This is a genomic window from Ancylomarina sp. YFZ004 (assembly GCF_054254355.1).
The window spans coordinates 1-230686 of record NZ_JBTCHQ010000002.1 but is presented as its reverse complement, the minus strand read 5'-3'; the positions used below and the strand labels follow the sequence as shown (position 1 = coordinate 230686).

186 protein-coding genes and 8 tRNA genes (1 of these 194 cut by a window edge) are annotated in these 230686 nt (G+C 35.6%); 96 read left to right on the top strand and 98 right to left on the bottom strand.

Annotation, left to right across the window (positions count from 1 at the left end):
- From ACXR6G_RS04205 to ACXR6G_RS04180, 6 genes are all read right to left on the bottom strand, one after another.
- On the bottom strand, positions 1-1483 hold the 5' portion of the coding sequence (locus ACXR6G_RS04205) for an aspartate:alanine exchanger family transporter (protein WP_458360148.1). 104 nt of this gene lie to the left of the window's left edge; 1483 of the gene's 1587 nt are visible here — the first part of the coding sequence; it begins with the start codon at positions 1481-1483; the stop codon falls past the left edge of the window.
- Positions 1484-1657: 174 nt separating this feature from the next.
- Positions 1658-2368, bottom strand: a complete 711-nt coding sequence (gene pepE, locus ACXR6G_RS04200; RefSeq protein WP_458360147.1) for a dipeptidase PepE — start codon at positions 2366-2368, stop codon at positions 1658-1660.
- 133 nt (positions 2369-2501) lie between these two features.
- Positions 2502-4508 (bottom strand): tetratricopeptide repeat-containing sensor histidine kinase, encoded by a 2007-nt coding sequence (locus ACXR6G_RS04195; protein ID WP_458360146.1) that lies wholly within the window; start codon positions 4506-4508, stop codon positions 2502-2504.
- 223 nt (positions 4509-4731) lie between these two features.
- Positions 4732-5766, bottom strand: a complete 1035-nt coding sequence (locus tag ACXR6G_RS04190) for an outer membrane beta-barrel protein (RefSeq protein ID WP_458360145.1) — start codon at positions 5764-5766, stop codon at positions 4732-4734.
- Between the two features lie 188 nt (positions 5767-5954).
- Positions 5955-7040, bottom strand: a complete 1086-nt coding sequence (locus ACXR6G_RS04185; protein ID WP_458360144.1) for an anti-sigma factor family protein — start codon at positions 7038-7040, stop codon at positions 5955-5957.
- A gap of 41 nt (positions 7041-7081) precedes the next feature.
- On the bottom strand, positions 7082-7567 hold the full coding sequence (locus ACXR6G_RS04180; protein WP_458360143.1) for an RNA polymerase sigma factor: 486 nt from the start codon (positions 7565-7567) through the stop codon (positions 7082-7084).
- A gap of 167 nt (positions 7568-7734) precedes the next feature.
- Between ACXR6G_RS04180 and ACXR6G_RS04175 the strand changes: the two genes are divergently transcribed.
- Positions 7735-8553 carry a 5'-nucleotidase, lipoprotein e(P4) family gene (locus tag ACXR6G_RS04175; RefSeq protein ID WP_458360142.1) on the top strand — a complete coding sequence of 273 codons (819 nt, stop codon included), beginning with the start codon at positions 7735-7737 and terminating at the stop codon, positions 8551-8553.
- Between the two features lie 71 nt (positions 8554-8624).
- On the opposite strand, the gene amaB is transcribed toward ACXR6G_RS04175, so the two are convergent.
- Both amaB and ACXR6G_RS04165 read right to left on the bottom strand, forming a co-directional pair.
- Positions 8625-10157: an L-piperidine-6-carboxylate dehydrogenase gene (gene amaB, locus ACXR6G_RS04170; protein ID WP_458360141.1), complete on the bottom strand. Its 1533-nt coding sequence runs from the start codon at positions 10155-10157 to the stop codon at positions 8625-8627.
- A 180-nt stretch (positions 10158-10337) separates the two neighbouring features.
- The gene (locus tag ACXR6G_RS04165) at positions 10338-12764 is read right to left on the bottom strand and encodes an efflux RND transporter permease subunit (protein ID WP_458360140.1); all 2427 of its coding nucleotides are present in this window, start codon (positions 12762-12764) and stop codon (positions 10338-10340) included.
- Positions 12765-13214: 450 nt separating this feature from the next.
- Here ACXR6G_RS04165 and ACXR6G_RS04160 point away from each other — a divergent pair, with 450 nt between their 5' ends.
- Complete coding sequence (locus ACXR6G_RS04160; RefSeq protein WP_458360139.1) at positions 13215-14930, top strand: Na/Pi cotransporter family protein; 1716 nt, start codon at positions 13215-13217, stop codon at positions 14928-14930.
- A gap of 138 nt (positions 14931-15068) precedes the next feature.
- On the opposite strand, the gene trpS is transcribed toward ACXR6G_RS04160, so the two are convergent.
- Positions 15069-16058, bottom strand: coding sequence for a tryptophan--tRNA ligase (gene trpS, locus ACXR6G_RS04155; RefSeq protein ID WP_458360138.1), 990 nt, complete (start codon positions 16056-16058; stop codon positions 15069-15071).
- A gap of 206 nt (positions 16059-16264) precedes the next feature.
- Here trpS and ACXR6G_RS04150 point away from each other — a divergent pair, with 206 nt between their 5' ends.
- From ACXR6G_RS04150 to ACXR6G_RS04105, 10 genes are all read left to right on the top strand, one after another.
- Positions 16265-16816, top strand: a complete 552-nt coding sequence (locus ACXR6G_RS04150) for a CvpA family protein (RefSeq protein ID WP_458360137.1) — start codon at positions 16265-16267, stop codon at positions 16814-16816.
- 10 nt (positions 16817-16826) lie between these two features.
- Positions 16827-17825, top strand: coding sequence for a DUF3667 domain-containing protein (locus ACXR6G_RS04145; protein ID WP_458360136.1), 999 nt, complete (start codon positions 16827-16829; stop codon positions 17823-17825).
- A 136-nt stretch (positions 17826-17961) separates the two neighbouring features.
- The gene (tyrS, locus tag ACXR6G_RS04140) at positions 17962-19254 is read left to right on the top strand and encodes a tyrosine--tRNA ligase (RefSeq protein ID WP_458360135.1); all 1293 of its coding nucleotides are present in this window, start codon (positions 17962-17964) and stop codon (positions 19252-19254) included.
- Positions 19255-19322: 68 nt separating this feature from the next.
- A complete protein-coding gene (locus ACXR6G_RS04135) occupies positions 19323-19769 on the top strand; it encodes a hypothetical protein (protein WP_458360134.1) in 447 nt (148 codons plus the stop codon).
- Positions 19770-20079: 310 nt separating this feature from the next.
- Positions 20080-20439 (top strand): hypothetical protein, encoded by a 360-nt coding sequence (locus tag ACXR6G_RS04130; protein WP_458360133.1) that lies wholly within the window; start codon positions 20080-20082, stop codon positions 20437-20439.
- A gap of 12 nt (positions 20440-20451) precedes the next feature.
- Entirely contained in the window at positions 20452-20775 is a 324-nt protein-coding gene (locus ACXR6G_RS04125) for a PadR family transcriptional regulator (protein ID WP_458360132.1), read from the top strand.
- 100 nt (positions 20776-20875) lie between these two features.
- Positions 20876-22441: a PspC domain-containing protein gene (locus tag ACXR6G_RS04120; RefSeq protein ID WP_458360131.1), complete on the top strand. Its 1566-nt coding sequence runs from the start codon at positions 20876-20878 to the stop codon at positions 22439-22441.
- A 33-nt stretch (positions 22442-22474) separates the two neighbouring features.
- A complete protein-coding gene (locus ACXR6G_RS04115; protein ID WP_458360130.1) occupies positions 22475-23029 on the top strand; it encodes a hypothetical protein in 555 nt (184 codons plus the stop codon).
- A gap of 116 nt (positions 23030-23145) precedes the next feature.
- Positions 23146-23628, top strand: a complete 483-nt coding sequence (locus ACXR6G_RS04110) for a DUF4252 domain-containing protein (RefSeq protein WP_458360129.1) — start codon at positions 23146-23148, stop codon at positions 23626-23628.
- 21 nt (positions 23629-23649) lie between these two features.
- A complete protein-coding gene (locus ACXR6G_RS04105; RefSeq protein ID WP_458360128.1) occupies positions 23650-23850 on the top strand; it encodes a PspC domain-containing protein in 201 nt (66 codons plus the stop codon).
- 96 nt (positions 23851-23946) lie between these two features.
- Here the strand turns inward: ACXR6G_RS04105 and ACXR6G_RS04100 are convergent, their stop codons facing one another.
- From ACXR6G_RS04100 to ACXR6G_RS04085, 4 genes are all read right to left on the bottom strand, one after another.
- Positions 23947-24924, bottom strand: a complete 978-nt coding sequence (locus ACXR6G_RS04100) for a hypothetical protein (protein WP_458360127.1) — start codon at positions 24922-24924, stop codon at positions 23947-23949.
- Between the two features lie 54 nt (positions 24925-24978).
- Positions 24979-26250: a phosphoribosylamine--glycine ligase gene (purD, locus tag ACXR6G_RS04095; protein WP_458360126.1), complete on the bottom strand. Its 1272-nt coding sequence runs from the start codon at positions 26248-26250 to the stop codon at positions 24979-24981.
- Between the two features lie 182 nt (positions 26251-26432).
- The gene (locus ACXR6G_RS04090; protein WP_458360125.1) at positions 26433-26963 is read right to left on the bottom strand and encodes a hypothetical protein; all 531 of its coding nucleotides are present in this window, start codon (positions 26961-26963) and stop codon (positions 26433-26435) included.
- A gap of 10 nt (positions 26964-26973) precedes the next feature.
- Positions 26974-28317: a deoxyguanosinetriphosphate triphosphohydrolase gene (locus ACXR6G_RS04085; protein ID WP_458360124.1), complete on the bottom strand. Its 1344-nt coding sequence runs from the start codon at positions 28315-28317 to the stop codon at positions 26974-26976.
- A 474-nt stretch (positions 28318-28791) separates the two neighbouring features.
- Here ACXR6G_RS04085 and ACXR6G_RS04080 point away from each other — a divergent pair, with 474 nt between their 5' ends.
- The 8 genes from ACXR6G_RS04080 to efp all read left to right on the top strand — a co-directional run bounded on the left by ACXR6G_RS04080 (position 28792) and on the right by efp (position 37231).
- Positions 28792-29520 (top strand): ABC transporter ATP-binding protein, encoded by a 729-nt coding sequence (locus tag ACXR6G_RS04080; RefSeq protein ID WP_458360123.1) that lies wholly within the window; start codon positions 28792-28794, stop codon positions 29518-29520.
- Between the two features lie 25 nt (positions 29521-29545).
- Entirely contained in the window at positions 29546-30799 is a 1254-nt protein-coding gene (locus tag ACXR6G_RS04075; protein WP_458360122.1) for an ABC transporter permease, read from the top strand.
- 83 nt (positions 30800-30882) lie between these two features.
- Positions 30883-32130 carry an ABC transporter permease gene (locus tag ACXR6G_RS04070; RefSeq protein ID WP_458360121.1) on the top strand — a complete coding sequence of 416 codons (1248 nt, stop codon included), beginning with the start codon at positions 30883-30885 and terminating at the stop codon, positions 32128-32130.
- A 36-nt stretch (positions 32131-32166) separates the two neighbouring features.
- Positions 32167-33327 (top strand): efflux RND transporter periplasmic adaptor subunit, encoded by a 1161-nt coding sequence (locus ACXR6G_RS04065; RefSeq protein ID WP_458360120.1) that lies wholly within the window; start codon positions 32167-32169, stop codon positions 33325-33327.
- Between the two features lie 48 nt (positions 33328-33375).
- Positions 33376-34770, top strand: coding sequence for a TolC family protein (locus ACXR6G_RS04060; protein WP_458360119.1), 1395 nt, complete (start codon positions 33376-33378; stop codon positions 34768-34770).
- 215 nt (positions 34771-34985) lie between these two features.
- Entirely contained in the window at positions 34986-35696 is a 711-nt protein-coding gene (tsaB, locus tag ACXR6G_RS04055) for a tRNA (adenosine(37)-N6)-threonylcarbamoyltransferase complex dimerization subunit type 1 TsaB (RefSeq protein ID WP_458360118.1), read from the top strand.
- Positions 35697-35762: 66 nt separating this feature from the next.
- Positions 35763-36524, top strand: coding sequence for a DUF3108 domain-containing protein (locus tag ACXR6G_RS04050; RefSeq protein WP_458360117.1), 762 nt, complete (start codon positions 35763-35765; stop codon positions 36522-36524).
- Positions 36525-36661: 137 nt separating this feature from the next.
- Positions 36662-37231: an elongation factor P gene (gene efp, locus ACXR6G_RS04045; RefSeq protein ID WP_458360116.1), complete on the top strand. Its 570-nt coding sequence runs from the start codon at positions 36662-36664 to the stop codon at positions 37229-37231.
- A 54-nt stretch (positions 37232-37285) separates the two neighbouring features.
- Here the strand turns inward: efp and ACXR6G_RS04040 are convergent, their stop codons facing one another.
- Together ACXR6G_RS04040 and ACXR6G_RS04035 are read right to left on the bottom strand one after the other, a co-directional pair.
- Positions 37286-38194: a TIGR01777 family oxidoreductase gene (locus ACXR6G_RS04040; protein ID WP_458360115.1), complete on the bottom strand. Its 909-nt coding sequence runs from the start codon at positions 38192-38194 to the stop codon at positions 37286-37288.
- A gap of 117 nt (positions 38195-38311) precedes the next feature.
- Entirely contained in the window at positions 38312-39328 is a 1017-nt protein-coding gene (locus tag ACXR6G_RS04035) for a glycosyltransferase (RefSeq protein ID WP_458360114.1), read from the bottom strand.
- Between the two features lie 214 nt (positions 39329-39542).
- Here ACXR6G_RS04035 and ACXR6G_RS04030 point away from each other — a divergent pair, with 214 nt between their 5' ends.
- Positions 39543-40664: a DEAD/DEAH box helicase gene (locus tag ACXR6G_RS04030; protein ID WP_458360113.1), complete on the top strand. Its 1122-nt coding sequence runs from the start codon at positions 39543-39545 to the stop codon at positions 40662-40664.
- 86 nt (positions 40665-40750) lie between these two features.
- Here ACXR6G_RS04030 and ACXR6G_RS04025 read toward each other — a convergent pair whose 3' ends face one another.
- On the bottom strand, positions 40751-42037 hold the full coding sequence (locus tag ACXR6G_RS04025) for a DEAD/DEAH box helicase (protein WP_458360112.1): 1287 nt from the start codon (positions 42035-42037) through the stop codon (positions 40751-40753).
- Between the two features lie 183 nt (positions 42038-42220).
- Positions 42221-43732, bottom strand: a complete 1512-nt coding sequence (locus ACXR6G_RS04020) for an acyl-CoA dehydrogenase family protein (protein ID WP_458360111.1) — start codon at positions 43730-43732, stop codon at positions 42221-42223.
- A 427-nt stretch (positions 43733-44159) separates the two neighbouring features.
- Here ACXR6G_RS04020 and ACXR6G_RS04015 point away from each other — a divergent pair.
- The 4 genes from ACXR6G_RS04015 (at position 44160) to ACXR6G_RS04000 (ending at position 44875) form a co-directional block, all read left to right on the top strand.
- Positions 44160-44233: transfer RNA gene (locus ACXR6G_RS04015), tRNA-Asn, on the top strand.
- 49 nt (positions 44234-44282) lie between these two features.
- Positions 44283-44356, top strand: a tRNA-Asn gene (locus ACXR6G_RS04010).
- Positions 44357-44405: 49 nt separating this feature from the next.
- Positions 44406-44479: transfer RNA gene (locus ACXR6G_RS04005), tRNA-Asn, on the top strand.
- 99 nt (positions 44480-44578) lie between these two features.
- Positions 44579-44875 carry a GIY-YIG nuclease family protein gene (locus ACXR6G_RS04000; RefSeq protein ID WP_458360110.1) on the top strand — a complete coding sequence of 99 codons (297 nt, stop codon included), beginning with the start codon at positions 44579-44581 and terminating at the stop codon, positions 44873-44875.
- 491 nt (positions 44876-45366) lie between these two features.
- Here ACXR6G_RS04000 and ACXR6G_RS03995 read toward each other — a convergent pair whose 3' ends face one another.
- Positions 45367-48189 carry a M16 family metallopeptidase gene (locus ACXR6G_RS03995; protein ID WP_458360109.1) on the bottom strand — a complete coding sequence of 941 codons (2823 nt, stop codon included), beginning with the start codon at positions 48187-48189 and terminating at the stop codon, positions 45367-45369.
- A gap of 357 nt (positions 48190-48546) precedes the next feature.
- Here ACXR6G_RS03995 and ACXR6G_RS03990 point away from each other — a divergent pair, with 357 nt between their 5' ends.
- Positions 48547-49305 carry a phosphatase PAP2 family protein gene (locus ACXR6G_RS03990; RefSeq protein WP_458360108.1) on the top strand — a complete coding sequence of 253 codons (759 nt, stop codon included), beginning with the start codon at positions 48547-48549 and terminating at the stop codon, positions 49303-49305.
- A gap of 83 nt (positions 49306-49388) precedes the next feature.
- A complete protein-coding gene (locus tag ACXR6G_RS03985) occupies positions 49389-51008 on the top strand; it encodes an MFS transporter (RefSeq protein WP_458360107.1) in 1620 nt (539 codons plus the stop codon).
- Positions 51009-51066: 58 nt separating this feature from the next.
- On the opposite strand, the gene ACXR6G_RS03980 is transcribed toward ACXR6G_RS03985, so the two are convergent.
- A complete protein-coding gene (locus ACXR6G_RS03980; protein WP_458360106.1) occupies positions 51067-51513 on the bottom strand; it encodes a hypothetical protein in 447 nt (148 codons plus the stop codon).
- 437 nt (positions 51514-51950) lie between these two features.
- Positions 51951-52397, bottom strand: a complete 447-nt coding sequence (locus ACXR6G_RS03975; RefSeq protein ID WP_458360105.1) for a hypothetical protein — start codon at positions 52395-52397, stop codon at positions 51951-51953.
- Positions 52398-52635: 238 nt separating this feature from the next.
- On the opposite strand from ACXR6G_RS03975, the gene ACXR6G_RS03970 reads away from it, so the two are divergent.
- From ACXR6G_RS03970 to ACXR6G_RS03930, 9 genes are all read left to right on the top strand, one after another.
- Positions 52636-52707 (top strand) — tRNA-Arg (locus tag ACXR6G_RS03970).
- Between the two features lie 394 nt (positions 52708-53101).
- On the top strand, positions 53102-53605 hold the full coding sequence (locus ACXR6G_RS03965; RefSeq protein ID WP_458360104.1) for a MarR family winged helix-turn-helix transcriptional regulator: 504 nt from the start codon (positions 53102-53104) through the stop codon (positions 53603-53605).
- A gap of 161 nt (positions 53606-53766) precedes the next feature.
- On the top strand, positions 53767-54579 hold the full coding sequence (locus ACXR6G_RS03960) for an enoyl-CoA hydratase/isomerase family protein (RefSeq protein WP_458360103.1): 813 nt from the start codon (positions 53767-53769) through the stop codon (positions 54577-54579).
- Between the two features lie 161 nt (positions 54580-54740).
- The gene (locus ACXR6G_RS03955; RefSeq protein WP_458360102.1) at positions 54741-55619 is read left to right on the top strand and encodes a radical SAM protein; all 879 of its coding nucleotides are present in this window, start codon (positions 54741-54743) and stop codon (positions 55617-55619) included.
- Positions 55620-55677: 58 nt separating this feature from the next.
- A complete protein-coding gene (locus ACXR6G_RS03950) occupies positions 55678-56553 on the top strand; it encodes a radical SAM protein (RefSeq protein ID WP_458360101.1) in 876 nt (291 codons plus the stop codon).
- A gap of 206 nt (positions 56554-56759) precedes the next feature.
- Positions 56760-57329: a peroxidase-related enzyme gene (locus ACXR6G_RS03945; protein ID WP_458360100.1), complete on the top strand. Its 570-nt coding sequence runs from the start codon at positions 56760-56762 to the stop codon at positions 57327-57329.
- Positions 57330-57818: 489 nt separating this feature from the next.
- Complete coding sequence (locus tag ACXR6G_RS03940; protein ID WP_458360099.1) at positions 57819-58940, top strand: helix-turn-helix domain-containing protein; 1122 nt, start codon at positions 57819-57821, stop codon at positions 58938-58940.
- A 110-nt stretch (positions 58941-59050) separates the two neighbouring features.
- A complete protein-coding gene (locus tag ACXR6G_RS03935) occupies positions 59051-61858 on the top strand; it encodes a hypothetical protein (protein ID WP_458360098.1) in 2808 nt (935 codons plus the stop codon).
- Between the two features lie 79 nt (positions 61859-61937).
- Positions 61938-64820, top strand: coding sequence for a M16 family metallopeptidase (locus ACXR6G_RS03930; protein WP_458360097.1), 2883 nt, complete (start codon positions 61938-61940; stop codon positions 64818-64820).
- A gap of 217 nt (positions 64821-65037) precedes the next feature.
- Here the strand turns inward: ACXR6G_RS03930 and ACXR6G_RS03925 are convergent, their stop codons facing one another.
- Positions 65038-66714, bottom strand: coding sequence for a DUF7467 domain-containing protein (locus tag ACXR6G_RS03925; RefSeq protein ID WP_458360096.1), 1677 nt, complete (start codon positions 66712-66714; stop codon positions 65038-65040).
- A gap of 682 nt (positions 66715-67396) precedes the next feature.
- Between ACXR6G_RS03925 and ACXR6G_RS03920 the strand changes: the two genes are divergently transcribed.
- Complete coding sequence (locus tag ACXR6G_RS03920) at positions 67397-68410, top strand: hypothetical protein (RefSeq protein WP_458360095.1); 1014 nt, start codon at positions 67397-67399, stop codon at positions 68408-68410.
- A 758-nt stretch (positions 68411-69168) separates the two neighbouring features.
- Here ACXR6G_RS03920 and ACXR6G_RS03915 read toward each other — a convergent pair.
- Positions 69169-69861 carry a TapB family protein gene (locus ACXR6G_RS03915; RefSeq protein ID WP_458360094.1) on the bottom strand — a complete coding sequence of 231 codons (693 nt, stop codon included), beginning with the start codon at positions 69859-69861 and terminating at the stop codon, positions 69169-69171.
- A gap of 563 nt (positions 69862-70424) precedes the next feature.
- On the opposite strand from ACXR6G_RS03915, the gene ACXR6G_RS03910 reads away from it, so the two are divergent.
- The gene (locus tag ACXR6G_RS03910; protein ID WP_458360093.1) at positions 70425-71174 is read left to right on the top strand and encodes a hypothetical protein; all 750 of its coding nucleotides are present in this window, start codon (positions 70425-70427) and stop codon (positions 71172-71174) included.
- Between the two features lie 85 nt (positions 71175-71259).
- Here the strand turns inward: ACXR6G_RS03910 and ACXR6G_RS03905 are convergent, their stop codons facing one another.
- Positions 71260-72597 (bottom strand): MATE family efflux transporter, encoded by a 1338-nt coding sequence (locus tag ACXR6G_RS03905; RefSeq protein WP_458360092.1) that lies wholly within the window; start codon positions 72595-72597, stop codon positions 71260-71262.
- A gap of 336 nt (positions 72598-72933) precedes the next feature.
- Here ACXR6G_RS03905 and ACXR6G_RS03900 point away from each other — a divergent pair, with 336 nt between their 5' ends.
- The gene (locus ACXR6G_RS03900; RefSeq protein WP_458360091.1) at positions 72934-73515 is read left to right on the top strand and encodes a Crp/Fnr family transcriptional regulator; all 582 of its coding nucleotides are present in this window, start codon (positions 72934-72936) and stop codon (positions 73513-73515) included.
- Positions 73516-73764: 249 nt separating this feature from the next.
- A complete protein-coding gene (locus tag ACXR6G_RS03895; protein WP_458360090.1) occupies positions 73765-74151 on the top strand; it encodes a hypothetical protein in 387 nt (128 codons plus the stop codon).
- A 373-nt stretch (positions 74152-74524) separates the two neighbouring features.
- Here ACXR6G_RS03895 and ACXR6G_RS03890 read toward each other — a convergent pair whose 3' ends face one another.
- From ACXR6G_RS03890 to ACXR6G_RS03845, 10 genes are all read right to left on the bottom strand, one after another.
- The gene (locus ACXR6G_RS03890) at positions 74525-75691 is read right to left on the bottom strand and encodes a PLP-dependent transferase (RefSeq protein WP_458360089.1); all 1167 of its coding nucleotides are present in this window, start codon (positions 75689-75691) and stop codon (positions 74525-74527) included.
- A gap of 114 nt (positions 75692-75805) precedes the next feature.
- A complete protein-coding gene (locus ACXR6G_RS03885; RefSeq protein ID WP_458360088.1) occupies positions 75806-77143 on the bottom strand; it encodes a 4Fe-4S dicluster domain-containing protein in 1338 nt (445 codons plus the stop codon).
- Between the two features lie 518 nt (positions 77144-77661).
- The gene (locus ACXR6G_RS03880) at positions 77662-79692 is read right to left on the bottom strand and encodes a molybdopterin-containing oxidoreductase family protein (RefSeq protein ID WP_458360087.1); all 2031 of its coding nucleotides are present in this window, start codon (positions 79690-79692) and stop codon (positions 77662-77664) included.
- Between the two features lie 42 nt (positions 79693-79734).
- Positions 79735-80643, bottom strand: coding sequence for a phosphate acyltransferase (locus ACXR6G_RS03875; protein ID WP_458360086.1), 909 nt, complete (start codon positions 80641-80643; stop codon positions 79735-79737).
- Positions 80644-81218: 575 nt separating this feature from the next.
- Positions 81219-81659 carry an IS200/IS605 family transposase gene (gene tnpA, locus ACXR6G_RS03870; RefSeq protein ID WP_458360085.1) on the bottom strand — a complete coding sequence of 147 codons (441 nt, stop codon included), beginning with the start codon at positions 81657-81659 and terminating at the stop codon, positions 81219-81221.
- 316 nt (positions 81660-81975) lie between these two features.
- Positions 81976-83199: an aminotransferase-like domain-containing protein gene (locus tag ACXR6G_RS03865; RefSeq protein ID WP_458360084.1), complete on the bottom strand. Its 1224-nt coding sequence runs from the start codon at positions 83197-83199 to the stop codon at positions 81976-81978.
- A gap of 72 nt (positions 83200-83271) precedes the next feature.
- Positions 83272-84180, bottom strand: a complete 909-nt coding sequence (locus ACXR6G_RS03860) for a thiamine pyrophosphate-dependent enzyme (protein ID WP_458360083.1) — start codon at positions 84178-84180, stop codon at positions 83272-83274.
- Positions 84173-85363, bottom strand: a complete 1191-nt coding sequence (locus ACXR6G_RS03855) for a transketolase C-terminal domain-containing protein (RefSeq protein ID WP_458360082.1) — start codon at positions 85361-85363, stop codon at positions 84173-84175. Before ACXR6G_RS03855 ends, ACXR6G_RS03860 begins: the two co-directional genes overlap by 8 nt.
- A 97-nt stretch (positions 85364-85460) precedes the next feature.
- On the bottom strand, positions 85461-85760 hold the full coding sequence (locus ACXR6G_RS03850; RefSeq protein WP_458360081.1) for a 4Fe-4S binding protein: 300 nt from the start codon (positions 85758-85760) through the stop codon (positions 85461-85463).
- 80 nt (positions 85761-85840) lie between these two features.
- On the bottom strand, positions 85841-86398 hold the full coding sequence (locus ACXR6G_RS03845; protein ID WP_458360080.1) for a 2-oxoacid:acceptor oxidoreductase family protein: 558 nt from the start codon (positions 86396-86398) through the stop codon (positions 85841-85843).
- Between the two features lie 205 nt (positions 86399-86603).
- Here ACXR6G_RS03845 and ACXR6G_RS03840 point away from each other — a divergent pair, with 205 nt between their 5' ends.
- The 5 genes from ACXR6G_RS03840 (at position 86604) to ACXR6G_RS03820 (ending at position 92484) form a co-directional block, all read left to right on the top strand.
- Positions 86604-87062: an Lrp/AsnC family transcriptional regulator gene (locus ACXR6G_RS03840; protein WP_458360079.1), complete on the top strand. Its 459-nt coding sequence runs from the start codon at positions 86604-86606 to the stop codon at positions 87060-87062.
- Between the two features lie 189 nt (positions 87063-87251).
- On the top strand, positions 87252-87524 hold the full coding sequence (locus ACXR6G_RS03835; protein WP_458360078.1) for a zinc ribbon domain-containing protein: 273 nt from the start codon (positions 87252-87254) through the stop codon (positions 87522-87524).
- Between the two features lie 227 nt (positions 87525-87751).
- Positions 87752-88681 carry a magnesium transporter CorA family protein gene (locus tag ACXR6G_RS03830; RefSeq protein ID WP_458360077.1) on the top strand — a complete coding sequence of 310 codons (930 nt, stop codon included), beginning with the start codon at positions 87752-87754 and terminating at the stop codon, positions 88679-88681.
- Positions 88682-89471: 790 nt separating this feature from the next.
- Entirely contained in the window at positions 89472-90092 is a 621-nt protein-coding gene (locus ACXR6G_RS03825; RefSeq protein WP_458360076.1) for a hypothetical protein, read from the top strand.
- Between the two features lie 202 nt (positions 90093-90294).
- Positions 90295-92484 (top strand): B12-binding domain-containing radical SAM protein, encoded by a 2190-nt coding sequence (locus tag ACXR6G_RS03820; protein ID WP_458360075.1) that lies wholly within the window; start codon positions 90295-90297, stop codon positions 92482-92484.
- A 150-nt stretch (positions 92485-92634) separates the two neighbouring features.
- Here ACXR6G_RS03820 and ACXR6G_RS03815 read toward each other — a convergent pair whose 3' ends face one another.
- Positions 92635-93270, bottom strand: a complete 636-nt coding sequence (locus ACXR6G_RS03815) for a MarC family protein (RefSeq protein ID WP_458360074.1) — start codon at positions 93268-93270, stop codon at positions 92635-92637.
- A gap of 183 nt (positions 93271-93453) precedes the next feature.
- Between ACXR6G_RS03815 and ACXR6G_RS03810 the strand changes: the two genes are divergently transcribed.
- The 4 genes from ACXR6G_RS03810 to ACXR6G_RS03795 all read left to right on the top strand — a co-directional run bounded on the left by ACXR6G_RS03810 (position 93454) and on the right by ACXR6G_RS03795 (position 97551).
- Positions 93454-93849, top strand: a complete 396-nt coding sequence (locus tag ACXR6G_RS03810; RefSeq protein ID WP_458360073.1) for a hypothetical protein — start codon at positions 93454-93456, stop codon at positions 93847-93849.
- Positions 93850-93947: 98 nt separating this feature from the next.
- Entirely contained in the window at positions 93948-94838 is an 891-nt protein-coding gene (locus tag ACXR6G_RS03805; protein ID WP_458360072.1) for a DMT family transporter, read from the top strand.
- Positions 94839-94990: 152 nt separating this feature from the next.
- Positions 94991-96694 (top strand): patatin-like phospholipase family protein, encoded by a 1704-nt coding sequence (locus tag ACXR6G_RS03800; RefSeq protein WP_458360071.1) that lies wholly within the window; start codon positions 94991-94993, stop codon positions 96692-96694.
- Positions 96695-96789: 95 nt separating this feature from the next.
- The gene (locus ACXR6G_RS03795) at positions 96790-97551 is read left to right on the top strand and encodes an NYN domain-containing protein (protein WP_458360070.1); all 762 of its coding nucleotides are present in this window, start codon (positions 96790-96792) and stop codon (positions 97549-97551) included.
- A 96-nt stretch (positions 97552-97647) separates the two neighbouring features.
- Here ACXR6G_RS03795 and ACXR6G_RS03790 read toward each other — a convergent pair whose 3' ends face one another.
- The 3 genes from ACXR6G_RS03790 to ACXR6G_RS03780 form a co-directional block, all read right to left on the bottom strand.
- Complete coding sequence (locus ACXR6G_RS03790; RefSeq protein WP_458360069.1) at positions 97648-98394, bottom strand: acyl-CoA dehydratase activase; 747 nt, start codon at positions 98392-98394, stop codon at positions 97648-97650.
- A gap of 173 nt (positions 98395-98567) precedes the next feature.
- Positions 98568-99842: a double-cubane-cluster-containing anaerobic reductase gene (locus ACXR6G_RS03785; protein WP_458360068.1), complete on the bottom strand. Its 1275-nt coding sequence runs from the start codon at positions 99840-99842 to the stop codon at positions 98568-98570.
- A gap of 199 nt (positions 99843-100041) precedes the next feature.
- Positions 100042-100905: a DUF6398 domain-containing protein gene (locus ACXR6G_RS03780; RefSeq protein ID WP_458360067.1), complete on the bottom strand. Its 864-nt coding sequence runs from the start codon at positions 100903-100905 to the stop codon at positions 100042-100044.
- Positions 100906-101015: 110 nt separating this feature from the next.
- Here ACXR6G_RS03780 and ACXR6G_RS03775 point away from each other — a divergent pair, with 110 nt between their 5' ends.
- The gene (locus tag ACXR6G_RS03775; protein ID WP_458360066.1) at positions 101016-101960 is read left to right on the top strand and encodes an NAD(P)-dependent oxidoreductase; all 945 of its coding nucleotides are present in this window, start codon (positions 101016-101018) and stop codon (positions 101958-101960) included.
- An 11-nt stretch (positions 101961-101971) separates the two neighbouring features.
- Here the strand turns inward: ACXR6G_RS03775 and ACXR6G_RS03770 are convergent, their stop codons facing one another.
- Both ACXR6G_RS03770 and ACXR6G_RS03765 read right to left on the bottom strand, forming a co-directional pair.
- Positions 101972-102385 carry a DUF2752 domain-containing protein gene (locus ACXR6G_RS03770; RefSeq protein ID WP_458360065.1) on the bottom strand — a complete coding sequence of 138 codons (414 nt, stop codon included), beginning with the start codon at positions 102383-102385 and terminating at the stop codon, positions 101972-101974.
- The gene (locus tag ACXR6G_RS03765; protein ID WP_458360064.1) at positions 102378-102731 is read right to left on the bottom strand and encodes a TM2 domain-containing protein; all 354 of its coding nucleotides are present in this window, start codon (positions 102729-102731) and stop codon (positions 102378-102380) included. Before ACXR6G_RS03765 ends, ACXR6G_RS03770 begins: the two co-directional genes overlap by 8 nt.
- Positions 102732-102951: 220 nt before the next feature.
- Between ACXR6G_RS03765 and ACXR6G_RS03760 the strand changes: the two genes are divergently transcribed.
- Complete coding sequence (locus ACXR6G_RS03760; RefSeq protein ID WP_458360063.1) at positions 102952-103386, top strand: globin domain-containing protein; 435 nt, start codon at positions 102952-102954, stop codon at positions 103384-103386.
- Positions 103387-103461: 75 nt separating this feature from the next.
- On the opposite strand, the gene ACXR6G_RS03755 is transcribed toward ACXR6G_RS03760, so the two are convergent.
- Positions 103462-105108, bottom strand: a complete 1647-nt coding sequence (locus ACXR6G_RS03755) for a dipeptidyl-peptidase 3 family protein (protein WP_458360062.1) — start codon at positions 105106-105108, stop codon at positions 103462-103464.
- 166 nt (positions 105109-105274) lie between these two features.
- Here ACXR6G_RS03755 and ACXR6G_RS03750 point away from each other — a divergent pair, with 166 nt between their 5' ends.
- Both ACXR6G_RS03750 and ACXR6G_RS03745 read left to right on the top strand, forming a co-directional pair.
- Entirely contained in the window at positions 105275-106468 is a 1194-nt protein-coding gene (locus ACXR6G_RS03750) for an aminopeptidase C (protein ID WP_458360061.1), read from the top strand.
- 15 nt (positions 106469-106483) lie between these two features.
- Positions 106484-107119: a MarC family protein gene (locus ACXR6G_RS03745; protein ID WP_458360060.1), complete on the top strand. Its 636-nt coding sequence runs from the start codon at positions 106484-106486 to the stop codon at positions 107117-107119.
- Between the two features lie 92 nt (positions 107120-107211).
- Here ACXR6G_RS03745 and ACXR6G_RS03740 read toward each other — a convergent pair whose 3' ends face one another.
- Positions 107212-108822: a SulP family inorganic anion transporter gene (locus tag ACXR6G_RS03740; protein ID WP_458360059.1), complete on the bottom strand. Its 1611-nt coding sequence runs from the start codon at positions 108820-108822 to the stop codon at positions 107212-107214.
- A gap of 383 nt (positions 108823-109205) precedes the next feature.
- On the opposite strand from ACXR6G_RS03740, the gene ACXR6G_RS03735 reads away from it, so the two are divergent.
- Positions 109206-109673 (top strand): Dps family protein, encoded by a 468-nt coding sequence (locus tag ACXR6G_RS03735; RefSeq protein ID WP_458360058.1) that lies wholly within the window; start codon positions 109206-109208, stop codon positions 109671-109673.
- Between the two features lie 80 nt (positions 109674-109753).
- On the opposite strand, the gene dxs is transcribed toward ACXR6G_RS03735, so the two are convergent.
- Positions 109754-111655 (bottom strand): 1-deoxy-D-xylulose-5-phosphate synthase, encoded by a 1902-nt coding sequence (gene dxs / locus ACXR6G_RS03730; RefSeq protein ID WP_458360057.1) that lies wholly within the window; start codon positions 111653-111655, stop codon positions 109754-109756.
- A 292-nt stretch (positions 111656-111947) separates the two neighbouring features.
- On the opposite strand from dxs, the gene ACXR6G_RS03725 reads away from it, so the two are divergent.
- Positions 111948-112952 (top strand): OmpA family protein, encoded by a 1005-nt coding sequence (locus tag ACXR6G_RS03725; RefSeq protein ID WP_458360056.1) that lies wholly within the window; start codon positions 111948-111950, stop codon positions 112950-112952.
- Between the two features lie 136 nt (positions 112953-113088).
- Positions 113089-113892: a BtpA/SgcQ family protein gene (locus ACXR6G_RS03720; RefSeq protein ID WP_458360055.1), complete on the top strand. Its 804-nt coding sequence runs from the start codon at positions 113089-113091 to the stop codon at positions 113890-113892.
- 74 nt (positions 113893-113966) lie between these two features.
- Here ACXR6G_RS03720 and ACXR6G_RS03715 read toward each other — a convergent pair whose 3' ends face one another.
- Positions 113967-115283 carry an acetyl-CoA hydrolase/transferase family protein gene (locus ACXR6G_RS03715; RefSeq protein WP_458360054.1) on the bottom strand — a complete coding sequence of 439 codons (1317 nt, stop codon included), beginning with the start codon at positions 115281-115283 and terminating at the stop codon, positions 113967-113969.
- 492 nt (positions 115284-115775) lie between these two features.
- Here ACXR6G_RS03715 and ACXR6G_RS03710 point away from each other — a divergent pair, with 492 nt between their 5' ends.
- The 4 genes from ACXR6G_RS03710 to rpsT all read left to right on the top strand — a co-directional run bounded on the left by ACXR6G_RS03710 (position 115776) and on the right by rpsT (position 117407).
- The gene (locus tag ACXR6G_RS03710; protein WP_458360053.1) at positions 115776-116717 is read left to right on the top strand and encodes a hydrogen peroxide-inducible genes activator; all 942 of its coding nucleotides are present in this window, start codon (positions 115776-115778) and stop codon (positions 116715-116717) included.
- A gap of 221 nt (positions 116718-116938) precedes the next feature.
- Positions 116939-117010, top strand: a tRNA-Glu gene (locus ACXR6G_RS03705).
- A gap of 43 nt (positions 117011-117053) precedes the next feature.
- A tRNA-Glu gene (locus ACXR6G_RS03700) sits at positions 117054-117125 on the top strand.
- Between the two features lie 30 nt (positions 117126-117155).
- Positions 117156-117407: a 30S ribosomal protein S20 gene (rpsT, locus tag ACXR6G_RS03695; protein ID WP_458360052.1), complete on the top strand. Its 252-nt coding sequence runs from the start codon at positions 117156-117158 to the stop codon at positions 117405-117407.
- Positions 117408-118621: 1214 nt separating this feature from the next.
- Here the strand turns inward: rpsT and rodA are convergent.
- The 8 genes from rodA to rsmA form a co-directional block, all read right to left on the bottom strand.
- Positions 118622-120046: a rod shape-determining protein RodA gene (gene rodA / locus ACXR6G_RS03690; protein WP_458360051.1), complete on the bottom strand. Its 1425-nt coding sequence runs from the start codon at positions 120044-120046 to the stop codon at positions 118622-118624.
- Between the two features lie 17 nt (positions 120047-120063).
- Positions 120064-121914, bottom strand: a complete 1851-nt coding sequence (gene mrdA / locus ACXR6G_RS03685) for a penicillin-binding protein 2 (protein WP_458360050.1) — start codon at positions 121912-121914, stop codon at positions 120064-120066.
- A gap of 16 nt (positions 121915-121930) precedes the next feature.
- Entirely contained in the window at positions 121931-122434 is a 504-nt protein-coding gene (mreD, locus tag ACXR6G_RS03680; protein ID WP_458360049.1) for a rod shape-determining protein MreD, read from the bottom strand.
- A complete protein-coding gene (gene mreC, locus ACXR6G_RS03675) occupies positions 122431-123258 on the bottom strand; it encodes a rod shape-determining protein MreC (protein WP_458360048.1) in 828 nt (275 codons plus the stop codon). The genes mreD and mreC overlap by 4 nt, the downstream gene beginning before the upstream one ends.
- Positions 123259-123375: 117 nt before the next feature.
- Positions 123376-124398: a rod shape-determining protein gene (locus ACXR6G_RS03670; protein WP_458360047.1), complete on the bottom strand. Its 1023-nt coding sequence runs from the start codon at positions 124396-124398 to the stop codon at positions 123376-123378.
- Positions 124399-124530: 132 nt separating this feature from the next.
- Positions 124531-126063 (bottom strand): bifunctional phosphoribosylaminoimidazolecarboxamide formyltransferase/IMP cyclohydrolase, encoded by a 1533-nt coding sequence (gene purH / locus ACXR6G_RS03665; RefSeq protein WP_458360046.1) that lies wholly within the window; start codon positions 126061-126063, stop codon positions 124531-124533.
- A 394-nt stretch (positions 126064-126457) separates the two neighbouring features.
- Complete coding sequence (gene mgtE, locus ACXR6G_RS03660) at positions 126458-127816, bottom strand: magnesium transporter (RefSeq protein WP_458360045.1); 1359 nt, start codon at positions 127814-127816, stop codon at positions 126458-126460.
- A 248-nt stretch (positions 127817-128064) separates the two neighbouring features.
- On the bottom strand, positions 128065-128844 hold the full coding sequence (rsmA, locus tag ACXR6G_RS03655; protein ID WP_458360044.1) for a 16S rRNA (adenine(1518)-N(6)/adenine(1519)-N(6))-dimethyltransferase RsmA: 780 nt from the start codon (positions 128842-128844) through the stop codon (positions 128065-128067).
- A gap of 326 nt (positions 128845-129170) precedes the next feature.
- On the opposite strand from rsmA, the gene ACXR6G_RS03650 reads away from it, so the two are divergent.
- Positions 129171-130175, top strand: a complete 1005-nt coding sequence (locus ACXR6G_RS03650; protein WP_458360043.1) for a lysylphosphatidylglycerol synthase transmembrane domain-containing protein — start codon at positions 129171-129173, stop codon at positions 130173-130175.
- A gap of 27 nt (positions 130176-130202) precedes the next feature.
- Positions 130203-131375: a hypothetical protein gene (locus tag ACXR6G_RS03645; RefSeq protein ID WP_458360042.1), complete on the top strand. Its 1173-nt coding sequence runs from the start codon at positions 130203-130205 to the stop codon at positions 131373-131375.
- A 68-nt stretch (positions 131376-131443) separates the two neighbouring features.
- Here ACXR6G_RS03645 and recQ read toward each other — a convergent pair whose 3' ends face one another.
- A complete protein-coding gene (recQ, locus tag ACXR6G_RS03640; protein ID WP_458360041.1) occupies positions 131444-133621 on the bottom strand; it encodes a DNA helicase RecQ in 2178 nt (725 codons plus the stop codon).
- 352 nt (positions 133622-133973) lie between these two features.
- On the opposite strand from recQ, the gene ACXR6G_RS03635 reads away from it, so the two are divergent.
- The 8 genes from ACXR6G_RS03635 to clpX all read left to right on the top strand — a co-directional run bounded on the left by ACXR6G_RS03635 (position 133974) and on the right by clpX (position 143260).
- On the top strand, positions 133974-134942 hold the full coding sequence (locus ACXR6G_RS03635; protein ID WP_458360040.1) for a KpsF/GutQ family sugar-phosphate isomerase: 969 nt from the start codon (positions 133974-133976) through the stop codon (positions 134940-134942).
- A 54-nt stretch (positions 134943-134996) separates the two neighbouring features.
- A complete protein-coding gene (gene tatC, locus ACXR6G_RS03630) occupies positions 134997-135809 on the top strand; it encodes a twin-arginine translocase subunit TatC (protein ID WP_458360039.1) in 813 nt (270 codons plus the stop codon).
- Positions 135810-135948: 139 nt separating this feature from the next.
- Positions 135949-138456, top strand: a complete 2508-nt coding sequence (locus tag ACXR6G_RS03625) for a DUF5686 family protein (protein WP_458360038.1) — start codon at positions 135949-135951, stop codon at positions 138454-138456.
- A gap of 104 nt (positions 138457-138560) precedes the next feature.
- Positions 138561-139292, top strand: coding sequence for an LPS export ABC transporter ATP-binding protein (lptB, locus tag ACXR6G_RS03620; RefSeq protein ID WP_458360037.1), 732 nt, complete (start codon positions 138561-138563; stop codon positions 139290-139292).
- A gap of 151 nt (positions 139293-139443) precedes the next feature.
- A tRNA-Leu gene (locus tag ACXR6G_RS03615) sits at positions 139444-139525 on the top strand.
- Between the two features lie 102 nt (positions 139526-139627).
- A complete protein-coding gene (tig, locus tag ACXR6G_RS03610) occupies positions 139628-140977 on the top strand; it encodes a trigger factor (RefSeq protein WP_458360036.1) in 1350 nt (449 codons plus the stop codon).
- 207 nt (positions 140978-141184) lie between these two features.
- Positions 141185-141865, top strand: a complete 681-nt coding sequence (clpP, locus tag ACXR6G_RS03605; RefSeq protein WP_458360035.1) for an ATP-dependent Clp endopeptidase proteolytic subunit ClpP — start codon at positions 141185-141187, stop codon at positions 141863-141865.
- 180 nt (positions 141866-142045) lie between these two features.
- Complete coding sequence (gene clpX, locus ACXR6G_RS03600; RefSeq protein WP_458360034.1) at positions 142046-143260, top strand: ATP-dependent Clp protease ATP-binding subunit ClpX; 1215 nt, start codon at positions 142046-142048, stop codon at positions 143258-143260.
- 70 nt (positions 143261-143330) lie between these two features.
- Here clpX and ACXR6G_RS03595 read toward each other — a convergent pair whose 3' ends face one another.
- Together ACXR6G_RS03595 and ACXR6G_RS03590 are read right to left on the bottom strand one after the other, a co-directional pair.
- Positions 143331-143816 (bottom strand): dihydrofolate reductase, encoded by a 486-nt coding sequence (locus ACXR6G_RS03595; protein WP_458360033.1) that lies wholly within the window; start codon positions 143814-143816, stop codon positions 143331-143333.
- Between the two features lie 134 nt (positions 143817-143950).
- Complete coding sequence (locus tag ACXR6G_RS03590) at positions 143951-144745, bottom strand: thymidylate synthase (protein WP_458360032.1); 795 nt, start codon at positions 144743-144745, stop codon at positions 143951-143953.
- A gap of 247 nt (positions 144746-144992) precedes the next feature.
- On the opposite strand from ACXR6G_RS03590, the gene ACXR6G_RS03585 reads away from it, so the two are divergent.
- Positions 144993-145862 (top strand): YifB family Mg chelatase-like AAA ATPase, encoded by an 870-nt coding sequence (locus ACXR6G_RS03585; RefSeq protein WP_458360031.1) that lies wholly within the window; start codon positions 144993-144995, stop codon positions 145860-145862.
- 63 nt (positions 145863-145925) lie between these two features.
- Here ACXR6G_RS03585 and ACXR6G_RS03580 read toward each other — a convergent pair whose 3' ends face one another.
- Complete coding sequence (locus ACXR6G_RS03580; RefSeq protein ID WP_458360030.1) at positions 145926-146768, bottom strand: DNA/RNA non-specific endonuclease; 843 nt, start codon at positions 146766-146768, stop codon at positions 145926-145928.
- Positions 146769-146791: 23 nt separating this feature from the next.
- Between ACXR6G_RS03580 and ACXR6G_RS03575 the strand changes: the two genes are divergently transcribed.
- The 3 genes from ACXR6G_RS03575 to ACXR6G_RS03565 all read left to right on the top strand — a co-directional run bounded on the left by ACXR6G_RS03575 (position 146792) and on the right by ACXR6G_RS03565 (position 148670).
- A complete protein-coding gene (locus ACXR6G_RS03575) occupies positions 146792-146905 on the top strand; it encodes an FKBP-type peptidyl-prolyl cis-trans isomerase N-terminal domain-containing protein (protein WP_458360029.1) in 114 nt (37 codons plus the stop codon).
- A 217-nt stretch (positions 146906-147122) separates the two neighbouring features.
- Complete coding sequence (locus ACXR6G_RS03570) at positions 147123-147653, top strand: hypothetical protein (RefSeq protein ID WP_458360028.1); 531 nt, start codon at positions 147123-147125, stop codon at positions 147651-147653.
- Between the two features lie 432 nt (positions 147654-148085).
- Positions 148086-148670, top strand: coding sequence for a recombinase family protein (locus tag ACXR6G_RS03565; protein ID WP_458360027.1), 585 nt, complete (start codon positions 148086-148088; stop codon positions 148668-148670).
- A gap of 725 nt (positions 148671-149395) precedes the next feature.
- On the opposite strand, the gene ACXR6G_RS03560 is transcribed toward ACXR6G_RS03565, so the two are convergent.
- From ACXR6G_RS03560 to ACXR6G_RS03530, 7 genes are all read right to left on the bottom strand, one after another.
- On the bottom strand, positions 149396-150331 hold the full coding sequence (locus ACXR6G_RS03560; protein WP_458360026.1) for a hypothetical protein: 936 nt from the start codon (positions 150329-150331) through the stop codon (positions 149396-149398).
- Positions 150306-150440: a hypothetical protein gene (locus tag ACXR6G_RS03555; RefSeq protein ID WP_458360025.1), complete on the bottom strand. Its 135-nt coding sequence runs from the start codon at positions 150438-150440 to the stop codon at positions 150306-150308. Before ACXR6G_RS03555 ends, ACXR6G_RS03560 begins: the two co-directional genes overlap by 26 nt.
- 1918 nt (positions 150441-152358) lie before the next feature.
- Positions 152359-153522, bottom strand: coding sequence for an HNH endonuclease family protein (locus ACXR6G_RS03550; RefSeq protein WP_458360024.1), 1164 nt, complete (start codon positions 153520-153522; stop codon positions 152359-152361).
- Positions 153523-153527: 5 nt separating this feature from the next.
- Entirely contained in the window at positions 153528-154622 is a 1095-nt protein-coding gene (locus tag ACXR6G_RS03545) for an adenine-specific methyltransferase EcoRI family protein (RefSeq protein ID WP_458360023.1), read from the bottom strand.
- A 117-nt stretch (positions 154623-154739) separates the two neighbouring features.
- Positions 154740-155930, bottom strand: a complete 1191-nt coding sequence (locus tag ACXR6G_RS03540) for an adenine-specific methyltransferase EcoRI family protein (RefSeq protein ID WP_458360022.1) — start codon at positions 155928-155930, stop codon at positions 154740-154742.
- 378 nt (positions 155931-156308) lie between these two features.
- Positions 156309-156743 carry a LexA family protein gene (locus ACXR6G_RS03535; RefSeq protein ID WP_458360021.1) on the bottom strand — a complete coding sequence of 145 codons (435 nt, stop codon included), beginning with the start codon at positions 156741-156743 and terminating at the stop codon, positions 156309-156311.
- The gene (locus ACXR6G_RS03530; RefSeq protein ID WP_458360020.1) at positions 156736-158034 is read right to left on the bottom strand and encodes a Y-family DNA polymerase; all 1299 of its coding nucleotides are present in this window, start codon (positions 158032-158034) and stop codon (positions 156736-156738) included. The genes ACXR6G_RS03535 and ACXR6G_RS03530 overlap by 8 nt, the downstream gene beginning before the upstream one ends.
- A gap of 339 nt (positions 158035-158373) precedes the next feature.
- Here ACXR6G_RS03530 and ACXR6G_RS03525 point away from each other — a divergent pair, with 339 nt between their 5' ends.
- Positions 158374-158808 carry a hypothetical protein gene (locus ACXR6G_RS03525; protein WP_458360019.1) on the top strand — a complete coding sequence of 145 codons (435 nt, stop codon included), beginning with the start codon at positions 158374-158376 and terminating at the stop codon, positions 158806-158808.
- A 189-nt stretch (positions 158809-158997) separates the two neighbouring features.
- Here the strand turns inward: ACXR6G_RS03525 and ACXR6G_RS03520 are convergent, their stop codons facing one another.
- Positions 158998-160536: a recombinase family protein gene (locus ACXR6G_RS03520; RefSeq protein WP_458360018.1), complete on the bottom strand. Its 1539-nt coding sequence runs from the start codon at positions 160534-160536 to the stop codon at positions 158998-159000.
- Between the two features lie 43 nt (positions 160537-160579).
- On the opposite strand from ACXR6G_RS03520, the gene ACXR6G_RS03515 reads away from it, so the two are divergent.
- The 3 genes from ACXR6G_RS03515 to ACXR6G_RS03505 all read left to right on the top strand — a co-directional run bounded on the left by ACXR6G_RS03515 (position 160580) and on the right by ACXR6G_RS03505 (position 163235).
- A complete protein-coding gene (locus ACXR6G_RS03515) occupies positions 160580-161287 on the top strand; it encodes a YifB family Mg chelatase-like AAA ATPase (RefSeq protein WP_458360411.1) in 708 nt (235 codons plus the stop codon).
- Positions 161288-161723: 436 nt separating this feature from the next.
- Positions 161724-162395, top strand: a complete 672-nt coding sequence (locus tag ACXR6G_RS03510) for an inorganic pyrophosphatase (RefSeq protein ID WP_458360017.1) — start codon at positions 161724-161726, stop codon at positions 162393-162395.
- Positions 162396-162614: 219 nt separating this feature from the next.
- The gene (locus ACXR6G_RS03505) at positions 162615-163235 is read left to right on the top strand and encodes an SPOR domain-containing protein (protein WP_458360016.1); all 621 of its coding nucleotides are present in this window, start codon (positions 162615-162617) and stop codon (positions 163233-163235) included.
- A gap of 72 nt (positions 163236-163307) precedes the next feature.
- Here ACXR6G_RS03505 and ACXR6G_RS03500 read toward each other — a convergent pair whose 3' ends face one another.
- The 7 genes from ACXR6G_RS03500 to ACXR6G_RS03470 all read right to left on the bottom strand — a co-directional run bounded on the left by ACXR6G_RS03500 (position 163308) and on the right by ACXR6G_RS03470 (position 169564).
- On the bottom strand, positions 163308-164810 hold the full coding sequence (locus tag ACXR6G_RS03500) for a NapC/NirT family cytochrome c (protein WP_458360015.1): 1503 nt from the start codon (positions 164808-164810) through the stop codon (positions 163308-163310).
- Positions 164811-164932: 122 nt separating this feature from the next.
- On the bottom strand, positions 164933-165547 hold the full coding sequence (locus ACXR6G_RS03495) for a cytochrome b/b6 domain-containing protein (protein ID WP_458360014.1): 615 nt from the start codon (positions 165545-165547) through the stop codon (positions 164933-164935).
- Between the two features lie 5 nt (positions 165548-165552).
- Positions 165553-166473 carry a hypothetical protein gene (locus ACXR6G_RS03490; protein ID WP_458360013.1) on the bottom strand — a complete coding sequence of 307 codons (921 nt, stop codon included), beginning with the start codon at positions 166471-166473 and terminating at the stop codon, positions 165553-165555.
- Positions 166474-166539: 66 nt separating this feature from the next.
- The gene (locus ACXR6G_RS03485) at positions 166540-166959 is read right to left on the bottom strand and encodes a c-type cytochrome (RefSeq protein ID WP_458360012.1); all 420 of its coding nucleotides are present in this window, start codon (positions 166957-166959) and stop codon (positions 166540-166542) included.
- Between the two features lie 18 nt (positions 166960-166977).
- Entirely contained in the window at positions 166978-167859 is an 882-nt protein-coding gene (locus ACXR6G_RS03480) for a DUF5777 family beta-barrel protein (RefSeq protein WP_458360011.1), read from the bottom strand.
- A gap of 16 nt (positions 167860-167875) precedes the next feature.
- On the bottom strand, positions 167876-168238 hold the full coding sequence (locus ACXR6G_RS03475) for a hypothetical protein (protein ID WP_458360010.1): 363 nt from the start codon (positions 168236-168238) through the stop codon (positions 167876-167878).
- Positions 168239-168448: 210 nt separating this feature from the next.
- Positions 168449-169564 carry a hypothetical protein gene (locus tag ACXR6G_RS03470; RefSeq protein ID WP_458360009.1) on the bottom strand — a complete coding sequence of 372 codons (1116 nt, stop codon included), beginning with the start codon at positions 169562-169564 and terminating at the stop codon, positions 168449-168451.
- Positions 169565-169749: 185 nt separating this feature from the next.
- On the opposite strand from ACXR6G_RS03470, the gene ACXR6G_RS03465 reads away from it, so the two are divergent.
- A complete protein-coding gene (locus ACXR6G_RS03465; protein WP_458360008.1) occupies positions 169750-170445 on the top strand; it encodes a Crp/Fnr family transcriptional regulator in 696 nt (231 codons plus the stop codon).
- On the opposite strand, the gene ACXR6G_RS03460 is transcribed toward ACXR6G_RS03465, so the two are convergent.
- A complete protein-coding gene (locus tag ACXR6G_RS03460) occupies positions 170435-171343 on the bottom strand; it encodes a DMT family transporter (RefSeq protein ID WP_458360007.1) in 909 nt (302 codons plus the stop codon). The two genes, ACXR6G_RS03465 and ACXR6G_RS03460, sit on opposite strands and share 11 nt — an antisense overlap.
- 106 nt (positions 171344-171449) lie before the next feature.
- Positions 171450-172346 carry a hypothetical protein gene (locus ACXR6G_RS03455; protein ID WP_458360006.1) on the bottom strand — a complete coding sequence of 299 codons (897 nt, stop codon included), beginning with the start codon at positions 172344-172346 and terminating at the stop codon, positions 171450-171452.
- Between the two features lie 140 nt (positions 172347-172486).
- On the opposite strand from ACXR6G_RS03455, the gene ACXR6G_RS03450 reads away from it, so the two are divergent.
- Complete coding sequence (locus ACXR6G_RS03450) at positions 172487-172777, top strand: hypothetical protein (RefSeq protein WP_458360005.1); 291 nt, start codon at positions 172487-172489, stop codon at positions 172775-172777.
- Positions 172778-172836: 59 nt separating this feature from the next.
- Here ACXR6G_RS03450 and ACXR6G_RS03445 read toward each other — a convergent pair whose 3' ends face one another.
- From ACXR6G_RS03445 to lysS, 3 genes are all read right to left on the bottom strand, one after another.
- Positions 172837-174177, bottom strand: a complete 1341-nt coding sequence (locus ACXR6G_RS03445) for a glucose-6-phosphate isomerase (protein WP_458360004.1) — start codon at positions 174175-174177, stop codon at positions 172837-172839.
- A 93-nt stretch (positions 174178-174270) separates the two neighbouring features.
- The gene (locus tag ACXR6G_RS03440; RefSeq protein ID WP_458360003.1) at positions 174271-175266 is read right to left on the bottom strand and encodes an NAD(P)H-dependent glycerol-3-phosphate dehydrogenase; all 996 of its coding nucleotides are present in this window, start codon (positions 175264-175266) and stop codon (positions 174271-174273) included.
- 220 nt (positions 175267-175486) lie between these two features.
- Positions 175487-177208, bottom strand: coding sequence for a lysine--tRNA ligase (lysS, locus tag ACXR6G_RS03435; protein ID WP_458360002.1), 1722 nt, complete (start codon positions 177206-177208; stop codon positions 175487-175489).
- 358 nt (positions 177209-177566) lie between these two features.
- On the opposite strand from lysS, the gene lipA reads away from it, so the two are divergent.
- From lipA to recJ, 3 genes are read left to right on the top strand one after another with little or no spacing between them, the layout of a single operon-like run.
- Entirely contained in the window at positions 177567-178472 is a 906-nt protein-coding gene (lipA, locus tag ACXR6G_RS03430; RefSeq protein ID WP_458360001.1) for a lipoyl synthase, read from the top strand.
- Between the two features lie 37 nt (positions 178473-178509).
- Positions 178510-179217 (top strand): lipoyl(octanoyl) transferase LipB, encoded by a 708-nt coding sequence (gene lipB / locus ACXR6G_RS03425; RefSeq protein ID WP_458360000.1) that lies wholly within the window; start codon positions 178510-178512, stop codon positions 179215-179217.
- A 23-nt stretch (positions 179218-179240) separates the two neighbouring features.
- Positions 179241-180953: a single-stranded-DNA-specific exonuclease RecJ gene (gene recJ / locus ACXR6G_RS03420; RefSeq protein ID WP_458359999.1), complete on the top strand. Its 1713-nt coding sequence runs from the start codon at positions 179241-179243 to the stop codon at positions 180951-180953.
- On the opposite strand, the gene ACXR6G_RS03415 is transcribed toward recJ, so the two are convergent.
- Complete coding sequence (locus tag ACXR6G_RS03415) at positions 180950-181558, bottom strand: acyl carrier protein phosphodiesterase (protein ID WP_458359998.1); 609 nt, start codon at positions 181556-181558, stop codon at positions 180950-180952. The genes recJ and ACXR6G_RS03415 overlap by 4 nt on opposite strands.
- 288 nt (positions 181559-181846) lie before the next feature.
- Here ACXR6G_RS03415 and ACXR6G_RS03410 point away from each other — a divergent pair, with 288 nt between their 5' ends.
- Positions 181847-183202 carry a cyclic 2,3-diphosphoglycerate synthase gene (locus ACXR6G_RS03410; RefSeq protein ID WP_458359997.1) on the top strand — a complete coding sequence of 452 codons (1356 nt, stop codon included), beginning with the start codon at positions 181847-181849 and terminating at the stop codon, positions 183200-183202.
- A gap of 86 nt (positions 183203-183288) precedes the next feature.
- Here the strand turns inward: ACXR6G_RS03410 and ACXR6G_RS03405 are convergent, their stop codons facing one another.
- A complete protein-coding gene (locus ACXR6G_RS03405; protein ID WP_458359996.1) occupies positions 183289-184596 on the bottom strand; it encodes a uracil-xanthine permease family protein in 1308 nt (435 codons plus the stop codon).
- Positions 184597-184837: 241 nt separating this feature from the next.
- Between ACXR6G_RS03405 and ACXR6G_RS03400 the strand changes: the two genes are divergently transcribed.
- On the top strand, positions 184838-185767 hold the full coding sequence (locus ACXR6G_RS03400) for a bifunctional riboflavin kinase/FAD synthetase (RefSeq protein ID WP_458359995.1): 930 nt from the start codon (positions 184838-184840) through the stop codon (positions 185765-185767).
- A 94-nt stretch (positions 185768-185861) separates the two neighbouring features.
- Here the strand turns inward: ACXR6G_RS03400 and ACXR6G_RS03395 are convergent, their stop codons facing one another.
- The gene (locus ACXR6G_RS03395) at positions 185862-188351 is read right to left on the bottom strand and encodes a sodium-translocating pyrophosphatase (RefSeq protein ID WP_458359994.1); all 2490 of its coding nucleotides are present in this window, start codon (positions 188349-188351) and stop codon (positions 185862-185864) included.
- A 291-nt stretch (positions 188352-188642) separates the two neighbouring features.
- The gene (locus tag ACXR6G_RS03390; protein WP_458359993.1) at positions 188643-189113 is read right to left on the bottom strand and encodes a hypothetical protein; all 471 of its coding nucleotides are present in this window, start codon (positions 189111-189113) and stop codon (positions 188643-188645) included.
- 50 nt (positions 189114-189163) lie between these two features.
- Between ACXR6G_RS03390 and ACXR6G_RS03385 the strand changes: the two genes are divergently transcribed.
- The 3 genes from ACXR6G_RS03385 (at position 189164) to ACXR6G_RS03375 (ending at position 190688) form a co-directional block, all read left to right on the top strand.
- Positions 189164-189580 carry a hypothetical protein gene (locus ACXR6G_RS03385; protein WP_458359992.1) on the top strand — a complete coding sequence of 139 codons (417 nt, stop codon included), beginning with the start codon at positions 189164-189166 and terminating at the stop codon, positions 189578-189580.
- A gap of 202 nt (positions 189581-189782) precedes the next feature.
- The gene (gene greA / locus ACXR6G_RS03380) at positions 189783-190256 is read left to right on the top strand and encodes a transcription elongation factor GreA (protein ID WP_458359991.1); all 474 of its coding nucleotides are present in this window, start codon (positions 189783-189785) and stop codon (positions 190254-190256) included.
- Positions 190257-190292: 36 nt separating this feature from the next.
- A complete protein-coding gene (locus ACXR6G_RS03375) occupies positions 190293-190688 on the top strand; it encodes an HIT family protein (RefSeq protein WP_458359990.1) in 396 nt (131 codons plus the stop codon).
- Between the two features lie 71 nt (positions 190689-190759).
- Here ACXR6G_RS03375 and ruvC read toward each other — a convergent pair whose 3' ends face one another.
- The 7 genes from ruvC to rplU form a co-directional block, all read right to left on the bottom strand.
- Complete coding sequence (ruvC, locus tag ACXR6G_RS03370) at positions 190760-191311, bottom strand: crossover junction endodeoxyribonuclease RuvC (protein ID WP_458359989.1); 552 nt, start codon at positions 191309-191311, stop codon at positions 190760-190762.
- Complete coding sequence (locus tag ACXR6G_RS03365; protein WP_458359988.1) at positions 191304-192197, bottom strand: DMT family transporter; 894 nt, start codon at positions 192195-192197, stop codon at positions 191304-191306. The genes ruvC and ACXR6G_RS03365 overlap by 8 nt, the downstream gene beginning before the upstream one ends.
- Positions 192198-192238: 41 nt before the next feature.
- Positions 192239-192553 carry a DUF4286 family protein gene (locus ACXR6G_RS03360; protein WP_458359987.1) on the bottom strand — a complete coding sequence of 105 codons (315 nt, stop codon included), beginning with the start codon at positions 192551-192553 and terminating at the stop codon, positions 192239-192241.
- 39 nt (positions 192554-192592) lie between these two features.
- Positions 192593-194410: a tetratricopeptide repeat protein gene (locus ACXR6G_RS03355; RefSeq protein WP_458359986.1), complete on the bottom strand. Its 1818-nt coding sequence runs from the start codon at positions 194408-194410 to the stop codon at positions 192593-192595.
- Positions 194411-194620: 210 nt separating this feature from the next.
- On the bottom strand, positions 194621-195895 hold the full coding sequence (serS, locus tag ACXR6G_RS03350) for a serine--tRNA ligase (protein ID WP_458359985.1): 1275 nt from the start codon (positions 195893-195895) through the stop codon (positions 194621-194623).
- Between the two features lie 153 nt (positions 195896-196048).
- Positions 196049-196309: a 50S ribosomal protein L27 gene (gene rpmA, locus ACXR6G_RS03345; RefSeq protein ID WP_458359984.1), complete on the bottom strand. Its 261-nt coding sequence runs from the start codon at positions 196307-196309 to the stop codon at positions 196049-196051.
- A 19-nt stretch (positions 196310-196328) separates the two neighbouring features.
- Positions 196329-196640 carry a 50S ribosomal protein L21 gene (rplU, locus tag ACXR6G_RS03340; protein ID WP_458359983.1) on the bottom strand — a complete coding sequence of 104 codons (312 nt, stop codon included), beginning with the start codon at positions 196638-196640 and terminating at the stop codon, positions 196329-196331.
- A gap of 542 nt (positions 196641-197182) precedes the next feature.
- Between rplU and ACXR6G_RS03335 the strand changes: the two genes are divergently transcribed.
- The gene (locus ACXR6G_RS03335; protein ID WP_458359982.1) at positions 197183-197779 is read left to right on the top strand and encodes a bifunctional nuclease domain-containing protein; all 597 of its coding nucleotides are present in this window, start codon (positions 197183-197185) and stop codon (positions 197777-197779) included.
- A gap of 131 nt (positions 197780-197910) precedes the next feature.
- Here the strand turns inward: ACXR6G_RS03335 and ACXR6G_RS03330 are convergent, their stop codons facing one another.
- The 7 genes from ACXR6G_RS03330 to ACXR6G_RS03300 all read right to left on the bottom strand — a co-directional run bounded on the left by ACXR6G_RS03330 (position 197911) and on the right by ACXR6G_RS03300 (position 211486).
- Complete coding sequence (locus ACXR6G_RS03330) at positions 197911-199167, bottom strand: nucleoside permease (RefSeq protein ID WP_458359981.1); 1257 nt, start codon at positions 199165-199167, stop codon at positions 197911-197913.
- Between the two features lie 307 nt (positions 199168-199474).
- A complete protein-coding gene (locus ACXR6G_RS03325; protein WP_458359980.1) occupies positions 199475-201787 on the bottom strand; it encodes an ATP-binding protein in 2313 nt (770 codons plus the stop codon).
- 325 nt (positions 201788-202112) lie between these two features.
- The gene (locus ACXR6G_RS03320) at positions 202113-204974 is read right to left on the bottom strand and encodes a PAS domain S-box protein (protein ID WP_458359979.1); all 2862 of its coding nucleotides are present in this window, start codon (positions 204972-204974) and stop codon (positions 202113-202115) included.
- Between the two features lie 26 nt (positions 204975-205000).
- Positions 205001-207370 (bottom strand): response regulator, encoded by a 2370-nt coding sequence (locus ACXR6G_RS03315; RefSeq protein ID WP_458359978.1) that lies wholly within the window; start codon positions 207368-207370, stop codon positions 205001-205003.
- Positions 207371-207567: 197 nt separating this feature from the next.
- On the bottom strand, positions 207568-210138 hold the full coding sequence (locus ACXR6G_RS03310; RefSeq protein WP_458359977.1) for an ATP-binding protein: 2571 nt from the start codon (positions 210136-210138) through the stop codon (positions 207568-207570).
- A 30-nt stretch (positions 210139-210168) separates the two neighbouring features.
- Positions 210169-211029: a CheR family methyltransferase gene (locus tag ACXR6G_RS03305; protein WP_458359976.1), complete on the bottom strand. Its 861-nt coding sequence runs from the start codon at positions 211027-211029 to the stop codon at positions 210169-210171.
- Positions 211030-211412: 383 nt separating this feature from the next.
- A tRNA-Ala gene (locus ACXR6G_RS03300) sits at positions 211413-211486 on the bottom strand.
- Between the two features lie 487 nt (positions 211487-211973).
- Between ACXR6G_RS03300 and ACXR6G_RS03295 the strand changes: the two genes are divergently transcribed.
- From ACXR6G_RS03295 to hflX, 3 genes are all read left to right on the top strand, one after another.
- Positions 211974-212654 (top strand): energy transducer TonB, encoded by a 681-nt coding sequence (locus ACXR6G_RS03295; RefSeq protein WP_458359975.1) that lies wholly within the window; start codon positions 211974-211976, stop codon positions 212652-212654.
- Between the two features lie 448 nt (positions 212655-213102).
- Positions 213103-213786 carry an energy transducer TonB gene (locus ACXR6G_RS03290; protein ID WP_458359974.1) on the top strand — a complete coding sequence of 228 codons (684 nt, stop codon included), beginning with the start codon at positions 213103-213105 and terminating at the stop codon, positions 213784-213786.
- Positions 213787-213968: 182 nt separating this feature from the next.
- The gene (gene hflX, locus ACXR6G_RS03285) at positions 213969-215204 is read left to right on the top strand and encodes a GTPase HflX (RefSeq protein WP_458359973.1); all 1236 of its coding nucleotides are present in this window, start codon (positions 213969-213971) and stop codon (positions 215202-215204) included.
- A gap of 84 nt (positions 215205-215288) precedes the next feature.
- On the opposite strand, the gene ACXR6G_RS03280 is transcribed toward hflX, so the two are convergent.
- Positions 215289-216278, bottom strand: a complete 990-nt coding sequence (locus ACXR6G_RS03280) for an aspartate-semialdehyde dehydrogenase (RefSeq protein ID WP_458359972.1) — start codon at positions 216276-216278, stop codon at positions 215289-215291.
- 209 nt (positions 216279-216487) lie between these two features.
- On the opposite strand from ACXR6G_RS03280, the gene ACXR6G_RS03275 reads away from it, so the two are divergent.
- On the top strand, positions 216488-221995 hold the full coding sequence (locus ACXR6G_RS03275) for a lamin tail domain-containing protein (protein WP_458359971.1): 5508 nt from the start codon (positions 216488-216490) through the stop codon (positions 221993-221995).
- 44 nt (positions 221996-222039) lie between these two features.
- Here ACXR6G_RS03275 and ACXR6G_RS03270 read toward each other — a convergent pair whose 3' ends face one another.
- A complete protein-coding gene (locus ACXR6G_RS03270) occupies positions 222040-224298 on the bottom strand; it encodes an NADP-dependent malic enzyme (protein WP_458359970.1) in 2259 nt (752 codons plus the stop codon).
- Positions 224299-224822: 524 nt separating this feature from the next.
- Between ACXR6G_RS03270 and ACXR6G_RS03265 the strand changes: the two genes are divergently transcribed.
- Complete coding sequence (locus tag ACXR6G_RS03265) at positions 224823-225923, top strand: hypothetical protein (protein WP_458359969.1); 1101 nt, start codon at positions 224823-224825, stop codon at positions 225921-225923.
- 125 nt (positions 225924-226048) lie between these two features.
- Positions 226049-226513 (top strand): septal ring lytic transglycosylase RlpA family protein, encoded by a 465-nt coding sequence (locus tag ACXR6G_RS03260; protein ID WP_458359968.1) that lies wholly within the window; start codon positions 226049-226051, stop codon positions 226511-226513.
- On the opposite strand, the gene ACXR6G_RS03255 is transcribed toward ACXR6G_RS03260, so the two are convergent.
- From ACXR6G_RS03255 to ACXR6G_RS03245, 3 genes are read right to left on the bottom strand one after another with little or no spacing between them, the layout of a single operon-like run.
- Complete coding sequence (locus ACXR6G_RS03255; RefSeq protein ID WP_458359967.1) at positions 226503-227264, bottom strand: succinate dehydrogenase/fumarate reductase iron-sulfur subunit; 762 nt, start codon at positions 227262-227264, stop codon at positions 226503-226505. The two genes, ACXR6G_RS03260 and ACXR6G_RS03255, sit on opposite strands and share 11 nt — an antisense overlap.
- Positions 227265-227267: 3 nt before the next feature.
- On the bottom strand, positions 227268-229208 hold the full coding sequence (locus ACXR6G_RS03250; protein WP_458359966.1) for a fumarate reductase/succinate dehydrogenase flavoprotein subunit: 1941 nt from the start codon (positions 229206-229208) through the stop codon (positions 227268-227270).
- Between the two features lie 19 nt (positions 229209-229227).
- On the bottom strand, positions 229228-229914 hold the full coding sequence (locus ACXR6G_RS03245; RefSeq protein WP_458359965.1) for a succinate dehydrogenase cytochrome b subunit: 687 nt from the start codon (positions 229912-229914) through the stop codon (positions 229228-229230).
- Positions 229915-230412: 498 nt separating this feature from the next.
- Between ACXR6G_RS03245 and ACXR6G_RS03240 the strand changes: the two genes are divergently transcribed.
- The coding region (locus tag ACXR6G_RS03240; protein WP_458359964.1) for an alpha/beta fold hydrolase at positions 230413-230686 on the top strand (274 nt) is incomplete at its 3' end.

Genomic DNA, 230686 nt, shown 5'->3' with positions numbered 1-230686 from the left:
CAACTGCTGCTAAACCTGGTGTACTTGTCATACTTCCAGTTAGAGCTCCAAGTAAATTAAGTAAATTCATTTTTAACCAATAATGACCAATAAGTGTCGTTATGAGCATTGGTATAAGCGTGATAACAATACCTATCCCGAAAAGGAGCATTCCTGACTCTTGAAAGGTTTCCACAAGCTTAGAACCAGCGCTAGTACCTACCACAGCTAAAAACATAAGTAAACCTAATTGGCGAAGTAATTGATTGGCTGTGCCAGACATTGTCCATAGAATTGGACCTGTCTTTCCAATTCGACTAAGGATAAGAGCAACCATTAAAACACCTCCTGTTAATCCTAATGAAAAGGTGAAATCATCAGAAAATGAGATTTTAAGTTTCCCCACTAATACACCCAAGACAATACCAGTTGCAATAGGGAAGAAGTCTGTGTCAGATAATTTCTTCACATCATTACCAAACAGATGACGAACATTATTGATATTTCCTGTTCCGCAAGCCACTATTAATTTGTCACCAAATCTGATGACAGATTTTGAACTTGGAGCAATATCAATTCCAGCTCTTCTGATTCGTGTAATCCTTGCATTGTAATTCGAAAGAACATTAAGTTGACCTATGGTTTTATGTACCACTTCTTTATTAGTAACTAATATACTTTCAACAACGTAATCGATACTTAGTGGAATTTTTTCCTGAGTTTCTTCACCAATCAATATTTTAGCTTTTTCAAGAGCTTGATCAGTACCAATAAGCTTAATAATATCATTCTTGTGAAGAATTGTATTTGGGCTGGGCACAATTGTTTTACCCTCATGCATAATTCGTGTGATATTAGCTTGAGTCATGGCACGAACTTTTAAATCTCTGATGCTTTTCCCTACAATCTTTTCATTTTCAACAACAAAATTCCTATTGAATAATTCGGGATGTTTTTTTAGATCTTCATCTTCCAATTGTTTAGCTTCAGCATCGATATTAACGCCAACCAATTTAGGGTACAAGCGAACAAAAAGAATAACGCCAATAACTCCAAAAGGATAAGCAATACCATATCCAATTGATGAAAGGGTAGAGCCAGTACTTTCAATAGCGGCAGCTAAACCAGGTGTACTGGTTAATGAACCTGTAAGTAGTCCCACCGCAATTTTCATATCGACATTAAAAGTTAAAGCAAGACCAACAGTTATTAAGGATGCGCTAGAGATTAGTACAAAAGCTAAGATAATAAGCTGACGACCATTTTTTTGAAATGATTCAAAAAAACCAGGTCCAGCCTGGATTCCAATTGTGAAAATAAAGAGAGTCAATCCAATTTTTTGAATATCAATAGGAATACTAACACCGAAGTGTCCAAAAACCAGAGCGACAAAAATAACAGCTGAAACATCAAGAGAGATGCCTTTAATTTTAATGTTGCCAATAACGAAACCTATTGCTACTATTAGGAATAGAACGAAATAACTTGACGATAATAAATCCATGGGTGTTGCTAATATGAAGTGTATTTTAAGCCTGCAAAGTTATAATAGTTTTTTCACAAATAAGAGAAGTACGTCTGATTTTGTATTTCTCTTGTTCATAGAAATCATCTAGCTTTAAATAGAAAAAGCGACTTCCTTAATGAGAAAGTCGCTTAGGATATAAGTGTATTTAATCTATTTCATCAAGAAATTGAAATCGTCAGAGGTTTTTAATTCGTAAGGTTCAACACCATTTTTGAAAATACGACATTCGCGATTTCCAACTAAGCTGATTTTGCCATCTTCAACCAAAAACATGGTTGCTTCGCGTAAACCAGCAACATACATATCAGGATTGACAACTAAGAATTCATTGATTCTATCTTCACGAGTTTCGCCACCGTGACCTTCTGGATTTTTATCTAAGTAATGCGGGTTGATTTGAAATGGAATTAAGTTGAGAGCTTCGAACCCTAGTGGATCGATAATAGGCATATCGTTGGTTGTCTTAATAGTTGGACATGTCAAGTTTGAGCCTGCACTCCATCCAATATAAGGTGTCTCATCATTAAGTACCTTATTACGAATAGCATCAGTTAAGTTGAATTTATGAACCATGTGTAATAGGTTCCAGGTGCTTCCTCCACCAACAACAATCGCTTCTGCTTCTTCAACGGCTTTAATAGGATCCTCGAAATGATGGATTGAAACAATATCATGTCCCACTTCGTTGAAACGATGTTTCACTTTGGCTTCGTAATCATCGAAAGAAACAGTCACACCAGCATAAGGAATGAATAGAGCTTTTATTGGTTTTTCACCTAAAAAATCTTTGATATTATTTTTTGGGTAATCTAAATATTCTTCACCTGGATTAGTTGAGTTACTAATTAATAATAGTCTCATTATTTTAAAATTTAGTTTAAGTATTTCTGTGAACAAGAAACAGACATATCTAATTCGTATAGTAATTTGAATACTTTGATAAAGTTTCAAAATCTCTATGAAATGAATTAGAATAAGTTTCGAAAATCTAAATTTAAATATTTAGTAGGGAAAAGCTGGTCTCTTTTTTGACTAATTCTGAAAATTTTCGCTTACTCAAAGGACGGCGAGGAACTGTAAATATGAAGGTGCTTCCTTTATCAACTTCACTTTGAACGTTAAACCAACCGTTATTTTTAGAAAGGAAATCGCGGCATAGTGCTAAGCCTATTCCAGTACCTTTTTCGTTTGCAGTTCCATCAGTTGTGAAGCCTTTGTGGATATTCTGAATTTGATCTTTTCGCATACCAACACCATTATCTATAACTGACACACTTACAAAATGTTCTTTTACTTCAGTACGTATCTCGATAATTCCACTTTTATTGGTGAATTTGATGGCATTTGAAATGAAGTTTCGAAGTACGGTATGTACCATATTCCTATCACAGAAAATATCAATTTTATTGTCAGTTGATGTAAAGATCTTAATGGATTTTATTCTTCCTAATTCCGAGAGTAACTCTAAGTTTGACAGAATGATGGATTCGAGATCGACCATCTCTAGGCTTGGAGCAATTGAATGACTTTGGTTTCTAGCCCAAGCCAATAAATTTTCTAAAAGTTCATAAGAATTATCGGCTGAATGGAATAAAGAGCCTAAAAATTCCTTTTTTTCTTCTTCAGAAAGAACTAAGTCTTCTTCAGTTAACAACATTCTGAGGCCATTACTGATATTGCCAACAGACCCTCTCAAGTCGTGAGCAATCAAGGAGAACATCTTATCTTTTGTTTCGTTAGCCATTTTAAGAGCATCTTCACTTTTTTGTAAAGCTTCTTTCTTCTCGAACATTTCATCAGCATGCTGATCGGCCATGTTTTTCTCAAGCTGTAGAATTTCGCTTTGTTTGCGATTGTTTCTTATTCGAATGAAAAGCACAAAAAAACTGACAATTAGAGCAAGTAAAAGAGATAGTCCAATGGTGTACTGACGGAATATTTTGATGTCTTTGGCTTGATTGTCTTCTACAAGACGCTGATTCTCGATGTCTTTATTTCGTGTTGCTTGTTGAACTTCAAGATCGGTGATTTTATTAGTTTGCTGATCTCTAATAATCGAATCTTTATAGGCTTGTGCTTTTTGATAAGTGCTTAATGCCTCTGAATATGATTTTTGTTTCGTGTAATATTGAGATAGAAAATCGTAATAATAACTATAGAGACGGTGCGACTTTAATTTCTTAGCTATGGCATAGCCCATATTTAAATGTGAAAGAGCCTTATCGTTCTCGTCATGCTTTAAGTATAAAACCCCAAGGTTTAATTCGAATAAACCAACATTATAGTTTAAGCTATTATCTCGATGATAACTAACAGCTTCTTTGTATACTCTAATCGCATCCAAAATATTCCCCTTCTCAGTATAAAAAGTTCCTAGGTTATTAAGCGCATCACAAATAAGTTCATCATCATTTAGTTCTTTCGCAGATTCTAAACCTCTATTTAGATAATCTAAAGCGTAAGTGTCCATGTTTTTAGATTTGTAATTCAAACCTTTAAGACTTGTACATCTGGCTAAACCTTTTTTGTTTTTTAAAATATGGAACGTAGAATGTGCCTCTTGACAGAATATATTAGAATTTTTATAATTACCCAGTTGATGATAGACGATTCCTAATTGTAGAGCAATTTCTGCATTTATCTCTAAGAATTTATATTGTTCGGAAAATCGTTTAGCATCGAGAAGAAATTTTAAGGATTGATCATATTGATTATTGATGTGATAGGCACGGCCCAGATAATACATAGCTTTTGCAACCTGTTCGTTGTAGTCGAGGTTTTTAGCCAAAGCAAGAGCTTCATTGGTTAGTTGAATGGCACGTGGAGGATCAAGCTCCCAATTAGCACGACTTAATTCTAGGAAATTTTCTAACTTGTCACGCCCTGAGCTATTTTTAACTAGATTTTCTAGGCTGTCAATTTTTGATTGAGGTCCTGAAATGGCGATGCTTATCTTAAAAGAAAGACAGAGGATAATGAGTATGGAGGTAATCTTTTTCACAAATATGAATGCATCTTTTATATTAGTTCAATCAGTTTTATACCTTGATGATATAGCAAGAATGCTGTATTTATCGTAAAGTCAAGAACTAAAAGTTAAATTGCAATATATAATATTAATCTGATATTTTTTGATGTTCATCAGTATAATATGATAATTAACAAAAAAGAAAGAGTACTACGCAATATGCATAGTACTCTTTTAAAGTTAAAGGGATTTTTATTTAAAAACGAACTAAGGTTAAACCAATGGTGTATGGTGTTAATTCTGGCCCTTTATTTTTTCTAAATAAATCAGTCATACCGTAGCTTGCAAATAGATTGATTGCTCTATATCCTAAGCGAACATGTGCGCTATAACGGAAAGCTTGCAGGTTGTAATCGTCTCTATCTTTATCCTTATGGAAATTACCTTTCCTCTTGTACTTAATCTTGGTGTGAGTGCCCAAACGTAGACCTCCAACAAAACCGGCAGACATATGTACTTTGTGATCGTTTTTCACTGGAATTTGGAATTCTATTAATAGTGGAACTGTCAGATAAAGTGAAGTTAATTTAGATTTTTTCACACTCCAATCTGGGTTAATTGGATCTGGATAAATCATGCCATCAACTTCAGTCAAGGTGATGTTTTGATCGAAACGGTAATTGTTCCACTCAAATCCCATACCAGTAACCAGGCCAATATTGGTTTTAGTCTTTTGCAAGCTGATATCGTACTGCAGGAAATTTAGATTCACTGCTATAGATTTTGCTAGATTCAAATCCATAAAATCATTGTTTTCTACTGGATAATTTGAATAATCGGAGTTAGCAAAAGCATTTATTCCCATTTCAAATCCAGACCAGTGACCTCTAAATCTTGGTTTCTTGTATGTTTTTGTTTCGTCATCCCATTGGCGTACTTTCTCAATTCTGATGCGAGTACCATGCCATCCATCGATGATATTAATTTGCTTACGACCAATTCTGATTTTAGTTGTATCAGAATCATCTTCGAAATTTGCGAAGTTTCGTACTGAAACCTTAGTACCTTTCGAATTTTCTACAACTTTTAGAAAATCTTTATTTAATACTTTCACCTCTGTAGTATCAGAATAGACATTCTTTTTCTTAACTGTCTTCTTCTTAGACCAATTATCCTGAATTATAATTTTCTTCTTTTTAAGACTATCAGATTTTAAAGTATCTGTTGCAACTTGCGCCTGACTCCCAATGGTCAGAATAAGTGCTAGTGTAAATAGTAGGTATCGTTTCATATTATTAAAATTTCAGTCGTTCATTAAAAGAGAATCTAAAAGTGACTCTTTCTAATCAATAGATGTATGTCTTAATTATTTGATTGTAATCTGATCAGATCTTAATTTATACTTAGATAATGTTTAAAATCAATAATAAGACGAAGAAGTATCAGATTTGTTACAGGGAAAATGATGTTATGTGAAAATTACTTCACAGGGGTAGAAAAACCAAGACCTAATGTGTTAAATGCAACTCTTGTTTTATCCGTTTTAGGATCGTATTTTTTCTCAAGATTGATCTTTTTTCCTGCGAGTTTTCCAATTTGGTTGACGCCATAGCTGGCAATTTTAAGCAGTGTCGATTTTTCTTTGACTTCATCATCTCCCTTACTCGCTTTCCATGAAAGACCAAGTATAGCCAGTCCATTATTTTGAACTTCAGAGGAGATCCTTTTTTCGATGATCTCAACCTTTACTTCTGGCAAATCGACACTCTTGATAGCACGTGTTTTACTTTCAGCAAGTAGTTGTTTCACTTCAATTTTATCAATAGACTCTTTGGTAGAAACATCAGTTCTGATAGGAAGAACATCAATTTTTATAATCCTTTTATTCTGGATATTAAGTTTGGCTTTTGGTTTTGAAGTTTTATTAGTTTTTTCTGGTTTTATATTTTTTTCTACACTTTTCACAGTGATAATTCCTTTTGGAATAAGAGTTTTAACTGAATCTGGAGTAGCAATTTGTATGCTCGTATTTTGAGAAACCTTCTCGTTTTTTAAGTCAGTCGAATTATTTTCAAGTTCACTTGTCCAAACACTAAATAGAATAGCAATAGAGGCTGCAGTCGCAAGAGTGGTAAAAACAAATTGCCTGATGATAATAGCTTTGTTTCTCTTTTTAAGATTTTTCTTGTTCTTAAATACAATGGAAAGATCAGCTTCAAGTTTTGTTTTGTGATAAAGTGCAAGATCTTTCGCTTTATCTGGATTTGACTGGATAAATTCATCAAAAGCCTTATTCTCATACGAATCGATATCACCTTCAAGTTGAGCAATACAGAAGTCATCGAAATTTTCTTTAAAAGGAATATCCTTTAGTAAGGATTTATCTTCAGAAATAGTTTCGGCTTCATATTTTATATCCATGCCCATCATTTCGTCCAATTCCCTTTTTAGATCAGGGTTTTGAGCAAGAAACGACTCCAATGCCACCTTATCTTGGGCATTGATTTCTCCTTCGATGTAATCGAGGAAGAATTCTTCGTAGTTGTTTCGTGTAATGAGTTTCATGATTTACTTTTTGTCTTCTATTGTATGAGCCTTAATCCTGTTTAAATGACACTTTCCATATGACCAATATACTCTTTCATCTTTTTTCGGGCTCTATAAATATAAACCTTAACCTGTGATTCACTGAGCTCAGTTATATCAGCAATTTCCTGATAGTTGTAGCCCTCATAATCTCGAAGTAAAACGACTGATCGTTGAATATCGGATAACCTTTCTAATGCCTGATCAAGAATTTCTTTCAAATCAGTATAATGTTGCGAGTGTGAATAGGCACTGACATCCACCTGATCAAAATCTTCTTTTCGTTTTTCTCGCCTAATTAAATCTATCATTGTTCTATAAGCTGTCGTGTATAAATACGATTTTACTTTTAGAAAGTTGATATTATCAACATTACGCCAAAGTTTTTCGAAACTATCTTGTACAATATCACGCGCCTTATCCTCATCCTTGATATTTTTTAGGATAAAACGAAAGACTCCATCTGAGTGTTGATCGACGCTAATATTGTATTCTTCTAGTTTCATAGGTATTCTTCTCTAAGACGTATAGCTTTTTAAAAAGTTACAGGCTTCAAAATAAAATTCTGAAATTAATTCTAGGGCTTCAGTTTTGATTTCTTTTTGTTTTTATCTTCGTGCTATACTACCATTTTGTAAATTCATCCCAATTTAAACATAAAATTTCAATTGATATGAAGAAGCAAATTTATACCTTCCTTGTTTTCGCATTAGTTCTAGGTGCTTGTACCAATTCAAACACACCAGTAAAGACAGATGTAGATAAGCAAAATGATTATTTAACGATGTCGACTCTTTGGTATCAAAGAGCTTCAGAATGTCGAGCATTGTATTATCAGGCGTTTAATTTCGCTAAACACTCGTTAGTAGCAAATTTGGCTGATTCTAAAAATGACAAACCTAAGGCAGTTGTTGTTGATATTGATGAAACAGTTCTTGATAATAGTCCATTCGAAGCTTATTCGGTTAGAACAGGTAAATCATATTCAAAGAAACTTTGGCATGAATGGACAGGGAAAGCAGCTGCACGCGCTACACCTGGGTCTTTAGAGTTTTTAAAATTTGCTGAGACAAAAGGGGTTGAAACTTTTTACATTTCGAATAGATCGGTGAGTGAAACAGCGGTAACACTTCAAAACCTTAAAGCCTTAGGTTTTCCTTTTGCTGATGAGGCTCATATTCTATTAAAAACAGATACCAGTGTTAAAACAGTTCGTCGAAATAAAATTTCAGAGACACATGAGATTCTAATATTGGCAGGCGATAATATTGGAGATTTTGATGAACTCTTCGAAGATAGAAATCAGAATTTTGGCTTCGAAACTGTAGATGCTCATAAGGCTGATTTTGGTAAGCGTTTTATTATTTTGCCGAACCCGATGTATGGATCATGGGAAAGAGTAGCTTTTAAAGGGCAAAAAGGATTAAACCCAGAGCAAAAGAATGAGCTAAGAAAAGATGCTTTATTCGGTTATAAAGAATTAGCTAATTAGCATTACATATATCACAAAATGAAAAGCTCCTATCTTTTTTAAGATAGGAGCTTTATTATTAGTGAATCGTTTTAAAGATCGAACTTGATACCTTGGGCTAAAGGCAAATCAGTTCCATAATTAATCGTATTTGTTTGTCGTCGCATATAAGTCTTCCAAGAGTCAGAACCTGATTCTCGTCCGCCACCCGTTTCTTTCTCACCACCAAAGGCTCCTCCAATTTCAGCACCCGAGGTTCCAATATTTACGTTGGCAATTCCACAATCGCTACCCACGGTTGAAAGGAAGGTTTGCGCTTCTCTCATATTCATTGTAAAGATAGACGATGATAAACCTTGAGGAACATTATTATGCATGTCAATAGCTTCATCAAGGGTTTTGTATTTCATGATATAGAGAACAGGCACGAAAGATTCATCCTGAACAATTTGCCAGTGGTTTTCAACTTCACAGAAAGTAGGTAAAACATAATTGCCTTCCAGAACTTTATCTCCAAAGACGATTTTACCACCTGCTTTTTTGACTTCTGCGATAGCCGTTTCATAAACTTCAACGGCATCTTTATCGATAACGGGACCAACTAGAGTCGCAGGATCAAGAGGATTCCCAATTTTTTTCTCAACCTGAGCATAAGCTTTCAATAGACGATTCTTAACATCATCGTAAATGTCTTCATGAATAATCAATCGACGAGTAGAGGTGCATCGCTGACCAGCTGTACCAACCGATCCGAATACAATCCCTGGAATAGCTATATCTAAATCCGCTGTAGGAGCAACAATAATAGCGTTGTTTCCACCTAACTCAGCAATAGTTCTTCCTAAGCGAGCTCCAACCTTTTCAGCAACACGTTTTCCAATTGCGGTTGATCCTGTAACCGAGATAAGAGGAACACGTTTGTCTTCTATAAAATTGTCACCCATTACTGATGACTTAGCAACCACAAGGTTGAATACGCCTTCAGGAACATCGTTATCTTTTAATACTTTTTGGATAATATTCTGGCAAGCCAGTGCACAAAGAGGCACTTTTGAACTTGGTTTCCAAATAACGACATCACCACAAACAGCTGCAATCATAGCATTCCATGCCCAAACGGCTACCGGAAAATTAAATGCAGAGATAACACCAACAACACCAAGTGGGTGGTATTGATCCATCATTTTATGATCTGGACGCTCTGAATGCATGGTGAAACCATAAAGTTGACGTGAAAGACCGACAGCAAAATCACAAATATCAATCATCTCTTGAACTTCGCCTAGACCTTCTTGGTAGATTTTACCCATCTCTAAGCTGACTAATTTGCCCAGATCTTCTTTATTTTCACGAAGGGCATTTCCAATTTGTCTAACCACTTCTCCTCGAGCAGGAGCTGGAACTTTACGCCAAACTTTAAAGGCATCCTGAGCTGTATTCAATACTTTTTCGTAATCGTTGATATCGGCATTTACAACTTTAGCTATCTCCGTATTATCGATTGGAGAATATGAACTTGTTGTTTTTCCTTTACAATCGAACCACTGAGTTCCTGTTGTTACACCAGAATTGATTTTTGAGATGCCTAAACGTTTTAGACTTTCTTTTATTCCAAAATCTGTCATGATATTTTGAGTTTTTTGGTTTCGAAATATTATCCTTATTTAATCTGTTTAAATTAAGAAAGATTTTAAATAAGGAGTATGATATTTGTCATGTACTTGACTTGTCATGATTTGCAAAACTCATAAAAACAAGAAACCCGATAGTAATACTATCGGGTTTCTTTTATTTCATGTCAAATTTTATTTAATGACGCTTTCATCTTTTACTTCTTCTTTGATTTCAGAGCCAGCTATTCTTAAAGCATCCAAATCAATATCTTCCTCTTCATTGTAGATTTGAAGTAGGGGTTCTTTAAAGGATTGGTTTGTAATTAACCTCTCAAGAGTTAATAATAATGAAGGCAGTAGAATAAGATTCGATAACATTGCTGATAGAAGTGTAACCGAAACTAACACGCCTAGAGAAACTGTTCCTCCAAAATCAGATAAAGCAAAAATCCCAAAACCGAAGAAAAGAATAATAGATGTGTACATCATACTTTGTCCTGTTTCACGAAGAGCTAATATGACAGATGATCGAATACTCCATTTTGTTATTTTCAACTCTTGTCGGTACTTAGCCAGATAATGAATGGTATCGTCTACTGAGATTCCGAAGGCAATACTAAAGACTAATATGGTTGATGCCTTAATAGGAATATCAAAATACCCCATTAATGCTGCGGTTATGACTAAAGGAATTAGATTAGGTATCAGAGCCACAAGAACCATTCTTTTGGATGAGAACATCCAGGCCATAAAACTGGCGATAAGGAGAACAGCTAAAGCCAAACTTAAAAACAGGTTTTTAATTAGGTATTGGGTCCCTTTAAAAAAGATAATACTGGAACCTGTCACTGTCACCTTATATTTATCCTTAGGGAATATTTCATCAACATGACCAAGAACAATTTGCTCCATCTCTTCCATTCGGGTCGTTCCAATATCCTTAATTCTAAAACTCATTCGTGTTTTAGTTTGGGTCGAATCCATAAAGGAATCAAAGATGCTCACTTCCCCTTTAACCTCTGCTTTTGATAGGTAGGATAAAAGGATATTCTTCACATTACTACTCGGCATCTTATAATATTTCTCTTTCCCATTATAGTACGCTTGATGAGCAAATTTAGCGCCTTCAACTAAGGATAGTGAGGCAGAAACATCAGGGTATTGTTTAAGCGAATCGTTTAATTTTTCGATACGTTTGAGTGTGGATAATTTTAAGGCTCCACCTTTCTTTTTGGTCTCAACCACAATCTCAAGTGGCATAATCCCATCAAGATTTTTTTCGAAGAATTTTAAATCTTGATAAATGACATTGTGATGTGGAAGATCGTCTACCATATACCCTGTACTCTTAATTTTACTGATTCCAATGACACCAATAATCATTAGAGAACCCGTTATTATATAAACAGCTTTACGATTATTTAAGACGATTTTTTCGAGAGCTTTGACAAATTTGTTGACAAATTTATTCTCTAAATGTTGGGTCGCTTTATTATCAGGAGGAGCTATAAAGCTGAAAATGATGGGGATTAAAACCAGTGATAAAAAGAAAACCACCATAATGTTTAAGGCTGCAACGACTCCAAACTCTTTAAGAATCTGACTTGAAGTAATAATAAAAGTCGCAAATCCCGACGCGGTTGTTAAGTTGGTTAAGAAGGTTGCATTACCAATTTTTGATACGACACGTTGTAGGGCTTTAATCTTATTACGGTGTAGAATGTACTCGCCATGGTATTTATTGATAAGAAATACAGAATTGGGTATTCCAATCACTACCAAAAGAGGCGGTAGCATAGCTGTTAATAGAGTAATCTTGTATTCAAAAAGAACCATGGAGCCTACTGCCCAAATAACACTTAGTCCTACAACCAGCATACAAAAGAAGACCACTTTGAAGGAGCGGAAAAACATAAATAGGATGATGGCTGTGACTAATAATGATAAGAGAATGAACATATTCATCTCTTTCTTAATCATTTGAGCAACTTTAACGCGAATGTATGGTAAACCCGAATAATGCATCTGAAGATTGTGTTTCTGTACAAATGCTTCAGACATTTCGTGAACCTTTTTAATCATTGGTTCTCTTGCCTTGGAATTAATCACTTTTCCATTTACAGTAATGGCCATTAGATAGGTATCCGTATCATGATTAACCAAACTACCTTTATAAAAAGGGAGTGATTCTGCAATGGCAGCAATACTATCAAGTTCTTTTTGAGAATTAAGTTTTTCAGGGAAAATAGATTCAAATTCAAATCTTTTCTTTTCCTTATTCTTGGTGATGTTGTATGTGTGTGCAATGGATACAACTGCATCAATTCCATCTAACTTCTTTAGATCATTACCCAGAGTAATCCAATCATTAAATTTATCAAGCTGATAGAAATTACTGTCTTGGATTCCAAAGAACATGACGTTACTTTCGTGTCCGAAAGTGTTGTGGAAGTTTTCGTAATCAATGGCTGCGATATCGTCTGAGGGGAGGAGTGCGGCATGGCGATATGACATTTCTACAAATTGTGCCTTATAGCCCATAAAGACTGTCATTAGTCCAATAAGTACCAATAATAATATCCTATTTCTTAGGATAACTCCCGCAATTCTATTCCACATATCTAAAACTATCTTTGAATCTTACTATTGATATTGTTTGTGTTTGTATATATGGCTGGATGTCAGCTTAATATTAGTCATTTTGAATGAACAAACACTTGAATGGCGAAATTACGACTTAATATCATTATTTCAAAAGCTAATCTAGCTTATCGACTAATAGCGAAACTTTTTATTCTAAAGCGTCGATTTTATAAATTTTCATGACCCATATTCTGCATTGAAGTTATGAAAATAATTGATAGTTATTTACTTAGCTTGATAGTTGATGTTTGAAAAACTAACAAGATTAGTTTTTAAAATTAGCAGAGTTTCAAGCCAAGGTTAAGTTAATGTTAACATTTAAGTTTTTTGTCCTTAAATATTAGGTAGTCTCTAAATATCCTATATTTTTGCCAGCCTAAAAAAGCAGAATTAATCAACTGAAAAACAATTAAATTTAGACTAATTATGGATTACGGTTTAGGTGATTTCCTGACACTCATAGGGGCCTTAGGATTATTCCTTTATGGGATGAAATTGATGAGTGAAGCTCTACAAAAAGTAGCTGGAGATAAGATGAGATCGATTTTGTCAGCAATGACATCGAATCGTGTTAAAGGAGTTATGACTGGTGTTTTAATTACAGCACTTATTCAGTCATCGTCGGCAACTACAGTAATGGTGGTAAGTTTTGTAAATGCAGGTTTACTTACTTTAGTCGAATCAGTCGGTGTAATTATGGGTGCTAATATTGGTACCACTGTTACAGCTTGGCTAATTTCTTTACTAGGATTTAAAGTTAGTATGAGTGCTATCTCTTTGCCTTTAATTGGTTTAAGTTTACCTCTACTATTCTCGGGTAATCGTTCAAGAAAGAACTGGGGTGAGTTGGTTATAGGTTTTGCCTTATTATTCATCGGTCTTCAGTTTCTGAAGGAATCTATGCCTGATATTAAGAACAACCCAGCCATATTAAACTTTTTAACCTCATATACTGATTTAGGTTTTGGATCTTACTTATTATTTGCTGGGATTGGAACCTTATTAACGATCTTAATTCAATCTTCATCGGCAACAATGGCACTTACATTAGTAATGTGTAATAGTGGGTGGATTAGTTTTGAAATGGCAGCAGCTATGGTTCTTGGTGAAAATATTGGAACAACGATTACTGCGAATCTTGCAGCAATGGTAGCCAATACTTCTGCTAGGAGAGCAGCAAGAGCTCACTTGATATTTAATACCGTTGGTGTACTTTGGATGCTAATGGTTCTACCTTATTTCCTTGAAGGTATTGCTTCGCTTAATATGTGGCTAGGTGGTGGTAATCCGCTGGAAACAAATCCTGCACTAGCAGAACAAACAATAGCAGCTGTTCCCGTATCACTATCTTTATTTCATACCATTTTTAATGTATTGAATGTTTTGATCATGATTTGGTTTGCTAAATTTATTGTGAAGGTGGTTACCAAACTGGTTCCTACCAACGAAAGTGAAGAGGAAGAATTCAAGTTACAGCATATTAAAACAGGTATGTTGTCAACTCCTGAGGCTTCTTTATTTCAAGCTAAGATGGAGATTAGTTTATATGCCAAGCATACCAAGAAAATGTTTAGCTATGTGAAAGAGGCTTTTAACGAAACCAATGATAAGAACTTCAGCAAACTCTACGATAAGGTTGACAAGCTTGAAGATGAGAATGATGATATGGAGATTCAAATTGCAGATTACCTGACTAAGGTTTCTGAAACACGATTGAGTCCTGTGAGTTCGAAACGAGTTCGTGCCTTCTTTAAAATGGTTGACGATATTGAAAGTATGGGTGATTCTATGCTAAATATTACGAAGGCTTTGCATCGCAAGAGAGAGCAAAAAGCTTGGTTTCCTCAGGAAGTTCGTGACAACTTGAATAAGATGTTCGAATTGGTTGATGAGGCTTTAGTAGTGATGTTTAATAATACGGAAACAGACTTTCAGGACGTATTGACTAAGAAAGCTTACGAAGCTGAAAAGGAAATTGACGAATACCGTACGATTCTGAAGCAACAACACTTAAGTGATGTGAAGGAAAAGAAATATGAATATAAAGCAGGTATCATTTACAACGATATTTTCTCAGAGTGTGAGAAGATTGGTGATTACTGTATCAATATCTCTCAATCAATCTCAGAGATGAATGATTAATTGAAAATTGAAATATAAAAAACCTCTGATGCCTATGGTATCAGAGGTTTTTTTTTGGCTTTAGACTCTAGTTAAATTTTGAGCAAAAAGAAAGTGCTATCCAATGGATAGCACTTAAAATAATCTATTATAATCGATCTAGAATTTTCTGAATCCGATTAGTCTGCGAACTTCTTCAAGTGTTTTAGCCGCGCTCTCACGAGCTTGCTCAGCACCTAAACGAGTAACTTTTCTTAAGTACTCATCGTCTTTTGAGATTTCAAGGAACTGCTCACGAATAGGAGCATTAAAGTTGATGATATCTTCAGCCAATTGTTTTTTCAAATCGCCATAGCGAATTTCACAATTGTTATATTTTTCGTTGAAAAAATCGTAGGTATCTTTTGCAGATACAACATCCATCAAAGTAAATAAGTTCTGAATCGCTTCAGGTTTTTCCTGATTCATTTCAGTTGGGCCACTATCTGAAACGGCTTTCATCACTTTTTTGCGGATATCTTTAGGATCTTCAACTAAGCCAATTGCATTTCCTTCTGATTTCCCCATCTTACCTGAACCATCAAGACCAGGGATTTTCACAAATTCGCCTGTGAATGAATATGGTTGTGGAATAGGGAATAATTCTTCACCGTAAGTGTTATTAAATCTCTTAGCGAATTTACGAGCCATCTCAAGATTCTGCTCCTGATCTTTTCCAACAGGAACTTGTTTTGCTTTATGAATTAGAATATCAGCTGCCATTAAAACAGGATAAGTCAACAAACCAGCATTCACATTTTCAGGATTTTTACGTGCTTTATCTTTAAATGATGTCGTACGTTCCAACTCACCCAAATAAGCATTCATGTTCATCAAAAGATACAATTCTGTAATCTCAGGAACATCGCTCTGTACGTAGATGCAAGCCTTTTCAGGATCGATTCCACAAGCAAGATATTCAGCCAATACGTTTCTTACATTGTTGTGAAGATCGGCAGGAGTCGGATGTGTAGTTAGGGAATGCCAGTCTGCAATAAAGAAAAAGCAATTGTTGTCATTCTGCATTTGCACAAAGTTCTTTATGGCACCGAAATAGTTCCCCAGGTGCAAATTACCTGTTGATCGGATTCCACTTACTACTGTATTCATATTAATATTAAGTTAATAGCTCCTCTGTGAGCTGTGAGAAATATTTAATCACGCAAAATTATGAAACCTTAGTCACAAAAAGAAATTTTAAAAATATTTCATTTCTCTATTTTTTCTGAGACTTAAAAGTCTGCTCATTATGTCTACTTTTTCTATATATTTGATCTGTTTAAACAATCACGTGTATTTATTTCAACTTCATTTCAATGAACGTACTCGATATTATTATTGGTATCCCTTTGATTTACGCCATATATAAAGGTTTTACAAAAGGTTTTATATACGAAGTAGCAACATTAGTGGCTCTAATTTTAGGCGTATATGGAGCCATCCATTTTTCCGATTTTACAGCGGAAGTCATTCAAGATACCTTTAAATATGAATCACAATACATGGAGTATATTTCCTTTATTGTGACTTTCATTGTTATCGTAATTGGAATTAATCTGATTGGGAGGGTGATGGATAAGGTGGTTGAAGCCGTTGCATTAGGTTTTGTAAATCGACTTTTCGGTTTGGCATTTGGATTGTTGAAAGGAATTTTAATATTAAGTATCGTCATTCATTTGATCAACTATGTGAATGATAGGTTTAACTTCATTTCGGAGGAGAAGAAAAAAGAAAGCCTTTTATATGAACCCATGACATCTATATCTGGGACGATATTTGAATTCTTTGACTCAGATTTCTCATCGACTAAGGATAAGATCGAGGATAAAATTAAGACGGGTACTGAAAGTATTAAGAAAGCCATCTAAGCAAACTTGAATGCCAATAGATAAACTAAAGAAACGAGGTATGATGATTAAAAAAATCATACCACAACTTCCTGTTCGAAGGAAATTTCACTATAAAGGTTTGTGCCCTAATTGTGAATACGAAATTGATGGAAAGTTCTGTGAGAATTGTGGGCAATCGGCTAAGGGGTTTCATCGACCATTCTTTTCGATATTATTCGAATCACTGAGTGATGCCTTGTCATTCGATAATCGCTTGTTTCACACAATAAGTCCTTTATTGCTAAGGCCAGGTTATCTGACAAAAGAATTTATGAGAGGACGAAGGGTTAGATACACGCCTCCATTTCGTTTGTATCTATTTCTTACATTTTTTGCTTTTTTACTTCTTTCGTACAATCATACTCCGGATCGCGATTTCACTGGAAAGATGAGCCTGACTGATGATCAAGGAAAGAAATTTGATCTAGAGGAAATGTTGAAAGACTTCATACCAGCTTCAGATAGTACGGATATTGTCACCATAAAGGCAGAGAATTCAATTCCTGTGGTTCAAGATACAGTCAAAAAAGGAGATAATTTAGATCTGGATTTATTTGAAGGGCATATTGGTGATTTTCTTGAAATGTGGAAACTGAATCCATCTTTAATGATGGATACAGCATTGAAAAAATTGTCGCAAACGCTTTTGATCATACTACCTATTTTTGCTTTGTTTTTGGCCTTTCTTTATATCCGACAAAGACGATATTTGCTAGAGCATTTATTGATTTCACTTAATTTCCACTCCTTTATTTTCATCATTGTAATTTTAAGTGAGTTATTACTATTGACTGGAAGTGATATGTTATCTGAAATCGCTTTGTATCTGTATTTTAGTATACCCATTCAGCTATTTTTCACTCTCAAAACCTATTACGGTCAAGGCTGGATAAAAACATGCTTCAAGTTTGTCATATTAAGTTTTTTCTACAATTTAGTTTTCTTCACAGGCTTGTTGATTGGTTTTATTTTGATGACTCAATCCTAAGTTTTCGATAAGTCGATTGGTCCAAAATATAAAACTAAGTTGCTCAAAGGCTGATTCAGACTAAAATGTATATCTTTGTCAACCGAAAATAACTATTGCATAACAGAATCCTATAGGGGTATAAAATACGATAAAGATGAGTTTTATAGAAGAATTACAGTGGCGTGGCATGATTCACGATATGATGCCGGGTATTGAAGAACAATTAGAAAAAGAATTGACATCGGCATACGTGGGAATCGATCCTACTGCTGATTCTCTACATATCGGACACCTTGTTGGTGTTATGATGCTTAAGCATTTTCAGGTAGCAGGACACAAGCCAATCGTTTTGGTTGGTGGTGCTACGGGTATGATTGGTGATCCATCAGGAAAATCACAGGAAAGAAACTTACTTGATGAGGCTACATTACGTCATAATCAAGACTGTTTAAGAAATCAACTTGCAGGTTTCTTAGATTTTGACTCAGTTGCTGATAATGCTGCTGAGATGGTAAATAATTACGATTGGATGAAGGATTTTTCATTTCTGGATTTTATTCGTGATATTGGAAAGCATATTCCTGTGAATTACATGATGAGTAAAGATTCTGTAAAGAAGCGTTTAAGTGCTGATTCTAAAGCAGGAATGTCTTTTACTGAGTTTACATATCAGTTGGTTCAAGGAACTGATTTTCTTGAATTATATAAATCAAAGAATTGTAAGCTTCAGATGGGTGGTTCAGATCAGTGGGGTAATATTACTACAGGAACTGAATTAATTCGTCGTAAAGAAGGAGGTCAAGCTTGGGCAATTACTTGTCCTTTAATTACAAAAGCTGATGGAGGTAAGTTTGGTAAAACCGAGTCTGGAAATATTTGGCTTGATCCAAAATACACATCACCATATAAATTTTACCAGTTTTGGTTGAATACATCTGATGAAGATGCAGAGAAATATATCAAGATTTTCACTCTTATTTCGCGCGAGGAAGTAGCAGCTTTGGTAGAAGAGCACAAAGAGGCGCCACATATGCGTAAATTGCAACAACGCCTTGCTAAGGAAGTAACTGTAATGATCCATTCTGAAGCAGATTACAATATGGCTGTTGAAGCTTCTCAAATTTTATTCGGTCGTGCTACAGCTGATGTATTGCGTAAACTTGATGAAGATACTTTCCTTTCAGTATTCGAAGGTGTTCCTCAGTTCAATGTTGATAAAGCAGAATTCGAAAACGGTGTTGATATTGTAGAGCTCTTAGCTGTTAAGGCTGAGGTTTTTCCATCGAAAGGTGAATTAAGACGTCTTTTTAAAGGAAATGCAATCAGTCTAAATAAGGAAAAAGAACCTAATGCAGAATTGATCGTGACCAAAGAACACCTTATTGCAGGTAAGTATTTATTAGTGCAGAAAGGGAAAAAGAATTATTTCTTGATCGTAGCTTGTTAATATGATACATATAGTGTAGTTTTATGTTCTATTTAAATAAATCTAACCGACTAATTAAATATTAAATTATGAAGATTTTAAATTACGCATTAATTTTATTGTTCACCCTAGGGATGTTAAGTTGTGGTGGTGGTGGTGATGACGCTGATGAAACTGCACCAACTGTTACGTTCACTAGCCCAAGCACTGATGCAGCAAATCCTACAACCATTACTTCAGGTCAGACATTAACTTTTAGTGGAAAAGTAAGCGATAATAAAAAAATGAAATCGATTACTTTTACAAATCTTGAAGCAAAAACAAAATCAGTTAATGATTTTGTTCAAGATTTTAATGAAAAATTAAATAGCACGAAGACTAACTCCGTAGCAGTTTTAGATAAGTCTGAGTTTGGCATTAGCTTCGCAATTGAAACTTTAGCCGGTGCTCCAGCTAATGAATATACAATGACATGTACTGTTATTGACAATTCAGATAACCCAACTACAAAGACACTTTATATCAAAGTTGAGTAAATTTTGATTTAATATAGACTTAAAAGACCTGAGCATTGCTCAGGTCTTTTTTTTGCCTTTCACTTCCCTGTTTCGATCTTTCTTATCATACTGAAACATCATATTTGCCATCAAATTAAGCACTTATTACATCTTCGTTTATTTTTTTTCAAAAAAAATAAACCTTTGAATCCCCAATAAAATGGGGCTTTAAAGCACTGGTCGTATTTTTCAAATGGTACTATGTATTGCATATTACTATTTTTAATTCGTATATTTGGTATAGCAAGCAAGTGTGCTTAGGATGGTATTGTATTAAATTATATCTGAAATGAAAAGGAAAATAAATAGAATCTTGATTGTATGTATGTTGATTGGCTTTTGCGCTAGTCCATCGATCTTAAAATCTCAATCGGTTCAACCTACGAGTTCAATCTTCTTTTCATTAAATTCAGATTCACAATCTAATTTCAACAACTGGTTTAGCCTTAATCATTTTTTTGATTCTGATTGGTCATCAGATGAAGAGGAAGCTATTAAAGCAGATAGTTTGAAAAAATCACTTGATGTTAAAAGTAAGGTGAAGGATTATAATGATTCAATCATCCCAAAATCAAAAAGAAACTCTTTAAAGAAAATAAGGAAGAAGAATTTTAGAAATAAGCCAGTAATAATTCAAACAAGAATTTAAAATATATTCCAAATGAAGATAGAAAATACGAAAGCCCAGATGCGAAAAGGAGTATTGGAATATTGTATTCTTTCCATAGTCTCTAAAAATGACGCGTACGCTTCAGATATTATTAAGAAGCTTAAGGAAGCGAAGATGATAGTTGTGGAAGGAACGCTTTATCCTCTACTAACTCGCCTTAAAAACGACGGATTACTCAGTTATCGCTGGGAAGAATCGACTCAAGGACCACCTCGTAAATATTATGGGATTACCGATACAGGTCGAGGCTTTTTAGGAGAATTAGATAACTCATGGCACGAACTTGTAGATGCTGTTACAACAATTCAAGCTTAAGTGTCAAACTAAAAAAAAAGAGTATTTGAAATTATTTTTAATACCAGTAGAAGTATAAGAATTTATTTCTAAAGAGTATTTAAATATTAAAATAAAAAAGATGAAAAAGACATTCACAATAAACATTAGTGGTAGCATCTTTCATATAGACGAAGATGCTTACGAAAAACTCCAGGTTTATCTGCGCAGCATTAATGCTCATTATGGTGCGAGTGAAGAAGGACGTGAAATTGTTGCAGATATTGAATCTCGAATTGCTGAAATATTTAACGATAAGCTAAGCTCGAAGGATCAGGTTGTGACAGAGACAATGATTGACGAGGTAATCTCAATTATGGGGAAACCTGAGGAGATTTTTGAGACAGATAGCGAGGAAGAAGAAGTTGTTGGAGCTAAAAAATCTTACCGTAAAAGAAGATTGTTCCGTGATCCAGATCATCGTGTATTTGGTGGTGTTGCTAGTGGCTTATCGGCTTACTTTGGTATCGATGTCGTTGTTATTCGCTTAATTTTTGTTCTCCTATTCGTTTTCGGTTATGGATTCTCTTTCCTTCTTTACATCATCTTGTGGATTGTAGTACCTAAAGCTAACACGACAGCTCAGAAACTTGAGATGAAGGGTGAACGGGTGAATATATCAAATATTGAGAAATCGATAAAAGATGAATATCAAGAGGTTAAGCAGAATTTTGATGATATGCGTGAAAAACGCGGACCTCAGGTAAGAGACGGGTTTGATAAAGGCGTTAATTTTGCTGGATCAGCTCTGCGACTGTTCTTGAAAGTTGTACTCATAATTTTAGGCCTAGGCTTAATTATTGCAGGTTTCATTTCTCTACTAACTTTCCTTGGGTCGGTGATTTTCACAACAACAGTAATTGGTCCATTTGCAGGTATGCATTTTCCTGGAGCCTTTATGCCTGATATGTTCTTTACAGGTATGGGAATCAAATTGTTTTCTCTTGGTTTGATGCTTGTTATTGGGATTCCTTTAATACTACTCATTTTTGTAGGAATTAAGTTACTAGTTAAGTTTAAGACAAACAATAAGGCAATTGGTCTTACTGGTTTAGCTCTTTGGCTAGGAGGTATTGTTCTTATGATCTCGGTTGGGCTTTCTCAAGCTAAATCATACATAAGCAGTGGAACAACTTATGCTGATACTGAAACTCTAGATAATTTTGATGGTAAAACACTTTATCTAAGATCAGAGAAAAACATTGATTTCAATTGGCACGATGCTAATGTCGATTTGGATGGCGTGAAAATTATTGTGAAGGATGACGAGAAGCTCGTTCTGGGCGAACCTACACTTGATATTGAAAGGAGTAGTTCTGATAATTTTGAGATTATCATGAAGAAAAATTCAAGAGGGCGAACTCACGATGATGCAGTCGATAATGCTGAAGAAATCGAATATTCATGGAAACAGGTGGATTCTTTATTAATTCTTGACGAGTATTTCACCTTGCCAGTTGGCGATAAGTGGAGAAATCAGAAGCTGCATATCGTTTTAAAAGTTCCAGAAGGTAAGGCCGTGTTTATCGATGAAAAAGTCGATGAAATTTTGGATGATGTAAAAAATGTAACGAATACATATGACCGAGATATGGGTGGGAAGAAGTGGATCATGAAAAAAGAAGGATTGACCTTAGCTCGTGATTAAAAAAATAAATCTAATTGAAGTAAAATACATAAAATGAAGAATACGACTAAGATACTATTGTTGATGCTTGTTTTGACTCTTGTGTTTGTTGAGGCTACATCTTCTGATTTTTCTCTATATAAATCACATTGTGAAACCTGGTTTCCTTCAGATAATTTCAATACAGTTCCTGTAAAAACTAGTAAGAAATTTGATCAGAATTTTATTTTGATACACCAAATTGGTGTTGATGATATTGATATAATAATTAATGATTTAGAAAGTAATGCTTTAGGATCATCAAAAGAGGATAGTTGTATTCAAGTTAGTGTTGATAAGAAATTAGATTTAAGCTGGACTAGATATATCCCTTTAATAAAGATGATTGGTGTTGATTCTGATTACAACTATAAATGGTCAGCTAATGCTTGTGTTGGAAACGACACGATATCAATTTCTGATACTGGTTCATTTCATTTAAAAGGAAAAATGAATATTTATGGTATCTGTTCAAGTAAAAAAGCTGAAGAAATTATAGTTGAAAATATCTATGAAAATGCTAGAAATAAAATCAAACAAGAAGTAAACGAAAAGTTAAGGAAGTTGTGATTCTCTGTATATAGGAACACTTGAATTTATAACACTAATAAACTAGAATGTAAATTTTAATATACGACAAGGCATAGAGTTGCTTGTCATTAGATTTTAATTTTAAAATTAGAAAAATGAAAAAAGTAGCAATTATATTAATGGTAATCCTTTTTCCAGTGCTAGTAAATGCTCAGACAAAGGGTGAAAAACTACACGAAAAATATTCAAAATATGATGAGTTTAATAGCTTCGGTTTCTCCGGTGACTTTCTGAATAATTTAGATTTTGATGTTGACGAGGATGAAATAGAAAAGAATATTACGGGTGATTGTGATGGTATTAAGCTTTTAAGTTACAAGCATGAGGATGGTAGAGGAACTAAGTTTAAAAAGCATGTTATTTCTGAACTGACATCGGGTAAATACAAACAAGTTCTAGAAGATGTTGAGAAGGATGATGATTCTGATGATGTTTACTTTTTTGCCTTGGGCAAGAAGAAACGTTTTAGTGAATTCCACCTTTTACATTGTAATGGAACCCGTACTTCATTAGTTTCATTCTTTGGTGATTTTCATATAGATGAATTGAAATCACTTTCTCGTTATAAGTTCGATTAGTAAATCTTTAAAACTGAAGATATGCAACGTTTATTTAAATCAAGCGATAAAAAAGTAGCTGGGGTGTGTGGAGGCTTGTCGCACTATATCAACCCTGAGCTCGATCCAGTGATTGTTAGAGCCATTTTTCTAATCTGCTGCTTATTCAATCCATTTTTATTAATAGCCTATTTAGTTATGGCATTAATACTTCCAGATAGTCCAGTAAGAGTTGGTGATTGAGATAGACAAAAGACTCATGCCTCCTGAGTTTGTCTTTTTCAAAGGAGGTTATATTGAGTTAATAGAGCAAGCAATTCATTTGTTTGCTCTATTTTTTTATTTCATTATAGCTAAGATGATGCAGCCTACAACTAAAATTGCAAATAGAATCTCAGAGATCTTAGTATTACGGTTCATGACGAAAAAGTAACTGAAAATAAAAGAAAGAGGCACTGCAGCTATTAGTACTTGGGCAAGTATAGCGGAAGGAAATAAGATTCCAGATGCGATGCTTGTAACAAATAAGGCAACTAAAATAATAAGGTATTTTCTAGAGCGAACTCGCTTTTCTTCAAAGCCCCATATGGTGAAGAAAATAGATATCAAACTTAATAGAGCTAGAAAAATCCAGAATAAAATTTGAACGATTGATAGACTTTCTAAATGTTCATGACTAGTAAAAATCATTTTTGAATGCTCTAGAAAATCCTCTAGATTTCCTTGCCAAAAATACCAACAACAGATAAAAAATATGGGTGTGATAAAACCGAGTAAACCTCCTAGGAATTCTCTTAGACGGAAAGAGCCAAGAATAATCAAAGCCCAAATAAACCAGAAAAAGAATAGACTTGTAGGCAAGTAAAATAAACTGGCTAAACATATAAGCAAGCCTGCATTAAATGAAGATGCAATACTCTGACTACCGTGATAAATTTTAAAGATACTTTTGATAGATAGTAATAGAAATAGAGCACTTATAAGGGCTGGATGAAGACCATTTGCAAGTGTGGCACATGAAGCAAGTAACAAAAACAAAGCAGAGGGCAGGTCTGTACGTTGTTTTATAAATATGAACTGCTCATTGAGTTGGATGAGGCTATAGGATATGATTAGAATAATCAGATAGCCGAATATATTTAGATATAAAGGATTACAATTGAGTATGCAAAGGATCGTTTGGTAGAGAGGCATTTGCATGGAATATTCTGCTAATATAACAGGATTCTGAAATGCATTTAGCCACAATAATAAAGCAATTATAGGAATAAGAATGAAATAAATAGGTGAGCGTCTTCTTAAAACTTTTAACAGCATTATTGTAATTTTTAATATTCAACTTTTTTGCAAACTCAATTGTAAGTCATTCGATTATTGTAAATCGAATCCAATATCTTTTCTGTAATATTTACCTTCGAATTGGATTTTCTCAGCATTACTGAATGATTTCTTAAGGGCATCATTAAGATTATCTCCGTAAGAACTGACAGCAATAACACGTCCTCCATTAGTCACAACATCATTGTCGTTACTTGTTGTTCCTGCATGAAAAACAAGACTATCAGAAACCTGATCGAGACCACTTATCTTTTTACCTTTTTGGTAAGCTTCTGGATAACCACCAGAAACAAGCATAACTGTTGTTACAGTTCTTTCGTCTAATTCCAATTCGAATTGGTCTAGCTTTTTATCTGCAACAGCTGTCATTAATTCTAGGAAATCTGACTTGATACGTGGTAAAACAACCTCGGTTTCTGGATCACCCATTCTCACATTGTACTCTATTACGAAAGGATCGTTGTCAACTTTCATCAGACCAATAAAGACGAAACCTACAAATGGAGTCTTATCCTTTTGGAAACCATCAATAGTTGGCTTGATAACGCGTTCCTCAACCTTGTTCATGAATTCTTCATTGGCAAAATGAACAGGAGAAATTGCTCCCATACCACCCGTATTTAATCCAGTGTCGCCTTCACCAATTCTTTTGTAATCCTTTGCCTCAGCAAGAACTTTATAATTTTTACCATCTGTCAAAACAAAAACAGAAAGTTCTATTCCCGATAAAAATTCTTCGATAACAACAGTAGCACTAGCTGAGCCAAACATGCCACCAATCATTTCCTTAAGTGAATTTTTGGCTTCGTCAAGATTATCGATAATCAAAACACCTTTCCCAGCAGCCAATCCATCCGCTTTCAGCACGTAAGGAGCTTTTAAGCTTTCAAGAAATTGGTAACCTTCTTCTAGGTTATCAGATGTAATACTTCTGTATTGCGAAGTTGGAATCTTATGTCGAGCCATGAAAGCTTTTGCAAAATCCTTACTGCCTTCCATTTGTGCTGCAGCTTTTTCAGGGCCAATAACAGCAATTTGCTTTAGTTTTTCGTCAGCTAAGAAAAAGTCATGAATTCCATTTACTAAAGGATCTTCAGGGCCTACAATAACCATATCGATTGCTTTATCAAGAACAAAAGTTTTCACCTTTTCAAAATCGTTTGGATTGATGTTGACATTTTCAGCAATTTCTCCAGTTCCAGCATTTCCTGGAGCAACATATAGTTTTTCTAGCTTATTGCTTTGAGTGAGTTTCCATGCAAAGGCATGTTCTCTACCTCCTGATCCTAATACAAGTACTTTCATGTGCAAAATTTTGACTTCCCAGCTATTAACAGCCGGCGTTTCAATGAATTTATAGAATGGTTTATTTTTTTTTGTTTTCAAAAAGCATCATTCGAAAATAATGGTTTTGAAAAAACAAATTTACGGAATGATATGATTAAACAAATTGTGAAAAGCTATTTTTTTAAGAATGCTAAGTCGAACTATTCGAATTGAATAGATTTAAAGAAAATTTGTTTTTTGTCAAGCAGCAATTGTTTCATTCTAGTAGGGCCACCAATGGTAATCTGATAGATAAAATGACCTCTGAAAAAGAAGCGCTTGAAATAGGTAAATTCGTGTTTCCCAACCAGCATGGTATAGATAATTTCTTTTCCTAACATCCTTTGATAAGTCACACTTTGCTCTGAGACCAAAATCGCATCACTACTAAGCAAACTTCCTTCTTTCATTTGCTTGTAAAAATCAGTGGGATCTGTATGATTAAAATCAACATCAATACCCGAAAAATCAGAAGCCACAATACCATATATATTTGCAGCATCACGATGCGAGAAGACTTCGGACTTAATGCCATTCAGTTCTTGATTTCTGATGAAAGGCGTCTCTGGGAGCTCGAAACTTATTTTTGATATCTCCGATTTGGTTCTAATCCAATTAATCTGAGCATGAACTGTCGTGCAAAGACTGAACAGCACAAGAAAAACGAGGATTTTAGATTTTATATTTTTCATTTTAAGATTTCTAGTATGTGTCTGGAAGTTTTATACCTTTTATTGTTCTGTATAGATCAAGAGCAAAAATATCTGTCATTCCAGAGACAAAGTCCAAAACCGACATAATTTTCAAATAATCATCATCCCCTTTATGGCTGTATTGCTCAGGAATTAGTGATAAGAGTTTTTTTGAGTAAAAACTATTAGGCTTAAGAATAGCTTCAACAAATTCTTGCAGTAAAGTTCCCAAAATTTTATAACCAGCCAATTCAATTTCGAGTACTGAGCGATGTTTGTATATTTTTGATACAGCAAGCCTGGTACATTCTTTATAAGCTATTTTTGAACTTTCAGCAACCTCTTTTATAAGTGTCGATGTAAATTCACCTGCCATTATCTGATCTTCATTATTAATAAAAACGGTGACACATTCCTTAATTAATTTCCCAATAACCCCAGCTCTGATATAGGCAATCTGTTCATTGGTGTCACTAACTTCTTCGCAAGTTTCAGCAATTCGATCAAGCGAACTGATATCTTCAGTTTTATCGTAGAAATTCAACAACAAATGTTTCGTTTCTTCTGTAGTCAGAATTTTTAGTTTGTGAGCATCCTCAATATCCATGATTTGATAGCAAATATCATCGGCAGCTTCAACCAAATAAACAAGTGGGTGACGCGCAAAAATACCAGGCTTAATTTCTGGTATACCAAGTTCTTTTGCAATCTTTAAATAATTCTCTTTTTCGGTATTGAAGAAACCATATTTACGTTTCCCGACTTCAGGAATTTTATAGGCCTCCCAAGGGTATTTAATAATGGATGCTACGCTAGAATAAGTTAGAGCAAAACCACCTTTTCGTCTACCATTGAAAGCGTGAGTTAATAAGCGAAAGGCATTGGCATTCCCCTCGAAGTTGCAAAGATCAGCCCATTGTTCTTTTGAGAACTTAGATTCTAATTTCTTACCCTCCCCATGAGTGAAGTAGTATGAAAGCGCTTCTTCTCCTGAATGCCCGAATGGTGGATTCCCTAAATCATGAGCCAGGCAAGCAGTAGCAACTATATTGCCGATACTATCCAGGAAAGGATTATTTTCATATTTCTGTGAGCTGGCAAGTTTTTCAGTCAGTAGATTACCCAGGGAACGTCCTACACTAGAAACTTCCAGGCTGTGTGTTAATCTATTGTGAACAAAGATGCTGCCAGGCAAAGGGAAAACTTGAGTTTTATTTTGAAGTCTTCTGAAAGGAGATGAGAAAATCAAACGATCGTAATCCCGTTGAAATTGAGATCTAATTTCGTGTTCGTTTATTGCTACACGATCTTCCTGACCGAAGCGCTTGGCAGATAATAGTTGGTTCCAGTTCATGTTATTTTGTTGAATTTCTACTAAAATTCGTCATCATAAATCGGTTTGTGATTTAATCGAAGCTAAATTACACTAAATCCCCATGTTCTTTTAATCATTTAAGTTGTATTCACAGTTTTTTCAGAATTTAAACTAATATACATAAGGAGAGTGTCCGATTTCGAACGGGTGCGTATTGATATCGGACAAAATGTATAGTTTAATTAGTTGAGTATAATTTGTTATGTATCTAGTTTGTATTTGTTTGTGTTCGTTGGCACGACTATTGGTTTTAGATAGGCTTAGATATGTGTTTTAATTTATTTTAACTTAATTAAACGATATACTTCGTTAACTTTAACGAGACGTTCACCGAGTTAATCGGTTGTTTATCTAAATTTATTTGAATCCAAACCTTAAATCTTTAATATTAGATATCGAAACCCTGACCAAATTTCGATTCGATCAGAGAAGCAATTAAAAATACTAACTATTATGATCCGATTAAAAAATATTCACAAGTCCTATATTACAGGTGCTAATAAGCTTCATGTTCTTAAGGGAATTGATTTGCATATCAAAGAAGGCGAATTGATTTCTATAATGGGATCATCTGGCTCGGGTAAGTCTACACTCCTTAATATTTTAGGCCTTCTTGATAATCACGATGAAGGAACTTATGTATTGAATGATCAGGAAATAAAAGCGATGAGTGAAACTAAAGCTGCTAAACTTAGGAATAACCTATTGGGCTTTGTTTTTCAATCTTTTAATTTGATTTCATTTAAGAATGCCATGGAAAATGTGGCACTTCCTCTATATTACCAAAAAGTACCTCGTAAAAAGCGTAACAAGTTAGCTGTTGAATATCTCGATAAAATGGGATTGAAAGCATGGGCCGAGCATATGCCAAACGAATTGTCGGGTGGACAAAAGCAAAGAGTCGCTATTTCACGAGCAATGATAACCAATCCAAAAATCATTCTTGCTGATGAGCCAACTGGAGCTTTGGATTCTCAAACTTCGCTAGAAGTAATGGATCTGCTTAGAGAAATTAATAGAACTGGAATTACTGTGATAATTGTTACTCACGAAACAGATATTGCTGAAATGACTGATAGGGTGATCAACTTAAAAGATGGCATAATTGAATCTATCGTTGAGCACAACCATTCATTAAACGGTATCGATTCGATTATCAAAGAAGAAACAATCACGAAGTAATTCACGAGAATTTTAATTTCAGTCTATGTTTGATAGAGATAAATGGAACGAGATCTTCAGTACCATTCAAAAAAATAAAACCCGAACCTTTCTTACTGGATTTTCTGTAGCAACAGGAATCTTTATGCTGATTTTCCTTTTAGGAGCGGGTAGAGGTTTGCGCAATGGAATGAAAGATGTTTTCGCTCAAGATGCTACAAATAGTATGCAGATATGGGGTGGACGAACTACCAAAGCATATAAAGGAACACCTGAAGGGAAAAGAATTCAGATGGTAAATGCTGATGTGGTGAGTCTAAAGAAGTCCATAGTTAAGATGGATGCTATTTCAGCAATGAGCTATATTCCAGGTGCAGAGGTTATATCCTATAAAGATAATTTTGGAAACTTTAATGTTTCTCCAATTCATGACACCTATAAGGAAATCAAGAATTTCGATATTCTAAAAGGGCGTTTTCTGAATAAGAAAGACATCAATGATTATCGAAAAGTTGTGATTATTCAAGATGAAGTAGAAAAAGTCTTATTTCCCAAAGAGGTAGCTATAGGTAAATATATTAATATTAATGATATTAAGTTTAAGGTTGTTGGGGTGTTTCATCAGAAAGATTTTAACGGAAATTCTCGAGATATTTATATCCCGATTACAGTAGCTCAGAGGATTTTCAATAATAACGATCATCTTCAACGAATTTCTTTTACCCTTAGTGATGTTTCTGTTGAGGAAAGTAAAGAAATTGAGAAGCAGATTACATACCAAATGGCTGCGAGGCACAATTTTAGCAAGGAAGATAAAAATGCCTTATGGATTCAGAATAGTATAGAGCAATCTAAAGGATTTTCTGATTTGTTTAGTGGTATTGAAAAGTTTGTTTGGATCATTGGCATTTTTACAATTCTACTGGGCGTTATTGGTGTCTTTAATATCATGATGATTGTTGTGAAAGAAAGAACCAAAGAGATTGGTATTCGAAAAGCTATTGGAGCATCGCCAGTTTCTGTTGTTTCACTTGTTTTGATGGAAGCTATCTTCATTACTGCGGCTTCGGGCTACGTTGGTTTGATTGCTGGGGTTGGATTACTTGAGGCAATTTCAGAATTTAATCTTATTGAAAAACTGTATCCTCCAGCGGCAATTTATTTTTTAAATCCACAAGTTGATATAGGAATTGCTATTGGTGCAACAATTGTTCTAGTAATAACAGGTGCTTTGGCTGGTTTTTTTCCTGCTCGTAGAGCTGCCTCTATTCGACCGATTGAAGCATTGAGGGATGAATAGTTTCTTTTTAAGTAAGTAATTGAAAGGGATTTTATCTCAAAGGTGTCAAAGAGATTCGATTCAAAATCAAAAAAAACAAAAGAATGTTCGATTTAGATAAATGGCAGGAAATTACTTCTGCCCTCAAGAAAAATAAATTAAGAACGGCTCTGACAGGCTCAGGAGTTATGTTTGGGATTCTGATATTAGTTACTCTTTTGGGGCTAGGAATGGGTTTTCAAAACAAAATGAAATCAAACCTAGGGAATTTGGCAACGAATTCGACTATTTTTTGGGCAGAAAGAACAACAAAACCTTATAAAGGCCTCCCTAGACATCGTAGTTTTCAGTTCGAGAATTCAGATCTGATTGCAATGAAACGATCCATTCCCGGAATTGAGAATGTTGCTCCGGAAATCAATGCCTGGAGTAATGGAGATCCTTATAATACTTTTAGAAAAGAGAAAAAAGGGAATTTTAAAATCAAGGGCTCCTCTCCTGAGATGAATAAAGTAATTCCGGTGGAAGTTCTCTCAGGACGTTTTATCAATGAAAATGACTTGAAAGAAATGAGGAAAGTCATAACGATAGGTCCTCGCGCAGTTGAACTTATGTTTGAGGATGATGAGGAACCTCTGGGGCAGTACCTGAAAATTAATGGTCTCTTCTTTAAAATCATTGGTACTGTTAAACCATTAAGCCGAATTATGGGGATGAACGATGATATCGTTCAAATGCCAAACACAACACTACAAAAAATTTATAACCGAGGAGAAAAGTTTTATGCCTTTATGGCAACGGCAAAAGTTGGAGAATCGGTTGAAGAATTAGAAGATGACATTATAACCTTATTAGCTCGTCGTCATAAAATTAATCCCGATGATAAAGAAGCTTTCGGGCATTTTAATCTGGCTAAGCTTTTCAATAAACTCTTTGGTCTATTCAATAGTATTGGCTTCTTGTTTTGGGTGATTGGCTTTGGCGTTTTAATTACTGGAATTATTGGAGTCAGCAATATAATGCATGTTGTCGTAAAGGAACGGACTCGTGAAATTGGCGTGAAACGTGCTCTTGGAGCCAAGCCTTGGGAAATTATCAGTCAGATTGTTACTGAGGCTGTTTTCCTAACCACTTTTTCAGGCTTTTGGGGCTTGGTTATTGGAGTCTTGATAGTTGAAGGGGCTGGTAAAATGGCTGGGAATGATAATCAAATGATTTTAAACCCATATGTTGACATAAAAGTAGCCTTTATCGCGCTTGGAGTTTTGGTTGTGTTTGGCTGTTTTGCTGGATTATTGCCCGCACAAAAAGCGATGAGAATTAAACCTGTTGATGCTTTACGTTACGAATAAATAACACTTGATATAACACTTGAAATAACATTTGATATGAAAAAAGTATTTAGAATTGTATTGATCGTATTTGTTATCGGTCTGTTCTTGGGAACTTTGGTTTTCATTTTTAATAAATCACAAGAGAAGCCTGAAATTTATGATACCAAATCTCCGGAAATCACCGATATTATTAAGAAAACTGTTGCTACTGGCTCAGTAATTCCTCGCAAAGAGATTAAGATTAAACCTCAAGGTGTATCTGGTATTGTTGAGACTCTATTCGTTGAGGCTGGACAGATGCTGAAAAAAGGTGATAAAATTGCTAAAATCAAGATTATTCCTGATATGATTAATTTGAACTCAGCTGAATCTAGAGTTGAGAGAGCACAAATTAATTTTGAAGATGCTCAGATTAATTTTAATCGCGACAAGCTCCTTTTTGAGAAAAAAGTGATTTCAGAATCTGATTTTCAAAAGCCTCGTTTATCTTACCGAAGTGCTCAAGAAGAGTTGAGATCTGCAAAAGATAATCTTCAGTTGATTAAAGAAGGTGTGACTTCTAAGTCAGGATCTGCTACTAATACAATTATTCGTTCAACTATTGAAGGAATGATACTTGATATCCCAGTTAAAGAAGGTTACTCAGTTATTCAGAGTAATACCTTTAATGAAGGAACCACTGTAGCTATTGTTGCAGATATGGGTGAGATGATTTTCCAAGGTAAGGTTGATGAAACTGAAGTTGGAAAAATCAAACAGGGTATGAATCTGAAGTTGACGATTGGTGCAATTGAAGATTTTAAGTTTAATGCTCATTTAGAATATATATCACCTAAAGGTGTTGCAGAAAATGGGGCTATCCAGTTTGAGATTAAGGCATCAGTAGAGTTAAGTAAAGACTTCTTCATTCGTTCTGGTTACAGTGCAAATGCTGAAATTGTTCTTGATAGAAGAGAGAAAGTTTTGAGTTTAAACGAGAGTTTGTTAGAATTTAGTAACGATTCCAGTTTTGTGAATATCGAAACAAGCCCTCAAGTTTTTGAGAAACGATTTGTTAAGACAGGACTGTCTGATGGTATTAATATCGAAATCCTTGATGGAATAAGCAAAGATGATAAGATCAAGGGAGAGAAGATGTCAAAAATTGAGAGGATGAAGGAGATGAAGAGGAAGAAGGATGAGGAAAAGAAGAAAAAGAAAAAAACAGATAAGTAATTAAAAATTCATCTCGTCAGGTAAACAAACAAAACTAATTAGAACAACATGAAAAATATATTCTTAACCATTCTCTTATTCTCTCTTGGCTTGGGACTTCAAGCACAGGAAAAGTGGGATTTAAAGAAATGTGTTGATTATGCAAAGGAGCACAATATTGCTTTGCAATTAAAGAAGCTTGATGCAGATTTGCAAGCAAATAATACCAAACAGTCAAAATTTAATCTTCTTCCTACTTTAAATGGTAGAACAGATTATGGTTTTAATTATGGGCGTACATTAAATAGTTCCAATACCTATTCTGACCAAAATGCAGAAAGTGGATCTTTGTCATTATCATCAAATGTGACCCTTTTTGAGGGGTTTAAAAAGAGGAATTCACTTAAGCAAAACGAATTGGATTTAAAAGCATCACTTGAGGATGTTGAGAAAGCAAAAGAGGATTTAGCTTTAAATATCACGTCTTACTATTTGGATATTCTATTTAAAAAAGAACTGTTACAAGTGGCTAAAGAACAATTAAAAGTTACTGAATTGCAAATTGAGCGTACTTCAGTTCTGGTAGAGGCAGGTACTTTGCCTAAAGGAACTTTGATGGAGCAAAAAGCCCAGGCAGCTCAGGAAGATTTAACAGTTGTTAGTTCACAAAATAAATTGGACTTGAGTTTGTTGGATCTAGCTCAGTTGCTTGATCTGGAAAAGATTGATGGTTTTGATATTTCTATTCCACAATTGCCCGTTGTGAATGCTATTAAGTCTATGATCGATCCTGAATCTGTATTTGCATATTCCCTTAAGGTTCGTCCTGGCATTAAGTCTGCAAACCTAAGATTGGAGAGTTCAATAAAAGGTTTAAGTATTGCCAAAGGAGATCGTACACCTTCATTGTCAATGTACGCTTCTTGGGGATCTTCTTATTCGAATGATAATCCTGAATTTGGAGACATGTTAGATATTAATGGAACCCCGATTCTTGATGCTTTTGGCAATAAGCAAAGAACTATAATTCGTTCTGAGATGAGACTTTCAGATCAGTTAAATAGCCGTGAACGTAAAGCATTTGGCTTTCAGTTGAATATTCCGATATTTAATGGAGGAATTGTAAACAGAAATATCAGTAACGCTAAAATTAATATCGACCGTTCTAGATTGAGATTGGCAAATTCAAAAAATATTCTTCGCAAAGAGATTCAACAAGCACATGCTAATGCTCTTGCTGCGATGAAAAAATATTTTTCAAGTGAAACAGCTGTTTATTCAACAGAAGAAGCTTTCCGTTATACCGAAGAGAAGTTTAATTTAGGATTGGTTAATTCGGTGGATTATAACCAAGCTAAAAACAACTTGTTGAAATCGAAATCGAATTTATTACAAGCTAAATACGAATATATTTTTAGAACAAAAATCATAGACTTCTATAATGGAGTTGAAATCAGTTTATAATCAAGTTTTCAAGTAAGTTTAGTTACTCCGATTCGATGAATTTCGAATCGGAGTTCTTTTTTTATTGGCATTACAGATGAAGAGAGTGTAAAGGTTCTTTCTAATTCCCTTTTTATAGCTTAAATTTGCGATCTAAACATGTTTGTAAATAACTATTGCATTACATCATAAAAAGGAGAGAATCATCTCAGATTCACATGTAACTACTCAAGATAATGGCTTTAATACTAAATATAGAAACATCAACTGCAGTTTGTTCGGTTTCATTAGGAAAAGATGGTGAATTAATTGCCTATAAGGAAAATAAGGAAGGAATGAATCATGCGACTCATCTGACTGTTTTCATCGATAGTATCCTTAAAGAAAATCAGTTGACCCCTGGCGATCTTGATGCTGTAGCTGTAAGTATGGGACCAGGTTCTTACACCGGTTTACGTATTGGCGTTTCTACCGCAAAAGGTCTTTGTTATGGTAGTAGTTTGCCATTAATTGCAGTGAGTACTTTACAAGCTATGACGGCTCCTTTACTGAAAAATAAAGATATTATCTCACAGTTAGGTGATCCTGAAGCTAGCATTTTTTGTCCCATGATTGATGCCCGTAGAATGGAAGTTTATACGGCTTTTTATTCTTTTAAAAATGAAGAGATTCGTAAGGTTTCAGCTGAAATAATTGATGAGGAATCTTTTGTCTCTGACTTAGATAAAAGTGAGATTGTGTTTTTTGGCGATGGTTCTGCAAAATGCCAATCGAGCTTACAAAGTCAGAATGCTATTTTTGTTGATGACATTACACCAACAGCTATTGGAATGATTCAATTATCAGAGGCTAAATATAAAACAAAGGCATTTGAAGATGTAGCTTACTTTGAGCCATTTTATCTAAAAGACTTTGTAGCAACCACTCCAAGGAAAAATATATTTTAAAAGCATTCGTTTTTCTGCATTGAAATAGCGATATTGAATGACTTATATTCTCTAAAGCTACAGATTATGCGAAATATATGCTTCTTGCTTTTATTCACACTTTTTTTCTCAGCTTCGAGTTTTGCGGAAGGTGGTACCCTACTTAAGAAGAAAAATGAACATCTGAAGTATGTGATTCATTATGGATTTATCAGAGGAGGGAAAGCCAGTTTAAAACTCAAATCAGGGCGCTATAAAGGGCAAGAAGTACATCATTTAATCTTGAGTGGTCGTACTACTGGGCTGACGAATTCTTTATTTGGTGTAAAAAACACCTACGAAAGTTATATCAATAAGGAAACTTTATTGCCTATAAAGGCAATCAGGAGTATAAAAGAAGGGAGCTATAAACGCTATAACGAGCTTCTTTTCGATAGGGAAAAAGATAAGGTCTATAGTAAACGATCTGGTGAGCATGATGTGGTTAAAGGAGTTCACGATATTTTATCTGCTTTTTATTTTGCACGAGTTAAACTGTTTAATTCTGATTTGGTAAAAGGTCAAAATTTAAAAATTGATACTTATTTCTCAGATGAACCATTTTTGTTACAGTTCAAATTCATGGGATATGAAACGATCGATAGTAAGCTAGGAGAGATAAAGTGTTATAAGTTTATCCCAGTTGTTGAAACAGGAAGAGCTTTTGAAAATGAAGATGATATGCATATTTGGATCTCGGCAGATGAGAATAAAGTTCCTGTTCGAGTTCAGTTTGATTTGTTTATAGGTTCTTTGCGTTGCGATCTCGTTAGTTTTCCTCATATGACAGTTGATCCAAACGATATTTAGTTTTTTTTGTAGAGAAAAATTAAGAATTGCTGGCATGCAAAATGCACAATATCTGTGTTATATTTCTGAATGAGGATAGTTTCGCTTACTTTTGGCAGGAAATATAAAAGGATAATTTTAAATTAATATATAACAACATGGCAAGTACTGCAGATTTTAAGAATGGTATGTGTATCCATTTTAAGACTGGTTTATATACGATTGTTCAATTCCAGCATGTTAAGCCTGGTAAAGGTCCAGCTTTCGTAAGAACTAAATTGAGAAATGTAAAAACAGGTAAGGTTATCGATAATACCTTTACTGCTGGTTTAAAGATTGATGTTGCAAGAATCGAACGTCGTCCATACCAGTATCTTTACAAAGATGATATGGGTTATAATTTAATGCATACTGAAACTTACGAGCAGATTGCTTTAGAGGAAGAGTTATTCAATGCTCCAGACCTTTTAAAAGAAGGTGATCACGTTGAAGCTGTCATTCATGCTGATACTGAGACTCCACTTTATGTAGAGCTTCCTACTCACGTTGTTATGAAAGTTACATACACTGAGCCAGGTCTTCGTGGGGATACGTCTTCAACAAATTCACTTAAGGCTGCAACTATTGAGACTGGAGCAACGATTATGGTTCCTCTTTTCGTCAATACAGATGATGTTATTAAGGTTGATACACGTAACAGAGAATATGTTGAGCGTGTGAAGCAATAAGCTAATAAAGCTAAAATATTTAGAAGGCTATTTCATGAAAGTGAAATAGCCTTTTTAATTTTTCAATAAATCCCTCAAGGCAAATCTAAGTTTTGGATACTTAAACACAAACCCACGCTTGATAAGTTTATCAGCAGATACTCGGCTTCCTCTTAAAAGAATAACGGACATTTCGCCCAATATAAGTTGCAATAGCAGAGCGGGTATGTTGGGGAAAAAGAACGGTTTCGTAAGTGTTTTAGCTAAAGTCTGAGTAAAGCTTTTGTTCGTTTGGAAATCAGGAGCCACGGCGTTAAAAACACCTTCCATCAATTCATCCTCAATGGTTTTGATATAAAGCCCGCAGAGATCATCTATATGAATCCATGGCAGGTATTGTCTACCATTCCCAATAGCAGATGCTAAACCCATTTTTACGGGGATGAGCATTTTTGATAAAGCCCCACCTTGTTTGTTCAGAACCAAGCCTGTTCTTAAAATTGACGTTCGAATGCCTAATCCTTCAAATTGCTTAGTTGTTCGTTCCCACTCGAAGCAGGTTTCTCCAAGAAAATCATTTGAAGCTGGATGCTCTTCAGTAAATATTTGATCAGATGTAATGGCCCCATAGTAACCAATAGCTGATGCCGAAATATAAGCCTTCAGTTCTTTCTTCTGTTTTCGTACTTCATTAAAGATGAGGTTTGCAGATTTAACTCGACTATCTAGAATAAGTTTCTTTCTTGAAGAGGTCCATTTTTTTTCGGCAATATTTGCTCCTGCTAAATGGATAATATAATCTGATGAAGCGATGGCGTCTGAATCAATTTGATTCTTACTTGGATTCCAAAGATATGTTTTGAATGTTGTATTATTCTTTTTGGTTCGACTCAGAATAGCAACATCATAACCTTTAGATTGAAACTTCTCACAAAGCGCTTTACCTACGAGTCCTAATCCGCCACTTATTAATACCTGAGTCATAATTCTTAAATTTTAAGAGATTCTCATCTAAAATTAATAAAAATAGCGACACTGTTGTTTAAACTTGAGCTCAAGAAAAATCCCAAACCTTATGGCTTGGGATAAATATGTGGTATCTTATTTAATTGGGCGTTTTGTTTTGTCGAAGAAGAAATTGTCAAAAACGATTCTCTCTTCTTTTTTCAGTGCCAGAATCAGAATGGCACTTTTAAGAAATCCGTATCCATAACTGTAGAGCTGTATAAAACTGGCAAGAATAGCCAATAAAGAAATGGATAAACTCTTTGTTTTAATCATTGATTCTATGAATAGAACACTTGCTATAAAAGCTAGCGGGCTTAAGAATATTGGGTTAATAGCTATTGCCAGAATCACTAATAATAAACTGCCAAGTAAAAATAGAGAAGGAATAGTGTAAGTCAATTTAAACTTATCAGGATACCACTTGATTAATACAGGTCGCATCACTCCAAATTTGTATACTTGTTTGATGAATTTAGAAAAGTCGACACGTCTTTTGTGAAAAACATAGGCTCTCTCAATTAGTCCAACTTTGAAACCTGCATTCATAATTCGGTAACTCAGATCAGGATCTTCACCAGGAGTAACATCAGTATAGCCACCAACTTTTTTATAAACCTCTTGCTTAATTCCCATATTAAAGCTTCGAGGTTGGTATTGATCGAGTTTATTCTTTTTACCTCGAATACCACCCGTTGTAATGATAGAAGTCATAGCGTAGTTAATCGCTTTTTGAACCTTACTGAAAGATTCATGAGCACTATCTGGTCCACCAAAAGCATCGAGAGGAGTTTGAGCTAAATGTTTTTCCACCTCTTCGAAATACTGAGGCGGTATGATGCAATCCGAATCGAAGAAGATTAAATAATCTCCTGTGGCCATACTCATTCCTACATTACGGCTATCACCAGGACCTGAATTTGCTTTGAAATGATATTTAATATCAAGCGCATTGGAATAACTTTTTACGATAGTAGAACAATCTTCTGTAGAGCCATCCTCAATCATGAGAATATCAAAATTCTTATAGGTTTGCTTGGCTAAGCTTTCGAGCAACTCTTCAGCTTCGTCAGGTCTATTGTAAATGGGAATAATGATTGAATATTTAGGCATACTATTCGATTCTATTGTTGAAAAAGGACTTGTATAATAAGTCTCTAAATTTCGTTATTAAATTTTCATCCCAAACTTAATAAATCTGAAGGGTTTTATTGAAATAGATTCTCTTAAAAAATGTACTAAACTGTGATAATGTCCATTGCTATATTCATTTGCATGCATTTATTTAATAAGGTATCTTTGTGCCCAAACTAAATAAATATCTGTTTTGGAGAATTTTAAAGAACTGGGAGTAACTAAAAACTTTCTTAAGGGGTTGGACGATATGAATATTGTGAAGCCTACTGAAATACAAAGTAGAGTAATTCCAATATTACTAAGCGGAGATGCTGATCTTATTGGTCAGGCTCAGACTGGAACAGGTAAGACTGCTGCTTTTGGTCTACCTATGCTTCATCGTATCAATACACATCAGAAAGTCGTGCAAGGCCTAATTTTGGCTCCAACAAGAGAGCTGGGACAACAAATTGCTAAGCAGCTTTTTAAGTTCACGAAGTTTTCAGAACAAATTTTTACTGAGGCGGTATATGGAGGAGCACCTATCGATAAGCAAATTGCGGCTTTACGACGTCCTACACATATTATTGTTGCAACTCCTGGTCGATTAATCGATCTTGTTAAGAAAAAAGCAGTTGACTTAAGTCATGTATCTACTGTGGTACTCGATGAGGCTGACGAAATGCTAAGTATGGGATTCAAAAAGGAACTTGATGAGATTTTGACTTATACAGCTTCAGCTCAAAATAAATGGTTGTTTTCGGCGACTATGCCTCAAGGTATTCGACAGATGGTAAATCAGCATTTGAAAAGTAACGCTCATCGAATTGAAGTGAGTGGGAAAAATGTTGTGAATAAAAATATTGAACACAAGTTTTTGATTTGTGATGAGTCAGAGAAATTGAATATTTTGCTTCAGTTTTTAAGTTCACAAAGTGATAATAGAGGTCTTATTTTCTGTAAAACGAAAGTTGCAACACAGACTCTAGCTAAGCAACTAATTGCAAGAAACATTCCTGCTGATGGTCTTCATGGCGATTTGTTACAAAAAGAGCGTGATAAGGTGATGCGTGCTTTTAAAAAAGGAAATCTACAGATGATCGTTGCAACTGATATTGCAGCTCGTGGGATCGACGTAGAGGGACTTTCTTATGTTGTGCATTATCAATTACCAGATAAGGAAGAATATTACACACACCGAAGCGGAAGAACGGCTCGTGCGGGTAAGGAAGGCCTTTCTCTATCTTTAGTAACAACTAAGGAGATGAAAAGTATTAGATATTTCCAAAAAGCTTTAAATATCAGTTTCAAGCAAATCAGACAAGCGAAATAATTTTAGGTTCATCCTAAATCAGATATAAAAAAAACTCATGATTATAAAATCATGAGTTTTTTTGTGCTGTATAAGTTATGAAAACATTAGTCTCTTCTCTTAGTAAAAGGCTTACGTCTTCTATCATTTTTATTTTCAGGATTAACCTTCTTTTTAGAATCTGATCTTTCATCAGTACGTCTAGGTCTTTGAGATCTCTGTGGCTTTTTAGCTTTCTCTACAGGTTCGTTGTCTCCAGAGTTTAAGAATGGATGATCTTCAATAACCTTAATTTGCTGTCCAATTAACTTATGAATATCCTTTAGATAAGCTTTTTCCTCCCCATCGCAAAAAGAGATGGCGATTCCACTGGCTGCGGCTCTACCTGTACGTCCAATTCGGTGTACGTAGGTCTCAGCAATATTAGGAAGATCGAAGTTGATAACTAAAGCTAAATCAGATACGTCGATACCACGAGCAGCAATATCCGTTGCAACGAGTACTTTTGTTTTACCTTCTTTAAAGTTTAGTAAAGCCTTTTGTCTTTGATTCTGAGACTTGTTCCCATGAATGGCTTCAGAATCAATATCAACCTTTTTCAAGAACTTGGTGATTTTGTCAGCACCGTACTTTGTTCTAGAGAAAATTAGTGTTGATTTAATTGTGTTACGAGTTAAAAGATGAACAAGCAACTTAGGCTTATTCTTCTTGCTTACGTAATATAAAGCTTGCTCAACGCGTTCTGCAGTGGTTTGCTTGGGTGCTATGGTTACTTTCTCAGGATTACCTAGCATCTTCTGTGACAGCTTCACAATTGCTGTTGGCATAGTCGCTGAGAAGAATAAAGATTGTCTCTTAGCAGGCAGTTTAACTAAAACGCGACGAATATCGTGAATAAAGCCCATGTCAAGCATATGATCAGCTTCATCAAGAACAGAATACTGAACCTCCTTTAATGAGACGTATCCTTGATCCATCAAATCTAATAATCGACCTGGAGTCGCTACTAAAATATCAACACCTCGGCGTAATGCTTGTGTTTGAGAACTTTGCTTTACACCACCAAAAATAACAGTGTTTACAAGTCCTGTATGTTTTCCATATTCAGTAAAACTATCACCAATTTGAATAGCTAGCTCACGTGTAGGGGTTATAATTAATGCTTTAATCTTACGTTGACCTTTGCTATTATGATTATCGTTGTAAAGATGTTGTAGGATAGGAATGGCAAATGCAGCCGTTTTTCCCGTACCTGTTTGAGCACAACCCAATAGGTCCTTTCTTTTAAGAAGGATTGGAATAGATTGTTCTTGTATAGGAGAGGGATATGTATAGCCTTTGGCCTCAAGGGCTTTCAGGATAGGATCAATAATGCCTAATTCTTTGAATGTCATGTATAATATATAAAAGCGACAAAGATAGGGTAATAGTTTGAAATTCTGCGCTTTTGCGAATAAATGCGCTTTTTATTTGAACTTCAGGTATATCCTCACCCTTATTTCATCTTACAAGAATTCCCCTTCCTTACGAGAAAGAAGGGGGATTGTTGCAATAAATAAATGTGTTTCCATCTACTTCTAGGTGAACGAAAGCCATGAGCTTTGATCCTTGTATTCTTCAGTAGGAGAGACGTTTGTTTGGAATTTATATGAACTCACAAGCATTGATATTTCATGCTTTATGGTTTCTAAACTGTCGTTGATTAAATCAGATCTAAAGCCTTTTGCTCCCAACTGAACAACATGATCAGCTGCCACAACCTTACTAATGATTTTACCTAGATCAACAATTTTTCTTTGTGGAAGATTCGTGTCAAGCGTAAAGTCAACAACATTTTTAAAGTAATCTGAAACATTCTTAGTCAGTTCATGGTTCTTAAAGAAATCTGAAAGATTCATATTCTTCTTTTTTGTCATGATTTTCATCACCATCTCCGAAAGCTGCGTATAAAGCATGTCATTCGAACCTTCAAAAATTTGAAAAGGTCGAGAGTCTATGATGGCTCTAGAGCCAATGCTTTCTGCTTTGTAGCCATTAGCTCCACTCAGTTGAGTAAGTGTCTGTGCGGCTTCTTGCATCATATCTGTTATGTATGCCTTCATACTGTTGGCTTCGATAGCAGCAGTTGCTAAGTTGTTTTCAATTCCACTAATTAGTGAACTTCGAGAGCACATAGCTGAACAAATGGTAAATGCAGATTGAATACGACCAATTTGGTGACGAACTTGATCCAAGCTTATTAGTGATTTACCAGCGACAATTCTTGTTGAACAGTGTTTGATTGATTCATCAAGCATACGACGAATGAAACCCATTCCCATTCCTGGAAACTGTAATCGACTTCGGTGCAAAAGGTCCATCATCAACTTTAAGCCTGTTGTTTCAGGCTCTAGTTTGTATTGCTCTGGGACTTGAATGTCGATTGAGTTCTTTCCATATGGAATAGGGTAGAGGCCTAAGTTATTGTAATATTCTTCAACCTTAATAACTTGTTTAGGTTGTTGAACGTCACAAATAAAGAAGTCAATATCCCGACCTAATTTACCACTCTGATCTTGAGAGCGTGAGGTCATTAACCAGTAATCGGCCATACCTGTAAGTCCTTGCCAATGCTTAGTTCCTTTTATGTGGTACGATTCACCCATTTTAACATTCGAAGTCTGCATACCTAATGCATCACTACCAAAATCGGGCTCTGTAATCATTAAACCACCCATATTCTGTTGAGTAAGGAAACGGTCAAAAATGCCTTTTTTTACGTTTTCTTGCGCGTATTTTGCAACAGGCTCAAGGAATAAAGCAATGTTAATACCAAAGGTTAAGGCTAATGGGAGCGATTCGTACGAAGCTGTATCCAAAATGCCCAAGCATTCTTTCACCTTAGCTCCACGACCGCCGTATTCTTTAGGAATAGCTACCGATAATGGGTTCTTTGCCATGATATCTCTTAGTACCAGTGCAGGGAATCCCCTTTTCTGGATAAACTTTTCGATATTATCTTTCTCGTAAAAAGCACTTTGTATCGTCTTTTTAATAGCGCTTAGGAACTCTGAAAAAGGAAGATGTTCCGCGATATTAGAAGTTATCATCTATTGTTTATTTTAAATTAGTACAAATAAGAATAGTTGTTGTGCAAAGCTAAGATTTAAAAATAGATAAAGACATTTAAGTCTGATTATTTAATATTCTATTATTCTCTCCCTAAGATAATCAAATTTGACAAGCTCATAAAATGATTCTCTTCTTATAAATTGCTTGTATTTCTATTGGGCTTTATTGAGGCTAGACTATACCTATTTCCAATGTAAGTAGAAAAAATGATATTTGAAGCAAAGTTTTTTTTGAGCATATCTTCCTGATAAGAAGCTAATTTGAATTGTTGGAAAAAGAAATATTCGTTTTTTTGAAAAAAATAAGGGGAGACTCTTGTATAATTGGGGAAAAGCGCTTAGTTTTGCATCGCAAATTTAGTCAATAAAGCGTGTCTTTATAAGCAACTAAAATTTGTAAATAAATTCCTTTTTAGCTCAGTTGGTTAGAGCATCTGACTGTTAATCAGAGGGTCCCTGGTTCGAGTCCAGGAAAGGGAGCAAAAAAAAACCAATGCTGTGAGGTTTTAAAAAAGATCATCAGTTATATTCCTTTTTAGCTCAGTTGGTTAGAGCATCTGACTGTTAATCAGAGGGTCCCTGGTTCGAGTCCAGGAAAGGGAGCAAGAAAAAACCAATGCTGTGAGGTTTTAAAAAAGATCATCAGTTATATTCCTTTTTAGCTCAGTTGGTTAGAGCATCTGACTGTTAATCAGAGGGTCCCTGGTTCGAGTCCAGGAAAGGGAGCAGAAGCCGTTCGATTTATCGAGCGGCTTTTTTGTATTCATTATTTTTTTGAATCTAGGTATAGGTCATGTTTTCAGATTATTATCTTAATTTGGTTATATGTATTTCATCTATATCCTATATTCCGAGACTTCAGATAAGTATTACGTCGGTTATACTGTAGATGTTGAGAAACGTCTCTATTTTCACAATAATCCAATTAAAACCTGCTATACATCGAAGCATACGCCATGGGTGTTAAAAAGATTTTTTAGCGTTGGTGATTCAAAAATGAATGCTCTTCGAGTTGAAAGGAAAATAAAGAAGATGAAAAGCAGAAAGTTTATTGAAGATTTATTGGACCTTGACGAAGGTCAAGTTCTTTTTACATCTCTTTTAAAGCAATTTGAAGATTAGGCTACTCTGTTTATCAGTCCCGACCTGTCGGGATGGTTCGAGTCCAGGAAAGGGAGCAGAAGCCGTTCGATTTATCGAGCGGCTTTTTTGTGTCCATTATTTTTCATGAACCTAGGAGAAGATCATATTTTCAGACTAGTATGGATCAGGTACAAAAACGGGGTCTATCTGATTTTAAGCATAAATCTTAGTAAGCCTAAAGAGGAAGAATGTGATGTCCGTAACCCCTCTAAATTGTTTTCTGAATTCCTTTGTTTTGGCATTGAAAGATTACCTTAATGAGGGCTTCGTCTTTCCTCAGTGGTATTTGTGTCATTTTAATGCCGATATAGTGTTCATTGCTTTCCTTAGTAAATGGAGCAATGAATCCTGCTTTTTCTTAATACACTCATTTTATCCTCTGGGAGGAGGAGTGGACTTTTTTTGAATGCACAAAAAAAAGGCCCCACTGTGTGAGACCTCTTTTAAACTATTTAAGTTGTTTCTGTATCCTATTGTTTTGGGGACATTACAACTTCAACTTTAGCAGGTTTTGCAAAATATTTTTTAGCAAATTTCTCCACTTTTTCTTTTGTGATGGAGTTTATCATGCTTTCGTAAGCTTCAAGACTTACATTGTTTTCTTTATAAACGTAGTAATGATTAATTGCATTTAACCAGTAGCCATTCTTGCGAAGGTTTTCCTGACGCTCTTTAATGAAGTTTTTCTTGGCTTCATTTAGGTCATCTTCCTTAACACCTTTGGTGAATAGATTCTGAATTTCATTATAAACAATACCTTTAAGCTTTTCAGCCTTGGCAGGGTCTGTATCGAATTGGATAGATAATTTGTATTCTTCGCGAGGGAATTTGTCTACATTTGCCCAAACTCCGACACCATATGAACCGCCTTCTTTTTCGCGAATAACTTCTAAGTATTTCTTGCTCAGTAATTTTGCAACGACATCCATCATGCTTGAATTCTCTTTAGTGTATTTGATATCACCATGGAAATCAATATGAATGGTCGTTTTAGGCGTTTCCATCTCTCTTTGGAAAAGATTGTAGGTATCTTTTTCAGGATAATCCACACCATTATCTTTCCAGTTCTCTTTTCTGTCGATATCCTTAATGCTCCCTAGGTAGGTTTCGATCATTGGCTTAGCCTGGGCTTTATCAATGTTTCCTACAAATACAAAGGTAAAGTCACTGGCATCAACAAATCTTTCTTTGTAAGCACGTTTCATGGTTGCAAAATCCAGTTTATTGATCATATCAGTATTCATCAATATAGTACGAGGATGATGATCGGTTGAAGTCATCGAAACAGAGTCGCGAAAGGCTTTGTTTACATCAGTACTCATATTGGCTACAAAAGCCGAATAACGTCCTTTTAAAGCTGTAAAAGCGTCTTCGTCGAAACGAGCTTGCTCAAAGTGCATGTGTATTAATTGCAGTAGGGTTTCAAAATCTTTTACAGAAGAATTTCCACGCAATCCTTCTGATAATTCGCCAACGTATGGCGAAACCCTAACTTCTTTACCCGTCAATAATTTTTGCAGGCTCATCTGATCAAAATGTCCCAAACCAAAATTTGCAACAAAACCACCCATCATTTCAATTGAGGCTAGATCTTCTACATCGTATAAAGAAGATCCTCCTTTACTAAAAGCTTTGAATAGAATTTGGTTGTCTTTAAAATCAGTTGTTTTCACAACCACTTTTGCCCCGTTGGCAAGAGTCCATTCTGTTGCACCGAAATCTTTCATATTCGATTCCTTAACAACTTTACCTGCTTCAGGAATTTTTGCGATCAAAGGCTCATTGATCACTTTATCTTCGTAAGCTGCCAGCTTAGCTTGCTTTATCTTGGCTACTGTAGCAAGAAGTTGCTCTTTGTTTGGCAAACTTAATCCTTCTTTTTCAGGAGCAGAAAGGGTGATGATGATGTTTTCTTTGGTCATCCATGTTTTAGAAAGGGCATTTAATTCCTCAACTGAGATGGCAGGTAGTAGCTTTGTCATGGCTTCGAATTCAAATGCTATGCCAGGAACAGGTTCGTTGGTCAAGTAGTTTTGTTTATAACCACGTACCAAACGGTCGTTATGCTGCTTGTTTCTTTCTTTATATTGTTTTTCCATTTGGCTCAGCATGGCCACTTTGGCTCTCTCTAATTCTGTAGCAGCAAAACCATAACGATGTGCTCTTTCCGTTTCGCTTAACAAGGCTTCAATACCCCCAAGAATATTGTCTTCTTTAAGTGTAACACTGTTATGGAAGACGTCCATTTTTCTGGCGCGATTGTAATAAGCTGCAAATCCACTAACAAAAGGTGCATCCCCTTTCTGAAGAAGTTCCTGGTAGCGATCGCCCAACATGCTTGAATAAAGAGATGCAATAAGATCGTTGCGATAATATTTCATGTTTTTATCAGCAAATTCAGTGGCTTTGTGTTTGTAGAAGATGTCGAAACTAATGTTGCTGGCTTCTGGATCTGTGATAACACTTACAACCGGTTCTTTGTTGTTAGGTACATCGTAATAAATTCTTTTCTTAGGATTTTCAACTGCAGGGATATGGGCAAACATCTCTTTGATTTTTGCCTCAAATTTTTCAGCATCAATATCTCCAACAATAACAATTGCTTGTAGATCGGTACGGTACCAATCGTGATAGAAATCGCGAATGACTTTGTGATCGAAGTTGTCGATTACGTCTAAATCTCCAATTACATCGCGTTTGGCATATTTTGAACCCTGGTAGATGGCTTTGTTTTTCTCCAGATAAACGCGCATGCCTCCTGAACGACGAGTTCTCCATTCTTCGTGAATAACACCCCGCTCGTTGTCAATTTCTTCGCTATCAAGGCTAAGGTAGTTCGACCAGTCGTGCAATACCAATAGGGCAGAGTCCAATAGGTTTGCATTGGATGTTGGCACGTTGCTAAGGTTGTAAACTGTCTCGTCAACGTTGGTGTAGGCATTGATGTTTCTACCGAATGCTACGCCATATTTCTCTAAATAATTTAGGACACCTTTACCCGGAAAGTTCTTGGTTCCATTAAAGGCCATATGCTCTAGAAAGTGAGCTAGCCCATTTTGTTCGTCATTCTCAAGAATAGCTCCAACATTCTGTACAATATAAAAACTTGCACGATCTTTAGGTTCTTCATTGTGTCGAACGTAGTAGGTTAAACCGTTGGCTAATTTTCCTGTTCTGACATTGGGATCCATAGGGATTTTTCCGTCTAGGGCAGGTGCTTTTTGCGCCGTAAGCATGCTTGTGCTGGTCAGTAAGAAAGCACTACCTAAGCAGATTTTGCTAATTAGATTCATAATAATTTTAAATTTATTTGAGTTAGTAGGATTCAATTAATAACATAATTGAAACATTTATCTAAGATAGGTAAATAATAATATGTTAGTAAAAGATGTGTGTATTGTTAAGTTATTTTAACAATTTAGAGGTTTTCTACATATGGTATGCATTGTTCTATTGTTTATTGTGTGGGATAGGAAGAGGCATTTTTTTGTTAATTATTGATAGGGTGTAGATCTAAATAGGCCTTCTTGTGCGGTGTTTGTCTTTGGTTGGTTTGATAATTTATTTTTGAAGAGTAGCTTTTTGATCTTTACATATGCTGATCGTGAAAATTCTTCTACTTTTGTTAGGTTTCATAAAAATAGTTGTACATGTATCTCTCGAAAAAAAAGAATTGGAGTCTCATTTGTCTACTCTTAGTTTTGTTTGTTAGTCAATCTCAGGCTCAGTTTGTTGATTCAAATCAAAGAAATACTTCTTCCAAAAATAAATCTGAACGCTTAAATCCAGGTTTGGGAAAAGAAGTTTTCTCAAAGAAAAACCTTCTGATTTTCGGTGGCCTTTTAGGCTCAGCCTTTCTACTTGATGAGCTGGTTAAGGATGGTATGACTCATAATCAAAATGGTTTTATGGATGGCTTTACGGATATCTCTAATGAGTTTGGAGAGAAAAAATATCTGGCACCAGCCACACTGGCCACTTGGGCTATTGCGATTGCCATTGATGATGAACGACTATCTACAACGGCTATGAATTCAGCTAAGGCTTTGATTTGTGGAGCGGTTTTAACAGAGAGTACCAAATTTATTGCTGGACGTTCTCGTCCTGATATGAACAGAGGTTCCATGCATTTTGATGCTTTTAATGGAAGAGGAAATGATAGCAAATCCTTTCCATCGGGACATGCATTTGTAGCGTGGTCTGTGTTCACTCCTTTTGCAAAAGAATACAGCAAGTGGATCTATGTGGTTCCTGCTGGTGTTAGTTTGGCTAGAATGTATCGCAACCGCCATTGGTTTTCCGATGTGGTTTTAGGTAGTGGAATAGGTTACTTTGCTGGACTCTATTTCCATAAAAGGAAAAATCAGAAGGTTCTTTTTAATGGAAATGGAATTGTGATTAAATTCTAAATGTAGAATGTCATGTTCTACGTGGCAACTTATTTGTAAATTCCCGACCCATAAGATCAATAAAATTTCGAAAATATATAAACATGAGTGTAGCTAGAGTTTTGAAGAGTTTCCCAAAAACATTTTGGGTTGCGAATACAATTGAACTGTTTGAGCGTTGGGCCTGGTATGGTTTCTTTATGCTTTTTGCCAATTATCTTACTGGATCATCTGATGCAGGTGGGCTTGAATTTACCCAATCAGAAAAGGGTATGATTATGGGTATCGGTACGGGAATCCTTTACTTCTTACCAGTCGTTACAGGATCAATAGCTGATAAGTATGGTTACAAAAGGGTTTTGTTTTTATCCTTCATCATTTATATATCTGCTTTTATACTCTTGCCCCAATTGGATACTTATACAGGTGTTTTTATCGCCTATCTATACCTAGCCCTTGGTGCTGCACTCTTTAAACCTATTGTATCTGCAACGGTAGCAAAAACAACCAAAGACGAGAACGCATCTATTGGTTTTGGTATCTTCTATATGATGGTTAATATTGGAGCCTTTTTCGGGCCATTGGTAACTCTATTATTCAAAGGGTCTCAGCTGATTTTTTATATCTCAGCAGCCATGATCTTAGTTAATTTTATTTTGCTATTCTTTTTTGATGAGCCTAAGACAGCTGAAGAGAAAAAGGAAGCAGCCAGCCATAGCTTTTTGGACCTGATTAAGACTCTGATCGTATCGACTCTGATATTTATGTCGCTATTCGGCATTTTTCTTGTGATTTGGTTATTAGAACGTCCGCTGTTTATTGTGCGTTTATTCTTCCCTTATGGCGAACAATTGGCTTTCAGATGGGCTAAACTTGTTAATTTATTGCCAATTGGAGAATCGAACAAATCTGTTTTTAATAACACAACTAGCATATTTAAAGATACTAAGTTTATCACCTTCCTGGTGATTGTATCGGGTTTTTGGACCATGTATTTGCAACTGTTTTTCACCTTACCAGTGTTTATTGCACAGTGGGTTGATACCTCGAGTGTTTATGCTTTTTTTAGTGAATATATGCCTTTCTTTAGCGATAATTACGGTATGGCTAACGGGCAGATGGAGGCTGAGTTTATTACTAATTTCGATGCCTTATTTATTATTATCTTCCAAATTGTGGTTTCCTCCATTGTGATGAAAATGAAACCCTTGAATTCAATGATGGTGGGTTTTTTGGTTTGTGCCATTGGTATGACACTTACTCTGATGACTCAGAATGTGATGTTCACTGTGGGAGCTATGTTTATTTTCGCAGTTGGAGAAATGGCGGGTTCTCCTAAAATTACCGAGTACATTGGTCGTATTGCACCATCCGATAAGAAAGCCATTTACATGGGTTATTCTTTTATTCCTGTATTTATTGGTAATGTATTGGCAGGTATCATTTCTGGTGATGTTTACCAGAAGATTTCGGATAAGGTTGAGTTTGTAAAGGCTGAAGTTGCAAGCTTGGATTTATCGATCCCAACAGGTCTTTCTAATAATGCTTATTTTGATGCTGTTGCAGAGAAAATGAATATGAGCAACATTGAGCTGACGCATCATCTTTGGGAAAAGTACAATCCTTCACAGATTTGGTATGTGATCTTCTCGATTGGATTAATCGCAGTCGTAGCTTTATTTCTTTACGATCGCTTTCTGATTAAGGATGATTCTTCCAAATAGGATGATCTAAAATAATAAGAGAAAAAAAGAGCTTTGATCCATGGATCAAAGCTCTTTTTTAGTTGAATAAATACATTGTTCTCTTTTGGGAATCAGGACGGCCTATAAGGTTTTTTAAGTAATCCTTCGTCTCATTAAGCACTCCATCTCTTTGAATATAAGCCCTGCTTAAAGGCATGGGAACTCCCCATAAGTTACTGAGACTGCAATCTTCATTGTCAACGATCCGAATCAACGTGTGATGATCGCCAATGATGAGGCAATGTTTAAAGCTTTTAGCTTCGACTAAGGCTAGTTTTATATTTTCACGGGAAATTTTGATAATTTCTGCTGCATTCTCATGAGCCATTTGACTAATGCTAATGATTGGTTGTGCTTCGTTCAATGCTTTACCATCGAAATTGATAAAATCAGATAGAAACTCTTTGAGGACAGTGATTTTCGTGTTTTGAGCTTGACACGATAGGCTGCAAGCCATGCTTAGTATGATTATGAATTTCTTCATATATGAGAGAATTATATAAGTGTTTAAACGTAAAAGTGAACAATTATGAGTCGTAATAGTCTGAATTATTAGGTGTTATTACGAATGAATAGTTGAGGCAAAAAAACGTCTCAATTCTTTGTTAAAATTAGAGTGTGAAAAAAAACAAACAAAGGAACCAAGATGTCGGGAATCCGAGAACAAATTTAGATTATTACGAGGATTAAATCTAATTGAAAATGAAATCTTCTTCATGAATTTGTTAGGTGACTTTATCCCTATGCATTTTAAAAGTGAAGCCTTGTAAGCGATTCGTGTTTAATGAAGGTCCTAATATTTTTGGAGGAAATCGAAAGTAACTCAATTTAAAGAGTACTTATGAGTTCTAGAAGTTTGAGCGGAATAGAAGAATATTAAAGAATAAATAAACCTCGATCTGTTAATCGAGGCGTTCAATATTAGTTGAATAAATACATGATCCGAATCTGAGAATCTGGTCTGCCAATTAAATTTTTCAAATAATCTTTTTTCTCATGAAGGACACCAGATTTTTGAATATAACCCTTGCAAAGCGGCATGGAAGCACGCCAAGCTCCACTCGGACTACTATCCTTAAAACTGATAACTCTAACAAGGGTGTGTGCATCAACGCTTATTAAGCAGTATTTATAATTCTTAGCTTCAATTAAAGCAGAACCTATGCTTTCTCGGTTTATTGTAATTGCCTTTTCAGCTTTAATTTGAGCAATTTCGTTAATGCTAATGATGGGTTGTTGACTGTTAATCTGTTTAGCATCAACTGTTATGATGTCGGATAGGAATTGTTTGAGTACAATTGTTTTTGTGTTTTGAGCTTGACTTGATAAGCATGAAAGAACAAGTAGTATGATTATGAATTTTCTCATATGCTTGAAAGTTATTGACTTGTTTAGTTTTGAAATGATCAGGTTTCTGAACACGCCTTTTCTTTATATTCTTTTAAGATATATCAAACATACAAATTTGTTTAATATAATACATGATTATAGGTATGATAAATTTCCTTCTTAATTATTCTTAGATAGGCTATAGTATATTGTATTTTTTCTCTTATTCATTTTTGTTTTGTTAATTAATCAGATTTAAATACTTTTGTCGAGCATTGGCCCCATAGTTCAAGGGATAGAACAAGTGTTTCCTAAACACTAGATGCAGGTTCGAGTCCTGCTGGGGTCACTTATAATCCTCGTGAGTATATACTCACGAGGATTTTTTGTTTTTGATCAAAACATACCTTTAAGCTTTTGTCATTTTAAAGCCAGATGAGTTGATCTGTATAGCCATTGTGTTTATTTTGAAATGGCATCCTTCTCTAAATAAATGTAGATTTACACCCATTTGATTTACTCTTCTATCAAGAACGCTCGTTTAAATGAGTGGGATAAATACCCCTTCATAATCCTATAAAAACAGCTCCTTTATTAGCTTTTATTCACTGTATACACTTACTAATTTACAGATATGTTTTTTTTCGGAATAGAAATTCATAGTTTATTGGCACAATAACAGCCTAAAACTCTAGATTTTGATTCATACTTAAAAATTGATTTGAGTAAGAATCAGAAGATTTTTGAAAAAAAAGATAAAAACACTTGTATGTACAACTAATATATCTATATTTGCAGCAGATAAAGAAACAAACATGACTAAAGAATCTAAGACATTTCACGAATGCTGCCTGTATTTTACAGTCAATTCTCTTGCCAGAAAAATTAATGAAATGGCGGAAGAGGAATTTAAGATAACAGGATTGACTTCTTCTCATGCTTATTTGATGCTCACTTTGCTTGATGAGCCAGGACTGAGTCAGAATGAATTAAGTCAAAAAATGAATCTGAAAGCCTCTACTATGACTCGTTTTATCGACAAGTTAATGCAAAAGCAATTGGTCGAAAGAGTTCAAAAGGGGCGATCGGTTTTTATTTATCCAACCGAAAAGGGAAAAGAACTGAGAGTGTTGATAGAAAGCGCGATGAAAAAAATGTATGAAAGATATTATGAAGTGTTGGATGAGGATTTTTCCAAGAATCTGACTGCAGATATTAACAAAGCAAATATGCTTTTAAAGGATTAGATCCTTTTTTAGTTACACTATAGTTGTATGTACAACCAAATAAATAATGGTTTTATTCATCTGGAAAGAATCCTAATGTATTATATGTGAGAGTATTATTAGATGTAGTGTGCGTAAGTTTTTATAGGAAATAGAGAATAATAAATTTAAATATTAAGAAAATGAGTAAGCTGATTATTACAAAAGACAATGGAGTGGCAAATGTTATTATTAAAAACCCACCAGTAAACGTTTTGACAATCGATTTGATTAACGAAATCAAGGCATTTATCCTTTCCTTAAATGATGATCGCGACACTAAAGTCGTTGTATTTAAATCCTATCATGAGGTGTTTTTCTCGGCTCACCTTGATCTAAATGTTATCTATGGCAAACCAGGCGGGCAAGCTGCTATTATTGAATTCAGTAGTATGCTTAATAGCATCAAAGCGATGAAGCAACTTTCAATTGCTATTGTTGATGGTGTGGCCCGTGGTGGTGGTAATGAATTTGTAATGGCTTGCGACCTGGCTTATGGCACAGAGAATGCTGCATTTGGTCAACCGGAAATAGGAGTTAACATCCCTACAGGAGGTCAGGGTGCTGTACAATTTGCCCGACGAATGGGAAAAAGCAAAGCTCTTCAAGCGCTACTAAAAGGTAACGATTTTACGGCACAAGAAGCTGAGAAACGAAACATCATCACTCAATTTGTGCCTAAAGCAGAAATGGATAATTTCCTTGATCAAACACTATCGGTTATTAGAAACTTGGAAATACGTGATATCGTGATGTATAAAGAAATTATCGCTGCTTCCATTCTGGATGAAGAAGCTGGTGTTGAGATGGAATTGCGATATTTTCTTGAGCGAGCCAAAGAGAAAAAAACGGAGATAATTATCGAAGCATTTTTGAAGCATGGTGGCCAGACAGAACGTGAAGCTACAGACTTACCCGGTTTGTTCGCTGATATTGCAGCAGATCTTTCTAAATGAGCCCTGTAAGTAGTACAGAAACATTTTAAGTTATTGCTAATTTTTGTAATGTGTCTATTTAATAATTAAGCCCAGTAGGGAATGTATTACAAGCCTTACTGAGTTAATATTATCCGGATCAATAAGCTTAGTTAGATATAAAATATAAAAAAAGTATAAAAATGAAATTTGAAGGAACAACCTATAGACCCCCGGTAGAAGCAAACAGTATGTTATTGCAAGTAACAGTCGGCTGTGCTCATAATGAGTGTACGTATTGTAATATGTACGATGATGTTAATTTTCGTGTGATAAATACCGATCAGATAGAGCGAGATCTGCAAGAATCCAGGCAAATGTATCGCAAGATGGAACGTATATTTCTTGTAAATGGCGATGCTTTTGTTTTGAGTGCAAAACAATTGAAAAAAATCGCAGAGTTGATCCATGATTATTTTCCGGAATGCAAAACCATTACCATGTATGCCTCTATTCAAAATATCCAATCAAAAAGTGATGAAGATCTTAAAGAATTGAAAGCTTGTGGAATTAATGATTTGTGGGTTGGTGTAGAATCTGGTTGGAATCAAGTCGTTTTAGATATCAAGAAGGGATATACGGTGGATGAAGCCAAAACTGAACTTGCTCGACTAAATACTGCAGGTATCAATCACATGGCAGGCTTAATGCTTGGTGTGGCAGGAAAAGACAAGGGCTTGGAGAATGCAAAACAAACTGCAGCCTTTTTGAACGAAACTAAACCCAAACTGATTTGGGCAGGTACTTTGGGCTTGTTTGAAGGTACGCCTATGGCTAATGATGCCAAGAATGGTCTGTTTTTACCGGCTTCAGAAATTGAAATTCTTGAGGAAGAAAAAGAACTGATCAGAAGCATCAATTTGGAAAACATACCCTTTTACGGAGTTCATCCTACAAACACGCTTCCGGTTATTGGTGACTTACCAAAAGACAAACAAAAAATGATTGATAAGATAGATCTTGGAATTAGTGAATTAGGTGAGGAGAGACTTTCAGATTCTTTCCAACGAAATTCCTTGTAAAACGATACTAAATAGTGGCGACTTTTAATTCAAAAGTTAAAATTTAAAGAACAACAAAATGAGATATGAAGGCAAGATTTTCCGTCCCCCTCCAGAGGCGGATAGCTTTTTGTTGCAATGTACCATAGGGTGTACCCACAATGAATGCACCTTTTGTGGGATGTACAAAGACCGTAAATACAGGGTGCGCTCCCTGCCTGAGATCATAGGTGATATTAAGATGGCAAAAGTTACCATGGGGCGTCGTCTGTTAAAGGTTTTCTTGTGTGATGGGGACGCCATCTCTCTTGATACTGAGGTACTGCTTGAAATACTATCAGAGTTATATAAGGCGTTTCCCTATCTACGACAAGTCAGCACTTATGTGGGACCACAGAGTACGCTTAGTAAAAGCGTTGATGAGTTAAAGCAATTGCGCGAAGCCGGATTAACAACAACTTATCTTGGTGTAGAATCTGGAGATGATCAAGTTTTGAAAGCTGTTCGTAAAGGTAGCTCTTCTGCAGAAATTCTTAAGGCAGGACAAAATATTGTCGAGTCTGGGATGAGTTTAACAGCGATGGTGATGCTTGGCTTGGGGGGAAAAGGTTCAAATTCACATATTTTGGCAACGGCTGAGATTATTAATAGGATGAAACCTCATCATTTGGGCATTTTAACCACGGTTCCTGTAGAGAAAACCAGCCTTGCAAGGCAAGTGGAAAAGGGTGAATTCAAACTAAAGGATGCCTATGAAACTCTGGAAGAGATGAAAATCCTTTTAGAAAATATGACCCTTGATAACTTGGGAATAGACGGAACCCACAAATCAAATTTTTTGCCCTTGAGAGGCTATTTGCAAAATGACAAACTGAAATTGATAGATCAGGTCGACCTTGCTCTGAAAAACAAAGAAGAAGCTTTGGTTGGAGTACCTTATATTGGACAATTTTAATGTTTTTCTACAAGCGCAGCCATATCGTAATTCATGCAAACAACATTGATCGCAATCAATTTGAGAAGGAATTTAATTTTCTCTATTTCAGCATGGAGCTGAGCTTGCAAAGTCAGTAGAACTGATAGAAGACAAATCGTAGCAGTTGAAAAAGGCAAAACAGTCTTGAAATTATTAACAGTAAATAAATTTAAAAAGAAAAGATCATGACAAATAAAATTAGCAGATTCCCTGTACCAGAGGTTAACGAATTACCAGAAGACATTCAAGCAATTGTAAATGGAATAAAAGAGAAATCAGGCTTTATACCTAATGTAATAATGGCTTTGGCACACCGTCCTGCTGAATTACGTGCATTTTTGGCCTACAATGACGCCTTGATGAACAAAGAAAGTGGTTTGACTGGGGCAGATAAAGAATTGATAATCGTAGTGTTCTCATCTAAAAATGGCTGTTCTTATTGTGTGCAGTCTCATGGTGCATCACATCGTCTACAATCTCAGAATCCGTTTGTTGCTGATCAGGTGGCGGTGAATTATAAGGAAGCTGATATTACAGAAAGAGAAAGAGCAATGCTCGATTTTGCAATGAAAGTCACTTTTGATTCAGCAGGCATTAACGAAAATGATTTCGAACCATTGAGAGCTCATGGGTTTAGCGACGAAGACATTTGGGATATTGCTGGTATTACTGCATTCTTCAACCTATCAAATCGAATGATGAATTTTGCAGCTGTTCGTCCCGATGAACAATTCTATACAATGGGGAGAAGTTAATTTCAAATTACGATGATTAGGTAAGAAAAATCATGCAATGTCCCTCGTTTTTCGAAATGGGGGGCATTTTTTATTATTTGAAAAGACTTTAATTGTTGTTTTAAACGATTAATACCCCTAAACTATCTATTCCCTTATTTAGGAATTACGCAACGACATTTGAGTCGAATAAGAAAGACCCTTTCTGATTAGACAAATGACTTTTCTAAGAAGTGTCATTGTTCTTTTTTATAAAAAAATGATAAGTTAATCTAATAATTAAGGACATTCCGATAAACAGAGTCATGACTCTTCTTGTCTAGATTCTATTGAGGCTACATCGAAAAACCTCCTAAGTATATGCTTAGGAGGATTTTTTTGTTCTAATATTTTAATTTTTCGTTCAGTTCTTATTTCAGGCATATTTTTTGATGAGCTCTAAAAATCAAAAATAGTTGGACTGCTATAAAAGTTCTATTTTTGTGAAATTAAACTTTAAATAAATTACGGGTGATAGAGCTTAATGATCTTTTAGTAACACTATTGAGTACAGTTGAGATGTCGCTGGCATTATCAGTTGGGGTGTTTCTTTTATTTTTGAACAAGAAAAAGAAGAACTCCTTATTGTTCCTTAGTTTTTTCTTAATTGTTTCAGGCCTCTCATCTCTGTCTGATATTTTTGAAACTGTAAATGAGTATATACATAGCCCGTATATGGAATTATTACCATTTGGATTCTTTTCATTACTGCCCAGTTTACTCTATGTTTATTTAGGTGAAATCTCAATTATTAAAAATAATAAAGCAAATTACTATGTCCTTATCCCGGGCTTGATTGAGTTTGTGGTTAATCTTTTTATATACTTTTCATCTTCAGAATTAAGGCAAACACTAGACGATTCAGCTTTATATATGTTATTTGAACTATTAGGGATTTTATATGGCTTTGTCATTATCATACTCACCTTTAAAAAGGTAAGAAAGCACTCGAAGTTATTGAAGAATCAATATAGTTCTATAGAACGTCGTGAGCTAAATTGGGTGTTAGTTGCTATTACCTCAGTCATTATATATTTCATTTTATCCATTATAATTGCAATATTCTCTACTGATTTTATAGATGATTTATTAGGATCTGTATTTGGAATTTCACTCGTTTATTGGACTTCTTATCATGGCTTGTTACAACAGTCATCTAAGGATTTAATTCTTGAAAAAGATCCATCTTTAAAGTCAACAAACAAGGTCGATGTTGATTGTTCTCAATCAGAAAAAGAACAAGAAAAGTACATGCAAGTTTTAGGAAAGGTAGACACGCTATTACAAACTGAAGAGTTGTATCTAAATCCAGAATTGACCATCGTGCAGATTTCTGAAAAGATAGAAGAACACCCTCGTTTGGTATCAACAGTGATCAATAAATTGAGCCAACAAAACTTCAATTCTTATATCAACAAATTCCGTGTTGAGAAAGCTAAATCCATGTTATTAGCAGGTAAAACCTCTCAGTTGAATATCGAAGGCGTTGGATTAGAAGCAGGATTTAAAAGTAATAGTGCGTTTTACACTGCTTTTAAGAAGTTTCAGGAAATCACGCCTTTACAATTTCTTCAAAATTCGGAATGTCAATAATTCCTAGCAATTTCCGAAATCAGAAGCCTTAAAATACATCTAGAAACTGGTTTTCTAATTTTAATTTTCTCCTTTGCAGGCTTAAACTTAAAATTAGATAAATCAATCATATGAATAGAATTAAATTATTGGCGACAATCGCCTTTGTATGTCTTTTTACACATATAAATTTTGGGCAGGGGAGTGTAAGTGGAAATCCAGCTTCGGAGAAATGGATGCAAATAAATACCGATACAGTAAGGGTTATTTTTCCCGATTATATGTCGGTTAAAGCGCAAAGAGTTTCTGACTATGTGCACCATCTTGCTGCGAACAACACAGAATCATTAGGCGGTAAGGTTCGAAAGATAAGTATCGTTTTACAAGCCAATACAAGTGCACCTAATGGTTACGTATCAGTTGCTCCGTATAAGAGTGAGTTTTATTGCACCAACCCACAAGATCCATACATGGTAGGTGGCGACGATTTTATCGATGTGCTTTCGATTCACGAATACCGCCATGCGCTTCAGTATGCGAATACCAAGCAGGGTTTAGCAAGTGTCCTGTATCTTTTTCAAGGCGAGCAAGGCTGGGGCTTGATTACAAATTTCACGGTACCTGATTGGTTTTTCGAAGGTGATGCTGTTGTTAATGAAACAGCTTTAAGCAATGGTGGTCGAGGCCGACTATCGGCTTTTCAGCAGAATAACCATGCCAACTGGAATGCAGATAAGAATTTCAAATATAAGCATATCAGAATGGGATCGTATAAGAATATGATGCCTAATCACTACGAGTATGGTTACTTGCTTTGTTCATATTTGCGCGACCAATATGGCAACGATATTTGGGCAAAAGTGTTGAAAAATACCATGAGAATGCGACGCTTGATTTACCCATTTTCTAATTCCTTAAGAATGCATACGGGTATGTCTACTCGCCAATTGTATGAGAAAGCATATGCGCATTATCACGATGAATACAAGAAGCAAATTTCTGAAATGGTGATTCTTGAAGGTGAAAAAATCAGCCAGACAGCTAAGGATATCACCAACTATACTTTCCCAACTTATTCTGGTGACGATTTGTATGTTCTGAAATCTTCATACAGCAGTATCCCTGAGATTATAAAAGTATCTCCAGAAGGTGACGAAATAGCTATTTGTCATCCGTCGAATACTGCCAATAGCGGTTTCTCTGTGGCAAATGGCATGTTCGCATGGTCAGAATCGACACCACATCCTCGATGGGCTAATTACAACTATTCGGACATTGTTGTATACGATATGGCTTCGGGTAAGAAGAGAAAGATTACTAAGAATGCGAAGTTCTTCTCACCACAACTGTCTAAGGATGGGAAGCAAATTGCGGTGGTTGAATTTACAAAAGAACAAAACTGCGTATTGGTTATTCTAGATGCTGAAACGGGTCGTGAAATTAAGCGATTAGCGAATAAGGATAACGATTACTTGATGTATCCAAAGTGGATTAACGAAAATGAAATTATTTGCTCAGGTCGAAAGAAAGGTAAATTCAATGTGACTGTTTTCGATATTAAGCAAAATTCTGAAAAGCTTGTTTGGGGACCAAAGAATCAAGTTATAACTGATATTGAAGTGGCTAATGGGAATTATTATTTCTCGGCGACTTTCTCTGGTATCGACAATATCTATAGCCTAAATCCGATTGATAAGAGTATTAAGCAAATCAGTTCGGTACCAGTGGGTGCTTTTTGGCCTACTTTATCTAAGGATGGTAAAAACTTGGTGTACTCGAATGTAAAGGCTGATGGATCTGAGTTAAGAATGATAGCTCTCAATCAAGCTTTGAATAAGGAAATTGAGATCAAAGAGCTTCACGAAATGACCATGTTCGATAGTGAAGCGATTAAGTCGGAGGGTGGAAGCATTATTGAATCGGCCGAGCACCGTGATGATGAACTTAAGAAGTATAATAGATTGGGACATTTAGTGAAAGTGCACTCGTGGGGCATACAGGCTTCGAATACGGAGTATGGCTTAAATGTAAAATCGGATAATGACTTAAACACTTTGGGTGCTGCAGCGGCATATACCTACAATACGAACGAAAAATCGCATGCTCTAAATGCGAATTTAACTTATGCAGGTTTTTGGGTGAAGCAAGTGGCTTCATTCTCTATGACTAATGATAGAGATTACGGTCACTTTACTAAAGAAGAGTTTGATGAAAAAGAGGGGGATTTCTCTTTGGTCTTACCACTTAATTTATCGTCAGGCATCTATTACAGAAATTTGACTTTGGCTTCTGGCGTTTCAGGACATCAGATTAAGTTCAAAAAACAGAATATAGGTTTAAAGGACTATTCTTTTGCTGATTATTCATTTGCCTTGAGTTTTTACAATTTAAGACGCTCCTCGTATAAAAATGTTGGTACACGTTGGGGACAAAGCTTGGCAATTAGTTACAACAAGTCATTTGAGAAGAATAAGGCTGAAGAGTTTAAAGCAAACGTGAGATTTTTCTTACCAGGTCTGATGAAAAATCATAATCTTGAATTAGCTTCTAATTACAAATGGAAAGGTACGGCTTATGCCTATACCGATACTTATGAATATGCTAGAGGTTATTCAACACCAGGTTATAAAAAGATATTGAGTTTTACGGCTGATTACAACCTTCCAGTAGCTTATCCTGAGTTTGGTATCAATGGTGTTTTCTATACGAATCGAATTGCTGCTAAGTTCTTTGCTGATTATAATATCACTGATTTCGATCGTTCAATCACGAAGAAAGAATACGCTTCTGTTGGATTTGAATCTCTGTTTGATGTCCTATTGGGGAATATGATTAATGCGAAGATTGGATTTCGCCAATCCTTCCTTTTGAATAAGGACTACGACAGGTCGAAAACTGGAGATTCTAAGTTCGAAATGGTTTTTAGAATGGCACTTTAAACAGATGTGAATTCGAGCACTCGATCATAAAAATCGGAGTGCTTGTATTTTTACCACGATATAAAAAAATAACAACCCGATGAAACAAAGACGATTTTACACCCTGTTGATAACGGCTTTTATGCTCTTATCAGCCAATCTGCTAAATGCGCAGAAAAGTGCCATTAAGCAATTGAAGTTGGACAATGGTTTAACGATTATTTTGAACGAAGATCACAGCAAGAAAGAGGTGTTTGGTATGCTTGTGGTAAAAGCAGGAGCGAAGAACGACCCCAAAGATGCCACAGGTATGGCGCATTATCAGGAGCATATGTTGTTTAAAGGAACAACGGAGCTTGGAACTAGCGATTGGGAAAAGGAGAAACCGCATATCGACCGTATTATTGCGCTTTACGATAAATTGGGAGCGACCAAGGACGATAGTTTGCGTTTAAAAATCCAAAAAGAGATTAATGTCGAATCGATAGAAGCGGGTAAATATTCAATTCTGAATGAAACCAGTTCTCTGATCAATCAGATGGGTGGAACTAATATGAATGCCGGTACCGGTTGGGATCAAACGGTTTTTTACAATGCATTCCCTCCAAACCAAATAGAACGATGGGCATCACTTTACAGCCACCGATTTATGAATCCTGTGTTTAGAGCTTTTCAGTCGGAATTGGAGACCGTTTACGAAGAAAAGAACATGTATCAGGATAACTTCATTACAAGTTTACTCGATGCATTTAATAAGAATTTCTACAAACAACATCCATACGGTCAGCAAACTATTATTGGAACGACTGAGAACTTAAAGAACCCATCATTAACTAAGATGTACGAGTTTTTCAAGACTTACTATGTGGCCAACAATATGGCTTTAGTTTTAATAGGTGATTTCGATACCGAAACCGTTTTACCCATGCTGAAAGAAAAGTTCGGACAATGGAAAAGTGGAGAACTACCGAAGCAAGAGCAGTATGTTGAGGCAGCTTTTGAGGGGCGCGAGGAAGTGACAGGGAAATATAGCCCAATAAAAATGGCAATGCTAGGTTTTAGAACGGTTCCAGAGGGGCATGTTGATGAATTGCCATTGAACTTGTTCAATAAACTTATTTATAACGAAAAAGAAACTGGAAGCTTAAATAAATTGGCTCAAAATGGCAAAGTAATGGCTGTTGAGGCTATTTCAATGCACTATCAAGATTATGGTGCTGACATCTTTTTGGTTATCCCTAAATTGATAGGACAAAAGATGCGTACAGCAGAGAATTTAGCCCTAAAGGCAATACAGACAGTGCGCGATGGTGACTTCGACGAGGCTGCTTTGCAGCAGGCTAAGAAGGAAATGTATGTTTCATTTCAACTGGAGATGGAAGATCCTGAAGTGAAAGCTAATTCTATTGCTCAATTGTTCTTGTTGAATAAAGAGATGGGCGATTTGGAAGCTTATCCAGCTCGAATCAATGCCATTACAAAAGCTGATATTTTAAGAGTTGCAAAAAAATATTACGGTGATAATTACCTGGCTTTCTATTCGAAAATGGGATCACCTAAAAAGGAAAAATTGAGCAAGCCTCAGTACGATCCTATCGAAAACAACACCAATGCGGTATCGAGTTTTGCAAAGAAATTTCAAGACATTGCCGAACTAGAAGTGAAACCTGATTTTGTCGATTTTGAAGAGGATATTGAAAGCTTAAGCCTAGGAGAAGGTCTTAATTTATATTGCGCTAAAAATTCCAAAAACGATATTTATACATCGACATTGGTTTTTAAGGTAGGGAACTTAAAAATAAAAGAGATTGATTTGGTGGTAGCCCTTATGAACAGAGCTGGTACTACCGATATGAGTCGTGACGATTTGCAAACCGAATTTGCTAAGATTGGATGTACCTACGAATTTTCTAGCGACAGCGAGCGGGTGAGTCTTACAATTTCAGGTCTTGAAAAAGATTTGGATCGTGCCTATCAACTTATTGGTAAGCTTACGGCATCGCCTCAAATTAAGGAAAAGGATTTAGAAATAGCAATGGATGATATCATATCAGAACGTAAATACGAACGTGAAGATCCAGCAGGAGTTGCACAGGCTCTTGTGGGACAGGTGATGTACGGCGACAAGTCGAGCACTATTCATCGTATGCGCAAAAAGGATATCAAGCATTTCGAAATTGCTGAATTCAATCGCATTTGGTCAGAAGTGTTTGCTTACGAGTGCGACATCCATTATACAGGAAGCTCAAATGGCAATCAGGTTAAAGAGATGATTGCAAAGCATATTAAATTTACAGCCAAGCCAACAAAAGCAGATCAATCGGGGCGCATTCAGGTAAAAGATTATCAGGAAAACTTAATCTATTTTGTGAATCGTAAGGATGCCATTCAATCTAATATTTACTTCTTAGCTAATGGTAAGCCTTTCACAAAAGAGGAGGTGCCTGCTCAGGAAGCTTTCAATAGCTATTTCGGAGGTGGTTTCTCTGGTTTGGTATTACAGGAGATTCGTGAATACCGTTCATTGGCTTATTCGGCTGGAGCTTGGTATGTTTCGCCAAATCATGCCGGTTTAAATAACTATTTCATTGGGATGATCGGGACTCAGGCCGACAAAACACTGGATGCTATGCAGGTGTTTTACGATCTTAAAAAAGATATGCCCGAGAAGCCAGAACGTATGAGTTTTATTCAACCCTATTTGGCACAAACTTGTATTACGGCTCGTCCCACATTTAGAAATCTTACATTTAGCATAGCTAGTTGGAAAGAGATGGGATACGATGCCGATCCTTCGATTTTAATTGATCAAAAAGCAAAGACGATCACTTTCGATGATATCTCAAATTTCTATAAGAAGAACATTAAAGACCAAGCTATTGTTACAATGATAGTAGGTGATAAATCGAAGATAGATTTGAAAAAGCTTGCTGAATATGGTAAGATTAAATTTATTAAAGAGAAAGATTTATACACGAAATAAAGATCTATCGATTTAAGTTTTAGAAAGAAGACCTCCCAAACTCCTGTTTGGGAGGTTTTTTTTGTTTGTACATCTCAATAATTTTCATTCTTTCCAGTATCGGGAAATCTTTAATGGTACCATAATGCAAAACTTTGTATCCCTCTTTACAAGATTGATATAAAAAGGGTGTCTTATTTTAAAGACACCCTTCTAATTTGAACTTTTTAAAAACAGACTAGAAATCTAATTGGAATGTTATTGTGTTCACCGGTGTATCATTTTGTATTTGATATGGATACAACAAGAAATCTGCATTATAATCTTCAAGTGTTCCAACAAAAAGATAGGCACCACCTAGGAATTGTAAATCAGTTCGGTCACTGTTATCTATAGTAACTTCCCAAATGCCATCATTATCTACATCTGACACAATAATATTTCCAACAGGATTATCAGTATTTGAATAACGGTAATCTGTGTTATAATATATTTTATTGCCTGTATAATTAGGGGTGAAGCGATAATATCCTATAAAACCAATATCACCTGGTCCACCTGAAGTTACAGCCCAATCTTCTGTCATATAAGCTTTAAAAGCAATTACCAAATTGCAGTCAACAAGGCAATAGTCTCCTAAAAATCCCCACTTGTCAGTATCGAAGAATTCGCTAAAAGCTATTCCTCCATCTGCCCAAGCCGATTCATCTTTGCATTTTTCTTCATCCTTGTCATCATCACCACGTCCGTTCTTTGTTCTTGACTTTTCGGTGTACGTTGTACAAAGTTGACCACCATTTCTGCTATAGCCATCAACAATTGTAAAATCACCACTTGACATACCAATAAAAATTGGTTGAGAACAAGAGGTATGTATGGCTGTGTTTAGATCCCCATCAATACTTAAATATATTTCAGTGCCAAGTGTACCTTTCTTATCGGTACCAATAAATGAAAACTCTGCACCAGCCTCAACGGTTTTGTTAAACACGATTACATTATCTTTCTTTTGCTTCACCGTAATTAATGCATCCGTATCACCATCATAGGTCATTGTTAGGTTTGTTATTTTACCCTCGCACTCACAGTCTTCGTCGTCATCGGAAGGCGGAGTGGTAGAAGTACAAAATTGACCTCCATTTCGACTATATCCGTCAACAATAGTAAAATCACCTTTAACCAGACCGATATAAAGTGGCTCTGAACAGCTGGTATGTATCTTGGTATTCTCTACATCATCAACCTTTATAGTAATCTCAGTGCCTAATGTGCCTTTCTTATCTTTACCAATAAAAGTAAACTCCTCGCCGGCATCAACAAATTTGTCGAATACCACCACATTGTCTTTTTTCTGCACGACCATAATTTGTGCCCCACTGTTGCCATCATATCTCAATGTTAGTTGAGTCGCTTTGCCATCACATTCACCACAATCGGTATCATTTTCGCAATTGTTTACTTTAGCGTGTGCTAGAACTACGTAGCATTTTTCTCCTTCGACAATCGGAATTACGTACTCGTAGCTTGTGATAGGTACGTCAAATTTATCAACGTAAGGAAATTTGCCTTTATCAGGTTCACCTTTTTTCTTTAATGGAATATCTTCTTTCTTTCCAACAAATAGATTTGTTTCCTTTAGAAACCAGCCTTCTTCAACAAAATAAGTCACAATAATATTTGTGCCGTTGTTCATAATGGTCACATGACCAACGTCAATATTATTTTTAGTGTATAGCTCGAGAAAGGATTGGTCCATTTCGCAAGGATCTGATTGTCCAGTTTTAACAGAACGCATTTGAGTGATTGCTTCTTCCTCCAAAACTTGCTCTGTTTCTGTTTTTTCACATGCTATAAATACAAGCATTAAAATTGCAGTCACCGCAAAGCGGAGGTTAAAATAACTTAGTTTTTTCATGATTGTAATTTGTTAGGTTAAAAATTGATTTACAGTTTAGTCTTTAATTATCACCTTAGATATGAATATTCTACTTCGGTGGATGAATCTATTCTTACCATAAATTTTGCATGTATAAGAATTGAGAGAATTCGTTTTTTATTTTTAAAATAATAAGGCCAATTTTAACAATTTCCCAATTGCTAAGGCAGTTATTACTATTGATATATGTCGTTTAGTTATTGGGTGATTATAAAGAAATAAGAAGTTACATAATCGAATTTAGGAATTCAAGATATGTTTGACAGGTAGCCTCTAATTGGAAACTTAGCCCAGAAGAGCTTGTGACGAAACTTTTGGGTAATGATTTTTATTTTGGAGGAACTGATACCAGAAAACCTTCCAAACTCCTATTTTGGGAGGTTTTTTGCTTCTAAGCGCCGTGTACTACAATCTCAAATCATTCTATGAATCTTAATTGTAATCTGATAGAATAACACAGATTATTTCCATCATTATAATCCCATGAAGAATCATGGGGCTATTGCTAGCTTTTAATTCTTCGATTACAATTTCATTCTAATCAATTTTCGCCATCCAGATGGTGGATCGGCATACAGGTTTAAAATTCCACCTCTCAATTGAGGCAAATAGCCAATTTATCATAGCTTTGCTCCACAATAAAAAAATAAAAAGGAAATAGATGCAGCAGGTTATTATAGGTATTCATGGTTTGGGTAATAAAGCCCCCAAATTTGTTCTCGAACAATGGTGGAAAGACTCCATGAGTGAGGGGATGATCCAGGCAAAAAGCCTTAAGAGCCTGCCTGAATTCGAAATGGTTTATTGGGCCGATATCCTGCACGATAAACCTCTGGACAGATGGTCCGATGATGAAGACAGTCCCTATTATCTGAATGAACCTTTTCAGAGAACCTCGCAACAAGGAGTGATTGAAGAGCACAGCATCCGTAAGAAAGTTAACGGTTTTATCAGCGAGAAGCTGAGCGATATTTTTCTTAACGATGATAAATCACTCAATTATAGTTTTATTACCGATAACATTCTTAAAAGGCATTTTCCCGATTTGGATGCCTATTATAAAGACGACACACAGCACGAGAGCGAGGTGTCTAGCCATGTTCGTGATCAGATTAGGGAGAGATTAGTTCAGGTTATCAACAAATATAAGGATCGGGAGATCATGATACTGGCTCACTCCATGGGCACCATCGTTAGCTACGATGTTTTAAATTTACTGACGCCCGAAATCCCTATTCACAGTCTGATTACAATGGGTTCTCCACTGGGATTGCCTATTGTGATAGGCAAAATTGCTGCCGAGCAAAAGATCCGCCTAAATGGAAAGCCCGTTTTGTCCAGCCCTCCGGGTATCAGTAGCCATTGGTATAACCTGGCTGATATTACAGATCATGTTGCCTTGCACCACAAGTTGGGCGATGATTTTCTTTACAACGGCAAGGGAATTCATCCCATCGATATTTTGGTGAACAACACCTACGAGATGAATGGGGTGAAAAACCCACATAAATCCTTTGGCTACCTTCAATCCCCCGAGCTTATAAGCATTCTTAACGGCTTTATTGCCGATCCAAAGCTAAGCAGGACACAAAGAGTATTGGTAGGTATTCAGACGATATTTGGGAAGGTGAAAGCCAAACAACAGCTGCTTAAGAACAAGTTCAATATGAATTGATCGTTTCGCAATTGCACTTGGTACTGTCAGGCTACAAAAAATGGATCACTGGTAAAAGTGGGTCTATTTAAAGACTTATTCTAATTAAGCAAATGTTTTTTTATAGTGACAAGAAAAAATCAATATCTGCAACTTCTTTCAAAGATGATCAAGAGAGATTTATGGGTATGGATGAATAATCTTACTTCAATGTTGTCCTAAATAAATTTATTAATTGGGCTGTCTGCCCAAACCCGACTTCATTTCTTGTCTTGAAACAAGAAACGAAGCAAAGAAATTCAAGGCTACTTTTTAAATAACTTCTTTATTTATCTCATACTTAAGTGCGGCCGGGTGATCTTCGAACAAGTTCTCAGCTTCCCGGTCTTACTAAAGCTTAGAACTAAAACAAAAGCTATTTAAAATAGATGCCAGTACACACTTAAGTCAAACAATACCCCGAACTTATAAGCATTCTTAACGGCTTTATTGCCGATCCAAAGCTAAGCAGGACACAAAGGGTATTGGTAGGTATTCAGACGATATTTGGGAAGGTGAAAGCCAAACAACAGCTGCTTAAGAACAAGTTCAATATGAATTGATCGTTTCGCAATTCCACTTAGGACTGCTAGGTTACAAAAAATCCTCCCAAACACCAGTTTAGGAGGATCTTTGATGAAGGCTTTATCTTAAATTAATTTTGACAGTGAAGCCTGTTACATTACGGATATATGAATAAAGATGTGATAAACCACGTCTCTACCTTATGGCTATCAATCTTAATTTCTAACAATCTTTACCAGTTCAGTAACTGTGTTGAGTTTGCCTCTTTTATTGTATGATTCACTTCGAATGGTGCCAATATCTTGTATAATCCAAGCCACATTTCTCATGTTTACCTTAATAAACCCCACTTTGCTTTTTACATCTTCCGATATTTTGTAACATTTGAAACTACCTGCAGGAGTCGTAATTTTTTCAAAGGCTTCAACTTTACGATTTATAATATTAGTAGTCATATTCATTAAGCCACTGCCAACTTCTAAACTGATTGAACCATCTTTTAGATCCATTCCAGGAGAAAGTTTGGAAGGGTACATCAGATCATCTGTAGTCAGTTTTATTTCCATATTTTTGAATCCTTCCATCTGTTTTTGGTTCAGGTATTTCTCCATATCAATATAAAATTCATTTCCCTTACAACGGAAGGAAATTGTATCTTGGATGATAACTTTTTCTGAATCCTTAGGCTCCTTATGAGTTTGAAGCAATTCAAAAACGGTTTCGTCACCATTTTCTTTTATCGATATTATCTTTTGGGAATAGATAGCTTGTAATTTTCCTTTTGCATTTTTTATTTCGTAATGCAATTCAGTGCCTACATCTCCAGGAATAAATATGGTGCAATCCTGGCTTAAAGCATTTAGGCTAAAAAAGACAGTTACGACGAATAAACTAAAGAATTTTCTCATGATAATGAATTGGTTTTGCAATTGTAATTGCGGTGATAGTTTATGCTTTAATAGTAATACGATTGTCAGGAAGACAAGCTTAGAGGAATAGGAGCGCTATTTTAATTGATAATTAAATTTACGGAATTGTATACAAAGGAAAAAATTTAAAAAAAGATTGAATCTTTCTTGTCAGTTTATCACTTTATAATCTAAGTATATACAGACTGTAAATGTTTGTCCATTAGTGCTAATTTATAAGGTTTTATGAATCGATATAATAAAGAGAATTAGGTAAGATTGTTGCTTTATCTCCATAAAAAGTCACTTAAGCATCGATTAAAGTCGTTTTATTTTGATTCATGATGTTTTACCAACTTGGCTAAAATTACTTTGATTTACAGTATGGATACTAATTGAGATTTTGTAGCTTACTCCATATTGTATTTTTCCTTAGGAGAATGTATGAAATATGACATGATACTTTAAGGGAATAAATATAAGAAAAGTTGTGATCGCTGGTTGACTTATATAAGAGAAATGACACTAGTGCAGTTGTAATTATTCATTTTAAATTGAATATAATGAAAAAGCTATTATTCATTGCCCTTATTTCTTTATTGTGTTTCGCCTGTAAAGATGATCCACAAGAGTTATTTATTAAAACAACAGAAGTTTCCTTATATCCTGAGGATGTGATACAGATTGATGCTGTATCGGATTTCGATATTACCTATCTATCGACCAATATCTATTTAGCCGATGTATCAGCAGAAGGTATGCTAACTGCCAATAAGGTTGGGAAAACACTTGTAGAAGTAACGAGCCACGACCGTGTTGTAGAAGTTCCTGTTGAAGTTATGGGAAGGTATAATGTCTATCCTGACCCAATTACAGATTGGGCCTTATCACAAAGCGATCTTATAAAAATTGCTGGAGAGCCGGACAAATCTTATACGAGTTCTATTGAGTATGCTAACTATTCTGATCAAGCCCCAGCTATTGCCTATCTTTTTACTCCAGGGGATTCCTTAATGTGTGCAATGGTAATCGTGATTGAAACCGCTTCAGATGATTTAGTCTCATATATGAATGAACGCTTCGTCTTCGATTCAGATGAAGATGGGCTACTCGTTTATTGCAATGCTCATAAACAAGAAGATGTATCAATGCTTATAGGTATATTTTATGGGAGTGGAGGTTCTCCGATGGTTCTTTATATGGAATACCAACAACCGGAAACAAAATCGAGCCAGGCTGTTGCCACCGATTTTAATAATTTGAGAACACAGATGAAGGTCATTGCCAGTGAAAATATGAATAAGTTAGACTGAGTCATAATATAGAAAGCATTGAGAATTATTAGTAAATGATTCCACAAATAAATCCTCCCCAACATCAGTTTGGGAGGTTTTTTAATTAAATCTTCTTAAGGATATGTTTGTATCGAATTTGGAATAGTGCCGAGCAAACGAGTAGCCCAACAGGAAAGCCAAACCAGATACCCACTGCGCCAAAGCCCCATTCAAAAGCAGACATATAGCTAAATGGAATAGATAGAATAAAATAAGAAATAAAGGTGATGATAGCCGGAATTTTGGCATCGGCAAAACCTCTTAATGTACCGGCAAGTATAATTTGTACGCCATCTATCAGTTGAAAAATACTACAAACAATTAGCATTTGTGCCGCCAAGTTTATGACTTTGATATCCGTTGTAAACAGAAGGGGTAACAAATGACGTCCACCAATAAATACGATAACAATAAAAGCTGTGTAGACGTACATTAAATTCATGGCCGTTTTAGTTGCTCTCACAATCCCATACTTATTGTTCTTACCTCTGTAATGGCTCACTCGTATGCTTGTGCCTGCCCCTAATCCCTGATAAATCATAAATCCGAGGGTAGATAGGGTAATCGCTATTTGGTGTGCAGCCAGGTCGACTTCAGTCAGCCAGCCCATCATAATGGCACATAATCCGAAGGCACAGGCTTCCATTACAATTTGTCCGCCCAAAGGAATTCCCAGTTTTATAATTTGCATACATCTGTCCCAACAGAAGACGCTTTGCTTGTACAGTTTCACAAATAATTTGTATTTCTGATTCTTATAAAAGAGAATGATAAAAGCGAAAGCCATAAATATGCGAGCCAATAAGGTTCCAATACCTGCACCAGTCAATCCCATTTCGGGCGCCCCAAATTTGCCATACATAAACACATAGTTACCCAGAGTGTTTATCACATTGGCCCAAAGCATAATTTTCATAGCTGTTTTGGTATCGCCAATACCTTCGGCAAATTGTTTGTAGCCATAAAACACCATCATCGGGATAACCGAAGTAATGAGTATGGCTAAATAATCTTGTGACGATTCTAGAATGGACTCGGGTTGTCCCATATAGGGAATAAGCACATACAGAATAAGCAAGAGTAAGGCTAAAGCGATGCCCATAAAAGCGTTTGCGAGTAGGCCATTTTTTATCCACGCTCCAATTGAATCGTGATCTTTTTCGCCCCAACTCTTACCAATCAGTGGGGTTAAAGCAAAGGAGTAGCCCATCCCGAATATCAAAACCAGACTAAATAAGGTGTTTGTGAAGGATGCTGCTGCAAAAGATGTTGTTCCCAACTGACCAATCATCACATTGTCGATTAATCCGACCGTAATTTGCCCTACCTGTGCTATAATCACAGGAATACTTAGCGAAAGTGTTTTATTGTATTCGCCAGCCTCTTGTTTCCAAAATTTCATAATAAGTCTAAAATTGACATGCCTATCCCAATGAAAGAAGCTCAAGTATCAGCATATTAGTGCGCCAATAGTTTGATCTGTCTTTATTAAAATACAGATGTTGTTAATAAATGAAATGTGAATAAAACGAAAGCTTTTCCTGTTGTTTACATCTTTTGTTTTGTACTCTTTTCGAAACTGGCGTTTCGGATTTCAAGCTGTGAAACGTGGCAAAACAAAAATACGATGCAAGTGAGTCGTTATAATTCTATATCCTGATTTTTCTGACTGCAAATATATTTCAGTCTAATTGCATTTTGCTTTACATTTGTTAAGTCCTAATCAAAAATTGTTGTTATGAGAAATGTGATGTCTGCCATCGATAGGTATTATAAGCTATCGAAACAAAGCAAAGATCTTATTCTTGATGAGCTTGAAGCATTCCGCATGAAGAAAGGGGAAGTTTTAATTCATGAAAATGCTTTGTCTCCCTATTTGTATTTTATCGAAAAAGGCGCTGTAAAGAATTATTATATCGATGAAAAAGGAAACAAGCAGGTGGTTTGGTTCGGTTTCGAAGGGGATATCAGTTTTTCCTTAAACGCTTATATCAACATGTCGTACATATACGAAACCACCCAGTTACTCGAAGACAGCTTGTTTTACAGAGTGAAAATTAGCCATATGAAAAACTTGTATAAGGAGCACTGCGATTGGGCAAATTGGGGACGTTGCTTCGTAGAATATATTTTTATAGAAACCGTAAAGGAGCTGGACGAAAATAAGGCACTAAGCGCTAAGGAAAAATATATCAACCTAATGGCAAAGAATAAGAATGTGATTGAAAGAGTTCTCTTAAAAGATATTGCATCCTACCTGGGTGTATCACCCGTTACCATCAGCCGACTAAGAAAAGAACTGGATGATGCCTCATCATAGTAGGTTGGGTTTATAAAGCACAAAAAAACCTCCCGAGCTTTGGCTTGGGAGGTTTTTACTTTATGTAGTGGTTATAAATTTTTGTTTTAGTCTGTTAAAAGTTCGAATGAGATAGTTTATTGTTTTTTTTTAAACACTTCAGGTTCTACTATACTATCAAGTGCTTTTTGAGAGATTGAATTAAAATCGGGTTGGCCTTGCCTTGCATAATATGATGAAAATCCGAAAGGCGTCTTTGCTAAAGTGGGTATGAAATATATAAAGAGTCCCGATTTTTATTTGAAAGGGATGAAATATGCTCATATTTTAAAGGGAACCTATGTGAAGCCTGAGTTGGCTTTCTCTTCTTATTCCTATGATCGTAATTATTTTGGTTATAATTCCAGCTCTAATAATAGAGTGACTAATTGGGCTGCAGCCTTTAATATTATTGTAGGTAAGCAGTATGTTTTTAACGATCTTTTTCTTTTGGATATGTACTTCGGCCTGGGTTACGGTTTTAGTAAGGATAATGAAGAAGATTCTTTTTTGAACAATAACAGTGATGAATCTTATCATTATGGTTTTTCGGGAGGCAATTCGGATACGCCACTGACTGTAACGGCTGGTCTTAAAATTGGGATTTTGTTGAAATAGATTGATAAAGAGGATTCACATAATTACAGAATTTTCAGAATAAGACATATCAAGATCTAATTTCGCAAGGATATAATGAGAGCTTCACTTAAAGTGAGGCTCTCATTTTTTTTGTCTTTTTGGAAGTTGTTTTTAATCATACAGAATCATGGAAATCTGCGTCAATATTTTTATTTAGACGCGATTCATCGCGTCTCTACGGTATTGCGTCATCATAATTCATAATTCCTAATTTGTAATTTTTAATTCAGAATTAATCTCGTAATTCGTAATTATCGATTCGTAATTGTTTCACCCTTTATCTTTTCGCTTGCTGAGCGGAGTCGAAGCATACTTTAACCTTTATCCTTGTTTTTCTTTACCCTTGTCTCTTTTATAATTCATTTAGCGCATTGCCAATTAGGTGTTTCAATTTATTGATGTTTTCGATGCCTACCGATAAGCGAATCACACCAGGTAGTGGGTATTTAGCACCCCAAACAGGTTCAACGGGTAGAAGAATGGTATCGACCTCGCCCAATGTTGGTACCAAGGGAATCGTATCTTCCAAGGCAGCAATGAAACGGTTGCATTTTTCTCTTTTATCCTCGGCAGAATTTCCTTTAATATCGAAAGTCAGCATGCCACCAAAACCTTTATCTCCAAACAAATCAACCGCCTCTTTTCGGGTTGGGTGAGATTCCAATCCCGGGTACAAGACCTCTTCGATTTGAGGATGATTCTCCAAAAAGGTCGCTAGCTCCATGGCATTGTCGCAATGCTTCTGAAATCTTAGTTCGAAACTTTTTAGTTGGGTTCCCAATCTATAAGCATCGTCTGGACTTAGGAAATGCCCTGACCACTTGCGATATTCAATGGCCTCTTTCATCAGCTCCTCATCGTTACCACAAATAACACCAGCTGTGATGTTGCCATGTCCGCTAAGGTATTTGGTTGCCGAATGAATCACCAAACCAGCACCATCCATTAGGGGTTTCCATAGGAGAGGTGTACCGAATGTATTGTCCACAATTATCTTGGTCTGATATTGCTTCGCCAGCTCCATAATACGTTGCACATCGGCCACAATCAGCATTGGGTTCGATACCGCCTCGAAATACAAGAATTCAGGTTGAATCTCCTTCAGCATACGCTCCAGTTCAACAAAATCGTAAAGCCCTTCTTTGGCATAAAAGCGATGCACATCTAAATTACGACGCTTAATCAATACGGTATCGATAAAGGAATTTGTTCCCCCATAAATCTCATGAAAGAACAACCAGGGACGTGTCTCTTTCCCTTTCTGAAAAACTGAAACAGCCACATCGATAGCCGCCATTCCTGTTTCTACAAGCAATGCCCATTTACAATCTTCAAGCGCCATAATTTGCTTCTCAACGGCAACGGTCGTCGGATTTCTATATCGAGAATAGATATAATCTTCTGGCTCGTGCGCATGATCCAATTCAGCCGCAAAGGCCTCCTTTGTGCGTTTCGAATTTTGTAAATTAAAGCCAGCTTCGCGATAAAGAGGCATATGGTTGGCATTGATTTTTTTCATGGTCGTATTTTTATTACCCCTAAATCCCCTGAAGGGGACTTATCTGATTGGGGTTTGTTATTTTTTAAAGCCCCTTTAGGGGTTTGGGGTAGAATCATTCGTAATTAATAATTCCTAATTTATAATTGTTCTTGTAATTCGTAATTCTTTTTCTGGCGTAATGATATCAGATTCGTAATAAAATTCTGATCGGTCGATAATCTCACCTACAAATAGGATGGCTAATACGATGCCTAAATCCAATTGAGGGATCGCATAATGCAGGGCAAAAGGTACAAATAATGTGAGTAATCGCAGAGCAGATACCCAAGGTAAATAGTTTAATCTTTGCTTTCGAAAAGATTGCTTTCTCCAGGTATATAGACTGGCTTTTGCCAGAACTATTAATTCGATAAGTAGGGTGCTGTCCATTAGCCAAGCCCAAAATAGAATGGCTGTAATGCTTACCATGGCTGAATGCAGCGGCAAAATATCTTTTCGTTTCAGAAACTTATAAACCTTATCAACTGATATCAGGCTGAAAATTCCAAAGACCATAGCGGCATAACCAATCATCTGATTTTCGGTGATAATTTGTAAGCCTGTTAGTCCAAGGAATGCTGAGAATGAAAAAATCTCACGGCTTAGCCAGGAACCTTTCAGGTTGAGAATGAATCGCCACATACGAAGCTTCTTCCCAATATGAAGGGAGGTAAGCGCAATGGCTAGAACCGATATAATTGCAAAAGGAATAAGCGGCATCTCAACTTTTCCGAATAGGAAAGCCGTTTGCCAGCTCACCAAAGCTGCTACAGCTATCGTAAATAGGACTAAAGTCCATTCTTTATCAAGCGCGATTTTCGATTCTGCTTTTGGCAGATAGCTTTCCAGCTTCTCGACATCAATTTCTACCGCATCGGTATTTTCAATCTGTGGTTTTGCGTGTTCTTCGCGAAGTGGAATCAGCTGAATAGATGGCTTGATTCCCATATTCACAAAACCGGGTGTTAGGTGGTTTTCTTCGTTCACCTCTTCTTGTCCGAATGACAAAGCACCTACAGGGCAAGCCTCCGCACAAGCAGGTTGTTTGCCATCAGAAATACGATCGACACAGAAATTACATTTCTCTACAATCTTTGTTGCCTCATTGAATTTTGGTGCATCGTAGGGACAAGCCCAAGTGCAATATTTGCAGCCAATACATGCCTCGGCATGATGAATAATGGCGCCTGTTTCCTTATCGCGTGTATAAGCCAAAGCCGGACAATTTTTCATGCATGGTGCATCCTCACAATGGTTACAAGCCAATGAGAAATGGAAGACGGGTAGGCTAGGGTGCTTCAATTTGTTGTGGCAATTTACCTCGCGCCAATTCACGCCCAGGCTGGTGCCGTTCTCTATGCTGCAACCGGCAACACAAGCCATACAGCCAACACACTTGTTTGTGTTAAATATGAAAGAGTTCTTTTTCATGGTTATATTATTGGCATGATATGGTTTTTTAATCGCATTGTTTTTTATTAAGATTTTAGTACTTAGAGTATTTAAAGTATTAATAAGTACTTAAAGTTGTTTTTTAGTTACATTATTTCATTCACTTTAAGTACTTTAGGCACTGTTTTTAAGTCACTCCAAGTACTCCAGGCATTCTAGGTTCTTAAATATAAGTTCTGAATGCTTTCAGTTATACCTTTTTTACCTTATATATTTCGTCGCATGTTGCAATTGTTCTTTTATCAAGAGTGGTAGTTGCGACTATTGATTTACATCTACTATACCACGGGTTTCACCCATGGTTATTTAAATTTAATCCCTTCGGGATATTTTTTTAACTCTAAATACTCTAGGCACGTCAAGTATTCTAAATTCTTAAATATAAGTTCAAAGTACTTAGAGTATTTATAAGTGCTTAAATAAAAGTTGATAGTACTTGGAATACTTATGAGTTGTTCTTTTTTTTAACTCTAAATACTCTAGGCACTTCAAGTATTCTAAGTACTTATTTTCCTAAAGTCAACCCAAGTATTGTGAAAGGCCGTTCCGTGCCCAATATCTGTTTCTCGTCCTTCGGTGAAAAGGTTAGGTGCCGCACCATTTATGGCCCAATGTCCGTTAGTGAGAACAACATTACCTTGTCGTAAGCCCAAATCGAATTGGACTTTAACTTCTGATTTGCCTTTATGGTTAAAGAGTTCGACTAGCTCCATATTGGCAATGCCTTTTGCTTCGGCATCCAGCGGATGCACAAATAGGTAGGCCTCTGGCTCGAATTGCTTGATCACCTCCAGGTTTCCAAATTGCGAATGGATTCTATTTTTCGAATTGGGCGAAATCATCTGCAAAGGAAAATCCTTTTGTTCTGGCAAAGGCACATAGTCGGGCAGGGGATCTATTCCCCAAAGCTCTTTGGCTTGCTCGCTATACAACTCAATTTTTCCCGATGCTGTTGGGAATTTGTGATCGGCAAAGGGAATCTCTTCGAATGAATTGGTCAATTGTGGTCCTTCTTTTAAGGCAGCTAGGCTCAGTTCAGGAAATTTATCAAGGAATCCCTCTAAATATTTTTCAATGGCTTGATCGGTCGGTTCAGGAATCTGTTTGCTGATTTCAGCCTCATCCATACCCAAGCGTTTTGCCAGTAAGTGGTATATTTCTGTTTCGGGTTTTACTTCGCCCGCAGGTTCAAGCACCTTTTGTTTCAATTGCACGTAAGGGTTCCAATAAGAACCTATAATATCCGATTGCTCGAACATATTTTTGGCTGGAAGAATAATGTCGGCCTCGTATGCCGTATCGGTCATGAATTGCTCCACCACCACACGAAAATCCGCTTTGCGAAAAGCCTTACGAATGGCATGTGTATCGGGATTCTGAGCTAGTGGATTTCCACGCTCTACCCAAATCATTTTTATTTCCGGATCGACAATCTTTAGTAGATCTTCGCCCAATTTGGCTACTGATATTTTTCTACGGAAGCTTGGGTGCTCACAGCCTGGGAAATAGGATTCTGGCTCTTTCAAATCGTCGAACACATAGCTTTGCAAATTGGCATAATGCCAACAAGCGCCTTGTTTACCTATATTCCCGGTTATCACCGAAAGGGCAAGCAAGCAACGTGTGGTCTGACCACCATTTTCGTAGCGCTGCATACCATATCCCGGAATAAGGGTCATGGGTTTAATCGTTCCTAATTGTTTGGCTAAATCGCGAATGGATGCCTCGGATATGCGACAAATCTGCGATACTTTCTCTGTTGTATAAGCTTCTACACGTTCTTTAAACTGCTCGAAACCTAAAACGTTCTTTGCTATAAAGTCGTGATCTATCCAATCGTTCTTGATAATTTCTCGCGCAAGTCCCAAAGCCAAAGCGGCATCGGTTCCCGATTTCACCTGAAATAAGCTGTTTGCTCTCTCGCTAGATGGTGTTCTTCGTGGATCGATAACCACAAATTGCGCCCCTTTTTCCTGAGCCTTTTCAATGGGCATCATCTCCTGAATGTTCGTTTCGGCAGGGTTTTTCCCCCACAAAACAATCAGCTTGGCATGTTCCAAATCCCAGGGTGCATTGTGTTTGTTTGCGCCCATAGTTAGGCGAGCTGCTTCCAAACCAGCCGGCCAACATAGGTTGCCATAGCTTGTGGTAGCTCCACCAAACATTTTCCAGAAAGAGGTACTGACTCCATTCAATAAGCCTGACATCCCGCTTGAAGCGAAATACAAGACCGAATGAGGCCCGAACTTATCTTTGCAATTTTTCAGTTTTTCAGTTATCGTATCTAAAGCTTCGTCCCACGAAATACGCTTATACTTTCCATCTGCCACTCGCTTTTGCGGATACAAAATTCGCTCTTTCGAGTTGGCGCGTTCCACATAGGCCAAGCCTTTTATGCAGGGACCTTCTGGCGTGGCACGGTTTTCGGCATGCGGTTCAATACCTGTAACGGTATTGTTCTCTACTCTCACTTTTATACTGCAAGTGCTGTAGCAATTTCTAGGGCATGCTGATGAGATTAACTTCATGGAATTGGGATCTTATATTCGATGACAATTTACACAAGAATTTTAAGCCATTAAACAAGAAAGTGCAATACAATAGAATTTTGATTGCTGACTCTCGCTTCGTGACATAACAACAACAGGTTTTATGGTACCTTGAATTAGGCCAGCCAGTTCGCCACCACCAAATAACATGAGGCCTTTGTAAAAGCTATTAGCTGCTTCGAGCGATGGGAATATTAAGGCATCAGCTTCACCATTGATAGGCGTTTCAACCCCTTTAATGGCTATACTCGCCTTATCGCATGCAAGGAAAACATCCAATGGTCCATCTACAATGCAATCTTTTATTTGACCACGATCGGCCATCTTGCAGATGATGGTATCATCAATCGATGAGGGGAAAGCAGGATTGGGTTTCTCAGTTGCGCTGATTAAAGCAACTTTGGGTTTCTCAACGCCAAAGCGTTTTGCCATTGCCACACTGTAATTAACCATGGCTATTTTCTGATTCAAATCAGGAAAAGGCAATACAGCCGTATCTGAAACAAATAGAAGCTTATCGTATTTTGGAAGATCGAGCGCACAAACGTAGGTCATGCATGCCTTTGGAGGCAAAAGGCCTTTTTGTTTGTTCAAAACGGCTTTCAAAAACTTATCTGTCCCAATCAAACCCTTCATCAAAACATCAGCTTCATCTTCTTTCACCATTCGCACGGCTTCGGTTACAGCTTCCTGCTGATCTGGAATATCAACAATATGGAATGTCTTTGGATCTGCGTTTTCAGCTGTAAGCAAGCTTACAATTCTTTCCTTGCTACCAATTAGGATTGGTGTTGCAAAGCCAGCATTCGATGCTGAGATAAGGGCTCCAATTGTGTTGTCATCCTCAGCAACAGCTACGGCTATTTTTTTGTTCACACCTGATTTTTCCAGATGTGAAACCATTTCTTTAAGCGATTTTATGGCATTCATATTTATAAGAATCTTAGAGATATGTTTAATGTTATTTGTCCCCTGCTTTAGCAGGGGCATTAAAAATTAAATGATTCAAAATATTTATAATCCTCTGGCTAAAGCCAGAGGCAATGTATGCATTAATAGATTGTTGAAATTATCATATGTCTCCTGCTTTAGCTGGAGATCATAGGCAATGTATTTGTTGAGAAATCAATAATATTCATCACATATCCTAAAGCCATAGACAATGTATGTATTAATAGATTGTTAAAATTATCATATGTCTCCTGCTTTAGCTGGAGATCATAGGCAATGTATTTGTTGAGAAATCAATAATATTCATCACATATCCTAAAGCCATAGACAATGTATGTATTAATATATTGTTGAAATTATCATATGTCTCCTGCTTTAGCTGGAGACCGATGCAAAGGATAAATAATTCATATATAAACATCATTTATCTCCTGTTTTAGAAGGGGGAAATGCATTCAATATATTGTTAAAATTTTCATATGTCTCTTGCTTTAGCTGGAGACCGATGCAATGTATAAATCAATAGTTCATTTGAACATCATTTGTCCTCTGCTTTAGCTGGGGACTATGTTTACAAATTCATATTTTTCAATCATTTTTTTTTCTTCTTCCTCGAATGATTTCTTTTGATGGTGAAATTCCTGATTTTTAATGTAATTGCGGACTTTTGCTAAGGCTGATTTACTAACCGATACCGCATAATAATCGTTCTGCCACTGGAAATGATCCTTACACAACTTATTTTTATTGATCCAAAAGGAAGATTCTCCTTTAATAAGCTGCATAATTTGACTAAGGGTCTGATCTGACTGGAGTGCCACTAAACAATGACAATGATCGTGATATCCATTTATAAAATCAATATGAATACCTTTCTCCTCAGCATTCTTCTTGATGTGTTTCCAAACCTTTTTTCTTAGTAAACTTGATTGTAAAAATGGTTCGCGATATTTTGTACTCCATACAAAATGGATATATACTCTTACATGTGGCATATTGTACTTTTTAAGAGAACAAAAAAAATACAATTTTTTACTGAACAAAACAATTTTAAAATATCCTCTGGCTGAAGGCAGAGGCAATGGAATCAAAATATTTTAAATATCCTCTGGCTGAAGCCAGAGGCAATAGATGTATTAAAAGATTATCAAAATTCTTCATTTGTCCTCAGCTTTAGCTGGGGCAATAAAAATCAATTGATTCAAAATGTTTGGATAAACATATATATGATCTTTGGATTGAAGCCCGAGGCTCAGCCCCGGGCTCAAATAGATATATGCCTCTTAGGCAAAATTTCAAATCATAAAATAATTAGCAAGTTTCTCCAACAAGCATCTCAGCCTTAATAATATCGGCTATACGTTTAACACCAGTTATTGCTTTTTCGTTGTTCACGTATGAGAAATTTAAACGTATGGTATTTGTTCCGCTACCATCGCAATAGAATACATTTCCTGTTACAAAAGCAACCTTCTGTTCAATCGCTTTGTGGAAAAGTTTTAAGGCATCCATATTCTCAGGAAGAGTGATAAATAAGAACATACCACCTTCAGGGCGTGTCCATTTCACACAACTTGGCATATGTTTCTCCATCTCAGCCAACATCACATCACGACGCTGGTGATACAAATCAATCGTCTTTTGAAGATTGGATTCGAATACACCTGAATTCATATAACGAACTGCGATTTTCTGTACAAAAGTTGGTGTACACAAGTCAGCCGATTGCTTTGCAATAACAATTTTTTCATTTACATCTTTGGGTCCTAAAACCCATCCAATACGGAATCCTGGAGCAAAAATCTTAGAGAAAGTTCCTAATGTGATCACGTGATTGTCGTTATCCAAATCGTACATCATACGCTGAGGTTCACCTTCGAATCGAACTTCGCGGTAAGGGCAATCTTCAACAATCAGTACATCATATTTGTGAGCCAATGCGATAATCTCCATACGACGAGATTCTGGCATGGTAATACCTGTTGGATTTTGAAAATCAGGAATCACATAAATAAACTTAGGCTTGATACCTTCTTGCTTTAATGCTTCCAATTTAGCTTCCAAAAGCTCAGCGCTCATACCTTGCTCATCCATTGGCACACCTTCCATTTTTGCACCATAGCCTTGGAAAGCTCCAATACCACCTAAGTACGATGGAAGACCACAAATTACCACATCACCTTGGTTCACAAAAACCTTACCTACCAGGTCTAGTCCTTGTTGCGATCCAGTTGTAATGATTAGGTTATCTAAATCTGCTTTTGTGCCTTCTGCCTCATATTTCTTTAATAGGACTTCTCTTAGCTCTTTTACCCCTTCGGTTGCATCGTATTGCAATACGGCTGCACCTTCTTCGCGCAACATATCCGAAACAATTTTATCCAATGCATCTACTGGGAAAGATTCCGGAGCTGGTAATCCGCCTGCAAATGAAATAATCTCAGGGTTCTGAGTTAATTTCAAAATTTCACGGATAGCTGATCGTTTGTTATTATTGCTGATTTGGGAAAAGGTTCCTTTTAAATCGCTGATCATATTTTCTAATTATTAATTATGAATGATTAATTACAAATCATTCATAATTCTGAATTTATAATTACTAATTGCTTATAACCAATGCTTACGCATACGAGACCATTTCTTGTCGCGATGTTCAATCACAACTTCTATATTCTCATCAGTCATATGCTTGAATCGACCTTGCTTCTTTAAATAGTCTTTTACAGGAGCAAATTGCTTTGGATTACGGTTCAATTTGTATTCCCCATCCTCGAATTCTGCAAGGAAAATCAAACCACAGTCAACTGCATCCTTTGCAATCTCTACCGATGTTTCGGTTGGTGTTCCCCATCCTGTTGGACAAGATGCATACACGTGAATGAAAGTTGCACCTTTGATATGCTTGGCTTTGTTCACCTTATTCAAGAAATCTTGAGGGTAACCAATACTTGCAGTTGCTGCATAAGCAATATCGTGAGCTGCAATAATCTCGAACAAGTTCTTCTTGTGAGTAATTGTTCCAGGAAGATTCTCACCAGCTGGCGTTGTTGTTGTCTTAGTTCCGTATGGTGTCAATCCACTTTTCTGAATACCTGTATTCATGTAAGCTTCATTGTCGTAGCAGATGTAAAGAACATCATCGTTACGGTCAATCATTCCTGATAGCGCTTGGAATCCGATATCAGCAGTTCCACCGTCACCAGCAAACACAACCGTTTTTACATCTTTTTGCCCTAGAGCTTTTGCTCCAACAGCAATTCCTGAAGCCATACTTGCTGAACCAGGGAAAGTTGTAATAATAGCATTGGTATTGAATGCCATTTGTGGAAAAATAAATCCTACTGCCGACATACATCCGGCTGGTAGAGCAGTATAGGTGCGTTCACCCAATACTTTTAATGCCAATCGTACTGCAATACTTCCACCACATCCGGCGCAAGCTTTATGACCATAGAAAAATTCCTTTTCGGTCATGTTTTTGGCATTCACTTTTGGGATATCTATTAGATTAGTCATTGGTTTCTACGTTAAGGCTAAAAAATTCTACTTTTTCTTCACTCTTATTCTCAACTCCGCTGAATAGCTTGTTGAACATCTCTTCGATCTCATCTTTCGTGATATCACGTCCACCTAGTCCACCAACAAAATTGCTCTTGTAAACGTACTTGTCGATTTTAGAGATAGCTGAGTTTACATTGGTGTAAACAGTTCCTTCATATCCGAAAGAAATATCCTTATCAATCACTCCGATTGCATTCACACGTCTAGCCAAATCTTTAATTTCAGTCTCAGGGAAAGGACGCATATAACGAATCTTCAATAGACCAACTTTCTTACCTTCAGCACGCATCTTGTCAACTACCACACGAATAGTTCCACAAACACTACCCAAGGCAACAAGAACAACCTCTGCATCTTCGCAATGGTATTCTTCAACCATATCGTAGTACTTACGACCAAACTTGTCAGCAAATTCCTGATCTACATCACGAATCACATCGATAGCGTTAAACATCGCCTCGTTCTGTTGGTATTTGAATTCAGTATTATCATCTGGCTTAGAACTAAAACCTAAGTTTTTAGGCTCTTCGAAAGACATTTTGTTTGGTGTTTGGAATGGAGGTAAAAATTCATCCACCATTTTTTGTTCTGGGATATCAACCAACTCGTAAGTGTGAGTTAGAATAAAACCATCCAAATTCACCATCATTGGCGTCAATACATCTTTATGCTCAGCAATTTTGTAGGCTTGAATAATCATATCCAAAGCTTCCTGTGCATCTTCCACATAAACCTGAATCCATCCACAATCTAATAGCGAAAGAGAGTCACGCTGGTCACCGTAAATACTCCATGGCAAAGCCACCGAACGGTTGGCGTTCATCATCACAACTGGCCAACGACCACCACTACAGTAGTGTAAACCTTCGGCCATATACAATAGGCCTTGTGATGAAGAAGCTGTAAATGTTCTGGCACCAACTGAACTGGCACCCATTGTTGCTGAAATTGCAGAGTGCTCAGACTCTACGTGCATGTATTCGCCATCCATTTCACCTGCTTCGCACATTTCTGATAGGCGCTCAACGGTTATGGTTTGCGGGGTGATTGGGTAAGCAGCTACGACGTGTGGACGAGATAATCTCACGCCCTGAGCAACTGCCTCATCACCTGATATGAATATTTTATTTGATTTCATTGTTTCAATTTTTTCTGTTTCGGTTATCGGGTTTCAGTTATCGGTAATGGCTTGTTTTTTCGCTTTAACCTTTATACTTATGCCTTTAACCTTCAACTTAAAGTTGTTCTTTTACCATTTTAATTGCATCCTTTGGGCATTCGTATGCACATACACCGCAGCCTTTGCAATAATCCATGTCGAATGTGATTTTACCATTGTCTTTAACAACTGTGCCATCTGGACAAAGTAGATAGCAACGAAGACAATAAACACATGCATCGTGATCAACAACCGGACGGACTGTTCTCCATCCTGCGTTGGTCTCTGGAAGAAAACCAGCCGCGTATTGTGGGCCAGTTGGGTATTCATTTATATGAGTTGGGAATTTAAATTCCGTTTTTTTAGGTCTATCCATGATATTCAATTAAGAATTAGGAATTAATAATTACGAATTAATGATTGTCGTTTACCGGTAGGCGAAAGAATGGATGCTAATTAACAACTAACAGTAGTCTGCTCGTTGATTGCCGCAAAGGCACGATCCACAATCTTAACATTTAATTCAGCCAACTTAGGTTTCATCTCAGTTCTGATACTAGCAAGAGCTGCTTCCAAGCTTACCAATCCAGATGCAGCAGCTAAAGCGCCGTACATAGCCGTATTGGTAATAGGTCGTTTTAAGATTTCCATAGCTAAACTTGTTGCATCGATACCAATTACTTGAAATCCTTTTAGAGGCTCACGGTACTTCTCAACATGCTCTGTATTGATAAGAATTGTTGCACCCGGTCTGATTCCTTTTTCGAATCCAGGAGTCACCAAGGTCTCATCCATCACCACAACGTAGTCGCTATTCTGAACTTCACTGCGATCGTGTATCTTGCTATCATCGATTTTGGTGAAGGCTAAAACTGGAGCACCTCTACGCTCAGGTCCGAATGATGGAAATGCTAAAGCATGCTTTCCACCGTGAATGCTAGCTGCAATTCCTAAAAGACGAGAAGCGGTAAAACCACCTTGTCCGCCTCTTCCGTGCCATCTAATTTCTTTCATATCTGTTGTTTGTGTTTTGATTTTGAATTTTGTATTTCCAATCTGAGATTCAGGTTAAAAACACTTGTAAATTTACTTTAATGCCTAATTATTTACTAGTATATGGACTAAATACAGAAAACTGTTCTAGCATAGTGCAGGTTTTGAAGAATTAATATCTTTGTAAAGCTTCATTATGAGCGAATCAATAGAAAAATATTCTTTTATGGAAAATCTCGATCGTACCGATAGAAAGATATTAGAACTCCTTCAGCAGGATTGTCGAATCACAATCAAGGAGTTAGCAGAGAAACTTCATTTGACTAATACCCCTGTTTACGAACGGGTGAAAAAGCTCGAGCGAAGTGGTATCATCAAAAATTATGTGGCGGTGCTCGATCCTGAGCAAATTGATAGAAGTATGGTCGTCTTTATCTCCATTTCGCTAACGAAGCACACACGAGATGTGGTAGAGAAATTTGAAAGCGAAGTATTGGCTCTGCCTGAGGTAATGGAGTTTTATATCACCTCTGGAAACTTTGATGCGATGGTGAAGATTATGGTGAAGGATATGAATGCCTTTCAGCATTTTATTCAGGAGAAACTTTCCAAGTTCGAATACCTAACTCGCTTCAACAGTACGTTTGTGATTTCCTCTTCTGATAAGATTGGGTACGATTTATAATTGTTAATTAATAATTATGAATTAGAAATTACGAATTATGATTTTGAATATGTCTATTCTGGAAATTATGTCATTTGGGTAAATCTTTCAGTTAATGATCTTTTAAGCTATGATTAGATACGATAGAAAAGAATGAAAACTTCTCAATTTTTTTTAACTTGAAGCTGCATTCATTTTAAATATAGTGTAATGGAAAAGACTTATAAAAATTGTCAAAGTTGTGGCATGCCAATGAAGAAGGATCCTAAGGGAGGTAGTACCAATAAGGATGGAAGTAAAAATACCATGTATTGTTCCTATTGTTTTGCGGATGGTGAATTCTTGAGCCCCGAAATTGATACAGAAGAAAAAATGCAAGCCTTTTGTAAAGTGAAGCTTAAAGAAATGGGATTTCCTGGATTTTTAGCAGGTTTCTTTACCAAAGGTATTCCTAAGTTAGAGAGATGGAAATTGAAAAAATAAACTTTCTGGCTGAGTCATATACTCAGTAAGAGACTTGCCGATATTTAATAGATTATAAATAAAAGAGGATTTATAAGAATCTTGAATTGAATAATTCGATTACTTTTGCGCACGATTTAAAACAAATAATGTCATGGACGAAGGCCCGTATCATAGTAGAATAAGTGTATTAACTGATCTGTAAGGGGCAAGTCTTGTTTCCCTATGGTTCATTATAGGGAAATAAAATGATTAAAATTTTTAAAACTTTTGGGGGTTATATTGAAATCCCTAAAGCTGAAAAAGGCTGTTGGATAAATGTAACTCAACCTACTGCCGAAGAAATTCAGCGACTCCACCATGAGTTTCAGCTACCTGCTGATATTATTCAAGATATTTTAGATACTGATGAACGATCGCGTGTCGAATTCGAAGATGATTGGTCTTTGGTGATTATGCGCGTACCCGTTGAAAGTTCGGATAAGGGAACGCCATTTCATACCATACCATTGGGTATCTATGTTTCTCAAGATTTCACCTTAACCTTGTGTTTACAGAATAATGAGGTTTTACCCATTGAACAATCTTCACCTTTTAGAGAGCAGTATAGCGCTGTTTCTGATGTGTATAATTTTATACTGAGACTCTTTTTGCGTTCAGGTAATATATACCTGAAATATCTAAAACAAATCAACCAGCAAACCGCCCTTATCGAACAAGATCTTGAGAAGTCGATTAAGAATAGAGAACTAAATAAACTCCTGAAAATGGAGAAGTGTTTGGTGTATTTTATCACGTCGATTAAGGCGAATGAGGTTGTATTGGCTAAGCTTCGAAACTCGAAGAAAATAAGCAGTGAGATTAATCATGATTTACTTGACGATGCCATTATCGAAAACAAACAGGCTTTGGAAATGGCTCAAATTTATTCTGACATACAGAGTGGCATGATGGATGCTTTTGCATCTGTGATATCGAATAACCTGAATGTAGTGATGAAACAGTTGACCCTAATCTCAATTATTCTCATGATTCCAACGCTTATAGCTAGTGTATTTGGTATGAATGTGCCTAATTCATTTGAAAATTCATCTTGGGCAATGCCTACAATTATTATCAGTTCTCTTCTTTTATCTATCCTTGGTGTTTTTGTATTTCGAAAACGACAATGGATCTAAGCCAGTTGAATGTCTGCTAAATTTCCGCCTTTCTTTTTCTGTAAATTTAGATATAAAACATTTAACTCTCTATATATTAGTCCACTGTTCATGTAGTAGCTCTATATTGCTTTGTGGGGGGTGAGTTTATAAGCCAGAAATAGATACTGCTGAAAAAATACAGGCTTTCTGTACAATGAAATTGAACGAGATAGGATTTCCATGGTTTTTTAACAGGTTTGTTTACGAAAGGTATTCCGAAACTTGAGCGTTCGAAGAAAAGCTAACTTTCATTTTGTATTCAAAAAAATGGTTTTTCAGTGGAAATTACATTATAAAGCATGATGTATTCTGCATATGTGACGTTATTATGTTTTTTTAACACAATTTACATAAATTTCGCTTTCTTCGATTATGTAATGTAGTTTTTAAACATATTATTTATTCATTCTTTGGTTTTTTTTCATCCTTTTTTAAAGTATGACACTGATGAAACCTATCATTCTAGATTATTCTGTTTAGTGTAACTCACACAGCTGCTTATCAACTTTTAAGCATGTTTAATGTAATAGCAATAAGTTGTCTTAAATTGGAATAATTTCCTCATTTTCTTTACTTAAGTTTGTCATCTTTTTAAAATGAAATAAGTGTGATAATACGAGTTAATTTGTTTTTAACAATTACGATATGTTATGTCTATAGTTGAATTCAAATATTTGTTTTGTAATTATTGTTAAGTCAATATGAGGTGTTATACTTTGGATATTCATTTACAGGATTTAGGGTCAAATTATAGTAAAATGAAAACGGAATGAAAAAAATATTAATTATTAGTGTGCTAATTCTATTTGTTAGTTTGAACATCTTCGCAAGAAAGAGTCAGGTGTACAAACTTAAACTGACAAGTGTTGAGCTTAATAATGAAAATCATGGTTTGATTAAGAATAATGAAAATCATCTGGATTTAATAAATGCATGCTTTAGAGATAGTTTGGTTGATGTGGAATGGTGCCTAGAACCAACACATCTTGCCTTGAATTTAAAGAATGATTCTAACAAAAATTTCAAGATCATTTGGGATGATGTTACCTATATTGATCAGAATAATATTTCTCAAAGGATAATGCATACTGGTAGAATGATTGTAGATGTTGATGAAGTACAACTATCTACTATTGTTGTGAAGAAGAGTCGCATTAAAGATAATATTGTTCCAATAGAAAATTTAAAGTGGCATATGACACCTGTTAGTGGACGTTGGGCTTTTGATAATCTGTTTGAAAATGAAACTCAAAGCGAAATACGTGTCATGCTTCCTATTGAAATTGATTCAGTAAGGTATGAGTACTTATTTAGTTTTGATATAAAAAGAGAAGGTAGAAAGTTAAAGACCTCATTTACCGACACTTCTCTTAAGATTTATAAGTCTTAGTTGACAATTTACAACAAGAAATATTAACACGCTTTGTGTTATTGAAATTCCGGATAATTCCGGAATTTTTCATTTAAAATATTTCGTACGATCTGACTTAATCATTAAAACAAGAATTAAAAGAACGAAAGCCCTTATCTTTCTCAATATACTTGTAATTTTGCCTGCAGTTAAAGTTATATGATTTAAACGCCTACTTATTGTGAAAGATATTTTTCTTATTACTCCACCCTTCACTCAACTAAATACTCCTTATCCGGCAACGGCTTATCTAAAAGGGTTTTTTAATACCAAAGGGATTTCATCTTATCAGATGGATTTAGGTATTGAAGTTATATTAGCTCTTTTCACACGTGATAGTTTAGAGGAACTGTTCGATATTGCCTACGATACTGAAATGGTGGAGTCGGAGAATGCACAACGTATTTATGCTTTGAAGAGCGATTATCTGAGAACAATTGATGCTGTAATTGCATTTGTTCAGGGTAAGAATCAGAATTTAGCACGTCAGATTTGTACGGATAATTATTTACCACAAGCTTCACGATTCGAACAAGTTAATGAGTTGGAAACTGCTTTTGGAATGATGGGCTTTCAGGATAAGGCGAAACATATAGCTACTCTTTATCTTGAGGATATTTCCGATTTTATTATCGAGTGTATTGATGAGAATTTTGGATTTAGTCGTTATGCCGAACGTTTGGGGCGATCGGCTTCGAGCTTCGATGAGATATATGCCAGTTTAAAAGAGCAGACAACTTATATTGATGAGCTTAGCCTAAGCCTACTCGATGAGCGTTTGAAGGAGGAGCAACCTAAGCTATTTTGTTTGTCTGTACCATTCCCCGGGAATTTATATTCAGCCTTTCGATGTGCACAGTTTGTGAAGGCAAATTATCCTGAGATTAAAATTGTAATGGGAGGTGGCTTTCCGAACACAGAGTTGAGAAGTCTAAGCGATGCTCGCGTGTTTGAATTCGTCGATTTTATCACCTTGGATGATGGGGAATTACCTTTGGATCTGCTTTGGCAATATATTTCAAATCCATTAGGAGAGTGTGAACTGAAACGTACTTTTATCTGTGAAAATGGAAAAGTCATTTATAAGAATGACTCATCATTAAAAGATTACAAACAAGAAGATATAGGAACTCCCGATTACTCAGATTTACTGCTGGATCGGTATATCTCAGTTATTGAGATTACAAACCCCATGCACAGTCTTTGGAGTGATGGGCGCTGGAATAAATTGACCATGGCACATGGTTGCTATTGGGGTAAATGCACGTTCTGTGATGGCTCTTTAGACTATATCAAACGGTTTGAGCCACTAAGTGCAATAAGTTTGGTTGATAGAATGGAAGAATTGATTGCTCAAACGGGGGAGACAGGCTTTCATTTTGTGGATGAGGCTGCACCACCAGCTTTGATGAAGGCAGTCGCTATTGAGATTATTAAGAGAAAGCTTAGTTTAACCTGGTGGACCAATATTCGTTTTGAGAAAGGTTTTACGAAAGATATGTGTGCCCTTTTAAAGGCATCAGGTTGTATCGCAGTATCAGGTGGACTGGAAGTGGCATCAGATCGAATGTTAGCTTTAATTAATAAGGGAACAACTGTAGAGCAAGTGGCTCTAGTTACCAATAACCTGACAGAGTCAGGGATTATGGTTCATGCTTATTTGATGTATGGTTTTCCAACTGAAACGGTTCAAGAAACAGTTGATAGTCTTGAGATGGTTCGACAGTTGTTTGAGGCTGGTATTGTACAGTCTGGCTTCTGGCATCAGTTTGCCCTTACAGCTCATAGCCCTATTGGTCTTGATCCGGAAGGATACGGATTGAAACCTATTTATGAGAAAATTACTTTTGCCAATAACGATGTTCAGTTTAAGGATAAGACAGGAATCAAACACGATAAATTCAGTTTCGGTTTGAAGAAATCTCTGTACAACTACATGCACGATATTGGTTTTGATATGCCATTACAGGACTGGTTTGATTTTAAAATTCCTAGAACAACAATCAAGCGTGGTTTTATTCAAAATTGCTTGCAGGCTGAAGATCCATTTATGAGTAAGGCTTCTGCTAAAGTCATTTGGTTGGGAGGTTTGCCTTTGGTTTCATCTTATTCTAAAAAGAAAAAGGGACAAACTATTGAAATCTTCGAAATGAGCTTCCATAATAAAATGGGTGTAGTTGATGTGAGTATGGAAAAGGAATATGGCGAATGGTTTCTTGATATTCTTGATCGTCTTTCGATAAATAAAGAAGATACATTCACCCTTTCAACTCTTAAAGAAAGCTTTGAGTCGGAGTTTGATAATTTCGAATTATTCTGGTACTCCAAACCTGTTTTGATTCTTAGGGAGAATGGCTTGTTGGTTGTTTAGTTTCACGTGAAGACCATGTTTCACGCAAAGTCCACAAAGTTATGGCGTAATTTGTATTGACGTAGAGTCCGAAAAATGTTATGTTTTTTATCTTAGCGTTATTTGCGTTTCGTCTGCGCTCTTTGCGTGGAATATAGTAAAACTTCGCTTTTAAGATAAGCCGGCAATTTTCAAGATGCTAAGTACGGCAACTAAAATAAGCTCAATACCAATTGCAATCACAATAAATCCGATAATTCTCGAAAGAGCATTAATACCTGAGGCACCCAGCATTTTCACAATATAGTGTGACGATTTAAGAATGAGGTAAATGCTTAAACTGCTGGCCACGACAGATCCTGAGATACTTATGCAATCTATCATGCTTGAATATTCTTGATTGTAAGCTATCAGTAAGGATATAGTCCCGGGGCCAGCTAGCATGGGAATAGCTAAAGGCGTTAAAGAAATCTCTGAACGGGTATGAATATCATCTTTCACTCGTGATTTTTTCATTCCCTTGTGTTCGGTGAATTTACCCGTAAGCAATGCAAAACCAGATGAGGCAATAATTAAGCCTCCTGCAATCTTTAGTGAGTTTAGACTTATTCCAAAAAAACTAAGTAAATACTTCCCGGTAAAAAATGAGATTAGAAGAATGATGAGGACATTAAATGATGTCCAGAAAGCAATGCCGGCTCTTTCCTTTTTACTGTTGTTTTGAGTTAAGCCTACAAAAATAGGAACGGTACCTAATGGGTTCATAATTGAGAATAGAGCACCGAATGATAGAATAAATAATTCCATGTGTTTTTTATTCAAATCTAGCTAGCAGACCGCTTTTAAAGGTTAAGTCAGTGTTATTCTCTTGTTAATTTTATAGGTGAAACAGAACTAGCGAAGGGACTATAGCCTGAATTTGTTATCAGCCTAAAAACCAGTATATTTATTTAGATCTTATTCAATTATTATCAGTTAAATAAAGTCTAAATGAAAAATAAAATACTTTTAGCCCTCCGAATTTTAGTTGCAATTATTCTTGTTCAGACTCTATGGTTTAAATTTTCAGCTCATCCCGACAGTGTTTATATATTCACTCAGGTTGGCATGGAACCTTATGGTAGAATTGGTATAGGTGCTTTGGAACTTATAGCAAGTGTTTTGATTTTAATACCTCGAACTATATGGCTGGGCTCTGGTTTAGTGTTGGGAATTATAGGTGGAGCCATCATGATGCATCTCACTCAGTTGGGTGTAGAGATAAACGGCGACTCAGGGAAACTGTTTTATATGTCAATCATCACCTTTGTTTTAAGTTCTATCGTTTTGTTCTATCATCGAAAGGATATACCTATTATTGGGAAAATGTTTTTTGAGAATAACTAGAGTTTATTTAGTCTAGCTTTTTTCCTTATTTATTTTAGATGACTTGTATTACGAACTGAGAATCACACTATCTTGCAGGACCTAAAAAAATCTGTACTATGATTTGGAAAAAGCCTTGGTTTCAATTTTCTATTCTTTTACTTCTTGCCTTTGTTTGGGGGTCTTCTTTTATACTGATGAAAATCGGTTTAAGAAGTTTTACTAATGAACAGGTTGCTGGTATTAGAATGTTGTTAGCATCGCTTGTTCTATTGCCTTATTCAATAAAGAATTTGAAATATTTAAAAAAGAAGGATATAAAGAGTTTGTTGATTGCAGGTTTTATTGGGAGTTTTATTCCAGCCTTTTTATTTACGAAGGCTCAAACCCAAATTGATAGTGCATTGGCAGGTATGCTAAATTCAATGACACCTGTATTCACACTTCTTGTAGGTATTCTTTTTCATCGAACAAAATTTCTCTCATTACAGGCTTTAGGTTTAATAATGGGTTTATTAGGTGCAGTTGGTTTGATTACTTCAGGGAATGGTTTGGAAATAGGTCCTGTCAATTCATATGCATTACTTATTATATTGGCAACTTGTTTTTATGGCATTAATATTAATGAAGTTAAGGCCAGACTGTCTCATCTTTCGGGTATGCAGATTACGTCTCTAGCTTTCTTCTTTACGGGACCAGTAGCTCTAATCTATTTATTAACAACTGACTTTGCACCTGCTCTTGAAAATCCTTCATGGCCGATTCACCTGCTTGCTTTGGCAGGTTTAGGGATAATAGGAACTGCGCTAGCTATGGTATTAATGAATAGTCTCATTCGTTACTCATCGGCAGTTTATGCTTCGTCGGTAACCTATATTATTCCAATTTTTGCGATTCTGTGGGGAGTCCTAGATGGTGAAAATATTACGATTTTACATTTGGCATGTATGCTTCTTATTCTTCTTGGAGTGTATCTAACTAACAAGAAAAATAAGCTTAAAACTATTTGACCTCTTTCAAGATTCAATTTGGATTAGTTTCCGCTTTAAGGAATTCCTTCTAAACTCATTGATCTCAGCTCTTTTTTTGTTAAATTTATTCTATGAGATAAAATGCTTCTCGTAGCCTAAATTAATGTCGCATTCTTTAGAAAGGGACTCCTATGGAAGAAGAAAAGAGCTTAACCCCCAAAATTGATTTGTTTGAAAATATCGCCATTGCCTTTAGTGGTGGAGGTTATCGTGCTTCAGCCTTTGGATTGGGTGTATTATCTTATCTAAAGCAAGTTCAGTTAAAGGATAAGACTTTATTAGAGCACGTGAAGGGTTTAAGTACTGTTAGTGGTGGAACACTAATGGGAGGGGCTTATGCTTATTATATGGCAAAGGGAAGTAGATTCGAGACATTTTATAGCGACTTTTATAAGGTTCTTGATGAGGATAAACTTTTGGGACTTGCGCTCGAAAAGCTTGATTCTGATGACCTGTGGAAGGTATCCCATAAGAGGCGTTCCTTAGCTAATGCTTTTGCTTTAGCATACGATGAGCTTCTAACTCATGAAACCTTTAAATTTCTAAAACAGAATAAATCTCATCTTGAAGATATTTGTTTTAATGCAACTGACTTTTCATTTGGCTTGGCCTTTCGATTCCAAACGACCGGGCGATTTGGGAATTACCGACTTAATGGTCCATACCTAAAACAAATTGCCGATAATATGAAAATATCGGATGCCATTGCTGCTTCATCCTGCTTCCCAATCGGTTTTGAGCCCATGATAATGCCCGATGATTTTATCAGCGATCACAAATCTGAAGCTTATATCGCCTTAAAGGCGCAAAAAGAATATGAAAAGGGGGTTGGCATTATGGATGGAGGAATCGTCGATAATCAAGGGATAGGTAGTATTATAAATGCTGAAGTTAGGCGTGTGAATGAGGGAGAATCTTACGATCTAATCATGGTTTGCGACGTGGGTAGCTATTTTATGGAAGCCTGGGAACCCTCGGAAATTGAAATGGTCAGAATGGGATGGTCTAAGAGCCCTAAGCAGTTGTTTAATCTTTTGGTTGAAAAATTAAAGCTTAGTTGGTGGTTGTGGTTACCGCTTATCATCAGTTTTGGTTTGTTACTCTCCGGTTTTATGAATAGGCCATCGGTTGGACTCTTTATTGGTGGTGGTGCAATGGCTATGTTTGCTCTATTTGCGATTACTCTTAAGTATTTTATTGGTAAAATGGAAGATATATCCATTCGCTTATGGACGTGGATACTGGGGATGGTTCCCAAGTTCATGAAGGATAAAATAAAACGATTTCAGAATCTCAAACTTCGCTTGATACAAAGAATGATTGAAGAACGAGGCACCTCATCATTGCTCATGATTAGTGATATCTTCTTGAAACAAATCAGGCGATTGAATTATGATTTACTTTATAAAGATGAATGCTTGAAAAATAGAAGAATTACGACTTTGATTTATGAATTAACCCATGATCAGTATCAGAAGGGTGATTCAGATGAAAAGGAAATGGATATAAAAGAAGAGCTAATAAATGAGCCAAGTGAACTGATTTATAATTCGGCTAAGATTGCCAGTGAAATGGACACCACTCTTTGGTTCACAGAAAAGGATAAAGAAGTTTTGAGACTTAAAAATCTGGTTTCATGTGGACAATTTACGGCTTGTTATAATCTTCTGAAATATTGTATGGATTTAAAGAAACAAAAGGCAAATGTCGATCCTCAACTGCTTGATCAGATGATAAGCGTTTTTCATACTGATTGGAATGAATTCAGAAAAAACCCCTACTACTTGCATGATTGTCTTGAAATAGAAGATGATATGCTCAAAAATGTTGGCTAAATAATGAAATTGAAGCCATTTAACTTAACTTTAAGAGTTCGTCGCGTGTGAAATCATAATTATTAAAGCGATATGACTCATTTATTATAGAACACATGAAAACAAAAGATGATTTAAAACTTGCTGTTGTAATTGATGCAGATAATGTGCCTTCACGGAACGTGAAAAGCATGATGGAAGAAATTGCCAAATATGGAGTGCCCACATTTAAACGAATTTATGGTGATTGGACAAAGCCTAATTTGGCTGGATGGAAATCTGTTCTTCTTGAGAATGCCATTACACCCATTCAGCAATACGGTTATACTACCGGAAAAAATGCGACAGACTCAGCCATGATTATTGATGCCATGGATATTTTATACACCGAAAGAGTTGATGGGTTCTGTATTGTATCTAGCGACAGTGATTTCACTAGATTGGCAATCAGGCTAAGAGAATCGGGGATGAAGGTGTTTGGCTTTGGAGAACAAAAAACACCGAAACCTTTTATTGTGGCTTGTGATAAGTTCATTTACCTTGAAATTCTAAAAAGTTCGACTCATACTGAACCTTCAGTCGTTGATGAAGCGCCTAAGCAGGAAGTGGTGAAAAAGAGCCCGATATCTAAACTTGATAAAAAGATTATTCACCTGGTGGCTTCTAGTATTGATGATATCGCAGATGAGGATGGTTGGGCATTTCTTGGTGACGTTGGTAACCTGTTGATTAAGAAAAGACCAGATTTTGATCCACGAAATTATGGTTTTGAGAAGCTAACTCCCTTAATCAAATCTCTTAAAAAGCATTTTGATATCGATGAGAGAGAGACCGATAGGGCCACAATAAAACATGTGTATATCAGGACGAAAAAATAAAAATATCACGATCAATTGAAAACCTGCACTTCTAATTTGGAAGCAGGTTTTCTTTTCATCAGCTAATAAGCTTAAGGATTCATAAATACGACTTAGTTAAGATAGACCAGCCAGAATCGCAGCTCCATGCGCACCAACAAACTGTGGTTTTTCAGGTACTATAATACTCTCACCCAGAGTTTCTTCTAAAAGCTGAATCATACAACTGTTATTGGCAACTCCGCCTGCAAACATCAATGGTGTGCTTATATTTTGACGGCGAATCATACCCACGGCACGTCGACATACCGACTGATGAATTGCCAAAGCAATATCGTTTCTTTGGCATCCTTTGGCCAATAATGAAGTGACTTCCGATTCGGCAAATACGGCACACATGCTGTTGATGTCAATTCCTTCTGTTCCTTTTTGAGCTTCAGGTCCAAGGTCGTGTGCCTTGTAACCTAATGTTGTAGCCATCATCTCGAGAAACTTGCCTGTACCTGCAGCACACTTATCATTCATCTCAAATTTAACGACTTTCCCTTTTTCATTTATTGAAATAACTTTGGTGTCCTGGCCTCCAATATCTAAAACACTTCTGGTTCCGGGATATAAGGCCGTTGCTCCTGCTCCGTAAGCTTTTATTTCTGTAACAGTTGGGTAATCTAGAGCCACCTCAACAATGCCCCGTCCATACCCCGTCGCCATGATCTTATCAAAAGAAATATCCGAAATTAGTTCTTTAACTCTCTCTATAGGATCGTACCCAGAATCTGCCTGCTTACTATGGATCACTTGTCCATCTTCAAGCACAATGAGTTCAATACTTCGAGAGCCAATATCAATACCTGCTAATTTCATATGTTTTTAACTTTATAATTTTGCCATGGAACTTACCATATAATCATCTGCCTGTGTGCAGAAAGCTTTATATATGGACGTTTCATAGTTTTATATTACGTCTTGTAAGACTGAATACTTAAGAGTGAGAAACAAATTCTGTTTCTCACTCTTAAGTATTCAATAAAATTGAATTATTTAATAATTTCGACGAAGGCTTCCACACGGGTTGATAATTGGCCCATATCTTCCTGACTGTAGTCTGTTTCCAATCTCAAAACTGAAATGTCTTGCTTTTCTAACTCTTTTTCTACCGAGAAAGACTCCATAATATATGGCTGACAGAACTGAAGACCATAATGAATCACACCATCAGCATTGTATTGTTGCTTCATTTCTTTGATATGATTAATACGCTCTTGGTTTGGTGTAAATACGGCACAATCGATCTTAAGGTAGCGATCTGTAATAGAATCCATCAAGCCATCTAAGTTGTCAGCAGAATCGTCAGTCAAATTACGTTGACCACGCTCTCCAATACATGATTCTTCACCTACAATAACGGCACCTTTCGATTCGATGATTGAAGGCAATTTCCAATTAGGAATAGCCATTGGGCAACCTGAAATAATAACACGAGGGGCATTGACTTTTTTTGCTCCTTTGTTTTCTTTAACAAGCAATTCTAGTTCATCGCAAAGGGCATTAAGTTTTTCGGTGAAACGAATTGGATTATCGAGAAAGGCAATTTGATTGATTAATAAGGCATCTAAACCAGAAATTGGAGCAGGATTGGCAGAGCGAAGCATAGATAAACGACGTAGAGCTTGTCGCTTAGCATTTACAGTGGCTATTCCTTGCTTTAAATCTTCAAGGCTAATGCTTTTGCCAGTCATTTCTTCAAGTTTCTCCACAAAGCTCTTGAATTCATGCTTAAGCATATGTCTAGCCATAGGTGTTTTAGTCTGTGGCAGATCCATTTGATAGAAATTAGGAACCAAATCCTTGAAAATTTCAAATGATTTTTTCTTACCATCACACGTGTTTTCTCCAACAATCATATCGGATACCTCCATGTAAGGACAAACTTTTCCAAGTTTAAAACCAAAAAAGGATTTAATAAGTGAGCAGGTATTACGAGGGAGTACCTTCTCAACTTCTTCTTGTGCAAAATCAGCACCAGCACATAAGCCTACAGCAGTGCAACCAGCAGCTAAAACAATTTCTTCTGGAACGAAGACACAAAATGAACCAATAATTTTGCGACCTGCTTCTTGTTCTTCGCGCAATTCTTGTATTCTTAAACCATGAGCCTCACTCATTACAAAATCAAAATACGACATGCCTTCAGGTCGATTTTCTTGTGTCATGAATATAGATTGGTATGCATTTCCTAAATTGTCTAGAAGTGCGTTGTGATTGTCATGGTTTAAACCAAGCTCAGTCCACATTTGCGTGTAATCTGCCATATTATAATTTGTTTTGATGATTTGGCCGCAAAAGTAGAAAGCTTTCATACCCATTCCTAACTAAGTCCTCTCTTTTTTAGGAATAAAGGAATTATCTAATAATGAAGAGATGTAGATCATTATAAGCTTAGTTGGAACTGATTTTAAGTGTTGGTGCTGATATGTTAAGATCAGCCTGGAAGATGATGAAAATGATGAATCAATTCAGTGTGAAACCAGGTGGTTTATTCTTGTCTTTAGGGCCAAGATCATCATCAAAAAAATCCTCGTCATCAAATTCATTCAGTAATTCTCCAGTAAGATCCATAACATGAGATGAACTTTGTATATCGAACCATTGTAAGAACTCCATGAAATTTATCTCTGGAAATTCAGAATCGATATTGATATATCTTGTCAGTTCAATTTTAAATATTTCTTGGAAATTCTCGTGTAGCTCTATTTCAAGATTTGACTCCAATTCAATATCAGGAACCAGATAGATATTAAAATCCGTTTTTATATTAGGAGATAGATTGTCTATATTGGTTTGTGTTGCAACCCAATCCCAAAACTTTTGTTTAGGAATGATAGTTATGGCACTATAATCAGATTTTGGGATAATCGGGCAATCCGGGTGTCCAGCTTGCTTTAGTATCTCTTCGATCTCAGCTTCGGAAACTCCAAATTTTTTAATGATGACTTCCTTTATTTTATCTATTGGATTCTCAGAAAGCCCTGATTTAATTAGATATTCTTCACTATAAGAGCTTAATAGTAGTAAGTCTTGAATTTGTAAAGATTTGATTTCTATTGTCTTTGGGTTTGTTTCAAAGTGCCTATTGAATTCAGTATAGTTAATGTTAGGTTTTGATGATGAATAGAACAAAAAATTAATTGAACCGACAGTATGTACTATGCTGGCTGCCCATATGTTTTCTTTACCTTTAGTCAGTGGTTTGTTTGGATGCTGCTCAAGTTGATTCAATACTTTTAGACAAATTTGAGCATATTCATGACTTTTTAAGACTTCGTTGCAGAAATTGTTCAGCAGTTCCTTTATAATTTCTATTTTTGAAGACATATTTCTTGGCTTTAGATCATATTAAATTTAAGAAATATTGAGGATAAATCACTTTTAATGTGATAAATAACAATTAACGGGCTTTTACCATTCTTATATCTATTACAAAAATGAAGATCTCTATTCTAGAACCTATTGGAATTAGTGCATGCAAATTCAATCAACTGAAACAAGATTTTGAGGCGCTAGGGCATGAACTTATTTTTTTCTCTGATCGAAATGAAAATGAAGAAGAATTAATCAAACGTGCCGAGGGGGCTGACGCTATCGTCGTGAGTAATATTCCACTTTCGGCTAATTTTATAGCTAGCTGTCCTAATTTGTCTATGATTTCTGTTGCTTTTACAGGTGTTGATCATATCGATATGCTGGCTTGTAATGATAGAGATATATTAGTTAGTAATGCAGCAGGATTTTCGACAGAATCGGTAGCAGAATTGACTCTGGGAATGATTTTATCCTTGTACAGAAAAATTGTAGGTGGCGATGCGATCACGCGTTTTGGAGGTAATCGTGGCACTTTTTTAGGTACTGAGCTTAATGGAAAATGTCTAGGGATTATTGGTGCTGGAGAAATTGGTCTTCGAGTAGCAGAAATCGCTAAGGTGTTTAATTGCCGAGTATTGGCATATAGTCGAACAAGAAAAGAGGTTGAGGGTGTTGAATTTGTTGACATGTCTACACTTTTGAAACAAGCAGATATTATCTCACTGCATACACCTTTAACAAATGAGACAAAAGGAATGATAGGGGCTGAAGAATTTAAGGCGATGAAAGAGACAGCTATACTTATTAATACGGCCAGAGGGCCAGTTGTAGATAGTCAGGCACTTTGCAAAGCGCTAGAAGATGGTGAAATAGCTGGGGCAGCTGTTGATGTTTACGAAAAAGAGCCACCATTGGAGAAAGAACATATCTTATTGACGGCACCAAACCTAATTATGTTACCGCATTTGGCATTTGCAAGTCACGAATCATTCGATAAGCGTATCGATATTGTGATGGATAATATTAAGCTTTGGCTTGAAGGAAAACCTCGAAATATTATGAATTAATTTTTGGGAAACTACTGAATAGTCTTGTAGATATTCCAAATCCAGATAATAAGAAACAGGAGGATAATCGGTATGATTATTCTCTTTTTTTTTAGCTTTTCATTAACTGTTAGGTAAAACTTATAGAAGCCATCCTTTTTTAAGACGATATCATAGCTAACCCACAATGAGGCTATTATTAAGATGAGTAGAGAGCTGTATGCAAAAGGATTATATTGGAAAGCTTTGTGAAAATGACCTTTAAAAATTTCTATAATTCCGGATGTTGATCCACATGCTGGACATGGTAGACCACTTATGGTCTTAAACCAACAAATAGTAATTCCTTCTTCGCTTGTGTTAAGAAAGAAGGAATTGTATATAAGCCAGCCGTAAGCTAAAACTGAGAGTAGAGCAACGAACGGGTATAATTGTTTCTTAGGCATTATATAACAATGCTTGTTGTAGCTTTTCGAAGTTGACCTGACGAGTTCGTTCCATAATAATAAACCAATCAACAATAATCCAAATAAAAAATCCACCGCAGGTTAGTAATTTAATGATACCTAAACCAATATCACCAATAAAAAAACGATCGAAAGAGAATGGAGCAATAAGATTCAAAAGAGAAAGAATAAGAGCTACTGTAGGATCTTTAAGGCTCAAAGTTTGTAACACTATAAATTTATCATCATCTAAATCCTGAATCATATTTTTGATTGTAGATATTTGATAACTTTCAAAATATTTAGCATTGGTCATTAGGAATAAATCAACTTTGCTTGCATCCATTTTATGTCATTTTTAAACAAGAAGACTTGTTTATATTGTAAGTTTTTGATCTTTTAAATCTATAAAAAAATAAGCAGATTAAAAATCTTAGTCATAAAATGCTAATTTAAGACTTGAAAGTATTTAATTTGTATAGAATTTGGAAAACAAATATTTAAACAACCCTTTTCAGAATATGAACTTCTGGATTAATTGTGGCAGTTAGATGAAAATATTAGATATGAAATTTGAAATAGCACCTGTTCCTGAGGGTGAAGGACGTCCGCAAGTTACTCGTCCCGATATCAGATTGTTAGATTGTATAGGAGAAGCTGGTGTAAGAAAGCTGGTAAGTGATCATTACGACATTCTACGCACGAGTGAGATCGGTGAAATGTTCCCACGTTGGGATAAGGAATTTGAAGCGGCAAAGCTTCGATCTTCTGATTTTTTTATTCAGGCTTTAGGTGGACCCGATTATTTTAATCAAAATCAGGGAAGTCCTAAGCTAGTGAGTCGCCATGCTCATTTCAAAATAACACCACAAGCTCGTATTGTTTGGTTGGATGCTTATAGAGAAATTCTACCTAAGCTGGATGCACCAGAAGAACTCGTTATTTCATTTTGGAACTATTTGAATGTTTTTTCAATTTGGATGGTGAATACAAAAGCTTAATATTTTAAGATATCGACTATTTAAAAAGCGGCTACTTCCTAAGATGTAGCCGCTTTTGTATATTTTTTTTTAGAATTACAAACCTAGTACTTTCATACCTTGTTTGTAAACGATATCCTTAGGAATACCAGCCTCGTTTACACGATCCAGGTCAGCTTGAAGCGATTCGCCGATGTTACCTTTTTCAGCGATCAATTTCTTAGCACCTTCGTAATTAGCGTCTCCTTGAAGAACCATCAACATTTCACCCATAGAGATCATTGCAGCTTTCATCTTCTCGAAATCAACTTTGTAAGTTCCAGTTGCTTCGTCACGAGTAAAAGCTCCTGTTTCTTCGAAATGGTAGAAACGAATCATGTTAGCTTTACCGTGAGCACTTGAAGCTCCAAAACGAACAGAACGGAATGTACTAGCCATAAAGGTAACGTAGTTATCCATTAGGTCTTTGTCTTTGATCTCGCCCCACTCAGCAAGCTTAGTCACCATATAAAGACCTAAAATATCAGCTTTACCTTCTTCGATAGAAGTATAAGCATCCTTAAGGGCTTTACGAACAGTTAAGTTTTGGTCAGCAAGTGTGTATTTGATACCTAAACCGTGAGCAACTTCATGGAACATTGTGTTCTCGAAGAAAGCGTCAAATTTAACGTGCTTACGCTGGCTTTCGTCCATTAGTAAATTCGAAATAGGAACCAAAATCTTATCGAATTTAGCTTGCATTGCATTCTTCAACTGAAGTTTACGGCTACCTTTTGCAAGATGTACTCTTGGGTCGTTTGGTAGGTTAATCGCAATATTCTTGCTACCTGCGTTACAGTCACCACCGTAATAAATTACGTCATAAGCGTTCATATCTGCATTAGCATTCGCTTTTTCAGCTTTGTACTTGGCAGGAACTGGAAGACTTTCTTGTAAACGAGGAAGAAGAGCACCAAAACGAGATAGAGTCTTAGACCAAACCTTATCCTTAACTAAAATTTGAGCAGAATGAGAAGCCTTGTAACCGTAAAGAGCATCTTCATAAGTTTCGATAGGACCAACAACAAAGTCAATCGTATTGTCTTGCATGTCCATCCAAGCCATATCCGAAGCTAAATAGTCATCAGTAAGCAAGGCCGCAGCACGTAACTCTAAATAATTTTTTAAACCTGCATCTTCAGCAAGTTCAGCAGCCTTAAGTAATAAAGTAGATGCTTTTTCAGTCTCAACTTTGTAAGCTACGTGGTAAGGAAGAACAACTAATTTGCCATTCTCATCACGACGAACTACAGAATAAGTACTAGTCTTTAACTCATCTTTAATTGCATCAAACTCCTCAGCAGTCATATCTGCTGGATAGAAGTTTGCACCAGCTGGCTTTTTGCCATAAGTGTCAATAAAAGAAGCTTGGTTATCAAGTCTGTCCCAAGGGCCATAATTGATTTTTGCATAAGCAATAGCAGCAGGATCTTTTAACTTAGAAAGGAATTCTGTTTTGTCTCCAACAGCATCTTTCCAGAAGATTTCTTCCATAATCTCTGCTACTTCGATCATGATAGGAAGCATTTGTTTTTCCTTTTCAGTAAGTAAAGAAACGTCAGTTGTCAGTTCAACTTCGGCATAAGCATTTACTTTTTCTTGAAGAGGAGATACGGTTTCTTTTTTACAACATTGTTTGTCTTTGCAAGCTGTAAATCCTAAACTAAAAATGGCGATTAAGGCCAGGGATGCTAGTTTGTTCATTTGTTTGTTTTATTAGTGTATTGATGTTTACTTTTTTCCTTCTGAATTAATATGAAACTATGATGTCAATAATCATTAGTTTTGTATTTTGATCTTCAAAAATACAAGCAAAGAATTGTATTACCAATACTTATGCATATTTATACAACCAAAATTTTTATTTAAAATGAATACTAAAATTATAATCGCTCTACTTTTGATTTTGGGATCTGTTTCATCATCATTTGCAAAGAAAAAAGAAGAAAAGAAAAGCTATCAATTTACTATTGAAAAGCAACTGAAAGCCACGGAGGTAAAAGACCAGCATCGATCCGGAACCTGTTGGGCTTATGCCATGAGTTCTTTTCTAGAGTCAGAACTGATTCGAATGGGAAAAGGTGAATTCAATCTTTCTGAAATGTTTATTGTGAATAGAAATTATCACCTAAGGGCTAAGGATTATGTACGTTTTCATGGGATGAAGAGCTTTTCGGCAGGAGCTGAAGGTTGGGATGCCTTAAATGTGATTAAGCAATTCGGTATTCTTCCGCAGGAGGCCTATACTGGAAATACATTTGATGAAATCCTTCCGGTTCACGGGGAAATGGATGCTATTTTAAAAGCCTATGTAGACGCAGTTGTAAAGAATAAAAATAAGAAAATATCGTCTGTTTGGATGAAAGGTTTAGATGGCGTACTTGATGCCTACTTGGGTGAAATTCCTGAATCATTCATGTATAAAGGAAAAGAATTCAATACAAAATCATTCACATCAGACTTGGGTTTGAATATGGATGATTACGTAACAATTACGTCATATACGCATCACCCTTTTTACGAGAGTTTTATTTTCGAAGGTGCAGATAACTGGTCATTAGGTGAGGTCTTGAATGTACCAATGGATGAAATGATGCAAGTTGTTGATCATGCAATTGAGATGGGCTACAGTATTGCTTGGGGAAGCGATGTGAGTGAAAAAGGATTTGCTTTCAGAAAAGGTGTTGCAGTTGTTCCTGAAACGGAATCAAAAAATATGGCTGATTCTGAGATTTCAAAGTGGCAAAATATGAGTAAAGGTCAGAAGTCGGCTTATGGAACTGAATATCCTGTTAAGGAAAAAGTAATCACACAGGAAATGCGTCAGGTAGCATTCGATAATTATGAATCGACAGAAGATCATATGATGCATATTGTTGGAACTGCAAAAGATCAGAATGGAAGCAAATATTACTTGGTGAAAAATTCATGGGGAACCGATTTGAATTCACATGATGGCTATTTCTATGCATCGAAACCATTCGTACAATACAAAAGCGTATCAGTATTGATGCACAAAGATGCTATTCCTCTAGATATAGCGAAGAAACTAGGCTTGAAATAAATTGAATTTTAAAACATGAATGAATATTGGACTTTTGGACTCTTAGCAGTCACTTCGTTTTTTACACTGATTAATCCGCTTGGCGTGATGCCAATTTTCATGACGATTACGGGTGATTTGAATGCCGAGCAGAGAAAAAAAACAGCTAGAAAAGCGACTATAGTTTCGTTTTTCACCCTTGTTGCATTTGCCTTCTCAGGACAGTTGTTATTTCAATTTTTCGGAATATCTGTTAACAGTCTTAAGATAGTAGGTGGGGTTATTTTCTTTATCATGGGGCAAGATATGCTTCAGGCCAGATTGAGTAAAATCAAGGTTAGTGATAGTGAAATTACCGAATATGTGAATGATGTATCTATTACACCACTTGCTATTCCTTTGATATGCGGTCCGGGTGCTATCACCAATGGTATTGTTTTGATGGAAGAGGCAGGTAGTTTTGAATCAAAGATGATTTTAGTTGGTGCGATTTTTCTTACTTGTCTTTTGACTTATATCATTTTATGGAGTTCAACCCGAATTATAAAGTTCTTAGGAGATACGGGAAACAAGATACTAATGCGTTTAATGGGATTAATCGTGATGGTAATTGCAGTAGAATTCTTCTTTAGTGGATTACGTCCAATTGTTCAAGAAATGCTCAAGATTTAATTCAGATTATATCAAAAAAAAACACCTCTCCAACAAGCGTTGGAGAGGTGAAAAAAACTCTGCGACTTTCACCCCAGAGAAAAAAAAAGTCTTTATCCTATCTTCACTTTATCTGTAACAACATAGTAACGAGGATCGTCAATATCGCGAATGATAACAGCATTGAAACGAGAATCTGCACGTTGCAATAGTGTGATACAGTCCGCACTAAGATGCTTCAATTTAATACTTTTCCCAACATTTTCATACTTATCTACTAAATTACTGATCGCTTCAATTCCCGAATGGTCAGCAACTCTCGATTCCATGAAATCAATTTCAACATTCTCAGGATCGCCATGAACATCGAATTTCGAACTAAAAGTGGTTATTGATCCAAAGAATAGGGGACCCCATATTTCATATACTTTTGTGCCATCTTCTCTTACAGATTTACGTGCACGAATACGTTTAGCATCCTGCCAAGCAAACACTAAAGCCGATACAATAACACCAGCTAATACTGCAATAGCAAGGTCGAACATAACTGTTAAACCTGTTACAAGTATAATAACAAAGGCATCAGTACGAGGAATCTTATTCATGATTCCAAAGGTGGCCCATGCAAAAGTTCCGATTACAACCATAAACATCACACCAACTAAAGCGGCAATAGGTACCTGCTCGATAAGTGGAGAAGCAAAAAGAATAAATGCTAATAGTGTTAATGCAGCGATAACGCCAGATAAGCGACCACGACCACCAGATTTTACGTTGATAAGTGATTGACCAATCATGGCACATCCACCCATACCGCCGAAGAAACCTGTAACAATATTTGCAGCACCCTGAGCCATACATTCGCGGTTTCCGTTTCCACGAGTTTCAGTAATTTCATCAAGAAGATTAAGAGTCATTAGAGATTCGATCAATCCGATAGCAGCAATAATTGAGGCATATGGTAAGATGAATTTGATTGTCTCTAAATTCAAAGGAACCATTGTGAATAGCTGAGATTGGAAGGTCGGTAAACCACCTTTTAGTCCAGCACCTCCACCATCGTGAATAAATGAACCTACTGTGCTAGCATCTAATCCACCAAAAATGGCAATAGCTGAAACAGTCAGGATAGCAGCTAAAGCTGCAGGAACTTTAGTTGTAATTTTAGGTAATAGGTACATGATAGCCATGGTTAATCCAACCAATCCAACCATAGTATATAAAGCACTGCCTACTAACCAAACAGATTCTCCATCTATTTTCTGAGTAAACATGCCTAGTTGTGACATGAAAATTACAATGGCCAAACCATTCACAAAACCCATCATTACAGGATGAGGAATAAGTCTAACGAATTTACCAAATTTGAAGATACCTGCTAAAAACTGAAGAACTCCAGCTAGAACGACGGTTGCGAATAAATAATTTAAACCCATGTTTTGAATAGGTTCTAACATATCAAGTCCCATTTGGTTACCATCTTTTACAAGGCTGACCATAACTACGGCTAGTGCACCAGTAGCTCCTGAAATCATTCCTGGACGACCACCAAAAACTGATGTGATTAAACCAATCATGAAAGCTGCGTAAAGACCAACTAGTGGGTCGACACCTGCAACAAAGGAAAATGCTACAGCTTCTGGAACAAGTGCTAAGGCCACTGTTAAACCTGAAAGAATATCATCTTTTGAATTTGCGGCTTTCCGCTTAAAAAATTCTACCATACTTTATCTCGTCAAAAATTTTTGTTTACAAGGGCGCAAAAGTAGTGAATTTTATTCTATCGTAGTGATCCACCCTAACTTAAATATAGATTTTTTGAGCGGAAACGATGACGTGCTAAGAGATATATAAGTGATTTTTATAAACCCGTGAACTTCTTCGAATTTTATTTTTTTTTTGAGTAGTAGAACAATCGTCCTGTTAATGGTTGGTTGAGATGCGGAATAGTGATTGTCTATGGAAATATAAAAACAATCGATTTGATCTATATTGATTTTGTTTGCACTTTTGTGGTGTTGATTTCGATGTGTTATTAAAGTTGAATCAGCATTTATAAAATAAACAGAATTAGGCTTTTGCCTATCACGAATAAAAACAAAATATGATGAAAAATCTAATAGGAATAGATCAAGAAAAAGCAAAAATATTAAGTGCAAAATTAAACGACTTATTAGCAAATTACCAAATGTTTTATCAGAATTTGAGAGGACTTCATTGGAATATTAAAGGACGTGAATTCTTTGAATTACATTTAAAATTTGAAGAGTTATACAATGATGCAGTGATTAAGGTAGACGAAATAGCAGAAAGAATTTTGACACTTGAAGGTGAACCATTGCATACTTTCTCAGATTATCTTAAGATATCGGAATTAAAAGAAGCCAAAGGGATCATAAATGGAGTTGAAGGCGTAGAATTTGTGGTGAAGAATTTTTCATTATTAATTCTTAAGGAGCGCGAAATACTAAGTTTGGCTGGCGATGCTGAGGATGAAGGAACGGTTAGTTTGATGAGTGATTATATTTCTCAAACAGAAAAAACGCTTTGGATGCTGAACTCTTACTTACGCTAATATAAATCTCTCTTGAAGGGATAAAATAAAAGCACCACATGCTCTATGTGGTGCTTTTTATATTTTGTTTTGAATTGACTCTAGCTAAGGAGTTCTTTACTTGCTACTATGATACCTTCTTTATCAAAGCCACATTCTCGATACAATTCTTCTTGTGTACCATGTTCAACCCATCTATCAGGAACGCCTAAGCGTTTAATTTTAGAGGCATAGTCATTATCACTCATAAATTCCATAACAGCTGATCCTAAACCGCCAATAATGGAGCCATCTTCAATAGTGATGATTTTCTGATGATTTTTGAATACTTCGTGAAGCAATTCTTGATCGATAGGTTTCAGAAAACGCATATCGTAATGCGCAATTGAGTGCCCTTCTTTTTCTAATTCCTCGATAGCATCACTTGCTTGCATACCAATTGGGCCGATAGAAAGTATAGCTAAATCTTTTCCATCTTTTAATTTCTGTCCCTTACCAATTTCAATTTCTTTGAATGGCGTTCTCCAATTCAATTTACGGCCAGTACCTCTAGGGTAGCGGATAGAAAAAGCACCTTTGCCACCCAACTGAGCTGTGTACATCAGGTTGCGTAATTCTTCCTCATTCAATGGAGATGATAGGGTCATACCAGGGATACAACGTAAGAAAGATAAATCGTATACGCCATGATGCGTTGCACCATCAGCACCAACTAGACCTCCTCTGTCTAAACAGAATACCACATCAACATGTTGCAAAGCAACATCATGAATAACCTGGTCGAAGGCACGTTGCATAAATGATGAGTAAATGGCACAGAAAGGTATTTTACCTTTAGCTGCCAATCCTCCAGAGAATGTAACGGCATGCTGCTCAGCAATTCCCACATCAAAAGCTCTGTCAGGCATTTTCTCCATCATGATATTCAACGAAGAACCCGTAGGCATTGCAGGTGTAATTCCAACAATTTTCTCATTCTTCTCAGCCAATTCAACTAGTGTGTGACCAAATACTTCCTGAAATTTTGGAATTTGCGGGCTATCTGATTTCTTTTTAAGAATTTCACCAGTTTGAGCATTAAATTCAGCTGGTGCGTGCCAGTAAGTTTGATTTAACTCGGCAGGTTCAAAGCCTTTTCCTTTTTTAGTGATGCAATGTAAAATTTTTGGTCCGGGAATCTTTTGCAGATCACTCAATACTTTAACCATATGATTTACATTGTGTCCATCAACAGGTCCAAAATATCTGAAGTTTAAAGCCTCGAATAAATTACTTTGTTTCAACAGAATGGTTTTGATACCATGTTCTACCTTTTGAAACAGTTTTTGAGTATTGGGGTTCACTCGGTTAAATTTCCCTAGAAAACGCCAAACATCATCTTTTACCTTATTATATGTTTGCGAAGTGGTAATGTCTAACAAATATTCACTCATCCCACCCACATTCGGGTCGATGGCCATATTGTTGTCATTCAAAATCACCAATATATCAGCATTGTTTGTCGCTGCATTGTTTAACCCTTCAAAGGCTAATCCTGCAGTCATCGATCCATCTCCAATTACAGCAACAGTTTTCCTATCTGTTTCTCCACTTAATTGTGCTGAAACAGCCATCCCTAAAGCCGCAGAAATAGAAGTAGAGGAGTGTCCCACAGTAAATGAATCGTATTCACTTTCGCCACGATTGGGAAACCCACTAATACCCTTATATTTTCTGTTAGTGTGAAAAAGATCTTTTCGACCCGTCAGAATCTTATGTCCATAGGCCTGATGTCCAACATCCCATATCAGATTATCGTAAGGCGTATTCAAAACGTAGTGTAATGCAACACTAAGTTCGACTACACCAAGACTGGCTCCAAAATGACCTGGGTTACAGGAAACTTGTTCTATGATTTCCTGACGCAGTTCTGTACAAACTTGAATTAGATCATCTTCCGAAACCTTTTTTAGGTCGGATGGGAAGTTAATTTGATCCAATAATGGTTTTTCAGACTTTGTCATTTGTTAATCAGTTTATGGTATATTGCTGTACGGATTTTTGTCCGATTTTTAAAAATGGTTTAGGGGACGAAGATAGGAAAAATTGAGCAATCCCACTGCACAGCTATTTCTGGATAGGGTATAAATAGTCAAGTAAATGCTTGATCTACGAATTACTTATCTGACATAAGATGCTTAAGCAAAAAGAAGATTTGTATTGTGAGCTAGTCTTAGACTCTATATCTTTGTTTCTGAGATTTCTTTAAATTGTAATTTGAAGAAACTGATTTCCTAATTAATTGATAATTAAGATATGAAAAGAATTAAACAGTTTTTATTTGCTCTTGTAACAGGATGTGTGCTTTTTTCCTGTGTACCTGCTCGTCAATATCAGAATTTAGAATCTAGAGCTAATGAAAACCAAAAGAAATACGAAGAGCTAAAGGATGCCAATCGCTTATTGACTGAAAGTAATGCTGAATTCGAAGGGCAACTTGAAGTTTTAGAAGATAAATACAATCGAGCTGAAGAAGCTTTTAACGAAAGTGCAGAACGCTTACTTAAGAGTAAAGCACAATTAAAGCGTTGTGAAGAGAACCAAGAAAGTTTGCTGGGACAATTGGCAAAACAACAAAAGGGAAGTGCCCGAGAAAGTACTACTTTATTGGATATGATTCATAAAACTCAAGATAATTTGAATTTACGTGAAGATGACGTGATGCGTTTAGAACAGGATCTGAAACGCAGAATGAAGAAGTTGGATGATTTGCAGACTGAGATCAATCGTCGAGATAAACGCCTGTTGGAGTTGGAAAGAGCGCTTGCTAAGAAAGATGAAGCTGTAATTGCCTTGAAGAATAAAGTGATGAATGCTTTGACAGGTTTTGATAATAAAGGGCTGAGTATTTCTAATAAAAATGGTAAAGTGTATGTGTCTATGGATGAGAAGTTACTTTTCAAATCCGGAAGTTATACGGTTGATGTTCGAGGGGCACAAGCTCTGAAACAATTGGCTCAGGTCTTGTCAACGAATAAAGATATTAATATTGTGATTGAGGGACATACCGATAATGTACCTTATAAAGGGAGTGGTGATTTGAAGGATAATTGGGATTTGAGCGTGAAGCGTGCAACTTCAATTGTACGAATTTTGAGCTTGAATAAGGGAATTGATCCACAGAGAATGACTGTTGCGGGTAGAAGCAAATACTTGCCAATTGGAACCAATGCTAGTGCTGAAGGTAGAAGTAAAAACCGTCGTACTGAAATTATCTTAACCCCTAAACTGGATGAACTTTTCCAAATATTGGGACAATAATAATTGAATGATAAGAAGAGGAGTCAATTTGATAATATGATGATGAATTGAATTTTTCAAGACACATTTTTATCATCTTAATGCTCACTAACTAAAGTTTTCATTTATTATTTTGATTTTATAATATAGAGAAAGAATGATGCAGTTTTCAGATAAGAAAATGATAATAGGAATGATTCACGTTCAGGCTTTACCTGGCACACCGAATCATAGAATGAGTATGGAGGAGATTGCAGATCTAGCTGTAAAAGAGGCTAAGCAATATGAAACTGCACAGGTCGATGGCATCATTATTGAAAATATGCACGATGTACCTTATATGAAAGGGCAGGTTGGACCCGAGATTACAGCTGGGATGACAGTAGTCGCAAAAGCAATACGTGAAGCGGTATGTTTACCACTGGGAATTCAAATTTTAGCAGGAGCCAACAAAGAAGCATTGGCAGTAGCAAAAGCAGCTGATCTGGATTTTATTCGAGCAGAAGGCTTTGTTTTTGGACATGTAGCCGATGAGGGATATATCGATTCATGTGCAGGTGAATTGATGCGATATCGTAAGATGATTGGTGCTGATAAGGTAAAAGTCTTTACCGATATTAAAAAGAAACACAGTTCGCATGCCATTACCTCAGACGTGGATATTGTAGAAACAGCTCACGCTGCAGAGTTTTTCTTAAGCGACGGTGTTATTATTACAGGATCGTCTACAGGAAAAGCGGTGGATATTCGAGAATTGGATGCCTTGAAAGATTCTGTGAATAAACCGATTTTGATTGGTTCTGGAATTACAGTCGATAATATCTCAGAATATTGGAATTATGCAGATGTCTTTATTATTGGCTCACATTTTAAAGAGAATGGTTTTTGGATAAATCCCATCTCAAATGAGCGACTCTTAGTATTTATGAATCAAATTGATACTCTAAGATCTAAGAAATAGTTCTTTGAAATTAAAAAGTATAAAAAAAAGCTGCTCGATTTGAGCAGCTTTTATATTTTGAAATCGGTGAAGGATTACTTCACTAATTTGTTTACGAAGTGGTAGTGAGAACCGAATCTTTCGAAAGCAGCTCTGTCTAGTTCTTCTCTAAAATCAGGATGAGCTACAGAGATAATTGCTCTTGCTCTTTGTTGAAGAGTTTTACCGAATAAGTTGACACAACCGTGCTCAGTAGCAAACCAACGCATGTTGTTACGAGTTGTTACAACACCTGATCCTTGTAAAAGAGTTGGCGTAATTTTAGAAACACCTCTACCTGTTACTGAAGGCATCGCAATAATTGGTACTCCACCTTCTGAAGCAGCAGCTCCACGCGTAAAGTCAATCTGTCCACCTACACCTGAGTAGTGAGTTGTTCCAATTGAGTCAGCACAAACCTGACCAGTAAGGTCGATAGAAAGAGCTGAGTTAATTGCACAAACTTTTGGGTTTTGCTTGATAATGTGAACACCATTGGTGTAAGCAACATCCATCATTAATACCCCTGGGTTATCGTCAACGAAATCGTAAAGCTCTTTTGTTCCCATAAGGAAACCAGCAACGATTTTACCTTGATCAAGTTTCTTGTTCATACCGTTTACAACACCGCTTTCAACCAATGGAAGAAGACCGTCAGCAAACATTTCAGTGTGAACACCAAGATTTTTGTGGTTACCAAGCTGTGCTAATACAGCATTAGGAATACCACCAATACCCATTTGAAGACAAGCTCCATCAGGAATAAGGTTAGCTACATTTTTACCAATCTGAATATCTATCTCAGTTAATGGTGCATTGTGATGTTCGATAAGTGGAGAATCATCTTCACAGAAAACATCGAAAGTGCTTAATGGCATCATTGCGTCACCAAAAGCACGAGGTACGTTTGGATTGATAATAGCCACAACTGTATCAGCCATTTCAACAGCTGCACGAGAACAATCTACTGAAGTACCTAAAGACACATAACCATGTTTGTCTGGAGTACTTACTTGTACAACAGTTACATTTACTTTTAGATAACCTTCACGAATTAGTTGCTGAGTTTCACTAAGGAAAACAGGAATGTAATCAGCATATCCAGCCTGAGTTTGTTTACGAACGTTAGATCCAACAAACAAAGATTCAAGATTGAAAATACCTTCAAACTCTTTTTCAGCATATGGAGCTGGTCCTTCAGTATGAATGTGTTGGATGGTTACATCGTAAATTTCACCATTACGACCTCGGTCACACATTTCTTTAATGAACTTGTGTGGCGCTAGAGCAACTGAGTGAAGGTGTACTCTGTCACCTGACTTAATCACCTTTGCAGCTTCTTCGAATGATACTGTTTTAATACCGTGTTGCATTGTTATTCAGTTTATATTGAGCTTATAAATTTCAAATTCGCTTGCTAAAGTAGTATATTTTTTAAGCCTTAAAACTGCTCTTAAGCATGATTGCTCAACAACATGTTGAAAACGTGAATTTTAATTTTTTGAAATAAAAAAAACAGCCAGAAGACCCAACTCCTGACTGTTTTAACCCAAACATCTAATAAAACTTAAATAACAAAAACTATCAAACTATCATATTGTTCTGATTAATGAAATAGTATAGCAGTTATTTCATATAATTCAATCACTATTCGAATCTTAAAATATATATATCGATTCAGATAGGAAGTTGTCGTCTAACAGACTTAATAATCAGACTTGTTGTCAGTCTTAATTAAGCTTGAAACAATAGTTTAATACAAATATAGATTAGTTCTAAACATCAATCAAATCAATAATGTATATAAAGCAATAGATATTGTTTATATTTGTAAATCGAAATCAATAAATAATAAATTTTTAGATATGGTTACATTAACTCAACTTGAATATATAGTTGCTGTAGATACACACCGTCACTTTGCAACCGCAGCAGATAGCTGTTTTATTACGCAGCCTACATTAAGTATGCAAATCAAAAAGCTTGAAGAATTTATAGATGTTACCATATTTGATAGGAGTAAGCAGCCTATTATTCCCACAGATGTCGGTATTCAGATTATTGAGCAAGCTCGAATTATATTAGGAGAGTCAAAAAAGATTGATGAGATCGTCAAGAATCATAGAAATACTGTAGAGGGAAGTTTAAAGATAGGAATCATCCCAACCTTGGCACCATTTTTACTGCCTATGTTTATTGGTGACTATATTCGAAACTATCCAGATGTAAAGGTTGAAGTTGAAGAAATGGTATCAGATGATATTGTAACAGCTTTGAAAAAAGATCTTTTAGATGTCGGTATTTTTGTGACACCACTAAGAGATGATAAGATAAAAGAACAGCCCTTGTTTTTTGAAGAGATGATGATTTACGCTCATAAGGATCATGATATATTAAAAAAAGAGGTTGTTGAAGTTAAGGATATAGCTACTTCGGAGATTTGGATGTTGGGAGATGGACACTGTTTCCGTAACCAAGTTATTAATCTTTGTGAGATGCATAGTATGCAACATCAGGAGCTGCCTTTCGAATTTGAGAGTAATTCTTTGGAGACATTGATGAAAATTATCGATCGTGAAGGAGGATTTACACTAATTCCTGAGTTGGCAACACAGTATATGTCGGCAGAAAAATTGAACCAAGTGAAGTCTTTTACAAATTTACACCCCCTTCGAGAAGTAAGTTTGGTCTATTCGCGACATTATTCAAAGAATAAATTATTGAATTTATTGGGAGAACATATCCGTAAAATGATGCCTTTAGCCTATCTGAACAAGGAAAGAGGAACAATTGTTGAGTGGAATTAAAAAAAAAGATCCTCAGGAATAAGGGGTTAGCTTTTTTGTTGCAAAAAACTTGCTTTTTTTTGCATTTGCCTCTTGTGTGATTGAAGAATTATAATTTACTTTGCATCGCAATTGAGAGATAAACGAGACTTGTTTTCAACCTTCTTTCCAAAGCAAAAAAAAAACTGCAAAGTGTTTGTGTTATTCAAAACTTCAACTATCTTTGCAGCTCCAAATTTGATGGTCCGTTCGTCTAGGGGTTAGGACGCTAGATTTTCATTCTAGTAACACGGGTTCGATTCCCGTACGGACTACACAGTTTTGCAATTCTTTAATTGCTTTTTGGAGATTTTTTTTGGTCCGTTCGTCTAGGGGTTAGGACGCTAGATTTTCATTCTAGTAACACGGGTTCGATTCCCGTACGGACTACAGTTTTAAACAATTTGATACAATAAAGAGATGGCAAATCATCAATCCGCAATTAAAAGAATTCGTCAGTCTGAAGTTAAAAGAGTACACAACAAGTACTATGCTAAGACTGCCAGAAATGCCGTAAGAAATTTACGTGCGACAACTGATAAGGAAGCTGCTTCTGAGTTGCTACCTAAAGTTAATGCTATGTTGGATAAGTTGGCTAAGATCAACGTAATTCACAAAAATAAAGCTGCAAACTTGAAATCAAAATTAGCTTCACACGTTAACGCGTTGTAAGACTAAATAAACTCTTATATAAAAGCCTACTAATTATTTAGTAGGCTTTTGTGCGTTTATCTGTTTTTATTTAAGATGATTGATCAAGGATCAATTTAGGTTTAGGGTTCAATTCAGATGCTAGCTAGATTGCTTTTGTTTAAGGATATATCTTCGCGACTCTAAATAGGGCAAAATTAAGATCTCTCATTTTGTAAGTGTTGATCAGAAAGCCTAGAGTTTGTTACCTTCGGTGAGGGCTTCGTTATTCCGCAGAAGCTTCGCTTGTCAAAGTATTTAAAATACCATTCATAATGGATCTTTAATGGATCACATTCATTTTCTGGGTCTGGTTCAGGAATCGTTCTAATTAAGCATATATTTTGGATTATATTTTAAATCTTTCGCTAGAGCCGCTGGGCTTTTACTTTTCTCCTTAGATGAGAAAAGTAAACAAAAGAATCAAGTCAGCCTGATCCTTGCTTTCGCTTTGTTGAAGAAACTGTGACACGCCTCACGGCAGGCTGACAAAGCCCGCCCAAAACTTTTTGATAAAAATATGATTAAGATTGTGAGACGGATTTTTATATCTGGCCTCGGCAGCGCAAGTGGGGCCCCGTAGGTGAAAAAGGCGTTAAAAACAGAATGCTGTTTGAGTGAGGTACGAACGAGTTCAGTCTGTTTAGCCTTTGAACCGTGATGGGTCACTGAGTGCCGGAGCCATTGATTTTTGTTACTTTTCATCAAGGAAAAGTAAATAAAAAAAAAGTTTGTATTATGAATCTGATTTTTCTGTGAAACAAATTTCCCAAGAATTGATGAAAGTGAAATTCTTCCTATTTTAACAAAGTAAGATTATTCATCTATACCCAGAAATATCTCTTGATCTTCTTTGAAAGGAGTTGTAGATATTGAGTCTTTCTTATTGTGTTCAATAAAAACATTTGAGTAATTATAGAATTAGACCCAACTTTTACTGGTGATCCTCTTTAATTGAGTTTTTAATGCTTCTGGAGGCTTTGTATCCAAACTCTTCAGCCTTCTTGTATCATTGAGCCAATTTTGTATAAGCCATACTATATCGTTGCACCTGATTCTAAATATAGCTGAGTGTTGACAAACGATTAAACTGAAGGTGGTTTTAAAGCTGATGCAAGAATGCGAAATGCTAACATTATAAACTTTGGCTCTGTTTCATGATTCATAGGATAAGAGAACCCAAATGTCCTCAGGATTTATCTTAGTAGTTCTAGCCTATTGGCATCCAATCTAAGGAAGATAAAGAGTAGAATAGTAAAAGACCACAGAGATGAACCTCCATAGCTAAAAAAGGGCAGAGGGATTCCAATAACAGGTGCTAGTCCAATTGTCATACCTACATTTACTGCAATGTGAAAAAATAGGATGGAAGCTACACCATAGCCATATATTCGACTAAAGCTCGAACGTTGCCTTTCTGCTAAGAAAATAAGACGTAAGATGAGGCTTAAGTGCAATATAAGTACAAGAGCAGATCCTAAGAAGCCCCATTCTTCACCAACTGTACAGAATATAAAATCGGTACTTTGTTCAGGAACGAAGTTGAATTTTGTTTGCGTTCCATTTAAAAAGCCTTTTCCGTTGAAACCGCCTGAACCAATTGCAATTTTAGATTGATTAACGTTGTATCCAGCACCATATGGATCGGATTGGATACCTAAGAGTTCATTAATTCTTTGTTGTTGGTGAGGCTCCAAAATACGGTTAAAAATATAGCTAACCGAAAAGGTGTAGAATAAACTTCCGATAACTAATAAAAGAACAAGGGCTGCATTTTTAATTTTATTACGATATGAGTAGAGAAGAAAAGGAGCCGCATTTAGAATCATGGAACTTACAAGCAGAGAGAAATTCCCCAGTTGTAAGCCTGTTCCTTTATTGATCAGCCACAAGGTTCCAAAACTACCCGCAAGCAGGGCAAATGCTATCGCAATTTGTTTGATATGAATACCAATCATCTTCAAACTTATTGCAGCTATAATAACGATTAGAATAGCGACGGTAAAACTCGAATATATAAGCGTAAATATAAAGAAAATGGCTGCTAGTAAGGCTAGTAATAAAACAAATCCAGATAAGCCCTCTCTGTAAAGAACTAGTATAAAAACAGAATAGACTAAGGCTGATCCTGTATCGTTTTGCATTAAAATTAGTACAGCCGGAGTAAAGAGTATAAGTCCAGTAATGAACAGTGATTTAATTTTATGAATTTTAAAATTGTGCTGGCTTAGATATCTGGCTATTGCGAGATTGGTCGCGAATTTTGCAAACTCAGCGGGCTGAAATCGAATAGAACCAAGTTGAAACCATGAACGGGCTCCGTTTACTTTTACTCCAAATACTAAAACAGCTAAGAGAAGCAGAATCATGAGTATGAGAGTGGGATAGGCAAAAGCGGAATAGAACTTACTTTCGATTGTGAGAATGATGATGGCGATGAAAAATGCAGCTCCAATCCATATCAATTGTTTCCCGTAGCGCTGTGTCGCATCAAAAATACTTTGATGATCTTCGTTATAAACAGCAGCATATATATTTATCCATCCTAAGAATACCAATATAGCATAAAGCATAACGGTCATCCAATCGAGGTTTTTAATCAGGCTTACTCTTCTATTCATAGCTACAATTCTTTTCTCTATTCGTCTTTCGTGTCTTCCTTAATGTTGATCAAATCGGCTTCGAGCATTCTTTTCTCTAAATATTTCTTGTTTTTAGAAATCTCACCTTTTAGATATTTTTCAATCATCAAACCAGAAATTGGTGCTGCATACCTTGATCCCCATACGCCATTTTCTACATAAACAACAATGGCTATTTTTGGATCATCTTTTGGAGCAAAGGCCACGAAAACAGAATGATCGTCTCCATGTGGATTCTCCACAGTTCCTGTTTTACCACAGACACGTATGTCTTTTATCGCTGCAGATCGACCTGTACTACCTTCACCGCCATGAACGACCATATCCATGCCTTCAATTACTGGATCATAATATTTTGGATCTATTGTTGTATGTTGCTTTTTTAAAAACTTAGGATCGATATTTTCATCTTTACCGATTGATTTTACAATATGTGGAATGTAATAATAACCTCTATTGGCAATACATGAAACCATATTCGCCATTTGTAATGGTGTAATTGAAAGCTCGCCTTGACCAATGGCCATTGAAACAATATTAAGAGATCTCCAGTTTTTAGTTTTGTTTCTTTTAGCGTGATAAGTCGCTTTGGGAACAAATCCTGTTAGTTCACTGGGTAGATCTGTGCCTAGCTTAGTTCCAAAACCGAAAGAATTAACATGCTTTTTCCAATTTGTGTAGCCATTGCTTGTTGATCCAAAACGTGGCGCATCCAGAATGTTACGGAATGTTTGAGCATAATAGGCATTGCAGGAGTGCTGTATTGATTCTTTTAAATCGAGAGGAGATTTGTGAGGGTGACAGCGCATAGTAAAACGGCCAGCGTGGTAGCCATTATGGCATTTGATTCGTGTCTTGGGTGTTATAATTCCTTCCTGAAGGCCAATAAGGGCATTTATAAGTTTAAAAATTGAGCCAGGAGGATAGGTGGCCATCATGGATCGATCGAATAAAGGTCTGAGTGTATCGTTATTGGCAAGTTTACGGTAGTTTTTCGACATGGCTCTACCCACAAACATTTCTGGATCGTAACCGGGACTTGATAGTTTTACAAGTATTTCACCTGTTTTGGGGTCAATAGCAACAATACCTCCTTTTTTGTTTTGCATGAGTTCTTCACCATACTCTTGCAAGTCAATATCCAAAGTAGTTGTTATATTTTGCCCTTCCACAGCATTTCTATCCAGGTCGCCATCGTGAAAAGACCCCTGGATTCTGTTGTAAACATCGACCCAATAAACTTTCAGTCCTTTTACGCCTCGTAATACGGATTCGTATGTGTTCTCAAGTCCACTTTTGCCTATGTAATCACCTTGAGTGTAGTATTTGTCTCTTTTGATGTGTCTATCATTGACCTCACCCAGATAACCTAAAGTATGTGCTGCGTTATGGTGAGGGTATTTTCTAAGTGTACGAGTTTGAACAAAAAAGCCAGGATATTTATACAGTTTTTCCTGTAGAACAGCATATCGTTCTGATGATAACTGTTTGATGAAAATTGAAGAACGATACCTGGAGTGTTTTTTTGCCTTCTTTATTCTTCGAATAATATCTTCTTTATTAATACCAACCAGGTAGCAAAAATCTAGAGTGTCGAATGTTTTAACCTGACGTGGTATAATCATCACATCGTAAGCTGCTTGATTGTATACCAGAAGCTCACCATTTCGATCGTAGATTAAACCACGTGCTGCATATTGAGTTACTCTTCGTTGAGAATTGCTCTCAGCTGACAACTTGTACTGATCGTTGACAATTTGAAGGTTGATGAGTCTGATTAAGAATATTAGAATAACAAAGGCAAAGATGCCTCCAATAATAAATCTTCGGTTTGAATAGTTATTCATATCTGTTCAGACAATTTTATTTTTTTGAAATGATAAATTGACTTGTGAGGACAAGTATTAAAGTAAAGATACTACTGAGTATGATTCTGATTAATGTGTCACCAAAGTTGTTAAAAGAAAAAACCTCAACTATGAATAGGAAGCTATGATGAGCAAGAATTAGGATAAGGGCATATTTAAAAAACCATGAAAATCCGTAAACATACAGTCCTTGTTCAATATCAGATTCATAATTGTCTCGAACAGAAATGTAGTTTAATACAAAAGGTCTTATGAAGGCCATGAAAACACAAGCTGAAGCGTGAATGCCAATGGTATTAGAGAAAACATCGATGCTGAGTCCCATAATGAATGACAAAACTAGTAAAAGCCAGGGTGGTGTTTCAAAAGGGAGTAGTAGAATGAATAGAACATACAGATAGGGGTTGATGAAACCACTCAGCTGAATGTTATTAAAAACAGTAACCTGAAGTAAGATTAGTATTATAAATCGGATAATATTTTTAACTATAAAATTCATTTTTCAACTTCTTTCTCTAGTTCTAATCGTTCGTTTTTCAATAAATCCCCAATCACATCAACATAGGATAGTTGATTGAAATCGTTATTTAGCAAGACAATAATTTCACGGAAGTTTCCACCTGAGGAAGGTAAAATTTCGTCAGCAGTCCCAATCAACAATCCTTCTGGAAAAACGGAAGAAAAACTACTAGTTGTTATTGTGTCACCAAGTTTGATATCAACGTGAGATGGGATTTCAATTAATCTTGCTCTACGGTAATCTTTACCATCCCAATAAAGTGATCCATGGTGATTGTTCTTTTTAATTTTAGCGGATATTTTCAATCTGCTATTCAGGAGTGAAAGAACAGTAGAGTAGTTATCTGATACTGATTTTATGATACCAACAACGCCATTGTTGGCCACAACTCCCATTTCTGGTTTAATTCCTTGATTCCTACCCTTGTTTAGGGTAATGTAATTTCGTTGTTTGTTTATTGAATTGTTAATCACTTTTGCTGAACGATAAACAAACTGCTGTTTGAAGAGTGAATCATTGTAAAAGAAAAATGAGTCAGCATTTAACTTGTAGTTTTCGGATAATAAATTGTGAAGCAAAGTATTATCGTTACTTAACTGATCGTTAATTTTAGTCAACCTAACGTAATCTGTAAAAGAATTTACTTTGTCGTAAATGCCTCCGCTTATGGCATTGTTAGAGTTTAGGAATACTGTTTTGTGATAGTTGTTGTTATTTACAATTAGTAAAAAACAAACCAATTCTATTATTAGAAATAGAATTGTGAAATGAAATCTGACAATGATTTGTATTAGATTCTTCATTCAATTTTATGGGGGTAAGCGGTTTTTGATTTATGCTTATTGATTAGTCGATTTCTCAACTAACCAATAAGCTATAACTCGCAAATGATATCGAATCAAACCATTTGCTATCTTTTTTTATCTCATTAGGAATGAGAAATTGTTCACATTTTTAAGTGCGACACCTGTTCCTCTTGCTACAGCTCTCAAAGGATCTTCAGCAATATGGAATGGAATGTTTAATTTGTTCATTAAACGTTTATCAAGACCACGAAGCAGTGCGCCACCTCCAGCAAGATAAATTCCATGGTTTACAATATCAGAATACAATTCAGGAGGTGTTTGCTCCAATGCACTTAAGATTGCAATCTCAATTTTAGAAATTGACTTCTCAAGGCAGTGAGCGATTTCCTGATAAGAAACTGGTATTTCAATCGGAAGAGCAGTCATCTGATTTGGTCCTTGCACACGGAAATCATTTGGTGGATCTTCTAATTCAGAAAGAGCAGATCCAACATGGATTTTGATGTCCTCAGCTGTTCGTTCACCAATTTTAATATTGTGTTGATGACGCATGTACTCCTGAATGTCAGCAGTTAAATCATCACCAGCAATACGAATTGATTTATTGGTAACAATACCTCCAAGTGAGATAACTGCAATTTCAGTTGTACCACCTCCTATATCTACGACCATATTTCCTTCAGGGGCTTCAACATCAATTCCGATACCAATAGCTGCTGCCATTGGTTCATAAATCATATAGACATCTCTACCTCCCGCATGCTCCGAAGAGTCACGAACAGCTCGAAGTTCAACCTCGGTACTTCCAGATGGGATACAAATTACCATTCTTAGTGAAGGAGGAAATAAACGTGGCTTCTTGTTGATCATTTTGATCATCCCACGAATCATTTGTTCGGCAGCATTAAAGTCTGCAATTACTCCGTCGCGTAAGGGACGTATAGTACGAAGGTTGTCGTGAGTTTTACCTTGCATTTGGCGTGCTTTCTCGCCAATAGCCACCATTTTCTCGGTGCGTCGGTCAATTGCAACAATCGAAGGTTCGTCAACCACAATCTTGTCATCACAAATGATGATTGTGTTTGCCGTTCCCAGGTCGATGGCAATTTCCTGTGTCATGAATGAAAAAAATCCCATATAGTCGTTTGTATCTCGGTTTTATCTGTTTTTATATTATCAGAACTTTGTCCTCTAAGTATAGAAGCATCCTAAGTTAGCAAGTTTATTAGGATTAATACACTGCTCGAAACAAAGAATCTGATTATAATTTTAATGTTTAAAGTGACGCATGCCTGTAAATACCATAGCAATACCATACTTGTTAGCTAAATCGATGGATTCTTGATCACGAATAGAGCCTCCAGGTTGGATAATTGCAGTAATTCCAGCTTCGTTGGCAGCTTCAACACAGTCGCCGAAAGGGAAAAAAGCATCCGATGCCATTGCACTTCCTTTGATGTTTTCACCACCCTGACGGATTGCATTTTCTAAAGCCCAAATACGACTAACTTGTCCTGGACCTACGCCCGTTGTAGTTTTGTCTTTGGCAATAGCAATACCGTTCGATTTGGCATGTTTTACTGCTTTCCATGCGAACATTAGATCTTCCATTTCACTTTCTGATGGCTGACGCTCACTTACAACTTTCAACTCATCGTTAATTAATATCTGATCTTGTTCCTGAATTAATAATCCGCCTAAAACAGTACGTGCTTTGAAGGTTGAATATCCAGTTTTTAAGATTTCTGGAAGTTCCAATAATCTTAAATTCTTTTTCTTAGTTAATATTTGCAATGCTTCAGTACTGTATGAAGGAGCAACAATAACTTCAAGGAAAATCGAGCTCATGATTTCAGCCGTAGCAGCATCAATTTCACGATTTGAAGCAATGATACCACCAAAGATTGAAACAGGATCTGCTTCGTAAGCTTTCTTGAACGCTTCATCAATTGTTGGAGCACTACCAATTCCACAAGGGTTAGCATGTTTTGCTGCTACAATTGTTGGTTCCGAATATTCTTTAAGAGTTTCAAGCGCTCCATCTGTATCGCCAATGTTATTATAAGAAAGTTCCTTACCATGAATTTTGTTGGCCGCAGTAAGTGTGCCTTCAGTCTCTTTAATTTGAGCATAGAAACTTGCTTTCTGATGTGGATTTTCACCATATCTAAGATCTTGCTTCTTCTCGTAAGTTAAAGTAATCGTATCTGGAGATTTGATATCCAGCTTTGTATTGAAATAGTTCGATATTAAAGCATCGTAGTGTGCTGTATGTTGAAATACTTTAGCTGCTAAAATTTCTTTAGTTTCGATACTTGTATCGCCACCTTCTTTAAGTTCTGCAATAACAGTATCGTAATCTTTAGGATCAGTAATTACTGAAACGAATTTGTAGTTTTTTGCAGCAGCTCTAAGCATAGTTGGTCCACCTATATCGATATTTTCGATAATTTCTTCGTGACCAGCCTCTGGATTTAAAATAGTTTGTTTGAAAGGGTATAGGTTACAAACGACAATGTCGATAGCTTCAATACCTAGTTCTTTCATCTGTTTCTGATGCATCTCGTTATCGCGAATAGCTAAAATTCCACCTTCAACGTTAGGATGAAGTGTTTTTACTCGACCATCAAAACATTCTGGGAATTGAGTTAAATCTGAAATATCCATGACTGGAATTCCCTCGGCCTTAAATTTAGCAGAAGTCCCACCAGTAGAAATGATTTCCCATCCTAGCTTGTCTAGTTCTCTAGCAAATTCAACAACATTTGTTTTATCAAAAACACTGATTAGAGCTCTTTTCATGATTCTTTTTTTGGGGTAATTTATGTGTGTAGAAAATTAATTTTACAGCAAAATAATTTTCAAGCTATCCCGATTGTTCTAAAGAACTATCACGTAGGGTTTTACGCAAATCGAATTAGTTTCACGCAAAGTTAAGAAAAAGCCTAAAAAATAAGTCTTATAAATAGAGCTTTTTTGTTCAAATTTTGAGAATTTTTTTTCTCTCTGTAGAAGAGTAGGTTGAGGAAGAATTAAGTCTTTGGATTTATGCTGCTTTTTTAAGGTAGAATATGCTAATAATCCACTTGAAATATCATTGAAAAGTAGCTTGAGTAAGCTGTGTAGTGGTGACATGATATAATCACCCTAGTCTGTCAAAATACATTTTGATAGACTAGAATGAAATATTCTGTGATTAAACGATGCTATAAAAATAAGCCCCAATCGATAAGTAGATAAATAGCCCAACAATATCATTTAATGTTGTTATAAAGGGGCCAGTTGCCAGTGCAGGATCAACTTTTGCTCTATGGAGCATTAAAGGAATGATAGTTCCAGTTATTGCGGCAAAGATGATAACGGCAAATAATGCTACAGAAACAGACACTGTTAATGCGAATGAGTCACTGTAGAAGTAATTACATAAGAATAATAAAGAAGAACAGGTTAAACCGTTAATTAGGGCTCCTCCAAGCTCACGCATTAAACGACTAAATGTACTTTCAATACCCAGAGAATTACTTGCAATACCTTGTACAATGATTGCTGATGACTGAACTCCAACATTACCAGCCATTGCGGTAATTAGAGGAATAAAGAAAGCAAGTGCAGGTGTGCCTGCTAAGCTACTTTCGTGTGTGGAAATAACCATCGCAGCAAAAATACCACCCATTAAGCCAATAATAAGCCATGGGAGACGTGCTCTTGTTTGTAGCCAAATGGAGTCATTTGATTCAATATCCTCAGAGATACCTGATGCCATTTGATAATCTTTTTCAGCTTCTTCACGAATGACATCTACAACGTCATCAATGGTGATTCGTCCCATTAGTCGACCAATACTATCAACTACGGGAAGAGCTACCAAGTCATATTTCTCCATAATACGAGAAACTTCTTCATCAGATTCGTCTGTATGAACTGACATGACATCTGGTTCATATATATTAACGATTCGGGCTGATGTAGGACTCAGAATCATTTTCTTAAGCGAAAGTGTTCCTATTAGTTTTCCGTCATCATTTACAACATAAACATAGTAGATTTCATCGATATCTTCAGCTTGACGGCTAAGTTCACGAAGGCAGGTAAGAACGGTCCAGTTCTCGTTAACGATGACCAACTCTTTCCCCATCAAACCACCGGCCGTGTCTTCATCGTAATGTAGAAGGTCCACAATATCTCCAGCTGTTTCAATATCCTCAATATGAGAAAGAATTTCTTCTTGTTTTTCATCTGAAAGACCACCAATAAGATCGGCAGCATCATCAGAATCCATATGATCGATGAATTTCTTAGCTATGACCTCGATAGGAAGAACATTGATAAAGCGCTTTCTGTCATCTTCTTCAATTTCAGAAAGAACATCCGCACCAGTATCACCATCTAGAAGGAGAAATATATATATGGCTTCTTCGGTATTTAATTCGTCTAAAATATCTGCAATATCAGCTGCATGCAGATCATCGATTTTAGCTTTTGTTTCGGCCTCATTTTTCTGATCTATAAGTTTTCTTAGATCATCGATGTATTCGCGAGTTAATTCGAAATGCATAACATCTTATTTTTTGAGTGTGTGACGAATTTCCTTAAGGCATAGATCTAAATGAATATTGACATATTGATGAATATTCTACATTCTAACATGACGCAGAATATCTTAATCGCTTATATGAAAATAGGCTTTTGTTTAAAAGTTACGATCGTATGACTATTGACTTTAGCATCTAATATAATTAAATAGTTGATAAAGTAATAGAAACTCAATTTTTGAGAAGCATCCTCGAGTCTAGAATAATGAATTTATTTTGCTAGAAGTGCATCAATTTTATTAGTTAGTTCTACAAATTCCTGAACAGTAAGTTGCTCGGGTCTTTGTCCCATGATGTCATCCTCGAGTTTTAGATCGCCGAGTAGACTTTTAAGGGAGTTTCTCAGCGTTTTTCGACGTTGATTGAAGCCAGTCTTAACAATTCGGATAAATAAAGGCTCATTGCAGTCTAGATGTGTAGTGGTGTTTCGACTCATGCGAATCACGCCAGAATTAACCTTTGGCGGTGGATTGAAAACTTCAGGGCCAACCGTGAAAAGATAATCAATATTGTAGAAAGCCTGCATCAATACACTTAAAATACCGTAGGCTTTGCAGCTGGGCTTTGCACTCATGCGTTCTGCTACTTCTTTTTGAATCATACAAACAACTTCAGGTATATGATCTCTGTAATCAAGAACTCTAAAGAAGATTTGAGACGAAATATTGTAAGGGAAATTACCGATTATAGAAAAAGGTTCATCGAATAATTTTGATAAATCAAATCGCAGAAAATCTTCACTTATAATTCGACCATCAAGTTCTGGATAGTTTTCTTTTAAATAGGCTACTGATTCTGTGTCAATTTCGACTACATGTGTTTCGAAATTTTTATTGGGTATAAGGTATTGAGTCAAAACACCCATTCCTGGGCCTATTTCCAATACTTTGTTTATTTGCTCTCCATCTAAACTGTCAACAATTTTCTTAGCGATATTTAAATCTTTTAAGAAATGTTGACCTAATCTTTTCTTTGCTCTAACGTGTCCCATATTCAGGTCTTCAATACTTTTTTAACAGGGGCTTCCATTCTTAGGTTAAAAAACCAAAGTATTTTACAAACATTTCATTATTTTTGCGGTTCACCTGTCGTGAATTACGGCAAATTTAGAACTAAATACCATAAGAACAGGGTTTACTTGTTGAAAATTTAAAAATCATTGACAAGAAAAACAAGATTTGCTTATTTCAGCAATACTTCAGCTCGTAAAAATTCAATTTGATTGAAGATTCGATCAGATTGAGATTTTTATTGCTCGAAAATGGATAAAGTAATCAAAGGTTCTAGAAAAATAACGTTGTACAAAAACATTACACATTGAAGAAAACATTGAGTCAAAGCATAAAGTTCCTAATTTTCTTTTCTATAAGTGCCTTTTTATTTTGGTTAATCTATAGAGGACAAGATACCAGTGAGATATTTGAAATTCTAAAAAATGACGTTAACTATTTATGGATTCTAGCTTCTCTTACTTTTGGACTATTGAGCCATATTAGCCGTACGATTCGATGGAATATGTTGATAGAATCATTAGGTAAAAAGCCACGTTTTGCCAATACTTTTTTGGCTGTAATGGTTGGTTATTTCGCAAATTTAGCTTTACCCAGAATGGGAGAGATATCTCGTTGTGGCGTTATCAGTAAATACGAAGACGTGTCATTCTCAAAGTTAATTGGTACTGTCGTTTTGGAAAGAGCACTTGATATTGTTATGCTTTTGTTGTTATTACTTCTAACAATGGTTACCCAATTTGATGTTTTGTCTGATTTTATGACGCGTAACCCACAAGTTAGTTCTAAGTTATCTGCTGTTTTTGCTTCCTCAATTACAATGTATGTAATGATTGTTATTGCATTGGCAGTATTTGTTTTCAGAAAGAAGTTTAAGCACACCCTATTTTATAAAAAGATCATGTTCACGCTTGGGAATTTTATGGATGGATTTAGAGCGATTCGTAAATTGGATAATAAGTTGTCGTTTGTACTGCATACTATATTCATATGGGTGATGTATTACATGATGACTTATATTTGTTTTTTTAGTTTTGGATTCACTTCAAACTTGCCTGCTTTAGCCGGACTTACTGTTTTTGTGATGGGTAGTTTTGGCATGGTTGCACCTGTTCAAGGAGGTATAGGAGCATGGCACTTTATGGTTATTGGTACACTCTTGATTTATTTACCAACTACTCCAGATATTGAAAAGTTATCCAGAAGTTTTGCATTAGTTGTTCATGGTTCTCAAACTGCAATGATTATTATTCTTGGAGCACTTTCAGTAATTGCGCTGCCTATTGTTAATCGCAAGAAAATCTTAAACTAAAATCATCAATAAGTTTATATGGATGTGATGTTTCAAATAGCAGAGGTAGATGGTCAGCTATCTAAGGTGGATTTTTTGGAACTGCCTGTGCGTTTATATAAAAACGAGCCGAACTGGGTTCGACCTCTGGATAGTGACATTGAGGATGTTTTTGATCCAGAGAAAAATAAAATGTTCCAACGAGGTACTTGCAGTCGTTGGATTTTGAAAAACTCAAATGGACATACTGTAGGTCGTGTTGCTGCTTTTGTTGATAATAAAACGCGTGATTTAAGTGATCAACCTACAGGGGGGATGGGTTTCTTTGAATGTATTGATGATAAGAAAGCAGCCTATATTCTTTTTGATACCTGTGTGACGTGGCTCAAGAGCCAAGGTATCGAAGCTATGGATGGGCCAATAAATTTTGGTGAGCGTCATCAATGGTGGGGTTTGTTGGTTGATGGTTTTCATAGACCGTTATACAATATGCCATATTCATTATCCTATTATAAAACCCTTTTCGAATCGTATGGTTTTAAAACTTACTTCGAACAATATACCTATAAAACCCTCTTTTCAACCGATAGTTTAAGTGAGGTGATTGCATGGAAAGCAAAGCGAATTGAGCGCAATCCTGATTATTCTATTGTCTGTTTTAATAAAAAGTATAAATCGAAGTTTATTCGAGACTTTGTGCATATTTATAATGAAGCTTGGGTATCGACTATTCCCGGTGTTGATTTTATGACAGAGGAGCAAGCTGTAGAGACCTTCGATTCTCTTAGCTCTATCTTACATGAAAGGTTGCTTTGGTTTGCTTATTATAAGGATGAACCGATTGGCTTTTTTGTCATGACTCCAGATATGAATGAGGTTTTAAACGGCTTAGATGGTCAGTTTGGGTTGATGGGGAAATTGAAATTTCTACATTATAAATATATCAAGAAGAATAAGAATGCTATGGGTTTGATATTCGGTGTGGTGCCTGCCTTCCAATCTAAAGGAATTGATGCTGCTATGATTTATCAATTTTCTAAAGAGGGTTTTAATTCAAAGTTCCCGTTTGAAACGCTTGAGATGAATTGGATTGGCGATTTTAACCCTCGAATGATGCATATGATGGACCATATAGGTGCATCGATTTATAAAACCCATATCACTTATCGCAAACTTTTTGATGATCGTAAAGTTTTTAAGCGATCTCCAATTATCGGGTAAATGTTATTTTGTAAGAAATAGGCAGAAGAAAAAAAAAGCTACCTCATTTGAGATAGCTTTAGTTTTATTTAGAGTCCATTTTCAGTATGGAACTTTATTCTTAGTAAGCGAATATCATTTTCAGAGTAATCTTCTTCTCCCAATTCATCGAGAGCTTCTTCAATATTATCCGTTTCAGCTTCGTTGAAGTATTCCAAAACTTCCTCTTGTCTGTCTTCGTCAATAATTTCTTCAATATAATAGTTGATATTAAGTTTGGTTCCCGAATAAACAATGGCATCCATTTCTCTTAGAAGGTCGTGGAATACCATTCCTTTAGCATCGGCAATGTCTTCAAGATCCATTTTTCTATCAACACTTTGAATGATAAAAACCTTAAATTTAGATTTGTCAGCGATTGATTTTACAACCATATCTTGAGCACGTTCAATATCATTCTCTTCAACATGTTTGGAAATCAAATCTGCAAATTCTTTCCCAAAACGCTTTGCTTTTCCAGCACCAACACCCTGAATGTGCGACATTTCTTCAATGTTTATAGGGTAGTGAATAGCCATGTCCTGAAGAGATGGATCTTGGAAAATAACGTATGGAGGTGTATTTTTCACCTTAGATATTTTTTTACGAAGATCTTTAAGCATTTTTAAAAGAATCGTATCAACAGCTGCTGTGCTTGCAGCCTTTGGTGCGTCTGTATCTGACCCTTCAAAATCATGGTCATCAGTAAGCAAGAAAGGTGTTGGGTTTTCTAGGAATTTATGACCTTCTTTCTTGATTTTGATAACGCCATATTGCTCAATATCTTTTTCAATAAACAGATTGATTAGAGAACGGCGGAATACCATATTCCAGAAATGTCGATCTTTATCTTTACCGCAACCAAAAATTTCTAGCTCGTCGTGTTTGTACGATTTTGTAGATGAATTGGATTCTCCAGTTAGAATGTTGACAAGGTGATCAATTTTAAATCTCTCCTTTACAGTTTTGACAACATTAAGAGCTTTAACCACAAATTCTCCGCCTTGGAATTCTTTTTTAGGATGTAAGCAATTGTCACAACTTCCACAATTTTCTTCAGTATGTGATTCTCCAAAGTAGTGAAGTAGGACGGTTCGTCTACAAACAGCTGATTCAGCGTAGGAAACGGTTTCTAAAAGAAGTTGTTTCCCGATTTCTTGCTCTGCGATTGGTTTACCTTGCATAAACTTCTCGAGCTTCTGTATGTCTTTATAACTATAGAAAGTTAAGCAGTGTCCTTCTCCACCATCTCTACCAGCACGACCTGTTTCCTGATAATAGCCTTCTAAACTTTTTGGAATGTCGTAGTGTATCACAAAACGGACATCGGGTTTGTCGATTCCCATACCAAATGCTATAGTAGCAACTACGACATCGATATCTTCCATCAGGAATTTATCTTGGTTGCCCGATCGTGTCGCAGAATCCATACCTGCATGGTAAGGAACAGCGTTAATTCCGTTGACTTGAAGTGATTCTGCTAGTTCTTCAACCTTTTTTCTACTTAAACAGTAGATGATACCAGATTTACCTTCATTCTTGCGAATAAATTTGATAATCTCTTTTGTAGCATCAACTTTAGGTTTAACCTCATAGTAAAGGTTCGGACGGTTGAAGGATGATTTGTAGACTTTGGCAGTTAGCATGCCAAGGTTTTTTTGTATATCATGTTGAACTTTAGGAGTTGCCGTTGCAGTTAGTGCAATGATCGGAGCTTTCCCAATTTCTTCAACAATAGGTCTAATTTTGCGGTATTCAGGTCGGAAATCATGTCCCCATTCCGAAATACAGTGTGCTTCGTCTACTGCGTAGAAAGAAATCTTGATATTCTTAAGAAATTCAATATTACTTTCTTTGGTAAGTGATTCTGGAGCAACATATAATAGCTTGGTTCTGCCTTCAATCACGTCTTCCTTCACCTTTAGTGTTGCAGATTTCGAAAGAGATGAATTCATGAAATGCGCAACGCCATCATCTTCACTAAAATTTCTCATAGCATCGACCTGATTTTTCATCAAGGCGATTAGTGGAGAAATAATTATGGCAGTCCCTTCCGACATCATAGCCGGCAACTGGTAGCAGAGTGACTTCCCTCCACCAGTAGGCATTAATACAAAACTATCATTACCGTTAAGGACATTAATTATAACTTCTTCTTGACTTCCTTTGAAAGTGTCAAAACCAAAATTCTTTTTTAAATGACTAACTAGCTCAAACTCCGTTTTCATCTTCTGTAATTTGTTGTCATTAAATATATATATAAGATCATTTTTTTTGTGCAGAAGAATTCTTCGTGCCAATAGTGAAAAATAATCTCAATATTATTCGTTGCTTATTTTATTATAGCTGAGAACCTGCGAAGCTAATAAAAAAGTTTTGCAGATTTAGCTTTTAAAGGTGTGATTTTTACCTCAGTTCAGTCTTTTTTATTCAATAAATGAATACTTTTGTATTTTAAATTTAGATAAACATTTGAATAAAACAAAAAGTTAAAGTGTTTTAACAGCTTTTAACTTTTCTTCTGATTTTATCAATAATTTAGGGACGTATAGAACATTAATAATTTAATACTGATAAGTTTTGAATTCACTGGATAAGATAAAACAAATAGCAATAAATACAATTCAAGAGGAGGCAAGAACCATTAGTCAACTAGTTGATTATATTGACGATGATTTTGCAAAAGTTGTTGAACTTATTTTGGAAAGCAAGGGGCGTGTTGTTGTGACTGGAATAGGGAAGAGTGCAAATATTGCTAACAAAATAGTTGCAACTTTAAACTCTACAGGCACACCATCCATGTTTATGCATGCGGCTGATGCCATACATGGCGATTTAGGTATGATTAGGCCTGATGATATCATTATTTGTATATCCAAGAGCGGAAATACGCCAGAAATCAAGGTTTTGGCACCATTGATCAAAAACATGGGAAATGTCTTAGTGGGCATGGTTGCTGGTTTGGATTCATTCTTAGCAAAACAATCAGATTTCGTACTTAAAGCTGTGGTTGATAAAGAGGCTTGTCCTAATAATTTAGCACCAACCAATTCAACGACTGCACAGTTGGTGATTGGTGATGCTTTAGCAGTGTCATTGCTTGAAAGTCGTCAGTTTAGTTCTCAAGATTTTGCAAAATATCACCCGGGTGGTGCCTTAGGCAAAAAGTTATATTTACGTGTACATGATCTTATCGCTAAACAAATTGCTCCTCGAGTAAAAATAAATGACGATATTCGTTCGGTTATACTTGAGATTTCTTCAAAAAGAATGGGTGCAGCAGCTGTTGTCGACGGTGAAAATAAGCTGTTAGGTATAATTACTGATGGTGACTTACGTAGAATGATGCAGCAGTATGAGGATGTTAAGCCTCTTAAGGCAAAAGATATCATGTCGGTATCACCAAAAACAATTGGGGAAGATGAATTGGCAATTAATGCTTTCCATTTGATGGAGAAAAATAGCATCACTCAATTGGTTGTTTGTGAAGGTGAAAAATATATTGGTTTAGTTCATCTTCATGATATTTTGAAAGAAGGTATTGTGTAGATTGGTGTCATTTAATCACAAATTATATAGTCTTTAATTGTAATTGGTTTTAATATGTCAGAGAAAGAAGAAGAGGGAATGAGTTTCCTAGGTCATTTAGAAGTATTACGTTGGCACCTAATTCGTGCAGTGTTGGCCGTTTTAGTTTTTGCTATTGCAGCCTTTGTATTTTATGATATTATTTTTGATGAAATTATATTAGCTCCTAAGAACGTTGACTTCTTTACCAATAGGATGTTTGCTCTGTTTGCTGATTATACGGGAATTGAATCATTAAAGATTAATACCAAGCCTTTTCAAGTGATTAATATTAATATGGCTGGGCAGTTTGCAATGCATATTTCTGTTTCTTTGATTATTGGTTTTATCGCAGGTTTCCCTTATCTGTTTTTTGAATTTTGGCGCTTCGTAAGACCCGCTTTGTATTCAACAGAAAAGAAACACGCAAGAGGATCTATTTTTTACACCAGTTTCTTATTTGCGCTTGGGGTTGCTTTTGGTTACTATGTGATTACACCTTTGTCTGTACATTTCTTAGGATCTTATAATGTGTCATCTCAGGTGTTGAACCAGATTAGTCTAAGCTCCTACATTTCTACCATCACTTCTATTGTATTGGCCAGTGGTGTCATTTTTGAGTTGCCTGTTCTTATCTTTTTCCTGAGTAAGATTGGTTTGGTAAGTCCCGAATTTCTGAAAAAATACCGAAAGCATTCAATCGTATTAATCCTGATTTTATCGGCCATTATTACACCTCCAGATATTTTCTCACAGGTTTTGGTTTGTCTGCCACTATTGGTTTTATATGAAGTAGGAATTGGTATTTCTAAGCGTATTCAAAAACAGCAGGCTAAAGCATTCGAATAAACCTTCTACGCAATAAAACTTGTATAGATTAGTTTTTTCTATCAGGAAGAATTTAGTGTTAATTTTGAATCCCTAATAATGTTAGGGATTTTTCTTAAATTACAAGATTCATCATTCATGTTAACCTATTAATGTATACATGCTGAAATTATTTAAAGGATTAGTATTGCTATTGTTTATTCTTATGGGGGTAGGAATAAGCCAGTCTGCATTTACTCAGGTTACAAAGCTTAGAGGAAAAGTTGTAGATGCCAAAACTCAAGAACCATTACCATTTGTTAATATTGCTTTTAAGGGGACAACTATTGGTACGACTACAGATTTTGATGGGAATTATTTCCTTGAAACTCGTACCCCTACTGATTCTCTGCATATTTCTTTTGTGGGGTATAAAGGGAGAGCTTTAAAAATTCAAAAAGGAACTTTTCAAACTCTAAATATTGAACTGCACTCCGAAGCTGTTTCCCTACAGGAGATTAGAGTATTACCAGGAGAGAATCCAGCTCATATTCTTTTGAGGAAGATTATTGCACGCAAAAAGAAGAATAATCCGGCACGTTTAGAGTCTTACCAATATGAGACTTATACGAAAATGGAAATGGACTTAAATAATATTGGTGATGATTTTAAGAACAAAAAAATCATGCGTCAGTTTCAGTTTGTTTTTGATTATGTCGATACTTCTGTTGTGACTGGGAAGTCTTATTTACCTGTTTTTATTACCGAATCTCTATCTGATTATTATTATAGAAAAAGTCCTAAGCTTGAGCGAGAAGTTATTAAAGCATCTCAAATGTCGGGTATAGAGGATAATGCAAGTTTAGCTCAGTTTACAGGGCAGTTGCATCAGAATATTAATATCTACGATAACTTTATAGATCTATTTAATAAGGGATTCGTGAGTCCTATTGCAGATGGAGGCTTGAGTTATTACAAGTATTATTTAACCGATAGTGCTTACCGTGACGGAAATTGGTCTTACCATATGTCATTTAAGCCTAAAAGGAAATTGGATCCTTGTTTTGTAGGTGATTTTTGGGTGGCAGATACGACATTTGCTATTGATATTATGAAAATGCGTATTACTAAAGATGTTAACCTGAATTGGGTGAAAGATTTGGTAAGTACGAATGAATATCAGAAGGTAAATGATTCGACCTGGTTTTTGAAAAAGCAGAATTTATTTGTTGACTTTATGTTGACGGATAGGGACTCCACTGCTAGTATGGGGTTTTTTGGGAGAAAAACGATTTCATATCGTGATGTGAAGTTGAACGTGCCAATTCGTAAAGAGATAGTCAAGCTTGAGAATAATGTTATTGTCAATGATGATGCACTAGGTAAAGAGGCCTCCTTTTGGGATAATGCTCGCCCTTTTAAACTATCACAACGAGAATCGGGGATTTATTCCATGGTTGATTCCATTCAGAATGTTCCTTTGTATCGAACTATCTTTGATGTTATCCAAACTTTTGTGACAGGTTATTATGAGAAAGGTAATTTTGAATATGGTCCTTATTATAAGCTCTACTCATTTAATGAGATTGAAGGAAATCGTTTTATGTTTGGAGGACGAACATCTAATGATTTTAGCACGAAAGTCATGTATAATGCACATCTTGCTTATGGTGATAAAGATAATCGCTTTAAGTATGGCTTGGGTTTCTTATACATGATAAATAAACTGCCTCGTGAGACTTTTGGAATGCAGTGGAAGCATGATATTCATCAGCTAGGAAAGAGTCCGAATGCTTTCACCGAAGGAAATATTCTGGCTTCTTTATTAAAGAGGAACCCAAACAATAAGCTAACCATGCTTAATCAGTTTGAGGCGCATTACGAAAAGGAATGGTTTCAGGGCTTTATAAATACTCTGAAGTTTCGTTACCGTGATATTTCACCTACTCCAATTGTTCCTTTTGTTTCACCTAATGGCGACCAAATAGGAGGAATCAAATCTTCCGAAATTGAACTTAGAACGCGATGGACAAGGAATGAAAAGGTGGTGATGGGAGAATTCGAAAGAGTTCATTTTGGAGGACCCGTGCCTATTGTGAATCTTTATTTGACAATGGGAGTGAAGGATTTATTGGGGAGCAATCATGAATATTTTAAAGCTGATTTAAGTGTTAATCAGACAATTGAATTACCCCCATTAGGAAAATTACGCTATTTAGCAACAGCTTCTAAGTTGTTTGGTAAGGTTCCATATCCATTATTATCTCTGCATGAAGGGAACGAGACGTATGCTTTTGATCCTTATGCGTATAATATGATGAATTATTTTGAGTTTGCCAGTGATCAGTACGTGAGCTTATCATTGGAACATCATTTTCAGGGTTTTATTTTGAATCGAATTCCTTTGTTCAAAAAGCTAAAGTGGCGTTCTGTTGTTACAGCTAAAGGCTTGTGGGGAACCTTATCCGATAAGAATAATGGTTCTTTGGCAAATAGTGAAGCTGCGATGATTTTTCCTGAAGGTTTGTCAGACGTAGAAGATCCCTATTTTGAAGCCAGCGTTGGAATTGAAAATATTTTCAAATTTTTCCGTGTTGATGCCATGTGGAGATTGAACCATTTGGAGCCAAATCCAAATCAGGATTTTGAAGAATTTGGTATTCGTGCCATGTTTCAGATGACTTTCTAGAGATGAACTTGATTTTGAAAAGATATATTAACATATCAGCCTAAGACTATTGCCAACAGTTTCATATATTTGCACAACTCGGGGACAAAACCTAAAGAATTCTTATGATTTTAAGAGCTGAAAATTTAGTAAAGAAATATAAAAGCCGTACAGTTGTTAAAGGTGTATCGGTAGAAGTGAAGCAAGGAGAAATTGTTGGATTACTGGGACCCAATGGTGCGGGTAAAACGACATCATTCTATATGATTGTTGGATTGATTAAACCCAATGGTGGAAGAATTTTTCTTGACGATAGAGAAATTACCAAAGAGCCTGTTTATAAAAGAGCTCAAATGGGAGTTGGTTACTTAGCTCAAGAAGCCTCTGTTTTCCGTAAATTAAGTGTTGAAGACAATATTATGGCTGTTTTGCAAATGTCTGACTTCACTAAAGAATATCAAGAGCAGCGATTGGAAGAAATGCTGAACGAATTCAGTCTTCAGAAAATTCGCAAAAGTTTAGGTATTCAGCTTTCTGGTGGAGAACGAAGAAGAACTGAGATTGCTCGTGCTTTATCTATCAAACCTAAATTTATTCTTTTGGATGAGCCTTTTGCTGGTGTCGATCCAATTGCGGTTGAAGATATTCAAGATATTGTTCGTAAACTAAAAGATAAGAATATTGGGATATTGATTACTGACCACAATGTTCAGGAAACCCTTTCAATTACTGAAAGAGCTTATCTATTATTCGAAGGTAATATTCTAAAATCGGGTACGGCTGAAGAATTAGCCAATGATGAAGATGTACGCCGAGTGTATTTGGGAAAGAATTTTGAATTAAGACAAACAAAATAGACTTAAAACGAACTTTAGACTATCTTTTTTTTGAAGATGTTTGTTTGATATTTAATGACTTAAAAAATGTCTTGAAAAAAATATTCAGTTTTTTCAAAATTACTATTGCACAAGTTAAAAAAGACGTTTATATTTGCACCGCAATTAACCCGCGGATGTGGCGTAATTGGTAGCCGCGCTAGACTTAGGATCTAGTGCCGAGAGGCGTGGGGGTTCGAGTCCCTTCATCCGCACTACAGAGAATAACCTTAAACCGCCCAGCTGAAGATGTGAAAACATCATGTTTGTGGCGGTTTTTGTAATTTAAAGGGTTTTATCATTCTAATAGCTAAAAAATGAATATCACAAGAACCAACACTGATGATTTGAATGCTGTAATTAAATTACAGTTAGTAAAGGAAGATTATGCGAGTCAAGTTGACTCTGTGCTTAAGGAACAACGTAAAAAAGCAAGTATTGATGGTTTTCGCCCTGGTAAAGTGCCAATGGGTTTAATCAAAAAAATGTATGGTACTCCTGTTTTAGCTGATGAAGTAAATAAAATTCTTGGTCAAGAGCTTTACAAATATATCGAGGAAAATAAATTGGATATCTTAGGCGAGCCTCTTCCAAATGAGACTGAGCAGAAGAGTATCAACTGGGAAATAGATACTGAGTTCGAATTCGTATTCGACATTGCTATGGCTCCTGCTTATACTCTTAACCTAAGTAAAAGAGATAAAATCAACTTCTTTAAAATTGCAGTTGATGAGAAAATGATTCAGAATGGTGTAGATATGCACGCTCGTCGTTTTGGTTCTAATAAAGACGCTGAAGTTATTGAAGATAAAGAAATCCTTAAAGGTAACTTTGCACAACTTGATGCTGAAGGAAATCTTGTTGAAGATGGTATCGTAAGCGAAGATGTTGCTATTTCATTGGAATATATGAAGGACGAAGAGTCTAAAGCAAAATTCGTAGGTGCTAACGTAAACCAGATTATTACTTTCAATCCTGCTAAGGCATTCCCAAATAGAACTGATTTAGCTTCTATGTTGGGTATTGCTCCAGAAATGGCTGAGACTCTTGAATCTGATTTCCAATATACAATCACTAATATTTCTACGTTTATTCCTGCTGAAATGAATCAGGAGTTATTCGACAAAGTATTTGGTGAAGGAAAAGTTGCTAACGAAGAAGAATTCAAAAACCAAATTAAAGCTGATATCGAAGCTCAATTGGTTAACGATAGCGATTACAAATTCTTAATCGATTCAAAAGCTAAATTGGTTAAGAAAGCTAAAATTGATCTTCCTATTCCATTCTTGAAACGATGGATTACTGCTACTAATAAAGAAATGACAGCTGAGCAAGTAGAAAGCGATTTCGAAAACTATTCTGATGATATCAGATGGCAGTTGATCAAAGATAAGTTAGTAAAAGATAACGATCTTAAAGTAGGTGAAGAAGAGGTTGTAGAATTTGCTAAGAAGCAAGCTTTAATGCAATTTCAGCAGTATGGCATGATGGAAGTACCAGAAGAGTACTTGACTAACTATGCTAAGCAGATGCTAGAAAATAAAGACGAGGCTAGAAAAATCTGGGATCGTAAATTAGATGAAAAAGTTGTTGAGTACCTTAAAAACACAATTAAGGTAGAAGACAAAGAAGTTTCTACTGAAGATTTCAACAAAATGTTTGAATAAGCATTTATAGAATAAATACATTTGCAACCACGCTCTTTTTTTGAGCGTGGTTGTTTTTTATTCAGCATTTTGCTCAACAGATGTTTATAAAAGCAATTTTTTTAGCTAATTTAGCTAAACTTAAATGTTGATTTTGTACATCAAATAATAGTCTTTTGTTTTGGAAGGATCTTGCCAACCAAAGCCCAAATAAAATATATTCATCCTATGATACCACAAGACGAATTTAAAAAATTTGCGACTCAGCACAGAGGCATTAGTAGTCTTTCGCTAGATAAATATACCTCTATCAGTAACTCGTACATTTCTCCTACCATTATAGAGGAACGTCAGTTGAATGTTGCTTCTATGGACGTATTTTCACGTTTGATGATGGATAGAATCATCTTTTTGGGTGTGCCAATCGATGATTATGTAGCAAATGTAATCATGGCTCAACTTTTATTCCTTGAGTCTACTGACCCTTCAAAGGATATTCAAATCTATTTTAATACCCCTGGAGGATCTGTCCATGCAGGTTTAGGTATTTATGATACTATGCAGTATATCAATTGTGATATTGCTACAATTTGTACAGGTATGGCTGCTTCAATGGGTGCTGTCTTGTTAACTGCTGGTGAAAAAGGTAAACGTTCTGCACTAAAGCACTCACGTGTAATGATTCACCAACCAATGGGTGGTGCACAAGGTCAGGCTTCTGATATTGAAATTACTGCTCGTGAGATTATGAAGTTGAAGAAAGAACTTTATACTATTATCTCTGATCATTCAGGAATGCCTTTCGATACAGTTGAGAAAAATTCTGATCGTGACTACTGGATGACTGCTCAAGAGGCTAAAGAATATGGTATGATCGACGAAATATTGATACGAGAGCCAAAGAAATAAGGCTTGAAAAATCTTAAAAATCTTGGAAATGCAGAGTTTAGCTTAAAATGCTTAACTTTGCATTTCTAATATAAGAAGGAATCGTGTTTTGAGAATCCGATGACTTATTTAATTGTAAACAACTTGGTTTAATGATGTTTAATATCTGACATCGGCAAGCTAAAAGACTATATTTTACTTATGGATAAATGTTCATTTTGTGGGCGAGATAAAAAAGATACCAATCTTTTAATTGCGGGAATCAGTGGTCACATTTGCGATAGTTGTATCGATCAGGCACACGAGATTATTAAAGAAGAGGCTAAAACCAATTCTGATCTTGACTTGAACGAGCTTCAGTTATTGAAACCAACAGAAATCAAAGCCTTCTTGGATCAGTATGTGATTGGACAGGATGCAGCTAAAAAATACCTTTCGGTTGCTGTTTACAATCATTACAAAAGATTGCTTCAGGAAGATGATGATGAGGAGATTGAAATTGAGAAATCAAATATCATTCTAGTTGGTGAAACGGGTACAGGTAAAACGCTTTTGGCAAAAACGATTGCCAAAATGCTTCATGTTCCATTCACGATTGTTGATGCAACTGTTCTAACTGAGGCCGGTTATGTTGGTGAAGATATAGAATCGATTTTAACACGTCTTTTACAAGCTTCAGACTACGATGTAGAGGCTGCTGAAAAAGGGATTGTATTTATCGATGAGATTGATAAGATCGCACGTAAGAGCGATAACCCATCAATTACTCGTGATGTTTCAGGTGAAGGTGTACAGCAAGGTTTATTAAAATTGCTTGAGGGATCTATTATTAATGTTCCACCACAAGGCGGTCGTAAACATCCTGATCAAAAAATGATACCTGTAAATACTAAAAATGTACTTTTCATTTGTGGAGGTGCTTTTGATGGTATTCAGCGTAAAATCGCTCAGCGATTAAATACGGCTGTTGTTGGTTTTAATGCAAGTAAAGTTGCAGAGAAAGTTGACCAGGAAAACTTCTTACAATATATTGCTCCACAGGATTTAAAATCATTTGGTTTAATTCCTGAAATTATTGGCCGTCTGCCAGTTTTAACTTATTTGGAGCCATTGGATCGTCAAGCTCTTAGAAATATTCTAACTGAGCCTAAAAACTCAATCATTAAGCAATACAATAAATTGTTTAGTATTGATGATATTGAATTGACTTTCGACGAATCTGCTTTGGAATATATTGTTGATAAGGCTTTGGAATACAAATTAGGTGCACGTGGTTTGCGTTCAATTTGCGAAGCGATCATGATGGATGCCATGTTTGAATTACCAAGTTCGGATGAAAAAACAGTTAACATTGATGCGGAATACGCAGCTGGTAAATTGGAAATAACAAATATGAAGCACTTAAGAATAGCTTAAGCTATTTTTCTATATACAAGAAAAGTCTGGTGAATCACCAGACTTTTTTGTTTTTAGTATTTTGAGTTTTTTATTTCTTTTCGTAATCGATGAAAGAATAAGCATGCTCATTTTTAGCATCTGGCATATGATCCTCACGTTTTAAACTTCCCCACATTTTTGAATCTAACTTAGGAAAGAATGTATCGCCATCAAATTTGCCATGTACCAATGTTAGATACAGTTTATCTGCCTTCTCGATAGCTTCTTTATAAATTGTTCCACCACCAATGACAAAAGCTTCCTGTTCGGCAGGAACTTTAGCAAGAGCTTCTTCCAAAGAATTCACCACAATACATCCTTCTGCTTTATAATCTGCCTGACGAGTAATAATAATCGAGGTACGATCGGGAAGTGGCTTCCCTATTGAATCGAATGTTTTTCGACCCATAATAATATGGTGTCCTGTTGTTAAAGCCTTGAATCGTTTCAGATCGGCAGACAAACGCCAAATCAGTTTATTATCTTTCCCAATAACATTGTTATGAGATGTTGCTACGATGATTGATATAGGCATGATAGAGATAGGTTAGTGAATGTATAAGTCAGTTAATGAGTGAATGGGTGAATTTGTGATCTAAAACTCAAACTCTATAAACCCAAATCTCTTATTTAGTCTAACTCTTTAGCAATTTAACAATTATAATGTGATTAAACTGAAATTGCTCCCTTAATGTGAGGATCGGCTTCATAATTTTCCAGTTTGAAGTCTTCAATTTTAAAATCAAATATGCTTTTAACATCAGGATTAATTTTCATTTGAGGCAGCTTCTTAGGCTCACGGGTCAATTGTAAATCAACTTGTTCCAGATGATTATTGTAAATATGAGCATCACCTAGTGTATGTACAAAATCACCCGCTTCCAAACCACAAACCTGCGCCATCATCATTGTAAGTAGAGCATAAGAGGCAATATTAAAAGGTACACCTAAAAAGATATCAGCGCTACGTTGGTACAACTGGCAAGATAATTTCCCATCGGCCACATAAAATTGGAATAAGGCATGACAAGGAGGTAAAGCCATATTTCCAATGTCAGCTACATTCCAGGCACTTACGATTAATCGACGAGAATTCGGATTGTTTTTTATATCATTTACCAATTGAGAAATCTGATCAATATGTTCGCCATTTGCTTTAGGCCAAGAGCGCCACTGATAGCCATAAACATGACCGAGGTCACCATTCTCATCCGCCCAATCATTCCAAATCTTCACCCCATTATCTTGTAGATATTTGACATTGGTATCACCATTCAAAAACCACAATAGCTCATGAATAATAGATTTTAAATGAAGCTTTTTGGTGGTAAGTACTGGAAAGCCTTCTGATAGGTCGAATCGCATTTGATGACCGAAAATACTAATTGTTCCGGTTCCTGTTCGGTCACCCTTTTGGTTACCTTCCTGAGTCACTTTCTCTAGCAATTCGAGATATTGGCGCATAGTTGTTCAAATTTTTTTATAAAATTAGTTTAAAGTTAAACTTTCCTACGGAAGAATGTTTCTCTCTACTAGATATTTCAGTCATCAACTTATTAACATGAGTGTTGAAAACTATTTACGAATGGGAATATTGAAATAGACTTTTGCTTTTAAAAATCATAATCTTGAAAATATTTTTATTTAACTCAACATAAATCATTAATTTAAAGAATCCTTACATTATCTAATAGTTTAAAAACTAGGTCAAATGCTCATCAAAACCTACGGAAGTGCTGTGTATGGTATTCATGCCACTACCATCACAATTGAAGTCAATGTTTTTAACGGAGTTCGCTTTTTACTAGTTGGTTTAGCCGACAATGCGGTGAAGGAAAGCCAGCAGCGTATTGACTCTGCATTACGAGAAGTTGGCTATAAAATTCCAGGTAAAAAGATCATTATTAATATGGCTCCTGCTGATATTCGTAAGGAGGGATCGGCTTACGATTTACCCTTAGCAATTGGAATATTAACAGCTACAGAACAAATAAAATGCCCCGACTTACAAAAATATGTGATTATGGGTGAGCTTTCGCTCGATGGCAGTTTGGTTCCTATAAAAGGTGTTTTACCCATGGCAATAAAAGCCAGAGAAGAAGGATTTGAAGGTCTGATTTTGCCTTTGGAGAATGCGAAAGAAGCAGCTGTCGTTAATAATTTGAATGTCTACGGTATTCAGAATATTAAGGAGCTGATTGATTTCTTTAACGGAGATGCTGAGTTGAAAATCACAGAAGTAGATACCAGAGCTGAGTTTTATTCTCACCTAAATCATTTTGAGCATGACTTTGCTGATGTTAAAGGGCAAGAAAATGTGAAAAGAGCTCTTGAGATTGCTGCTGCTGGTGGGCACAACATTATTATGATTGGGCCCCCAGGTTCAGGAAAAACAATGTTGGCCAAACGAATTCCGGGAATTTTACCCCCTCTTAGTTTACAGGAGGCACTAGAAACAACCAAGATTCATTCGGTAGCTGGAACACTTGAAAAGGAAAGTGGTTTAATGACTAAACGACCATTTAGAAGTCCTCATCACACAATTTCTGATGAAATATTCGGATATAAGGTGGCGATATAGTTTAGTGTGACACACCTATAGGGGAGAGGTTATTATTGATGTTCCCAACAATACTTAGAATCATTACTGCTTTTTGTTTCTACATCTTATTCCTTTTGATTTAACAACCCCTTTACATTGTACTGCTGTAGAGTTAGATGTGGTTATATGCTGTTTTAACGGTGCTTGGCCAACTTTGAAATACCAATTAGACTTATCTATACCAGATTCTAGTTTCTCTTCTAAATCATCTGGTAACTGTGGAAAAAAATCAATTCCTGTAAGTGTCTCTATGCAATCAGTATTGACGACAAACTTAGATAGTGGTTCTGAACTTTTTCCATTTTGCACTAGGAATGCTATCATCTGACGGTTATCACCGTCTCCTGTTAGTACGATCTTGTAATAGTATTGTGGTATTGCTACATGATTATTACCAATTGTAGGAGAACCTTTCGTTAATACAGGACCAGTAACCACATATATTTTTCCATACTGTTTTGCGTATGATCTTACAAGGCTTTCTAACTTCTTCCATACACCCCTGTTAAATGATCGAGCTTGCGGTGACATATTGGACATATAGAAACTTTCATTCATTGCAATAGAGGAAAAGCTCATATCAGCAGCAGGAGCTAAATGCCCTCTGTCATATCCTGACCTTCTGTAATCTTTTAATGTTGCAGAACCAGTTGATACATCTGAATCTGATTTAAATTTATCTGACCTTTCGACTACTTTTACCGTCTCTTCTGTTGTTAGTTCATATGCTACCCATTCAGCTTGCTCATAAGTCTCGATATAAGAGAGTGTGAAGTTTGAATGACTTATTACCTCACCATTTACTGTTGGTAAGTACATATTATCTTGTGAGTAACCAAGATTAATATAAACGAAAGATAGGACTAATAGGAATATTTTTTTCATAGAACTGTAAGCTTAAAGGGGAAGTGTTTTTGAATGAGCACAAATCTAAACCTGGAGTTGTAACAACTCAATCCGGGTTACAATATAAGATATTAATATCAGGCACTGTGTTAATCCAACCGAGAATCAGAAAATGAAGGTTCATTAACTATGGTAAATTATTAATGTTCGCCAAGGCACACTTAATTTCGCTTTGCTCTTTTTCTCTTAATAATCCACAAACGATACTTTACATGAATAATTATTTATTTCATCTGTTAAGTACCAGAATGAAATTGCATAAAATTGGGATAGATTGAGATTTACGGTTATCTTCGTTTTTGTTAAATAAAGTAATTTTAAACTTAAAGAAAAATGAAAATTAAATCTATCCTTGTACTATTAATATTATTATCCGTGTTTTCATTCAATGTAAATGCACAAAAGCAATTTCTTCAAAGAAATCTAACAAAATCAGTAGTTTCCTCATTTTTCAATGTTTCAAATGATAATATATCAATGACAGAAGGAATATATGATGAAGAGCAAGGGTGTTATTTTGATGCTTGTATAGAGGGGTATAGTAGTGAAATTGGAGCTGAAGTAACATTAGAATCTAACATCGAAGGAAAAATAGGGTCAATTGTGATAAGTTATAGAAAGATTGTTTCAATTGAAAGATATAATGTTTTAGTAAATCAATACTTGTCTCGAAATGTTGGAATAAAATGGTCAGAAACAGGAGTGAAAGATATCAAAAAGACTTATACTTTAATTGACAATACTTGGCGAAATGATATCCTTACAATTAGGGGAACAATAACAAGTGTATTGACAGGAGAAGGTAAAATCTCAAGTTATTGCCCTGCAAAATTGTTGTTATTGTTTAACTCAGGTGCATTGTAATTTGATGAAATTATAATTAAAACCTCTCATGGCAAACATGAGAGGAAACGGATTAAATATATTAAACTTGAACGGTCAGAAGAAAGGCTATCGTTAAAATGCCCTACAAATATTGAAGCACCTCCACCCAATTATTTATGTTGGGACTTTCTGAAAAATGTTATTTATTCCTTTTGTTATCACTGCACCAACTATTGCTCCAATCATTGAAATCTAACTGGATCATCTTGGATACATCCACATTTCAAATGATAATGAAAAGATTAATCTTTGTATTAATTTGATCTCGAAAGGTCCAGTTTTAGGGTATACCTATATCATGAACCTTTAATGATTATATATTAGCTACAAATTCAAGGATTTCACGAGTACAATATTACAGAGTCTAATGTTGTACTTATATTGTGACTGTAATCAATAAAGTGAATGACTATGGAAGCAACATATATCAGAGTATCTACAGCTAAGCAGAACGTCATTACTCAGGTGAATAAAGCAATTGGCCAACAGTACATCGATAAGATCCAAGGAACAACGCCATTTGCAGAACGACCACAAGGAAGCCGTTTGCTGGGTGATATCATCACTGGAAAGGTGAAACATGTTTATGTGAATAGAATTGATCGTTTAGGCCGTAATGCAGATGATATTCAGGATATAATCAAAGTATTTAAGGAATATAAATGCCAGTTGACAATTACATCAATGGGTAATATGCATCTATTTGATAATGGTAAAGAGAGTTTCACTTTTAAAATGATGGTGGCAATGTATTCTCAGATAGCAGAACAGCAACGAGAGGAGATTAAGGAAAAAACTGCCGAAGGAATTCAGTTAGCAAAGGAAAGAGGAGTATATATAGGTCGCAAAGAGGGGACAAAAGAAAGCACCGATAAATTCTTGACCAAGCACAAGAATATCGTCAACTGCCTTGAATCTGGAATGTCATTGAAGAAATCAGCCGATACGCTAGGAGTGAGCAAAACAACCGTTGTGAAAGTTAAGAAACTATTATAGAAAGAGTTATTTAAAAGGATTTTGGGAAGACGATGTTAGCTAAGCATATTCCAAAACTTATACCACGTAATTATGAATTAAGGGTAAGGCATACCATTTGTGTAATAAACTAAATATGATTTATGCATACAATAATATTCGTAAAAACATCTGATAAACAATACGATAAGCGAAATACCTAAACTGTTTTTAGATTACCTCTATTTTTAAAAGGAATAATTAAAAATACGTAACAGTACTCTTTCTACATCTTCTCACACACTCTCAGGGAGCATACAAGACTATAATACAGCATATTGAGAGGTATGAATTACACGAATGGTATGTGTGACTACACAAACGGTATGTCTATTACACAAACTGTATGCGTCATTACACAAATGGTATGCCGATTACACAATTTGTATGTCCCCAAGAAGCAATGAACCAACTTAATGTGAAAACTACCTTTACCATGATCAGATGGTAAGAAAAGAACTATTTGAGCTCTCAACACATTGGAAGTCGAATATTTTATAACAAAAAGAAAGTACTGGTAGCCGTTGAACGTTTTGAGAGATAGGAATAGGATTAAACTTACTTTCTAATTTGCCTGATACGAAATGTACATATCAGGACGAGACAATTACTTTTTAAGCCCAACCTTAAAGATTGGGCTTTTGCTTCATTAAATGTAAATGGTGTCAACTTTAGATATTCCCTTAATTTACCAATATAATTCATTGTTAATACTGTAGTATTTCCGAAATCATTTCATGAAAATTTGGAAGAGAAGGAGGAGCTGGAGGTAGTAATGATGGGACTAAACCTACGGAGATCTTATCACTTGGATTCGAAATAAATAGTCTTCCTGCCGATTCAAAACTACTCTTATGAAGCCTCTCCTCTGCTTTATTAATTAGAAATTGTTCATCTACAATTTCATTACCTGCAATTTTTTTACAGAAAAAACGAGTCCCCATATAATTAACATCAATACCAGCCTGTGAAGCAAGCTCATCTATCTTATCATTTAATATTCTTACTGACTTTCTATTCTTGTACTTGTCATATTTACTGAGTGCTCCTATGATAAGCGAACGGTCCTCATTCGTCATCTCCCAGCCATATGTCTTGTATCCGTAGTCAGCAGCAACACTACAGATATGGTCATAAACTTCTTTTGCTTCATCCCACATTTTGTTAATCTCCTTCTCTATCCCCGATGACAACGCTGTTGATGCATGCTTACCTGTTACTGTTTTCTTATATAATTGATTATTATTTTCATGATTATAATTACTGTCATGGTTAACAGATTCAGAGTTACCAGATTCCTGTTTTTCGGATTCAGGCAAACTTCCCATATTTAAGGGGTTTTCGTTAACAATCCAATGAGTACCTTTTACTCGACCTTTCTCGCGAATATCTTCACGTATTATATAACCATACTCCTGAAGTTTCTTCCATTCTTTAAAAAACTTATCCTTGCCAAGACCTGTATGTTTTTGCAAGTAGGTGGAGTTAATAACATACTCATTACTCTGTGAAAGTATTAATGTCATCATTCCAATTTGATTCAGTGAGAGTCGTTTGTCTCGTATCATCTTATTATCAATTTTGGTATAGAAGTTCTCCTTACCATCATTTGTGGACCTATTGTACGTTGTCTGATTGTTCATCACTATGAAGCGTTGGAGGGTTAAACAATACCTTAATAACTTCTCCAGATTTAACCGCATTTCTGAATGCATGTCTTCCAATCTCCATGAATGTTCTTGCCTGTTTCATGTTTTCAGCCCTTTTCCCACCCGGCAGTAGGTAATAATGTTTATTCTTCATCTTCAAATATTAATACGTTAACACGAAGTAACACAAGGTCATTAACCTATGTTACTTTGTTTTAAATTTAATTAGTGAGGGTCAATACCCTCTTAATAGATATATTTGAAAATTAGTGCGCTGGAATGCGCAAGGAGTGCAACAAGAAGACTTCTATGTCGCAGATTACAAAGTAAGGAAACTATTTCCTATAATGAAAATCTAAGGTGAAATTAATTGGAAAGCCCACTATTTGAGAACATTCCAATCTAGATATGAGGAAACTATGAAAACCTGTATTCCTTGAATTATTGTTTTAAAGTGTGTTACAAGCACGAGCAAGGTATATTACCATACGAAGTCCCATATCTTGAGAGAAAATACCCCACCCTTTTTCTCCTCACACATAATACAATATCGATTTTTAAATAAATCTACTCTTTCAGGAAATGAATGACCTTAATCAGATCCGAAAGCGTAAGTAATTGACCAGACATCCTAGTATCGTAGTTATTAACAACCATAGGTACAATCTTTCGGGAAACTATCAATCTCACTATATTAACAATAACAAGCTATAAACCATAGCACTGCAAATCAGATTATCAGTAATGTTTACACAATATAATTGCCGAGAGGTTGTACCTCCAACTAATATTCAATTGCAGCTTTCTGAATTAATAATTATTACTAGATAGTTAAGGTACTGGTACGCAAGAAAAAAAAAATGAATAAACCTCTTTAGATGAAAATCTAAGTTCAACTATTTAGGGAATGGAATCATCTTATATAACAATTATTGTTATACGATAAGCTCTTGTTAATCAGGTGTTGTGCAAGAGGGTATAACAAGGAAAATTACAAATCGGTAGTTGGAGGCTTGAAACACTATATCATATATAATGACAAAAATTATATGTATTCTGTGCACAAGCATGTTGCCCACGAGGCCTAATAATGCCTATTTCCCAAATGCATATTAATAACATCTCAATTGATAATGTAACTGCGATTTTGATCAGGTTATTAGCTGTTGAAATGTTACAATATAGCTATCACACGACACAACATTATCAATTATTAGTTAGATATACAATCAATATTAACAATAAGCAACACATTATTTTGTTAGTAAAACACACAACAATTCTGTTCATTGCAAACTTATTAATGTGGTTATCATATGAGAGTGGATGGAGTTCAAAAGGAAAATCGGTGTTCGTCATCAGTTGTCAACAAAACTCACGCCAATCTATTACTACACTTTATTAGCTTTATTTTAGAGGATTAAATAAAGAGTAGTAATCCCGAAAAGGTTCCGCTTCGCTTCAGCTTGTCATGTTTTTTGTGTTCCTCCATCTTTCTCACTGCAGCTCTTTTGTTCTTGTAAACACTTCCTTTCGTACCTTCAGTCAGTACTTACAAGCCCAACCGCTACCTATGTTAGGCTCGCCTGCTAGTCGCAGCGCTCTACGGTTTTGTCCGAGTTTTTGACCTTACCCACCATCCAATCCTGATCAAAAACATTGCCATAACCTTGCTGTAAACAGTAGCTGTAAATGGTCTTCATTCTTCAGACAGTTTCTTACACCAACCGCTACTCCACTCGCAGGCGGCTCGCACTACGTTCCCTTCGCTTCAATCGAAATCAGCTTCGTACCTACTCTTCTTTCAATTTTCACACTTCCCTAGCTCAAGGCTGTTTTTCCTAAATTTAATCTTCATGAAAAGTTGAGGCAATAGAAGTTGGTTTTGATAACACTTAGTTGCAATGCTTTCTCTCGTCATAAGCCACTATATTCACCTCATTGATAACTGAAATAACGTTCCGTGTATGGTGCGTATCCCGCAGGGTATGGATTATACACCTTATTAGCAGCTGGCTTTTTTATCGATTTCCTTTTGCACGATTGTGAGTCTTGCACAACATCTCACAGTTCTTTATATCTGTTGCTCCACCCTTACTCCAAGCAGCTACGTGGTCGGCATCCATATCAGCCATGCTCCAGATCTTTGTTTTGTTGGCATCATGCCCCATGGTGCAGTGTGAGCAATTTGAAACTCCTTTCTTTTCTGCCTTTGTCTTTTGTTTGGCGTAGGTCGTTCGTTTGGTCGATTCCTCAAAAACGCGTACTTCAAGCAGTTTTATGTCTACCGAACCTCCAAGTATGAACTCAAAAACACCTTTTCGACTTTTGATATAGGGGTCACTATAGAGTTTTTGGACTTCTTCTGACACCTTTTTCGGGTCGTAGCCTTTTTTATGATATGCTTCATACAAGCGCCCCCACTCCAATCTGCGCATCTCTTTTTCCACATCTATGAATACACCAGAAACCCAATCCATTACACTATTGAAATAGGTTTTCAACTCCCTGATGTTGTCATCATAGCGATGTCGGCTCATATAGGGTACGATGTCACCTTTGGTCACCCAATCCAATGCACATTCCAAAAAATCCTGCCTGTTTGCAGTGCCAGAAACATAAGTACTCCATTTTTGGATGTTGGCATTTTGACTATTGCTGAACTCCTCTTTAGCTAATGTTACAAAGGGACCAGAAAATACAGCGTTGTTTATCTCTTGGTCATTGAGTGGTACACCAGCAATGTTAATAGTGCGAAACCAATTTTTAATTTCAGGTTCTTCTCCTTCGCATTCATAAATAAGCAGTTCCGCTTCCAGTATCTTTTTCTGCTTACTTGCAGCGATACCACTAAAATATTGCTCCATTCCGTTCTCATCCTTTACGGCAAATCTGTTCGTTACATAGCGTCCAAAACTGGTAATACGCTGCTGTCCGTCCAGAACTTCATACTTGCCATCACTTACCTTATTGAAATAGATAAGTCCCAGCGGATAGCCCTTTAGTATGGACTCGATAACGGCCACATCCTTCTTACCATCTGCATATATGTAATTGCGTTGGTATTCGGGTTGGATGGTGAGCTTGCCTGATAGCCCGAACAAACCCTTTACCTCCAGCTCATTGTAAATAAAGCCTTCGCAGATGTCTTTGACCGTGATGTCGGTTCTAAGTGTTGTTTCCATACTTATCAATTCTTTCGTTTAATTAGGATGCGACTATAAAATCTCTTGTTATTGATGTACCCTCTATCGAGTTTTCCTTTCCATTCAGAATTGACTAAATCAGGTAACAATCCTTCTTTTACAGATGAATCACTTCCAACAATTTCAAATTGCTCAGGACAATATTTATCCAGAAAACTTATAGGCACACCCATTACTCCATCATAGTCCAAGGGTATTGCGTCTGAGAAAGGAACTTCAATAGCGTCATAGTTGTCGTATTGTTCGTAAGCAGCTTTTTTCTGTAGCTTCTTGTTAAATCTTCGATTATCGGCCATGGACATCAACTTTAGCGGTTGATGACGTTTGCCGTGCTCTATGTTTGTGAGCCAAAGACAGTTATTTGTAGCAATAATTCTATTTCCATCACTATCAATTCTAGCTTCAGTTCCATATAATTCATATGATTCGGGAACAATGAAACCAGATATCCACCTTCCCATACCCGTGCCTAACCAAATATTGTTGTCTTTAATTGGCGGAAAAACTTCTTTGTACGTAATAGCATTTATGTTTCCAATTATGGCAAATAGTTTATTGGCTTCCATAATCCATACCAGAAACTCACGAAACAATGAAAATGGCGGATTGGTAATGATAATATCAGCTTCATCCCGTAAGGCTTTAACTTCTTCACTTTTAAAATCACCATCGCCTTCTAAGTATTCCCATTCTAGATCATCTACATCAATCTTTCCATTTCCAGAAACATCATGTGTCAGTGTAAATATTTTTCCATTGGTTTTGGTCTTATTGCTATCGTATTGTGGTGCGTTTACTTCAAATAGAGTTGTTTGATAACCAGCTTTATATGGTTTACTATCTACTGCAAAGCTCGTGCTAATGAGTTTCTTCAGACCAAAATGCTCAAAGTTTTGCGCAAAGAATTTGGTGAAATTACTCCATTCCGGGTCATCGCAAGGAAGCAGTATAGTCTTACCTTTGAACACATCAGGGTTGTAATCTAGATAGGCCTGTATTTCCTTCTGTATATCAGAATACTGTGTGTAGAACTCATCGTTTTTCGCTCTTTTAGCTGCTGTTAGATTTATGTTTGCCATTATTCTTTTGTTGCATGTCCAGTCCAGCGGATTTGACAGTTAATTTATTTTAAAAGTTTTTACACATTTCAAACTCCGGAATAGGTTCTTTGTTTCCTTTTTATACTACCTGAGTTTCTATTCTCTTTTATCGATTTTTCTATGAATTATGAATAGTCTATCGTACAATGAATAAGCACAATTTCCTGCTTCATCTATATAATAATTTCCCTTTATGGGCTTCCCTTTAATCATAGGGTTGCCATTTGTTTTTTTCCCTGATGACCCAGTAAATGTTCCATTTTGTTTAATTTCTTTATAATTATCGTATTTCTTATGACTTTGTAACCCAAAACCATCTTTCATTGATAAACCGATAATCTCAAATTGCTCAGGAGCATACTTATCAAGAAAAGTAATCGGCACCCCCATTACCCCCTCATAGTCGCTTGGAATGAGTTTGACAAGAGGTACTTCAATTGCATCATAGTTGTCATATTTATCAAATGCCTTTTTTGTGGAAAACTTTACAATGTCCACCTCAGTCATTAATGGTAAGGGGTTATGACGTCTTCCATGGTCAAGGGTAGTAAACCAACAAACGCCTGGCACTCGATTTACTTTTTCGCCATTTCTCTCACGTTCAAACTTGTAGCTGTCAGTATACTCAAATTCATCAGGTACTTTGAAATACATTCCAGTATTAAAATTTGTGGCTCCTAACCACATTTTTTTATCCTTGATAATTGGAAATATTTCCTTGTATTTTAGCGCATTCATATTACCAATAATTACAAACTGTTTATTGGCTTCAACGATCCACGCTACAAAATCACGAAATAATGAGAACGGTGGATTGGTAATGATGATGTCAGCTTCATCTCGCAGATTTTTTACCTCTGGGCTGTTAAAGTCGCCATCACCATCCATATAATTCCACTCCAAGTCGTCCACATCTATTTTTCCATCACCGCTTTTATCATGTGTTAGGGTAAATATTTTTCCGTATTTTTTGGTCTTGCTGCTATCGTACTGAGGTGCATTTGCCTCAAACATAGTAACTTGATATCCACCTTTGTAAAGTTTGCTATCTACCGCATAGCTTGTACTAATGAGTTTCTTCAGACCAAAACGCTCAAAATTTTGCGCAAAAAATTTGGTGAAGTTGCTCCACTCGGGGTCATCACATGGCAATAGAACTGTCTTACCCTTAAAAACATCAGGGTTGTAATCTATGTAAGCCTGAATCTCCTTCTGTATATCTGGGTACTGTGTATAGAACTCATCGTTCTTAGCTTTTTTTGCTGCCGAGAGATTACTGTTTGCCATTCTTCTTCAAATTAATTTTATTCTGTTCTTCTTAATTATCATTTCAGCTTGTTGCCAGCTTATGTGTAACATCAATATTGATGTTATTTCTTTTAAAAGGTGACGATACACAGCTAATTTGGGTGTATATGTTCACCTTATAGTTTTTATCTGAGACATCTTATATACTGAAATGTATAAGATTTAAGTAAAGCTATCAAATTCCAACTAATATTGATATTGTCAAATCAAATTGCTTAATAATATTTTCTGATTAAAACTTAAGCAAATCAATTCAACTGTTTTTTTAGGGTTGCGCTGTTCTGTGAAGAGGCTTTTAATACGGTGTCAATCTTTCACTTGGTTAATTTAGGGTTAGAGAGAGTTATAACAAAAATATTAAACCGCTTTGATGACGTAGGTAACTATGCCCCAGATAAGGAATTCGTTTTCATCTGTGACTTTTATGGGTGAGAACTCTTTGTTTTCTGGCATGAGCAAGATGTAATCTTCTTTTAAGTGCAGTCGTTTAACCGTGAACTCCCCATCGATGAAACAGACAGCCACCTTATTATTTTGAGGTTCTAAGCTTCGATCAATAACCAAAAGATCACCATCATGTATGTTAGCATCTTTCATACTATCACCTTCAACCCTGGCATAGAAGGTTGCCTCTTTGTTACGGATGAGTTCACTATCAAGACTGATATTCTTCTCGATAAAATCATCTGCTGGACTTGGGAAGCCAGCATGAACACTTGAGCCAACCAAAGGGATTGGTGTTGGGGAGTCAGTAGAAACGTGATAGATTGTAAGTTTAGATTCGTCAGTCATTGCACTTGATCTTAATGATGTCACTTAATTTGGTTGTATAAGATGGAGATAGTCTCTCTTGCTTCATCTTCCAGGTTCGACCAAGGTCTTGGCAAGCCAGCTTAACCTTTCCATTCTTGTATTTCCTGTTGAGCTGATCCATGGTTTTAAATAAGGCAGTATGCTTGGGGTTTTCAGAAGTAAAAAAGGATAGTTGCTTTTCAGTTTCATTCACAAAGTCGAGTACAATAACCCCAGCTTTTTTGTAGTCATATCCTTTAATATATATCTGTTTTAAAGCCGTCTGAGCGTGTTCTACCAAATCTATTGTAGAATTAGTAGAATAGGGCATCTTAATGGTTATAGACTTGTGATACTGGGGCTTATCCTTCTGAAAAGGACTGGTGTGAATGTAAACCATAATAGCTGAGCATGAAGACTTCTGTTTTCGTAACTTTTCAGCACAGGAAGCTGCAAAGGTGGATACGCGTTCTCGAACATACTGAAAATCGCTGCTTGTTCCTTCAAACGTCCTCGTGGTAGATATCGATTTCTTAGGTTTGACTTCTTCCATCAGAATTGATGGGATACCCATGAGATCATGTTTAAGACGTAAACCTACTACTGACATTTCTTTACGAACCCAGTAATCTGGTTTTTGAGTGAACTCATAAGCCGTCTTCACATCATAGGATCGGAGCTTTTTTGAGTTCTGTCTTCCTATTCCCCACACATCCTCAACCTGACACCATTTTAAGGCTTTGTCACGCTTCTCATCTGAATCGATAAGGTAAACACCTCGAGTCCTCTCGTTGTATTTTTTAGCTACTCTATTGGCTAACTTTGCAAGGGCTTTTGTAGGTGCAATACCCACGCAAACAGCAATGCCTGTCCATTGAAAGATCTTATTCTTGATCTCAGTAGCATACTCTTCTAGATCTAAGTAATCGTAACCATGTAGATCAAGGAAGGATTCGTCGATGCTGTATATTTCTACATCAGCAGCATATGAGGAAAGAATGCTCATCACTCGACTACTCATATCACCATACAGAGCATAGTTTGAAGAAAAGACATGCACACCTTTCTTCTCGAAGAGATCTTTAAACTTAAATGCAGGAGCTCCCATTGGAATATCTAAGTCTTTGGCTTCTTGACTACGTGCTACCACACAGCCATCATTGTTACTAAGAACAACAATAGGTTTCCCATTTAATGAAGGGTTGAAGACCCTCTCGCATGAGGCATAGAAGTTATTGCAGTCGACCAAAGCATACATGCTGCAAAGGTAAGCGAATAAGAGTGGGATCATTACTCGTAACGTCTTTAATCTTGATCGAAGGAAACGATTGTTAACTCGAAACAAATACTATTATACCAGTTAATGGAAGAAGTGTATTGAAAATTTATTCAATGAAATTCTTGAAATGAATAGGTAGTGCTATTATTTATGATTTGTGTTATACGCATGGCTAGGGTATATTACTATAAGGGCTACCAAACCTAAGAAAAAATAGCCCCACCTCTTTTCTTCTCCTCAGGTTTTACGCAACTATAATCAAAAATATTATATGAAATAATTGTAGAATTTACTTTGAAAAAAAATCAAACTAAGAAATATTATGTAAGTTTGAATAACAAAAAATGTCTTATGAAGAAAATTTTAATAGGTTTAATCCTAAGTATAGTAGTGGTTTTCAGTGCTAACTGTCAGGATAAGAAGTGTGTTAGCTTTGGTTTAGTCCGCTTGGAAGAGAAGTCTATTAATAATTATCAGAGTACTACGTTTGAGTTTACGGAGCAAGCTCAGATTAAGTTTGATGAGGTTAGAAAATTTATTGAGTCAAAAGGTTACAAGTACATAGGTAAAGATGTGGGTACAGATCTAATTGATGGTAACACCTGGGAGCACAATATTTACCTTTTCTTCAACCCACTAAAGACCAAAGGCATAAACTTAGATTTTGTTCATATGCACACCGTAATACGCCCAAATACTTATGAACCTAATGGGATAATTTCAGATCGGTACTACCTTAAAGTTAGGACCAATATTACCAAAATAGCACCTCAGGCAGACATCTAACAAATTAGATTATAGTATTTATATCAAAAGCCGTTATAGTTTGGGTAAACTATAACGGCTAGAATTATATACTGATTATCAGCTTATTTCGCTTTTAAGAAAGCATTCAATTCTTTCTGATTTAAGTTCCGCACAAGTTTTAATACATTATGGAACTGCTCATGAGGTGCAATCAATGATAGCCCTTCATTAATTATTAATATCAATCTTTTTTGTATTGGTTAGAGAAAATGGAGTAGCATGGAAGTTTCTGTCAAAAATTCTTTTGTCTCTAGAACTGATAAAATTGATACTCTCCTCTCCAGTCTTTATGAAAAATTTAACCTTATAAGCAACATTATCTTTCCTTTGGTTAAAAGGAGTCTCATTCAGCGGAATATTATAGATTTCGATCCGTCTAATACTTTTAGCAAACTCTCCAATTAACTGATTACCATCTATACCATTGTCCGGAGAAAATTTTTTAGGTTTTTCAGGGGTGATTTGAAGTTTTTGTCTTAGAGATACTAATCGTACTTCTGCCTTCGTTAGGTCTTGCTGGGATGTTTTTGATAATTCCGCAAAGGCTATCTCTGGTACAATTTTTTTCATATATCCTTTAGTTAATCTTAACAATTCAGAATTTATTACATCTATCTCTTTCTCGAGGTTGGCTATTTTAAGCTTTATAGTTTTGTTGTCTTGTTCAACCTTTGATAATATCTTATCGAAATCAAAACTTCCAGTTTGTGTATGACAGAGGAATGTCAGTAGATTAAGTAGATCTATATTAATACCTGTTAAATCACAGGATTTAGTCTTATATCCACTTTTCTGACTTAGGCACTTGTAAGCGTTATCTCTTAGATTACTCCTTCGGTGCATAAACATCGGTTCACCACAGTTACCACAATATAAAAGTCCTTTTACCAAATTAATATTAGAGGCATCTTGAGCATACTTATTAGCCTTACTCTTAATAATGGACTGTACCTTTTCCCATTTCTCCACAGGTATAATAATATCAAGGTTGTAAGGTACTTTTTCGTCATTATGATAACGTTTGCCTTTATATAAAGCATTCTTTAAGATCGTGTTTATAGTCTTATCAACCCATTTTTTATTTTTACGTGTGGGAATACCTATTTCGTTTAAATGTCTTGCAATTTTAAGCATACCCACTCCAGCGATATATTGATCATAAATCAGCTTTACAATTTGAGACTCTTCGCAGTGAACAGCTAATTTCTTTTCCTTTGAATAAAACCCAAATGGTTGAACAGCAGCGTTTGCTCCTCCATTTAACTTGGAGTTTCTTAATCCGGATTTTACTCTCATTTTCATTGTTTCTAGTTCTGTCTCAGCAACACCTAGAAACACTGAAATTATCATGGTTGCGTTATTATTCTTTGATCCATCTTCATTAAGTGTCCGGATGTTTTCCTTTTTGGAATGCACACATACGCCTTGATCTATAAAGTCATATAGAATATTAACTGAATTTCGAAGGTTACGACCAATCCGACTTAACTCCCAAGTTACGACATGTTTGATGTTTTTCTCCTTTGTAATTTGTTGTAAAAGAGTCATGCCTTCTCTTTCATTTGCTTTCTTTGTACCGGAAATGCTTTCTTCAATAACTTCTACAATATTCAACTTTAGAAGTTTAGAATACTCTAATAATTCTTTTACCTGTCGTTCAGTGTCTTGTTTAGATGTAGATACTCGTGCGTATATTATTGCGTCCATAATTTTTTAACAAATATAACACTTCCCCTCATTATTACAAGCAATAAGCGACGTTGCACTTGTCGGAGGTGGTACAGTTCCAAAGCCCGGTGAAATAAGTCTATCGCACAACGGTGTGCTTTTTCTCGATGAATTACCAGAATTTAAGCGCACTGTGCTTGAGGTCATGCGACAACCTTTGGAAGATAGAACCATTACCATATCACGTGCTAAGTTCACGGTTGATTATCCAGCAAGTGTGATGTTAATATCATCGATGAATCCTTGCCCTTGTGGTTTTTACAATCATCCTGATAAAGATTGTTTATGCCCTCCTGGAATGGTTCAAAAATATTTGAGTCGAATATCAGGACCACTTCTCGATCGTATTGATATCCATATTGAGGTGACACCTGTTTCATTTGATAAAATTTCGGATGAACGATTGTCTGAAAAATCATCCGTTATTAGAGAAAGGGTAGAAGCCGCACGTCAAATTCAAATTGAACGTTTTGTCGATGAAGAAGGGATGCATAGCAATGCAATGATGAGTTCTCGACTTCTGCGTAAATATTGTAAACCCAACGAAGCCGGTATGCAGCTTTTGAAAGTAGCAATGGAGAAGGTTGGCCTTTCAGCACGCGCCTACGATAGAATCCTAAAAGTTTCACGCACTATCGCCGACTTGGCTGCCTCCGAAAATATCGAAACTGATCACCTGTCTGAAGCGATTCAATATCGTAGTCTTGATCGTGATGGATGGGGAGGGTAAAAATTAATGTTGAATTATAAATTATTAATGATTTTGTTGAATGTATAAGGGGGCTCCATGTAGTGCACCTTTTGTTTTGCTCTTGTTTGGGTGTAATTCGTAAAGTTATCGGATAACTATTAACATTTACGAAAATTTATCCGATAACTATCTTAATGGTTTTGGCTTAGGGTTCCTATAGCTATCGGAAGCAGTGGAAACCCTGCAGCTGATTTGGTTTTTGTGCGGTTGGGCGATAGTTATCGCGATAGAATGTTAAGCCTTGTCGTTAGTATGAAGGCAAGCCCCAAATTAGATGGCGGTAAATACTCAATTTTCAGGAATAGGGGAAAAGAAAAATACGATTGTGTTGTTTTCTATATTGTTTTTTTACTTTTGTTATACAAATTTTAAGAGCAGGTAACTGTTTGGTATTGAAATTGAAAAATATAGACTAATGGGAAATAAATTAAATGATCCTATTGGCCGATTGATGGGCTTACGTTATAAGTCGCATCCTTGGCACGGGATTGATGTTGGTGATGATGCACCGAATTCTGTTATGGCATTTATCGAGATGGTGCCAACTGACACCGTTAAGTATGAAGTTGATAAGGTGAGTGGTTTTTTAAAAATTGACCGTCCACAAAAATATTCAAATGTTGTACCAGCTCTTTATGGTTTCTTACCTCAGTCGTATTGTGGTAAGTTGGTAGGTGAGTATTGTAGCGAGAAATCGGGGAAAAAAGATATCAAAGGTGATGCCGATCCATTGGATATTTGTGTGTTGACTGAAAAGTCGATTGCTCATGGTGATATTATTGCTGAGGTACGTCCTATTGGTGGTTTTCGTATGATTGATGGCAATGAGGCGGATGATAAAATTATTGCTGTTTTAAAGAACGATGCGACATACGGTAATTACAATGATATCTCAGATTGTCCAGAGGTGATTGTAACCCGATTAAAGCATTATTTCCTGACTTATAAGGATATGCCTGGTTTGGAAAAGGAAGCCGAAATTACCCATACTTATGGTGTTGATGAAGCCAAAGAAGTCATTACACGTTCTTTGGATGATTATAAAGCGCGATTTGAAAATCTGGAAGATATTCTTAAACACGTATAATTCGAATCTTCCCAATGTGAAGTTTGAATTTTTAGATATAAAAGGAGCTCTCGATTCGTCGATGAGCTCCTTTTTTTTATAATACATAAATAATTTTTGTTACTTTTAACTCTTTATAGCGAGTCAACTACTGTTGACTTATAGATTTATGTTAGTATAAATAATAATTATGAATGTTTTATGCTTACTTCACACACAATTTGAAATTTATTTCGTTTAATGGGAGATAAGGAGAATTCAAAAATTAGAATCAATGCTCTATTGAAAGAGCTGGATAGGCAACAGCTTGAAGTCAAGAAGAAAAAAAACTTGATTCGCGTTATTGTATCTGTTATAGTCGTCGTATCTCTAGTTACTTTTAGTGTTGTTTATAAGAAATCTGACAGTCATAAGAGCCCAATCATCCAGGTTGAGCGAAAAGGTGGTGATATTGTTAAGGAAGAAAAACTTGTAAAAAAACAAGTGAAAACCTTTCAACTCGTTTTTGAAAACTTTAATCAATATCCCTTAGCTCGTTTTTTTAGTGAAAATGAAGCTCTTTCTTTTCAGCAAGAAATTAATAAATTAAACTTGCCCAAAACTTTAATTCATATTGATAGTATCAAAGGAAAAGAGAGGGTTTTAACAATTTCATCCAACTACCGTTATTATATCCAGTTTGGAATATTTCGGAAGCAATTGCTTTCTGATTTACCAGAGAATATGATTTATCTCCATCAGATAAAAGGTGAGAATTTATACAAATATCGCTTAGGTCCATTTGCTAAAAGTTCACAAGCGAATAATTTAGTTAAAAAACTAAATATTAAAGACTATCTGATTGTTGAAGTGTCAAAATAATCTTAAACATATTTAAAAGAAAAACCTCTCATTCTTATTAGAAATGAGAGGTTTTTTTTGATGTAATCCCGATTAATAGAGTTGTGCATGGCATTCAGAACAAAGTTGTGTCTTCCACTGTTTGTCGATATCGATTGGATGCATAAACTCTAATGGTTTATCTATGCTTGCATTTTGTATCTCCCCTGTTTTACCTTGCGAAATGATATCATGACAAAGATTACAATCTCTGGATATTTTCTCCCCTTTTGCCGTCACGTGCTTGTCGTTATGACAACGGAAACAACCATTTGTTTCTAAATGGCCTAAATGATTAGGATAAGCTTTCCAACTGACGCCCATTTCAGGGAAAATATTCGATGTGTATCCCTTCTTAATTGCAGTAATTGCCTTACTTATATCCTCGATATTTGATTCAAGTATCTCAGGATACATCACATCGTAATATTCTAATACCTGACTCTTAATGGCTATCATGGCACTGTCTGTACTTGGATAATCTTGATTAAGAATATCCATACACAAGACTTTAATGTCTGGTAATTCTTTGGAAATATCTCCAGACGTTATAATATGATCGATGAAATTTTGAGGATTGTGATAGTCATGCGATGGTCTGTTATGACAATCTAAGCAATCCATTGTACGTGTCTGCAGACTGTCAATTTCTTTCTCGCTAAGTAAATTATCTGGCTCAAGGTATAATTTAACCTCTCCCGTTTTAAGATTGGTATATTTTACCCAAGGTAATTTCTCTCGATTTTTCGATGAGGCGATGTATTCAATCTTTACGTCGGTATTGATATGCCAGTGAATCCCTTCAGATATCCCATTTGCGCTGAGACTAGCACTGGTTTTTATCTTCATAAGGATATTGTGATCTGTCGTTGTTTCGTCAGCTAAATACGATCTTTTGTTTTTCAACTTACTGTCGTAAAATTTCTGTGGCCAATGGCATTGCTCACAAGTTTCTTGTGCAGGGCGCAAGTTTTCCAATGGAGTAGGAATTGGTTTGGGATACTTTTTAGCGATAACAGAATACACTTGGTATAGACCTGATAGTTTACTTCTCATATACCAACCGGTTCCTTCTCCCACATGGCACTCAACACATTTTACACGTTCATGTGATGATTGATGATAGGCAGTATGTTCTGGAGCCATAACTTGATGGCAAAGTTTTCCGCAAAATTCAACAGATTCGGTGTAATGAAAGGCATGGTAACTTCCCATAGATGATATGATCATTATAAAAGTGCTACCGATGATGAAAACGATACTCGCATTTCGGGTTTTCGGGTTATTAAAGTCGACTTTAGGCCATTCTAATTTGTCTTCGGGGAGTAGATGTTTTTTAAATTTACGGTTTGTTCTGATCATTCCAATGGGAATCAGAATTAAGCCACCAACAAAAAACATGGGGAGGATGATATAGATCAATAGCCCAATGTATGAACTACCAAGATTATAAAAGAAGGAAAGAGCAAGTAAGAATCCAATAATAAATAGATTCATTACAGCAATACCTGCTCCTAAAAGAGATAGCCAGTTTCTAGCTGAATTTGGGAGTTTCATCTTGATTAGATTTAAGTTAACTCCCAACAAATATTGGGAGGAATTCACCCTATATTTTATCTTAAAACCCTATACTTATATCATCATTATGAGGTGTTAGGGGACTCTAAAATGTCATTAAATTAATGCCAACCCGTAACGATACTTATGAAATTACTTATAGGTTTTTTACCAATTGTTGCAAAGTATAGATGGATAATAAGGAATATTGAAATAAAGAATCCAACGATAGCGTGCAGTAGAGCTGTTAAAAAGATCCCACTCATATTATAGGCTTCTTCAATAATAAGTTCGGGAAACAGAAGGGCAATACCCGTAATAATAATAACAGGAACCAAGAGATACATAACAGCAACGTAGGTGTATTTTTGGATTGGATTGAATTTTCTTTTCTCTGAAATTGGGTAAGGTGGTTCTTCATTTTTAAACAAACCGAATACGTAGTAGCGTAATTGTTTAAATAGACGTTTACCTAAACCTTTAGGTTTTATTCTATAATATTTTTTGTTTGATGTGACCATATTACCAATGAAAAACAGCAAGTAACTGATTGAGACAATTATTCCTGCATAATTATGAAGTGTAACAGCTAAATCGAATCGTATCAATTCAAATCCTGGCTTTGCAAATTGCATATTTAGACCTGTGTAAATTAATACAAGAATTCCCAATGCATTTATTGCGTGCCAAATGCGTAACCATACCGGATATAAATATATTTTTCCTTCTGTAGCCATGAAATCTATTTTTTTATAATTCTGAAAAAACTATGAACAATTACTCCAGCAATAACTGCCATGAAAATAAGCATACTTAAAAGGTTAAGCATCTCGTTTTGGTAGGCTCCAATTACGTAGGATTTGTTAGAAAGAATTACGCCGACTTTTCCTTCTTCACTTCTAGCTTGAATGTTTTTATACTTATATAATGATGCATTCAAATGCGAATTGGCTGTATGACATTCTACGCACAATTTAAGAGCCTTTTCTTTCGGTAAAATATTATGTGATATCATTAACGAGTCCACAACTTGAGTATGACACTCAATGCAACGTACATTCTCGAAATGTAATTTCTGATTAGGTAGCCAATTGTGAGTTTCAATTAATCTTGGATTTAAACTGTCAGACATCAAGGAATATTTTGATGTGTTATCGTGACAGGAAATACACATTTCGTTACTGAATTTTACAATGTCTTTAATGTTACCACTTGTTCGAGCCGTTGCTTGATAATAATGTTGATCATGACATTTAGAACATGTGAATAGCTCACCTATTGCTTGCGCATGAATACTTTTATTGAACTCTTCTTCAATTTGTTCAAATTTATAATCTGCAAAATTTTCATCTCCCCCATGACAATCGATACATGTTGAAAGAGGTTCGAGTTTAAGCTCTCCTTGATGAGGATAGGTTTCGTAGTCAGATGAATGACAATCTATACATGCAAAAGAGCCGTGAACACTAGCCTTTATTCTTAAAGAATCTAAGATGAAATATGGGTTCATTAAGCGCTTTTCGTTACGCTCAGTCCAATCATTATAAATTGTGTGTGTCTTGTTAGAATGACAACGTAAGCAATCATTATCAGCTTTAAGATTCACTGTAAATGAAGCTAAAAAGAGAAGAAGGAAATAAATCCGATATTGAGGGAAACGCATATATTAAGAATAAAGTAAAATTCCTGAAATACAGAGCACTTCAGGAATTTATTAGGGTTTATAATCTTATTTCAAAGTTCTTAGATAGTTTATGATTGCCCATCGGTCTTCATCGTCACCAATCTTTTTTTCGTAGTTTGGCATTTCGTCTCTACCAATAAATGATTGATAGTATAGAACACCATCAGATTGAGCTTGAACTTCTGCATTTTTAAACGAACGAATAGCAGTTTTCATACTTTTAGCCTTAGGCCCATTAGCTTCCCCTTTGCCACCATGGCATGATTTACAGTGCTTTGAATAAAGCATTTTGCCGACCTTATTCAATGATGCATCATCTTTAAAGGTATTTTTCATTGTTTTGTACTTTGCAGGGATTTCCCATGGTCCACCCATTTTTTTATCCTGAGGTAAAGCAAAAGCCATGAATAGTGCACCAGCTAATACCAGAGATAAGCCTAGAAATATGTTTTTGAATCTTTTCATAATTTTAAATTTTAGAGATTAAAAATTCCACAATCTTGTGATTGTAAAGCCAATCATATAATTGTCTAAGTCAATTTTACTATGGTTATTCACCATGATATCCTGCTGGACTAAACCATTAGAATTACCCATGTAAATTTGGAAGGCGTGTGTACTAGTAGAAATTTCATAACCAAAGGAAAAGTTTGGTTCTGGATTTTCATAATTGTCAGCTTCTGAATCTAAGTAGCCCAAATCAAGTGGCATATCAAGATTGAAAATGATAGATCCCTGAGGTGAAACCTTATATCGACCATTAAAGTGCACACCAACTTTATCGTGATACATTCCTTTATTAATTAAATTGTAGTGAGAAAAACTAAGGCCTGTTTGTAAGCTTAATTCATCCGAAAATTTTCTGCCTACAATTACTTGAGCAAAAGAAGATAAGCGATCAGAGGAATTAAAATCATCGTGAAATTGATCTTTATCTCTTCCATCAATGGCGATATTTCCGTAAAAAGCAAGTGCAACAGGAACTGTATTGTTTCTTGTTTGCTCTAGTATGGTCCATTTCGCATTAAAATCGGTGGTCATATTTTCTTTAGTTGCTCCAATTCCAATTTGAATGTTTTTTGCCACAACGTAGCTTAATCCAAGTCGAATATTCGCACCTGATGCATACAAACCCCAAAGATCAGAACGTCCATTTTCTACAGTCCCAAATTTGTGTTGAATGGCAAATTCTAAAGTGTTTACGGGTTGAATAACGGTCGTTTGATTATCAATTAAATAACCGCTCTCAAAAGGTGATCTTACTGGTTTGTCAACCTTCTTGGTTTCAGTTTCAGTCTCTTGAGCAAGAACGCTCCCAAAAGCAAAAACAAGCAGGCATGATAATGTAAATATTTTGTTTCTCATAATTGCATGTGTTTGATTAGTTATCCTTAGCTCCTTCAGTAATCCATGTTAATAGCAGAAGACGTTCTTGTGAACTCATATTTTCTCCATGACCGTCCGTTGAACGTTTGTAGATTTCGCTATCAGCTGGATTTGCTGTATTTATAAAGTTTCCATCCTTAAGGTTATCATAGGCAGACCCTGTTATTAAAATAGGTGTTCTGCTATCGTGACAGTCTATACACTTAGCTTGAAAGATAGGTTCGACCTGCGTTGAAAAACTGATCGGATTATCTGGATCAGGTTCTGGAGTTGGAATATCTTCAACAATATAATCGTATTCGCAGGCAACTAATCCAATCATGAAAAGGAAAGCTAGTACTTTGAAATATCTTTTCATATGGTTATAATTTTAATAAGAATAATAAGATGTTTACTTTATTCCTTAACTCCTTTTAGTAAGGTGTAGCAATAAGCTTGCCATCTCTGTATCAATTAAATAATGTTTCTTTTTATGAGAATAGAAACATCCAGTTTTATCTATAAAGGAGTTGTTTAATATTAAATTAAACAACTCCTTTTTTGTATTTAAAAGTTATCGAATTGCTTATTATGGAGCAGGAGTTGGCTCTAATGCTAAGGCCTCAATAGAGTTTTGCAATAAAGCTTTTATATATTTAGGGTTATGAGCTCCTAAACTACGATCTTCATCTAAACCAACATAGTTAAAAAATGCACGAGCTTGTACAGTTGGATATATTCCTGGAACTACACCGTATTCACCAGGCAGAGTTACTAGCTCTATTACTCCAGTTTCTTCATTTAGTTCATATATTTCCTCTTCAGCGAAACCAACTACGCCTAATCGAACTAATTCGTCTCTTAAAACTTCAAGTTTTGCAGCAACGTCAGTTCTTACACCTCCATAATTGAAGTCGATATTATCAGCTTCGTGACATGTGTTACATGCTAATAAAGATGGTTTCCATGAGTGTCCGCCTTCACCTTCTTCAGTATCATATTCTGCCATATGACAACCTGTACATGAGGCTTGATCTAAATGTTTTGCAGAACCAGCTTCAGGATAGTCAACAGAACCTTCAATTTCAGCAAAGCCGATACCAGCTACAACATTAGCCTGAGCACCATGATGAGGCCCCCAATGTGTACTTGAGATATTGAATGTATCTTCTCCAGGATTGGTTAAAGCAGGTTCACCTCTTCTGGATTGATGACAATTAGCACATAAATTTGAGTTGCCTTTTAAATCCATAGTTACGGTTTTATCAAATATTGGATTTATAGGAGCTTTAAGTCTTAGAGCATAATCTGTTGCTTCCATTGTCTCGTGTAAGCCATGACATGTCGCACACTCCCATGCAGTAGGGTTTGTAATATTACCAAGAACTTCGCCATTGTTAGCAAATTGTACAAAACCTTGATGAGAGTGACATGCAGCACATGAAGCACGTCCACCAGCATAGTCTACAGCATTTATTCCAGAGCTGTGTACAGACATAGAAAATTGTGCATCGATGTTCGCTTTGGTTTCGCCAGAGTGACAAGCCAAACATGTAGCATTGCCATCAGTGCCATCAACACCATCAGTACCAGCAGCACCATCTGCACCACTTAAACCATCAACTCCTGCAGGGCCTTCACAAGCTGCGAATATTGCTCCTACTGCAAGAAATAGAAGCCAGATTTTAAATTGTTTTCGTTTCATAAGATTAGGGGATTAAGAATTAATTACATAAAACTACTGATTACAGAAAAAAATCTCCCATGATGTGCAATGACAGTAATCTATTGTAATATTGATTCTTAATAGAAAAAGAGGCGATAAGAATTTTGGTTTGAGTTGATATTTATCACTATATTAGAAAAAGAATTATACCTAAATAAACCTATATGTTTGGAAAAGGAACTGATGTTTGCTGTGGAACTTGTCCCCATGCATGGCCAAATTTCAAAAATTTATCGCCTGTTGAAATGACTGAAATGAGTCAAAATCGGTTTCAATCGAGTTTTACTGCAGGAGAAATGATATTTAAAGCAGGGTCACCTTCATCCAATGCCGTCTTTCTCTCTTCGGGCATTGCTAAAATATATTTAGAAGGATTTGATGGCAAGAAAATAATCCTTGGTTTATGTAAGCCGGGTAGATTAATTGTAGGTCCTGGAGCCTATGTTGACTCAACCCACCACTATAGCTTAGTTGCATTGACTGATGTTAGAGCTTGTTTTATAGACATGAAACTGATTAAATCCTACGTGCAATCTAATCCCTTGTTTAGTGAAGGATATATGAAAGATATTAGCGAGAAATCATTGCGTACTTTTTATAAAATGATGAGCCTTGTTCAGAAAAAAATGCCGGGTCGTATGGCTGAAGGTCTTTTAACTCTTGCTGACGAAGTTTTTCTATCTGATGAATTTAAACCAATTCTTTCAAGACAAGAATTAGGCGAATTTACAGGAATGGCCAAAGAAAATGTGGTTCGTATTTTGAAAGAGTTCTCTAACGAAGGAATTATCAGTACGAATGGTTCAACGATAACGATTAAGGATAAAGAGAAGTTGAAGTTGATATCAGCTAATGGCTAGTTTTATTCTTTTTCATTCCGGAAATGGATATTACAAAAATTCCTACTATTGTAAGTAATCCTCCAACAAATTGAATCTGACTAGGTAGTATTCCCAGAAAAATAAATGAGCCTAATATAATGAAGAAACTTCGGCTTGTTATAATGAGTGTCACTTTTGAGGCATCAAGATACTTTAAAGCCGAAAATGTTAGTATGGTACCAAGGAATGGTCCAAATAATGAGCCTATAAAGATATACAATACTGATTCGCTAGTATAATGAGGTAATTCAAATGTATAGAGATTATAGAGTACAAAGCTAAACCACAATGCTATATTGCGATATAAGGTAATCATAGACGAAGGTAGTGTTTTGACTTTTGATTTTGCCAAAACAAGACTGATTCCATAGAATAGAGCAAAGGTAAAAGTCGCTAAACTTGCAGGGCTACTAAGTTCCTTTAATTGAAAACCTGATTCAGTAAAGTTGATTAGTCCAACCCCTAGTATTGTTAAAAATACACCTGCTATTTCGGGATAAGAGAACCTCTCCTTAAGAAAAAAGAAGCCAAGTATAATGACAAAAATTGGACTGGTATTTGCCAAAAATGAAACGATAGTTGGGTTTGGAGTCAATTGAATAGCAACAAAAAAAGCAGAAGTAGCAATCAATTCTGAACAAGCAATTAAGAGTAAAGTCCGTTTAGATGCTTTTGGTAAATTTTTGAATGAATTATTATTCTTTTTATACCAGTTGAATAGCGTATTCCATAGTAATGCAAGCCCAAACCATAAGATCCCAAAGCTAGCCAAACTCACATCTTTCATTGCAATCTTACTGAAAATGTAAACATTCGAAAATGTGATGGTTGCTAAAAGTGCTATTAAGGAACCTTTTAGTTGTTTTGATTGAAGCATGGAAATGTTTATTCAATTATTTCGATGCAAATGTAACTTATTTATGCTGAGTTTAAGGGCTGCATTTCAAAGAGATCTTTATTCCGATATCTAGTTTTATTCAACTCTATTTAGTTGGAATCACTTCAGCTTGTATCATTGGATTTCTTAAAACACCTTTTCTCTGTTTCCATTTATTGGTGTAATATTTATGATTCCAGCCTTCAATATTTAATTTTGTTCTGTCGCCAGTTGTAGCACCCAGTCCTATCGAATTTGAAATGTTCCCATTTATATATTTACTTTTAATGTAGCCATGTTTTAAATAATAATCTGCAGAAAATGCTTGAACTGCAACCAGTAGGCCTTCTTTAGGGAAGTCTAAACCATATTGGCTTAAATCGATGCTTACCCAATGATTTTTATTAGGCTCTAAGGCTGCAATGATCACTTTAGGAGTGATCTCTTCTTTAAAAGGGAAATGGCCTTTATATAGTCGCACTAGAAAAGGTCTATACTTCCAGCTTTTATTTCCAAATGAATGCATATAGACTCTAATGGATTTGAGTTTGCTGCTTTCACCATTGTATGGAATAAACAATCCGGCTTTGTTTGAAAAGCCTATTTGGGAAGATCTAAAGCTATGCTTAATTAAGTTCCCTAACTTATAGGATTTCGTTTTTTTTGCTTTAATTGAAATTTCACCAATTTGGTAAATCTCATTTTCAAGTCTTATTTCAAGATGCTTTATTAGATCAATGCAGTTGATTCTTTTTGTCTGATAGCCAATGCAACTAATGATAAGCGTGTCTATATCCGTGAAGTTGGGGTAGTCGATCTTAACCAAACCATCTTTGTCTGTCATGAAAAGATAATCTGTTGTTTGGGTTACAACTTGCAGATGAACAAATTTCAGTTCGGTATTGTTTGTTGATAATACCTTGCCACACCAATTGAGATTTTTAACTGAAGCTAATGCTTGAAGATTTAGTGAAATTAATATCAACAAATAAATAATTCGCATAATTCAATTAATTAAGGTGTGAATATTTATACTCTAATGTATATAACTAATATTGTTATGTTTTATTACATGGTTTTTAGTATGAATTGAAAAATCACACAAATTTTCAATTTTAATATCTATTGCTAACTTGCGTGTCTATGGAGATAAATTTATTGTGTGCAATGATAGCCACTTATTTGGTGAATGTTCCCTTTGGTTACATTCGTCAAGGTTTTAAGAAATATTCCGTAAAATGGTTTGTAGCCATTCATTTACCCATTCCTTTTGTCATTTTATTTAGACATTTTTTCGATGTGGGGTACGAAATTTATACCTACCCATTTATGCTGTTTGCTTTTTTTATGGGTCAGTTTTCTGGAAAGAAAATTCGTATGTATAGGATGAAAAAGAATGAAATTAAAGTGGTGAGTGAAACTCCAAATAAATAAAATAAAAAAAATGGCTACCTCTTTCGGGGTAGCCATTTTTTAATATTATGAGATAGATTTTATAATCTTTCCTTAATCTTCTTTGTTTCTGCTTCGAAACCTGGTTTTTCCAATAAGGCAAACATATTGCTTTTGTATGCCTCAACACCTGGTTGGTCGAATGGGTTTACATCAAGAATGTAACCGCTAACACCACAAGCAATTTCGAAGAAATATAGCAATTCGCCAATATAGAATTCGTTTAGCTCAGGAAGCTCAATTCTGATGTTTGGTACACCACCATCAACGTGTGCTAGTTGAGTTCCTAATTCAGCCATTTTATTCACCTCGTCAACTCTTTTCCCTGCAAGGAAATTAAGTTTGTCCAGGTTGTTTTTGTCTTTAGGAATAACAACTTTATATTTAGTTTTAGCAATAGAAAGAACCGTTTCGAAAATGTTACGCTGTCCTTCTTGAATGTACTGACCCATTGAGTGCAAATCGCTCGTTAAATCAACACTAGCTGGGAAAATACCCTTGTTTTCTTTTCCTTCACTTTCGCCATATAGTTGTTTCCACCATTCACCAATATTGTGAAGTTTTGGGTTGTAGTTCGCTAAAATCTCAATACCTTTTCCTTTAGAATAAAGAGCATTTCGAGTTGCAGCATAAAGTAGAGCAGGATTTTCTTCAAATTCTGTTGCTACAGTGAATTCCTGCATCGATTTAGCACCTTCAACTAATTTTGTGATATCGTGACCTGCTACTGCAATAGGAAGTAAACCTACTGGAGTAAGAACAGAAAAACGACCACCTACATTATCAGGAATAACAAAGGTTTTGTAGCCTTCTTGTTCAGCTAGAGTACGAAGAGCTCCTTTTGATTCGTCAGTAATAGCAACGATTCTTTCTTTTGCTTCTTCTTTACCTACACCTTCTTCAAGCAATTCTTTTAACAAACGGAATGCAAGAGCAGGTTCAGTCGTTGTACCCGATTTAGAGATCACACAAATTCCGAACTCGATGTTCTCAAGAATTTGCATTAGCTCATATAGGTAATCTTCGCTGATGTTTTGTCCAGCATAAATAACCAATGGATTTTCGTTGTCTGCCTGAAGCATATCAAAGTTGTTTGCTAAAGCATCGTTTACTGCTTTAGCGCCCAAATAAGATCCGCCAATACCAATCACAACAAGAACTTCGACGCGTTCTTTTAGGTTGTTAGCTGTTTCTTGAATATCCTTCAATTCAGCAGCTGTAATTTGTGATGGTAAGTTAACCCATCCCGTATATTCGTTGCCTTTACCTGTTCCTTCATGAAGGGCAGTTAAATGCTTTTTACTTTCTTCTTTGTACTGAAAGATTTCCTCTTTGCTTGTAAAGCTTAAGGTTTTGTCGATACTTAATTTAATGTGTTCCATTTTCTTGAAATTAAGTTTCTACACTTTCCTAAGTTTCATCCCCCTCAAAACTCCACAAGGAAAAGTAGATTTATAATAATTGATTTGATATTTTTATCTTAATTCTTCTGTCAATAAAGTTATCTCTATTGTAGGAGATATTTTATCATATAGAATATTGTAAACAGCCATAGTGATTGGCATGTGTACTTTATATTTTTCGTTTATTTCTTTGATACATTTTACGGCATAATACCCTTCAGCAATCATGTGCATTTCAAGTTGAGCCGTTTTAACTGAATAACCTTTCCCAATCATTGTTCCGAATGTTCTGTTACGGCTAAATTGTGAATAACAGGTTACCAAAAGGTCACCTAAGTAGGCTGAACTTTTAATATCTCGGGTGATAGGATGTACAGTATCTACAAAACGCTTAATCTCTTGAATGGCATTTGATATAAGAACCGATTGGAAATTATCGCCATAACGTAAGCCATGACAGATTCCTGCTGCAATGGCAAACACATTTTTAAGAACGGCTGCGTACTCAGTACCATAAATATCATCTGATGTGGTTGTCATGATATAGTCACATTCCAACTTTTCAGCTAAGAATTCAGCTTTTTTATTGTCCTGGCAAGAAATTGTTAGGTAGGATAAACGCTCCATAGCAACCTCCTCAGCATGACATGGCCCAGAGATAACACCAATACTTTCGGTTGGAACCTGATAAATATGATGGAAGAAATCTCCAATAATCATATTCTCATCAGGAACAATACCCTTAATGGCTGAAACGATAAATTTATCCTTAAGTTGAATCGTTAGCTTTGATAAGGCATTCTTTAAAAAAGCCGATGGAATGGCGAATATAATTAGGTCTGAATCTTCAACGATTTTATTGATGTCGTTGTAAAAACGAATTTTATCGATGTCAAAATCAACATCAGTAAGATATCGAGGATTGTGTCCCAATTTTTTGAATTGAGAACTCGTATCGATATTTCTCATATACCAGTTGAGTTCTACATCATTCTCCCTAAGGATTTTTGCAATGGCAGTGGCCCAACTACCTCCACCAATAATGGCTATTTTAGAAGATTCGTTCATGTAATAGGTTTTGGTTCTCAATAATGTCTTTCAGATGAGAATGACTCACCCTTAAGTGATTTCAAGGCCTTGGTGCTTAGCGACTCTATAATGATTATAGAATGACCTTGAAGAAATATGATCGCCCTTTTCTGAACGATTCCATTAATTGTATGATTAAAGCAGTGAAGCCTGAATTACATTCAAGCTTCAAAGTTTTAATCGTATGTTGAATGAAAAATTAAGCTAACCAACCAGCGACTTCGTCTTGGCTTGGGTTCGTTAATCCCATTTTATTTTTCTTGTTGATTCCACAAATCTCTTGGTGGAATTTAGTTGCTTTAATCTCTTTGATAGCAGCAACAGTAGTGTAACCTGCTTTACGGATAACCTCAACCCATTCCTTAGAAATACCTAAGTCAACGAATTTTTCGTCACCATCAACTACAGCCTTTTTCTCTGGTCGCATTTGTGGGAAGAATAAAACATCTTGAATAGAATGAGAATCTGTCATCAACATAGTTAATCGGTCGATACCGATTCCCATACCCGATGTAGGAGGCATACCGTATTCAAGTGCACGAACAAAATCCATATCGATAAACATCGCTTCGTCATCGCCATTAGCACCTAATTTATGTTGCTCTTGGAAACGATCTAGCTGATCGATAGGGTCGTTAAGCTCAGAATAAGCATTACATACTTCCTTACCATTAACCATTAGCTCGAAACGCTCAGTTAATTCTGGATTCTCGCGATGTTTTTTACACAATGGCGACATCTCAACTGGGTAGTCAGTAATGAAAGTTGGTTGAATGTAGTTACCTTCACATTTCTCACCAAAAATCTCATCAATCAATTTACCCTTACCAAAAGATTCATCTACTTCGATACCTATTTCAGTACAGAATGCGAGAAGTTCTTCCGTTGATTTTCCTGTAATATCAAATCCTGTAAAGTGTTTGATAGAATCAGTCATTGAAATACGCTTGTAAGGACGTTTGAAGTCAATTTCCTTATCGCCTAATCCAAGTTTAGTTTTACCGTGAAGGTCAAGAGCAACTTTCTCAATCATCTCTTCGGTAAAGTCCATCATCCAGTTGTAGTCTTTATAAGCTACATAAATTTCCATTACAGTAAATTCTGGATTATGAGTACGGTCCATTCCTTCGTTACGGAAGTCTTTAGCAAACTCGTAAACACCATCGAAACCACCAACGATCAAACGCTTAAGGTAAAGCTCATTTGCAATACGCATATACAAAGGAATATCCAATGCATTGTGATGTGTCTCGAATGGGCGAGCAGAAGCTCCACCAGGAATAGCTTGTAGAATTGGCGTCTCAACCTCAAGATAACCTCTGCTATTGAATAGCTCGCGCATTGAGTTGATAATTTGAGAACGCTTGATAAATGTATCTTTCACCTTTGGGTTAACAACCAAATCAACGTAACGCTGACGGTAACGTAACTCAGGATCAGTAAAAGCATCGTATATTTTTCCGTCTTTTTCCTTTACGATAGGAAGTGGACGTAATGATTTTGATAGCACAGTTATTTCAGAGGTGTGAACCGAAGTTTCGCCAACCTTTGTTTTAAATACATATCCCTTAATTCCAACAAAGTCACCAATATCCAAAAGCTTTTTGAATACTGTGTTGTAAAGAGTTTTATCCTCATCTGGACAAATGTCGTCGCGGCTAATATAAACCTGAATTCGACCATTTGCATCTTGAAGTTCCATAAAAGAAGCCTTACCCATAATACGGCGGCTCATGATTCTACCTGCAAGGACTACTTCCTGATAATTATTCGCCTCAGGATCGAAATTCTTAAGAATTTCGTCGCTATACACGTTTACCTTGTACTCGGCAGCAGGGAAGGGATCAATTCCTAAAGCCTGAAGTTCTTTCAGGGAATTTCTTCTAATAACTTCTTGCTCACTAAGTTCTAACGTATTCATCTCTAATCTAATAATGTTAATTTTGATGCAAAGATATAATAATATGCGCAAATTATTAAAAGCAACTGCTTTAGTTAAGAGGAAATCAGCGATTTATTTCTTATTATTGCCGAAAATTCGACAGTATTTAGAATCTTTAAAAATAAAGTTTTTTTATCTGTTGGAGGACAGCTGATATTTTTTTTGAATTTCAGCCTATGTTTAGGCTCAAAAATATAAATTTGCATTTAATCTGTAATTCTAACTAAGTTGTTGGAATTGAGTTTTGAAACTATTAATGAATGGGTTTAGTATAAGATTCTTTGATAGAAAAATTAATAGAAATTGTTCTTAACAGATCAATGATTCGTTCACTTAATTGAATGAAGTAAATATTGAAAAAATGAAGATGAAGAGAAAACCAGATTGGTTGAAAATACAATTGCCTAAGGGCGATGATTACTCATATGTGAATGGCATTGTTCGCGATCATGGTTTGCATACAATTTGTTCTAGCGGAAAATGTCCAAATGTTGGAGAATGTTGGGCTAATGGTACAGCAACTTTTATGATTTTAGGAGATATCTGTACGAGAGCTTGTAAGTTCTGTAATGTAAAAACAGGAAAGCCACTTGAAGCTGATTGGAAAGAACCACGTCGTTTAGCCAAGTCAATCAAGTTGATGAAGCTAAAGCATGCTGTTATTACTTCTGTTGATCGTGATGATCTTGAGGATGGTGGGTCAGGTATCTGGGCTGAGACAATTAAAGCTATCAGAAAGGATAATCCGACTACGACTCTAGAAGTTTTAATTCCAGATTTCAACGGCAAACAGGAAGATATTCAACGAGTAATCGATGAAAAACCTGAGGTGATTTCTCACAACATGGAAACAGTTCGTCGATTGAGTCCTGAGGTTCGTAGTCGTGCTAAGTACGATTTGAGCCTGCAGGTTTTAAAGCAAATTTCTGATGCAGGAATTGTTTCTAAATCAGGTATCATGCTTGGTTTGGGCGAGACTGAAGAAGAAATCTACCAAGTAATGGATGATTTATTGGCTGTAGGCGTTAAGGTAATGACCATCGGGCAATATTTACAACCATCGCGTCAGCACTTAGCTGTTGAAGAGTATGTAACGCCTGAAACCTTTAAGAAATATGAAACTGTAGGTTTAGAAAAAGGATTTACATTCTGCGAGAGTACACCTCTAGTAAGATCATCATACCATGCAGAGCGTCATGTAAAAGCTTTAGATCTTAAAGATTTGGTTAGAAATAAAGCTTAGTTTTTAGATTGATTCAAACACAAAAACTTTTTTTGAGATGAGTAAAGCAACCGTATTTCGTGATCTGTCATCAATAGATTACAAAGAAGCTTGGGATTATCAGGAGGAATTATTCGATGAGGTTTTAAAATCGAAGCAAGCAAATTCTGATTTGCCTGCTGAGGAAAAGAAACTTAGCAATAATTATCTTTTATTCTGTGAGCATCCTCATGTTTATACCATAGGAAAGAGTGGTAAAGAGCAGAATATGTTGCTTGATATGATTCAATTGCAAGCGAAGAATGCTACTTTTCATAAGATTAATAGAGGTGGTGATATTACTTATCACGGACCAGGTCAAATAGTCGCTTATCCTATCCTTAATTTGGAGACTTACGATATGGGAATCAAAAACTATATCGATAATCTTGAACAAGCTGTAATCAATTGCATTGCTGATTATGGAATAGAAGGTCACCGACTTGAAGGGGCAACTGGTGTTTGGTTAGATATTGATAAACCAACTGTTCGAAAGATCTGTGCCATAGGTGTTCGCATTAGCCGATGGGTAAGTATGCACGGTTTGGCTTTTAATGTAAACACTGATTTAGACTATTTTGGATATATAAATCCATGCGGTTTTCAGGACAAAGGAGTCACATCTTTAAAAAAAGAACTAGGTAAAGAGCTTGATATCGAGGATGTAAAACATAACTTGAAAAATCATATCGCTATCTTGTTTGATATGACGTTTAAAAATGAGTAATTTCCCGATCTAAAGATCAAACTATGGATAAAAGATGGGTAATCAATGAGCCGGGAGATGAGGAAACGATTGTATCGCTTTCGAAGTCACTAGGGGTCGATGAAGTTGTTGCAAATTTGCTTGTACAAAGAGGAATCCAAACTTTTGACGCAGCAAAAGCATTTTTTCGACCAAGTCTCGACGATTTGCATGATCCATTTTTAATGAAAGATATGGATAAGGCTGTGACCAGATTAATCGCAGCCTTAAACAATCAAGAACGTATCATGATTTATGGCGACTATGATGTTGATGGAACAACATCGGTTGCTTTGGCTTATACTTTCCTAAAAAAACATTTCGATTATATCGATTATTATATTCCCGATAGATATTCTGAAGGCTATGGTATTTCTTTAAAAGGAATCGATTTTGCAGCAGAAAGCAAAGTAACTTTGGTTATAGCATTGGACTGTGGTATTAAAGCCATGGAGAAAATTGCTTACGCCAAAGAAAAGGGTATTGATTTCATCATTTGCGATCATCATACCCCTGATGAGGTTCTGCCTCAGGCAGCAGCTGTTTTAGATCCTAAACGTGAAGACTGTAATTACCCATGCGATTGTCTTTCGGGCTGTGGTGTTGGTTTTAAACTAATGCAAGGCTTGAGTCAACAACTTAATTGGCCTTTTGAGAATCTAATTCCTTTGCTTGATTTGGTTGCTGTAAGTGTGGCATCGGATATAGTTCCTATTGAAGATGAGAATCGAGTTTTAGCACATTTCGGTCTGATTCAATTGAATAAATACCCTCGATTAGGTCTTAAAACCATCATGAATTTATCTGGGGTTAATAAGGATTTATCGGTCAATGATATTGTTTTTAAAGTAGGTCCCAGAATAAATGCTGCTGGTCGAATTCAATCGGGGCGTCATGCGGTTCAATTATTAATTGTTGAGGAAGAAGATGCTGCAGTATTAATTGGTGATAGTATAAATACGATGAATGAAAATCGTAAGGAGCTAGATCACAGTATTACAGAACAGGCTTTAGAGCGATTAAATAAAGCCGAGAAAACAGAATCTAAGAAGAGTACTGTTCTTTTTGATAGAAATTGGCATAAAGGCGTTATAGGGATTGTTGCTTCACGAATGATTGAATCCTATTACCGTCCAACGGTTATTCTTACAGAATCGAATGGTATGGCTACAGGATCTGCTCGATCTGTTGATGGATTTGATTTGTATCAGGCCGTATCGGCATGTAGTGATCTTCTGGAAAATTTTGGTGGACATAAATATGCTGCTGGGCTCACAATGAAGCTTGCAAACGTTGGCGAATTTACACAACGATTTGAAGAGTACGTTCAAAACAATATCTCAGATGATATGTTGGTGCCTCAAATTAAAATTGATGCTAAAATCAACCTTGCAGATATTACCCCTAAGTTTTACCGTCTGTTAAAACAATTCGAGCCTTTTGGGCCTAAGAATATGACGCCTGTTTTTATTAGCGAAGATGTGGTTGACTATGGTTATTCACGTCAGGTAGGTAAAAATAAGGAACATCTAAAACTATCCGTAGTAGATGATATTCGCGATGCCAATGTGAAAAGTGGAATTGCGTTCCAAATGGGGAAAATGTATCCTAAAATAGCAAAGGGTACACCTTTTAATATTTGTTATTCTTTGCAGGAAAATGAATATATGGGTAAGGTTGAAACTCAAATGATGGTTCGTGACTTGAAATTATCCTAAGGTTTATTAACCAGATATTTTATTTCAATTTCCTTTTCGTTTACGATATAAGCAATAATGTCTTTCATAAAAGAATGGAATTCGCTTTCAAGAGCATCGTAATTCTCCAATAGAACATTTATGGCTAAGTTTGTCTTATCTGGCAGACTAGTATGTCGTACCATGATATTTAGAGCCGTTTTAAGGCCTTGTACCTCGGCGTAAGTTTCTAATCTTCTACTCTGAATAAGAAAGGGTAGGAAGAGCTTTACTCTATTGGGAAGAATCAGGTAGTTCTTCACCAGAACCTCATGACAGTGAGTAACGAATTTGTCAAGACTGACTTGGTGATATTGCTCCCAGTTTTTCGCTAGAAAATGATCGTATACGACATCGGTAACGACACCTGAATATTTCCTGTATCCCTCTCTAAAATATCGCCCACTTTGGCTAACTAGCGGATGTGTGTCTGTATAAAAATCAATGGACCGATGCAGAAGGATGCCTTTCTGAATTTCAGCTCTGTAGTTTTCATGTTTCCTTCCTTTCACAAAATCAGCCATAAAGTTGCCAACCATTATTTTTTCAGATTCGCCAGAAAGGAAGAGATGTGCTAAGAAATTCATGTAACTGTTTTTTTAATATCTTATGAAGATAAGCTTTCGGATGTAATTTTGATAGATCTTCAGCTCATTAATTGCTTGTGATTACTGTATAATTCAAGAAGATATAAAATATCGAATTCTGAATTAAAAGTCAAGTTTTGCATCAATGTTAAGCAACAGTCTTTAAATGAGAATCTTAAATTTCGTCTTTTTCATTTAAAAGTTTAAATTTAAGGGGATGGAACATATTGTTCTGTTTAAGCTTAATAAAAATAATGAGTATTAACTTTTAAAACATGGAGGTTTAACATGGCAATCAAAAAGGTAATTATCATTGGTGCTGCAGGTCGTGATTTTCACAATTTCAACACCTATTTCAGAAACAATCAGGATTATAAGGTTATCGCTTTTACAGCGGCTCAAATTCCCGATATTGATGGGCGTAAGTATCCTGCAGAATTAGCGGGTGGGCTTTATCCGGAAGGTATTCCAATTTATGCCGAAGAGGAGTTGACTCAACTGATTAAAGTGCACGAAATTGATGATTGTGTCTTCTCTTATTCTGATGTATCATATCAGAAGGTGATGAATATGAGTGCTATTGTTAATGCAGCTGGAGCTAATTTTAAATTATTAGGCCCTGGTGATACTATGATTAGAAGTCATAAGCCTGTTATTGCTGTTGTGGCAACTCGAACGGGTTGTGGTAAATCACAAACTTCTCGTAAGGTTATCGAAGAATTGATGGCTAAAGGATTAAGAGTTATTGCCATTCGTCATCCTATGCCTTACGGCGACTTGGTTGCTCAAAAAGTACAGCGATTTGCTACTGTTGAGGATTTAAAGAAGCATAAATGTACGATTGAGGAAATGGAAGAATATGAACCACACGTAAGTCGTGGAAATATTATATATGCAGGAGTTGACTATGAAGCTATTGTTCGCGCTGCTGAAAATGATCCATCTGGTTGTGATGTGATTATTTGGGATGGTGGAAATAATGACTTCTCGTTCTATAAGCCTGACTTGACTATTACGGTAGCCGATCCACACCGACCAGGAGCTGAATTATCTTACTATCCAGGTGAAGTTAATTTACGAATGGCAGATGTTGTTGTCATCAACAAGATGGATTCTGCATCGCCAGAAGGTATTCAAATGGTAAGAGAGAACATAGCTAAGGTTAATGATAAAGCTATTGTGGTAGATGGAGCTTCTCCTATTTTGGTTGATAATCCAGAGATAATAAAGGGTAAACGTGTCCTTATTGTTGAAGATGGACCAACTTTAACTCATGGTGAAATGAAGATTGGTGCTGGAACTGTAGCCGCTCGTAAATTTGGAGCTTCTGAGGAAATCGATGCCCGTCCATATCTAGTGGGTAAGCTTAAGGAGACTTTCGATATTTATCCAAATATTGGTAGTATTCTTCCAGCTATGGGGTATTCAGAGCAACAGTTGAAAGATTTAGAAGCTACAATTAATGGCTGCGATTGTGATTCTGTAATTATAGGAACGCCAATCGATCTGAATCGAATCATCAATATTACGAAGCCAAACACTCGTGTTTATTACGATTTGGAAGAGATTGGTTATCCAAAACTTTCTCACATCATCAATAAGTTTGTGAAAGAACAGGAATTGACTGGTGAGGCGGTTAACTAGATTTGATTTCCTCTTGGATATATAACAAAGAAGGGAGTGCTTGTGCACTCCCTTTCTTTATGTAATTCGTTAGGTCTAGTCTAATATTACTTGACTTCACTACCTTTTATAGCTCTTGATTTATCTGGTAAAATCAGGTTCAGAATAACACCAACTACAGAAGCTAAACCAATTCCTGCCAGTGAGAAATTATCATATGAAATTTGAGCACCACCAATACCAACTGTTAAGATTATTGAGATAATAACTTGATTCCTTGTCTTGCCAAAATCAGCTTTAGCATCAATAAGGGTTTTGATACCAATACTGGCAATCATACCGAAAAGAAGAAGCATGATACCACCTAAAACGGCTTGTGGAATAGTTTTTAGGAAAGCACTTACTTTTCCGATAACTGAGAAGCAAATAGCGGTAATGGCAGCTATTCTCAAGATAGCTGGATTCGTAATTTTAGTTAAGGCTATAGCACCTGTAACCTCTGAGTATGTTGTGTTTGGTGGTCCACCGAAGAAACCTGCAAAAGCAGTCGCAACACCATCACCTAAAATAGTACGGTGTAAACCTGGTTTCTTAACAAATTCTTTATTGGCAACCCCACCAATTGCATACATATCGCCAACATGCTCAATAACCGGAGCAACAGCAACGGGTAGCATGTATAGAATAGCTCCCCAAGAAAATTCAGGTCTTACAAATTCAGGTAAAGCAAACCATGCTGCTTCTTGAATAGGTGCGAAATCAACAGCACCCAATGCGATTGAAAGAAAGTAACCCACAATAATTCCGCAGAAAATAGGAATTAGTTTCATTATTCCTTTTGCATACACAACAATTAAAACTGCAGTAAGCAGAACCACTGAAGCGATTGTCCAATTGGTTTTAGCCATATTTACAGCTACTGGAGCAAGTGAAAGTCCAATAATCATGATAACGGGTCCAACTACAACAGCTGGGAAAACTTTCTCGATTACTCGAAGTCCCCAAACTTTGATTATACCTGACACAATTCCGTAAACAACACCTACAGCAATAAGTCCAGAAAGAGTTCCGGCATATCCGTAAAGCTCAGTTGCTGCAACAATAGGAGCAATAAAGGCAAAACTACTGCCTAAAAAAACAGGAACCATACCCTTTGTTATCAAATGAAAGATAAGGGTGCCGACTCCTGCTGTGAATAGTGCTACTGCCGGATCAATACCGACTAAAAGAGGAACAAGAACTGTTGCTCCAAAAGCAACAAATAAAAATTGTACCCCTAATACGATTTTCTTTGCGGGACTTTGGTAGCCCGCATCTGAATTTCCTGATGAGATCATTAAAATGGTTTTAATTTTTAAACAAACTGGGCAAAGATAGTCAGGAAGTGATGATTCCCAAATATAAAATTCTCTCAAGATTAAAGTTTTATCCCGCAATGCTTTGCGTAAGGAGAGGAATCGGTTTATATAAAATGATCTATTTTGAACTTTTATGAAATTCTTATGATTATCGAGTCTTTTCTTCTTGCCTTGTTAATCACATGAAGAGGTCTAAACTTCTATAATTTTTTCTACTTTTGTTATTCGAAATTCCTAGACGAGTAAAATCTTAAATTTGTACCCAATATAAATTGGGACTTTAATTTTTAATTAACTGATGAAGGTTCATACTGACTTAAATAATTTTTCTGCCTTAAATCCTGTTGTCACCATTGGTACATTCGATGGGGTACATCTTGGACACAAAAAGGTGATTAAACGTCTTCAGGAATTGGCTAAAGATGTTAATGGCGAAACAGTCATATTTACATTCTACCCACATCCTCGCTTGGTTCTGAAAACCAATCAGGATGAATTGCGATTGATTAATACCTTAGAGGAGAAGAAAGTTTTATTGGAAGCTGCTGGTGTTGATCATATGGTTATATATCCTTTTACAATAGAGTTTTCCAAGCTTTCCTATACCGATTTTGTAGAGAAAATTTTAGTTGGTCAGATTGGTATGAAATCTTTGGTGGTCGGTTACGATCATAAATTTGGACACAAACGCAAGGGAACATACGAAGACCTAAAAGTTTATGCTGACAAACTCAATTTCAATATCGAGCAATTGGAAGTCTTAAATGTTGATACCATAGATATCAGTTCTACTAAAATAAGACAAGCATTAGCCGAAGGAGATATTCAAACAACAAATAAATATTTGGGGCATCGTTATTTTATCAAAGGCATTGTTGTCGATGGCAAAAAGTTAGGGCATGAAATAGGATTCCCAACGGCGAATATCGACCCTCAAGAGAGTTATAAGTTGGTGCCTAAAGATGGTGTTTACGCTGTGAAAGTTGAGATTGACGAGGTGATGTATACGGGTATGTTGAATATTGGTTTCCGACCTACCGTTAATCATCAAATGGATAATCGTTCTATTGAAGTGAATATTTTTGACTTTGACCAGAACATCTATTACAAGAATATCAGTATCCATTTTTATAAGCGTATCCGAAATGAACAAATGTTTAAAGGGATAGATGCCTTGAAAGAACAGCTTGTAAAAGATAAAGAAACGGTATTGGCGTTTTTTAAATAGAAATATATCAGAGTATACAATATAAAAGCCGCTAGATTGTTAGAATCTAGCGGCTTTCGTTTTAAATGTTGAATTCAGATAATTACTCTATGCTTTAAAGTGCATGACTCGTTTCTAATTTTTCAGATGTCTTTTTTTTAGTGTTATTCGTCGTTTCAGCTTCAGTTTGAATTCTCATACCGTAGAATGAGCGGTATACAAAGAACAAACCAATTGCTAAGAAAACAACACCGATGTAAGGAGCTATATTAGTCGTTCCAGTTTTGTCAGCTTCAACAATAAGTTCAATTGCAATCTCTGAAGCCAACAAACCAAATAGAGTTGAAAACTTGATTACAGGATTTAGGGCTACTGATGAGGTGTCTTTATACGGATCACCAACAGTATCACCGATGATTGTAGCATCGTGAAGTGGGGTATTCTTCTCTTTTAAATCAACCTCAACTACTTTCTTAGCATTATCCCATGCACCACCAGCATTGGCCATATACATAGCTTGGAATAAACCGAAGATTGCAATGGAAATCAGATATGAAACAAAGAAATTAGGGCTAAAGAATGCAAAAGCCAAAGTCAAACTTAAGATGACAGCGAAGATATTCCACATACCTGTTTGGGCATATTGAGTACAAATCTTCACAACATTTTTAGAGTCTTCTATGTCTGCTTCCGATTTGGTAAGGTCGATATTCTTCTTAATATATTCTACTGCTCTATAAGCACCTGTAGTTACAGCTTGCATAGATGCACCCGAGAACCAAAAGATAACAGCTCCACCAGTAATTAATCCAAGAATTACAGAAGGATCGGTTAATTCAATTTGCAATAAAGATTCACCGTTAGAAAGAATCGTTTTTTTAAGTAAAAGAATAATCGCAAAAATCATGGTTGTGGCACCAATAACAGCAGTTCCAATTAATACAGGCTTAGCTGTTGCTTTAAAGGTATTACCCGCTGAATCATTCTCTTCCAGATTATGCTTTCCAGTTATAAAATTAGGTTCAAAACCAAAATCCTTTTTGATCTCTTCCTTGATATTAGGGATTTTTTGAATTTGAGATAATTCAAAAACAGATTGAGCGTTATCGGTTACTGGGCCGTAACTGTCAACAGCAATAGTGACTGGTCCCATTCCTAAGAATCCAAAAGCCACCAAACCAAAGGCAAAAATACCTGGATATTCACCAAACAGAGTTAAATCCTGAACGATATAAAAAGCTGAAGCCATAAGTGCCATCATAACCATTCCTTTCCAGAATGCACTAAAATTTCCTGCAACCATACCCGATAGGATCGTTAATGAGGCGCCTCCTTCACGAGAAGCAATAACAACTTCTTGTACGTGACGAGATTTAGAGCTAGTAAATGCTTTAGTAAGTTCAGGGATAACTGCAGCAGCCAGTGTTCCACAAGAGATGATACTTGATAATTTCCACCATAGGCCTTCAGGTAGGTCGTTGATTAAAACATAGCTTAATGCATAAGTAACGACTATGGAAATAATTGATGTAATCCAAACTAATGAAGTTAAAGGAGATTCGAAATCAAAATGTTCTTCTTTTGCAAAGCGTATTTTTGCAATGACTTGATTAATCAGATAGGAGATAACTGAAGTGAAAATCATTAAGACACGCATGGCAAAAATCCAAACGATTAGGGTTGATGCAAACTCCACATTAGGAAGTATTCCTGTTTCACCAAACATTAGGATAATGAAAGTGATAAGAGCAACACCTGTTACACCATAAGTCTCAAAACCATCAGCGGTAGGACCAACACTATCTCCAGCATTGTCACCCGTACAGTCAGCAATAACACCTGGGTTACGTGGATCATCTTCATCAATTTTGAAAACAATTTTCATCAAGTCAGCTCCAATGTCAGCAATCTTAGTAAAGATACCTCCTGCAATTCTCAAGGCAGCTGCCCCTAAAGATTCCCCAATTGCGAAACCAATAAAACAAGCTCCAGCACTCTCGCCAGGAATAAAAAGAAGGATGGCAATCATCATAATCAGCTCAACGCAGATTAAAAGAAGACCTACACTCATTCCTGCTTGTAAAGGAATAGACATGACATCGAAAGGTAGTTTTTTAAGGGCTGCAAATGAAGTCCTACTATTCGCATAAGTGTTAATACGAATACCAAACCAAGCTACACCATAGGATCCTAAAATACCCAGTACAGTCCAAAGTAGAATGAGCATTGTTTTAGGAACTGACATGTGTGCCAAGGCGAGGAAGTAATATGAAATGGCAACGCCAATAATGGCAAACAAGATAATTAGGAACTTACCTTGTTGTAATAAATAAGTCTTACAAGTTTCGTAAATAATGTTTGAAACCTTTGCCATGGAATGGTGCACAGGTAGTTTTTTAATTTTATTGAATTGTACCATTCCGAATAAAAGGCCCAAGACAATAACGACAATACCATAAAGAAGTAAGTCCCATCCATTAACTCCGCCAAGTCCGTTGAAGACAGATTGCCTTAAATTTGGTACGACCAGATCTGCTTCGCTGGCAAAACTGTTGATTGGAGCCAGAAGGAGGGCCAATACAGGTAGTAATAATACTTTTTTCATAGGGTTTCAGTTAGGTTTTTTTTGAGTAGCAACTGAAAATATGCAATAATACTATAGACTACAAACTGTTTTTGTAAAAATTATGGCAAGCAGAAAATTTTGTTGATTTGCTTTGTGTTCTGATTTTTATATCTTTAGTATGTGAAGATTAGTTTTTTAACTAAGTGGCTTCTTCGATTATATCTCCCAATACTAATTCTAGGATATTATTTATAATTAACTTTCTGTTTTATGGGAATGTGTACCCAATATGAAATTGGCAGGTTGAATGCCAGATATTGAAATCCTTTTTTAGTTGTAAACTCGAATTGATCTTGATTCTGTATTATGGATTGTTTTATATTTTTTCAAGCTATATTTTGCTGGACCTTTGTGTACAGCGCCTTCATTAAGAAATACGAATTCACTCTTGCACTCAGGACAAACTCCTAAGGCACCATTATTTTCGCTTATTTCCACGTGTTCTTTTATGTTTTGATCATTATGGCAGGTAGCATCAAGAGCTAAAAATCCATCTCCAGTATTTATAATGTAGATACCATGATTATTAATTCCTGCATTGGATGTTGAAATGTCATCTTGATCTAGATAGATCATACTATTTGCTCCATTTAGATTGTAATAATCTAGGTAGATTTCAAAATTAACGCGAGTATTTGGCCATATTTCATTTATATCAGTTCCCTTGCTACAAGAAGAAAAACCAATTAATGTCAGTAGGAATAAGAAAAAATAATGTAAATTTGATTGCCTTGGTCTCATAAATATTGATTTTGGGAACGGGTATAAATTTAAGAATTAATAATTCAACTATGGACGGTGATTGGGGAAATATAGTCTATCTCATATTAATGGTCTTATTTGTTATTGTAGGAGCTCTTAAGAAAAAGAAGAAGGCAGTAGGAAATATTGAGGGTGCTGAAGCTGAAAGATCTGAAGATGATGCGCCAGTTGGTATCGAAAATCTATTTGATACAATATTAGGTGCAAATACATTTGCACCACAAGTAAAACATCCTTATCAAGTTGTTGAAGAAGAATTTGTTGATAATAAGCTAGAGATGAATCTTTTTACTAAAGAAGAAATTGATTCTGTTAAGCAAGATAAGCCTAAGCAAGTTGTTGTAGAGGATCTGAATGATGATGAGGTATATATAGAAGAGTACGAAGAATTTGATTGGAGACAAGCTATAATTTCCAAGGAAATTTTAGATAGGAAGTATATATAATTAAGTTTTTTAGTACTTTTATATCAATGCTAATTCATTAGAGTATAGGTGCATTTAGTTTAAATGTATATATTTGCACCTGAAAGAGTTCCGCAGTGGTGGGATTCTTTTTGTTTTTATATCAAGTGAGCAATAAATAATGCAATTGGTATAATAACAGAAAATCAAACAAAACGATAGAAAAAAAATAATAGGAGGATTTATGTCTAAATATTCATACATAACAGAAGAAGGTTTTAAAAAATTAAAAGCAGAATTGGAGCATCTGCAATCAGTTGAGCGTCCAGAGATTTCAAGACAAATTGGAGAGGCAATTGATAAGGGTGACTTATCGGAGAATGCTGAATACGATGCTGCAAAAGAAGCTCAAGGATTACTTGAGGCTAAGATTTCACGAATTAAAGGGATTGTAGTTAATAGTCGTATTATTGATGAGACTAAAATTGATACTTCAAAAGTTCAGATGTTGAATAAAGTAACGATTAAGAACACTAAGAATGGTGCTGTTATGACTTATACTTTGGTATCTGAAACTGAAGCAGACTTAAAGCAAGGGAAATTGTCTATTAACACACCTATTGCTAAAGGATTAGTTGGTAAAGTTGTTGGTGACCTTGTAGAGATTACCGTGCCTAATGGTGTTATTCCATTTGAGATTATCGATATATCGATGTAATTTGTATTCGATTAAGGGTTAAATAAATTTAGAGCTATGTCAACACTATTCACAAAGATCGTAAATGGCGAAATTCCTTGCCATAAGATTGCAGAAGACGATACGTATTTTGCTTTTTTAGATATTAGCCCTTTAGCTATGGGACACACGCTTGTGATTCCTAAGGCAGAAGTGAACTACATTTTTGATTTAGAGGATGAGGTTTTAGCTGGATTGAATCTTTTCGCTAAACGTGTGGCAAAAGCTGTTGAGAAATCAATAGAATGTAAACGAATTGGGGTCGCTGTTATCGGTCTTGAAGTACCGCATACACATATTCACTTGGTGCCTTTGAATGCGATTGGTGATTTGGATTTTTCAAATCCTAAATTGAATCCTTCACAAGAGGAACTAGCTGAAGTTGCTGAGAAAATTCGTAAGAACTTTGAATAAATAAACCTAGATGGTTTTATAGATACTAGTAGCCGCCATTGAGCGGCTATTTTTATGCCTCGATTTTGGATTTATTTTACTCTGCCGGGATTCTGCTTGATAAAGTCGGACCAAGAGCTTGCTTTTTTTGAGCCTAAAATGGGATTTGCTTGAAAGAAATGACATAGCGCAATGGCTATGGCATCCGTTTCGTCAGAATTGGTTGGGAAGTTGGGGATATTAAAATAGCGTTCCATAATGGTAGCCATTTGTTCTTTGGAGGCGGTTCCAGTACCTGTTACAGCCAATTTAATTTTTTTGGGAGCATATTCTGTAATTGGAATATCACGTTGCAAAGCAGCTGCAATACATACACCTTGTGCGCGTCCAAGTTTTAGCATTGATTGAACATTCTTACCAAAAAATTGTGATTCAATTGACAGCTCATCAGGCTGATATTCATCAATTACCTGAAGTGTTCGTCTGAAAATTCGTTGAAGTTTTAAATAGGGATCACCAAGTTTTTTTAGATCTAGGATGCCCGAAATTAATATGACAGGTTTTTTTTCAACAACTTTAAGTAAAGCATATCCCATGCAATTTGTACCTGGGTCAATTCCCATAATGATTCTATCCTTACTCAAACCTTTTTATTTTAGTTGTGATTTTTTGAAGAAGTATACCTGCAACAATGATTCCCAGGCCTACCCATGTGCTAAGATATATAGTTTCTCCGATAAATAGCTTAATTAGAAAAAGGGAAATGAAAGGGCTTAGAAAAACTAAATTACCAATCTTGTCTGTACTGCTTGAGAGTTTCATGGCTCTCAACCAAAAGATATAGGCTATGCCACATTCAACCAGACCAATGTAAATTGCTGCACCCAAACTTTTAAAATCCGGTAATTTTAATTCGTCTAAAATGATTAGAGTAATGATGCTGTAAATTGCACCAAATACAAAATTTAGAAAGAGCTTCTGAAGATCTTCACGATTATCTTTCGTGTTGAAAATCCAGAATAAGGCCCAAATTATAGAGCTGCCAAGAGCCAAGATAATTCCCCAGGAGTTAGGTGTTTCTATACTTGTAAAAGAACCCTTGTTGGCTATAAGGATAACACCAATAAAGCTTAGGAGAATGCAAGCAATGCTTTTTAATCCGATTTTCTGTTTGAGAAGTGGGATAGAGAGTAGAACAAGCGTAATGGGCCAAATATAATTTAAACTCAAGGCTAATTGAGCCGATAATAAAGAATAGGCTTTTAGTAATATGAAGTAGTAAAGAAAAGGGTTGAGAAAGCCTAATAGTGCAGAATGTAGTAATTCTGATTTAGGCGTTCTCAAAGCTATTTTTAAATTTCCTTTAAAAAAGAGGAGTGTAGCAAAAAAGATCATAGCAACTACAGATGAAATAGCTAAGAGATGGATATAGTTCATCCCCATAAGGGCAATTTTAAAAGCAGTGGCAACGGTCGACCAAGATAAAATTGCAGTCAGAGCAAAGATATAGGCTTGTGTTTGTTTCTTCAAAATTTAGGTTTTGAATTGATATATGATCTTTAGCAAATAGACTAGTGATTTACCCCATCCTCAAACATAGTCGATGAAAAAGTCAGGATATTTGTTTGAAATTTGGCTACAAAAATAGCTTTACATCTTGGTTCAAAATCTTCACGATATTTATCAAACTGAATTTTGTTTTTGAAGAAAAGCTGTAAAGAATAAGTTTGACTACCATCTTCTTGTTGTACCATCACTTTGCAAAAATAATTCTGCGAGAATGTTCCGGTTTCTTTAACTAATGGAATGAATTTATCTTTCATCCATTTACAGAAATCGTGCTCAATTGTACTGTGAAGGATGTAACTTGTGTTGTAAATAATCATTGTAAGTTGGTTTATATAGTCAGCTATTATTTGACGTGTTTATTGTGAATTTGCATTCCTTATAATTGTGTAATGTTCTCGAGCTTCTACGGAATAGATGCTCTCAGGATAATCTACAATTATTTTTTTATAGTTGATTCCACTCTCACTTATTCTATTTTGAAGCTCAAATAGTTTAGCTTGTTTATAGAGTGCTTTTGCAGCTAAACTTTCATAAGGATGTTCCTTGATGATAATATCTAATTGGCTAATAGCCTCTTGGTAGTCTTGTTGCGAATTGTGTATCTCATAAATTCTATAATGCACTTCGTCGCTTAGACTGTGTCCAGGAAAAGCCTTGAAAAACTCATTTAGTTTGACTTTCGCGGAATCTATTTTATTTTGAAAAATTAGATAATCAGCTTCTGCAAAATATTTCATTGCTGAATAAGTTGAATCTAGAATGGTGTTGTCAGAAATTAGTTGAGATAGGTCTAAAGCATCATTGGCTATTAGTTTTGATGTGCTTCCTTTGAGAACATTTAGCTGAGCTTCTGCCCAATCGAGCTCACCTAAATAATAAGACACTTTTGCTTTCTTGAGTTTAGCTTCGTAACCAATTGGGTTGTTTTTATTTCTTTGTTCAATTTGAGAATAGAGCAGTATAGCATCCCATTTTTTATTGTCGAGTAGTGTAATGTCAGCTAATTCAAGTTTGATATTTGATTTATCGCTCTGTCTGACATTGCGTATTTCCAAGGCCGTTTTTAAGAGAGTTGTCGCCTTTTCTATATCATTTAGTTTAAAAGCACTTAGGTTTGCAAATCGAATCAATGTACTTATCGACTGATTGATATTTTTTAAGTTCTTGAAATAATTGGCGTAATTCTCTGAAAGGAACTGCCAGTCTTCAAGTTTGGAATCAAATTTTGTTTCAAGTGAGAGATGTATACTTTCTAATTCCCCTATCAGGGCATTATTGTAGTATTTCGATTCAGATCCTTTTTCAACGACAAGATTGTAGCACTTTTGAGCGATTTGATAATCCTTATTATCATTTGCAGTCTTGGCAAGATACATCAATTTTTCACCGCCATTGTTTTTAATGAGGTCAATAGATTGTGCAAGCGAAAATGCTAATTCGAATTGTTTCTTTTGACTGTAATACCACAGTAGTAATTCTTTATAAACTAGATTGTTCTTGCTATTTTGAACTTGAGTTATCAATTTTGATTTTAGAATTTTATTTAAATCGGTATTGATATTTTGAGATAGAGCAGATTGTAGTTGATTCTGAATTTGCTGCAGTTTTTCAGGTGTAACAGACAAGGCTATCATGTACTCATCAAGCATTTGCTTGAAATTGCGTTGCGACATCAGAATGTTGGCAATCTCGAAATGGAACAAATGATCTTGCTTTAGGATCTGACGCCCCTTTTCATATGTTTTTATAGCAAGCTCATGTTCGCCCTTTCCTCTTAAGGCATTGGCAACCGTAGTAAATTCTCTTTTGTTGGGAATGATGTTTGCAATGGTTTTATTGTATTGCTTCTTAGCTTTAACATCTTCGCCAGAAATTTTATAAATATATCCCAGTTCAATTTGGAAAATCTGATCAGCAGGATGTTTACGTATTTCTTTTTTTACCACTTTTTCCGCCTTCGAATAGTTTTCAAGCTTTAGTAAACAGGTAATATAGTAAGTGAAGTACGACTTGGATTTTGATGTTTGATATAGCTCATTGAAAATACTTGAGGCAGCTTCGTATTCTTTATCTCTATAGTAGCGATAAGCCAATTGGCTATTCCTTTCTTGTGCAAATGCCAATGAAGGAATTAGCAGACTTAGAATCAAGAGATATAATAAATACTTTTTCATGTGTTTATAATTTCATTTTATGGTCACATGGAAGTTGCCATAATAAACATTTTTCTCTATTAAATGTATTAGCGTGGCTCGTTTCAAAAGATAGAAATAAGGTGGCTTGAAGTACTTGTTGTTGAAACTTACTTAATCAAAAATATAAAAACCCGAGAGAAATCCCTCGGGTTTTGAATTGTATATTAAATTCAATTGCTTGAATTGTATTTAGTCAATCATATCGAATCCAGTATATGGGATCAAAACTTTAGGAATTCTGATACCTTCAGCACACTGATTGTTTTCCAATAAAGCAGCGACCATTCTTGGTAAAGCCAATGCAGAACCGTTTAATGTGTGAGCCAATTGGGTTTTCTTCTCGTTCTTTTCTTTAAAACGTAGTTTCAAACGGTTAGCTTGGTACGATTCAAAGTTTGATACAGAACTCACTTCAAGCCATTTGTCTTGACCTGCTGAGTAAACTTCGAAGTCGAATGTTAAAGCAGCAGTAAAACTCGTATCACCACCACATAAACGTAGTAAACGGTATGGTAATTCTAATTTCTTGATGATGCTCTCAACATGAGCAACCATTACATCTAGGGCTTCGTATGATTTATTAGGATGCTGTAATTGAACAATCTCAACCTTATCGAATTGGTGTAGACGATTTAAACCACGAACATCACTACCATAAGAACCAGCTTCACGACGGAAACAAGCTGAGTAAGCCGTATTTTTAATAGGAAAATCTTCAGCTTTCAAAATGACATCACGGTAGATGTTTGTTACTGGAACCTCAGCAGTAGGAATCAAATACAAGTTATCTTCTGTTGCATGATACATTTGTCCATCCTTATCAGGAAGTTGACCAGTACCATAAGCTGAAGCTTCATTTACCATTAAAGGAGGAATAACTTCTTCGTATCCAGCTTTGCGATTCTCATCAAGGAAAAAGTTGATTAAAGCTCGTTGGAAGATTGCGCCTTTACCTCTGTATAGAGGGAATCCTGCACCAGTGATTTTATTACCTAGTTCAAAATCGATGATATTATATTTCTTTGCCAACTCCCAGTGAGGGATTGCACCTTCATACAAGTTTGGCATTTCACCTTCTGTTCTTTCAATCACATTCTCCTCTTCACCTTTACCTGCAGGTACCGATGGGTGAGGGATATTAGGAATTTTAAGAAGTAAGTCATTCAAATCTGCAATCGAAGCATTCATTTCAGTATTCAATTGCGAGATACTTTCTTTAAGCTCAACCGTTTTAGCTTTTGCAGAATTAGCCTCTTCTACTTTTCCTGATTTGAATAGCATACCAATCTCTTTTGAAAGGCTATTCATCTCAGCTTGAGTATTATCTAATATTGCTTGAGTGGATTTTCTCTTTTCATCCAATTCAATAACCTGATCGATAATCTGAGTGGCATCGAAATTCTTTATGCTTAAAGCCTTGATGGCTTCTTCTTTATTCTCCTGTAAGTATTTTAGACTTAGCATGTGATATCTATTGAAGATGATTATTCATGAGTCATATGGAACTCGTTATGAGTACCTAGAGACTTTTAACTAACGAAAGGTAAAAATAAAAAAATCTCCTGTCTTTACATGAAATAAAGAGAGGAGATTTAAATATTTTATGTGCTAAATAATTTATTCAGCAAGAGGCTCGATAGAAACGTATGATCTGTTGTTTCTTTTCTTTTTGAATACCACTGTACCAGCAATTAATGCAAATAAAGTGTGATCCTTACCACAACCTACGAACTCGCCTGGGTTATGAACTGTACCTCTTTGACGAACAATAATGCTACCAGCTTTGGCCGCTTGTCCACCGTAAATTTTTACGCCTAATCGCTTACTTTCGGATTCTCTACCGTTTCGTGAACTACCGGCTCCTTTTTTATGTGCCATTTTTAGATATTTTTAAGGATTAAGCTAAGATTTCTTGAATCTGAATTTGTGATAAGTTCTGACGGTGACCGTTCAGCTTTCTGTATCCTTTTCTTCTCTTCTTCTTGAATACTTTGATCTTATCAGCTCTCAAATGAGAGATTACTGTTGCGCTTACTTTAGCACCTTCAATAGTTGGAGCTCCAACTACGATTTCACCATCTTTGTCTAACAAAAGAACTTTAGCGAACTCTACTTGTTCACCTTCTTCAGTCTTAAGTCTGTTGACAAAAATCTTTTGGTCTTTCTCAACTTTGAATTGCTGACCAGCGATTTCTACAATTGCGTACATTATTCTACAATTTTCGGTTTATTCCTGAAGGTGGGTGTTTTAATACTTTCAAAACAGCCTCTTTTAGAACCCTCAAAGGAAATGTTTTCGGACTGCAAAAATAGAAAACAATAATTGATAAACAAAGTTTTAAAGAAAAAAAACATTGGTGTTCTAATAAGACTTAAAAGAAAATGATTCAGTTATTTATCATTATTCCTGATTTTGTATGCAAAGGTCAATTATTTGACGATTTGAATTTGTATTTTGAGTTAATAATGATGGCGGTTTGAGAGTTTAAGTTTAAATTTAGTAAATTGCTACGTGCATTTACATTGGGGTATTCTCATAAAAATACGAAGCTTAATACTTGGATGATATTTTTTTAGATGAAAGAGAGCCCAGTGTTGTTGTGAAAAACTTATAAAACAATTTATATATTTGTTAATATTATTGATTTATATTATAAGGTAATTATATAGAATTCAATTAGTAGGATTTTATTGTTTTCAGAATATATATCAATTTGCTGTTTGGATATGTATTGAAATTTTGAATCACACATGGGAAAAGTCAAATTAAATATACTTGGATTATCGTATAGTCAAACACAGACTGGAGCATATGCTTTGGTACTAGCCGAGGAAAATGGCGACAGACGTATTCCAATTATTATAGGTGGGGTAGAAGCACAGGCCATCGCTATTCAGTTGGAAGAATTAGAACCTCCTCGTCCTTTGACACATGATTTGTTTAAAAGTTTTGCGATTGCTTTTTCTATTAAAATTGTTGAGGTTAATATATATCGTTTACATGAAGGTATCTTTTATTCGGAGTTAATATGCGAGAACGGAAATAATAGGGTCAGAATAGATTCTAGAACTTCAGATGCAGTTGCCATCGCGCTCCGATTTAAATGCCCAATATATACAAGTGAAGAAATTATAGAAAAGGCTGGAATTACTTTGAGTATTGAAGGAGAAAGCGACGATGCAAAGATAGCACCTGTGAAGGATGTTAAATCACCCCATAAATATCGTAAGTCAAATCCTTTTGAAGGTTATTCAAAGTCCCAGCTTCAGGATATGCTTGATGCTGCTATAAATAATGAGGATTACGAAAAAGCCTCTCAAATTCGTGATGAGTTGGAAAGGCGATAGAGTAAGAACTCTGTTTGTAAAATAAAATAAACCTGAAAGAATATGAACTGATCTCGTTCTATCTTTCAGGTTTTATTTTAGTCGGTATAAGAGTTTAATCAGCTCTTAATATGTAATGAGTTGTAGTACTGTTAATGGTTTATTTTTCCAATAGCTTCTGGATTGTGCTTGTGTTTAAATAAGAACGCAAAGAATATCGCTATAATTAATGAATAAATAGCAAAGGTATTCCAGATATCCATCCAAATAAAGTCACCCTCATTACTAGTGAAAAAATTCCCGATAATGATGCCACTTACCCATGATCCCAATATGGCTCCAAATCCATTGGTCATCATCATGAATAGGCCTTGTGCACTCGATCTGATATTAGAATCACATTGTGTTTCAACAAACAGAGAGCCCGAAATATTAAAGAAATCAAAAGCCATACCGTAAATGATACATGATAGAATAATCATCCAAAGCCCTCCTGAAGGATCTCCATAAGCAAATAGGGCAAATCGTAATACCCAGGCAACCATACTGATTAACATCACCTGTTTAATTCCAAATTTCTTTAAAAAGAATGGAATTGCAAGTATGAATACCGTTTCAGATATTTGGGATATTGACATGATGATAGTTGAATACTTTACAACGAAAGAATCAGCATACTGAGGTACTTTTTCAAATTCTGATAAGAATCTGTCTCCATACATATTGGTTAGCTGCAAAGCTGCTCCCAAAAACATTGAAAAAATAAAGAACAAGGCCATTTTGTAATTTTTGAACAACTTGAAAGCGTTCAAGCCTAGCATCTCAATAAGTGGCGCACCTTTTTTTCCTTGGTTTTGAGGTTTACATTGTGGCATCGTAAATGAATAGGCCGCCAAAATGAATGACGCTACTGCTGCAATATAAAATTGGTTAGCAGATGCTTTTGAACCTGTTAAATTAGTCAGCCACATTGCTGCGATGAATCCAATGGTTCCCCAAACACGAATAGGAGGAAATACCTTGATCACATCATACTTGTTGTTTTTTAGAATGGTGTATGAAATTGAATTCATTAAAGCAATGGTTGGCATATAGCAAATCATTGCCAGTAAAATAACTGTAATGAATAAGGTCGGATCGTCAACTTGTGGTAGATATAGCATTGCTACACCTCCCAATAGATGAAGTATTCCGTACAATTTTTCTGCGTTAATCCATCTATCAGCGATAATCCCCGAAAGGGTAGGCATAAACAAAGATGAGATTCCCAATGTTGAGAAAACAGCACCAAATTCTTGTGGCGACCAGCCTTTGTTTCCAAACCAATAGTTCGCAATGGTTATTAACCAGGCTCCCCAGATAAAAAACTGAAGGAAGTTCAATAGTGTTAAGCGACCTTTTATTCCCATGGTGTATTTAAGTATAATTAGATTTTAATATGTTCAGATTAAAATTAAAAAGATCCCTAATGAGGAATGATTTTAAAACAATGGTTTTAAACGGCGCTCAGCTATTATCCGCAGGTGTGCAGATGAAATTCTGATTTGGGATTTTGGTTGTAGAGTAGTATAATAGGAGTTTAGATTCTCCATATATAAACAAAATTATAGCTAAATATTCTATTAGCTATCTTGTTGTAACATACGGCTCCAAAACTAATAAAAAAAAATAGAAATAGTCCCTAATATGATATTTGTAATGATTCTACATTTTAAGTTAGGCTTCTATTTTAGATTGATTGCTATCGAAACTTAAGAGTATCTTATCAAATAAATCATCTTTATTAATGGGTTTTGAAATGTAATAGTCACAGCCTGCAGCTAATGTTTTCTCTTTATCGCCTTCAATAGCATAGGCCGTTTGAGCAATAATAGGAATTTCAGGACGAATTTTCTTGATCTTCTCCGTTGCGATATAACCATTCATTTCAGGCATATTTATATCCATAAGAAGTAGGTCAATTTGATTATTGGCTTGACAATAATCAACGGCATCCTTGCCATTCGTCACCCACACACATTTCATCCCTTTTGAACTGAGGAGTGCTTCTAGAAATGAAAAAGATGTTTCATCATCTTCAGCTATAAGGACGGTTTTGTTTTTAAAATTTAGGCTAGGTTCACTAATTGAGGATCGAATGTCTGTTTCAAGTTTAGCTCTAAATGGAATTGTGAAATAAAAGTTTGCCCCTTGACCTTCTTCTGACTCTATCCATATATCACCTCCCATTAGATGAGTTAATTTTTCACAAATGGTTAAGCCAAGACCTGTTCCACCATATAGACGTGTGTGCGAGTCATCAGCTTGACGGAAGATTTCAAATATTAGCTTTTGCTTATTTTGAGGAATTCCAATGCCCGTATCTTTCACAAAAAACAGAATGAATTGTTGTTGATTATCTTGGTGTAAACGACAACCAAATGTGACACGTCCTTCGTTTGTGAATTTTAGTGCATTTTTAAGTAGGTTTATTAGGTTCTGTTTGATTCTTTTCTGATCTGAATAGATAATGGTCTCTTTAATCTCAGGAGAAATATTTAGAATGAGATCTAAATGTTCTTTATTCTGTAGTATCTGTTCACTTTTTACAATATCATGAACTTCATTTAATAATGTAGATATACTAAGGGGTTCGATTTGAATTTTGATATCCCCTATTTCAATTAATGAAATATCAAATATGTCTTCAATTATACCAAGTAGATGTTTCCCGCTCATTCTAATGATTTTGCTATATTGGAAAATTTTCTCCAACGGTAAACTTGTCTTTATCAAGCTTGAAAAACCGATCACGGCATTCAAAGGTGTTCTTAGTTCATGAGACATTGTCGCTAAGAACACTGATTTTAATCTGTTTGATTCTTCTGCCGCTTCTTTGGCAATCATTAAGTTTTCATGGCTGGCTTGAATCTCCAATAAATGAGCCTTCTCTTTTTGAGAACGAACTTTTCGTAAATGAATATTAATTGACATTACAGTAATAATAATTGTAAGGAGAATCAGCACTGTAAGGATCAGAACAAAAATTTCTTTTTGTTCGCGAACAAAGTTGTATGGGGCATTAATAATGTAAGAATCTTTTGGGAGTTTAGATTTTTTTATCCCAAAATGAGTTAATTGATTATGGTCAAAACGGTATTCATATTCTGCTAGTTTTGGAGGTAGATCGTTAATATTTGTTCCGGAAAGAACTTTCTTTGCCATTTCCGAAACCATTTTGCCTTGACTACGACCAGTAATTAAAGAACCACCAACAGCCCCAAGGTTCAGATAAAAATCCCAAATGCAATAGATTGGAACATTACAATAGGCTTTGGCTTCTTTAAATCCTCCTTCATAACTTACATAATTCCCCTTTGAATCGCGATTGTAAATTAAATAAAACACGATGCTTCCTTCCGAAAGAGAACTCAATTGAGCTTGTAAATCATCTAAGTTGTCTGGTTTAATGAACCGATATCGGAATGCTTTTTTCATGTGCTCAAAATCTTTTTTGAGAGCACTAGAAGCTGTTTCTCCGGTTGTACTATAATCCCTCACAACAACAATCTCTTTGTAATCGGGATGATTGTTTTCAATAATATGAATAGTAGAACAACTGTTCGTGTTTTCAAAAATCCCGCTGTATCCTTTGGGAACATCAATAATTGAATTTAAACCACAAAATAAAACAGGTACATCGCCAAAAAGTTTTTCTTTATATTCAAGTAAGAAATCGTAGGCATTGTTGTCAGTTGATATAATTAAGTCGAATTTTTTGTCCTGATATTTATCCAGATAAAAACGGGCAAGAACATTTAGATATTCCTTTGAGAAATACCTTTTAGTATCCATATGTTCTATAAATATAGAAGAGGATAATTCCGATGAAAATTCTCTTTTAATACTGCTTACGATGGAGTCGGTCCAACTTAAACCATTGTGGTAGGAATTTAAGATTAAAATATTTTTATGATTAGAAGATTGTCCTTTAAAAGAGATAATTAAGAGGAGAAGTATAATAGCTAAACATTGCTTTGAAATTTTCATAGAATCTCATTTTGGAATCAGTAAACAGATGCTATTTGAAGTTAAGAATTATAAAGTTTATTTAAAAGTTTATAATTTTCAATATAATTAGAAGGAGGTGAAACGTCTTTGTATCAATGAGTCTCTTGAAGGTGTTGCTATTTTCGGGGCAGATTATGACATATGAATCTCTACAATTGATTGGTAAATGAAAAATGTTTTTTTCTTAGGGCATTATTGAATATCGAATACACAAATTCGCTTATAATATATTGCTTCTTCAGTTCTGATTTTAAGAAATTGAAATAGTCCCTATTTTGATATTTGTACTGATTTTACATTTTATTTAAGCTTCTATTTTAGATCGATTACTATCTAAACTTGAACGTATTTTATTAAATAAATCATGCTTGTTTATTGGTTTTGAGATGTAGTAGTCACATCCAATAGCTAATATTTTCTCTTTATCGCCTTCAGCAGTATAAGCTGTTTGAGCAATTATTGGAATCTCTGGGCGATTTTTTTTGATTTTCACAGTAGCAATATAACCATTCATCTTAGGCATATTAATGTCCATAAGAATTAAATCAATTTTATTATGTGTTTGACAATATTCAACCGCTTCCTCCCCATTATTCGCCCTAACACAATTCATGCCTTTAGGGCTAAGTAGTGCTTCCAGAAATAAAAAACCAGCTTCATCATCTTCAGCAATAAGAACAGTTTTGTTGTTAAAGTTTGGAGTCTTACTTGATGAGTCTAAAAATGCATCAGAATTATCTAAAAATGGAATTGTAAAATAAAAGTTGGCGCCATCACCTTCTTTTGACTCTACCCAGATGTCACCTCCCATTATATTGGTTAATTTTTTGCAAATGGTTAAGCCAAGACCTGTACCACCATAAATTCGAGTATGTGAGTCGTCAGCCTGACGGAAAATTTCAAATATTAGCTGTTGCTTATCTTGAGGGATTCCAATGCCTGTATCCTTCACAAAAAATTGAATAAACTGATCTTGATTCTTTTTGTGTAAACGACAACCAAATGTGATATGACCTTTTTTTGTAAACTTAAGTGCATTTTTCAGCAGATTAATCATATTCTGTTTGATTCTTTTCTGATCTGAAAAAAGAATAGTGTCTTGGTTTTCCAGGGAATTATCTAGAATAAGATCTAAATGTTTTTTATTTAGGAGTACCTGTTCATTTTTTACAATCTCATGGACTTCTTCTAATAATGTTGATATACTAAAAGGTTCGATTTGAATCTTTATATCTCCGGTTTCAATTAAGGAAATATCAAATACATCTTCTATTATACCAAGTAGATGTTTCCCGCTCATGTTAATTATTTTGCTAAAATGTAGAATCTCCTCCACTGGTAGATCTGCATTTATCAAGTCCGAAAAACCGATTACGGCATTCAAAGGTGTTCTAAGTTCATGAGACATAGTTGCTAAGAATACTGATTTTAATCGATCACTTTCTTCGGCACTTTCTTTGGCTCTTATAAGTTCCCTTTCGTATTTTTTACTCTGAGATATATCACGAATAATGCCTTGGTTGGCGATGCCATCTCTATACGGAATAAAGCTGGCTGAGACTTCAATTTGTATTTTTTTTCTAGACTTAGTGATGCAAAATAATTCAAATTTTCGCGAAAGTTTACTTTTGTCATTTTCTTGAAATCGGAGGTTCATCATTTCAAGGCTCTCTGGAGCAATAAAACTTTCGTAGTTAATATCTTTCATCTCTTTGGGAGTGTAACCCAGAATCTCTTCAAATCGTTTGTTTATTAATTCAAAGTGGTTGTCATATAATAAGAAAATGGCATCATTTGAATCCTCAACTAGGGATCGATATTTTGATTCATTTTCTTCTAAACTGCTCTGCATTCGATACTCTTCCGTAACATCTCTGAATACGAGAACAACTCCGGAGATATCTCCGGTTTCATCTTTAATCGGGGCTCCAGAATCAGCAATTTGGTATTCACGACCATCTTTAGAGAGTAGTACCGTATGATTGGCTAAGCCAATAATTTGGCCGTTTTTAAGAACCTTAGTAACAGGATCTTCGACTCTTTCTCTTGTTTTAGAATTAATAATTTTGAAAACTTTTTCCAGTGATTGCCCCTTGGCTTCGTTGAAATTCCACCCAGTTAACTTTTGAGCAATAGGGTTAATTCTAGTAATTTTCCCATGTACATTAGTTACTATTAGGGCATCACCAATAGAGTTTAAAGTTATGCGTAAGTTTTCTTCATTTTCTCTAATTTGGCGTGTTTGCTTAGCAACTTGTTTTTTTAAACTAATTAACCAAAGCCAAAGAAGAATAATGGATGCAATAAATATGGATAGAATAGTAATTATCGTAAACCATGTTTTGTTCGAGAATTTATTTGGTCTTGAGTGTATCCATTTTTGATAAAGTTTCTTTTGTCGATTTATAGGAATGTTATCAATTGCTTTATCTATAATTTTAAAAAGAGTTGGATGATCCTTGGGTACTGCTACAGCTAATCGATTCATATATCCACTTTCGTCAGATATCTTAAGATTACTGATAGCTTCTGTGTTAATAATGTGTGTGACAGTCATCTGGCTGACTATCATGGCATCGCAGGCACCTGTAGAAACGGCTCGTATACATTCTATATGGTTCTTAAAGCTAATAGGCTTGATATTGGGATAATATTGAGTTATATAATCATCAACGGCATAATTAGAGACTGTGCAAACTTTCTTATCCGTTAACGAACTCATTGAAGAAATATTACTATTCTTCTGGCTGATTATGACATAAGGAATTTTTACAATTGAATTTGTAAATGAGAGATATTCTACTCTCTTGTTTGTTCTAGCACACCCTACAATTATAAAGTTTTGTGCTGTACGAGAATAATTTATCAGTTCTTCCCAAGTATCAAAGTTTCTATATTTAAATTGATGATTTAGAGAACTCTCAATTTCTTTTTGATAATCAACCAATAAGCCAACATAGTCTCCATCTTCATTGTGAAATGCAATGGGTGGTTCTTCATAACCAAATAAGACTTCAATATTCCCCTCATTATTACTAAGCCAGCTTTGTTCTGATTGGCTTAAATCTTGTTTATTGAATGATTGACATGACGTATTTACGATGCATGTTATGAGTATGAGGAAGTATAACTTGATTGACTGTCGTTTTGTTGCGAATGAAATCATCAGATATAGAATGAAAGTTATCTTTATTAAAGATTGATAGCCGTATTGAGCTTATTAATTGAGTGATTCATTTTGCTCAATAAGTCTTCTTTGTTAATTGGTTTTGAAACATAGAAGTCACAGCCAGCATCTCGAATCATCTTTTCATCTCCAGCAATTGCGTATGCGGTTTGAGCAATTATAGGAAGGTTAGGACGAATTTTCTTGATTATATCTGTAGCAATATAGCCATTCATATTCGGCATGTGAATATCCATAAGGAGTATATCTATCTTATCGTTTCCTTTACAGTATTCAACAGCTTCTTGACCATCCTTAACCCAAATGCATTTCATTCCTTTTGAACTTAGGAAGATGTTCAGAAATGAAAAACTTACTTTATCATCTTCAGCAATTAATACAATTTTGCCTTTCAGATTATATGAATCTTGAGCATCTTTTTTGACCTCTTTTTCTTTAGAATTAATGTGGGTTGGAATTGTAAAGTAAAAATTTGTTCCTTGGTCAATTCCTGGTTCAAGCCAAATTTCACCTCCCATTAAATTAGTTAATTTTTTACTGATTGTTAATCCTAATCCAGTCCCACCATATATTCTGGAATGTGAATCATCGGCTTGTCGAAATACCTCAAATATGAAATCTCTTTTTTCTTTAGGAACGCCTATGCCTGTGTCTTTAACAAAGAATTTGACAAATGGTTTTTTATCCATCTCAATAATAATACATCCAAATTCGACTGTCCCTTTATTTGTGAATTTTAGAGCATTTTTTAATAGGTTTAATAATATCTGCTTAATTCTTTTTTGATCAGAAAAAAGAACTAAATCTAAAGACCCAATTTGATTATTAAAAATCAAATTAATGTTTTCTTTATTTTGTAATGTTTGTTCATTTTTTATAACCTGATGAATATCATCAAGTAGCGCTAGTAGGTTAAGAGGTTCTCGATGAATCTTTAGATCTCCAGTTTCAATTAGAGATATGTCAAAAATATCTTCAATAATACCGAGTAAGTGTTTGCCACTAGTATTTATTATTTCACTAAAATAAGTTATTTCATCAATTGGGAGATCTTTTTCAATAAGTTCTGAAAATCCAATTACGGCATTCAGAGGAGTGCGTAGTTCATGTGACATAGTGGCTAAGAAAACTGATTTTAGGCGATCGCTTTCTTCAGCATTTTCTTTCGCAGATATTAAAGATTGGGTTAGATTTTTTCTTTCTGTGATATCTTTTATCATTGCTAGATGGCACGGTGTGTCACTACTTAAAATATTAATTCTTGTCGTTGTTAAAATGACCCATATATATTCACCATTGGATTTAAGTAATCTTTTTTCAATTGAAAACCCATTGATTTTTCCTGTGTTCAATAAATCCATTTGATATAGATCTTGTTGAATATCATCAGGGTGAGTCATGTTTTGCCAATTGGATTGTGTTAATTCATTTTCTGAACGTTCAAGTATTTGACAATACTTATCATTAACCTGAATAATTTGACTAGAATGTGAATCAACCAACGCAATTCCAATAGGGGATTGATCAAAAATTTTTCGAAACTTGTCTTCACTAATTTTCCGTTGCGTAATGTCAGTAATGAAACCTTCGATATAAATAAGATTATCACCTTTAAAAACCCCACTACCTTGTTCCCAGATCCATTTAGTCTCTCCTTTTGCATTTATGATTGGGTATTCAGCTTGAAATGTGGACTTTTGTGTAAGTGTTACCTGCCATTTATTCCAGAGTTTTTCTCTATAATCTGGGTGGATAATATCATTAAATGTGATTGTGTTTTTTGAAATAAAATCATCAGGAGAATAACCCGTGATTTCTTTACAGCCATCACTAATATAAGTCATTGACCAATCTCTGTTATTAAGGCACTGATAAGCGAACCCAGGAAGATTATTGAGGAGATTATTTAAAGTTCTTTGGCTTGTCTCTAATTCACTTATTTTTTGTTTAACATCGACTTCTAAATCTTTATTTTTCTCACGTAATTCATCTTCAGCATCTTTAATTCGAAGCATGACATTAATTTGTGCAACTAATTCATCTTCTTCTATGGGTTTAGATATAAATGCATCAGCTCCAATTTGCAAACCTTTAATACGTGATTTATTATCACCTCTCATGGCTGTAATAAGAATAATCGGAATATGCTTGGTTAGTGAGTTATTTTTGAGCTTTTCACAAGTGGCAAATCCGTCGAGATCAGGCATTAGAATATCCAAAAGAATAACATCTGGTTGTTTTTCTTCAGCTATTTTTATTCCTTTTTTTCCCGATTGACATGTGATGATATTGCATCCAGAATATTGAGGTTTCAATATTGCTTTATACACGACTAAATTGTCAGCATTATCGTCTATGGCTAGTATTTTTCTCATAGGAATAATAAAAGAATTTTCTATTTTGTTCTAATACTTCTGAATTTCTAAAAGGCTTATTAATATACGCATTACAAACGGTATCTAATTTATTGAGTTCATCTTCTTGCAAAATTCCAGAAGTTAATTCAATAATTGGAATTTGGCAAATGTATTATCTTGTTTAAGATGTTTGTATGGATTCATTTACAACTTACTCATGAATGATTTTTTTTTGTTACCATGGACTCAATAATATTGAGTAATGTCTCTATGTCAATATCGCCTTTTTGTATTAAATGGTAGATGTTGTTTTTGCTTAATCTGTTCAGATCTTTTGTCGATAAATCTTTTGCGGTTATGATAGTAACGGGAATATTAGCAGTGTCTTCTTTTTCTCTAATTGTTTCTAAAACTTCAAATCCATCTATTTCAGGCATCATTAAATCGAGAATTATACCATCTGGAATATAAACCTTCATGTATTCATAAGCTTCTTTTCCACCTATAGCGACATCTACTATATATCCCTTGCTCTCCAGGATTTGTTTCATCTGGATTATTGCAGTTTTATTATCTTCAATAATTAAGATTCGTGCACCATTAATTTCTATTGGACTTGGTTTGTTTTTTGTTTTGTGTAATGAGCTAAGAATGATTGGGGCAATTGATTTTGCTTCATGCCATACAATTGGTATACTTAATGTGAAGCACGATCCGAAATCTGGTTTACTTTTAACCGAGATTTGACCACCTAATTTTGTTACAAGTTTCTTTACAATCGTTAGACCTAAACCTGTGCCTTCATACTGCCTTGAGGAACTTCCATCTATCTGTCTAAATTCATCAAATATTAATTTTAGATCATTGTCTGAAATTCCGATTCCTGTATCGGTGATTTCAATGTTTATATTTTCATTTTTTTTGTAGGCAGATATGCTTATTTCACCATTTTCGGTAAATTTTATTGCATTGTTAATTAGATTGGTTAAAATCTGGTTTAGACGGACTTCATCTGTTTCAATTTTGGGAAGATCATCTGAAGCATTAAGAACTAATTGAATATCCTTTTCAGATGCTAAAGGTGATAGGTTTTCATTAATAATCTGCAAGAAATTTTTAAAATGAATAGCCTTAGGGTAGAGATCCATCTTTCCCGCTTCAATCTTTGATAAATCTAGAATGTCATTAATTAATTTCAGTAAATTTCTGCCATTACGTTCAATAATTTCAAGGTATGAATTTTCTTCGTTGTCTAATTTTTCATGAGTTTGCATTATTAACGTTTTAGATAATGCCATAATTGAATTTAACGGTGTTCGCAGCTCATGACTCATATTTGAGAGAAACTCACTTTTTAGTCTATTTGCTTGTTCAACCTCTTCAGACTTAAAAGCAAGAAACCTATTTTGATCATTAAGCTCGATGGTTTGATTATGCAACTCTTGTGCTTGCTCTTTTAACTCTTCAGATTGTAATTCTAACGTTTGATTGGATTCTGATAATGTTTGAGCTAATAAGGACTTTTGTTGTGTTGCTAAAATATTAGAACATGATGTATTTATATTTGAATGAGTTAGTTTTAATATTTCTACACTTTCATAACTGTAATTTTCTAAGCTTGTTAATGAAATGAGCGCAATGATTTTATTGTTAGTTATTATTGGGAAGGATAGAATTTCCTTTGGATTATAATTTCCGATGCTTGTTGTAAATTCAAAATTGGAATTTTGAGTTAGATTTTTTATTATTTCCAATTTTTTTGTTTGCATTAAGAGCCCAAACTCACTAGGAATCTCTTCTTTTGAGAATGACTTTAAATGTTTCTCGTTACATGCAATGGTAGCTAAACAATTAAATCTATTTTCTTCTAAAAGATAAAAACGCCCACTAGAAGAATTACTAACAGCTATTAGATTCTCTAATAATTTAATAGAAAATTGATTGATATCTGATTCTCCAATTAAAGATTTGTTTATAGCAGATATGCCATCTTGAATTTTGATTCTAGATTTTAGAGCATTTGCCATTGAATTAATACCTTTCCCGAGAGTGTCTAATTCATCGTTTGAGTTAATGGTATTTTGGATTGATAGGTCTCCTTTTTGAATTGCCTTGGATACATGGTTCATCTCTTTGATTGGACGCCTTATACTTTGTGTAATTAAATAAGCTATCAATAAACTTATTATTAAAGTTAAAATCAAAAAGGTAATAATGACTCTATTAAAATAATTGCCTTGATCTATTGAGGATTGATGAAAACTTTCTGCTTTGTAATTAGCAAAGTCTTTCATTTTTAATACTTTTTTATTTAAGCTTTCAACATGGGCTGCACCTTTTTCTTTTGTTATTAGAGCTGCTTCCTGTTTTTTGCCGGACATACTTAATTCTATAACCTCTAATCTTATAGGTTTCCATTCTTTAAATGACTCCCAAGCAGCGTCAACGTCTTTCTTATCGCCCAAAAATTCTTTTGATACGATGGAAAATAATTGATTGATTGCATCTTCATTTCTATCTACATGTGCAATTGCTTTAGCTATTTCAAGTTTGGTATTAGCCAAACTAACATCTTTCATTGAACGGTGAATAGAAACAATGTGAGTTTCAATTTCCTGAACTGAATTACTAATCGTATAAGGATGCTTAAAAATATTATCGATGGTCTTGATATGCTGATGAGAATTCCAAATTGCTAGAACACCAATACCTAAAGTGAACAGGCTTAGTGTTAAGAAACCTAATGATAATCTGGAGCCTATAGAAATATTTCGAAGTTTAGTCATGGAGGTTAGTTGTAGGTTTATTAATTTTTGCTAGCCATTCTTCTGGTAGATTTTGAATAAATCGTTATTCTGCCTGAATAGATCTGAATGATTTAACATTGGATCTTCATTTTCTCCCAAAATTAGATAACTCGACTTGTGCATGGTATTTTGTAGTTTTCTTAAAATACGATGTTGATATTCCTTATTGAAATAAATAAGAACATTTCTACAAAAGATGATATCAAAATGACCAAAAATACTTTCTTCTGGAGCTTGATTTTTCTTGTTTAATAGATCAAAAGATGAAAAGTGTACTTGTTCTTGAATCTTGGGTATGACTTTAACAATTCCGTTTTGACTTGAAAAATATTTGCTTAGATAAGCAAACTCCATTTCAATTAAAGCTTCATGTATATATTCAGCCTTTTTAGCAGTATCTAATGATTTTTCATTAATATCAGTTGCAAATATGTTGACATTAAGGCTAAGATTGTTGTCATTTAAACACTTATCAATCATCATGGCTATAGAATAGGGTTCCTCTCCAGTAGCGCAACCAGCAGACCAAATGCGAATATCATTAGTTTTTGTTCTAATTTTTTCCTGAATTAGTTTAGGGATAATGATTTTGCTTATATAATTATATGTAAACGCATTTCTGAAAAATCGACTGACATTAATTGTTAAGGCGTCAGCTAGGTGATCAAATTCTGAGATATTATTCTTTAGATAATTTATGTATGAGATATAATCTGGGGAATTCGTTGTTTTTAATCTTCGATCGATACGTCTGATTAAAAAATCAGGATTACTACCCTTTAAATCAAAACTTTTATTCTTGAATAAAAGCAATAAAATCTCATGGATATTGGAGGCCAATCCCTTATAAGAAAGAGTCGATTTTGACATGTTCAGATGGATATACGTGTTAACAACTCTTACAATATAGACATTTAATAAATTAGAATGAATTAGGATTATAGGTTGATGTGTTCACTGTTAGATGTTTAAATCCAATTTCTTTAGAACTATTGAAAGAAGGCAATATTGCAATTGAGTATTGACAAAAAACGGCTTGTTACAGATAGTAATTGTCTGTATAATTAGAATGACTAGGGTAAGGAAGATCTTGTTTCTCTCATGGTTTGCCTAAAAGAAAAGTCACCCTTATAAAAAGAATAACTCTCCAATATTTATGTTCCTCAGATAGAACCTGAAGTGTCTATATGCAAATTGTATGCACAAAAAAAAGTCACCCTTAAAAAGGATGACTTAACTTGCTGCTTATCAGGTGGAGAATATCGGAATCGAACCGATGACCTCTTGACTGCCAGTCAAACGCTCTAGCCAACTGAGCTAATTCCCCAATACGATCACAAATATATATGAATTATAATAATGGCAAAGTAATTTTATAAAAATAATGAAATGGGTATAACCTTTTTTAAAAGTATACGTAAAAGGATATGAGTGGAAAATTAATAATGACCCATAATTGTTTACTAGGGTAAACGATTGATTACAGTAGAAGAATAGTGTGTATAGGTAGGATGAGTTCGGGCTCTATTAATTTTTCACTCATTTTTAATATTGAATTTTATAAAGGATGATGTATATCATCCTTTTTTTTATTGATGTTAATCTCGTTCTTGGGATGAAAAATACTTTCAAAATAAATGTTAAAATATAAACAGGATTGTTAAATTTCTTTAAAGAGGGCTTTTTGAGTCCTTTTTATATTATCATTTCCCTATATTTATGTTCATAGATCAAATTGATTTTAATTAAACTTTTAATAGGCATTCAGTTGTTCTTTAATAAGTTTTGATTTTTAATAAATTAATACTGGAACTATGGAAATCAAAAAAACAAAAAATGCAGATCTAGAAAACAAAAGAGGCCTTTTTCTAGAAATAGGTTTAGTTCTTACTCTTGCTCTAGTATTTTTCGCTTTTGAATGGCGCGTTGATTCACGCGAAGCTCGTGTGTTGAATGATGTACAAGAATTGGAAGTAGATGATGAAATTATTCCTATTACACGTGAGCCTTTAAATACACCTCCACCTCCACCACCAGCACCTAGATTGGCTGATTTTATAACTATTGTTGATGATGATGAGGATATTGATGAAGAATTAGTCATTGAAGAAGCCATTGTTGATATGGATGAAGACGTCAAGATCAAAGTATTTGAGGATGAGCCTGAGGATGATGAAGAGCATATCTTTGTTATTGTAGAAGAAATGCCAAAGTTCCCTGGTGGAGATGTTGAACTAATGAAGTGGATCTCAAATTCTGTAAAGTATCCAATAATAGCTCAAGAAAATGGTATAACAGGTCGGGTGCACATGAATTTTGTGATAAATGAAAATGGAGGCATTGAGAATATTGTCGTGGTTAGAGGAGTTGATCCTGCTTTAGATAAAGAAGCAATTCGAGTGATTAAAAAAATGCCAAAGTGGAAACCTGGTAAACAAAGAGGGAAAGCTGTGAAAGTTTCTTTCTCATTACCTATAAATTTTCAGTTACAGTAATTAATCTTGATTATAAATAATAAAAATGGCTCTGGAATTCCAGAGCCATTTTTGTATTCAGTACTTATGATTATTTTCAAAGCTTACGCTAACGTTTGTAATTTGTCTTTACTGATGTATTTTTTTGTCAATCTGACTGTTGTGTCGATTAACGTTGATAGAAGTCTGTATTATTGATAAATTTCGTTCTTAGGTGTGTTTATAGCGAATTTTCTTATTTTAATAATAATTGAAACAAACGTAATTCTGTTTTTATCAGTTCGTACTCTCAGTTTTGGGAGTTATATGAAAGTTTGAATGACTTATCTTTAATGATTAAACGTGTTTGACGTGAATTTTTCTATCTTTAACCCCCGAATAATTAAGCATGTCTAAAGTATAATTTTGATAATACAATTGTAATCTGTATTTTTAGACGCTGAATTTACTAGAAAATAAAAAGAAAACTATGGAAGTTAAGAAGTCACAAAAAGCAGATCTGGAGAATAAGAGAGGTCTTTTTCTAGAGATTGGTCTGGCTCTTACTCTTGCTATTGTATTTCTAGCCTTTGAGTGGCGAGTTGATACAAGTGAAGCCACTGTGTTGGAAACAGAGCAAGAAATCCAGGCTGAAGAGGAGATTATTCCTATTACTCGTCAAGAGCCTGTTAAGCCACCACCACCACCACCACCAGCTCCTAAAGTTGCTGATGTTTTGAACATTGTGGATAACGATGAAGAAATTGATGACGAACTAGAAATTGAAGATTCTGAAGCCGATATGGACGAAGAGATTGAAATTCAAGTTGTTGAAGAGACAGAGGAAGAAGATGAGCAGCAAGTATTTGTAATTGTAGAAGATATGCCTGAATTTCCAGGTGGAGATATCGAATTACAAAGATGGATTAACAAATCTGTTAAGTACCCTGTAATTGCTCAAGAAAATGGTATTACTGGACGTGTATACGTTGGTTTTGTTGTTAACAAAGTAGGACAAGTTGAGAATGTTAAGATTATGAGAGGGGTTGACCCATCACTTGACAAAGAAGCTCTTCGTGTGATTAATAAGATGCCAAAGTGGAAGCCAGGTAAGCAACGTGGTAAAGCTGTAAAAGTATCTTATACTGTACCTATCAATTTCCAGTTACAATAAGCTGATACATTTATGTATTCAATATATGAGGCTCTGATTTTTCAGAGCCTCTTTTTTGTTATAAGCCAAATTCACTTTATAAACGAATATTGCTTACTTTTGTCGATATCATTATAAAAGTTGAATACATTTAATTCATTCTCTTAGCGAGTTAAGTGTCTAAATCATATATTCGAAAATACATGGGAGATTTCCTCAATAATAAAATAGAATCGGAAAAAGCAATTTTGATTGGTGTTATCGATCAATCTCAAGGCATGACCGAAGTTATGGTGAAAGAATATCTTGATGAGTTAGATTTTCTTGCTTTAACTGCAGGAGCTGAATCAGTCAAGCGTTTTACTCAGAAATTACAGCGATCTCATCCCAAAACTTTTGTGGGGACAGGGAAGCTTCAAGAAATTGCTCAATATCTGGAAGCAAACCCAGAGATTAGTTTGGTGATTTTTGATGATGAGCTAACGCCTTCACAATTGCGAAATATTGAACGCGAACTAAAACGTAAGATTCTAGATAGAACAAATCTGATTCTCGATATTTTTGCGAGTCGTGCTCAAACGGCTAATGCTAAAACTCAAGTAGAGCTAGCACAATATCAGTATCTTTTGCCTCGACTAACTCGACTATGGACTCACCTTGAGCGTCAGCGTGGGGGTATTGGAATGCGTGGACCTGGTGAAACTCAAATTGAAACTGACCGTCGTATTATTCTTGATAAGATTGCGAAGTTGAAAGAGGATCTTAAGAAGATTGATAAGCAAAAAACGGTGCAGCGTAAGAATCGTGATAAAATGATTCGTGTTGCTTTGGTGGGATATACCAATGTTGGTAAATCGACACTGATGAACGTTTTGAGTAAATCTGATGTATTTGCTGAGAATAAACTTTTTGCGACACTTGATACGACAGTTAGAAAGGTTGTTATTCAAAATGTTCCTTTTTTATTAGCTGATACGGTTGGATTTATTCGAAAACTACCTCATAACTTGGTTGAATCTTTCAAATCTACATTAGATGAGGTGCGCGAAGCTGATGTTATTCTTCATGTAGTTGATATTTCTCATCCTAATTTTGAAGATCAGATTAATGTGGTGAATGCAACGATGGCTGAAATCGATAAAAAAGAGAAGCCACGTTTCTTGGTATTCAATAAAATTGATGCCTTTAGCTATGTGAAAAAGGATGAAGATGATTTAACGCCTAAATTGCGCGAAAATTATAGCCTTGATGAGTTAAAGAAGATGTGGATAGCTAAAGGTGATACACCATGTTTATTCATATCAGCGAAGGAAAAAGATAATGTTGAGGAATTTAAAGAGAAAGTATATAATGTAGTTCGTGATTTACATTCAGCTCGTTTCCCATATAATAATTTCTTGTACCAGGACTACAGCAATCTTAGTGAAGAAGACGAATAAAAAGAATTTAGATATAAAATAAAAGCGATGCTCCAAATCATATTTTGGAGCATCGCTTTTTTGTATATGTATTGAAATGAGTAATTAAACTATTCCACTTTGATCTAGATATTCAGCAATCTGAATGGCATTCGTTGCAGCACCTTTACGAAGGTTATCAGCAACAATCCACATGTTTAAACTGTTTGGATTTGAGAAGTCACGACGAATTCGGCCAACAAAAACTTCATCTCTTTCGTGAGCAAATCGTGGCATTGGATAAATATTTTTATCAGGCTCATCTTGCATAATAATTCCTTCAGAATGAGAAAGAAGATCTTTAAGTTCATCTAAATCAAAATCTTTTTCGAATTCAATATTTACCGACTCTGAGTGACCACCAACCACCGGAACACGAACTGCAGTTGCCGTAATTCTAATTGAATCATCACAAAGAATTTTTCTGGTCTCATTGATCAACTTCATTTCCTCTTTTGTGTATGCATTCTCTTCAAATACATCACAATGAGGTAAGCAGTTTTTGTCGATAGGGTGTGGATAAGCCATTTCTCCATCAATACCAGCTCTTTCATTTTCGAACTGCTCAACGGCTTTAACACCGGTTCCACTAATGGATTGGTAAGTGGATATGATTAAGCGTTTAATCTTGTATTTTTTATGGAGAGGTGCTAATGCAACAACCAATTGAATAGTCGAACAGTTTGGGTTGGCGATAATTTTATCATCAACTGTAAGTTCTGAAGCATTAATTTCTGGTACGATTAATTTTTTTTCAGGATGCATACGCCACGCTGAAGAATTATCAACAACAAAAGTTCCGACTTTCTCGAATTCTGGAGCCCACTCAAGCGACGTATCTCCACCAGCTGAGAAAATTGCAATATGAGGTTTTAATTCAATTGCTTCTTTCATGCCTATTACTGTTACTTGTTTACCTCTAAATTCAATCTTTTTCCCCTTCGATCTTTCACTTGCAACGGGATACAATTCATCTACAGGAAAATTTCTTTCGGTTAAAACCTCAAGAATCTTTTGTCCCACCAAACCTGTGGCGCCTACGACAGCAATTTTCATAATAAAAAATTCTATTAAATTGGATTAATAATTATAACTTACTTAATCAGATTCAGTTAGTCCGTGGTATTGAATCTGGCTTAGTATCAAAATATCGAATTAACATTGATTGGTTAGTTCAATTTTTCCGAGATATTTGGTGATTATTTTTATAATTTCCAGAATATCTCTTGTAGTTAATCGAGTCAACGAATATAGAGTTTTTAGCTATGAAAACACTTGCTTTAATTAAAGTATTCTTTCTTTTATTACTGATCTCGGGCTCCTTACATGCTCAAAATGTAATTTATTCAGAAGATTTTAATGATGATGTCGGGAAAGGATTCGACGGGGATATCTTGAGTGATATAACGGGAGTTGATTGGACTTTGGATGTTGATGCTTGTACTTTCACAGGTGATGGTGATTACGTAAAAGTTGTAGCGACAGGAGACGATAGACTCGAAGCTCTTGATTGTGATGGTGAAGCGATATGGAAGAGTTCTATAGTTGATATATCTGTTCATACAGATATAAGTATTTCAATTTTTACTGGAGAGACGGGTTCTGGTGCAACTGCTGACAATAAGTACATCAAACTCTATTATATTCTTGATGGTGGGCTAGAGATTTCTTTTTTTGAATCTTCAGTTGATTGGGGTTCAGCTACAGCAAGTATCTCAAATTTAAATGGAAGTAGTTTACAACTTGTGGCTCGTATGAAAACGACTTATGCTTCTGATAAAATTTACATTGATGATATCTCAGTTACGGGAACTCCAGGTATGGTCTCAAGGGATGCATTAACTCTGGTTTTAGTGCCAGATAATCAAATACCTTCTCAGAATATTAATTCGATTATCAATGACTTTAGTTCTGCACAAAGCTTATTAAAATTCAACCTATCAGAGCCGAGCGGAGATGACGATCTAGATACAAAAATAGCTTCAATTAAGTTCTCCAATGTAGCTTCTGATAATATAGCAGATTTATCAAGCCAATTTGGAGGTTTTGCGATTCATGATGGAAGCAATTTGATTCCAGCAAGCTCGGTTGAAATAAATACTGATGAAGTGATTCTCAATTTTGCAGAAGGCAATTTTACTCTTCTTGATGATTCTTTTCATGAATATGAATTAAGGGCTTATTTGAAACTATCTGGAATAATTGATGGAAATAAAGTGAAGATAGAATTGTCTGCTGGAGCTTCTGGAATCACAACTTATCAATCAGGTTCAACCTTTGATACCGCTTATAGCGAGGCAGTGGTTTCTCCTGAACATCTAATTTCGGTTGTTGGTACAAACCTGCACTTTATATCAATCCCTACTAATAGTCCAATTAAGAATACGAGTTTTTCGGTTTCACTTGATGCGAGGGATATTAACGGGAATGTTGATTTAGATGCCTATCAAAATATCGATCTAAGTCTTGAGAGTGGGAATGGAATTTTAGAAGGAGTACTTACCGATAATCTTTCATCAGGACAAGTTACCTTTAACGATCTTTCTTATAATCTTGCTGAAAATATAAATATAAAAGCTGAAGCAAGTGATTACATTTCAGTAATCTCTGATCCTATTTCAATTATTAGTTCCCAGACCACTGATCTAAGTTTACCAGCTTGGATACCTTCTAACTCTAAGATATCTTCACTATCTAATTTGGTGGAAGATGCGATTGAGGTCTTTAGATTCTCAGTGAACGATAAAGGAGATGATTTAGAATCAACATTTCTGAATGCATTAAGATTTGTTCCTGGTGACAATAATTCTATGTCTTGGGAAGAAAACATTGCTGGTATTGAGCTTAAAGTGGGAGAGACCATATTAGATGCGGGGTATACTTTTGATAATTCAGCCATTAATATCAGCATAAGCGATACAGAATTGTTGAGAGAAATATCAGAAGGAACGAGTCGTGATTATTCAATATTTGTTTATTTAAAAACCACACTCACCGATTTGCAAATTCTGCAGCTCCAAATTGAGAATACTCATGAAGGCTGGGGAACTAGTGGGAGTGGATTGCTTCCAAGTTTTATTGGTGATTTAGCTGGACTAAATTTCACGATTGATGTACAAGGTACAGAATTGGTATTTACGAATAAGCCTCCAAGGTCAATAACTCCCAATGTGGCTTTTGAAATGGGCTTGAAAACTATTGATAAATATGGCAATCAAGATCTCAGTTCTGTTGTTGAAGCGAGAGTTTCTCTAGCCTCTGGAAGTGGAGAGTTATCTACCTCTTCAGGATTAAATACAAATCTCATCGAAGGTGAATTTTCATGGAATGATTTGATTTATAATGCGGCTGAAAATTTCACGATTTTGATCGAAGCTGATGGAATGATTCCTGTTTTGAGTGATAATATATCAAGTCTTGACGCCAATTCATTGATTATTCCTTCAAATTTTCCTGTCGAGTCAGTAGCTTTAAATCCCATGGCTACCAGTTCTGATAATTCAGAAATAATCTTCAAGTTTTCAGTTATAGATTTTGGGACTTTGGATGATGATCCAACTATAATCACCACCATGAAATTTTATAACAAACTATCTGGTGAGGGCTTGGATTGGAAAAAACACATCGCAGGTTGTTCCTTGATTAAAGATGGTGAGCTGATTGCTAAAACAGTAAAGATTGAAGATGATTTCATCTCGTTCACTTCTTTGGATGTTGAGGTAGTTAATGCTTCACAATCTGAGTTTGAACTAGGTGTTTATTTTAAGAAAAGTTTAATACCTGATAAAGCTCAATTACAAGTAGAGATTAGAAAGGAACATGGATGGAAGGCATCTTCAACGGCTTCCAATTTCATGGACGAATTAACTGATGATATTATTTCTGCAATACACCATCTTGATGTTCGGGCAGATCGATTTTCATTTATTTCTGTTCCAATAGGGGTAAATACTTCAGAATCCTTCTCTGTAGAAATTGCTGCTGTTGATGCACATCAGAATATTGATAAGGACAACAATTCATCGGTGAATTTAAGCCTACAGACTGGGGAAGGTACATTAAACTATTCTGGTTTAGTTGGAAATTTATCCAATGGACTTTTCATTCTGAATGATATCACTTATTCAGGTTCTGATTTTTTTGAATTGGCAGTCAGTGGAGACTTGATAGGCTGTTCAGAATCGATATTTATTCAAGAGGATAATATTATTTTTTCTGATTATTTTGAATCGACTGATCTTTCAAAATGGGAGAATAATACAGATTGGAAGGTGTCAAGTTATCTGCCTATTAAAGGGAATTCAAGCTTAAAACACAATTTGTCTAACGCGATTGGGAGTAGTTATATTTCATGTCCTTTAGTTGATGTTAATCTAAAATCGGAATCCATATTTTGGGAATTCACTCTTAAGAACTCAGATTGGGATCCGTCCTCTTCAAATAAGTTCGTATATCATCTTCTGATGGATTTTAGTGATCCAGGCATGGCTAATAATTTGTTTTCAGTAGGTATTAACCTAAGTGGAACAGATGATCTATTGAGTCTTTGGAAAACTCAAAGCGGAGATTCAGAACTCCTGCTAAAATCGGATTTTGATTGGAATGAGGATGAAACCGTTGCTGTGAAGCTTGAATATACGGCAAGAGGTGAATGGGAGCTTTATTACAATCGCTTGGGTGAGATGAAGAATTGGTTTTCTGCAGGAACAATTATTTCTGAGATCCCAGATATTGAAGTAGCATGGTTCTCAGGACTTGAATTTCATTATGGAACCGCTTCACGTGCAGGTGAACTATGGTTTGATGATCTTAAGATTGAAAGTTGTAACACGGCACCTTATTTTAGAAGTTATGTACTTTCTTCGGATTCTATAATCTTAGATTTTTCAGAAGATTTAAATTTTACGGAATCATCAAAAAATGAAAATTTTGAATTGAAAAGAGGTGATGACCTATTCCCAATCAAGCTAATTAACGAGTCAGTTAAGAAAAATCAACTTATCTTATTTACAGAGAACGAATTTCTTACAGGGCAATATTATTTGAGTATAAGTGGTATGGTTGATATGAAAGGAGCTATTTCAAATATTGAAGAAATTGAGTTTGATTTTTTTGCTGATGCTAAAGCACATAATCTCGTTATCAATGAAATTCTGGCTGATGAAACGCCTATTGTAGGATTACCAGAATATGAGTTTGTTGAAATTTATAATGCCAGTGATTATCCTATTAATATCAAGGATTATAAACTGAAGGTTGGCAATACTGAGAAAATCCTTTCTGATTTCGAGATTCCATCTCACGCTTATTTAATTCTATGTTCCAATGCAGCATTTGAGCTTTATAACGCGTTTGGGAATTCTCTAGGCCTGACTAGTTTTCCTTCTTTGACAAATTCTGGGACAAGTATCTCCTTAGAATCTTCGTCTGGGGTGTTGATTGATGAAATTTCCTATTCATCTGATTGGTATGGTGATGAAGGTAAGAAAAATGGAGGTTGGAGTTTAGAGCGGATTGATGTGACGAATCATTCCTGGCAAGCTGATAATTGGCGTGCATCAATGGATGAAAAGGGTGGTACTCCTGGTGAAATAAATTCTATTGAAGGATATAATCCTGATGTTGTTCCACCGAGCTTATTGAATTTTGAAGTGAGTCAATCCAATTCTATTGATCTTTTCTTTAGCGAAACTTTAGAAACAAGTCAGGCTTTTGATATTCAGAATTATTCGCTTAGTCGAGATATTGGCCATCCAAGCCAAGTGGTCGTAATTGAAAATAATAGGTTCGCTCTGCGATTGAAGTTCGAATCAGATTTTGAACACAATATCCTTTATCAGTTGCATCTATCTGATTTGATTGTCGATTTAGCAGGTAATTCAATTGACGATAAAGAGTTGGAGTTTTCTCTTGCAGATCTGCCTCAAGAAGGTGATTTGGTCATAAATGAAGTTTTATTTAATCCTTACCCAGGAGGAGCAGACTATATTGAACTACTAAACATCTCAGATCAGGTGATTGATATTCGTGATATTTCTATCGCAAACCGAGATGATAATTTTGAACTGGATGCAGTATACCAACTGACAACTGAATATTATATGTTAGATGCAGGCTCGTATCTTTTATTGAGCACAGATACCTTGAGTGTAAAGGAAAATTATAGCTATCTCGATGATAATGCTTTTATGCAAATCAATAAAATGCCTTCGTATAATGATGCTGAGGGGAGAGTCGTCATCCTGAATAGTAATAATGAGCAGTTAGATGATTTTGCTTACAATGAAAATATGCATTTCCAAGGGCTGACTTCCACCGAAGGGGTTTCCTTGGAGAGAATAAATCCAAACAACGAAACGAATTTGACCTCAAATTGGATATCGGCAGCTCAAAGTATTGGCTTTGGAACACCAGGACTGAAAAATTCATCCTATGATATTGATGAGACGGTAGTAAATGTAGTTGGGTTTAAATCAAAAACTTTCTCTCCGGATAATGATGGCGTTGATGATAGGTTGATCATTAATTTTGATTTGGAAAAGAGTGGTTATGTGGCAAATATTAGAGTCTACAATAGTTTTGGCCGAGAGGTTAGACGATTGGCAAGTAACTTGACTTTATCAACAAATGATGAATTATATTGGGATGGTTTATTGGCTAGTAAAGCAAGAGCTCCAATTGGTATCTACGTTTTTTATTTTGAATTATATCATCCCGATGGAGAAGTTAAAGCTTACAAAAAGACCTGCGTATTAGGTGGAAAGATGAAGTGATATAAAAAAGCTTTAGCTGAGTCAGCTAAAGCTTTTTTATGGAATTATTGTGCATCGACCACGGCAATGGTGACCATATTTACAATTTCGCGAACTGAACTCTCGAGAGCAATCACATGAATCGATTTGTTCATGCCAAGCAGAATAGGACCTATGGCTTCAACTTCAGCCAATTCTTGCATCATTTTATAGGCTATATTTCCACTACTTAGGTTAGGGAAAATAATGGTATTCACTCTTCTTTTACCTAATTTCGAGAATGGAAACATTTGGTTTCGCAGCTCACTATTTAGGGCAAAATTCATTTGAATATCACCATCTACAATCAAATCTGGATGGTCGCGATGTAAGGTGGCTGTTGCTTGTTGTACACGAACCGGACTCCCTGTTCGTATCGATCCAAAATTTGAATAGGAAACCAATGCGATGACTGGTTCAATATTAAATTTCCTAACAGCTTCGGCAGTTAATAGTGTCGTATCTACTAGAGTTTGTGCATCAGGACGAGGGTTGACGGTTGTATCTGAGAAAAAGATTGGTCCTTGCTTTGTCATCAAAAGGTACATGCCAGCAATATGGTTAATTTCAGGTTTTACACCCACAGTATGAATCGCTGGTTTTATGGTATCGGCATATTTGGAAGTTGATCCACTGATGAGAGCATCAGCCTCGCCTGTTTCTACCATCATGGCACCAAAATAATTTCGATTTGTCATGAGCTCCAAGGCTTCTTTACAGGTTAAGCCCTTTCTATTTCTTTTTTTGAATAGAATTGTCGCGAAATCCTCACGTCTTTTTTGTTCTTCATGAGATCTCCAATCGATTATTGGAATATCTTCCAAATCGAGTTCGTTCTCCAAAATTATTTTTTTAATTTCTTCTTTATTTCCCAGTAATATAGGATGTGCAATGCCTTCGTTCAATACCGTTTGAGCAGCTTTTAGCACCTTGAAATTTTCTCCCTCGGCAAATACAATTCGTTTAGGGTTGCGTTTCGCTTTATTGGTTAAGTATCTAAGCAATTTGTTATCTCTCCCCATACGCTGCTCCAATTCCATTTCGTAGGCTTCCCAATCAGTAATAGGGGCATGGGCAATACCTGATTCCATAGCTGCCTTTGCAACAGCAGGTGCTACTACGGTTAGTAATCTTGGATCAAGAGGTTTCGGAATAATATAATCAGTGCCAAAGTTGAGATTCATTTCCTTATAAGCTGTGTTTACCATATCAGGAACATCTTCTTTGGCCAAATCGGCGAGAGCTTTTACAGCAGCAATTTTCATTTCTTCATTAATGCCAGTTGCCTTTACGTCTAAAGCTCCTCTAAAGATAAATGGAAATCCAAGGACATTGTTTACCTGATTAGGATGATCTGATCGACCAGTGGCCATAATTAAATCATCTCTTACTTTTATCGCAAGATCGTATGCGATTTCAGGGTTGGGATTTGCTAAGGCAAATACGATAGGACGATCAGCCATCGATTTAATCATCTCTGGCAAGAGTACATTTGCAACCGAAAGGCCAAGGAACATATCAGCACCATTTATCGCTTCTTCGAGCGTATGAATCTCTCTTGAAGTTGCAAATTCACGTTTTATGGCGCTTAAATCTGTTCTCGACTTGCGAATCACCCCTTTGCTATCAACCATAGTGATATTCTTTTTTTTCATCCCAAGTGAAATGTAAAGGCGGGTACATGCTACCGCAGATGCGCCAGCTCCATTTACAACCAATTTAATATCACTTATTTTTTTCTTCTGGATTTCGATAGCATTCAGCATGCCTGCCGATGAGATAATAGCCGTCCCATGCTGATCGTCGTGCATTATGGGGATGTTGAGTTCAGTTTTGAGCCTATCTTCAATCTCAAAACATTCGGGAGCTTTAATGTCCTCTAAGTTGATCCCTCCAAAAGTTGGGGCTATGCCTTTCACTATTTTCACAAATTCATCTACATCTTTAGTGTCGACTTCAATATCGAATACATCGATATCTGCAAATATTTTAAAAAGAAGCCCTTTTCCTTCCATTACGGGTTTACCTGCTTCCGCTCCTATATCGCCCAAACCCAAAACAGCTGTTCCATTTGAAATAACGGCAACCAAATTCCCTTTTGCCGTATATTTATAAACATCGTCAGGGTTTTCCTGTATTTTTAAACAGGGTTCAGCGACACCAGGCGAGTAGGCTAGTGATAAATCTAATTGTGTTGAATGGGGTTTGGTTGGAATAACTTCAATTTTTCCTGGTCGGTTGCCTTCGTGGTAACGAAGCGCATCTTCTTTTGTAAATTTAGCCATGGCTAATTTTTTAGAATGGGTTAGTTGACTTGCTTTTATAAGTCGTAATAATTTGTATTACGATCTTAAAAGAGAACTAAAAGACAATTGCCTTTGTTGAACAGCTTGAAATTTCCCAACTTCACTGACCTCCAGACTATACATTTCGTTTTATTAAATTCCGAATTAATTCTTTTAGAATAAATCTAAATAATATTTGTGCCAGAGATTGTCTTGAAGATGCCATACAATCAAATTTAAAATTGTAGAATAATTCTACATGATAGCATTTTTTTCCACACATTATAGTTGAATTTATAAATGTGTTTCTCTTCCCCTTTTTTTGTAACTTATGGGTCGCAAGCTGAATCTTAACAGTTTAGAGTTGATGCGATTATGATATTTAAAGAGAATATTAAGACTGGTATGCTCTTTGTAGTAATATAAAATCACTTTGAGTGAAAATTGTGAAAATAGTATTAACCCTGATCTATAGGTTTTGTTAAAATGACTTTATTAGATGATAATACCCTAATTCTATGAGTATGAAAAAAAATATTTTTTGTTTTGGAACGCTGCTATTGTTCTCGGCGGTATTATGGAGTTGTTCAGATGACTCGCATAATAATTTAGAAGAAGATTTATCTCTTGTACAACTGATGGAAGTTAAAGCTAATGCCCTTACTGATGGAGTTGTTGATATTTCTGAATCCAAAGGATTTGAAATCATTACAGTGGAAGATGATGCAAGTTTAAAAATGGGTGATGGCTCTAGATATGCCATGAGTATAACTCTTAATGATATTAAGGGCATTTACGATTATAAAAAAGGGGTTACTGAACAGCAAGGTACTACCAAGTACGGTTATTTAAGAGCATTTGATAAAGTGGATGATTCTGATTCATTCATCCTACGTTTGCCAAAAGAAAAAGCCATGCGTCCTTGGAAACTTTATGTAGATGAAGATACTGAATATGTTAATGACTTTGTTATTACGACAAATGAATATAATTATTCATATTTAGGAGGTATGCAATTTGATTATCTATTGAATTCGGAAATTGAGGTTGAAGACGTAAAAGCCGGTGAGCTTTTTGTTGATTGGTCAATCTCTGAAAATATGAATTTTGATTATCAATCGAAGTTTACTTTTGTCGATGATTTTTCAGTTGGTGTTGAGTTTGGATTGGGTGAGATGTTTACTTATGCATTTAATCTAATGAAGGGGGATGATATTCTTTTTAAAGAAGAAGTTGAAATTTCTAAGTCTGATGATACGAATAAGCGCGAATTAGAATATACGCTGACACTAGGAAATATTAAAATTAGCCTAAATTCTGAATCTGATACTTATATGGTATATAGAAATGGTGAGCTTCAGGAAGGTGCGACGATTCAGGTTGTAAGACATAAGTATGAATCTGATGATGCAAATGTGGCTTTCTGTAGAAGAGGACGTGATATTAAAATCACTTTTGAAGATGGAACGAGCATTCAACTTTCTGAACTTTTAACTGAAGATACGCTTGAGTTGATGGATAAGATTTTCAGTTCGATGCACGATATGAAGTTTGTTAAGCATATAGTTGATAAAGTTGCTAGAGAGGTTTATTACACCAATCTTGCTAACAACAATGTGGACTAATTTATATTTTAATATTTTTAGAAATCCGGCTCAAGTAGCCGGGTTTTTTTTTGAATAAACAGGGTCTGAGCTTAAATACAAAACCTTACCAACTAGTTTATCAAAGCTTTACTTATATTTAGATCATGAAGTCATCTATAAGCTTATTTTTTATTCTTTTTTTCGGTGGTTATTTATTCGCACAAAAATCTCCTATACCTCTACTTAAAGGAAAAGCTTCTTTTTATTCCGATTGGTTCGAAGGAAGGTTAACGGCAAATGGCGAATATTTCTCTCAGGAAGACTTTACGGCAGCACACATGACTCTACCGTTCGGCACTTGGCTTGAAGTGACTAATCTTGACAATATGAAATCTGTTTACTTAAGAGTAAATGATAGAGGGCCCTTCGTTAAGGGTAGGATTATTGATTTATCCAAGACGGCAGCTGAAGCTATAGGTGATCTTAATAAAGGTGTTTTTAATGTTGAAATACGACTTGTTAATAGTCGGGATTTAATGATTTTACCGCATGATTTTCTGATAAAGAAAAAGAGCGTTCCCCTAAGGCAACGCTCTTCATATCTAGATTTTAATCTAATTACTCCTTAATAGTAGCACTTAAGAATTCGCGGTTCAAACGAGCAATGTTTGCGATAGAAATTCCCTTAGGACATTCTACTTCACAAGCACCAGTATTGGTACAGTTACCAAAACCTAACTCATCCATTTTAGCCACCATGCTCTTAGCACGACGAGTAGCCTCAACACGACCTTGTGGAAGTTTTGCAAGGTGAGATACCTTAGCAGAAACGAACAACATTGCCGATGAGTTTTTACAAGTAGCTACACAAGCACCACAACCAATACAGGCAGCAGCATCCATAGCTTCTTCAGCATCATCGTAAGAAATTGGAATAGCGTTTCCATCAGGTACACCACCTGTGTTTACAGAAATGTAACCACCAGACTGAAGTACTTTCTCGAAAGCCATACGGTCTACGATTAAGTCTTTGATTATTGGAAATGCTCCAGCTCTCCAAGGCTCAATAGTGATAGTTTCACCTTCAGTAAACTTACGCATATGTAGCTGACAAGTTGTAATATCGTCATCTGGTCCATGAGCACGTCCGTTGATGAATAAGCTACACATACCACAGATACCTTCACGACAGTCGTGATCGAAAGCGATAGGCTCAGTTCCTTTGTTGATTAGCTCTTCATTTAAGATATCAAGCATTTCAAGGAATGAAGTTCCACCAGAAATGTTGTTGATTTTATATGACTCTAATTTCCCTTTAGATTTGGCATCCTTTTGGCGCCAAACCCTTATTGTTAGTTCTTTTAATATTTTATCTGCCATAGCTTACTTGTATGAACGTTGTGTTAATTCAACAGTTTCGAATACTAACTCTTCTTTGTGTAAAATAGGATCTTGACCTTCTCCTTTGTATTCCCAAGCGGATACATAAGTAAAGTTTTCGTCATCACGTTTAGCTTCACCTTCCTCAGTAGTCGATTCTTCGCGGTAGTGACCACCACAAGATTCGTTACGATTCAGTGCATCGCGTGCCATTAAATCACCTAATTCAAGAAAGTCTTCAACTCTACCAGCTTTTTCAAGCTCAATGTTCATTGAATTGAATTCACCTGGAATACGAAGATCTTTGTAGAAATCCTTACGGATTTTAGCAATCTCTTCGATAGCAAATTTAAGACCTTTCTCGTTACGAGCCATTCCAACATTATCCCACATGATATTACCTAAACGTCTGTGGAAAGAATCTACTGACTTAGAACCCTTAATGTTGAACAAACGTTCCATACGAGTTGTAGCAGCTTTCTCTTTCTTCACAAACTCAGGATGATTCATGTCAACACGAGGAGTTTGAATTTCATCAGCTAAGTAATCACCAATTGTGTATGGTAATACGAAGTAACCATCAGCTAAACCTTGCATCAAAGCAGAAGCACCTAAACGGTTACCACCATGATCAGAGAAGTTAGCTTCACCAATAGAATATAAACCTGGAACAGTCGTCATCAAGTTATAATCTACCCAAGTACCACCCATTGTGTAGTGAATAGCAGGGTAAATCTGCATTGGTAAATCGTAAGGATTCTGATCAGTAATCTTCTCGTACATCTGAAACAAGTTTCCGTAGCGAGCTTCAATTACATCTTGTCCTAATCTTTCGATTGAATATTTAAAGTCAAGGTAAACAGCTTTTCCAGTCTCGTTTACACCGAAACCTTCATCACATCTTTCCTTAGCTGCACGAGATGCAACATCACGAGGAACTAAGTTACCGTAAGATGGGTATCTTCTTTCCAAGTAAAAATCACGATCTTCTTCAGCAATGTCGTTAGCTGTAATCTGACCTTTTTGTAATTTAATAGCATCTTCTTTCTTCAATGGAGTCCAAACACGACCATCATTACGCAATGATTCCGACATTAATGTCAGTTTCGATTGTTGTTCGCCGTGAATTGGAATACAAGTTGGGTGAATTTGTACGAAACAAGGGTTTCCAAAATATGCACCATTCTTGTAAGCTTGCCAAGCAGCACCACCATTACAACCCATAGCATTGGTTGAAAGGAAGAATACGTTACCGTATCCACCTGAAGCGATAACTACAGCGTGAGCACCATGACGCTCGATTTCACCTGTAATCAAGTTACGAGTGATAATACCACGAGCTTTTCCATCAACAGTAACGATATCTAACATTTCGTTACGCTCATGCATTTCAATTTTACCTTGTCCGATCATACGGTTCATAGAAGCGTAACAACCTAACAATAGCTGCTGACCAGTTTGTCCACGAGCATAGAAAGTACGACTTACTAATACACCACCGAATGAACGGTTAGATAAAGTTCCGCCATACTCACGTGCAAAAGGTACACCTTGAGCAACACATTGGTCGATGATTTCGCCACTAACTTCAGCTAAACGATAAACGTTACCTTCGCGAGAACGATAGTCACCACCTTTAATTGTATCATAAAATAAACGAAATACTGAATCGTTATCGTTTTGATAATTCTTTGCAGCGTTAATACCACCCTGTGCAGCAATAGAGTGAGCTCTACGTCCTGAATCTTGGTAGCAAAATGCTTTTACGTTGTATCCCATCTCTGCTAAAGAAGCAGCAGCAGATCCACCAGCTAAACCAGTTCCTACAACGATAATATCTAATTTTCTTTTATTGGCAGGGCTAACTACCTTAATTGCAGCCTTATGTTTTGACCACTTTTCAGTTAAAGGCCCGGCTGGAATTTTTGAATTTAATACTGTCATAACCGTTAAGTTTTAGCAATTAAGCAAAAAAGTGTAAGTACAAAGGAATGATTGCAAATCCTGCAGCAATGAAGAAAGCATAGAAGTAAGATACTTTTTCTAAACGTTTTCTCCAGATATTATTGCTGAATCCAATTGATTGGAAAGATGACCAAAACCCGTGAGCAAGGTGTAATCCTAAAAGGATAGCGCCTAATACATAAAGACAAGTGTAAACTATGCCGAATGTACCGCTAGTAAATAACGCTTTTACCATTTTTGCTCCATCATGAACTGTTTCTCCGTGCATGATAGAAGAAGGTACTTCACCTGTAATTTGCATAGGTACAAAGAAATGCATCAAGTGCATTACTAAGAAAACCAATACAAGTCCACCTAACACAAACATGTTACGAGACGACCAAGTACTACTATCTTTCAAGTTTTGCACTGCATACTTCTGAGGGCGAGCCTTCATGTTCTGTAGTGTTAGAGTAATAGCATAAATGATGTGGATAATGAAGCCACCAAACAATACCGGCTGTAATCCAAATCGAATTACTGGTAATGACATAAAGTGAGCTCCTGCGTTGAACAATTCACCAGTGCTATCAAACAACAAAAATGAGTTTAATACAAGATGAACCAACACAAAAACAATAAGGAAAAGACCTGATAAACTCATTATCAGCTTCTTCCCAATTGATGAACTTAAAAAACTGCTCATAGGACTAAAAATTAATTAGATTGTTTTTATTCTAAGGTTTAACTAATTCAATTGCAAATGTAGATGCTCATGCTTGAGGAAACAATATTACTTAACACATGTAAATTATTTAGACTGATTCTAACAATAACCTGTTTAGCAATATACTAAGACCTTATTTGTTAAAGAAAACCTATATGATTAAGCTTAAATCAATTACTGAATTTATTCTTTAATATTCTAAGCATAGCGCTGCAAGGTATTACTTTTTTATATGTTTTAAAACAAGCACTGCTGTATTGTTCTTATTTAGAAAGGTGTAATGTATTATTAGTCTGATGAGTGCAGAATCCCACTGTCCTAAGGTGAAATTGTTTACTATATGTAGGTAATACTCTCTAATCTATAAGAATATTGAAAAGTTATGAATCGTTTTGAGAAGAGTTTTCTGTCGACTTGTTTTTGAATTTCAAAAATCCGTAATTTCGTTATTTTTACATAAGCTATAAATAGGAAAGGATGATAAAATCTATTGATACGACAAAATATACAATCAGATTCAGTGACCAGGGACTTGGTTCTGTTTGTGTAATTCTGCATGGTTACCTTGAGTCAATTGAAACTTTTGAAGCTATGGCTAGTGAATTATCAAAATCAGCTAGGGTAATTTGCATTGATTTACCTGGACATGGAGAATCGGATTTAAAACAAAATCATATTTCTATTGAAGATATGGTTGATGCCGTTTATGCGGTAATTCAATATCTGAAGATTGATAAGATTCATCTTATGG

Bases quoted from the DNA above. Each gene is read 5' to 3' on its own strand.
- ACXR6G_RS04190 (WP_458360145.1), bottom strand. From the start codon at position 5,766: ATGAAACGATACCTACTATTTACACTAGCACTTATTCTGACCATTGGG.
- ACXR6G_RS03925 (WP_458360096.1), bottom strand. From the start codon at position 66,714: ATGAAAAAACTAAGTTATTTTAACCTCCGCTTTGCGGTGACTGCAATT.
- ACXR6G_RS03415 (WP_458359998.1), bottom strand. From the start codon at position 181,558: ATGAATTTCTTAGCACATCTCTTCCTTTCTGGCGAATCTGAAAAAATA.
- ACXR6G_RS04165 (WP_458360140.1), bottom strand. From the start codon at position 12,764: ATGTGGAATAGAATTGCGGGAGTTATCCTAAGAAATAGGATATTATTA.
- ACXR6G_RS03780 (WP_458360067.1), bottom strand. From the start codon at position 100,905: ATGTCTTCAAAAATAGAAATTATAAAGGAACTGCTGAACAATTTCTGC.
- lipB (WP_458360000.1), top strand. From the start codon at position 178,510: ATGAGTAAAGCAACCGTATTTCGTGATCTGTCATCAATAGATTACAAA.
- ACXR6G_RS03855 (WP_458360082.1), bottom strand. From the start codon at position 85,363: ATGAAATCAAATAAAATATTCATATCAGGTGATGAGGCAGTTGCTCAG.
- ACXR6G_RS03310 (WP_458359977.1), bottom strand. From the start codon at position 210,138: ATGACTAAACTTCGAAATATTTCTATAGGCTCCAGATTATCATTAGGT.
- rplU (WP_458359983.1), bottom strand. From the start codon at position 196,640: ATGTACGCAATTGTAGAAATCGCTGGTCAGCAATTCAAAGTTGAGAAA.
- ACXR6G_RS03280 (WP_458359972.1), bottom strand. From the start codon at position 216,278: ATGAAAATTGCTGTCGTAGGCGCCACAGGTTTGGTGGGACAAAAGATT.
- ACXR6G_RS03800 (WP_458360071.1), top strand. From the start codon at position 94,991: ATGGAAGAAGAAAAGAGCTTAACCCCCAAAATTGATTTGTTTGAAAAT.
- ACXR6G_RS03835 (WP_458360078.1), top strand. From the start codon at position 87,252: ATGGAAAAGACTTATAAAAATTGTCAAAGTTGTGGCATGCCAATGAAG.
- ACXR6G_RS03460 (WP_458360007.1), bottom strand. From the start codon at position 171,343: ATGCTTCAATCAAAACAACTAAAAGGTTCCTTAATAGCACTTTTAGCA.
- ACXR6G_RS03740 (WP_458360059.1), bottom strand. From the start codon at position 108,822: ATGGTAGAATTTTTTAAGCGGAAAGCCGCAAATTCAAAAGATGATATT.
- ACXR6G_RS03735 (WP_458360058.1), top strand. From the start codon at position 109,206: ATGAAAAATCTAATAGGAATAGATCAAGAAAAAGCAAAAATATTAAGT.
- mreC (WP_458360048.1), bottom strand. From the start codon at position 123,258: ATGAAGAATCTAATACAAATCATTGTCAGATTTCATTTCACAATTCTA.
- ACXR6G_RS03995 (WP_458360109.1), bottom strand. From the start codon at position 48,189: ATGAATCTAATTAGCAAAATCTGCTTAGGTAGTGCTTTCTTACTGACC.
- ACXR6G_RS03840 (WP_458360079.1), top strand. From the start codon at position 86,604: ATGGAAAATCTCGATCGTACCGATAGAAAGATATTAGAACTCCTTCAG.
- ACXR6G_RS03750 (WP_458360061.1), top strand. From the start codon at position 105,275: ATGAATACTAAAATTATAATCGCTCTACTTTTGATTTTGGGATCTGTT.
- ACXR6G_RS03875 (WP_458360086.1), bottom strand. From the start codon at position 80,643: ATGAATGCCATAAAATCGCTTAAAGAAATGGTTTCACATCTGGAAAAA.
- ACXR6G_RS04115 (WP_458360130.1), top strand. From the start codon at position 22,475: ATGAAGAATACGACTAAGATACTATTGTTGATGCTTGTTTTGACTCTT.
- ACXR6G_RS03985 (WP_458360107.1), top strand. From the start codon at position 49,389: ATGAGTGTAGCTAGAGTTTTGAAGAGTTTCCCAAAAACATTTTGGGTT.
- ACXR6G_RS03715 (WP_458360054.1), bottom strand. From the start codon at position 115,283: ATGCAACACGGTATTAAAACAGTATCATTCGAAGAAGCTGCAAAGGTG.
- ACXR6G_RS03590 (WP_458360032.1), bottom strand. From the start codon at position 144,745: ATGCGCCAATATCTCGAATTGCTAGAGAAAGTGACTCAGGAAGGTAAC.
- ACXR6G_RS03910 (WP_458360093.1), top strand. From the start codon at position 70,425: ATGAAAAAGCTATTATTCATTGCCCTTATTTCTTTATTGTGTTTCGCC.
- ACXR6G_RS03795 (WP_458360070.1), top strand. From the start codon at position 96,790: ATGAAAACAAAAGATGATTTAAAACTTGCTGTTGTAATTGATGCAGAT.
- lptB (WP_458360037.1), top strand. From the start codon at position 138,561: ATGATTTTAAGAGCTGAAAATTTAGTAAAGAAATATAAAAGCCGTACA.
- ACXR6G_RS03530 (WP_458360020.1), bottom strand. From the start codon at position 158,034: ATGATCCCACTCTTATTCGCTTACCTTTGCAGCATGTATGCTTTGGTC.
- ACXR6G_RS03260 (WP_458359968.1), top strand. From the start codon at position 226,049: ATGAAGTCATCTATAAGCTTATTTTTTATTCTTTTTTTCGGTGGTTAT.
- clpX (WP_458360034.1), top strand. From the start codon at position 142,046: ATGGATAAATGTTCATTTTGTGGGCGAGATAAAAAAGATACCAATCTT.
- lysS (WP_458360002.1), bottom strand. From the start codon at position 177,208: ATGAATACGTTAGAACTTAGTGAGCAAGAAGTTATTAGAAGAAATTCC.
- ACXR6G_RS04150 (WP_458360137.1), top strand. From the start codon at position 16,265: ATGAACGTACTCGATATTATTATTGGTATCCCTTTGATTTACGCCATA.
- rsmA (WP_458360044.1), bottom strand. From the start codon at position 128,844: ATGGGACACGTTAGAGCAAAGAAAAGATTAGGTCAACATTTCTTAAAA.
- ACXR6G_RS04130 (WP_458360133.1), top strand. From the start codon at position 20,080: ATGAAAAGGAAAATAAATAGAATCTTGATTGTATGTATGTTGATTGGC.
- ACXR6G_RS03670 (WP_458360047.1), bottom strand. From the start codon at position 124,398: ATGGGATTTTTTTCATTCATGACACAGGAAATTGCCATCGACCTGGGA.
- tig (WP_458360036.1), top strand. From the start codon at position 139,628: ATGAATATCACAAGAACCAACACTGATGATTTGAATGCTGTAATTAAA.
- ACXR6G_RS03720 (WP_458360055.1), top strand. From the start codon at position 113,089: ATGATGCAGTTTTCAGATAAGAAAATGATAATAGGAATGATTCACGTT.
- ACXR6G_RS03560 (WP_458360026.1), bottom strand. From the start codon at position 150,331: ATGAACAATCAGACAACGTACAATAGGTCCACAAATGATGGTAAGGAG.
- ACXR6G_RS03290 (WP_458359974.1), top strand. From the start codon at position 213,103: ATGGAAGTTAAGAAGTCACAAAAAGCAGATCTGGAGAATAAGAGAGGT.
- ACXR6G_RS03395 (WP_458359994.1), bottom strand. From the start codon at position 188,351: ATGAAAAAAGTATTATTACTACCTGTATTGGCCCTCCTTCTGGCTCCA.
- ACXR6G_RS03760 (WP_458360063.1), top strand. From the start codon at position 102,952: ATGAAATTTGAAATAGCACCTGTTCCTGAGGGTGAAGGACGTCCGCAA.
- ACXR6G_RS03805 (WP_458360072.1), top strand. From the start codon at position 93,948: ATGATTTGGAAAAAGCCTTGGTTTCAATTTTCTATTCTTTTACTTCTT.
- ACXR6G_RS03905 (WP_458360092.1), bottom strand. From the start codon at position 72,597: ATGAAATTTTGGAAACAAGAGGCTGGCGAATACAATAAAACACTTTCG.
- ACXR6G_RS03580 (WP_458360030.1), bottom strand. From the start codon at position 146,768: ATGAAAAAAATATTCCTATTAGTCCTATCTTTCGTTTATATTAATCTT.
- ACXR6G_RS03325 (WP_458359980.1), bottom strand. From the start codon at position 201,787: ATGAAAATTTCAAAGCAATGTTTAGCTATTATACTTCTCCTCTTAATT.
- ACXR6G_RS03245 (WP_458359965.1), bottom strand. From the start codon at position 229,914: ATGAGCAGTTTTTTAAGTTCATCAATTGGGAAGAAGCTGATAATGAGT.
- ACXR6G_RS04110 (WP_458360129.1), top strand. From the start codon at position 23,146: ATGAAAAAAGTAGCAATTATATTAATGGTAATCCTTTTTCCAGTGCTA.
- ACXR6G_RS03885 (WP_458360088.1), bottom strand. From the start codon at position 77,143: ATGAAAAAGAACTCTTTCATATTTAACACAAACAAGTGTGTTGGCTGT.
- ACXR6G_RS03990 (WP_458360108.1), top strand. From the start codon at position 48,547: ATGTATCTCTCGAAAAAAAAGAATTGGAGTCTCATTTGTCTACTCTTA.
- ACXR6G_RS03375 (WP_458359990.1), top strand. From the start codon at position 190,293: ATGTCAACACTATTCACAAAGATCGTAAATGGCGAAATTCCTTGCCAT.
- ACXR6G_RS03955 (WP_458360102.1), top strand. From the start codon at position 54,741: ATGAAATTTGAAGGAACAACCTATAGACCCCCGGTAGAAGCAAACAGT.
- ACXR6G_RS03550 (WP_458360024.1), bottom strand. From the start codon at position 153,522: ATGGAAACAACACTTAGAACCGACATCACGGTCAAAGACATCTGCGAA.
- amaB (WP_458360141.1), bottom strand. From the start codon at position 10,157: ATGACAGATTTTGGAATAAAAGAAAGTCTAAAACGTTTAGGCATCTCA.
- ACXR6G_RS03455 (WP_458360006.1), bottom strand. From the start codon at position 172,346: ATGCGAATTATTTATTTGTTGATATTAATTTCACTAAATCTTCAAGCA.
- mgtE (WP_458360045.1), bottom strand. From the start codon at position 127,816: ATGCATTTCGAATTAACTCGCGAATACATCGATGATCTAAGAAAACTT.
- ACXR6G_RS03810 (WP_458360073.1), top strand. From the start codon at position 93,454: ATGAAAAATAAAATACTTTTAGCCCTCCGAATTTTAGTTGCAATTATT.
- ACXR6G_RS03830 (WP_458360077.1), top strand. From the start codon at position 87,752: ATGATTAAAATTTTTAAAACTTTTGGGGGTTATATTGAAATCCCTAAA.
- dxs (WP_458360057.1), bottom strand. From the start codon at position 111,655: ATGACAAAGTCTGAAAAACCATTATTGGATCAAATTAACTTCCCATCC.
- ACXR6G_RS03275 (WP_458359971.1), top strand. From the start codon at position 216,488: ATGAAAACACTTGCTTTAATTAAAGTATTCTTTCTTTTATTACTGATC.
- ACXR6G_RS03270 (WP_458359970.1), bottom strand. From the start codon at position 224,298: ATGGCTAAATTTACAAAAGAAGATGCGCTTCGTTACCACGAAGGCAAC.
- ACXR6G_RS03555 (WP_458360025.1), bottom strand. From the start codon at position 150,440: ATGAAACAGGCAAGAACATTCATGGAGATTGGAAGACATGCATTCAGA.
- ACXR6G_RS03355 (WP_458359986.1), bottom strand. From the start codon at position 194,410: ATGAAAAAGTATTTATTATATCTCTTGATTCTAAGTCTGCTAATTCCT.
- ACXR6G_RS03360 (WP_458359987.1), bottom strand. From the start codon at position 192,553: ATGATTATTTACAACACAAGTTACATCCTTCACAGTACAATTGAGCAC.
- ACXR6G_RS03930 (WP_458360097.1), top strand. From the start codon at position 61,938: ATGAAACAAAGACGATTTTACACCCTGTTGATAACGGCTTTTATGCTC.
- ACXR6G_RS03860 (WP_458360083.1), bottom strand. From the start codon at position 84,180: ATGACTAATCTAATAGATATCCCAAAAGTGAATGCCAAAAACATGACC.
- ACXR6G_RS04125 (WP_458360132.1), top strand. From the start codon at position 20,452: ATGAAGATAGAAAATACGAAAGCCCAGATGCGAAAAGGAGTATTGGAA.
- ACXR6G_RS03470 (WP_458360009.1), bottom strand. From the start codon at position 169,564: ATGAAACGAAAACAATTTAAAATCTGGCTTCTATTTCTTGCAGTAGGA.
- ACXR6G_RS03895 (WP_458360090.1), top strand. From the start codon at position 73,765: ATGAAATATATAAAGAGTCCCGATTTTTATTTGAAAGGGATGAAATAT.
- purH (WP_458360046.1), bottom strand. From the start codon at position 126,063: ATGAAAAGAGCTCTAATCAGTGTTTTTGATAAAACAAATGTTGTTGAA.
- ACXR6G_RS03390 (WP_458359993.1), bottom strand. From the start codon at position 189,113: ATGAGACCAAGGCAATCAAATTTACATTATTTTTTCTTATTCCTACTG.
- trpS (WP_458360138.1), bottom strand. From the start codon at position 16,058: ATGAATACAGTAGTAAGTGGAATCCGATCAACAGGTAATTTGCACCTG.
- ACXR6G_RS03400 (WP_458359995.1), top strand. From the start codon at position 184,838: ATGAAGGTTCATACTGACTTAAATAATTTTTCTGCCTTAAATCCTGTT.
- rpsT (WP_458360052.1), top strand. From the start codon at position 117,156: ATGGCAAATCATCAATCCGCAATTAAAAGAATTCGTCAGTCTGAAGTT.
- ACXR6G_RS03305 (WP_458359976.1), bottom strand. From the start codon at position 211,029: ATGTCAAAATCGACTCTTTCTTATAAGGGATTGGCCTCCAATATCCAT.
- ACXR6G_RS03755 (WP_458360062.1), bottom strand. From the start codon at position 105,108: ATGAACAAACTAGCATCCCTGGCCTTAATCGCCATTTTTAGTTTAGGA.
- ACXR6G_RS04180 (WP_458360143.1), bottom strand. From the start codon at position 7,567: ATGAAACTAGAAGAATACAATATTAGCGTCGATCAACACTCAGATGGA.
- ACXR6G_RS03880 (WP_458360087.1), bottom strand. From the start codon at position 79,692: ATGAAGTTAATCTCATCAGCATGCCCTAGAAATTGCTACAGCACTTGC.
- ACXR6G_RS04065 (WP_458360120.1), top strand. From the start codon at position 32,167: ATGAAAAAAGTATTTAGAATTGTATTGATCGTATTTGTTATCGGTCTG.
- ACXR6G_RS04160 (WP_458360139.1), top strand. From the start codon at position 13,215: ATGGATTACGGTTTAGGTGATTTCCTGACACTCATAGGGGCCTTAGGA.
- rodA (WP_458360051.1), bottom strand. From the start codon at position 120,046: ATGAATAGAAGAGTAAGCCTGATTAAAAACCTCGATTGGATGACCGTT.
- hflX (WP_458359973.1), top strand. From the start codon at position 213,969: ATGGGAGATTTCCTCAATAATAAAATAGAATCGGAAAAAGCAATTTTG.
- ACXR6G_RS03540 (WP_458360022.1), bottom strand. From the start codon at position 155,930: ATGGCAAACAGTAATCTCTCGGCAGCAAAAAAAGCTAAGAACGATGAG.
- ACXR6G_RS03775 (WP_458360066.1), top strand. From the start codon at position 101,016: ATGAAGATCTCTATTCTAGAACCTATTGGAATTAGTGCATGCAAATTC.
- ACXR6G_RS03850 (WP_458360081.1), bottom strand. From the start codon at position 85,760: ATGGATAGACCTAAAAAAACGGAATTTAAATTCCCAACTCATATAAAT.
- ACXR6G_RS03900 (WP_458360091.1), top strand. From the start codon at position 72,934: ATGAGAAATGTGATGTCTGCCATCGATAGGTATTATAAGCTATCGAAA.
- ACXR6G_RS04105 (WP_458360128.1), top strand. From the start codon at position 23,650: ATGCAACGTTTATTTAAATCAAGCGATAAAAAAGTAGCTGGGGTGTGT.
- serS (WP_458359985.1), bottom strand. From the start codon at position 195,895: ATGCTAAGTCTAAAATACTTACAGGAGAATAAAGAAGAAGCCATCAAG.
- tsaB (WP_458360118.1), top strand. From the start codon at position 34,986: ATGGCTTTAATACTAAATATAGAAACATCAACTGCAGTTTGTTCGGTT.
- ACXR6G_RS03585 (WP_458360031.1), top strand. From the start codon at position 144,993: ATGCTCATCAAAACCTACGGAAGTGCTGTGTATGGTATTCATGCCACT.
- ACXR6G_RS03975 (WP_458360105.1), bottom strand. From the start codon at position 52,397: ATGAGAAAATTCATAATCATACTACTTGTTCTTTCATGCTTATCAAGT.
- recQ (WP_458360041.1), bottom strand. From the start codon at position 133,621: ATGAAAACGGAGTTTGAGCTAGTTAGTCATTTAAAAAAGAATTTTGGT.
- ACXR6G_RS03410 (WP_458359997.1), top strand. From the start codon at position 181,847: ATGGCAATCAAAAAGGTAATTATCATTGGTGCTGCAGGTCGTGATTTT.
- ACXR6G_RS03625 (WP_458360038.1), top strand. From the start codon at position 135,949: ATGCTGAAATTATTTAAAGGATTAGTATTGCTATTGTTTATTCTTATG.
- ACXR6G_RS03815 (WP_458360074.1), bottom strand. From the start codon at position 93,270: ATGGAATTATTTATTCTATCATTCGGTGCTCTATTCTCAATTATGAAC.
- ACXR6G_RS04025 (WP_458360112.1), bottom strand. From the start codon at position 42,037: ATGACATTCAAAGAATTAGGCATTATTGATCCTATCCTGAAAGCCCTT.
- ACXR6G_RS04120 (WP_458360131.1), top strand. From the start codon at position 20,876: ATGAAAAAGACATTCACAATAAACATTAGTGGTAGCATCTTTCATATA.
- ACXR6G_RS04060 (WP_458360119.1), top strand. From the start codon at position 33,376: ATGAAAAATATATTCTTAACCATTCTCTTATTCTCTCTTGGCTTGGGA.
- ACXR6G_RS04175 (WP_458360142.1), top strand. From the start codon at position 7,735: ATGAAGAAGCAAATTTATACCTTCCTTGTTTTCGCATTAGTTCTAGGT.
- ACXR6G_RS04050 (WP_458360117.1), top strand. From the start codon at position 35,763: ATGCGAAATATATGCTTCTTGCTTTTATTCACACTTTTTTTCTCAGCT.
- ACXR6G_RS03745 (WP_458360060.1), top strand. From the start codon at position 106,484: ATGAATGAATATTGGACTTTTGGACTCTTAGCAGTCACTTCGTTTTTT.
- ACXR6G_RS03980 (WP_458360106.1), bottom strand. From the start codon at position 51,513: ATGAAGAAATTCATAATCATACTAAGCATGGCTTGCAGCCTATCGTGT.
- ACXR6G_RS03845 (WP_458360080.1), bottom strand. From the start codon at position 86,398: ATGAAAGAAATTAGATGGCACGGAAGAGGCGGACAAGGTGGTTTTACC.
- ACXR6G_RS04080 (WP_458360123.1), top strand. From the start codon at position 28,792: ATGATCCGATTAAAAAATATTCACAAGTCCTATATTACAGGTGCTAAT.
- recJ (WP_458359999.1), top strand. From the start codon at position 179,241: ATGGATAAAAGATGGGTAATCAATGAGCCGGGAGATGAGGAAACGATT.
- tyrS (WP_458360135.1), top strand. From the start codon at position 17,962: ATGAGTTTTATAGAAGAATTACAGTGGCGTGGCATGATTCACGATATG.
- ACXR6G_RS03480 (WP_458360011.1), bottom strand. From the start codon at position 167,859: ATGAGAAACAAAATATTTACATTATCATGCCTGCTTGTTTTTGCTTTT.
- ACXR6G_RS04035 (WP_458360114.1), bottom strand. From the start codon at position 39,328: ATGCCTAAATATTCAATCATTATTCCCATTTACAATAGACCTGACGAA.
- ACXR6G_RS04185 (WP_458360144.1), bottom strand. From the start codon at position 7,040: ATGAAACTCATTACACGAAACAACTACGAAGAATTCTTCCTCGATTAC.
- ACXR6G_RS03250 (WP_458359966.1), bottom strand. From the start codon at position 229,208: ATGACAGTATTAAATTCAAAAATTCCAGCCGGGCCTTTAACTGAAAAG.
- ACXR6G_RS03710 (WP_458360053.1), top strand. From the start codon at position 115,776: ATGGTTACATTAACTCAACTTGAATATATAGTTGCTGTAGATACACAC.
- ACXR6G_RS04040 (WP_458360115.1), bottom strand. From the start codon at position 38,194: ATGACTCAGGTATTAATAAGTGGCGGATTAGGACTCGTAGGTAAAGCG.
- ACXR6G_RS03865 (WP_458360084.1), bottom strand. From the start codon at position 83,199: ATGATCAGCGATTTAAAAGGAACCTTTTCCCAAATCAGCAATAATAAC.
- efp (WP_458360116.1), top strand. From the start codon at position 36,662: ATGGCAAGTACTGCAGATTTTAAGAATGGTATGTGTATCCATTTTAAG.
- ACXR6G_RS04070 (WP_458360121.1), top strand. From the start codon at position 30,883: ATGTTCGATTTAGATAAATGGCAGGAAATTACTTCTGCCCTCAAGAAA.
- tnpA (WP_458360085.1), bottom strand. From the start codon at position 81,659: ATGCCACATGTAAGAGTATATATCCATTTTGTATGGAGTACAAAATAT.
- pepE (WP_458360147.1), bottom strand. From the start codon at position 2,368: ATGAGACTATTATTAATTAGTAACTCAACTAATCCAGGTGAAGAATAT.
- ACXR6G_RS03335 (WP_458359982.1), top strand. From the start codon at position 197,183: ATGGGAAAAGTCAAATTAAATATACTTGGATTATCGTATAGTCAAACA.
- ACXR6G_RS03315 (WP_458359978.1), bottom strand. From the start codon at position 207,370: ATGAGAAAAATACTAGCCATAGACGATAATGCTGACAATTTAGTCGTG.
- ACXR6G_RS03450 (WP_458360005.1), top strand. From the start codon at position 172,487: ATGGAGATAAATTTATTGTGTGCAATGATAGCCACTTATTTGGTGAAT.
- ACXR6G_RS03525 (WP_458360019.1), top strand. From the start codon at position 158,374: ATGAAGAAAATTTTAATAGGTTTAATCCTAAGTATAGTAGTGGTTTTC.
- ACXR6G_RS03500 (WP_458360015.1), bottom strand. From the start codon at position 164,810: ATGAAACTCCCAAATTCAGCTAGAAACTGGCTATCTCTTTTAGGAGCA.
- ACXR6G_RS03725 (WP_458360056.1), top strand. From the start codon at position 111,948: ATGAAAAGAATTAAACAGTTTTTATTTGCTCTTGTAACAGGATGTGTG.
- ACXR6G_RS03645 (WP_458360042.1), top strand. From the start codon at position 130,203: ATGTTTCAAATAGCAGAGGTAGATGGTCAGCTATCTAAGGTGGATTTT.
- ACXR6G_RS03595 (WP_458360033.1), bottom strand. From the start codon at position 143,816: ATGCCTATATCAATCATCGTAGCAACATCTCATAACAATGTTATTGGG.
- ACXR6G_RS03265 (WP_458359969.1), top strand. From the start codon at position 224,823: ATGAAAAAAAATATTTTTTGTTTTGGAACGCTGCTATTGTTCTCGGCG.
- ACXR6G_RS03520 (WP_458360018.1), bottom strand. From the start codon at position 160,536: ATGGACGCAATAATATACGCACGAGTATCTACATCTAAACAAGACACT.
- purD (WP_458360126.1), bottom strand. From the start codon at position 26,250: ATGAAAGTACTTGTATTAGGATCAGGAGGTAGAGAACATGCCTTTGCA.
- ACXR6G_RS04145 (WP_458360136.1), top strand. From the start codon at position 16,827: ATGCCAATAGATAAACTAAAGAAACGAGGTATGATGATTAAAAAAATC.
- ACXR6G_RS03465 (WP_458360008.1), top strand. From the start codon at position 169,750: ATGTTTGGAAAAGGAACTGATGTTTGCTGTGGAACTTGTCCCCATGCA.
- ACXR6G_RS03510 (WP_458360017.1), top strand. From the start codon at position 161,724: ATGGGAAATAAATTAAATGATCCTATTGGCCGATTGATGGGCTTACGT.
- ACXR6G_RS04020 (WP_458360111.1), bottom strand. From the start codon at position 43,732: ATGATAACTTCTAATATCGCGGAACATCTTCCTTTTTCAGAGTTCCTA.
- ACXR6G_RS03945 (WP_458360100.1), top strand. From the start codon at position 56,760: ATGACAAATAAAATTAGCAGATTCCCTGTACCAGAGGTTAACGAATTA.
- ACXR6G_RS03255 (WP_458359967.1), bottom strand. From the start codon at position 227,264: ATGGCAGATAAAATATTAAAAGAACTAACAATAAGGGTTTGGCGCCAA.
- ACXR6G_RS04000 (WP_458360110.1), top strand. From the start codon at position 44,579: ATGTATTTCATCTATATCCTATATTCCGAGACTTCAGATAAGTATTAC.
- ACXR6G_RS04075 (WP_458360122.1), top strand. From the start codon at position 29,546: ATGTTTGATAGAGATAAATGGAACGAGATCTTCAGTACCATTCAAAAA.
- ACXR6G_RS03890 (WP_458360089.1), bottom strand. From the start codon at position 75,691: ATGAAAAAAATCAATGCCAACCATATGCCTCTTTATCGCGAAGCTGGC.
- ACXR6G_RS03950 (WP_458360101.1), top strand. From the start codon at position 55,678: ATGAGATATGAAGGCAAGATTTTCCGTCCCCCTCCAGAGGCGGATAGC.
- ACXR6G_RS03825 (WP_458360076.1), top strand. From the start codon at position 89,472: ATGAAAAAAATATTAATTATTAGTGTGCTAATTCTATTTGTTAGTTTG.
- ACXR6G_RS03960 (WP_458360103.1), top strand. From the start codon at position 53,767: ATGAGTAAGCTGATTATTACAAAAGACAATGGAGTGGCAAATGTTATT.
- ACXR6G_RS03765 (WP_458360064.1), bottom strand. From the start codon at position 102,731: ATGGATGCAAGCAAAGTTGATTTATTCCTAATGACCAATGCTAAATAT.
- mreD (WP_458360049.1), bottom strand. From the start codon at position 122,434: ATGAATTTTATAGTTAAAAATATTATCCGATTTATAATACTAATCTTA.
- ACXR6G_RS03440 (WP_458360003.1), bottom strand. From the start codon at position 175,266: ATGAACGAATCTTCTAAAATAGCCATTATTGGTGGAGGTAGTTGGGCC.
- ACXR6G_RS03535 (WP_458360021.1), bottom strand. From the start codon at position 156,743: ATGACTGACGAATCTAAACTTACAATCTATCACGTTTCTACTGACTCC.
- clpP (WP_458360035.1), top strand. From the start codon at position 141,185: ATGATACCACAAGACGAATTTAAAAAATTTGCGACTCAGCACAGAGGC.
- ACXR6G_RS04135 (WP_458360134.1), top strand. From the start codon at position 19,323: ATGAAGATTTTAAATTACGCATTAATTTTATTGTTCACCCTAGGGATG.
- ACXR6G_RS03785 (WP_458360068.1), bottom strand. From the start codon at position 99,842: ATGGCAGATTACACGCAAATGTGGACTGAGCTTGGTTTAAACCATGAC.
- ACXR6G_RS04100 (WP_458360127.1), bottom strand. From the start codon at position 24,924: ATGCTGTTAAAAGTTTTAAGAAGACGCTCACCTATTTATTTCATTCTT.
- rpmA (WP_458359984.1), bottom strand. From the start codon at position 196,309: ATGGCACATAAAAAAGGAGCCGGTAGTTCACGAAACGGTAGAGAATCC.
- ACXR6G_RS03545 (WP_458360023.1), bottom strand. From the start codon at position 154,622: ATGGCAAACATAAATCTAACAGCAGCTAAAAGAGCGAAAAACGATGAG.
- ACXR6G_RS03935 (WP_458360098.1), top strand. From the start codon at position 59,051: ATGAATAGAATTAAATTATTGGCGACAATCGCCTTTGTATGTCTTTTT.
- ACXR6G_RS04085 (WP_458360124.1), bottom strand. From the start codon at position 28,317: ATGAACTGGAACCAACTATTATCTGCCAAGCGCTTCGGTCAGGAAGAT.
- ACXR6G_RS03475 (WP_458360010.1), bottom strand. From the start codon at position 168,238: ATGAAAAGATATTTCAAAGTACTAGCTTTCCTTTTCATGATTGGATTA.
- tatC (WP_458360039.1), top strand. From the start codon at position 134,997: ATGTCAGAGAAAGAAGAAGAGGGAATGAGTTTCCTAGGTCATTTAGAA.
- ACXR6G_RS03385 (WP_458359992.1), top strand. From the start codon at position 189,164: ATGGACGGTGATTGGGGAAATATAGTCTATCTCATATTAATGGTCTTA.
- ACXR6G_RS03495 (WP_458360014.1), bottom strand. From the start codon at position 165,547: ATGGCTACAGAAGGAAAAATATATTTATATCCGGTATGGTTACGCATT.
- ACXR6G_RS03915 (WP_458360094.1), bottom strand. From the start codon at position 69,861: ATGAGAAAATTCTTTAGTTTATTCGTCGTAACTGTCTTTTTTAGCCTA.
- ACXR6G_RS03790 (WP_458360069.1), bottom strand. From the start codon at position 98,394: ATGAAATTAGCAGGTATTGATATTGGCTCTCGAAGTATTGAACTCATT.
- ACXR6G_RS03490 (WP_458360013.1), bottom strand. From the start codon at position 166,473: ATGCGTTTCCCTCAATATCGGATTTATTTCCTTCTTCTCTTTTTAGCT.
- ACXR6G_RS03570 (WP_458360028.1), top strand. From the start codon at position 147,123: ATGAAAATTAAATCTATCCTTGTACTATTAATATTATTATCCGTGTTT.
- ACXR6G_RS03505 (WP_458360016.1), top strand. From the start codon at position 162,615: ATGGGAGATAAGGAGAATTCAAAAATTAGAATCAATGCTCTATTGAAA.
- ACXR6G_RS03485 (WP_458360012.1), bottom strand. From the start codon at position 166,959: ATGAAAAGATTCAAAAACATATTTCTAGGCTTATCTCTGGTATTAGCT.
- ACXR6G_RS03770 (WP_458360065.1), bottom strand. From the start codon at position 102,385: ATGCCTAAGAAACAATTATACCCGTTCGTTGCTCTACTCTCAGTTTTA.
- ACXR6G_RS03920 (WP_458360095.1), top strand. From the start codon at position 67,397: ATGCAGCAGGTTATTATAGGTATTCATGGTTTGGGTAATAAAGCCCCC.
- ACXR6G_RS03295 (WP_458359975.1), top strand. From the start codon at position 211,974: ATGGAAATCAAAAAAACAAAAAATGCAGATCTAGAAAACAAAAGAGGC.
- mrdA (WP_458360050.1), bottom strand. From the start codon at position 121,914: ATGAATAACTATTCAAACCGAAGATTTATTATTGGAGGCATCTTTGCC.
- ACXR6G_RS03320 (WP_458359979.1), bottom strand. From the start codon at position 204,974: ATGATTTCATTCGCAACAAAACGACAGTCAATCAAGTTATACTTCCTC.
- ACXR6G_RS03445 (WP_458360004.1), bottom strand. From the start codon at position 174,177: ATGGAACACATTAAATTAAGTATCGACAAAACCTTAAGCTTTACAAGC.
- ACXR6G_RS04090 (WP_458360125.1), bottom strand. From the start codon at position 26,963: ATGAAAAATATAAAATCTAAAATCCTCGTTTTTCTTGTGCTGTTCAGT.
- ACXR6G_RS03330 (WP_458359981.1), bottom strand. From the start codon at position 199,167: ATGGGAATAAAAGGTCGCTTAACACTATTGAACTTCCTTCAGTTTTTT.
- greA (WP_458359991.1), top strand. From the start codon at position 189,783: ATGTCTAAATATTCATACATAACAGAAGAAGGTTTTAAAAAATTAAAA.
- ACXR6G_RS03565 (WP_458360027.1), top strand. From the start codon at position 148,086: ATGGAAGCAACATATATCAGAGTATCTACAGCTAAGCAGAACGTCATT.